Below are 230686 nucleotides of genomic sequence, written 5' to 3' on the forward strand. Positions count from 1 at the left end.
CCGGGTCCACTGCCACCAGGCGGCCGTCGGCCAGCGCGGCGCGTACCCAGGTAGTGGTGCCTTCCTCCTTGCTGCCCAGCTGCGCGAGCAGTTCGCGTGCCCGCGCCGGCGAGTGGATGCCCTCGGCAATCGCCACGCGGGATAGATCGATGAAGGCCGGGTCTTCCAGCAGCCGCAGCTTCTGCTGCAGCAACTCCAGCAGCTGCGGCCGCAATGGCTGGCCGGGCTGATACGCCAGGCTCACCGCCTCGGCACTGCGCTGCCACAGCCCACGCAGGATCTCGCCGAACAGCGTGTCCTTGCTGGGGAAATGGTTGTAAACCGTGCGCTTGGAGACGCCAGCGGTGGCCGCGATGCGGTCCATGCTGGTCGCCTCGAAGCCCTGCTGGCGGAACTCGGCGATCGCCGCTTCCAGGATCGCGTGACGCTTGCGGTCGGTCAGCCGCTGCGGCGCGGCGGGAATGGACGAGTGAATGGACATCCGCTGATTTTACACCGGGCAGTTTACTTTAACGCCACGGAAACTACACTGTGCAGTGTAATCACTTCCCCCGCCGACGGACTCCGCCCGTGACCACCCGTTCTTCCGCTTATGCCGCTTCGCCGCAGTTCCGCAATGGCCGGTTTCGCAACGCCCAGCCCACGCTGACCACCTCGCTGCGCCTGAGCGAGCAGCTGCGGTTGCTGTGGACGTTCTTCTTCGACAAGCCGCGCGACACCGTACCGTCCACGCCGCCGCCGGTGTTGCCGCTGACTCGCGCGCAGCTGCTCGCCGCGCCCGACCGCAGCCTGTACCGGCTTGGTCACTCCACCGTGTTGCTGAAGCTGGCCGGCGGTTTCTGGCTGACCGACCCGGTGTTCGCCAAGCGCGCCTCGCCGTTTTCCTTCGCCGGCCCCAAACGCTTCCATGCCCCGCCGATTGCGCTGGCCGACCTGCCGCCGTTGGCCGGGGTGATCCTGTCGCACAACCACTACGACCACCTGGACCGCGCCACCATCCGCGCACTGGCCGACCGCGTTGGCGTGTTCGTCGCGCCGCTGGGCGTGGGCGATTTACTGGTGCGCTGGGGCGTGGACCCGGCCAAGGTGCGGCAGTTGGACTGGTGGGACTCGCTCAACGTGGACGGTGTGCAGCTCACCGCCACGCCATCGCAGCACTTCTCCGGGCGCGGGCTGTTCGATAGCGGCCGTTCGCTATGGTGCTCGTGGGTGATCCAGCACGAGGAGCTGCGGGTGTTCTTCAGTGGCGACGGTGGCTACGCGCCGCACTTCAAGACCATCGGTGAGCAGCTCGGCCCGTTCGATGTGGCGCTGATCGAAAACGGCGCCTACGACCCGCAATGGCCGCACGTGCACATGTATCCGGAGCAGAGCCTGCAGGCGTTTCTGGATCTTGGCGCACGCACCTTGTTGCCGATCCACAACGGCACCTTCGATCTGGCCATGCATGCGTGGCAGGAGCCGCTGGACCGCATCGTGGCACTGGCCGACAGCGCTGGCGTTGCGGTGGTCACGCCCTGCATGGGCGAGCGGGTGGATCTGCAGGCGCCGGCTAATCGCGTGCGTTGGTGGCGGCAGGATGCGGCATCACAGGCGTCGGATGGGTTGGTGGCGACACGGTAACTGGCCTGAGGCATGCCGATGCGTGCCATCACGTTTTGATGGCGCACCTCGCACGCGGATGCGGGCGTCACCCGCCGCCGCGTGACGCCTTCACCAACCCTGCCATGGGAAGCAGCGCACCCGACCTTGGCGCCCACACCTCCGGGGGATTCGGGTGCAGCGACGTCGGTTCCGCTATCCGGCAAAGATGTCCCCTGTAGAGTGGTTCAATCCCTGAGCAATGCGATCCGCAGTTTGATCTTTCATCGGCAACGGTTTCGTCGCGTGCTTGAACTCGGTGCTCTTTATCGAGCCATGGCGACCACGCCGCCCCTCGACAATGCGCCCAGCTCAGGGCTGCGAGGCGATCGCATTCCTCGGCACCGGCCATTGATCGATGCCGCCACTGCATCAAGCGCCAGGAGAAATCTGATGACACCTGCTGCATCCGCCAATCCGCTCAGTCGCACTGTGTCAGCGTCAAGTGCGAACATCCATGAGATCGAAAAAGAAACGTCCCCGGATACCCCGCCCAGCCGCTCGGATGCCCAGCCCGATGGCGCATTGACCATGCTATCCCGCGCCCCGAGCAAGCGCGGCAAGGAGACCGCAGACGCCACTGCGCACGCATCTCATACGGCTAGCCACCTGCACACGGTTGGTCTGCAGATTTCGCAGCCTGTAATGCCGTCGCATCCTGGCAAAGCGTCGCTGGTGCGACTCAAAGAGAAACTGGCTGCCGACAACCACCGTGCCGTCGAGCCGCGACTGGCCGCCGAATTGATCAACAAGGTCAGGCCGATGAAACTGCCGGACACCACCGGCGTGCAGAAACGCGCAGCGACACACACAGATTTGTTGAGCCGCATCCACGAAACGGATGCGATGGCTTGGTACAAGGCGCAGGGATTGAGCGAAGTCGAGGTTTCCGACTTGCGACGCACCGCGCTGTTGTCCGGCATGCCCAATCCCACCGGTAGTTTTCTAAACAATGCGATGCAGTTCATCGTTTCGCCGTGGATCAACTACGCAACCCGTCAGCCATGGGCAGGCGCAGGGTTCGGCTTTGCAACAGCGGCCATCGCCGCACCGATGAATGCGGTCCAGCAGTCGGCGGTGGTCAGTCTATGCGAATCCATCCGCGAGCATGGCGGTCACGTCATCGTGCCGGACAAGAATCAGATCAACGATAAGCATTGGCTACCGGACCTCGCGAAGGCACTGGAACGCCACATCGAAGAATTCAGTGGGTGCTGCGACAGGTTCCGAGAACTCAAGCACGCCGCAGACCAGCGACCAACGGCGGCGTCAGCTGAACAGCTTACCGAGGCCGCTGACCACTTGCTGCAAGCCGAAGCGCGCCTGCATCAGGCCCAGCACGACTTTGTCATGACCCAGGGCGCACACGACCGGCAATGGATGGGCAATCGCTGGCAGGCCGTCCCGCGCATCCTGCGTTCGCCATTGGCGGGCACGCTGGGCCTGCTCAGCAAAACCGGCGCAATGCGGGCGCTGTCGCCGACCGCGCAGACCGTCGGTGCCCTGTTGATGACAGCTGCGCAGCATGTGGCCGCCGGCTTCGACGAACAGGCAAAACAGGACTACAACAACAAGCTCAATCTGCTGTACGCCGATGTATTGACCGAGACAGGTAAATTGAAACTTGCACGTGGCGAGCCGGTTGCGGCAGAGGAGATCGATCAGACCAAACTGCGCAAACTGATCCAGTCGCCCACGCAGGCTCTGGTGAAACGCGTCATCAACGGACTGGTGTCGATGGAAAAAGCGCTCAACACGGAACTAGCCACGTCGCCCTCGCCGCAGGGGACGGCGGACGCCGACAACCTGGATCTGGAATCGGGCCACGGCACCGGCCCGGCGAAGGCGCTGAATTTGCTGCGCCAGGATCTGAAAGCCTTGCGCGAAGGCAAGTTGGACGAACTCCATCCAGACGGTGTCGCTGCAGCGGTGCTGCTCGGCGCCGAGAAGTCGGTGGTGTCGGAGCAACTGATCAACGATATCGCCAAGAAGTACACCTCGCGCGAGTTCTCCGCACAGACCGCCCAACGCATTGGCCAGATGTTCCATCTCGGCGTGCTGGGCAGCGCGGCATCCTCGGTGATCGGCAAGGCCAGCTCTGCGGCGCAGGGTGGAACGCGCAACGTGCCGACCGCACAGACCCTGGCGATCTCTGCCCTGTCCGGAACCATGGCTACGGTCGGCGCGCTGAATCAGCACACCGCCATCACCGTCAAGAACAATCGCCGCGAGGGCGACACCGACATCGGATTGAAGCAGCAAGTCTTACGTGGCGTGATGGGGGGGGCCAACGAAGCGCTGTCCCAGCGTCGGGCGACCACGGCGAGCCGAGCGATCAACGCGCTACTGCAAGGCAACGATGTGGAACAGCTGTTGGGTCAGGCCAAGGCGCTCACCCAACCGCCCGGTGCCACGTCCTCCGCAGCGCAGGGCGCGCCGTCGCTGACCCTGCCGCAGGCGGTGGAGCGGCTGCGTCCGGGAGCAGCGTCCACATCGCAGTCGCACGAAGTGATCGTGCAGATCGGGGACGATCAGGCGCCGCAACCGGCATGATGCGGCACCGACCGCGGCGCATCAAAAGCGACGCAACAAAAACGGGATGGCCGCAAGGCCATCCCGTTTCGATCATCGCCTGCATCCGCGTGCGTCGTGCACGCGGGTGTCTCACTCCGTCAAACCACGATTCTCCAACAGCGCCTTGACGCTGGGATCCTTGCCACGGAAATCCCGGTACAGCGTCGCCAGATCCACCGTATTGCCACGCGAGAGGATCTTGGCGCGGAAGGTGTCGCCGTTCTTGCGGGTCAGGCCGCCGTTTTCCTTGAACCACTCGAATGCATCGTCATCGAGCACTTCCGACCAGAAATAAGCGTAGTAGCCGGCCGAATAACCGCCGCCCCAGATGTGGTCGAAATAGGTGCTGCGGTAGCGCGGCGGGACTTCGGCCAGATCGACCTTGAAGCGCTTCAAGGCATCGGCCTCGAACTTGCTCACGTCCTGCAGCGGTGCATCGGCCGGCTGGGTGTGCCAGGCCAGGTCGAGCAATGCCGCCGACAGGTACTCGGTGGTGGCGTAGCCGCTGTTGAAGGTCTTGGCCTTCTTGATCTTCTCCACCAGGGCATCGGGCATCGCTGCACCGGTCTGGTAGTGCTTGGCGTAGTTGGCGAAGACCTTCGGGTCCGAGGCCCAGTGCTCATTGAACTGCGAGGGGAACTCGACAAAGTCACGCGAGGTGCTGGTGCCGGCAATCGAGGGGTACTTCACCTTGGAGAACATGCCATGCAGTGCGTGGCCAAACTCATGGAACAAGGTGGTGACGTCATCAAAGCTCAGCAACGCCGGCTGGCCCGCGGCGGGCTTGGTGAAGTTGCACACGTTGTAGACCACCGGCTTGGTGCCGGTCAGCCCGTCCTGCTCCACGAACACGTCCATCCAAGCGCCACCGGACTTGCTGTCGCGCTTGAAGTAGTCGGTGTAGAACAGCGCCATCGAGGTGCCGTCCGCATCGAACACTTCGTACACCTTCATATCCGCGTGATAGGTCGGGATGTCGGTGCGCTGCTTGAAGGTGATGCCATACAGCTGCGTGGCTGCGTAGAAAACGCCGTTCTGCAGCACGTTGTCCAGTTCGAAATACGGCTTGATCTGCGATTCGTCCAGGTCGTACTTGGCCTTGCGCACCTGCTCGGCGTAGAAGTCCCAATCCGCCGCAGCCAACTTGAAACCGCCCTGCTGCGCATCGATGACCTTCTGCATCTCGCCCACCTCGCGACGCGCCTTGGCGGTCGCCGCCGGCACGGTGTCGGTCAACAGCTTGAGCGCGGCCTCCGGCGTCTTGGCCATCTGGTCGCCCAGGCTGTAGGCGGCGTAGCTGTCGAAGCCGAGCAGCTTGGCTTTTTGCGCGCGCAGCTGCGCCAGCCGCTGGATGGTCTGGCGGGTGTCGTTGGCGTCGCCCTGTTCGGCACGGGTTTGCGAGGCCTTCATCACCTGCGCGCGCAGGTCATGGTCCTTCAGCGAAGCCAGCACCGGCTGCTGGGTGGTGTTCTGCAGGGTCAGCAGATACTTGCCATCGAGCTTGCGCGCCTTGGCGGCATCGGCGGCGGCGGCGATGTCGCCCTCGCTCAAGCCATCGAGCTTGGCCTTGTCGTCCACCACCACGGCGGCGGCAGCCGAGGCGGCCACCAGCTTGGTATGGAACTGCGTGGAGAGCGTGGTCTCCTCCACGTTGAGCTTGCGCAAGGTGGTCTTGTCGGCGTCGGACAGCTGCGCGCCAGCGCGCACCAGTTCTTCGTAATGGCGTTCGACCAGGCGCTTCTGTTCCGGCTCCAGGCTCAGCGTGTCGCGCTGGTCGTAGATCGCCTTGACGCGTGCGAACAGCTTGGGATCCAGATTGACCTCGTCCTGGTGCGCGGCCAACTTGGGCGCCACCTCTTCCTGGATTTTCTGGCGGGCGTCGCTGGTATCGGCCTGCACCAGTCCAAAGAAAATGCGCGAGACGCGAGTGAGCGTTTCGCCGCCGCGCTCCATCGCCTCGATGGTGTTGTCGAAGTTGGCCGGCTCGGGGTTGTCGGCAATCTTGCGCACGTCCGCCAGGTGCTGGCGCATGCCTTCCTCGAACGCAGGCAGGTAATCGCTGTCCTGGATCTTGTCGAACGGTGGCGCCTGGAACGGCAGCGTGCTGGCGGTCAGCAGCGGGTTCGGCGCGGCATCCGGGGTCTGGGTGGTAGCGGTCTTCTCGGGCACGGTGGTGGACTCCTTACCGGACGAATCTTTTCCAGAACAAGCAGCCAGCGCCAGGGTGATGGCAGCGGCCAGAACGACGGTACGCGACATGGCGTGTAATTCCTGAGTGGGTAACAGCAGCCGGCCACGCTAGCGGGTTTCGTCGCGTGTGGCATGTGCCGTTGGATTGGATGGATGAACGCCGTGGGGCTGCGAGATCGCGTGCAGTCCAGGCGCCATCGCCTGGGCCGCCGCTGCGTCGTCATGCGCGCCGGATGCGGTGATGGGCTGGCATACGCCAGCCTTCGCAACGTGCTACTGGGCAAGCGCGGCAGCGTTACAGCGCCTCGTCCTTGAAGATCGCCACATGCGCAGTGCCATCGGCACCGATCCAGCCGCGGTACATGCCCTCGGTATTGAACGGAAATGCGGCATTGCCCTGCGCATCCAGCGCAATTGCGCCACCGTCGCCGCCGGCCTTGGGAATCTGCTGATCGATGACTGCCTCGGCCGCCTGTTGCAGCGATTGCCCGGCATATTTCATGCGCGCGCAGATGTCGTAGGCGGCCACCGCACGGATATAGAACTCGCCCCAGCCGGTGCCGGACACCGCGCACTGGGTGTTGGCATAGGTACCGGCGCCAATGATGGGCGCATCGCCCACGCGGCCGTAGCGCTTGTTGGTCATGCCGCCGGTGGAGGTGCCGGCGGCCAAGTGTCCTTCGCGATCCAGCGCCAGCGCACCGACAGTGCCGAAGTGCTTGGCGGTTTCCAGGTCGAGTGCGGCCTGCGCCTGGCGGTCGCCGGCCTCGGCCTTGCGCGCTTTCTGCAGCTGTTGCCAGCGTTTTTCGGTACGGAAATAGCTGGGATCGACCAACGCGATCCCCTGCTCGCGCGCGAACTGCTCGGCGCCGTCACCGACCAGCATCACATGCTTGGAGCGGTCCATGACACTGCGCGCCAACAGGATGGGGTTCTTGACCGTGTGCACGCCGGCGATCGCGCCGGCCTTGCCGCTGGCGCCGTCCATGATCGCGGCATCGAGTTCGTTCTTGCCATCGTGGGTGAACACCGCACCGCGCCCGGCGTTGAACTGCGGCGCATCCTCCAGCACGGTGATGGTGGCGGCCACCGCATCCACCGCGCTACCGCCGCGCGTCAACACCGCATGGCCAGCACGCAGCGCGCGTTGCATCGCCTCGCGTGCCTGCGCTTGTTCCTCTGGCGACAGGCTGGATTTCTCCACACCGGGCCGGTGGCCAACAGCAGCAACGACAGGCACAACACGCGGGCAGATGACATTGGCGTTCCTCGCAAGGCGTGGCCGGCGCTCGCCACCACGCAAACAGGGGATGGTGGGCTCAGAGCGTATCGCGGTGCTTGCCGCGCCATGGGCGGTACCAGGTGCGCACGGCGGCGATATCGGCAGCCATGTCGGTGCCGGTCCAGAACGGCTCGCCGATGCCCACGGTCTTGCTGGGGTAATCGAAATACACCGGCAGGATCGGCACCTTGGCATCGGAGGCGATCTTCCAGAACCCCGCCTTCCAGTTTTCGACGCGCTTGCGCGTGCCTTCCGGGGTGATCACGTACCACATCTGCTCGGAGTTGCGGATCAACCGCACCGCCTGGCCAATGGTGCCTTGCGGCGAGCTGCGGTCCAGCGGGATGGCGCCGAGCTTGCGCAGCAGCGGCCCCAGCGGCCACCAGAACAGCTGCGCCTTGCCCAGCACGCGCACATCGAAGCCGAGCGCGAACTTGGCCGCAAAGCCGAGAAAACCGTCCCAGTTGGAGGAGTGCGGCGCGACGATCATCACCAGCTTGGGCTCGTCGGGCAGCCGGCCGACCAGCCGCCAGCCGGTCAACCGCAGCGCGGTGCGGCCGAGCCAACGGCCGAAGCGGCCATGCGCACGCGGCATGCGTGGCGGTGAGGGTTGCAACAGGATGTTGGCCTGCGTTACCGGCGGCAACGACGGGTCAGTGTCACTCACGCTTACTCCCAGTGGGACGCAGAGCGTCCACGTTTAATCTGGCTACGCTCACGCTTGGCATCCAGCCGCCGTAGCTTGGCACCATGGCTCGGTTTGGTGGCCACGCGGCGCTTGGGCACCGACAGGCATGCATTGATGATCTCGGCCAGCCGCTCGCGCGCATCTTCGCGGTTACGGTCCTGGGTGCGGAACCGCTGCGCATCGATCACCAGCACGCCGTCGGCGGTCATGCGGCGATCGCGCCGCGACAGCAGGCGCGCGCGCAACGGTTCCGGCAGCGACGGCGAGCCGGCCACATCGAAGCGCAACTCCACCGCCGTCGACACCTTGTTGACGTTCTGCCCACCGGCGCCGCTCGCGCGCACGAAGCGCTCGACGATCTCGCCGGGCGGGATCGCCAGGTTGGGGGTGATCTGGATGGGTTCACTGGCCATGCGCCGGATTGTATCGGGACGGGCGTGGACGCGCGCGCGAACGCCGGCGTCATCCCGTATGCTGCGGCCGGTCCCCCGACTGCAGGATGCTCCGATGACACCCACCGCTTTCATTTCGGCCCGCCATGCCCGCCGCCTGCTGGTGCTGCTGGCGCTGGCACTTGCCGCGCCGGTGGCCTGGGCCCAGGCGCCCAGCGATGCCGACGTCAACCGGCTGCTGGCCGCTTCGCGCGCGCAGACCATGCTCGACACCATGCTGCCGCAGATCGAAGCGATGCAGCAGCAGCAGTTCGCCCAGCTCACCGCGCAGCGCCAGCTCGATGCCGACCAGCAGGCGCAGCTGCAGCGCATCCAGGAGCGCACCCGCCAGACCGTGCGCAAGGCGCTGTCGTGGTCGGAGCTGCGCCCGATGTACGTGGACCTGTACAAGCGCTCGTTCTCGCGCGAGGACGTGATTGCCATGGCCGAGTTCTACGAGAGTTCGGCTGGCCAAAGCCTGCTGGACAAGACCCCTGCACTGACCCAGAACCTGATGGGCGCCATCCAGCAGAAGATGCTGCCGCTGTTTACCGACCTGCAGAAGGATCTGGAACAGATCGTCAACACTCCGGCGGCGCCTGCGGCGAAGCCGTGAGGGGCTGGGAGTCGGGAGTTGGGATTGGGGATTCGTAACCGCGTGATCCCTGCGGCGAATGCGGATGAGGATGCGAATGAGGATGCCAGGTCGATCGCGTTGACGATTCCGGCGGTGCCCCAGCTTTCCTCCAGTGGGAGAAGCCTGCTCCAGCCCCTCTTCGCCGGGAGAGGGAGTTGGGGTGAAGGCGGTAAGCGGCGAAGCAGCACGTGCATCCAAACTCCACCTGGTTCGCTCGCACCCTCATTCGCCCCTACGGGGCACCTTCTCCCGAGGGGAGAAGGAACAGTCAAGCCACTCTCCACCGGGAGAGGGAGTTGGGGATGAAGGCGGTAAGCGGCGAAGCAGCACGTGCATCCAAACTCCACCTGGCTTCGCTCGCACCCTCATCCGCCCCTACGGGGCACCTTCTCCCGAGGGGAGAAGCAACAGTCAAGCCCCTCTCCCGTCGGGAGAGGGGTTGGGGTGAGGCTACGGCTGCCTAGAAACTTTGCCGTTCGACTTTGAGGCACGGACAGATCAATGACCATGCCGCATCACTGCACGTGTGTCGTGCCGCCTTGCACCCCCGCCACGTTCCACCCGAACAACGCACACGCTTTCGCAAACTCCACATCCAGCGGCGCCACCACGCTGATGCGCCTGCCATCGGCCGGATGCGGGAAGCCCAGGCGTTCGGCGTGCAGCAACATGCGGTGGATGCCGAGCATGCGGAAGCTGCGGTTGTGGCGGCCATCGCCATGGCTGGTGTCGCCGATCATGTGATGCGACAGGTGCTTGAGATGCCGGCGGATCTGGCGAAACCGCCCGGTCTGCGGTTGGCAGCGCAGCAAGGCATAGCGCGAGGTGGCAAAACCGGTGGACGGGATCTCCAGCTCGCCGGTGGCCAGGCGCTGGAAATGGGTCACCGCCGGCTTCTTGATCGGTTTGCCCGGGCCGCCGTCCAGGTCGTGGTCGACGATGAGCTGTTCCTCGGCGGGCCAGCCGCGGCAGATGGCCAGATAATCCTTCTCTACTTCGCCGGCCATCAGGGCCTTGCCCAGCGCGCTGGCGGTGTCGCGATCGAAGGCCAGCAACAGGCAGCCGCTGGTGGCGCGATCGAGCCGGTGCACCAGAAAGATCGGGCGGCCCAGCTGCACGCGCAGGCGGTCCGCAAGAAAATCGTCCTCCCCGCGCGCCAGCTTGCTGTCGTGGACCATCAGGCCCGCGGGTTTGTCGACAACGGCCAGGACGGCGTCCTGGTAGAGAATCTGCAATGGATCAGGGGATGTGCTCACCGGCGGATTATCCGCGTCGCCGACAGCGCATGCCACTGCGTTGCCGCACCACGAATCGAGGGCCGCGCTGGGGCTCCGCTGCAGGCACTGCCGAAATGCAGCCGAATGCAGCGGGCCACCTATCGCAATGTGTCAGCGGCGTAGCCAGGCGATCAGCAAGGCGACCGAGCCGGCACCGCCGCTGATCCAGCTCCACACCGGCACCGTGCCCAGATACCAGCCGTCCGGATGCAGGCCATACAACACGGCCGCCACTACTAGCAGCCCGCTGCCAGTGATGGCGGTGACCACGCGGGTCTGCAGCTTGCGCAGGCTCAGGTCCAGCGCACGCAATTCGCTCGAGCGGATGTCCAGCTGGTGCCGGCCTTCCACCTGCTGCTTCAACCAGCTATGCACCAGGCGCGGCATGTCCGGCGCGTGGGTCATGATCTCCGGCAGACGCTTGCGCAACTCGCCCAGCACGCGGCGCGGGCTGTAACGCTCGCGCAGGATGCGTTCGAGCACCGGCCGCGCCACGGCCCAGATGTCGAGTTTGGGATCGAGCTGGCGGCCCACGCCCTCGATGTTGAGCAGCGTCTTCTGCAGCAGGATCAGCTGCGGTTGCAGCGTCAATTCATAGCGCTGCGCCACGCGGAACAACTTGATCAATACCTCGGCCAGCGAGATCTCCGACAACGGCCGGGTGAAGTACGGCTCGCACACCGAGCGCGCGGCCGCTTCCAGCTCGTCGATACGCACGTTGGACGGCATCCAGCCCGCCTCCACGTGCAGCTCGGCCATGCGGCGGTAATCCTTGTGGAAGATCGCCATGAAGTTCTCTGCCAGGTAGTACTGATCTTCCTGCGAGAGCTGGCCCATGATGCCGAAATCCAGCGCAATGAAACGCGGATTGAGGCGCCGCTCCGGGTCCGAATCGACCCAGATGTTGCCGGCGTGCGCATCGGCGTGGAAGAAGTTGTCGCGGAACACCTGCGTGTAGAACACGCGCACGCCCTTGGCGGCCAGCGCCTTGCGGTCGATGCCGGCGGCGTCGAGCTTGGCCACGTCATCGGACGGGATGCCGTACACGCGCTCCAGCGTGAGCGCACGCTCGGCAGTGTGCGACCAGATCACCTCCGGCACGTACAGATCGTCCGAGCCTTCCCAGAACCGCCGCAACACGCTGGCGTTGGCGCCTTCGCGCTGCAGATCCAGTTCGGCCGACAACGTGCCTTCGATCTCGGCCACCACTTCGCGCGGGCGGATCTTGTCGGCGCGTGGATGGGTACGCTCGACCAGCGTGGCCAGCGAATGCAGCAGCGCGATGTCGGCGTCGATCTGCCGCTCGATGTCCGGGCGCAGCACCTTGACCACCACTTCGCGGCGCACACCATTGGCATCGGGCGGCAAGGTGGCCGCGTGCACCTGCGCGATCGAGGCCGAGGCCAGCGGCGTGGTATCGAAGGCGGCAAACGCCACGCTCACCGGCAGCCCCAGCGCGCGCTCCACGATCAGGCGCGCGGCCTCGCCGTCGAATGGCTTGACCCGGTCCTGCAGCAAGGTGAGTTCTTCGGCCACGTCCGGCGGAATCAGGTCGCGGCGGGTCGACAAAATCTGCCCGAACTTGACGAAGATCGGGCCCAGTTCCTGCAGCGCCAGCCGCAAGCGCGCGCAGCGCGATTGCGCGGCGATTTCGGCACTGGCGCGCGGCACGAACGGCTTGGCCAGGCGCAACCAGCGCTCGGCCGGGGTGCCTTCCAGCAATGCGTCCAGCCGATAGCGCAGGATCACCCGGCCGATGCGGCTTGCCCGCAGGATCGCCTTCATGGCGTGCCTCCAGCCGCAGACAGGCGATTGATGCGCGCAGCCAGGCGTTCGACAGCGTCGCGCAGCTCATCCACGTCGTCGTGGAAGGCCTCCAGTTCGGCGCGCGGCACCACGTCGCGCGATTCTTCGGTGACGAATTCGGCTGCGCTCTGCGCCAGGTCGGTGGCGCTGCGGCGGGCCTGCTGCAAGGCGCTGCGCACGGCGCTGGCGATCTGCACGCCCAGGATCTCGCCGAACACCGCCACGAACGGCAGCTGCCAGTCCGGATCGAAACGCCCGGCCAGTTGTTGCAGCTGGCGCGCCAGCTCGGCATCGCCGGAGACCTTGAGCCGGCCGGCCGGCGCCCCGCTGCGGCGGGCATTGGCCAGAAACGGCAGCTGCCCGAGCAAGCCGGCCAGGCTGCTGCGCACCGCCAGATCCGGCTCCTGGGTAGCATCCACCGGGCCCACCAGCAGCCGCCGCTCGTGCACGCGGATCTGCAGCGCCAGCGCGGGCGCCTCCAGGGTCAGTGCAATGCGCTGGCCTTCCAGCGGCAGCAGGGCATCGCGGGTATCCGGGTCCAGCGCCAGCGCGCGGTTGAGCGCGGCCTGCAGGGCCTGGCCGGCGAGCGGCTTGAGTGAGTTGAAGAGTGATCCGGGCATGGGCGCATTCTACCGTCCCTGCATGTCGCAATCGCTTGACGGGCGCGGGCCGGGCCATTGCATCGGCAGGCCGATGCATGTGCCACGGCTCGGGCAGGCACCCGGCGCTTCCGTTCGGCACCGCGCCGGCGGCATCCTGTGCCGCTTCCGTGGAGCAATGACAGGAGCAGGTATGCGCAGGATTCGGGTCGGGCTCATCTTTGGCGGCAAGTCGGCCGAGCACGAGGTCTCGCTGCAATCGGCGCGCAATATCCTGCAGGCGCTGGACCCGCAGCGGTTCGAGCCGGTGCTGATCGGCATCGACAAACAGGGCCAGTGGCACCTCAGCGCACCGGAGAGTTTTCTGCTCGATGCCGACGACCCCAGCCGCATTGCGCTGCGCCACAACGGCCGCGGGCTGGCTGTGCTGCCCGGTGCGGCCAGTGCGCAGCTGCGCGCGGTGGATGCCGAACAGGCGCTGGCGCAGATCGATGTGGTGTTCCCGATCGTGCACGGCACGCTGGGCGAAGACGGTTCGCTGCAGGGGCTGCTGCGCATGGCCAACCTGCCGTTCGTGGGTTCCGGCGTGCTGGGGTCGGCCGTGGCGATGGACAAGGACATGGCCAAGCGGGTGCTGCGCGATGCCGGCCTGGAGGTGGCGCCGTTCGCATGCTTCACGCGCCACACCGCTGCGCAGGCCGACGTGCAGACGCTGATTGCCCAATTCGGGCTGCCGCTGTTCGTCAAGCCGGCCAACCAGGGCTCGTCGGTCGGCGTCAGCCAGGTCCGCAGCGCTGAGGAGTTCAGCGCGGCATTGGAGCTCGCGCTGCGCTACGACCACAAGGTGCTGGTGGAAGCGGCAATCGCCGGGCACGAGATCGAATGCGCGGTGCTGGGCAATGCCACGCCGCAGGCCAGCGTGTGCGGCGAGGTGGTGGTGCACGACGCGTTCTATTCGTACCAGACCAAGTGCATCCGCGACGATGGCGCAGCGACGGTGATTCCCGCCAACATCGACGCCCACACCCAGCACCGCATCCAGCAGTGCGCACTACAGGCCTATCAGGCGCTGGACTGCGCCGGCATGGCGCGCGTGGATGTGTTCCTGTGCGCGGATGGGCGCATCGTCATCAACGAGGTCAACACCCTGCCCGGCTTCACCCGCATCAGCATGTATCCCAAGTTGTGGGAGGCAAGCGGGCTGGACTATCGCAGCCTGGTTACGCGCTTGATCGAGCTGGCACTGGAGCGGCATGCCGACGATGGGCGCCTGCACAGCAGCGTGGTCACGCACGCATGACCGCGGCACGGGTGCGTGCAGTGCATCCGCACGATCACGCAGCACTGTTGGCACTCAACAACGCCGATGCCAGCGCCTTGTCGTGGCTCACACCTGATGCGCTCGCCAGCCTGTTGCAGCAGGCCTGGCACGCACGGGTGGCGGATCCGGCCGATGCCTTACTCATCGCGCTGGATCAGGACGCCATCTACGCCAATGCGAACTTCGCCTGGATGGCCGCACGCTTTGCGCGCTTTGTCTATGTAGACCGTATCGTGGTTGCCGCGCACGCACGTCGACGCGGCTTGGCAACACAGCTGTATGACGAACTCATCCGTGACGCGCGCACCGCAGGCCATAAGCGCCTGGTCTGCGAAGTCAATCTGTTGCCTGCCAATCCACCCTCGTTGGCACTTCACCGGCAGTTGGGTTTTCAGCCGATCGGCGAGGCCGTATTGGAAAGCGGAAAACGCGTGCAATACCTGGAAAAAGCGCTGTAATTAGCGAATTCTGCGCGCCGCAAAAGCGCACGGCCCGCCTCCTTGCGGAAGCGGGCCGTGTGATCGTCAACCGGCAGCGCCGCTGCCGTGACGTGCCGCGGACTAGACCTTGCCGCGACGGAACATCGAGATCACGGCCAGGATCAGGAACACCACGAACAGGATCCAGGCGATGTTGGTCGCCGCACCGGCGATACCGCTGAAGCCCAGCACTGCGGCAATGATGGCGATGACGAAAAAGATGATGGCGTAATGCAGCATGGCAATGTGTCCAGAAGTTGTCGTGCCGAATCGGCGCAGGCGTATCTTGTGGATGTGCCAGTCTTTATCGAGTGATGGAGATGTCGCGGGAAGATGAGGATCGCAGCCGTTGCAGGCCCTCTTCGATGCTGATCTGCGGCACATAGCCGAAGTCACGCCGCGCCGGTTCCATGCTGTACCAGTGCGGCGTGCACAGCTGCTCGACCAGAAACCGCGTCAGCGGCACTTCGCCTGGCAGACGCAACAGTGGCCACAATGTTTCGCACACCGCACCGATGCGGTACGCCGTTTTGAACGACAGCGAGCGCGTCACCGCCGGTGCATCCACCGCCGCCAGCAAACGGTTGAGCAGCTCGCGCATCGGCAACGGTTCGCCGTTGGAGATGAAGTACGCCTTGCCTGCGCACGCAGCGCCCGGCGCCAGATGCGCGAACGCATCGAAGTGCGCCTGCGCCGCATTGTCGATGTAGGTGCTGTCCACCAGATTGCTGCCATCGCCAACCATCCGCAGCCGCCCGGCGCGCGCACGTGCCGCCAGACGCGGCAGCAAGTGGTTGTCGCCCGGCCCCCAGATCAAGCGCGGGCGCAACGCAACGGTGGCCAGCTGTGCATCGTTGGCTGCCAGCACCGCGCGTTCGGCAATTGCCTTGGTCGCCGCATACGGCGCGCGCAGGTCTTCGCCATACGGCACGTCGTCCGCGCCCAAGCCTTCCACCGGATTGGTGGCGCGATGGGTCACGCTGGGCGTGGAGGTGTAGATCAAGCGCGGTACGCCATTGGCACGGCACGCATCAAGCACGTTCTGCGTGCCCACCACGTTGGCCTGGTGATAGCTGTCGTAGCTGCCCCACGCCCCGGCCTTGGCCGCGTTGTGGAACACCGCATCGATGCCGGCAAGTGCGTGCCGCACCGCCTGCGGGTCAGCCAGATCGCCACGGATCTGGCCCACACCCAAGGTGTGCAGCACCGGATAGTCACCACGCTGAAAGCTCACCACCTCGTGTCCACGCGCCACCAATCCACGGCACAGCGCCTGCCCGAGAAAGCCGCCACCACCCGTTACCAGAATCTTCATCACATCACACCGATTGCAGAAGGGAACACACGACAGCGGCAGACACTTGCGCTGGCGATACGCCTGCGCCTGACAGCATCGCCCTGCTGCCTGCACTTACACACGTTGTTGCGCCGCCCAGATCGCAAGCTTTTCGCGGCCGATCTTGGCGTTGTGGCGGATATCCACCGGGAAGCCGGAATGGCGCAGAAAACGCGCTATTCCTGCGGTGTGCGGGTGCGCAGCGCCCAGCGCGCGCAATGCGGTTTCCACTTCGGCAAAGACCGATGCCGCAACGCCGGGCTGCAACTCCACGCACAGCACCGGTTGCTGCTGACCGGGCGCGCCGACACCCACCAACGCGGTCCGCCGCACCTGCGGATGCACGTTGAAGATCGGCTCCACCTGTTCGGTGTAGAGCGGGCCGGTGGCGGTTTCCACGCGGTGGGTCTTGCGGCCGCAGAACCACAAGCGCCCCTCGGCATCGAAATAGCCGACATCGCCCATGCGGTGCACGACGCGCTCGCTGCCGTCGCTGCAGCGCTCGCGGATCTTGGCGCTGCGCGTGGCCGCATCGCGGTTGAAGTAGGTGTCGGTGGTGGTGGGGCCCGCCACGGTGATCTCGCCCACCTCGCCCGCTGCCAGCACACGCACACCGCTCCACTCGGGAATCGCCGCGTCGTCGATGGCAATGATGCGCACCTCGTTGGGTGCAACCACCTGGCCGACACAGGTGCCGGCGCCGGCCTCGGTGGCCGTGCGCGTGGCATCCAGGGTGCGGCCTTCGATCGCTGCCACCGGCAGGCATTCGGTGGCGCCATACGGCGTCCAGAACTGCGCATCGGCCGGCAGCAACGCGCGGATCTTGGCCACAACATCCGGCGGCACCGGTGCGCCGGCCGAGGTGGCCAGGCGCACGTTCGGCAATGGCTGGCCGTAATCAGCCAACACGCGCATCAATGCCGGCGAGCCGAACAGCTGCGTCACACCAAAGCGCGTCATCGCATCGTGCAGCTTGCGCGGATCGGCGGTGGCCGGACGGGTTGGGTCCATGTCCGGGATCACCGAGGTCAGGCCCAACGCGGGATCGAACAACGCGAACGGCGGAAAGGTCGGCAGGTCCACGCCGCCCGGCTGCATGTCGAACGCGTTGCGCAGCAGCTCGATCTGCCCGACAAAATGCCGGTGCCGATACACCACGCCCTTGGGCACGCCAGTCGAGCCACTGGTGAACAGGATCGCCGCCACGTCGTCGGCCGCGGTATCGGCCAGCTGGCTGCCGGCACCGGCGCCATCGCGTTCCACGCGTGCCAGCGTCACCCCACCCCAGCCATAGCGGCCGCCCACGGTGACGATCTGCGTGGCCGACCGTGCCCAGCGCAACAAGCGCCGTGCCAGCTGCGCGAGCGGAATGCCGATGAAGGCCTGCGGCTGCGCTTCGTCCAGGCATTGCTTGAGTGCGCGCTTGTCGATGCCCGGATCCACCAGCACCGGCACCGCACCGGCCTTGAACAAGGCGAACATCAGCAGGAAGAACTCCGGCGACGGCCGCACCATCACCACTGCACGTACGCCACGACCGATGCCGTGCAAGGCCAGACCGGCAGCAATCGCATCGCTGCGCGCATCCAGCTCGGCATAGCTCAGGGTGACATCGTAGGCGGCCATTCCATTGGCACCGCGTCCGCCCGGGCAGCGGATAGCGATCTGATCGGGGCGCTCGCGCGCCAGTCGCGGCAGCGAGGCGGCGATATTGCAGAGAGTTGTCATGCATCCATTATCACCCATGCGCGCCTATGGCACCGGTCGCTTGCGCTTGCAACATTCGGTCGCATGCATTGGCTGGCTCGCAATGCTGCAGAGAGGCCGCTCGCAGCGTGCCTGCATGCACAGCTGAAAGTGCGATGCATCAAAACGCTGGAACATCGACTGGAACAGTGCGCGTAATCGCCAGCAAACCTTGCACGCTACCGGGCGTTTTCTGGCAAGTCCGGTGATCCGCCGGCCACCAGCAACCGCCACCCGCATGAACCGCTAACCCGCCTGCACGCGTGCCCCTTGTATCGCGCCGTGATTCGGTCAGAATGCCGCGCTCTCCACGCTATTTCGCCGCGCAAGGCCCGGCATCCATGGCACACCCCTGCCTTACCTGCGGCGCCTGCTGCGCCTATTTCCGCGTCAGTTTCCACTGGAGCGAAGCCGATCCCGCGCTGGGCGGCAGGGTGCCGATTGCGTTGACGGATGCACTGCGCACGCACGAACGGGTGATGCGTGGCACCTCGCAAGCGCAGCCACGCTGCATTGCGCTGGACGCAGACATCGGCCGCTACAGCCGTTGCAGCATCCACGACCGCCGCCCGTCATCGTGTGCCGCGGTGCCGGCATCGCTGGAGTTCGGCGAGCGCAGCACGCAATGCGACAAGTCGCGGCTGGCACATGGCCTGCACGCGCTCACTGAAGCCGACTGGGTTGGCGTGGACGACGCGCAACGCAATCCGCTGCCCACGCTGTAACGCCTCGCCACAACATCATGCGGCGCAGCCGCAGCGCGATCCAACCCGGACCTGCGCGATGCACGCATTGCCCGGTGCATCCACTTCGCACACGGCGCGCGCAGCTCTTCGGCGCGCGCGCGCACGGATGCGAAACTTGTCCTACAGCGGGTTTCGTTCCAGAAACGCGCGGATTGCCGGCACCAGCACCTCGTGCTTGTCTTCGAGCACGTAGTGGTTGGCATCCTCGAACGCCATCACCTCGGCCTGCGGCAGTGCGCGGCGGAAACCGGCCAGAAAGTGCTTGTCGAAACAGATATCACGCAAACCCCAGGCGATGAAGGCCGGGCGGTCGGCAAACGACGGCAACGCTTGCGCCGAGCGCTCCAGCAGCGACCAGCCCTGATCGGCCGGCGACAGCGGGATGTCCTGCATGAAGCGGATCGTGGAAATGCGATTCTTCCAGCTGTCGTACGGGGCGACATAGGCACGGCGCACAGCGGCCGGCATGCGCCGCGACACGCCCAGCCACGAGGCGCCGGAGGAGAACGCATTGAAGGTGCGGATGAACCACTCGCCCAACCGCCAATGCCGGCCCATCGCGATCTGCCATGGCATCGGCTTTTCCGGCGGTAGCGGGAACGCGGCGGTGTTGGTGATCACCAGGCGCTTGACCTGCGCGTGGTGCGAAAGCGCCCAGCCAAAACCGATCATGCCGCCCCAATCGTGCACCGCCAGCGTGATCGGCCCGGTGATGCCCAGGTGCTGCAGCAGGCGGTCCAGATCGTCCACGCGCGATTGCAACGTGTAGTCGTAGCGCGGCTGCGCGTCGGGCGCGTCGTCGGGCTTGTCGGACAGGCCCATGCCGATGTGGTCGGGCACGATGCAGCGGTAGCGATCAGACAGACCGCTCACCAGATGCCGCCACAGATAGCTCCACGACGGATTGCCGTGCAGCATGACCACCACCTCGCCATCGCGCGGACCTTCGTCCAGATACGACATCGACACGCCCGGGCGGACCTGCAGACGGTGTGGCGTGAACGAATAGCCCGGCAGGCGCGAAACGGATGCAGTCATCGGGTCACCAGCAAAAAGAAAAACGCCTGCGTCGCGATGGCGCAGGCGTCGGTCGTACGATCAATAGCGATGGGCGTGCGCCCGATCGATCACCAAACCACTTCGGCCATTGAGCAGTTCAGGCCCGAGCCGATGCCGAGCAGCGCGATGCGATCGCCCTTCTTCAACCGGCCCAGTTCCTTGAGCTTGCTCAACACGATCGGCACCGAGGCCGGGCCGATGTTGCCGTGCTCACCGAAGATGGTCATGACCTTGGCCGGGTCGATGCCGAAGGACTTCACGAACGCTGCAGTGTGCGGGCGGCTGACCTGGTGGATGACGAACTGGTCCAGTTCCTCCACGGCCCAGCCCAGCACCTGCTTGGCGGCCACGAAGGTTTTCTGCGCCAGCTTGATGCCTTCGATCAGCAGCAGGCGGGTGTCGGTGACCATGCGGTCCAGGTTGCCCCGGCACAGCTTGTTCCACTCGGTGGCCGAGCGCGTCACGCCGCCCTTGTAGCGCGGCGCGTCGGGAACCAGGTCCGAACGTGCCATCACCATCGCGGCCGCACCGCAGCCCAGCGTCAACGCAGCGAGTTCGTTGCGGAACTCTTCTTCGGTGACGTCCGGCGAGGTCATGCGCTCGAGGGTTTTTTCGTAGACAAGGTTGGCGGTTTCGCCATCCACGACCAGGGCGTAGTCGATCTCGCCGCGTTCGAGCATGCGCGCAGCGATGTCCATGCCATTGATGAAGGCAAGACAGGCGTTGGCCACGTCGAAGGTCATGCAGTGGTCGCTGACACCCAGGTTGCCGGACACGATGGAGGCCGTGGACGGCTCCAGGTAATCACGGCTCACCGAGGTGTTGACCAGCAAGCCGATCTTCTCGATGCCGATGTTGGCATCGATCAGGGCCTTGCGGGCAGCCTGGGTGGCGGCGTCCGATGCCTGGACATCCTGGTCCCACAAGCGCCGTGCATGGATACCGGCAACATCGCCCAATACGTCGGTCTTGATCCCAAGACGGTCGTAGGTCGGTTGCAGGCGCTCGTTGATTTCCTTGGAAGTCAGCGTGTGCGGCGCATCAATATGCGCCAGTCCCGCGATGGAGACATTCTGGAAGAGCATCGAAGTAGCGCCATGGCGTCAGGCGAGGGGGCGCCATTCTATCTGCTGGCCGCTTTTACCGCATCTTTACATTTGCCCCGCACTCGCCCCAGCCCAACGGTTCAGCGCGGCGGGCATCGGAACGCGTTGAAACGCTGGCTGCCATCGAGCGGCTGGCCTTGTGCCTGCACGGTGTTGGCGTTGGCGCCGGGCGCCTCGTTACGCGCAAGGGTTTCCAGTTCTTCCTGCACCCGCAACGGGTTGCGATTGTAGAAACCGACCTTGCTCTTGACCGTCACCACCACTTCGCCCTGCTGCTGACAGCCAGCTGGCACAGGGCCTGCGGGCAGGACCTGCACGCCTTTGCCGCTCTGTTCGATGGGAACCCAGGTGCAGGCCGCGGTGGTGGCGGCAACCAGAACAGACAGCAGGATCACGCGCATAAGACAGACACCTGAGGGCAAAGCCGGATTGTGCCGTAGCTGCCTGAATTGGCAATAAGGCGCGCTACCGAGAGACAACCGGCAGCCCCCGGTGTGCGCTGCGCTCCCGCCCAGGCCTTGGCCCGGCGCGTCCGCCCGGCCGATGCGGTGTCCGCGTGTCCGGATGCGGACAGCCCCATGCAGCACCGCCGCCTTCAAAAACAACAACTTAAAAATGGCACGGCGATTGCTTTGGTTATCGCAGCCGTCCCGACGCCCCGTGCGCTGCCAGTAAATATGACTACACGCTGAACAGAATAAAAATAACACCGAAAGTTCTTGCAGCTACCGAAACGGTGTACTACCTTACTACCACACCACTGATCACCTACACCAAGAGACCTCGCCATGACCACCAAGACCCTGCGCATCGCCCTCGCCGCCGCCCTGATTGCCGGCGCCTCCTTTGCCAACGCGCATGCCGCTTCCCTCACCACGCTGGACACCGTGCAGGTGCGCCCGGCCGCCGACCAGATCGCCCAGCAGACGCTGGAGCGCAGCAGCGGCATCCGCACCTTGACCGCCGTGCAGGTGCGCCCTTCGACCGAGCAACTGGCTGCCCTGGCCGCCGAACAGGCCGGCCCGCGCATCGTGACTCTGGCCGCCGTGCAGGTGCGTCCGACCGCCGAACAGCGCGCCGACCTGCTGGAGCATACCGCTGCCGCCACCGCGCAGGCTGCCACCGGCCACGCCGCTGCTGCGCTGGGTGCGCTGGTCGGCCAGGTCATCGTCAACCTGCCGGTGCCGCAGCTGCAGCCCACCCCGGTCGAGCTGGAAGCACTGGTCAGCGCCACCCTGGGCCAGTAACTGCCGGCCGGTCATTACCGGCCAGCCCATGCGCGGCGCAGCTACACTGCGCGCATGTCAGCCCCCGTCCTCGATGTCATCCTGTTCCAACCCGAAATTCCGCCCAACACGGGCAATGTGATCCGCTTGTGCGCCAATACCGGCGCGCGCCTGCACCTGATCGAGCCCCTGGGCTTTGACCTCAGCGACAAGCAGCTCAAGCGCGCCGGCCTGGACTATCACGAATACGCGCGTCTGCAGGTGCATCCGGACCTGCCCACTGCGCTGGCCACGCTCGCACCCAAGCGCGTGTTTGCGCTGAGTACCCGCAGCACCGTGCGCTATGACACACCGCAGTTTGCCGATGGCGATGCCTTTCTGTTTGGCCCCGAAACACGCGGCCTGCCGGCCGAGGTGCTGGAGTCCATCCCGCCGCAGCACCGGCTCCGCCTGCCGATGCGCCCGGACAATCGCAGCCTCAATCTGTCCAACACCGTGGCGGTGATGGTGTTCGAGGCGTGGCGACAATGGAACTTCACAGGCGGGCAGTAGCCAGGCGCGTCACCTCGCCGCGCCGGCGGCCAATGCCTGTTTGAGCACCGTGTGGCAGCTCGCCCAGAGCGCAACCGCGAGCAGCGCGATGGCGCCCAGCACCAGAAACGCGGTGCGGTAGCCGAAGGCGGCACTGAGCCAGCCGCCCAATGCAGGGCTCAAAGCAGCACCGATCCCTTGCACGGTCATCACCGCGCCCTGGCCCACGTTGACCCGGCCGGTGCCATGCAGCAGCCGCGCGACCAATGCGGGGACCACCACGCTCTGCAAGCCGGCGCCCAGGCCATCGAGCATCTGCACTGGAAACACGCCCCAGCCTTCGATCAGCGAAGCGGCCACCAGCGCGCGCAGCGGCAACGCCAGAAAGGCCACCAGCAGCACCCACCAATGGCCATGCACGCGGATCCAGCGCATCGCCAACAAGGCCACCAGCATCATCGTGGCCTGTGCCACCACGATGGTGGTGGCGGTCAACGCGCTGGGGTCGCCCGCATGGGCGGCGACGATCGCCATGCCGTACAGCGGCAGCATGGCCGCGTTGCCCAGATGGAACAGCCCCAGGGTGATCGCCAACAGCGCCAGCGGGCGGCAGGTCAGCAGCACCCGCCAGCCACTCACCGCCTCACCGGTTTGCGCTCCCTGCAAACCACGCGCAGCGCGGTGGTCGATGGACGCTGCCGGAATCAGCAACACCGCGGCGACCGCCAGCACGCCGAAGGCCGCCGTCAGCACAAACACCGCGCCGAAGCCGTAACGCCAGCCCAGCCAGCCGGCGAGTGCAGCGGCCAGCAGGTTGCCGCCGTGGTTGGCGACCTGGTTGCGCGCCAACTGATGATCGAAGCCCTGTGCCCGGACCAGGCCGAGCGTGATGCCGGTCAGCGCCGGGCCGATGCCGGCGGCTGCCAGGGCCGAGGCAATCTGCGCCACCACCACCCCGGGAAAACTCGGCCGCAGCCAGATCAGCGCGGTGGCCAGCAGGATCGCCAGCGCGCCAGTCACCACTACCGCGCGTTTTCGGCGGGTGGCATCGACCAATGCACCGGCCGGGGTGGTCGCCAGCATGCCGGCGATTCCGCCGGCGCTCATGACAGTGCCGATCGCCCCCACCGACCAGCCTCTGGATTGCAGGAACACGCTCAAGAATGGCCCCAACCCGTCCTGCACATCGGCCACGCTGAAGTGCAGCACCTCCAGCGCGCGGGTGCCACGCCGGCCGCGGCTCATGCGCACGTCACATGCAGCACGCGCGCGACCGCTGCGCGCAGCCCGGCGGCGGTGCGCACACCCCAGGGACCGGAACGCCTTGCACGCAGCCGCCGCATCGCCGTCTCCTCAGTGCTTGGGCTTGGGCTTGGGCTTCTTTTTTCCGCCCGGGCCATGTGGTGGATGCGGTGGGTGTGCGATCTCGGTCAGCGTCGCCGGCTTGGCGCCCAGCGCGTGCGCGTGCATCAGCACGCCGTGCGGGGTGGTGGTGAGCTCGCCTTCGGCACTGAGCGGCTTGCCGAGGACCAGTTGCTTGGCAAACGCGCCCGCGGCATGCGGCGGAAACCGCACGGTGACCGCGTCGTCCAGCAACACGCCGTGCACCTGCCCGTGCGGGCCATGCAGCAGGCGGGTGATGGTGCCGCTGTGCTGGGCGTGTTGCGGTTTGGCGGGTTTGGCTGCCGGCGGTTTCGGCTTGGGCTTGGCATGTGGGCCGTGCGGGCCCTCGTCGAGGATGCGGGCGCCGCCGTCGGGGTCGATCGCCAGCGCGACCAGCATGTCCACACCGCGTGGCTTGAGCCCGCGGATGGTCAAGGCGCTGCCCGGCGCAAGCGCCTTCAGCAAGGCGGCGGACAGATGCGGCGGCGTGTGTACTTCGGTGCCGTCGGTCAGCAGCAGGCCGTCGATATCGGCCTTGGGGTTGAGCAGAAAGCGCGCCAGGGTGCCGCGGGTTTCGGGCAGGAAATCGGGATCGACCCAATGCATGGTGGTACTCCAATCAGGATGGCCGGCGAAGACCGGCAACGCGCGCCCCGTGCCACGCGCAAGGCGTGGCTGGTGACGGGGCGCAAGGGGGTGACGTGGGACGTGGGACGTGGGACGCGGCAGCGCCGCGTGGCCCGGCGCGGGACTTAGCGCGGAGCGGGCGGCGGCACCGGGGCGGGCGGTGCGGCGGGTGCTGGCGGCACGGGCGGTGCCGGTGGCACTGGACCATCCGGACGCGGCGGGGCAAACAGGGCCCGTTGCGAGGCACGGTCGCGGCCCAGCTGGGTGGCCTCGATGGACCGCCCGGCTGCGGTGGCCACACCGAACCCGCTCACGCTCAACGGCGCACCGGGCTGCAACAGGTCGCCGAACTGCACTGCCAAGTGCGGCGGCATCCGCACCACGGTGCCATCGCTGAGCAGGGCGCCGGTCGCTTCACCGCCCGGCCCGTACACCAGCCGCTCGATCCGCCCCTGCGCCTGCAAGGGCGTCAACGCCGCCGGCGCGGGCGGTGCCGGAGGCGGCAGTGCGGCCGATGGCGGTTGGTCCACCACCTCCTGCCCGCTGCGGGTGGAGCGGATGGCACTGGCACGCAGCACCGGCAGGCGGCCCAGGCGATAGCCCTGCACGCTGACGGTATCGCCACGCCGCACCGCCGCCTGCAGGGCGGTGGATAGGTGCGGTGCGAACGCGACCTGGGTGCCATCGCGCAGCCACAGGCCGTCCACCGCGCCATTGGGATTGAGCATGAAGCGTTCGACAGTACCGGTGACACGCACGGCGGTGGCGGCCACCGGTGCAGGCGGTGCGGGTGGGGCCGGCGGCGGTGGCGGGGCATCGGCGGGTGGGCGCGGCGCAACCGGTGCGGCCGGCGCAGCAGGGACCTGCGCGGCAGCGGTGGCCACGCTGCAGGCCAGCGCAAAGGCGAGTGCGGTCTGACGAATCATGGGCAGTGTCTCCATCGCGGCAGGGGCGCCGCGTGCCATCAGGACAACGCAGCTATCGTGCCAACTGGCAACGCTTTGATTTCATTGGCGGTGGCCGGAGATGCAAGCCATCGCGGCGTCTGCATTCCAGACAACCGCTGTCCGCTTTGCAGACAGCTTGCCGTGCGCAGCGCCTGGCTACTGCAATCCATAGTCGTCGAGCTTGCGGTACAGCAGCTGGCGGTGGATGCCGAGCTGGCGTGCGGCCTCGGCGCGGTTGCCCTGCGCCTGCGTCAGCGCGGCCTGGATCATGCGTTTTTCCAGCTGCGCCACCGCTTCGGGCAGCGACTGTGTGCCGGTTGGCGCATCGGCTGGCTGCGGCTGCAGCAGGTCGCTTGGCAACGGTTCGCCCAATGCCTCGTCCAGATCGCCCGCCGCGATGGTGTGCCCGCGCACCAGCAACGCGCAGCGCTGCATGACATTGCGCAGCTCACGCACATTGCCCGGCCACGGATGGTCCAGCACCCGGCGCTGCGCATCGGGCGATAGCGCGCGCGCGGCGCCACCGGCGCTCTGCAGAAAGTGCGTGGCCAGCAGCAGGATGTCGTCGCCGCGTTCGCGTAGTGGTGGCAACTCGATCGGCACCACGTTCAAGCGGTAGCGCAGGTCGCTGCGGAACTGCCCGGTGCTCGCCCACGCCGCCAGGTCGCGGTGGGTGGCCGCCAGCACGCGGACATCCACCTTCTGCGCGCCATTGCCGCCCAGCGGCGTGACTTCCCCTTCCTGTAGAAACCGCAGCAGCTTGCCCTGCATCGGCAACGGCATGTCGCCGATCTCATCGAGAAACAAGCTGCCGCCATCGGCCTGGCGAATCAGGCCGATGCGGTCGCTGGTGGCGCCGGAGAATGCGCCTTTGCGGTGCCCGAACAACTCGCTCTCCATCAACTCCAGCGGAATGGCCGCACAGTTGACCGCCACGAAGGCGCGCTGCGCGCGCGCACTGGCGCGATGCAAGGCGCGCGCGGCCAGCTCCTTGCCGGTGCCGGTTTCGCCGGTGATCAGCACCGGCAGCTCGGCGCCTGCCGCCAGGCCGATGCGTTTGTGCACGGTGCGCATCGCCGGGCTGTGGCCGATCAGTGCGTCGGCCTCTTCGGCCGGTGCCAGCGATGCGGCACCCGGTTCCGGTGCGTCGGCGGCGCTGTGCAGGGCGCGCTGCACCACCTCCACGATCTCTGCACGCCCCACCGGTTTGACCAGATGGTCGAACGCACCCAAGGTCATCGCTTCGATGGTGTTGCTGCTGGAGGCGTAGGCGGTGAGCATTACCAGCGGCACCTGGCGCGCCGTGGCATGGTCCTGGCGCGCACGCAGCACCGCAATGCCATCCATGCCCGGCATGCGGAAATCCACGAACGCCATGTCCACGCCACCTTCGCGCAGCTGCGCGACGCCGGCCGCGCCGTTGTCGAGCGCAACCACGCTGTGGCCGAGCGAGCGCAGCGTGGCCTGCAGCGTGGCCAGAAACGCGGCATCGTCGTCGATGATCAGGATGCGCGCCATGGCAGCTCCAGGATGAAATGGGTGATGCCATCGGCATGCGTGTAACGCACCTGGCCGGCGTGCGCGCGTGCGATCTCGCTTACCAGTGCCAGCCCCAGGCCGTTGCCGTCGCTGCGGCCACTGACGAAGGGCTCGAACAACTGCGCAGCCACCGGTTCGGCGATCGGTGCGCCCTGGTTGGCAACGCATAGCTGCAACATGCCGTCGCGCACTGCCGCGTCCACGCGTACTACAGTGACTGGCTGCGCGTGCTGCCAGGCATTGCGTACCAGGTTGTGCACCGCCCGGCCCAGCTGCTGCGGGTCCAGCGCCCATTGCAGCGATGGGTCAGGCACCGACAGCTGCGGCGGCGGTGTTCCGGCGGGCAACTCCGCCGGATCCAGCAGTGCCGCCAGCCAGTCGCGCACCACCACGGTGTCCAGGTGCAGGCGGATCGGCTGCACCATCCCGAGCAGGCTTTCGACCACGCCATCCAGGCGCTGGATCTGCGCGAGCATCAAGGCCGCGTGCGCGGCGTCGTCCGGCGTGGCGTTGCCACTGGCAATCGCATTCTCGACCGCCAGGCGCATGGTGGCGATCGGGTTGCGGATCTCATGCGCCACGGTGGCGGTCATGCGGCCCAGCGCGGCCAGGCGTTCGTGCCGGGAGAGTTCATCGCCGAGCCGGCGCGTCTGCGCCAGCGCCTGCGCGTTGCGCTGCGCGTAGTCGTTCACCGCTGCGCCGAGCCGGTCCAATTCCGGCGCACCGGTCACCGGAATCTGCGGGAGTTCGGTCTCGGCCGCCAAGGCCTGCTGGATGCGATCCAGCCGCCGGCCCCAGCGCCGCACCACCACGCCCAGCGCAATCGCCGACACCGCCACCAGCGCAAAGATCAGCAGCATGCCGATCACCAACGGCCGCCAGGCGTCGGAGGTGCTGGCCGGCACCCGCGTCATCGTCCATGCCGCGGTGCCTGCCACCAGCGGGCAGGCGCTGATCAACAGCACCTCACGGCTGCCATCGCGGCGGTACTGCACCGGCGTGTTACCGCGCGCACTCTGGCGCGCGGTGGCGACGATGGTGTTCCATTCGGCAGCCGGGATGTCGGTCTTGTGGTCGCTGCCATCGTAGGTGGGATACGCGTAGGCGATGAATCCCTTCTCTAGATTCCACACCCCGCCCTCCACGCCCGGCGCATCGGCTAGCACCAATTGCACCACCACCGCGGCCAACCCCGCGCCGTTATCGCCCGCGCGGGCAGCCTCGCTGGCACCGGTGTAGCGCTGCACGATGCGCCCGCACTGCGCCTGCAGTTGCTGGCGTGCCTGGTCCAGGCGCACGCCTTCGGTCTGCTGATACAGCCCATAGAGCATGCTGGCCACGCCGATGCACGCGGCCACGATCACGATCCAGATCAGCAACAGTTGCCGCAACAACGAACGGGGCATGGGCGCGATCCGAAAGGAGACGTGCAGTGTGCGCGCAGCGCGGTGTCAGCGCAGGTTGGTCTTGGCCAGCGCCAGCACCTCATCGCCCCGCCCGCTCATCACCGCCTTGAGCAGATACAAGCCCATGCCCTTGGCCTGTTCCAGCTTGATCGCCGGTGGCACCACCAGCTCCTGCGTGGCAATGCGCACGTCGACCAAGGCCGGGCCCGAATGCGCAAACGCCTGGCGCAGTGCCCGCTCCAGCTGCGAGGAGGTCTCCACGCGCAGCCCCAGGATGCCCATCGCATTGCTCATCGCAGCAAAATCCGGATTGCGCAGCTCGGTGCCGGTATCCAGATACCCGGCCGCCTTCATTTCCATCGCCACAAATCCCAGCGACGCGTTGTTGAACACCACCACCTTCACCGGCAGGTTCAATTGCGCCAGCGAGATGAAGTCGCCCATCAACATCGCAAACCCGCCATCGCCGGAGAGCGAAATCACCTGCCGCCCCGGGCAGGCCGCCTGCACACCCAGCGCCTGCGGCATCGCGTTGGCCATCGAGCCGTGGTTGAAGGAACCCAGCAGGCGGCGCTGTCCGTTCATGCGCAGATAGCGCGCGGCCCATACGGTCGGCGTGCCCACGTCGCAGGTGAACACCGCATCTTCGTCGGCAATCTGGCTGATCAGGCGGGTGACGAATTGCGGATGCAAGGGCTCGCCTTCGTCCGCCGGTACCGCCAGTTCGTCCAGCCCCTCGCGCGCCTTGCGGTAGTGCGCAAGCGACTTGTCCAGAAAGCCGCGCTCCTCGCGCCGCTCCAGCTGCGGCAACAGCGCAGCGATGGTTTCGCCCACATCGGCGGCAATGCCCAGCTGCAAGGGCGTGCGACGCCCGAGTGCAGCCGGGTCACGGTCCACCTGCACAATCGTGGCGTCCTTCGGATAGAACTGGCGATACGGGAAATCCGTACCCAGCATGATCAAGGTGTCGCAATTAAGCATGGCGTGATAGCCGGAGCTGAAGCCGATCAAGCCGGTCATGCCCACATCGAACGGGTTATTCCACTCCACATGCTCCTTGCCGCGCAGCGCATGCACGATCGGCGCGCCCAGCGTGTCGGCCAGCGCCACCACCGCATCGTGCGCCCCGGCACAGCCGCTGCCGCAGAGCAACGTCACCGCCTTGCTCTGCTGCAGGATCTCCGCCAGTTGCTGCACGTCCTCGGCCGCCGGCAGCAGCCGCGGTGCACGTAGCACGGGCCACGCGGCAGAGAGGTGTTTGTCGACCTCCATCAGCGCGATGTCGCCAGGAATCACCACCACCGCCACGCCTTGCTGCAGGATCGCAGTGCGCATCGCACGGTGCAGCACCTCCGGCAACTGCGCCGGGTTGGTCACCAGCTCGACGAAGTGACTGCACTCGCGGAACAGCTCCTGCGGATGCGTCTCCTGGAAATAGCTCAAGCCGATCTCGGACGACGGGATATGCGCGGCAATCGCAAGCACCGGCTGCCGGCTGCGGTGGCAATCGAACAGCCCATTGATCAAATGCAGATTGCCCGGCCCGCAACTGCCGGCGCACACCGCCAGCTTGCCGGTCACCGCGGCTTCGGCGCCGGCCGCGAATGCCGCCACCTCTTCGTGGCGCACATGCATCCATTCGATGCTCTGCATCTCGCGCAACGCATCAGTCAGTCCGTTGAGGCTATCGCCGGTCACCCCCCAGATTCGCTCCACCCCGGCACTTTCCAGCGTTTCGGCCATGAACCGCGCCACCGTCTTCTTCTTCGCCACGATGCTGCTCCGCTTCTTCTGGGGACGCCTATGCTCCCAGTGCGCGCGTATCGGCGATGTGCTCGCTTGCAACAGCGCAGGATTTGCGGTGTTTTTGTGCGAAACCTACACGCCAGCGTCACATCGTTAGCATGCACGTAACGCTGCGTCACGCTTTGCACGTGCGCTACTCGCATACGCTGACAGCCACAAGAAAGCGCAGCTGAACTTGGCGCGATGATTCATCAACCGGTCAGTTCAAAATTCATGTCGCGTTCCATCGAATAACGGAGAATTTACATCTCGGCAGCGAACGGCATTCGCCTCAGCGCCGGCCCAAACCATAAGTACAGGTATCTCGATCATGAAGACTTCTCTGCTGGCCCTCGGCCTTCTCGCTGCCCTGCCGTTTGCGGCCTCCGCTGCCGAAAACCTCTCCTACAACTTCGTCGAAGGCGACTACGTGCGCACCCCGACCGAAGGTCGCGATGCAGATGGTTGGGGCGTCAAGGCGTCCTACGCCGTTGCTCCGAACTTCCACGTGTTCGGCGATTACAGCAAGCAGAACGCTGACGACGACGACAACGTGTTCGAAAGCTCGAACTCCGACTTCCAGCAGTGGGGCGTCGGTGTGGGCTACAACCACGAGATCGCCACGAGCACCGATTTCGTTGCCCGCGTTGCCTACCGCAAGTTGGACCTGGACACCCCGAACATCAGCTTCGACGGCTACAGCGTTGAAGCCGGTCTGCGTAACGCCTTCGGCGAACACTTCGAAGTCTATGCCCTGGCTGGCTACGAAGACTTCTCCAAGAAGCGCGGCATCGACATCGGCGACAACTTCTACGGCCGCCTTGGCGCACAGGTGAAGTTGAACCAGAACTGGGGCATCAACGGCGACATCCGTATGGATGGCGACGGCAACAAGGAATGGTCGGTCGGCCCGCGCTTCAGCTGGTAAGCCGCACGTTTGACTGCAGCGCGACTCTCTCCCGCGCTGCATCGGAAGCCCGGTCCCCCGACCGGGCTTCTTTCTTTTGTGCGATCGGAGTTGCATGCGCATGCATGCGCCTGTGCAAGCCCGCGCGTTTCGCAAACTCGGCGCTCCAACGCCGAAGCCGACACGTGTGCACACGACAGCTTCTGCCGCGTCACCCTGGCGCACTGGCCGAAAGCACCGTGTTGCTGATACGTCTCCCTAGCCTTGGCGCGCAACGCTCAGCACTGAAGTCCTGCGATAGACACGCGTCGCCAATCCGGCGTACGGCCCTAAGAGCATGTAGAACCCGAGACTGCTAAGCACACGATTGCACAGTTAGCACTGGAAGCAACCTGGCCTCGTTTGCACTACAGCGGCAGCATGGAACGCGCCGCACCAACAAAAAGCCCGGCAATGCCGGACTTTTTGTTGTCTTGGATCACGTGCGCAACGCACGCAGGGCTCAGGTAAACAAGGTCTGCGGATACTCGGGCTTGCGCTCGCGTGCCAGCAATTCCTTCAATCCTGCTTCCGGGGTGATCTCGCCATGCAGGACTGCACGCACCGCGTTGGAGATCGGCAGCTCGATGCCATGCTGCTCTGCCTGACGCATGACCTCGTCGGCGGTCTGCACCGATTCAACCACCTGGCCGATCTCACGGATGGCATCGCTCAAGCTCTGCCCGCGTCCCAGCGCCAGACCCAGCCGCCGATTGCGTGACAGATCGCCAGTACAGGTGAGCACCAGATCGCCCAGGCCAGCCAGGCCCATCAATGTTTCCGGCCGTGCGCCGATGACCGCGGCCAGGCGCAGCATTTCGTTCAAGCCGCGCGTGATCAGGCCGGCACGGGCGTTGAGGCCCAGCTGCATGCCATCGGCCACGCCGGTGGCAACCGCCAGCACATTCTTCATGGCGCCACCCAGTTCGGCGCCCACCATGTCATCGCCGGTGTAGGCGCGGAAGGTGGGCCCGTGCATGGCGTCGGCCACCACTTGTGCAAACGCGGCGTCATCGCCGTGCACGGTGATCGCGGTCGGCAGGCCCAGGGTGACTTCCTTGGCGAACGAGGGCCCGGTCACCACGGCCAGCGGCACGCTGGGGCCAAGGATGTCGCGCGCCACTTCATGCAGGAAGCGCCCGGATCCCGGCTCGAAGCCCTTGGTGGCCCAGGCGATGCCCGCGCCAGCTGGGCGCAGCGGCGCGAGCAGCTTGATCGTTTCGGTAAACGCGTGCGACGGCACCACCACCAGGATCCAGCTGGCGCCGGCGATGGTCTGCTGCAGGTCGGTGGTCGCGCGCAGGCTGTCCGGCAGGGCAATGCCTGGCAGATAGCGAGGGTTCTCGTGGGTGCGGTCGATGGCATCCACCATCGCCGCATCGCGGCCCCAGAGCACGGTCGGGTGACCGTGCCGGGCAACCAGCGCCGCCAGGGCCGTGCCCCAGGAACCGGCGCCGAGAACGGCGATTTTCTGTGTCGGATCGCTCATCCGGTGCGCAACAACGCTTACGCGTTGCCGGCCGGCTCGGAATCGGCCAGCGAGGTTTCGCCCTGCGAACGCTGGCGCAGGGTTTCGGCGTACAGCGCTTCGAAGTTGATCGGCTGCAGGTAGAACGGCGGGAAGCCGCCGGCCTGGATCAGATCGCTGACCAGGGTGCGCACGTACGGGAACAGGATGTTCGGGCACTGGGTGCCGAGCAGCACGTCGATCGCCTGCGGCTCCAGGCCGACCAGACCGAACACGCCAGCCTGCTGCACTTCGGCCACGTAGGCGGTCTTGCCACCGGCGGTGCAGGTCAGGGTCACAGCCAGCACGACTTCGAACGCGTTGTCGTTGAGGCGCTGCACCTTCTGGTTGAGGTTCAACTGCAGCTCGGGCTGGTTGGCGTCATTGAAGACGGCCGGGGCGTTCGGCGATTCGAAAGAAACGTCCTTGACGTAAATCTTTTCGATGGTGAAAGCGGGGCCAGCAGCGGCGTCGGCCGGCGCAGCGGCGCCGTTGAGGATTTCGTCGGACATTCCTAACTCCAGAAAACGGTTCGATGGATGCAACGTTGAGTGATGCAGACGTGAAAGCGCAGTATCTCACGCAAGCAATGGGGGCTTGCGCGGCGCCTCACAAGGCAGATTCAGGCGCGGCCCTTGACCAGCGGCAGCTCGGCCATCTGCCAGGCGGCAATGCCGCCCTCCAGCCAGTAGACCTGCTCGAAGCCGGCCTTCTTCAGCGTCTTGGCAGCGCCGGCAGAGGCGTTGCCGCTGCGACAGACCACCACCACCGGCGAGGACTTGGCATTGGCGAGCAACTTGCCGGCCGGGTCGAACTTGGCCAGCGCCACGTTGCGGCTGCCGGCGATGTGGCCTTTTTCGAAATCGGCAGTGGGCGACAGATCAATCACCAGCGCATTTTCGCTGTTGATCAGGCGGGTCAGCTCGGCCGGCTTGAGCGCGCGATAGCCGCGGAACAGGCGCGCGATCTCGGTGACGATGATGGCGATGGTCAGGCCCACCAGGGCCAGCGACAGCATGGGGTTGCGGCCCACAAAGGCCTGCAGCTCTTCGAAATTCACTGAGATCACGGTCGATGAAGCGGGCGGGAATTGTCGCACAGCTGGCGTACGCGACGGCCACTGCCACGCTGGGTGGACAGGCGGAAGGCTATTGGCCCTGCCACAGGTCCGGCAGGCCGGTGGTCAGCCACCAGCGTTTGCGCTCGGCATCCCAGTGCCACACCTCGATGCTGCGGACCAGCCGCTCGGCCTGGGTATTGCGGTTGATCACCCGCAGCTCGACCTCCCGGCGCAAATCGCCGGTGTCGGTCTCGCCAACGCGCAGTTCGCGGTAGCCGGAAATCTGCACCTGCTCGTAGCGCGAGCGTTCCAGCTCGCTGAGCGGATGGGCCTGCGCATAGGTCGGCTCGATGAAGCCCTGCGCGGCATCGAAATCGCTCCAGCGCACCGCCGCCGTGTAGGCGGCCTGGGTGGTTTCCAGCGCGCGCGCCTGCGCCCGGCTGCCGGCGGTGGCCAGGCCGCTGACCAGGGCCAACCCCAGCAGCACCACCATTCCCATCACTGCACGCATGCGCCTTCCCCCAAGGACCAGGCCCGCATCCTACCGTTTTGGAAAGGCCACGAACCGCCCGCTCAGCGTCGCCGCCGCCGCACCCGACTCCAACGCCACCTGCGCGCGCATGTCGATGCGTGCCTTGCCGCGCTGGCGGAAGGTGGCCAGAAACACCTCCCAGTTGCCGGCCGCCGATGGCGCGGCGTCTGCCACCAGCTCTTCGTACACCGGTGCGACATAGCGCAGCTGGCTGTCGGCCACGTACACATCGGCATCATGCCCGGCCAACTGCAGCTGCAAGGTCAACCATCCCCACCCGGCCAGTGTCATCAGCGAGGCCAGACTGCCGCCGAAGGCGTTGGCCTTGTCGTTGACGTTGGCCTGCAGCGGCGCGCGCAGTCGCAAGGCCCCGTCATGCAGCCCGTCCACGGCAATGCCCATCGACAGCACCGGTGGCATGGCGACGAACTGCTGCTGCAACGAGTGCAGGGCGGATGCGAGCGTGCACGGAAGGGTCATCGGCAAAGGCTGCAAGACGGCGAAGGGTTGGCATCATGCCGCAATGTCCTGCGAGCGTCTTGTGCACCTAAATGACATGCGGTACCGCATAGTAAAACTGCTCCCATGCAGTACCGCACTCAGGGTACGAAGGTGACCTTCCGATAGCCTTGCGCTACACGGAGCAATGCGGTCGCCTTGGCCTTCCATTGCGCGCTGCGCTGCTTCTGTGCCTGTGTCAGCGGTGCATCGATGGTGCTGGTAAACACGATCTGTTCGGGCGCCGTGTGGAAGAACTTGTCCTGGATGCAGGCCGCCGGCGAAAGCTGGTAAGTCGACAATTGCTGCGCCACCGGTGACTCGTTCCAGCCAAACATAAAGATGTCGGCCATGGTGTGCTAGCGCGCTTCTGCAGCCAGCAGCAGCCGTGCCGCATCGCGGCTGATGACCAGCGCGCCGGCGCAGACCGGCCAGCAATGCTGATACGTCGACGGACGCACCCGCCGCAACTGGCGGCCCGCCACGGCGGTGACCTTGCCTTCGAGCTTGATGCGATTGTAGGAGGGTTCCAGCCGCACGATGCTGCTGCCGCCAGGCAACCAATCGGTCGTGCGCAATAGCGCCGGCAACGCGTCGGACAGATGCATATCGTCTTCGAACACCGCGGTGTAGGCGTCGTCGGAGTCGGCCGCAATGCGCCACGCTGCCTGATGGCTCAGGAAACAGCCGATATTGGACGCGGTCCACATGCGCGGGCCGGTGCTGAAGGCGTCGCCGGAACCTTCCAGCGGCCGCTGGCGCGCGAAGTCGGCAATTTGCTCGGGTGTGAGGGTGCGTCCATCGACCGCCGCAATGCGTTCGAAGGGCACACCCAACGCCTGGAAGCCGGCCGACATGGCGCGCAATCGGTCGTCGCACCGCTGCATGTTGATGAGGTAGGACTTGATCACGGCACCGTTCCGAGTTTTTGGTGCCCCAAAGCGTGTCGTGATTCACAGTATTTGCAAGTAGTTACGAAATGAGACTAATGTCTTACTTGGGAGTGCGTGGCGAACTCGCACTACATCGGGGGAAGACCCGCTGGTTCGATACGCAAAGGACGACATCGACAGCAGCCGACCCGACCCGGTCGACGTGCTGCTCTCGCATAATCCCGAGATGACCCACACGCGCACAAATGGCACGTCCTGGACCCTGCTGTCGCTGCGTCCCAGCGGCGAGCACGCGCCGCTGCGGCGTGCGGTGGCCCGGCATGGCGGCCAGTTGCTGGCGGTGTCGCCATGGCGTTTGCAGATCAACGACACGCTGCAGGCACGCGATGCGCTGCGGCAGGCACTGGGCGCGCCGATTGTCGTGTTCACCAGCCCGGCCGCCGTGCACGCGGCGCACCGGCTGCTGCCCTTGCAGCGGCCTGAACCGGCCAGGTGGGCAAGCGTGGGCGAAGGCACCGCGAGGGCGCTGCAGGCCTGCGGGATCGGCGCGGTGGTGCGCCCGGCGCGCATGGACAGCGAAGGCCTGCTGGCACTGCCGGTGTTCGACGCCCCGCTGCACACCGTAGGCCTGGTCACTGCGCCCGGCGGCCGCCGCATGCTGGCGCCGGCGCTGGAGCAGCGCGGTGCGCGGATCCTGCGCGCAGATGTGTATCAGCGTGTTGCGCTCCGGCTGCGCGCATCGACGCTGCATGCGTTGGAGGCCGCGTTGCCACGCAGCGTGATGGCCTTGAGCAGCAATGAAGCGCTGATGTTGATCGTGCAGCAGCTGCCGCCGTCATTGGCCACTGCATTGAAGACCCGCCCGGTGGTCGCCTCCAGCGACCGCATGCTGGAGGCTGCGCGCGCTGCGGGCTTCGTGCAGGTCCATCGCTCCGAAGGCCCACTGCCTGCGCAGTTGGCGGCAGCCGCCGCTGCGATCATGACGCCGCCGCCACCTTGCTGAACTGCGGACTCAAGCACAGCTTGCAGGTGTCTGTGGCCACACGCCATGCTGTGGCGGATGACTGCGGCGCCTGCGCCTGTCGTGACCGCCCGAGGATGCCCGAATGACCGACATGCCCGCTCCTGCGCGACGTTTCCCCCTGGCCTGGCTGCTGCTCGTCGTGGCGATCGTGGCCGTGGGCGTAGCGCTGTTTCTCGGGTGGCGCGCATGGCAGAGCTACCAGGACACCCAGATCCAGGCCGCCCAGGCGCAGCAGCAACGCTGGGACGGGACCCAGCAACTGCTCGACACCCTGCGCCGCGACCAGCGCCTGGCCAACGAACGCCTGCAGGATGCCGCCGCCACCAACCGCGTGCTGCGCGATGAAATGCTTGGGCTGAGCCAGCGCAGCGCATTGCTCGAAGACACCGTGCAGAAGCTGGCCGATCCCAACCGGCACGGCGCCCAGGCGCTGCGGCTGGACGAGGTGGAATTACTGCTGCGGCTTGGCCAGCAGCGGCTGAGCATCGCCGGCGATGCCGATGGCGCACGACGCGCCTACGCCCTGGCCAATGGCGCGCTCAACGGCATCGACGACCCGGGCTATCTCAATCTGCGTCAGGCGCTGGTGCAGGAGCGCGACGCCCTTGATCGCCTGGGTCCCGGCCCGCAGGCGCAGGTTGGTGAAGGGCTGGATCGCCTGGCAACGGACCTGCAGCGCCTGCCCGAGCAGAGCGCGCAGGACAGCGAGGCCGCACTGCCCTGGTGGCAGAAGGCCCTCTCGCCCCTGGTGGAAATCCGCCCGAGCCGTGGCGATGCGTTGATCACCGGTGGCGAGCGCACGGCCGCGCGCGATGCGCTGCAGATCGAAGTCAGCCTGGCACGTGCAGCGGCCGAGCGTGGTGATGCGCAGGGGTTCGCGCAGGCCTTACGGCGCGTGGACACCTGGACCACGCGGCTGTGGCCAGACTCGCCACAACGCCGCCAGGCACGCACGCGCTTGCGCGAACTGCAACAAGCGCCACTGCGTCCGCGCCTGCCGGAACTGGGCACCACCCTGCTGCAACTGCAGGCCATGCGTGAAGGGAGATCCACACAATGAAAGTGCTGCGTACCGTCTTGATCCTGCTGGTTGCCGTGGCGCTGGGTGTGCTGGGCGCGCAATGGCTGTCGCACCAGAACAGCTACGACCTGGGCAATGTGGTGGTCAGCGTGGGCGGCAACGATTACCGCGCTGCCATGCCGCAGGCGGTGCTGATTCTGGTCATCGCGCTGCTGGTGCTGTGGCTGTTGTGGACGCTGATCAGCCTGCCGTTCCGGGTCTGGGGCAAATACCGCCGCAAGAAGGGCCGTGCACGCCTGATCGAAGGCCTGCGCGCTGCCGATCACGGCCAGTGGCAGCGTGCCGAGCGCCTGCTGGTCAACGCCAGCGAGGACGAAGAAGTCAGCGGCATCGCCTTGGCCAGCGCCGTGCGCGTGGCCGATGCACGCGGTGACGTGGCCTCGGCCACGGCGCTGGCGCAGCAGCTGGCCGAGCGCGACCCCACCGCACACGCACTGCTGCAGGGCGAGCGGCATCTGGCGCAGCAGCGCCCGGTGGATGCGATCAATGCGCTCGACAGCGCCGCCGCCCAGCCGCTGCCGGCCCGCGGCCTGCTGTTACGCACGCATGCACTGGCGCAGATCGGACGCGCCGACGAGGCCTATGGCCAACTCGGCGCCCTGCGTCAGCAGGCGGTGTTGGCGCCGGAGGCCTACAGTGCACTGGAGGCCACATTGGCCGAGCAGACCTTACTGCAGGCCGGCGATGCCAACGCCCTGGCCGAACGCTGGGAAGCCTTGCCGAAAGCACTGCGCACCTACCCGGCCGTCGTGGGCGCCTATGCCCAACGCGCAGCCGTGCTGCACTGGGACGATGCCGCGGTGCACAGCCTGGAACAGGCGCTGGATACGCAGTGGGACGAATCGCTGGTGCGCCTGTACGGCGTGTTGCCGCTGGAAAAATACGATTCGCGGCGTGCCAGTGCGCAGCGCTGGCTGACCCAGCATCCGGACAGCCCCGGGCTGCTGCTCACCCTGGCCCGCCTGTCGCGTCATCAGCAACAGTGGTCGCAGGCCGAAGAATTCCTGCACCGCGCACTGGCCAATGGCGCCGGCGCCGATGCCTGGGAAGAACTGGGCCACGGGTTTGCAGCGGCCGGTGACCTGCTCTCCGCGCAGCACTGCTACGCCAACGCACTGCGCGCCGCGCGCGGCGAACCGGTGCTGGAGATCATGCCGCAGCAATCCATCCGCGGCCCGATCGTGGTGGCCCATGAAACGCCCCCATCCGACCCGATCACGCCGGACGATCGCCTCGTGTAATCAATGCGATTGTTCGGCCTTGCATCGGCGCACGCCACGGCTGCGCCACGTTGCATCAACGCTGGCGCTTTGCCTGCGGCGGTGATGGCAGATCGCTCAGGAATGCATCGCCGGCACCCAGATACCGTGCCTGCACGTGGTCGACCTGCGTCGGCGACAACACGCGCGACCCCAGGCGGCCGATCAACAGCATCACCGCCATCACGCCGGCACCGATCAGCCACCGGAACTTGCTATCGATCGAGAGCCCGCACACCAGCAACGCCAACACCGATGCCATCGCCACCGCGACATAGCGCACGCGGCGGCGCTCGTGTTGCGCGCACAGGGTAAGCACGTGCGCGCTGCGCTTGCGTAGCGCGATGGCCAGGATCACGTACGGCAGCACGCCCAGCAGCAGCGCCGCGTAGATCACCGGGTGGTGCCAATGAAAGATGTAGCGACGTGGCGGCATGTCGGCCGGCGCATTGCACTTGACGCACCGTGGCGGCAGATTGGCGCCCGCCGCACACACCAACACGTCGCCCTCGCGCCACACATCGCCGTTCGCCGGCGGCAGGTACAGGCTGGGTGGCTCGCGGAACTCGTCAGTCGACATCCATGCGTCCTTGCAGGTTTGGGATTGGAGATTGGGAATTGGGGATTCGTAAAATCAGGAGTCCGCGTCTGCTTTTGCGAATCCCCGATCCCGAATGCCCACTCCCACGCTGCACAGCAGCGTCAGCGTTCCACGATCGCCACCACGCCCATGCCGCCGGCGGTGCAGATCGAAATCAGGGCACGTCCGCCGCCGCGTTCTTCCAGCTGCTTGGCTGCGGTGGCCACCACGCGTGCGCCGGTCGCGGCGAACGGGTGGCCGGTGGCCAGCGAGGAGCCCAGCGGGTTGATCTTGTCCGGGTCGATGCGGCCCAGCGGCGCGTCCAGCCCCAGGCGATTGCGGCAGTAATCCTCGCTTTCCCAGGCGCGCAGCGTGCACAGCACCTGCGCGGCGAAGGCTTCGTGGATCTCGTAGATGTCGAAGTCCTGCAAGGTCAGCCCGTGCCGCGCCAGCATCTGCGGCACCGCAACCGTGGGTGCCATCAACAGGCCCTCGCCATGCACGAAATCCACCGCCGAGACCTGTGCATCGCGCAGGTAGGCCATCGGCGTGTGGCCGTGGGCCAGCGCCCAGGCTTCGCTGGACAACAGCACCGCGGCGGCGCCATCGGTGAGCGGGGTGGAATTGGCGGCAGTGAGCGTGCCGCGGCCAGAGGTCTTGTCGAACGCCGGCCGCAACGTGGCCAGCTTTTCCAGCGAGGTGTCCGCGCGCAGGATGTTGTCGCGCGACACGCCACGGAACGGGGCAATCAGCGCATCGAAAAACCCGCGCTCATACGCAGCCGCCAACTTGTGGTGCGAGGCCACCGCCCATTCGTCCTGCGAATCGCGCGAGATGTTCCATTCCTTGGCCATGTCCTCGCAGTGCTCGCCCATGCTCTTGCCGGTGCGCGGCTCGGCCACGCCGGGGAACTCGGGCTTGAGCTCGCCCAGCTTGAAACCACGCAGCAGCGCCTTGAGCTTGTCGCCGGTGGCCTTGGCGCGGTTGGCGGCCAGCAGGCGCGCCCGCAGCTTCTTGCCGTAGACGATCGGCACCTCGGAGGTGGTGTCCGAGCCGCCGCCGATGCCCGAGTCGATCTGCCCCAGCGCGATCTTGTTGGCGATGGTGATCACCGAATCCAGGCTGGTGCCACAGGCGCGCTGCAGGGTGATGCCCGGCGTGAGCGGCGACAGGCCCGACGACAGCGCGGCTTCACGGGCCAGGTTCCAGTCGGAGGAATGCTTGATCACCGCCCCCATCGCCACCTCGCCCAGTTGCTGGCCATGCAGCCCGAAGCGTTCGACCAGCGCGCCCAGCGTGCGCACCGACATGCCCAGGTTGCCCACGTCCGCGTATGCGGTGTTCTGGCGACAGAACGGGATACGAACGCCGCCCAGGATGGCGACGGGACGGGCTGCGGGCATCGGCTGACCTTGCATGAGGGACTCGGGGACATGGCCTGCACAGGGCCGGCAGGCATAATGGCCGCAGTGTAGCTTCGACCCTGTGATGGGCCAACCGCGAATCATGAGTACGACCGAACACGGCATGACCGCCATGGGTGTCCTGGCGCTGGAACTGACGGGCGGGACCGCCCCCACGCGTGGGGCGCTGGCGCCTGCGCAGGCCGGCATGCTGGCCGAGCGCATCGGCCGCGACCTGGCCCAGTGGATCCCCGAAGTGCGCGCGCTGGAGCTCAGCGTGGCGATGGCACATTTCGATCCCGCCGAAGTGCTGCGGCCGGGCTGGCCGCTGCACCGCCGCCTGGAAGAACTGCATGCACGCGCCCCGGGCCGCGATGAAGGCCCACGCGTGCTGGCATTCGGTGCCGATGCGCAGGGCGAGATTCCGCTGCCGTTCCAGGCCGATGCGCAGCTCACCGGCGGCGGCCTGCGGGTGCTGCCGTTCCTGTTCTCCGGTGATCCGCAGACGCTGGCCACCGTGGCCGATGCCATGGAAGAAGTGCTGCTGGCGCAGGGCATGGCCCAGGCCGATACCGCGTTGTTGGCACAGGAAAGCTTCGGTGCGCGTATCGAGCACGCGCGTTATCTCACCGGGCACGACCTGGCGGCGATGATGTCGATGCAGTACGACAACCAGGGCCTGGCGCCGCTGTGGCCGCTGATCGAAGCCGCGCTGCTCGCCCCGCAAAGTGAAGAGTGGCTGGATCAGTCGCCCGAGCCGGTGCTGCGCTATATCGGCGGCGAAGTGCGCATTGCCCTGTTCGATCCCGCCGGCTGGTGCGACCACTACGCGCACGAACGCGAAAATTGCGAACGCCTGCGCGGCGTTTACGAGCAGTACCTTGCCCGTCAGCGGCAGATGGCTGCCGTGCTGGAAGCCCATGGCTTGCCGGTGCTGTACGTGCATGTGGAGCCCGGCCAGGATCCGCGGCAGGCGCTGGCCGCATGACCTCGGCGCCGGCCTCCACCGCACCCGCCCTGCGCGGGATGCTGGAGACCGGCGTGTACGTGGCCGATCTCGACCGCGCCTGTGCGTTCTACGCGCAGGTGCTGGGCTTGCAGCCGATGCACCGCGATGCACGCATGGCTTCCTATGCGATTGCGCCTGCGCAGGTGTTGCTGCTGTTTCTGCAAGGCAGCACGACCACCACCGTCCGTTTGCCCGGCGGCACCATTCCGCCGCACGACGGCCACGGGCACACCCATTACGCGTTGGCGATCGCCACCGAGTCGCTGGCGGCCTGGGAAGCGCATTTGCACGCGTGCGATGTCGCCATCGAAGGCCGCACGCAGTGGCCGGGCGGTGGCCAGAGCGTGTATTTCCGTGATCCCGACGACCATCTGGTCGAATTGGCGACGCCGGGGCTTTGGCCTAATTATTAAAGCGTTTTTAATTGGTGCGGTGCGCCTATCGCGGCGTGCTGTGGGCTGTGTGCTGTGGGCTGCGCATGGGATCAAGAACGCGCGTCATCAGACCGATTCAACTGGCTTGATGAGCAGGCGGCAGTCACGTTACGCGCCAGCCGCTTGAATGCATCTCGGTCTTCGGCGCGCGAGTCAAAATTGCACGCGTAGGAGCGCGCTTGCGCGCGACGGGGCGTTATCGGTGAGGCTGCGTCTTCGGTAAAGCTTCATCGCGCGCGAGCGCGCTCCTACGGTGCTACGTGGTCTGTGGGCATCGCTGTGTGGTCACGCCGTGGTATCCACCGCGGCGTGACCATTGACCATTACTTGGTCGGTGCGGGCGCGTTGTCGGTGGTGATCACGCCACACGCCAGACGGCCGCCGGCGTTGCCGGTGGGCTGGGTCTTGTAGTCGTCCGGGTCGGCGTGGACGATCACGGCGTGGCCGGCGATGTCGGACTGGTCGGCCTTACCCAGGTTGACGTTGCTCGCCACCGGGCCGTCGATGCTGGCATTGCCCTGCGCATCGGCCTTGATGTTGGGCATGTCGCCGCCGTGGTGCGGGTCGGCGCCGACCATGCCGTGGTCGGTCTGGGCTGGGTTGAAATGGCCGCCGGCACTGCTGCCGTCCGGCGCACTGCAATCGCCCTTCTCGTGAATGTGGAAGCCGTGCTCGCTGTTGGGCTTGAGCCCGCTCAGCTGGCCGGTGACACGCAGGGCGCCGTCCACGGTCTTGAAGGTAACTGTGCCCTTGACCTCATTGCCCTTGGTCGGCTTGAGCTCGGCGGTGGCCGTGGTGGTGGCCGCCGCTTCGGTGACCATCGAGGCGGCATGCTCGCCGCCGTGAGCGGCTTCGGCCGGGGTGCCGGCCTGCGGGGCGGGCGCTGGTTCGGCCGGGGCGGGCTCGTCGCGTTTGCAGGCCGTCAGGACCAGCGCGGTGGCCAGGAACAGGGTGGTGGGAAGAATACGCATGAATCACTCCTCAAAAGACGCCGCGGGGGCGGCATGGGTGCCCACGGCTCAGGGCTGCAAAGGCGGTGTCTGCCACTTGGTGGCACGGATGACGCCACAGGCCAGCCGCGCACCGGCGTTGCCGCTGGGCTGGCTGCGGTAGTCGTCGGCATCGGCATGCACGATCAGCGCCTTGCCGAGTACGTCGCTGGGCGCGGCGTCGCCCAGGGTGATATCGCTCAGGATCATGTCCAGATGCGCCACGCCTTCCGCGTCGGCGCGCAGGTTGTCCATGTCGCCCAGATGGTGGCTACCGTTGCCGGCACGGCCGTGCGCTGCGCCGGTGGGATTGAAATGCCCACCGGCGCTGCTGGCATCGGCCGCGCTGCAATCGCCACGCTCATGCACATGGAAGCCGGCGACCGCACCGGGCCGCAGACCACCGACGGTGCCGGTGAGGCGAATGCCGCGCAGCGCAGGCACCAACACCACCCGGCCACTCACCAGGCTACCCGAGGCCGATGCCAGCGGCGCTTCGGCCTGCTGCACCGCGCGCACGGGAACCACCCGCGCAGGCACCGGCGGCGTCGGGGGCGCAGGTGGCGTGCTGCTGCAGGCAGCCAGTGCCAAAGCAGTAAGGGCAACGACGGTGGACGACCGGTAACGCATCGAGCTGTTCTCCTGATCAGGCTGAAACCTATGCGGCCGCATGTTCACGTGTCATGAAATGCGCCGTGCGGCAGGCCGGCAGTGTACGGGTGACGGACGCGGTTGGAGTCACCGATGACGGGGGCGCCGGTGTTGACTGACGAACGCGCGACGGGCAGCTCGTGATGCAGCGTGCGCGCGCCATCGGTTCTGCAGGAAGAAGGGATCGGTGCAACCGAAGCGCCATAACCACGCAATCGACACACCCGGCGGCAGTGCCACATCGCGTGCCTGCGCCAGCGCATCGAAGCGCTGCAAGGCCTTGGCATGGAAGGCCGCCTCGCCAGCGTCGGCGTCGGCGTCGGCGTCGGCGGGCAATGGGCCAGCGGATAGGCCTCAAGCGCATCGCGCACCTCGCCGATCAGGTGCTGACGTGCGCGCGTCATGCGAGAAACCGGTGCAGCACGGCGCTACGGGCAAGCGGCGTGCGCGGGTTGTACGCAGGCTGCGATTTCCAGCGTTTTGAGCAGTGCAGCTGCAGCGTGATCGACTGACAACCCACTCATCTGCAGATGCGCAATTCCAGGGCGCACCGACTGCCTTTCGCCGCCATGTCCAGCGCCCGTACGATCAGTGGGTTGGGCTTCTCAAGGCGCAATCAATGCGAGCCTCTGACTCGCGTTAGCCAGATACGACTATAGGCGCAGCGCGTCTAGCGACTGCTGGGGCGCGCCGCAAACAGCTGCAACGCGCGCAAGTGACATGATGCTTACGTGGTTGCCGCTGCCGATGTCGCGCGCGCGTACGATCAGCGGGCGGGACTTCCCACCGCGGATTCAACGCGAATGCCGCACGCGCACTAGCCCGATACGACTGCATGCCTCGCGCGTCTAGCGCCTGCTGGCGCACGCCGCAAGTCGCTGCAGCACGCGGGGCTGACATACTTTCCCCTCTGCGCAGATTGATGCAGCACCTGGCCTGCTTGGCCGTGGCGTTGTTGTGTGCGCGCCGTTGGTGTGCCGGACACTCAATGGCACACAGCAGGCTTGCGTGAGCGACGAGAACCTCCTGCTCCAACCGCGCAATCCGCACGCCCTGCTGGCGGATGGACGTGTGGAGACACGTACGCCAGGACACGAGGACTTGCGGGCATCACAGCGACAGCACGACGCCGCACACCCACGCAGCGCGCGACGTACCTCAGCGCCGCTTGCGCCCCGGCCCCAGCTTGCGGGTCACGGTGTTGCGGCCCAGGCCCAGGCGGGCGGCGGCTTCGGCGCGGCGGCCCTGGGTGAGTTGCAGTGCGGCTTCGAGAAGGGTTTTGTCCAGGCGTTCGCGCGCTTCGGCGTGCAGGCCCTGCGCACCTTCGCTCAGGCGCTGCGCCGCCCAGCTGGAGAGCATCTCGTCCCATTGCCCATCGCTGCGTCCGGCGCGCACGCGGCGTCCACCGCGCGCGAGTGCGGCATCGACATCCACCACATCGATGGTGTCTGCGGTGGCCAGCGCGGCCAGGCGCCAGCACACGTTTTCCAGTTCGCGCACGTTGCCGGGCCAGTCGTACTGACGTAGCGCCTCCAACGCGGCAGACGACAAGCGCTTGGGCAGCATGTCGAGCTTGCGCCCGGCCATGGCCAGGAAGTTTTCCGCCAGCTGCGCGATGTCGCCGCGGCGTTCGCGCAGCGGCGGCAGCTGCAGCCGCACCACATCCAGGCGATGCAGCAGATCGGCGCGGAAGCGGCCCTGTTCGACCAGGGCTTCCAGGTCCTGGTGGGTGGCGGCGATCACGCGCACATCCACGCGGATCAGCTCGCGCCCGCCGACACGGAAGAATTCGTTCTCGGCCAGCACGCGCAGCAATCGGGTCTGCAGCGGCAGCGGCATGTCGCCGATTTCATCCAGAAACAGCGTGCCGCCGTCGGCCTGTTCGAAGCGGCCGATATGCCGCTTGGTGGCGCCGGTGAAGGCGCCGGTTTCGTGGCCGAACAACTCGCTTTCCAGCAGCTCGGCCGGAATGGCGGCAGTGTTGAGCGCAACGAACGGTTTGCGTGAACGCGGCGATTCGTTGTGCAGCGCGCGCGCCACCAGCTCCTTGCCGGTGCCGGTCTCGCCATTGATCAGCACCGACAACGGCGCCTGCGCCAGCCGGCCGATCGCACGGAACAAGGCCTGCATTGCCGGGGTGTCGCCGATCAGCGCGGCCGAGCCTTCGGCCACGGGCGTCCCAAGCGTGTCTTCAACCGCCGCATCGGCATCGGGCAGTGCACGCGCAGCCAGCGCCACCGCATCGTCCAGGTCGAACGGCTTGGACAGGAATTCGTGCGCGCCGCCACGAAAGGCACCGGCGGTGCTGGCGACATCGGTGTAGGCCGACATCACGATGACCGGCAGCTGCGGGTGCTTGGACTTGAGCTTGTCGAGCAGGGTCAGGCCGTCTTCGCCCGGCATGCGCACGTCGGTGAACAGCAGGTCCGGCGTGGGCCGCATTGCCAGCGCCTGCAGCGCGGCTGCGGCGCTGTCGAAACCGTCCACCGCGTAGCCGGCATCGCGCAAGGCGGTGGACAACACGAAGCGGACCGAACGGTCGTCGTCGACCACCCAGATGCGGTGGGATACGGCGGCGGCCTCAGCCATGCAGATGCTCCTTGTCGTGATCGCCGGCCAGCTCGGGCAGCAGCAGGGTGAAAACGGTATGGCCCGGCCGCGAGCGGTAGGTCAGCGTGCCGTGGTGTTCGCGCGAGACCTGCTGCGCCAGCGCCAGGCCCAGCCCGCTGCCTTCTGCACGCCCGCTGACCAGCGGCAGGAACAGGTGCTCGGCCAGTTCTTCGGGCACGCCGCCGCCGTCGTCGATGATTTCCAGCCGCAGCGACATGGCGTGCACGCGGTCGCGGATGCGCTGGCCATGCTCGACGCGGGTGCGCAGGGTCACCCGGGTGGCGCCAGCCTGGAAGGCGTTGCGCACCAGGTTCCACACTGCCTGGGTGAGCCGGTCCACGTCGCCGAGGATGTCGGGGATGCTGGGGTCGTAATCACGCTGCACCTGCACCGACCAGCCGCCTTCGGCCTCGGCCAGCCGCAACACGCGTTCGAGCACCACATGGATGTTGAGACGCTCGTGCGGGCGTAAGGGTGAGGGTGAAAGCAGGCGTTCGAGCAGGGTGTTGAGGCGTTCGATTTCGGTGCCGATCAACTCGATCAGCTCGCGTTCGTCCTCGTCGCGCCCGGCAGCGCGGCGCGCCAGCAACTGGGCGGCGCCCTTGAGCCCGGCCAGCGGGTTGCGCAGCTCGTGAGCCAAGCCCTTCAGCGCCGCGCTCAATGCGTTGGGCAACGCGTGGGTGGGGTCCAGCGCGGGGAATTCGTCGACCGGATGGGTTTCCAGCAGCCAGCCGCCGTCGTCCAGCCGCGACAGCCAGCCTTCGGCAAAGCGCGGCGCGTCATTGGGCAGGCCCAGGGCCAGCCGGTGCAGCCGCAGGATGTCGCGCTCGTCGTTGAGCAGAAAGCGCGCCAGCGCGTCGCCCTGCACTTCCAACGCGGCCAGCGGCTGGTCCACCAACCGGCGCGCACTCACGCCGAGCCAGCGCGCGAACGCGGGATTGACCCCCAGCACGCGCCCGTCGCGGTCGGCCCAGGCCACCGGCGTACCAAGGCTGTCAAGGGAAGGCGTGGATGACGACATCAGCATTGCACCAATTTAGTGCAAGCACCGCCCGACCGGCGTAGCAGAGCCGCCGATGGGGCAATACCCGGAGATGAGGGAACTGGGGCGAGGACGTGCAGCGGGCCAGCGCGCAACCACTCGGGACTGAGGGGCGTGGGGCGGGTCATGCAGGCACCTCGGCAACGTGGCCCGGCGCTTGGTGCCGGGCCGGGGGACAGCAGACCCGGCGCGGGCATTCCCGGCCGGGTCGTCGTGCAGCCCGCGGCATGCTGGCCGCGGGCGGTCATGCTCAGGACTCGTAGGCAGCTTCGCCGTGCGAGGTGATGTCCAACCCCTCACGCTCGGCTTCTTCGGTGACGCGCAGGCCGAACACCAGCTTGGCGACCACAAAGCCCACCACCGACACCACGCCGATCCAGCCCACCGTGATGCCCACGCCCAGCGCCTGGATGCCGACCTGATGCAGCATGTCGTAGTCGCCGCCCTTCTGGCCGCCCAGCGAGGCCGCCGAGAACACGCCGGTGAGGATCGCGCCGATGATGCCGCCCAGGCCATGCACGCCGAACACGTCCAGGCTGTCGTCGGCACCAAGCAGGCGCTTGAGGCCAGTGACGCCCCACACGCACAGCACGCCGGCCGCCAGGCCAATGATGATCGCGCCGAACGGGCCCACCGTGCCGCAGGCCGGCGTGATGCCGACCAGGCCGGCGACCATGCCCGAGGCCACGCCCAGGGCGGAGGACTTGCCCTTGATGATCTTCTCGGTGAGCGACCAGCCCAGGACCGCGGCTGCGGTGGCCAGCAAGGTGTTGAGGAAGGCCAGCGCCGCACCGGCATTGGCTTCCAGGTTGGAACCGGCGTTGAAGCCGAACCAGCCCACCCACAGCAGCGACGCACCGACGAAGGTCAGGGTCACGTTGTGCGGCTTGATCGCCTCACGCCCGAGCCCGGCCCGCTTGCCCACGAAGTAGGCGCCCACCAGACCGGCGATACCGGCATTGATGTGCACCACCGTGCCACCGGCAAAATCCAGCGCACCCAGCCCGAACAGATAGCCACCGGTGGCCCAGACCATGTGCGCCAGCGGCAGGTAGCCGAAGGTGAACCAGATCACCGAGAACAACAGCACCGCCGCAAACTTGGCGCGTTCGGCAAAGGCACCGACGATCAGCGCACCGGTGATGCCGGCGAAGGTGGCCTGGAACGCCACGAACACGTATTCCGGCAGGCTGACGCCCTTGGTGAAGGTGGCCGACAACGTTTCGATGGTCACGCTCTTGAGCAAGGCCTTGTCCAGATTGCCGATCCACGCACCTTCGCCGGAGAACGCCAGGCTGTAGCCGTAGAACACCCACAGCACCACCAGCAGCGAGAACACCACCGCCACCTGGATCAGCACCGACAACACGTTCTTGGCGCGCACCATGCCGCCATAGAACAGCGCCAGGCCCGGCACCACCATCAGCAGCACCAGCAACGTGGAGGTCAGCATCCAGGCGACGTCGCCCTTCTCCACCACCGGCGCCGCCTCGGCCGCCGCAACCGGCGCGGCGGCCGGCTGTGCGGTGGGGAGCGGTTCGGTGGTGACCGGCTCGGTCGGCAATGGGGTGACCTGCGCGCCGGACTGAGCCTGCGCGTTGCCCAAGCCGCCAACCACCAGCGCACTGAACAGCATCAGCATGCAGACGCTGTAGAACCGGGCTTTCCACCCGGCAACAAGACCTGTCTTCATAGGGACTCCGGGGTGGGTGGGGTCAGAGCGCATCGGCGCCGATCTCGCCGGTGCGGATACGCACGACTTGCTCGATCGCGGTCACGAAGATCTTGCCGTCGCCGATCTTGCCGGTGCCGGCGGCGTTCTGGATGGCCTCGACCACCGCATCCAGCCGGTCGTCGGTCACCACCGTCTCGATCTTGATCTTGGGCAGGAAATCCACGACGTACTCGGCGCCGCGGTACAACTCGGTATGGCCTTTCTGCCGGCCGAAGCCCTTGACCTCGGTAACGGTGATACCCGACACGCCAGCTGCGGACAGGGCCTCGCGGACCTCGTCGAGCTTGAACGGCCGGATGATGGCGGTGATCAATTTCATGCGCATACCCCGAATGGTGGAAAGAACCGGCCGGCATTGCGCCGACCGGCGGTGTCATTCACCTGGATGCCAACCCCGGCATCCCCGATTCCTGATGAATCGTCACACGGTGGCGCAGACCCCAGCGGATGCGATGCATCCGCCTCGTGTGAGAGGTCAGGCCCGCGCACCGCGTGCTGTGTACTCTCTCGTCCCCTAGCGGCCCACGGCACCTGCCATGGACCCTCGAACATGTGCGGCGATGGCGGAGGTGGGAGGGGGGGCCTCCGCCATCACCGCGGTGGAACTCAGTTGCCGTAGTACAGCTGGTACTCCAGCGGATGCGTTGCGGCGCGGAACTTGGTGACTTCCTGCATCTTCAATGCGATGTAGCCGTCGATGAAGTCGTCGCTCATCACGCCGCCGGCCTTGAGGAACTCACGGTCCTGGTCCAGCGCTTCCAGGGCCTGGTCCAGGCTGGAGCAGACCTGCGGGATCAGCTTCTCTTCTTCCGGCGGCAGGTCGTACAGGTCCTTGTCGCTCGGTGCGCCCGGGTCGATCTGGTTCTTGATGCCGTCCAGGCCGGCCATCATCAGTGCGGTGAAGGTCAGGTAGCCGGACTGCAACGGATCGGGGAAGCGCATTTCGATGCGGCGCGCCTTGGGGTTGGTCACCCACGGAATGCGGCACGAGGCCGAGCGGTTACGCGCCGAATAGGCCAGCATCACCGGCGCTTCGTAGCCGGGGACCAGACGCTTGTAGCTGTTGGTGCCGGAGTTGGCGAAGGCGTTGATGGCGCGGGCGTGCTTGAAGATGCCGCCGATGTACCACAGCGCCATCTGCGACAGGCCGCCGTAGCCGTCGCCGGAGAACAGGTTCACGCCGCCCTTGGTCAGCGACTGGTGCACGTGCATACCCGAGCCGTTGTCGCCGACGATCGGCTTCGGCATGAAGGTGGCGGTCTTGCCGTTGCGGTAGGCCACGTTCTTGATGATGTACTTCATCGTCAGCAGTTCGTCGGCTTTTTGCACCAGCGAGCTGAACTTGGTGCCGATCTCGCACTGGCCGGCGGTCGCCACCTCGTGGTGGTGCACCTCGGTCTCGATGCCGACCTGCTCCAGGGTCTTGATCATTTCCGCGCGCAGGTCGTGCAGGGTGTCGGTCGGCGGCACCGGGAAGTAGCCACCCTTCACGCCGGGACGGTAGCCGCTGTTGCCGCCGTCGTACTTGGCGCCGGTGTTCCAGGCCGCCTCTTCCGAACCCACCTGGAAGAAGGTGTGGCCCATGTCATTGGCGAAGCGCACCGAATCGAAGATGAAGAATTCCGGCTCCGGGCCAAAGAACGCCTGGTCGGCGGTGCCGGAGGACTTCAGATAGGCCTCGGCACGCTTTGCAATGCCGCGCGGATCGCGCTCGTAGCTCTGCATGGTGGCCGGGTCAAGGATGTCGCAGGTCAGCACGATGGTCGGATCGGCGAAGAACGGATCCAGGTAAGCGGTGCCCGCGTCCGGGAGCAGGACCATGTCCGACTCGTTGATGCCCTTCCAACCCGCGATGGAGCTGCCGTCGAACATCTTGCCTTCTTCGAACAACGCCGGCTCGATGATGCTGGCCGGAAAGGTGATGTGCTGCTGCACGCCACGCATATCGACGAAGCGCAGGTCGACAAACTCGACCTTGTTGTCCTTGATCAGCTTTTCAACATTTTCCACGGACATCGGAAGAAACCTCGGCAGGAGTTAAGTGGCTCGTGGGCGGTACTACAGCAGGGACCATGCCAAGCTGCGCCGCTTCACAAGTTGTTGATTTTGCTGACCTCAGTCGAGATCGCTCAACCAAGCTCAACACCATCTTGGTGCTAAGTGACTCCATCGTGCACCGAAATGGTGCATGCCGCAATGCACTATCCTTTCGCCTCCCCCGCACTCCTCTCCCGCCCGATGTCCGATCTCATTTCCGCCCTGTTGCTGGGCATTCTCGAAGGCCTCACCGAATTTCTGCCGATCTCCAGCACCGGCCACCTGCTGATCGCCGAACAATGGCTCGGACGCCGCTCGGATTTCTTCAATATCGTCATTCAAGCCGGCGCGATCCTGGCGATCTGCCTGGCGCTGCGGCAAAAGCTGTGGACCCTGGCCACCGGCCTGGGCGAGCGCGCCAATCGCGACTACGTGCTCAAGATCGGCGTGGCCTTCCTGGTCACTGCGGTGGTCGGCCTGATCGTGCGCAAGGCCGGCTGGCAATTGCCGGAAACCATCCAGCCGGTGGCCTGGGCGCTGCTGATCGGCGGCGTTTGGATGCTGGTGGCCGAACACTTTGCCGGCAAGCTGCCCGAGCGCGACGTGGTCACCTGGAAGGTGGCGATCGCGGTTGGCCTTGCCCAGGTGGTGGCCGGCGTGTTTCCAGGCACCTCGCGCTCGGCCTCGGCGATCTTCCTGGCCATGCTGCTGGGCCTGAGCAAGCGCTCGGCGGCGGCGGATTTCGTGTTCATGGTCGGCATTCCCACCATGTTTGCGGCCAGCGGTTACGCGCTGCTGGAGATGTACAAGGAAGGCGGCTTTGGCAGCGAGAACTGGACCGACGTGTCGGTGGCGTTCATCGCGGCCACGCTCACCGGTTTTGTGGTTGTGAAGTGGCTGCTGGGCTACATCAAGAAGCACCGCTTCACGGTGTTTGCGGTGTACCGCATCCTGCTCGGCGCCGCGCTGCTGCTGTGGTTGCCGGCCGCCTGAGCCGGCCAATGCCGGGGCAGTGACGGCCGTCATTGCCCCGGCAGCCCGCTGGCGGTATCACTGAGCGGGTCCGCCGCCCGGGAGCCATCGATGCGTGCCGTGTTGCTAGCGCCAGCCCTGCTGGCCATCGGTGCAACCGCCTGCGGGCGCGACGTGCCACCTGCCGCACCGGCGGGTGGGTCAGCGTCAGCGACTCCTGCCGCAACCGCGATGCCCGAACGCTCTTGCCAGGACGCACCGCTGCGCGCCGACCTGCAGACCCACCACTGGCAGCTGCAACATGCCTACGATGCGCACGGCACTGCCCTGCGCAGCCTGTTTGTCGCTGGCATGCCACCGCTGCAGCTGGACTTCACCGCACAACGCCTGCAGGTCAGCCAGACCTGCAATGCGCTCGGCGCGGCGTACACCGTGGAAGCCGCGCACCTGCAGATCGGCCGGGTGGTGTCGAGCAAACGGCTGTGCGCGCAATCGCGGCGGATGGCACAGGAACGCGCCGCAAGCGACTTGCTCTCGGGACGCTTTGCCGTGGCGCTGGACAGCGCAGCCCCCCTGCCGACCCTGCGCCTGACCCGCACCGACGGCACACGCCTGGAGTTCGCCGGCCAGCCCACCGCCGACGCCCGCTTCGGTGGGCCCGGGCAAACCGTGTGGCTGGAGGTAGCCGGCGACACCGCGCCCTGCATCACAGAGCCCACCCGCCAGTGCCTGCAGGTGCGCGAGCACTTACAGGCAACGCAGGCCGTGCTGCAGGACAGCGCCGATGGCTGGCAACCGCTCGATCAGCCAATCGAGGGCTTCACCCACGAACCCGGCATTCGCACCTTGCTGCGCGTGACGCGCTATCCGGCCAGCGGCGAACGCGATGCGCCGGTGTATGTGCTGGAGCAGCTGCTGGAAGCGCGCGGCTAAGCCGTGTGGCTAAGACGTAGGAGCGCGCTTGCGCGCGAGGGGCGTTCACGTGGTTGCTGCCTAAGCGCACGATGTGGTCGGTGAGCTGCGCGGCAGATTCGCATGTAGGCGTTCCCATGGATGCGCTGCCGCGATCACACGCCGTGGCTGAGGGCTCCGCCAAGCGAATTGCTACTTCATCCAAGGCCACCCGCCGCCGACGTAACGGCCATTTGCAGCGGCATCGGCTACTGCACGCCGATGCTGCTGGAGCCAACCAACACGATGGCTGTTGCTGCGCGATTGCAGCGCGGCACCATTGCTGGGAATGCCCTCGCGCGCAAGCGCGCTCCTACGTAAGTTGAGGGACCGTCCAAGCGACTTGCGTCTCGGCACGGGAGCGACGCTTGCCGACGCTTCCGGCCGCCGAGCAGAGTTACGGCGCGTGATTGGGAATGCTGTTTCCGTGGCTTAGCGCAGCGCAGGATTCAGCGTGTAGGTGCCGTGCAACGCCGCCTCGGCCAGCACGTGGCCCTGCATCGCTGCCAGCACATCGGCGGCGGTGAACAGCGCCGGCAGTTCGAGCTGCGCGACGTCCAGCGCGAATACGCGGAAGAAATAGCGGTGCATGCGCAGATCGTTGAACGGCGGATACGGGCCGTCGTAGCCCAGGTAGTTGCCGGCCATGTCGGGATTGCCGGCAAACCACTGGGTGTAGGAGTTCAGGCCCTGGCGCGCGCCGGCCGGGCCCGCCGGCTGCTGCTTGCCCTTGGCCACGAAGCCATCGCTGCAGCTGCCGGCCGCAATCTCACGCACGCTTGCGGGGATATCGGCCATGGCCCAATGCACGAAATCGGTGCGTGGCTGATCCACCGGGATCTGCACATCGTCGCGGCCCACCGTTTCCGGCACGGTGGGCACATCCGGGTCCAGGCACAGCAGCGCGAAGCCGCCCGTGCCTTCGGGCACCTCGCTCCAGGCCAGATGCGGGTTGCGGTTGGGCGCAAAGCCCTCCGGCGTGCCGGCGGCAAACTCGGTGAGGATCGGCTTGCCGTTGTCGATGCTGTGGCTGGTCAGACGCATGCAGGGTCTCCGTGGAATCGGGGTCACCAGGGTGCCTGCCTCGGCGCGGCAGCGAAAGCCATCGCGATGGAACCTTCTGTGGCGCAGCCGGGTGGGTGTGACGGGCCAGGGCCTGTTTGGCTCAGTCCGCGTGTGATCCGGTCACAGCACTTCGGGAACGAGCGAGACGATCTTCATGAATTTCCCGGAACGCGGTTCGCGCGTAGGAGCGGCCTTGGCCGCGATGGGCTTTATCGGTAATGCTGCATCGCGGCCAAGGCCGCTCCTACAAAGCGTTAGTGCTTGCGGGACCGGTCGTGTGTGGCTGTCAGGTCAGGCCGGAAGCAGCTGCGAAGCGCTCTCCATGAGCATTGTGCGAAGCGGGCTCCCGACGCGTCTCGCTTCCAGCGCGCATCAATGGCGACACGTCCAACGATGCCAGGCCGTTTGATGTGGACACATGTCCAATCGCCACGGCCAGAGATCGCAAGCGACGCAACTTGTAGGAGCGGCCTTGGCCGCGAGGGGCTTTATCGGTAACGCCTCATCGCGGCCAAGGCCGCTCCTACGAAAGCGGGGTGCGTGCTTGGCGTGCCGTGTCATGCACCACTCTCCCAAGCACCGGCCGCATCCATCGCGGAGCGGCGGGCGCGCGGCAAGCGGCAAGCGGCAAGCAGCAAGCAGCAAGCAGCAAGCAGCAAGCGGAGCCAGTCTAGGCCCGGACCGCCGCCGCGCTCAGTCTTGCGGATACCCGAAGCGCACCGCGATCAGGGTGAGCAGGTCGAACTGCGCGCCCAGCACGCCGCGATAATCGCGCCAGCGGCCGGCGGCCAGGCGGGCCGGGCCGCGCGGTTCGATCAGCGGGAAGGTCAGGCCGAACGCCTGCTCCAGCGCGGTCGAAATGCCCTGCGGGTCGCTTTCGATGCCGTCCAGGCGAATGATGCGATGCGGGTACAGGTCGCGTTCGTGCAGCACCGCCACCTGTTCCAGCATGGTCAGCAGCCAGTCGGTAGCCTGCTGTGGCGACTGCAGCGCCAGCGGCGCGGGGGCGCCGGCCGAGAGCCAGTCCAGCAACATGTCGCGCGGGTCGCGCAGCGCGATTGCCAGGCGGCCTTCGGGCAGGTGCGGGCGCAGCGCGGTCAGCAAGGTGTTGTCCCACCACAACAGCCAGTCGATGACGTTGCCGTCGTCGATGCCACGGCGCGGCAGCTGCGCCTTCCAGCCTTCCACCAGCGCCAGCGGCGCCAACTCGCCGTTGCCCAGCTGCTCGACGGTGCGGTAGCTCTGCAGCGCATCGGACGGCGGCGTGTTGCCGTAGCGGTCGCCACGCACCAGCGGAGTGGCGGCGTCCATGACCGCGATCAGGCGTTCGACATGCGAGCCGGGCGGGCCCCAGACAAACAGCGGGCGCGCGCTCACCGTGTCCGGGATGCTGCCCACCGGTGGCCACTGCATCGACGGCTTGGCAGCCTGCGGCGGCAACGGCAGGCGGTGCTGGGCCTGTTCGCGGTGGAACTGCATCCAGGTGGCCAGCGCGGCGTCGGGCTGGCCGGCGCGATCCTGCACGTTGCCCAGCCACGGCCGCAGCACGGTCTGCTGCGGGGCGGGCAACGATTCGATCAAGGATTCGACACAGGCGATCGCCGCCGGCGGGTCGCGCTGCAGCAGGGCTTCGACAATGCGTTGCTCGCCGCTGATACGACCCGGCTCCACCGCCACGATCTGTCGCGCCACCATTTCTGCCTCGTCGGCATGGCCTTGCATGTCGTGCACGCGCATCAGTGCCTCCAGCGCTGGCAGGTGCTCGGGCATGCCCAGCAGCCAGCGCTCGATCACCGCCTGCGCCTGCGGCCCACCCACCGGCTCCACCGCCAGGCGGGCCAGCCACAGGTCGTGCGCATTGCTGGAGGTGGCCAGCGCCGCATCCAGGGTGTCGCGGGCATCGTCCACCGCACCCAGCCGCTCCCAGGCGCTCAGCAGCGCGTGCAGGGTGCGGCGATCGGCCGGCCAATGGGCCAGCGCCAGGCGCAGGTGCGCCACCGCCTGGTCCGGACGGCCGGCCTGCAACTCCATCTCGCCGGCCAGCCGGCGCATCGCGGGGATGTCGCCGCCGGGCTGGGCCAGCACGCCCTGCATTGCACTCAGCGCATCGTCTAGACGGCCCTGGCGCTGTGCCAGCTGGGCGATGAAGGCACGCAATGCGGTGCCCGGCGGATTCAATTCGACCACCCGCTCGAACGCGCGCTCGGCAAAGGCAAAGTGTTCTTTTTGCAGATAGGCAAAACCCAGCGCGAACATCACCCGTGCATCGTCGGGCAGCTGCTCGGCCGCACGGGTCAGCAGCGACAGCGCGCGATCGCTCTGGCCGCGGCGCATCTCCACCACGCCATCGACCGCCAGCAACTGCGGATGCTCCGGTGCCAGGCGTGCGGCGGTGCGGCTGAGCCGCTCGGCCTCGTCCAGGTCGCCACGTGCCACGGCCAGATGCGCCTGCATCACGTAGGCATTGAACTGGTTGGGGTCCAGCGTGGTGCTGCGCGAGAGCGCGGCATCGGCACCAGGCACATCGCGCACGGCCAGCAACAGCCCGGCGCGCAACAGGTGCAGGTCGGCGTCTTCCGGGGTGAGTTCCAGCGCGGCCTCGATGCTGGCCAGCGCCAGCACCGGCTGCCCCTGCTGCTGCAACGACAGCCCCAGCCAGCGGTGCGCGGCCGACAGGTCCGGTGCACTGGTCACCCACTCGCGGGCCAGCGCCACGGCGTCATCGGCTGCATTGCGGCGCAGGGCTTGGAGAATGGCGTCTTGCATGGCGGCGGGGTGTCCAGGACAAACCGCTATTGTAACGATGCGCGCTGCGCTGCCGACCTAGGCGATGCCGCTCAAGCGTTCGGCCACCCAGCGCTCGGCAAAGCCGTCGCCGCGGGCATTTTCCAGGAAGCCGCAATGCCCGCCCCAGCGCGCGATTTCCAGGTGCGCGTGGGCCGGCAATTGCCAACCGGCGAAATCGGCAAACGGAATCACCGGGTCGTCTTCGGCCATCAGGATGTCGGCCGGCACCTGCAGCCCGGCCAGGCGGTCGCCGGCAATGGAATAACTGTCGAAATACGCTTCCAGCGAGCCATGCCCGGTGTGTTGCACCGCCAGCCACGCCATCAGGCCGCGCATGTCCAGCGCCAGGGTGGCGTCATCGTAGCCGTGTTGTTCGGGGAACAGCTTGCGCTTGCGCAGCAGCGATTCACGCCATTTGCGGCGGAAATACCAATCATAGAACTGCGGGCCGTCTTCCAGCGCCTGCATGGTCGCGGCCGGATCCAGCAGCGGGCACACCGCGGCCACCCGCGTCAGCGGCAGGCCCGCTGCCGGCGCGCGCAGGCCCAGCCGCAGCGCGAAATTGCCGCCCAGCGAATAGCCGGCCGCCAGCAGCTGCTGCGATGGAAAGCGCCGCCACAGATCGGCGGCCGCGTTGACCACTTCGTCCACCCGATCCGAATGGAACAGGTCCACGTTGAGGTGGTGGGTGCCGCCGTGATCGCGGAAGTTCAGCCGGAATACCTGGTAGCCGAGCCCGAGCAGGCGCGCGGCGGTGAGCCGCATGTAGTTGGATTCGGCGCTGCCTTCCCAGCCATGCAGCAGCAAGACGGTGCCACGCACCGGCGCATCGCCCGGCGGCACGCTCATCCAGCCCTGCAAGCGCACGCCGTCGCCGCCATCGAGGATGTGCTCGGTGGTGCGCGCGCCGGCGGCGGCCAGCAACTGGCGGCTGCGGATGCGGCGCAATGCACTGCTGCCCAGCACCGATTGCACGTGCGGGTTACGCAGCCAGCGCGGCGGCTGGTAGTCGGAGGCGTTCATGCGCGCGTTGGCGCAGCTGGCGCGACGGCTGGCAGCGGCAGGCGCATGGCCGCCTCAGGACTCCATCGCGGCAAGGATGCGCTGGCGCGAGGTGTCGGCCAGGCGGCGCCGCCCGTCGATATCCAGCGCGCCGATCGGCTCGAGAAAATGCACTTCCGCCAGCCGTGAGCGCTCACCGAGCAGCCGCACGATATTGGCGAAAAAACTCTCGCGCTCGCCGAACGCCACAACGGCCTGTGCACTGCCGCGCTCGCCGTAGCGCAACGCCACCGGCTGCACCGGCACACCGGCTTCGACCGCCGCCTGGAAGATGCGTGCATGGAACGGGCCCACCTCGGTACCGCCGCGGGTACGACCTTCCGGGAACACACCTACCGGCTTGCCGCTGCGCAGGCGCAGCAGCATTTCCTGCAGCACCCCGCCCAACGACTCGGTGTTGCCGCGCTGGTGGAAGATGGTCTGCCCCTTGGTGGCCAGCCAGCCCACCAGCGGCCAGCCGGCGATTTCGCGCTTGGCCACAAAGCCCATCACCCGCTGGCTGTGCAGCATCGAGATGTCGACCCAGCTGACGTGATTGGCCACGAACAAGGTGGCGCCGGGCAACGGGGTGCCGAAACGGCGCAGGCGAAACCCGAAGATGCGCATCAGCGTGCCCTGCCACCAGCGGATCATGCGCTCGTCCAGGGTATCGTCGCGGCCGGTGCGGATGCGCGCCAGCGGCGGCGCCACGACACACAGCATGGTGATCGGCAGGCAGACCGTCAGGTGCACGAGCAGCAATGGCACCCGATACAGATAACGGAACCAACGCAGCGCGCCGCCGGCATCGCGCGTGGCGGGCAGGGATGACTCGCTCATTCGAGGAACAGGACCGGAACGGGGAAGGAAGGCGCCACTATTGTGACAGCAGCACGGCCGCCGCGCAGTGCCGGGAGCGGGCGGCGCTGTTCCACCCATGCGCACGCCGGGCGCGCTCAGCCATTGGTGCGCGCCACCACCGCCAGGGTCAGGCGCGAGACACACACCCGTTTGCCGGCGGGGTTGTCGATGGTGATGTCCCAGACATGGGTGCTGCGGCCCACATGCACCGGGCGCGCGGTGCCGATCACCACGTCCTGATAGGCCGCACGCAGGTGGTTGGCATTGATTTCCAGGCCCACGCACATCTGGGTGGTCATATCCACGCACAGGTTGCCGGCACTGCTGCCCAGGGTTTCGGCCAGCACCACCGAGGCGCCGCCGTGCAGCAGGCCATACGGCTGCTTGGTGCGCGTATCCACCGGCATGGTGGCGCGCAACCAGTCGTCGCCGGCTTCGGTGAACACGATGCCCAACTGCGCGATCAAGGTGTCGCGGCTGGAGGCGTTGAGGGCAGCGAGGTCGACGGGTTCACGAAAGCGCATGGGCATGGGATCGAGTTGGGGAATCGGGAATCGGGAATCGGGAATCGGGAATCGGGAATCGGGAATCGGGAATCGGGAATCGGGAATCGGGAATCGGGAATCGTAAGAGCATCCGGGAGCCCGCGCGATCATTCAACTGCCTGGTCGTTTAGGCCACACGGTGCGATGCGATTGTCTGCACGCCCATGTGCGCTGCGTTTTTTCAGCGCGTGCGGCGGCGCTGCTGCGTGATGCACGTGCGGGGCGCCTGCACGCGCAGCTCTACGCACTGCAGCGGATACTGCCGATCAGAGGATCGGCACCAGCCCGGCGCCGAAGGCGGTCAGCATCCGCACCAGCAGCCACTTCGGGCCGACGTTGACCTCGGGGAAATCGCCCACCGCCACGTAGCACTGGCGGAACTGCGGGTCCTGGCGCTTGAGCGGGAACGGGCAGCCCGGGCCCGGCTGGAATTCGTAGTTGGTGGCGTAGCGCCACGGCCAGAAATCCAGCACCGGCAATGCTTCGGACACCTTGCCCACGCTGTAGTTCAAGCCGCTGAGCACCGGCGGCTTTTCGCGCGGCGCTACCGTCCAGGCGTTGTCGGGGGCGATGTCGCGCTCGATGCTGGCGGCCAGCGCCTGTGCAAAGCGCGGATCGTCGATCACCACCGCCGCTTCGGTGTTGTAGTTCTCGCTGCGCGGATCGAAGTTGTGCGTGCCGATCACGCCGATGCGGCGGTCCACCACCAGCGATTTGGCGTGCAGCCCCATGCGCGCACCGGCGCGCGTCACCGGCAACGGCTTGTTGACCGCGCGAGTGCCCAGGAACGAGGGCCGGGTTTCGGTGCGCAGCACGCGGCGGTCGACATCGCTGCCGCCGGGCGTACGCCCGCCACCACCACCACCACCGCTGCTGCCACGCACCGCATTGCCGGCCGCACTGCCGCCGATCAGACGATTGCTGCGGTCGTTCTCGGCGGCCTCGCCCGCGGCGGCCGTCAGCGGGTCGGGCAGCAGGTTGGCGTAATCCACCGGCGCATCCAGCGGGAACGGCTTGAACTCATACACGTTGAAGCCCAGTTCGCGCATGTTGCGGCGTTTGAATTTGTACGACAGCGCATACACGATGGGGTTGTCGGTAGCCGCCAGGCTGTTGGTGGACACCACGATGCGCGGCGGCTGCGCGCGCTTGCGCAGGGTGCGGAAGATTTCCTGCGCGGGATCGGACAACACCAGATACGGCGTCTGCAGCAGCACTTCCTGCTGCGCTCCGGCAATCAGGCTGTCCAGCTCCGGCGCGGTGGACACCGCCTTGGCGCCGTGTTCCTTGCGGTGTTTCTGTGGCAAGTCGGCCACGTACAGCACACGCTGCACCGGCATTGCCGGGGCCACGAAGGCAGCCTGCACGAACTGCGGGTCATTGGCTTCGCGGTCCACCCGCGCCACCCGCTCGGGCCGGCGGAACTTGGCCGGCGGCATGGTCTGTGGGCCGTCGTCCAGCAACAACCGCCCGACATCGTTGAGCCGCTCGGCCGGGACACTGCGGCGCGCATTCCAGAACGCATCGAAATTGGTCGCCATCGCGCGCACTTCCGGCCCGGCCAGAATCACATCGCGGTCGCGAAAGTTGTACTCGCTGTCCCAGTCGAAGTAGTCGTCCTGGTAATTGCGTCCACCAACCACGCCGAGCACATCGTCCACCACCAGCAGCTTGTTGTGCATGCGCTGATTGAAGCGGCGGAAACAGCACACCACGCTGCCGGCGTAGTCGAAGTAGTTGAGCTTCACCTTGCCGAAGGTGGGGTTGTAGATGCGCAGCTGCAGGTTTTCGTGGCTGCTGGCCAGCGCGCCCAGGATCTGCAGATCGGCGATCGCCGAGAGCTGATCGATCAGGATCCGCACCTTGACCCCGCGTTGCGCGGCGGCGGTCAGCGCGTCCAGCACCATGCGGGCGCTGTCGTCCTTGTCGAAGATGTAGGTCTGCAGGTCGATGCTGCGGGTGGCGCTGCGGATCAGGTTCAGCCGCGCAACCAGCGATTCCTCGCCGTGGTCCACGATGGTGGCGTAGTGGCGTGGCGCTGCAGCGGTGGAGGCGGTGATGGCGTCGCCGCCCAGCGCGCGCAGCGGCGAGGGCTGGGCGCAGCGATCGGCCTGGGTGCAGGTGACCACGGTGCTGCGCGCGGCCACGGCAATGCCGGCGGCGCGGTGACGTTCGGTTTGCGACAGGCCGGCGCATCCGGTGCCGAGCAACAAGGTTGCCAGCACAAGAATCCTCAACAAGGACGTCACGGGCGCCGGACCTCCTGCAGCCGCCCACGGAGAATGAACGTCACCCTGTCACCCAGGGCCATCTGCCACGCATTCATTCCGTAACGTCCACGCAGGACCGTACCTCGACTGATCACATCGCAATCATAGCCCGGCCGCGCGCATTCAGCCGGCACCACATGCAGGGTCTCCACATGGGTGATTCCACGGATGGTCAGGTTGCCGGTGATCTCGCCGCCCCGCTTCACCACCTCGGCGGAGTACGGAAACGACTCGAATTCCACCACCGGATACTGCGCCACGTTGAAGAAATCCTCGCCGCGCATCCACGCGGTGTAGCGGTCCTTGCCCGGGATTTCCACCTGCGCGGCATCCAGACGGAAGCGCACCTGCTGGCGCCCGTCCGCCGATTCGGTCAGCTCACCCCGGAACCGCGGGAACAGCCCCTCGATCTTCATCCCGAAGCGGGTTCTGATCTCGAACCCGAAGCGCGACTGCACCGGGTCGATGGCATGCACTTTCTGCTGGGCCACGCAGGGCAACGCGACCCACAGCGCGAGCCAGGCTACCCAGCGCAGCGACAGTGGCACGGATCAAGGCCACCAGAAGGCGGTCAGCCGGGCGATGCCGGGTTCGATGGCCGCATCCAGCGGCAAGGCCAGCAGGGCGATCGAAGCGGTCGGCATGCCGCGGTAGTCGCCGGTCTGGCCGCTGTGCATCAGCGCGGCCAGGCGTTCCAGGCCCGGGTTGTGGCCCACCAGCAGTAGCCGTTCGGCCTCGCGGTGCTCGTCCAGCACGCTGGCCAAGGTGCCCGGGGTGGCCTCGTAGATGCGCTCGTCCAGGCGTTGTTCGATATAGCCGGTGAGCTCGAGCACCGCCTCCAGGGTTTCGCGGGAACGCCTGGCCGGCGAGCAGAGCACGCGGTCGGGTACTAGGTGTTGTTCGCGCAGCCAGCGGCCGGCGGCTTCGGCCTCGGCAATGCCGTGCGGCGACAAGGGGCGGTCGAAATCTGCCTGGCCGGTGTCGGCTGGTTCGGCGTGGGCGTGTCGGAGCAAGATCAGTTCGCGCATAAGAGCTTTCCGGTCCTAGGCTTTCTTGAGCCACTTCAACAGCGGCTCCCAGTCCTGTTGATGGTCGCGCACCTGCGCAGAGCGGTAGTCGAACAAGCTGCGCCCCAGCCCGGCCATCACCACGTAGGCCTGGGTGTCGCGCAGCTGGGTCACCAGCGGATATGGCCAGCTGCCGATCATCTCGGCGGCCTGTTGCGAGGTCTGGGTCCACGGCCGGGCGCGGTTGAGCACCAGGCCCACGGGCAGCTTGCGCTGGTGCACGCGCGGCACCTTGGCCAGGGTGTTGAGGAAGCCGACCACCGCTTCGATATCCAGCGCCGAGGACAGCACCGGCACCACGATGGCGTCGACATGGTCCAGGAAGCCGCTCAGGTCATCGGCCATCGCGCCGGCCGGCGCATCGATGATCAGCTGGTCGGTGCCGTCGGGTACGGCGGCCTGCCAGTTGCGGCGCCGGGTGGCGTCGATCGGCAGGACCGCGCTTTCCAGACTGGCGCGGCGTTCCGCCCAACGGGTGGACGAGCCCTGTGGATCGGCATCTGCCAGCACGGTGCGCTGGCCTTGCAATGCCGCGTGTGCGGCGAGGTTGGTGGCGATCGTGGTCTTGCCAACGCCGCCTTTGGAGCCGGCCACCAGGACTGTCTTCATGCACGCCTCGCTTCCGGGAGCAAGCCGGCAGCGTACACCGCGGCCGGGTGAGGAAGTAGTCGAAACACGTTAAACGCACCACGGCGTTGCCTATCGCAGTGCAGCATCGTGTGTGTGTGCGGGAACGCAGGCGTCGGCACCAGCCATCACGCGTCGCGCTTTGCCAGCGCTGCGGTGATACCTCCAAAACGCAACGCCCGAGCCAGCAAGATCAGCGGACACGGGCACAATGGTGAGGGTGTGGCCGATCGGCAGCGCGCACCAACCAGGCGCCCTGTCGATTGGTCTGCAGTTGAAGACCTGCTCAACCGCAAGACAACCGCGCTGCCTGCTGCTCCGACGCGCGTGCTGCGCGCGGCCTTACTGCACCGAAGCGCTCGGCTGCCAGCCGGCCGGCGGTTGCGTGGCAATGCCCTGGCGCTGCAGCAGCGCACGCAAGGCCGGCACTTCACCGTGCGCCAGCACCGCATCCCCATCGGACACCAGGCCTCTACCAGCGCCGGCAAGGCCCTGCTGTTGCTGCTGCAGCCATGCCAACTCACGTACCCGGGCCTGCCACCGCGTGGCATCGGCGCCACTGCTGAGGCTGGCCATGCGCTTGGCACCGATCAGTGCGGTGGCCAGCGTGGACTCGTCCTTGGCCACATTGCCCAGCACCGCCATGCATTCGTCGCGCAGCGCTGGAGTCACCGTGGCCGGATCGCAACGGCGTACCACCGGGCTCAATGCCGGCAATGCGTGCGCGGACCACGCCGCCATTGCAAACAGCATCGCGGTGTCTGCGCCGGTGGAGGGCAGGCCACGTGCATCGAGCTGCGCGCGCAGGCTGACCGAGGTCAGCACCGGCCATTGCACATCGGCATAAGCAGCGTGCAAGGCCTGGCCCAGGGCCAACGCGCCACTGTCGAAATGGTCTGCCTGCACCGCGGCCTGCCAGGCGCGCTCGGCGGCGGCGGCATCGCCACGCCGTTGCGCCGCTGCGTAGGCGCGCAGATGCACATCGGCGTTGCCGGCATCGGCCTGCTCCAGGAAGGCGAGCGCGGCGAGCGGGTCGCAGCGCAAGCCAGCGGGGCAGCCCAGCGCTTCCATCCGCGCCACCAGCAGGTCGCGCGGCCGCGCGTCCAGCGCGCGTTGCAGCCAGGCGCGCTGGAGCGGCGCGTAGCCGGCGCGCGCAGCGTCGGACTCGGCATCGGTTTCGGTGTCGATCCACAACAGGCCGGCCAGATAAAGCGGCCCGGGCTTGCCGCTGTCAGCCATGCTGCGCAGACGTGCCTGCAGCGTCTCGCCGACCTGCTGTCCCCACTGCTGCACCAGCGGATCGTTGGTGGGATCAGCCGTGGGAGTAGCGGCGGGCGCGGCGGAGGCCATGCACGCGCTGCCCAGCCAGAGCAGCACCGTGCTGCCAATCAATCGTGAAGTCCGCATCCGTGTGCCTTGTCCTGTGAGGGCGCGCATGCGCCGCCGGCCAGCATTTCATGCACGGGCACGCGCATCAAGCCGCCAGCCGCGCCAGCAGCCATGCCCAGGCCGGCAGGGTGAGCAGCGACAACAGGATGCTGTAGCCCACCATCGCCGCCGCCAGACGTGGCGCCAGGCGGTGCGAAATCGCCAGCGCCGCGGCGGTGATCATGGTCGGCATGGCCGATTCGAGCACATTGGTCTGCAGCATCTGGCCCTGCAGGCCGAGCGCCCACGACAGCGGCAATGCCAGCACCGGCATGACCGCCAGCTTGAACAGCAAGCCCAGCGCCAGTGGCTTGAGTTCCTGCGCCGGCAAGCGCAATTGCAGCGAAAACCCGACGGCCAGCATCACCAGCGGCAACATCGCATCGGCCAGGCTCTTCAGTCCCGAACCGATCCAGGCCGGCGGCTGTTCGGGCATCAGCGTCAACGCAAAGACCAGCGCCCACAGCGGCGGAAACCGCAGTACCCGCGCCAGGATCATCCGCGCGGTGGGTGGGGTGTCGCCGCTGTAGCGCGCCAACACGTACAAGCCAAAGGTGGACAGCAGCACGAAGGTGCCGAACTGGTCGTAGACCACCGCATACGGCAAGGCGTGGTCGCCGATCAGCGCGCGCACCATCGGAAAGCCGATGAAACTGGAGTTGGTGAACACTACGCACATCAGCAGCGCGGCGTATTCGTCGCGGCGCACGCCAAGCAGACGGCTGCAGCCCCACAGCATCGGCACGATCAGGGCGGTGAGCAGCCAGGGCGTGGCGATGACGCCGCCCAGCGAGGCATCCAGGTGCAGCCGCGGAACATAGGTCAGCACGGAGGCCGGCAGGCAGATGTACAACACGATGCGGTTGAGCACATCGGCGCTGTTGTCCGGCAGCACGTGCAGCCGCGCAAACACCAACCCGAGCCCCAGCATCGCCAGGATCAACGCAAATGCATCCACCGCCATGGCGTGGTCATGTCTTCGAAACGGGTGTGCAGGATCGCATAGCGTGCGTGCCCGGCTTGCGACCGACCGAAGCGCGGAACGACGCACTTCACCTGGTCTGCGCGTTGCTCAGCACAGATCGTCGATGACACCGCCTGGATGACAACGCTGGCGTGCGCAAGCCACCTGCCCGGCGAGTGATGGCGCAACGAACGCCACCACGGCCTGCACGAATGCAGACGACGCACAGCGCGATTTCAGCGCCGGACTGCAGCGCCGCGTTGTATCGCCAATGCGGCGTTAGTCGCGCGCTGCAGATTCACTGCCGCGCGCGTTTGGCTTACGGGAACGCGGGCGGGTTGGCCTGCCAGGCGGCGAAGACCTCGGCCAGGCTGGCGCGGTCGGCCTCGCGCCACTCCGGCAGCAGGCTGGCGTAGTTGGCGGTGCTGCCCCAACGGTCCGGCCAGGTGCGCACGGCGGCGGCGTACCACTCGACCGCTTCCTGCTTGCGTCCAGCGCGCCACAGCCCCAGTGCCAGCGTGGTGGGCAACCATGCCGGCGTGGCCGGGCGGCCGTTGGCCAGGTTGGCCCAGTGCTGCAGGGCCTTGTCGGCCTGGTCGGCGCGCAACAGGTCCCAGCCGTAGTTCCAGCTGATGGCGCGGTATTGCTGGCTGCCGTTGGACACCAGTGCCAGCGCGCCCTGGTAGAGCTCGTCGCCTAACTGTGTGCGGCCACCGGCATAGGCCAGCGCGGCAAGCTGTGCACGTGGCTCGGCGGCGCGTGCGTCACGCTGCACCATGCTGGCCAGCCGATCCACGACCGCATCGCCCTGCCCCTGCACGGCCACCACCGGTTTGGTCGTGGCACGGTCCTCGTCGAAATAGAACTCCTTGGGCTTGGGCAGGCTCTGCGCCTGCGCCATCGACCACACGCCCCCGAGCAGGGCCAACGCGGCGACCCATGCGTATTGCTTCTTCACTGGCTTTATCCCCTGACAGCAAACGACCCCTTCCCGTCCCCATCCTAACCGCAGCGCGGCGGCTGTGCATCCGCAGGCGGACGGGCGCGTGAAAGGCGACTGTTACAATTTGCACGCCGTTTTGGAATCCCCAGGTTCCAGCCACCCTTTCCGGGCACGCCATGACCAGTACCGCTGCACTTTCATCCCCCGCCTCTGCCAACACGCCGGAGATCGGCCGTGTGGATGCGGACTACACGCTGGAGCACAAATACACGCGTGCCGACGGCCGCATCTATTTGTCCGGTGTGCAGGCGCTGGTGCGGCTGCCGCTGATGCAACACCTGCGCGATGTGGCCGCCGGGCTGGATACCGCCGGGTTCGTCAGCGGCTACCGCGGCAGCCCGCTGGGCGGGCTGGACCTGGAACTGTGGCGGGCGCGTGCACATCTGGAGGCGGCCAAGGTCACCTTCACCCCGGGCCTCAACGAGGACCTGGCCGCCACCATGGTGTGGGGCACGCAGCAGACCAACCTGTTCCCGGGCGCCACCGTCCAGGGCGTGTATGGCATGTGGTACGGCAAGGGCCCGGGCGTGGACCGCAGCGGCGACGTGTTCAAGCACGCCAATGCCGCCGGCACCTCACCGTTTGGTGGCGTGCTGGCCCTGGCCGCCGACGACCATGCCTGCCGCAGCTCCACCTTGCCGCATGGGTCCGAAGACGAATTCGTCAGCGCGATGATGCCCATCCTCAACCCGGCCGGCGTGCAGGACATTCTGGACATGGGCCTGCTCGGTTGGGCGATGAGCCGCTATACCGGGCGCTGGGTGGGCTTCAAGACCATCGCCGAAACAGTGGAATCCTCTGCCTCGGTGGATGTGGACCCGTTCGCCCGCCAGATCGTGCTGCCGGACGACTTCGCACTGCCGCCGGGCGGGCTGAGCATCCGCTGGCCGGATCCGCCGGTGGATCAGGAGATGCGCCTGCACCGCTATGCGGTGGCCGCCGCGCAGGCATTCGCGCGCGCCAACGGCATCGACAAGCTGGTGCTGGATTCGCCGCAGGCGCGGCTGGGAATCGTCACCACCGGCAAGAGCTATCTGGACGTGTTGCAGGCACTGGAATATCTGGGCCTGGATGCGCAGGCCTGCGCGCAGATCGGCATCCGCGTCTACAAGGTGGGCATGACCTGGCCGCTGGAGCCGGTGGGGATCACCGCATTCGCGCGCGGGCTGGACGACATCGTGGTGGTGGAAGAAAAGAAAGCCTTCATCGAGCGCCAGATGAAGGAGCTGTTCTACAACTGGCCGGCCAGCGCCGGGGCGCGGCCGAGCATCGTGGGCAAGTACGACGAACACGGCGCGTGGATCCTGCCCTCCACCGGTGAGCTCACGCCGGCCACCATCGCCGCGGTGATCGGCAAGCGCATCCAGCGCTTCCCGCTGCCGTCGGCGGCCATTGCTGCATCGATCGAACAGCGCCTGCGCTGGATGGAGGCCAAGGAAGCGGAGATGGCGCTGCCGCGCGCGCTGTTCCCGCGCGTGCCGCACTACTGCTCCGGCTGCCCGCACAACACCTCCACGGTGGTGCCGGAGGGCTCGCGCGCGCTCGGCGGAATCGGTTGCCACTACATGGTGACCTGGATGAACCGCTCGACCGACACCTTCACCCACATGGGCGGCGAAGGCGTCACCTGGTCGGGGCAGGCGCCGTTCACCGCCACGCCGCACGTGTTCCAGAACCTGGGCGATGGCACCTATTTCCACAGTGGCTCGCTGGCGATTCGTCAGTCGGTGGCCACCGGCGTCAACATCACCTACAAGATCCTCTACAACGACGCGGTGGCAATGACCGGCGGGCAGCCGGTGGACGGCACGCTCACCGTGCCGGACATCGCGCATCAGCTGCGTGCCGAAGGCATCCACGAGATCGTGGTGGTCAGCGACGACATCGGCAAATGGACGCGCCGGCGCGAGCGTTTCCCCAGCGAGGTGGCGTTTCACGATCGCAGCGAACTGGATGCGGTGCAGCAGCGGCTGCGCACCATCAAGGGCGTGTCGATCCTGATCTTCGACCAGACCTGCGCCACCGAAAAACGCCGCCGTCGCAAGCGCGGCAAACTGATTGACCCGCCCAAGCGGGTGATGATCAATTCGCTGGTGTGCGAAGGCTGCGGCGATTGCGGCGAGAAGAGTTTCTGCGTGTCGGTGCTGCCGAAGGACACCGAATTCGGGCGCAAGCGCGAGATCGATCAGTCCAACTGCAACAAGGATTATTCCTGCGTGTCGGGCTTCTGCCCGAGCTTTGTCACCGTGCACGGCGGCGCGCCGCGCAAGGGCAAGAAGCGCGATGCCAGTGCGTTGCTCGACGCCCTGCCCGAACCGCCACAACGCACGACGCTGGAGCAGCCCTGGAACATCCTGATCACCGGCGTCGGCGGCACCGGCGTGGTGACCATCGGCGCGTTGCTGGGCATGGCCGGCCATCTCGAAGGCAAGGGCGCCACGGTGCTGGACCAGACCGGCCTGGCGCAAAAGGGTGGCGCGGTCACCACGCATATCCGCATCGCGCGCCAACCGGCCGACATCCACGCCGTGCGCATCGCCGCCGGCGAAGCAGACCTTGTTCTGGGCTGCGACATGGTGGTGGTCAACGATTACTGGGCCTTGTCCAAGGTGCGCGACGGCCGCACCCAGGTGGTGCTCAACACCTACGAAGCGATGCCGGGCAGTTTCACCACGCAGCCGGATCTGCAGTTCCCGGCAGCCGAGATCATTGCGGGGGTACGCACCGCCCTTGGCGGGCAGGAGCCCTTGCTGCTGGACGCCACCCAATTGGCCACCGCGCTGCTGGGCGATGCCATCGCCAGCAATCTGTTCGTGCTCGGCTATGCCTGGCAGCACGGCCTGGTGCCGTTGTCGCACGCGGCATTGATGCGGGCGATCGAGCTCAATGGCGCGGCGGTGGCGATGAATCAGCAGGCCTTCGCCTGGGGGCGTTTGGCGGCGGTCGATCTGCCGGCCGTACAACGCGCCGCAGGCCTGGCACCTGCGCTGGACACCGCTGCCCCCGCGCATGCCGCCACGCCGCCATCGCGCGGGCCGGGCAGCTGGGAAGACCACGACATGAGTGGCCAGAATGCGCCGCGCGCGCTGGCGCAGACCGATGCCGACACCCTGCACGCTGACGGCGATGCGCCGGTGCATCCATTGGATGACGAGCAGCTGGCGCAGTCCCTGGACGAGGCGATTGCGCGGCGCGTGCACTTCCTCACCGAGTACCAGGATGCCGCCTACGCCCAGCAGTACCGTGCGCTGGTGGAGCGCGTGCGCACGCACGAAGCGCAACGCGCACCGGGCAGCACCGCGCTAAGCGCTGCGGTGGCGCGCTACGCCTTCAAGCTGATGGCCTACAAGGACGAGTACGAAGTGGCGCGGCTGTATACGCGCGGCGATTTCCAGCGCCGTGTGCAGCAGCAGTTCGAAGGCGACTACCAGCTGCGCTTCCATCTGGCGCCGCCGTTGTTCGCCAAGAAGGATGCAAACGGGCAGCCCATCAAACGCGAATATGGGCCGTGGATGTTCAGTGCCTTCAAATTGCTGGCACGGTTGAAGTTTCTGCGCGGCGGCAAAGTGGACGTGTTCGGCTACACCGCAGAACGTCGCGGCGAGCGTCAGTTGATTGCCGATTATTTGGCAACGGTGGACACGCTGCTGCAGCGCCTGGACAACGACAACGTAGGCCTGGCCGCGCAGATCGCCAGCATCCCCGAACACATTCGCGGCTACGGGCACGTCAAGGACGCGCACCTGCGCGAGGCCAAGGCGCGCGAAGCCGCCCTGTTGGCGCAATGGCGCAACCCCAAGGCGCTGCATGTGGTGCAGGCGGCGTAAGCCACTAACGCGTTACGGATGAGGGATGCGTGGCGCCGATCGCGCGCCACAGGCAGTGGCGGTTTGGCTGCGCGTTCAGCGGGTTTGCGTGACCGATGCGAGGTCTTAGGTCTGACATCGCGTTGGATCACGTGCTGGCTTGCAGACCTGGCGCTTTCCACCTGCAGACGGTCGAAAGCGCAGGCAGTTATCGCGGGAAGCGTGGCCCGCGCATCAAGCGGATCGGGCCGCGTACCGTGCCCAGATCCACAGGCTGGCCACGCTGTGTGATGCGCACCGCACCCTCGCCCACTAATGTGGCCGCGGTGGCGCGCACCTGCGGCATCAGCGCGCGCCAGACAGCGGCATCCTCGCTGATGGCGCGTGCCACGTCCGACGGGCAGATCGAGTGCTGCGGCTCACGCCGTGCGAGCAGGTCGACGATCAGCGCCGCCATCTGCGCGTCGTCAGGTGCCTGCACCGCGTGCGGCCGCGGCGTCAGAGCGGGCGTAGCAGCCGCAGGCCGAACCAATCCTTGGCATCATTCCAGCCATGCGTCACCTTGAGGCCTGCCGCGGCGGCCAGTTCGGCGAAGCGGGCGTCGGTGTACTTGTAGCTGTATTCGACCTGCATCGCCTCGCCTTCGGTGAAGGTGAATTCCTGCCCGCCCACGTGCACACGTTGCGCGCGCTGGCTGACCAGGAAGGTTTCGATGCGGCCGCGTTCGCGCGCATACACCGCGCGATGGCGGAAGCCCTCCAGGTCGAAATCGCTACCGATCTCGCGGTTGAGCCGTGCCAGCAGATTCACCGTGAATTCGGCGGTGACCCCGGCGGCATCGTTGTACGCCGCCTCGATCAGCGCGGCATCCTTGTCCAGATCGATACCGATCAAGGCGCAGCCATCGGCACCCATGGTCTGGCGCATCGCATCCAGCAATTCAATCGCAGCGGTGTCGGTGAAATTGCCCAGCGTCGAGCCGGGGAAGAACACCACGTGCCGGCGTGCCGGGCGTTGCGCGGCCGGCAGCTGCAACGGCCGGGTGAAGTCGGTGCACACCGGCAACATCTGGATCTGCGGAAATTGCTCGGCCAGGCGCGCAGTGCTTTCCAGCAGCGCGGTCCGCGAGATTTCCAGTGGCGTATAGGCCACCACATCGCGCAGGCCTTGCAGCAGCAACTCGGTCTTGCGGCCACTGCCACTGCCGTACTCCACCACATGCACGCCCGCGCCGATCGCCTGCGCGATCGAGGTCATGCTGGCCTCGAGCAGGCTCAATTCGGTGGTGGTGAGGTAGTACTCGGGTTGGCGGGTGATCGCTTCGAACAACTGCGAGCCGCACGCATCGTAGAAATATTTCGACGGCAGCGTCTTGGGCGTCTGCGATAGGCCGGCCAAAGCATCGGCGGTGATGTCGTCCGGCTGCGGGCGCAGATCGGTCAGCGCGGCATGCGCGCGTTGGGTGGCGTGGGCGGCGGCGTTCACGGCAGATCCTTGGCTAGGCGCACGCCGGCAAATTGCCAACGCGCATCGGAGGGGAAAAAGTTGCGGTAGCTGGCGCGCACATGGCTGGCAGGCGTGGCACAACTGCCGCCGCGCAAGACCCATTGCGCGTTCATGAATTTGCCGTTGTATTCGCCCAGCGACCCGGGCCAGGGCGCGAAGCCCGGATACGGCAGATACGCGCTGCCGGTCCATTCCCACACATCGCCGAACAGCTGCTGCAGACCGGTGTCCACCGCGTCGGCGGCGCGCGGATGCAGGGCATCGCTGTCGACGAAATTGCCGTGCACGGCAATGCCGGTGGCGGCCTGTTCCCATTCGGCCTCGGTGGGCAGGCGTGCACCGGCCCAGCGCGCGAACGCGTCGGCTTCGAACAGGCTCAGATGGCACACCGGCGCATGCGCATCGCGCACGCGCCAGCCTTCGAGGGTGAACTCGCGCCCGTCCGCATCCCAGTACAGCGGACGCTGCCAGCCCTGCGCCTGCACCATTGCCCAGCCATCGCTGAGCCAGGCGCCGGCGCTGCGGTAGCCACCGTCATCGATGAACTGCTGGTATTCGGCATTACTGACCACGCGGTGCGCCAGTGCATGCGCACCGACCAGCGCGCGGTGGCGCGGCGATTCGTTGTCGTAGGCGAAGGCCGCGGCCTGTGGCCACGACGCTGCGCCAATCTCCACGATCTGCTCGTCGCGCGCATGCCAGCGCAAGGCGCTAGACGCCGCCGCCGACACCGGCTGGGCATCGCGGTAAGCCGGCTGCAGCGGATTGCTCCACAGCGCGTGTTTGATGTCGGTCAACAGCAGTTCCTGGTGCTGCTGCTCGTGCTGGATGCCCAGCTGCACGATGGTGCAGGTGGCCTCGTCCAGCAGGCCATCGCGCAGGCGGCGCTGCATCTGCGCATCGACGGCCGCACGGTAGTCACGCACCTGTTGCAGCGATGGCCGCGACAACACACCCCGGCGCGCGCGCGCATGCATCGGGCCTACGCTTTGGTAGTAGCTGTTGAACAGGAAATCCCACGCCGGGTCGAACACCACGTACTGCGGGTCGGTCTGCAACACGAAGCGTTCGAAGAACCAGGTGGTGTGTGCCAGGTGCCATTTGCTGGGGCTGGCATCGGGCATGCTCTGCACCATCGCGTCTTCCGCGCTCAAGGGTGCGGCAAGACGATCGCTGAGCGCACGGGTCTGCGCGTAGCGTTCCAACAGCGTCAGCTGCTGTTGCTGGTGATCGACCAGCAGGGGTGATTGTGCAGACATCGCCATATGCTTGGGGAGCGACCGTGAACGCGCCGTGTGGGCGGCATGTCGCTGCGCGTTAAGCTGTGCGCATGAGCGCCGCACCGTTGTCCCGTTCGCTACCCACACCCCTGGATTGGTCGCAGCGGGAGCAGGCATTCGTGCTGCCCCCGGCCGTGACGTATCTGGATGCCGCCGCACGCGGGCCCATGCTGCGGGCCGTGCAAACGGTGGCGCACCAGGCCATCGATGCGCTAGCCACGCCATGGCAGTTGTCGTTCGCTGCATGGGTGGAGCAGATCGAGCAACTGCGTGCGTTGGCCGCGGGCCTGTTCGATGGCGATACCGATGCGGTGGCGCTGGTGCCCTCGGCCGCACACGGGCTGGCCACGGCCGCGCGCAACCTGCAGCTGCAACGCGGCGAGGCCGTGTTGGTGCTGGAAGGACAGTTCCCCTCCAACCTGCTGATCTGGCAGCGCCGCTGCGCCGAGGTGGGCGCGCAGATCGTCGCGGTGCCGATGGCAGCGGGGGAGCCCTTGACCGAGGCGGTGCTGCGGGCGATCACCGAGACGGCGGCGCTGCGCGTGGTGAGCCTGCCGCACGCCTATTGGCTGGATGGCCGGCAACTGGACCTGGACCGCATCAGTGACGCCGTGCACGCGCGCGGTGCGGCGCTGGTGCTGGATCTGAGCCAGAGCCTGGGCGTGTTGCCAACCGATCTGCCGCGCTGGCGGCCTGATTTTGTGGTCAGCGTGGGCCATAAATGGCTGCTGGGCCCGATGGGCCTGGCGTGGCTCTGGGTGGCGCCGCGCTGGCGCACACGTGGTGTGCCGATCGAAGAACACTGGAGTGGCCGCGATGCCGGCAGCAGTTGGGAATTCCCCATCGCCGCAGCGCCCGACTACCGGGCTGGTGCGCGCCGCTACGACGCCGGTGGCGTGGCTGACCCGCTGCGTCTGGCCATGGCGACCGCCGCCTTGCAGCAGATCACCGCCTGGCAACCGGCACGCATTGCGCACGCGTTGGGCGCGCTCACCGCGCAGTGGGACGCCGCGCTGCAAGCGCAGGGGCTCGCCAGCTGGTGCACGCCAGGCCATGCGCCGCATCTGACCGCGCTGCAACCGCCGGCTGCGCAGCTGGAGTCGGTGGCCACCACGCTGCGTGCGCTGGGCGCGGTGTGCACGCAGCGACACGGACGGTTGCGCATTGCCCCGCACCTGAGCGTGACCGGGCAGGCGCTTGCAGAGCTGGTGGCTGCGCTGCCGCGTGGGTGAATGGTGGGTTGCCGACGTGCAGCGCGGTGGCCCAGGCGCCTGTAGGAGCGCGCTTGCGCGCGATGAGGCGTTATCGGTAACGCCTCATCGCGCGCAAGCGCGCTCCTACGTGGTTCATGCGGTAGTTCGGATTTGCTGAGTAGCGCACGCGGTGAGCGTTTTTTGCGGGTGCTTCTGTCTGTCATCAACCGCTGAGCTTTGATCGTGCCGGCATCCTGCCTTTGTAGGAGCGCGCCTGACCGCGATCAGGCTTGCCCTGCAAACCGCTCCTGGGCGACTCATGCCCGGATGCGCGTAGGAGAACGCTGTCGCGCGAGGGCATTGCCGGCACAGCCGCGTCGCGCGCAAGCGCGCTCCTACGGGTCATGAAGTGGCTGGGGTTCTGCATGGCGCGAAGCGTGCATGGATTGCGTCGCTTTTGCGGCCTTCAACATTTGGACGTGCTGACACCCGCTCTTGTAGGAGCGCGCTTGCGCGCGATGCGGCGTTACCGATCAAGCTCCGTCGCGCGCAAGCGCCCCTACCTTGCAGCTGCTCAACCGCGCTGACTCAGGCGTAGCCCGCGTGGGGTGGCCCAGCGCTCCAGGCCTTCGAACAGCGCCTGCACCAGCAAGGCCAGCACGGCGGCGGGAATGGCGCCTTCCAGGATCAGGCCGATATCGTCCAGGCGGATGCCGGTGAGGATCGGCTGGCCGTAGCCGCCTGCGCCGATCAATGCGCCCAGGGTGGCGGTGCCCACATTGATCACCGCCGCGGTCTGGATGCCGGCCACGATCGTGCGGCGCGCGAGCGGCAGTTCGATGCGCCACAAGCGCGTCCATGCCGGCAGCCCGATGGCTTCGGCGGTCTGGCGCAACTCGCGCGGAATCGAAGTCAGCCCGGCATGCGTGTTACGCACGATCGGCAGCAAGCTGTAGAGAAACAACGCCGCAATCGCCGGTTTGGCGCCGATGCCGAACAACGGGATCATGAACACGAACACCGCCAGCGACGGCAAGGTCTGCAGCACGCCGGTCAGCGACAGCACCACCTGACCAAGCCGCGGCCGGCGCGCGGCCAGCACGCCGAGCGGCAATGCGATCACCAAGGCCAGCCCCAGCGAGATGCCCACCAGGGCCAGGTGCTCCCAGGTGTGCTGCAGCAAGCGCGCAACGCGGCCATCGGTGGCCGATGCCGGCGCCACGCCAAGCCATTGCGCGGCCACGGCGGCTTCGCTCTTGCGCTCCAGCTTCACCTGCGCGTTGAGCCGCTGCATGGTGGCTTCGTCGATGCGCCCCTGCAGCCCTTGCAGCGTGGCCACCATCTTCGGCGCACGCTGGGCCAGATCCTTGCGATACAGGAACACTGCCTGGTACTCGGAGAAGTAATGGCGGTCGTCCTGCAACACCTGCAGCTGGTAGTACGGAATTTCCGCATCGGTGCTGTACAGATCGGTGACCTCGATGGCCCCGCTCTGCAGCGCGCGGTACGCCAGGTCGTGATCCAACCCGGTGGCGCGCTGCGGCAATGCATAGGCGCCGCGCACGCCGGGCCAGCCATCGGCACGCTGCATGAATTCATTGCTCAGGCCGATCTTCAGGTCCGGATGCCGAGCCAGATCGGACAGGCTGCGGATGCCCAATGCCTGCGCACGCTCCCGGCGCATGCCGAACGCATAGGTATTTTCGAAGCCCAGCGAGTCGGTCATTGCCAGGCCGCGTGCATCCAGTGCGGCGCGCAGTTCGGCGTGGCTGGCCTTGGGCAGCTGCAGCAATTCCTGCGCCAGCGTGCCGGTGTAATCGGCGTACGCATCGATCTGCCCGGTCTCCAGCGCGCGCCAGAGAATGCGCGTGCCACCGAGCTGGGCGCGGTGCTGCACCTGCACGCCATCGCGCTGGCCGGCGGCGGTGGCGATCTCGCCCAGGATCACCGCTTCGGTGAAGTTCTTCGAGCCGATGGTGACCTGCGCGGCTTGCGCCACACCGCTGCAGATCAACAATGCAAAAGCCATCAACGGCGCGCGCATCATGCGGCATCACCGATGCTGCGCTGCGCGGTGAGAAAGCGCTGCACGAACGCATCGGCCGGCTGTTCCAGCAGCGTGCGCGCACTGCCCTGCTGCACCACTTGGCCGGCGCGCATCAGCACCAGCGTGTCGGCCAGATACGCGGCTTCGGCCACGTCGTGGGTGACCAGCACCACGGTCTTGCCGAGCTGCGCGAACAGCTCGCGCATCTGCGCCTGCAGGTCGTAGCGCACGATCGGATCCAGTGCACCCAGTGGTTCGTCCAGCAGCAGCGCCGGCGGGTCCAGCATCAGGGCGCGGATCAGGCCCACGCGCTGGCGCTGACCCCCGGACAGCTCGGCCGGGTAGCGCGCCAGCAGCGCGGGCGGCAGCTGGCACAGCGCGCACAAGGTCTCCAGGCGTTGCGCGATACGTTGCGGCGTCCAACCCAGCGTCTGCGCCAGCAGCACCACATTGCTGCGTGCATCCAGGTGCGGGAACAGGCCGCCCTCCTGGATCACGTAACCAATGCGCTGCCGCTGCGCCTGCAGCGCATCACGCCGCAATGGCGCGCCATCGAAGGTGACGCTGCCACTGTCCGGCCATTCCAGGCCCACCAACATGCGCAGCACGGTGGACTTGCCGGCGCCGCTGGGGCCGATCAACGCAGTGGTGACCCCGCTGGCGAACGACAGGCTGACCTGGTCGAGGGCAATGGCCTGGCCGTAGCGACGGCTGACCTGGTCGAGAGTGAACATGCGGCCGAGCTTGCCGGGCGCCGCGTCAGACGGGCGCGAAGGCGCACGTGCGTGCAGGTTTCACCGCGGCGGTGCCAGCAGTTCGCGCGCGCTCAGATAGCCATCGCCATTGGCATCCTGGCGTGCGAAACGCTCCACCAGCGTGGCGCGGTGTGCGGCGCGGGTGATCGGCTTGCCGCGCCGGCCCGGCAGCTCCTCGCCTTGCAGCACCCCGTCGTGATCCAGGTCGCGCTGATCGAAGGCGTAGCTCATCCAGGCCAGATATTCATCGCGGCTGACCCGACCATCGCCATCGGTGTCCATGCGTTGCAGATACTGCTGGCTGTCCTGCACCTGGGCCTGCGCGGCCACCGCCGCTGCGCACAGTGCCCCGCAGGCCAGCACACGAGGCAGCGCGTGCAGCAGCGCACGCACGCAAACGCCCGCGCGCGCAACGCTCGTGTTACGTGCCACTCAGCGCATAACCCTTGAGCCGTGCCGCATACGCCTGCAAGGCCGCGTTGCCGCTGGCTTCGGCTTCATGGCACCACTGCTGCAGCTGCTTGAGCCGCTCGGACGCATCGTGGCTGCGCGCTTCCAGCACGGCGGTGAGGCGCGCGCGGTATTCCACCAGCGTGCGCATGCGCGGACGTTGCGCCACCCAGTGTTGCAATTGTTCGCGCGCATCGGGCTTGAGCCAGCGGCCATCATCCACCAGGCCCTTGCGCAGGCGGCGCGGCAGCAACTGGCGCAGCTTGGCACCGGTGGCGGCGGCCTCTTCGCGCAGGGCCGGCTTGAGCACGTTGCGCTGGTAGTCGGTCATGGCCTGGAAGCGGTGCGACAACAACGCCTTGAGCGTATCGGCATCGGGCACGGCGATATTCGGGCGGATGTCCAGCGACGGCGCCACCCGCAGCACCTTGGCCAGGCTCAGCGCCTGCAGGCAGCGGATCGCGATCCAGCCGATGTCCAGCTCCCAGCGCCGCATCGAAAACCGCGCCGAACTCGGGAACGCATGGTGATTGTTGTGCAGTTCTTCGCCACCGATCCACAGCGCCCACGGGGTCAGGTTGGTGGAGGTGTCGGCGGACTCGAAATTGCGATAGCCCCACCAATGCCCCAGGCCATTGACCACGCCGGCGGCCCAGAACGGAATCCACGCCATCTGGATCGCCCACAGTGCGATACCGGGCAGCCCGAACAGCACGCTGTTCACCACCAACAGCGCGATCGGGCCGGCGTTGGCGTGCGGCGTGTACAGATGCCGCTCGATCCAGTCATTGGGCGCGCCCTTGCCGTACTGCTCGATGTCGGCCCGCTGCGCGCGTGCTTCGCGGTACAGCTCCACGCCGCGCCAGAACACCTGGCCGATGCCCTTGGTCTGCGGGCTGTGCGGGTCTTCCTCGGTTTCCACCTTGGCGTGATGCTTGCGATGGATCGCCACCCACTCGCGGGTGATCATCGAGGTGGTGAGCCAGGTCCAGAAACGGAAGAAATGCGCGATGACCGGGTGGAAATCCACACCGCGGTGCGCCTGGCTGCGATGCAGGTACAAGGTCACCGCGAAGATGGTGAGTTGGGTGAACACCAGCAGCACGGCCAGCATCCCCCACACGCCCAGGCCGGCGATGCCGGAGGTCAGAACGTCGATGATCGAATCGGACAACATCGGCATCTCCAGGCAGTGCGCCATCGTGTCGGTGGATACAGACATGATGGGGGCGATGGCGGCAAACTTCACCCTTCGGATGCGTAGGGTGCCTCCTACATTCCTAAAGCGGTTCACACGTCTCGTTTCCTTACCGTTACCCGATCCCACCTGCATGTCTGTTGCCGTCGACTCCTCCGCCACACCCGATGCCCCGCCACTGATCGAGCTCGACCAGGCCAGCGTGATCCGCGGCCAGGTGCGCGTGCTGCACGCCTTGCGCCTGCGCATCGCGCTGGGCCAGCACACCGCCATCCTGGGCCCGAACGGCTGCGGCAAATCCTCCTTCATCAAATTAATCACGCGCGAGTTGTATCCGCTGGCGCGTGGCGATGGCCAGCCCGCGGTGAAGGTGCTGGGGCAGACACGCTGGCAGGTGGACCGCCTGCGCGCGCATCTGGGCATCGTCAGCGGCGATCTCAGCGGCAATCTGGCGCAGATGCCCGAGCTGGATGTGGAAAGCGCCGTGCTCTCCGGGTTTTTCGCCAGCTACGTGGTGCCGCCGCACCGCGAGATCAGCGACGACATGCGCGCCCGTGCACGCGAAGCACTGGCGCTGGTGCGTGCATTGCCGTTGCTGGAGCGCCCGTACGCGGAGCTGTCGGCCGGCGAGACACGGCGCGTGCTGATCGCGCGTGCGCTGGTCAATCGGCCGCAGGCGCTGTTGCTGGACGAACCCTCCACCGGCCTGGATCTGGTGGCGCGGCAGCACCTGCTCGACAGCATGCGTCACCTCGCCCAGCAAGGCATCACGCTGGTGCTGGTGACCCATCACGTCGAGGAAATCGTGCCGGAGATCGACCGGGTGATCCTGCTGCGCGCCGGCAGTGTCCTGGCCGATGGCAGCCGCGCGGACATGCTCACCGACGAGCGTTTGTCTGCAGCGTTCGATGGCCCGGTGCGGGTGCAGCGCGAGGGCGAGCGCTACTGGGCGACAGTGGGCGCTGACTAAGCGCAGCGATCAAAACGACTGCGCAGCCGCCAGGCGGGCGTTACGTTTTGTTAGCCGCTCTAAGGTGTGCGGTGCAGTGCGATGCGCGGGCTGAGCTGGCGGCCGTGCCATGCGCGTTGGCGGCGGCAATGTGCACGCGGCGGGTCGTGCAGGTCTGCGCGAAAGCGGCGCCCCCCCCTGCCCAACCGGTGCGCCGCGCCATGACGTTGGGCAGGGGACAGCGGGCCGGCCGCTGCGCTTAGACTCGGCGCACCGCAGACAGGAGTCGTCCCGATGGCACAGTGGTATTTCCATATTCCCGGACAGGCCGACCGGATCGGCCCGCTTGATGACGCCAGCGCCCGCGCGTATGCGCAGCGCCAGCCCGACGCGCTGGCCTGGCGCGACGGCCTCGACGGCTGGACACCCGCCCGCCAGCTGGCCGAATTGCAGGGCGCCGGCAGCCTGCCGCCGCCGTTGAGCGGCACAGGCGCCGCACGCGCGGACGAGATCGATTACCGCATCGTCGGCAACGACATGCAGTTCGTCGAGGTCGAACTGGACCCGGGCGAGAGCGCGATCGCCGAAGCCGGTGCGCTGATGTACAAGGACGCCGCGGTGCAGATGGACACCGTGTTCGGCGATGGCTCGCACGATGGCCAGGGCGGCAGCAGCGGCGGGCTGATGGGCAAGTTGCTCTCGGCCGGCAAGCGCGTGGTGACCGGCGAAAGCATGTTCACCACCGTGTTCACGCACGCCGGCAGCGGCAAGGCCAAGGTGGCGTTCGCCGCGCCCTACCCCGGCACCGTGCTGGCGTTGCGGCTGTCCGAACACGGCGGCCGCCTGATCTGCCAGAAAGACAGCTTCCTGGCGGGTGCGCGCGGCGTATCGCTGGGTATCGCCTTCCAGCGCAAGATCCTCACCGGCCTGTTCGGCGGCGAGGGATTCATCATGCAGAAACTCGAAGGCGACGGCTGGGTGTTCGTGCATGCCGGCGGCACCGTGGTGGAACGCGACCTGGCGCCCGGTGAACGCATCGACGTGGACACCGGCTGTGTGGTGGCCTACCACGCCAGCGTGGACATGGACGTGCGCCGCATCGCCGGCCTGAAGAGCATGTTCTTCGGCGGCGAAGGCGTGTTCCTGGCCACCCTCACCGGCCCGGGCAAGGTGTGGATGCAATCGCTGCCGTTCTCGCGCATGGCCGGCCGCATGCTGCAGGCCGCCCCGCAGGCCGGTGGCCAACAACGCGGCGAAGGGTCGGTGCTGGGTGGACTGGGGCGCTTGCTGGATGGCGACAACCGGTTCTGATCGCAGCAGGCAGGGTGACCGCGGCTGGTGCGACGCGTTGCCATAAACGCACCAGCCGCGGTTGACTGAAGCGCTTTGCTGCGGCGCTGATGCGGCACCGTCTACGCACCATTGGCATGCGCGCTCCGGAACGCCTGCACCGCACGCGCAGGCAGACACGTGACGCCGGGGTTGGGGTGAAGGCACGCGGCGACACAGTGATTGCTCCCGAAGGCGCATCGCCACGCAGGTGGCAGCGCGCGCCGTGCTACATCCCTGACACAGCCCGGCTGCCGAGGGACCAATGGGACGCGCGGCGTTGGGGGGTGCGCGTGTATTCTCCCTCGCCTTTCCAACTACGTTTCCGTCGCCATGACTGCGCTCCGTCGCCCACACTCCCTTGCCTTGCTGTCGCTGATCGGCCTGCTTTCGGCCTGTGGGGGCGAACCGCGTCCCGCCACGCCCGCGCCGGTGGTGCAGGCGCCGTCTGCCACTGCGCCCAAGCCGGTGAAGATCGGCGTCGCGCTCGGCGGCGGCGCGGCCAAGGGCTTTGCGCATATCGGCGTGATCAAGATGCTGGAAGCCAACGGGTTTGCACCGGTGGTGGTGTCGGGCACCAGCGCCGGTAGCGTGGTGGGCGCGCTGTACGCCAGCGGCATGGACGCGTTCCAGATGCAGGAAAAGGCCGTGGCGCTGGACCAGACCAGCATCCGCGACGTGCGCTTGTTCTCCGGTGGCCTGGTGCAGGGCCAGAAGCTGCAGGACTACGTCAACGAACAGCTCGGCGGCAAGCCGATCGACAAACTGCGCAAGCCGTTCGCCGCGGTCGCCACGCGGCTGGAAGACGGTGAGCGCACGGTGTTCGTGCGCGGCAATGCCGGCCAGGCGGTGCGCGCGTCCAGCAGCATTCCCGGCGTGTTCGAGCCGGTGACCATTGGCCAGTACCACTACGTGGACGGCGGTGTGGTCAGCCCGGTGCCGGTGGATGCGGCGCGCCAGCTCGGCGCCGAGTTCGTGGTGGCGGTGGATATTTCCAGCAAGGCCAGCGGCAAGAATCCCGGCGATTTGCTGGGCACGGTCAACCAGTCGATCTCGATCATGGGCCAGCGCCTGGGCGAGGCCGAACTCAAGCGCGCCGACGTGGTGATCCGCCCCAAGGTCAACGACATCGGCTCGGCTGATTTCAACCAGCGCGGCGCCGCGATCCTGGAAGGCGAACGCGCGGCAATGGCGGTGATGCCGCAGATCCGCGCCAAGATCGCGCAGTTGCAGGCGCAGCGCAGCAGCGCCACCCGCAGTGCGGCCGAACAGGCCAAGGCGGCAAAGCAGGAGGCGTACAAGCGCTGCCTGGAAGAACGCTCGCGCTGGCAGAAGTTGCGCGGCAAGGATGAGGAATGCATGGCGCCCTGATGCGCGCGTTGGTGCGAATGTAGATGCGCGTGGGTCGTACGTCACAGGCCGATCAGCGGGAGGGCGTGCCGGGTGGATGTGCGCCGTTTGGCGAGAGGCGATCGACGTCTGTCGTGATAGGACGTGCGTGTGTGGAGATGCGCGTTGAAGAACCGCGCGTGTGGCGGGACGTGGTCGCAGCCAAGGCCGCTCCTACGACGGCACGGCGTTTCCGGGTGTGGTGATGGTGTGTCGGGACGGCTTCGCGGCCTAGGCCGCTCCTACGACAGCCGGCGCGTTCTTAGAGCGGCTAACAAAACGTAGCGAGCAGTCGTCAGGTGGGTGCGGACGGCGCGGAGGAACCGGAATGTACGTGGGTACATGCCGATTCCGAGCACCGGCCGCGCCCGCCTGGCGGCTGCGCAGTCGTTTTGATAGCTGCTCTTAGGGCAATGCGCGCCGTTGGCACACCTGCAATAGCCGCAAGGCCGCTCCTGTAGGAGCGGCCTTGGCCGCGATGCGTTACCGATGACCCCGCAACATCAACCGCAACACCTCAATACCGCCAACGCAGCGACACGCTCACAAACCGCGGCTCGCCGTAGTTCTGGTAATCCAGGTTGGCCCAGTAGGTCTTGTCGAAGGCGTTGCGCACGGCCAGCGTGGCGGTCCATTGCTCGCTGATGCGGTAGTTGGCGTTGAAATGCACCAGCGCATACGGGTTCTGCACCACGGTCACCGGGGTGGTGGCGCCACTGCCATCGCCGGTGGGGCGCGCGATGTTGAAGCCGCGGACCGCGCTCTGCCAGCTCACCCCGCCGCCGATGCTCAGCCGGTCCCATGCGCCGGGCAGGCGCGCCTGGGTGGACAGCTGCAAATAGTCCTCCGGCAGGTTGGCGTAGATCGCATCCGTAGGCGCGCGGGTGACCTTGACGTGGGTGTAGCCGGCATTGATGGTCCAGCCGGGCAGCACCTCGCCGTTGATATCCATTTCCCAGCCACGGCTCTTGGTGCCGTCGATGCCGATGTAGGCCGAATTGCCGTCCGGTAGCGAGGATTCCGGCTGGGTCATGTCGCGCACCGCGTAGTTGTCCTGCTTGGCTTCGAACACCGCAGCGGTGGCCATCGCGCGGCCATCCAGCAGCTGCGCCTTGATGCCGGCTTCCAGGTTGGAGCCTTCCACCGGCGCGAGCAGGTTGTTGTCCTTGTCGCGGAAATTCTGCGGGTTGAAGATTTCCGTGTAGCTGGCGTAGAGCGAGACATCCGGCACGATGTCGTACACCAGGCCGACGTACGGGGTGACTTCATCGCTCACCTCATAACGGCCGCTGGTGCCGGTGTAGGCGCCGCTGGTATTGAAGGCCTGGGTGCGGGTTTCCCACGAACTCAGGCGTGCGCCGGCGATCAACGACAGCGGATCGGCCAGGCGGAAGCGCGTGGAGGCATATACGCCGCGCTGGGTGGTGCGCCCCTCGCTCCGCCGGCCGTTGCGTGCGTAGGTCACTTCGGAGGCATTGCCGTCCCAGTTGCGGATGTTGGGAATGAAATAGCAGCGCTCCGGCGGACCAAAGGCATTGGGGCAGGTGGCCCAGTCGTCCGGATAGGTCTGCGCCAACCCGTACGAGGTGGATTGCAGATCCTGCCAGCTGCCGCCCACCACCACATCGTGCTGCCGCCCGAACAGCGAGAAACCGCCGGACAGATACACATCCACGCTGTCGCGGGTGTCTTCGGTTTCGCCCACGCCGGTGCGCAGGAACAGGCCGCTACCGTCGGCGGCCGGATACCCGGTGCCGTACACACGCAGGCTCTGCACGTTGCCCTTGGTGTGCGCGGCGTTGACGCGCAGCAACCAGTCCTCGCCGATGCGTTGTTCCAGGTTGGCGAATGCAGTGCTGGTTTCGCGCTGCCAGCGCGTCCACTCCGGTGCCAGATTGGTCGAGCGGGATAGATTGGCCAGCGCGCCATCGGCGGCAAAGAACGGCACCGTGCCCCAGGTCGAACCGACCGGGGTGTTGTCCTGGCGCTGATAGCCGACGGTGAGGGTGGTGCTCTCGGTCAGGTCGCCTTCCAGCACCGCCATGCCGGACATTTTGGTGTCGTGGTAGCGGTCGTAGTAGTAATCGCGGTCCTGCCAGGCCGCCACCACCCGGCTGCGCCAGCGCCCGTCTTCGCTCAGCGGTGCGTTGACGTCGGCCTGCATGCGGCGGAAATCCCAGGTGCCCGCGCTCACCGCGAACGAGGCATCAAACTCCTTGCCCGGCCGCTTGCGCAGCAGGTTGACCGTGGCCGAGGGAATGCCGGCGCCGGTGAGCAGGCCATTGGCGCCGCGGATCACCTCAATGCGGTCGTAGAAGACGGTGTCGTATTCCTGGTTGGTCGCACCGCTATAGGTGGGCAGGCCGTCGACCTGGAAGTCGGTGATCTGGAAGCCGCGCGCGAAATACAGCGGGCGCTGGGTGTCGTAGAAGGACACGTTGACGCCAGTGACGTTGCGCATCACATCGTCGATGCTGAAGAGCGATTCGTCTTCCAGCCGCTGCAGGCCGATCACGCTCACCGACTGCGGGGTTTCCTGCAGGGTCAGCGGCAGGCGCGTGGTGGTGGCCGGCTGCGCGCGGCTCACGGTGCCGTTGACGCTTACCGCGTCCAGCGTTTTGGCGTCGGCGTCGGCGTCGGCGTTGGCGTTGGCCAGGTCGGCGGCACGCGCGGCGGCGGGCGTCATCGTCAATGCGCACAGCAGCGCAGCGGACAGCGTGGCCAGAGGAAGGGTCTTGGCAGGCATCGGGGGTCTCATCGATCGGGCAGACGCGGCGCGTCAGTGACAGGAAGCGGCGGGCACGCGTCGGCATCCACCCGGACGACAAGCTGGCTGGCCCGATGGGCTGGCGGTTCGACGGGGGACACGGCTGGACGCTGCCAGTGTTATGCAAATGTAAATCGTTATCGTTTGTTGAGCAAGCGCACGGAACCGGGTGCGGCGCTGTGCCGCGCTCGCTGGCGCGAGTGCGCCCCTGGCAGCCCTGGCGGTCTAAGCCCCCACTTGCCTACGCCAGATGCGAGAGCGGCAAGCCCTCCGGCGCCTTCACCGTGCGCAGCACGAAGCTGGAATTCACATCCGACACGCCGGTGGCGTTGAGCAGGCGGTCCAGCAAAAACCGCGAGAAATGCTCCAGGTCGCGCACCTGCACCTGCAGCAGGTAATCCATGTCGCCGGTGAGCGCCCAGCAGGCCACCACCTCGTCCCAGCCGCGCACCCCAGCGGCGAAGTGCTCGATGTCCGGCTGGCCATGCTGTTCCAGCTGCACCCGCACGAAGGCCTGCAGGCCCAGGCCCAGCGCGCGCGCATCCAGGCGCGCGCCATAGCCGGCGATGATGCCGGCCGCTTCCAGCCGTTGGGTACGCCGCAGGCAGGCCGAGGCCGAGAGATTGACCTGCGCGGCGAGCTCGGCGTTGCTGCTGCGCCCCTGCGTCTGCAGCAGCGCGAGCAGGCGCAAATCGGTGCGGTCCAGGGCGATTGGTTGATCCATATGTTGCGCAGCAGCAAGCGATGACGCACGAATCTTGCGTCTAACGGCCGCCGGTGCGCAACATTCGCAATCCCGTTGCGTGGCCATTTGGCTAAGGTGAAGCCATCCGTTTTGGGAACCACACCGCATGAACACTGCGCCGCGCCGCGTCGAGAACCAGCTCACCGACAAGGGCTATGTGCCGGTCTACACCACCGCGGTGGTGGAGCAGCCGTGGGATGGTTACAGCGCCGACGACCACGCCACCTGGGGCACGCTGTACCGGCGGCAGCGCGCGCTGCTGGTCGGGCGGGCCTGCGATGAGTTCCTGCAGGCGCAGGACGCGATGGGCATGGACGACACCCAGATTCCGCGCTTCGACGCGCTCAACGCGGTGCTGCAGGCGACCACCGGCTGGACGCTGGTCGGCGTGGAAGGGCTGCTGCCGGAGCTGGATTTCTTCGACCACCTGGCCAACCGGCGCTTCCCGGTGACCTGGTGGATCCGCCGCCCGGACCAGATCGACTACATCGCCGAACCGGACCTGTTCCATGACCTGTTCGGGCACGTGCCGCTGCTGATGAATCCGCTGTTTGCCGACTTCATGCAGGCCTACGGGCGCGGTGGCGTCAAGGCGCACGGAATTGGCCCGGACGCGTTGCAAAATCTCACCCGGCTGTACTGGTACACGGTGGAATTCGGCCTGATTGCCACCCCGCAGGGGCTGCGCATCTACGGCGCGGGCATCGTCTCGTCCAAGGGCGAATCGCTGCATTCGCTGGAATCGGCGGCGCCGAACCGGGTGGGCTTCGGTCTGCAGCGGGTGATGCGCACGCGCTATCGCATCGACAGTTTCCAGAAGACCTACTTCGTCATCGACAGCTTTGCGCAGTTGATGGACGCCACCGCCCCGGACTTCACCCCGATCTATGCCGATCTTGCGCAACAGCCGCAGGTGCCGGCCGGCGAGGTGCTGGCAACCGACCACGTCCTGCAACGCGGCAGCGGCGAAGGTTGGAGCCGCGACGGCGACGTGTGAGGGGTTGGCTGGCGCCGGTGTGTTCGGCCTGGCGTGGTGGCGCTTGCGCTGATTCGCAGCCGGTGATGATGGCGCGCTAGCGCCTGCACTCTTGCGCAGGAAGCGCCTACCTGAGGCGAGCTAGACGCACTGCATGCGTCGCCGGTGCACCGCATTGCTGCAAGCGCTGCCAGCTGCGAGAAGTGCTTCGGTGTCGATAGGAGTCGGCACGTGCACCAATGTTGCTGCTTTCCCGTGTACCACGTGCCCACTCCATCGCCACTGCACGGTTCGACCGGTGGCGGATCGCCGGGCAGCCAAAGCGTCAGTCAGCGGGTCGAGACACCGCAAGCGCGCTCGACCTCGGCGCACCGACTCGACAGCACCGCCGGCCCGCACTAAGGTCAGGATTCCCCACACCGTTGCTGCCCATGGACCTGACGCACCTCCGCATCCGGCGCTTGGAGCTGGACGACACGCGCCTGCTGTTTACGCTGGACAACGGCATGCGCATCGACGAGCCGATCCAGGCGCAGCGGCTGCTGGCCAAGGCCACGCCAGCGCAGCGCGCGCAGTGGCAACTCACCGACGACAGCCATGGCGTGAACTGGCCCGCCGTGGCGCCGCCCAGCGCGCAGGGGCTGCTCAACATGCCGATGCTGTTGTGGCGCCGACGCACCGCACGCGCACAGGCGCGGCTGGTGGCGGTGCGCGGGCGCTTTGATGCACTGACGCCGGGCGAACGTGAGCTGGTGGCATTGGCCCGCCTGGACGCGGACATGAGCGACAGCGGCTACGCGCGCTACTTCGACCACTGGGATGCCCTGACCCGCAGCTGCGCGCTGCAGGCGCTCACCGCGATGGGTGCAAGCCAGGTGCGCCAGGCGATCGATGGCCTGGGCGCGGTGTTCGAGCGGCTCGAAGAAGATCCGGACCTGCTCAGCATCGAAGACATTCTCGATGCGATGAGCGAAACCGACCGTCAGCGCGTGGATGGCTGGGAAGAGGTGTATTACCGCCAGTCCAGCGCGCTGGCGCGATTGGGGTTGATCCACTACGGGGTGGACAAGGCCTGAGGCAGTTGCGGTGACGGTTGAACAGCGCCGCAGGCCACTTCGATGTGGCATTCCTGCGGCCGCACTGCACCGCCTGCGCTTGATGACCTCGGCTGCACGACATGCAACGCCACAACGTGCAACGCGGTAACGCGGTAACGCGGTAACGCGGTAACGCGGTAACGCGGTAACGCGGTAACAACGTTAAACGCGCTGCGTGCTCGGCGAACGGCGCATTCTTTTCAGCAACGCATCGCGTCATCGAGCCGTGCATCGCACTGCACCGAGCCTCGGCACCGCAGGTGGCTCAGGATTTGGCAGCCAGATACGTCAGCAGGATCACCAGATCCTCCTCGCCCACTTGCTGCAGCGCATGCGTGCTGCCGGGGCGGGTGAGCAGTGCATCGCCGGCGCCCACTTCGTACTGTTTGCCATCCAGCGCGTACAGGCCGCGGCCGCTGACGACGTAGTAGATCTCGTCCTTGTCGTGCAGATGCAGGCCGATGCCGGCGCCCTTGTGCAGCACGCGCTTGCGCAGCACGAACTTCAACTCCGGCGCGTCGGCAAAGAACGGATAGGCGGTGGTGGGGCCAGCACCGCCGTGTGGGCCGGGCTGGCTGCGCGGCAGATCGCGCTCATGCACCACCAGCGAGGGATGCACCTGCGCCGCGCGGCGCGCAGCGGTGTCCGGCGCCGCGCCGCAATCGGCATCGCGGCGTAGCTGGGGTTTCAGCGCCGGCTGCAGTTGCACCCAACCATGCACGACCAGGCACGCCATGGCGGTGGCGCCGGCCTGGCTGAAGTGGGTGCCATCGGCCTTGGCTTGTTCGGGCACGAACAGGAAATACGGTTTGGCCGCCTGTTCGCCGAGCGCGCGGATCCAGTCGCTGGAGCTGCCGTTGAGATCGATCAGGCCCACCTGCTCCTGCGCGGCCAGTTGCTGCATGGCCAGGGTGTAGCGGCCGTGGGTGTCGAGCAGCGCGCCGAAGTCGTAGAGCAATCGCGCGGCCGGGGTGATCAGGATCGGCGTGGCGCCTTTGTCGCGCGCGGTGGCAATAAAGCGGCGCAGGAACTGCTGGTAGTCGCCTTGCGGATCGGTGTAACGCGTGGCGTCTTCGCGCTTGGCGTCGTTGTGGCCGAACTGGATCAGCAGCACATCGCCGCGTTGCAATTGTTTTGCGATGGCATCAAGGCGCCCTTCGGCGATAAAACTACGTGTGCTGCGCCCACCCTTGGCGTGGTTGTGGACCTGCCACTGCGCCGGGTCGAACCAGCCTTGAAGCATCTGGCCCCAGCCGGCTTGCGGTGCGCGCTCGGTGCCGTATTCGGCGGCGGTGGAATCACCGGCGATGAAGATGTAGTGTGGATTGGCGCGGGCGATGTTTGCCAAGAGCAGCAGCAACGATGCGAAGAGAAGCAGACGCATGGTGGCTCCGGAAGAGTGTTTAGGACAGCGCGGTGTCCCTTCTCCCATCGGGAGAAGGTGCCCGAAGGGCGGATGAGGGGCGCCTCAGAGACTGCGAGTGCCTGTGATGACAAACGCGTCGCCACGCGCCTTATGAGTGACGCATCGACCACTTCGCCTCGTACCCCAACCCCCGCTCCGCGTCCCGGCCCGCGCTTGCGGCGCGGGCGCTCCAAGGCACGCGCGCCAATGGCGCGCAAGCCGTGCCTTCTCGCCCCGGCGGGAGAGGGGCTTTAGCGCTGCGGGGCTAGTTAAGCAGCTGCTGCAGCGGCTTCGCTCTTGCCGAGCAGGCCGGCGACGAAGCTGCGGATCTCCGCGTCCTGGGCGTTGTCGAAGAAGCACTGCTGGAAGCGCGCACCGCCGATCGCCTGCTTGATCAGCTCCGGGTCGATCGCGCGCAGGCCGTCCAAGTAGGACTTGGCGGTGGCCTGCTTGACCTGGGTCAGGATGCCGGCGTTGGCGGCCTGCGATTCGCGACGCTCGGCCGGATAGCCCAGGCCACGCTCGCCGCTGAAGGCCTTTTCGAAGATGTAGCGCACGTTGATTTCCGCGCCCCAGCCGTAGCCCTTGGCGAACGCCAGCGACAGCGCGTTGCCGTTGTTGACCTGCGCGAACAGGTAGGCGTCGGTCGGCTCGATGCAGTAGCCGCAGAACACGCCCGGGTGGGCGTTGAGCGACATCATCGCGCCCTGGCCGGTGCCGCAGCCGGCGACCACGAAGTCCACGGCCTTGGCGTTGAGCAGCAGGCTGGCGACGATGCCCAGGTGGATGTAGGTCAGGCGGTGGTCGTTGTCGCCGTCCATGCCGACGTTGAACACGTCATGGCCCTGCTCGCTGGCGACCTCGTTGAGCTGCTGCAGGATCACCGGGTTCTTGGCGGCCTGGCTAAACTCATTCATGAGTGCAATTTTCATGGGAATGCTCCGATTTCGTTGGGGAAGTTGGTTGGAATGTGGTTGATGCGTGCTTGCGTGGCGGACGTCATGCATGTCGGGGTTGTGCGCGTGCATACCGACCCTCATCCGCCCTGCGGGCACCTTCTCCCGGTGGGAGAAGGAAACGACGCATTTTTCTCAGCGCGCCAGCCAGCCGCCGTCGACCGGGATGATCGCGCCGTTGACGTAGTCCGAGGCGCTGCTGGCCAGGAACACCGCCGCGCCGCCGAGGTCGGCCGGCACACCCCAGCGCGCGGCCGGGATGCGGTCCAGGATGGACTTGTTGCGGTCCTGGTCGGCACGCAGCTGCGCGGTGTTGTCGGTGGCCATGTAGCCGGGGGCGATGGCGTTGGCGGTCACGCCCTTGCTGCCCCACTCGTTGGCCAGCAGGCGGGTGATGCCGGCGATGCCGGACTTGCTGGCGGTGTAGGACGGCACGCGGATGCCGCCCTGGAACGACAGCATCGAGGCGATGTTGATGATCTTGCCGCTGCCTTGTGTAATGAAGTGGCGGCCGGCAGCCTGCGACATGAAGAAGGCCGATTTCAGGTTGACGTTCATCACGTCGTCCCAATCCTGCTCGCTGAAATCCACCGCATCGGTGCGGCGGATCAGGCCAGCATTGTTGACCAGGATGTCCAGGCGGCCCAGGCCGGCGAGGGTTTCATCGAGGATGCGCTGCACCGGCTCGATGCTGATCAGGTTGGCTTCGATGGCGACGAAACGGCGGCCCATCGCCTTGACCTTTTCTTCGGTCTCGGTCGGTGCCTGGATGCCGGCGGCGGCGATGTCGGCGCCCGCCTCTGCCAGTGCCAGCGCGATGCCCTGGCCCAGGCCAGTGTTGGCACCGGTGACCAGTGCGACCTTGCCTTCGAGACTGAACGGATTGCTCATTACCTTATCGCTCCTGCTGGGTGATGCCACGTTGGATGAGTGCGTTGCGTCCGCGCGCTGCGCGGCCACGCATTGATGGAGCTATCGCATTAACTTGGCTGGTGAATCGCATTAACCGAGTTATTGCGCTGATTAAGTATTGCCTTGCAAGCGCCAGCGTCATTTGAGCTGGCAGATGTCCAGCACATGCATGTCGGTGTAATCCAGGTTCTCGCCGCCCATCGCCCAGATGAAGGCGTAATTGCTGGTGCCGGCGCCCATGTGGATCGACCACGGCGGCGACACCACCGCTTCGTTGTTCTGGATCACGATGTGGCGCTGCGCGTCCGGCTCGCCCATGAAGTGATAGACGCGGTCGTTGGCGCCAAGATCGAAGTAGAAATACACCTCGCTGCGGCGGTCGTGCAGATGCGGCGGCATGGTGTTCCAGACGCTGCCCGGCTTGAGCACGGTCAGGCCCAGCAGCAGCTGCGAGGACTGGCAGGTGGCCGGCACGATGTACTGGTAGATGGTGCGCTCGTTGCTGGTTTCCAGCGCGCCGCGCTCCAGTGCCACCGCGTCCTTGATCGACAGCTGCTTGGTCTCGAAGCGCGCATGCGCCGGGGTCGAGGCCAGATAGAACTGCGCCGGGTTGGCGGCATCGGCAGACGCAAAGCTCACCTCGGTGCTGCCCATCGCCACGTACAGGCCGTCCTTGGGCCCAAGCGTGTAGGCGGTGCCGTCCACGGTGACGGTGCCGGTGCCGGCGCCAACATTGATGACGCCCAGCTCGCGCCGTTCCAGGAACGGGTGGCCGGCCGCCGAGGCGGGCTCGGTCTGCTTGGGCAGTTCCAGCGTCTTGCCGACCGGGGCGGCGCCACCGAGCACGAAGCGCTCGTAGTGCGTGTATTTGAGGGTCACCGCATCGGCGACGAACAGGCCGTCGAGCAGGTAGAGCTCGCGCAGGGTGTCGTTGCTGGCGCCCTTGAGGGCGTCCGGATGGGTGGCGTAGTGGGTCTTGCAATAGAGGGACATGCGCATCTCCGGTGGCAAGCGAGGGGGAATGAAAGCCCGCACCACGCCATTCTACCGGCTCTGGTAAACCGGTGTCATTGCGCAGTGCACGAAAGCGGCGCGTGGGGCTGGCGGCTGCGCCTCCTACCTGAACTCATGGCTGAGCTTCCTCAGATGGCGGTCTGCCGCCCTACCCTCACCCCAACCCCTCTCCCGAAGGGAGAGGGGCTTTGATTCCTTCTCCCCTACGGGAGAAGGTGGCGCATAGCGCCGGATGAGGGTGCGAGGCGGCGCGCTATATCGGGTGCGCGGCTTGGTTTGGCCGGGGGAGGCTTATGCGCCTCCTACCTGAGCTCATGGCTGAGCTTTCGCAGATGGCGGTCTGCCGCCCTACCCTCAACCCAACCCCCGCTCCGCGCCCCGGCCCGCGCTTGCGCCGCAGGCGCTCCAAGGCACGCCTATGGCGCGTGAGCCGTGCCTTCTCGCCCCGGAGGGAGAAGGGCTCACTCCCTTCTCCCCTCGGGAGAAGGTGGCGCGTAGCGCCGGATGAGGGTGCGAGGCGGCGCGCTATATCGGGGGCACGGCTTGGTTTGGTCGGGGGAGGCTTATGCGCCCCCTACCTGAGCTCATGGCTGAGCTTTCGCAGATGGCGGTCTGCCGCCGTACCCTCACCCCAACCCCCGCGCCCCGGCCCGCGCTTGCGCCGCGGGCGCTCCAAGGCACGCGCGCCCATGGCGCGTAAGCCGTGCCTTCTCGCCCCGAAGGGAGAGGGGCCCACTCCCTTCTCCCCTCCGGGAGAAGGTGGCGCGTAGCGCCGGATGAGGGTGCGCCTCGGTGGATTGCCAACGCCTGCCATGACCAACGCGTCGCCACGCGCCATCACAAGTGAATCGCCAGCGCTTTGCTTTGCTTGGCGTCCCTCCCCAGGCTTTGACCTCCCTCAATCTTCCGGCGGTTGACAGGAGTCGCGCACGATCAGGTGCGGGCGCACGCTGGCGGTGGGTAGCTGCGGGGCGTTGTCGGGCTGGATCAGCATGGCGGCGGCGGTGCGGCCGGTGTCGCGGGTGTGGCGGCGCACCGAGGTCAGCGGCGGCCACAGGCGCGAGGCCAGCGAGCTGTCGTCGTAGCCGATCACCGACAGCTGGCGCGGGATGTTGATGCCGGCGCGCAGCGCGACCTTGTAGATACCGGCAGCCATTTCGTCGTTACCGGTGAAGATGGCGGTGGGGCGCTTCTTGCCCAGCAGCAGCTTTTCGGCCGCGGCCACGCCGGATTCGAAGGTATAGCCGGCTTCCACAATCCGCTCGGGCGGCAGTTCGATGCCGCGCCGGGTCAGCGCGTCGGCAAAGCCCGAGGTGCGCTCGACCGAGGAGCGGTAGGCGCTGGGGCCGGTGACCAGGGCGATGTCGCGGTGGCCGAGCGAGAGCAGGTAGTCGGCGGCCTCGGCGGCGCCGTCGCGGTCATGGGTGATCACCGTCTGCGAGGTGGTGTCCAGCGCGATCGAGGCGATGCGGGTGTAGCGGCAGCCGATCTCGGCCAGCATGTCGGCCAGCGCCTGGTCCTCGGAGGCACGCGGCACCAGGATCACCCCGTGCAGCTTCTGCGCCTGGGCAAACCGGCGCACACCTTCGATATAGCCCGGGCTGCGGCTGTCGCAGGGGTGCACCACCAGCTCGAAGCTGGAGCCACGCAAGGCGTCCAGCGCGCCGTACTGCATGTCCACGATGTACTGGGCAGTGGGGTTGTCGTAGACCATGCCGATCAGGAACGAGCGCCGGAACGCCAACCCGCGGGCGAGCGGGTCGGGCGCGTAGCCCACCTCGCGCATCAGCGCCTCGACCTTCTCGCGGGTGTCCTGCCGCACCAGCGGCGAGTTGTTGATGATCCGCGAGACGGTCTTCTTGGACACGCCCGACATCCGCGCGATGTCGTTGATCGTTGCTACCTTGCCCTTCGGCAGGCCGGGCATTCCCTCTTCGGGATTCTTGCGGGCGGGCATAGCGGTCAACCGTTCGAGTTGATTGGATTCTACCGGCCAGCGGGCCAGCAGGCCCTAGCGGAGCCTGCCGATGTCCCGTTTCGCACCCTGTGGCGGGCCGCGGCCAGTGGCGCCGCGGCATGCCTGGCGATGCAGAACGGTCAGTCCAGGGCGCGGTAGCGGAAGTTGCGGAACTCCACCTGGCCCTGCCCGGCGGCGTACAACGCCGGTTTCAGTGCCAGGAACTTGCCGGCCACGTTGTGGTGGTAGCCGGACACTTCCATCTGCACCGGGTACTTGGTCCAGGTGGTGCCGTCGGTGCTGGTGTGGATGGTGACGATGTGGCGGTTGTTGGTGACGCGCAGCCACAGCGCGCCGCCCTTGCTGCTGGGCGCCAGCTTGGCCGGGCGTTCTTCGCCGTAGCGGTGCATGACGAAGTTCTCGCCATTGCTGCCCACCCCGGCGTAGAGCTTGTCGCTGTAGAACAGCAGCGCGCCGCCCTGCCCGCCCGGTGCAACGGTCATCTGTACCTCGAACTGGTAGGCCTGGTCGGTGGCGATCACCGTCAGCGGCGAGGCATCGCGCGGCGCGCTGCCCTTGCCCTGCAGGCGCAGCACGCCATCGCCCACCTGCAGGCGCTTGGCCTCGTCGGCGGCCGGGTTGAAGAACGACCACTGCGGGCCCAGCGTTGCGGCGCGGAAGTCGTCCGACAATGCCAGGCCGTGCGGCAGGGCCTGGCCGCTGGGCTTCTTCAACGGGGTGCCCAGGTCGCCGCCCTTGGCCACGAACCAGCCATCGGGCGTCCACTCGATGGGGTCGAGCAAGGCCTGCCGGCCCAGCGTCCAGAAGCCGTGCTCGTAGCCGTGGTAGAGCATCCACCAGCGCTGGTCGGTGCCTTCCACCAGGGTGGCGTGGCCACGCGACCACCACGGCTCGTCGGCGCTCTTGGTGCGGGTGATCGGGTTGTTGGGTGCGTTCTGCCAGGGGCCATGGATCGAGCGCGAGCGCGCGGTGATCACCATGTGCCCGGTCGGCGGGCCGGCGGTGCCGCCCACCGCGGTGGTCATGTAGTACCAGCCGTTATGGCGGGTGATCTTGGGCCCTTCCTGGGCGTAGCCTTCCACGTCCCAGCTTTCCGGATATTTCCAGCCGTCGTAGACGTGCTTGGGCGTGCCGACCACCTTCAGCCCGTCGTCGGACAGCTGCACATAGTCGCCGCCACTCAGGAACAGGTAGCGCTTGCCATCTTCGCCCACTGCGTGACCGGGGTCGATGTACTTGCCCAGGCCGATGTCGATCGGCTTGCTCCACGGGCCCTTGATGTCATCGGCCCATACCACGAAGTTGCTGCGCTCGCCCTGGTCGCCACGCCGCGCCGGGAAGTAGATGTAGTAGCGCTTGCCGTGCTTGATCAGGTCCGGTGCCCAGATCGCGCCGACGTTCTGGGTGATGGCATGGCCCAGCGGCTGCCAGTTGACCAGATCGCGCGAATGCCAGATCGGCAGGCCCGGGTAGGCGTCGAACGAAGACAGCGTGAGGTAGTAGTCCTGCCCGTCCTTGAGCACCGACGGGTCGGGATGGTCGCCGGCCAAGACCGGGTTGAGGAAGGTGCCATTGCCTTGATCGGCGATGCGCTGGTGCTCGATGCCGCGCTTCCAGTCGGCGGCGGTGGCCAGGCTGGCGCACAGCAGCAGCCCGGTGGTCAGCCAACGCAGGGCCAGGGGGGTGGTTCGAAACCGCATGCTCTCTCCTTGTCCCCGGTGTGCGGGGCGATGCAGCGGCCGGCACCTGGAGCGCCGGCCGCTGGATGAAGGCGGGAGACTCCCGCCGGCACTGGCGCTTACGCGCGCAGTGCCCTGGGCAACCAGAGCGACAGCTCCGGGAAGAACGCCACGATCAGCAACACGCACAACGCCGCCAGCCAGAACGGCCAGATGGTGCGCATGCTTTGGGCCACGGTGATTTCGCCAATCGAGGTACCAATGAACAACACCGAGCCGATCGGCGGAGTGATCAAGCCGATACCGCCGGCCAACACCATCACCAAGCCGAAGTGGATCGGGTCGATGCCGTAGGCCTTGACCACCGGCAGGAAGATCGGCGTGCAGATCAGGATCTTCGGCGCCAGGTCCATGAACATGCCCAGCAGCAGCAGCATCACCACGATCATCAGCAGCACGGTGTTCTTGCTGTCGGCAATGGCCTGCAGGAACTTCACCGCCGCCGCCGGCACCTGCAGGTACGCAAGCAACCAGCCGAATACTGCAGCCGTGGCGATCACGAACAGGATCACGCCGGTGGTGCGCGCGGCATGCGTCACCGCCGCGAAGAACTCGGCCCAGCGCAGCTGGCGATACAGCAATGCGGTGACGATCAACGCATACACCACGGCGATGGCCGCACTCTCCACCGCGGTAAAGATGCCGGCGCGGATACCGATGAAGATCAGCGCCACCAGGCCCAGGCCCGGCAGTGCGCCGAACAGGCGCAAGGCCACCGCACGCCAGCCCGGGAACGGCTCGGTGCCGTAGCCGCGATGGCGCGCCACCGCATAGCCGGTGACCATCATGGCGGCGGTCATCAGCAACGCAGGCACGATGCCGGCCGCGAACAGATCGGCGATCGACAAACCACCGCCGGCCGCAGCCGAGAACAGGATCAGGTTGTGCGAAGGCGGCACCAGCAACGCCACCAGCGCGGCGGTCATGCTCACGTTCACCGCGTAATCGCGGTCGTAGCCGCGCTTGATCATCTGCGGAATCATCGTGCCGCCAACCGCCGACACGTCGGCAATCGCCGAGCCGGACACGCCGCCGAAGAACAGCGACGACAGCACGCTGACCTGGCCCAGGCCACCGCGCACACGCCCCACCAGCGATGACGCCAGCGCGATCAGGCGTTCGGAAATGCCACCACGCAGCATCAGCTCGCCGGCAAAGATAAACAGCGGAATCGCAATCAACGACGCCGAGCCGCTACCGGCGGAAATCTGCTGCACCAGCACCACCGTAGGCAGGTCCAGATACAGCAACGTGGCCAGTGCCGCCGCGCCCAGGGCGTAGGCCACCGGCACGCCGATCAGCAGCAGCACCACAAAGGTTCCCAACAACATGGCGATGCCCATCAGCGCACTCCTCCGGTGTGGATCGGGCGCAGCACACGCCACAACTTGTACAAGGCAAACACCACCATCAGCGCGCCGCCAATGGACAGCGGCAGGTAGTTGATGCTCTGCGGCATCTGCGCGCCGGCCATCTTGATGTCCAGCCCGTCCAGCAACAGGATTGCACTCCACCAGGCCAGCACCGCGCCGATGGCAATGATCATCACCGGGCGAATCACGTCGAACACGCGGCGCACCAGTGGCGGCATGTGTTCGCCGAGCAGATAGAAGCCGAAATGGCGGTTGGTATGCACGCCGGCGGCGGCGGCCAGGCTCAGCGCGGTGCTGAGCAACAGCAGCGTTACCGGCTCGGTCCAGCTGGGCGAGTCGTTGAGCACGTAGCGGGTGAACACCTGCCAGCCCTGCACGACCACCAAGCCAAGCAGCGCAATGGCTGCCACGCCGATGGCGAAGTTGGAAACGCGGTCCAGCGCGCGCTGCAATGGCGCGACCGGCACGTTGACGGATGCGGGTTCGGTCATCGGGTCACCTCTATGCAAAATCGCGGATGCGGCGGTACAGCGCTTCGATCTCCGGCTGCCGCCGGTACTCGGCCAGCAGCGGCGCGGCGGCGGCGCGGAACGCCGGCATGTCGACCTGATTGAGCTTGACGCCGTAATCGATCACCTGCTGCCGCGCGGTGGCCTCGGAGGCATCCCACAGCGTGCGCATCACCGGTACCGATGCACGCGCCAGTTCCACCACCAAGCCGCGATCGGCCGGGCTCAGCGATTCGAAGCTCTTGCGCGACATCACCAGGATGTCCGGCGCATACGAATGCTCGCTCTGCGACCAGTAGCGCGCCGCTTCGAAATGGCGGCTGGACTGGAAGCTGCGCATGTTGTTTTCCGCACCGTCGATCATGTGCGTTTCCATCGCCGAGAACGTCTCGCCCAGCGACATCGGCGTGGGGTTGGCACCCAGCATGCGCATCAGCTTGAGGAAGATGTCCGAAGAGGCCACCCGCAATTTCAGGCCCTTGAGATCTTCCGGGCGGTGCAGCGGATGCTTGGTGTTGTAGAAGCAGCGCGCGCCGGAATCGTAGATGGCCAGGCCGACCAGATCGCGCTGTTCGAAACTGCGCAACACGCTGTCGCCGACATGGCCGTCGATGGCGCGGCGCAGATGCGGCACCGAGTCGAACACGTACGGCAGGCACAGCGCCTGGGTCAGCGGAAAGGTGTTGTTCAACGCACCGGAGTAGACGCGGGTGATGTCGATGGCACCGAAGCGCGCCATGTCGATCGCCTCGGACTCGCGGCCCAGCTGGCCGGAGTGGTACTGGCGCAGCTTCAGCCGGCCATTGGTGCGTGCTTCGAGCTGCTTGCCGAACCAGCGCACCGCTTCCACGGTGGGGTAGTCGCCCACGTGCACGTCGGTGGCGGTGAGCAGCTGCCCGCCGGGAATCGGTGTGGTGGCACCGGCGCCCAGCCAGGGACTGGCGGCGGCGGCGGCGAGCCCGGCACCGAGGAAATGTCTGCGAGTGATCATTGGCGCCCTCCCAAGCGTCTGGTCACTGCATCCGCGTTATTTGGCGGACACAGCCGTACAGGAAATGTCGCCGAAGCCGGCAAAGCGAATCAGGGCGCGCTGTCCCACTTCGATATCATGGATACCGGTGGCATTGCCCGTGGCGATGAGATCACCGCGCTTGAGCGGGCGCCCGCGCTGAGCCGAACGGCTGAGCGCAAAAGCGTAGGCCGCACGCAACCCGCCGGGCAGCGTGGTGGCGCCTCCCGTGCCCACTACCTGGTCGTCGATCAGGGTCTGCGCGGTCAGCGAGGCTTCGTCGCGGCCCAGCCAGTCGGTGATTTCCGGCCCCAGGATCAGCCCGTTGTTATTGCCGAAATCCGAGACCACCACGCGCGGGCCCAGCTTGTTGATGGTGGCCAGCGGGCTGCTGGCGATCTCCACGCCAATGAACAGCGTGGCCGGCACCTGGGCGGCCTGCTCCGGGGTGAAGTGGGTCTGCTCGGCCGGGGCATCGGCGTCGAGCATCAGCACGTACTCCGCTTCCACCGCGCCAAAGCCGCCTTCGTAGATCGGGAATTCGGTTGTACCACCGGTGGCATTCCACAGCTTGTTGGCGAAGATCGGCCCCAGCAGGCGCTCGTCGCCGGAGTGGTCGCGGCGCTCGGCGGCGATATAGCCCACCTTCCAGCCGACCACCTGGTCGTCCCACTGGCTGATGGCGATGTCCTGCACCTGGTAGGCAGTCACCAGATCGTCGGGGATTTCCCCTGGAAAGTCGGGCAGCGACGCGCCTGCGCGGCGGGCCTCCACGAAGCGCTGGGCAATCTTGGACAGCGTGGACGTGGACGAAGGCGGGGTGGCGGCGTCGTTGCTCAAGGGTGTCTCCCTGATGGATGTTTTGTTGCACTGCCAATCGACAGCGGCACGGTGTGCTGTATATGGTAAACCGGTGTCATTGGCAATGTGCAGTGCGGCAAACATGTGCACTGCAGCGAAGCAAACCCTGGGAGGGGTCTATGCAATACACCGATCGCAGGCGCGCCCGGCGTGCCGTTTCCGTTGTCGTACAAGGCTGCCGGGGCATGCTTCTCAGCCTGGCCTTGCTCAGCGCTGGCGCCGCTGCCGCCGCCACCGACGAACGCCCCAGTGCGGACACCGCCGCCGAGCAGGCGAGCCGCATTCCGCTGTGGCCAGCCGGAATGGCACCGGGGGACACCGCGCTGCCGCAACCGCAGCGCATCGTGGAGCGCAGCAGCGATGCGGCCGTGCCGGACCGCTATATCCAGTCGATCAGCGCGCCGTACATGGTGGTGTACCGCCCTGCCCGGCCCAACGGCACCGCGCTGCTGGTCACGCCCGGCGGCGGCTACCAGCGCATCGTGCTGGACAACGAAGGCACCTCGCTGGTGCCGGGGTTTGTTGACCGGGCAGGCATCACCCTGTTCGTGCTGCGTTACCGCCTGCCCGGCGAGGGCCACCCCAACGGCGCCGACGTGCCGCTGGCCGACGCACAGCGCGCGCTCCGGCTGATCCGCGCCAATGCCGCGCGCTATGGCGTCGATGCGCAGCGTGTGGGCGTGATGGGCTTCTCCGCCGGCGGGCATGTGGCCGCCAGCCTGGGCACCCGCTATGCCGCGCAGGTGTATCCGGCGGTGGACCGCGCCGACACGCTGAGCGCGCGCCCGGATTTCCAGCTCTTGATCTACCCGGTGATCGACATGGACGCCGCCAACGCGCACATGGGCTCGCGCGAACGCCTGCTCGGCAATGCACCCAGCGACGCCAAGGTGCGCGCGTATTCGCCGCAATGGCACGTGGATGCACGCACGCCGCCCACCTTCCTGCTGCATGCCCAGGACGACACGGTTGTTTCGGTACGCAACAGCCTGCTCATGCACGATGCGCTGCTGCGCGCCGGCGTGCCGAGCGAGCTGCATGTGTTCCCGCAGGGCGGCCATGGCTTCGGCACCCGCGGCACCACCGGGCTGACCCTGGCCGCGTGGCCGCAGCTGGCCCAGGCCTGGATCCAGCACATCAGCGCACCTGCCACGCCGCAGGATGCGCCGCGGTGACGCGCGCCAACCGCGTTGATCCGCGCCGCCGCCTGCTGGTGTGTGGCGGCCTGCTGGCCGGCGCTGCCGCCGCAGTGCCCGGCCTGAGCGCCGCCGCACCGGCAGCGCCGCGCGACACCAGCACACCGGTGGCACGCGTGCGCAGCGGCCAGGTGCGCGGTGTGCGCAGCCAGGGCATCTGCGTGTTCAAGGGCATTCCCTATGGGGGCGACACCGGGCCACGGCGCTTTCAGGCGCCAGTGCTGGAAACGCCGTGGGACGGCATCCGCGATGCCAGTGCCTACGGCGCCGCCGCGCCGCAGCCCAAGGCCAGCGAACCCACCAGCGAAGACTGCCTGTTCCTCAACGTGTGGACGCCGGCGCTGCGCGATGGCGGCAAGCGGCCGATCCTGGTCTACATCCACGGCGGCGGCTATACCACCGGCTCCGGCAGCGACCCGCTGTACGACGGCACCTGCCTGTGCACGCGCGGCGATGTGGTGGTGATCACCGTCAATCACCGCCTCAATGTGTTCGGGTATCTGTACCTGGCGCAGCTCGGCGATGCGACGTTTGCCGATTCCGGCAATGCCGGCCAGCTCGACCTCATCCAGGCCTTGCAGTGGGTGCGCGCGCATGCGGAGGAATTCGGCGGCGATGCGGGCAATGTCACCGTGTTCGGCCAGTCCGGCGGCGGTGCCAAGATCGCCACGCTGATGGCGATGCCGGCCGCACGAGGGCTGTTCCACCGCGCCTGGACCATGAGCGGCCAGCAGGTCACCGCCGCCGGCCCGCGTGCGGCCACCCAGCGCGCGCAGCTGCTGCTGGATGCGCTGAAACTTGCACCCGACACGCTGGCGCGCATTCGCACGGTGCCAGCGGCACAGCTGCTGGCCGCCGCGCAGGTGCGCGACCCCTCGCGGGTGGAAAACAGCGCGCTGTATCTGGGCCCGGTGCTGGATGCGCGTGCGTTGCCGGTGCATCCGTTCTGGCCGACCGCACCGGTGCAGTCGGCGCGCATCCCGATGGTGATCGGCAATACCCGCGATGAAACGCGTGCGTTCCTGGGCAACGATGCAGGCAACTTCGCGCTGACCTGGGACACGTTGCCGGCCAAACTGGAAGCCCAGCAATACGTGGACCTGCTGCCGCAGGTGGTGGTTGCGCACTACCGCCGGCTGTATCCGCATTACACACCGTCGCAGGTGTTTTTCGCGGCCACCACGGCGGGCCGCTCCTGGCGCGGCGCGATCGAAGAAGCCGAGGCACGCGCACGCCAGGGCGCACCGACCTGGGCGTATCAACTCGACTGGGGCTCGCCACTGGACGGCGGCAAGTTCGGCGCCTTCCACACGCTGGATATTCCGCTGGTCTTCGACACCATTGCCCAGCCAGGATCGCGTACCGGCGATAGCCCTGCCGCGCAGCAGATGGCCGACCAGATGAGCACGGCCCTGCTCGCGTTCGCGCGTCACGGCGACCCCAATCATCGCAGCCTGCCGCGCTGGAAACAGTACTCGCTGGAGCGCCGCGAGACGCTGCTGTTCGATGTACCCAGCCAACTGGCGAACGACCCGCGCGGCGGCGAGCGGCAGCTGTATCAACAAGCCCCCTTCATTCAACGCGGCACGTTCTGACCGCCCTGCTCTACGGTGATTTATGCGTGTTTGTTCTTTTGCGGTGTTGACGCTATTGGCCATGTGCATGGCGTTGTCGGCGCAGGCGGCCGCTGGTGCAACGGCCGCTGCAGCAGCGCCAGCGGCGCCTGCGTCCACCGTGCCCGTGCCCGTGCCCGCGACATCCACCACACCGTTGGCCGCCAGCAAGATCGTGTTGGTGGGCGACTCCACCACCGCCGTGCAAGGCGGCTGGGGCCCGAGTTTCTGCGCCCAGCATGTCACCTCGTTTCTGAGCTGCCTCAACCTGGCACGCGGTGGCCGCAGTACGTCCAACTACCGTGCCGAAGGCTCGTGGGAGATCGCGCTGAAGGAGCTACGCAGCGGCGGCTATCGGCAGGTGGTGGTGCTGATCCAGTTCGGCCATAACGATCAACCCGGCAAGCCGGGGCGCTCGACCGATCTGGCCACCGAATTCCCGGCCAACCTGCGTCGCTACGTCAACGAAGCGCGTGCGGCCGGGGCGCTGCCGGTGCTGGTGACGCCGCTGACCCGGCGGCAATTCGAACGCGGCCAGTTGATCGACGACCTGGCGCCGTGGGCAGCGGCCACGCGTGCGGTGGCACGCGAGCTGCAGGTACCACTCATCGACCTGCACGCGCGCAGCCGGGCGCTGGTGCAAGGCATGGGCCCGGTGCTGGCAATGCGGCTGGCGCAGCGCCCGGCAGAGCCGGCGCAACTGGTTGCCGCGCAATCGGGCACCACCATCGGCAAGACACCGGCGCAGACGGCTGCGCCCTCTTCGGCGCCTGCTTCAGTGGCGAAGCCCACCACCACCGCTGCCACGGCGCAGGACAACGCCAGCGCAGAACCGATGGGCCAGGCCAAGCTGGCGTTCGACTACACGCATCTCGGCGCCGATGGTGCGGACCTGTTTGCGGCGATCGTGGCCGATGAGTTGGCGCAGCACGTGCCTACGTTGCGGCCGTTGTTGATTCCGTGATGTTCTTAGTTGGCGTTGCTGTCGTGCAACAGCTCACTGCGTAGGCGCGTGCTGCCATAGCTGCGTGCACGCCGCCTGAAGTTCGGTTGCTTCTTGCAGTGCTGCGACGACCTCGTCAGCACTGCAATGGAGACAGCGTGCTACATCTCACAGTGCGCCGCTAACCGTCTCCAAACCACCTCGCAGCAGCAGCGGGCAGTCAGATCACCCAGCCACCGGCACCGGTGCATCCGCTTCGATCACCTGCGCGCGCTTGAGGTCTTCCCAGAGCGCGGCAGGGATCGCCACCCGCATCGAGGCCGCATTGGCCTGCGCCTGTTCGGCCGTGCGTGCGCCGGGAATCACCGCAGACACCACCTCCGGCGCGGCAGCAAATTGCAGCGACACCGTGCGCAGATCCACGCCGTGTTTGTCGCAGATCGCCAGGGCCTTCTGGCGTTTGGCCGGCGCCCACTCCGGCACCGTGCCTTCGTACAGATAACGGTCGCGCCCGGCCAGATAGCCGGCCAGCAGCGGCGCGCCCACCACCACCGACGCGCCGTGCCTGGCGATCTTCGGGAAGGTGTCATGCAAGGCCTGCGCGTGGTCGAGCAGCGAGTACTGGCAGGCCAGCAAGAAGATATCCGGGTCGGCTTCTTCGATCGCACGCAAGGCCGGTTCCGGGCGATTGACGCCAAAGCCCCATGCCTTGATCAGGCCCTCCTTGCGCATCCTGGTCAGCTCCGGCATCGCGCCCTTGGCGGCCTCGGCAAAGCGCTGTTCCCAGGGCATGCCGAGGTCTTTTTCGTTCTCCGGCGAGAGGTCGTGGATGTACACGATGTCGATCTGCGACACCCCCAGCCGTTGCAGGCTGTCTTCGATCGAGCGGCGCACGCCGGCGGCGCTGTAGTCGTAGCGGTAATCGAACGGGGACGGTTGCTGCCACATGGTCTTCGGCGGTTTGTCGGTCGCGGTCAGCAAGCGCCCCACCTTGGTCGAGAGCACGTAGCTATCGGCGGCATGGTTATGCAGATGATGGCCGGTGCGGCGTTCGGACAGGCCCAGCCCGTACCACGGCGAGGTATCGAAATAGCGCACGCCCGAGGCCCACACCGCCGCCAGCGTCTGCTCGCTTTGCGCATCGGTGGCTGGCGCAAACCCATTGCCGATCGCAACGCCGCCAAAGCCCAGCCGCGTGGTCGGCCGATAACGTGCACCCTTGGCTGGAGCGCTAGTTTGCACGGCTGAGGCCGCCGTGCGGCCGCGCGTGGGCATCACGCTTCCGGGTGCGGACGACTGTGCCAGCAATGGCGATGCGGCCAGCGCCGTGGTGCCGGCCGCGGCAGCAGACAGGAATTGGCGACGTGTATTCATGCTGAGGTCCTCGCAACGAATCAGCGCACGAGGATGGGCGCGCCGGTGTGCAGGCCAGGTCATCGTTGCCGTGATTGCTGCGCGTGTGTGGCCACGCGCGTGGTGCACGTCACACACGCGGCAACTGCGTCAGCGCACGTCCAGCATGCATAGCTCCGCACGCGGTACGCCATCGCCCAGCCACAACGTGCCCACGCTGATCGGCAGGCTGAAGCGGCGCCGCCCGGCACTGCCGGGATTGACGTACAGCACGCCAGCGCGCGTGTGCACCAGCGGCTTGTGCGAATGCCCGCTGACAATGACATCGGCCTGCACATCAGGCGCCAGCGTTTTCAGATCGTGCAGCATGTGGATACGCACGCCGGCGATCACCAGATCGCGCGTGGGTGGCAGTGCGGCCGCCCAGGGCGCGATATCGATATTGCCGGCAATCGCATGCAGAGGCGCCAGCGCGGCCAGTGCCTGCAGAATCTCTGGCGCGCCCACATCGCCGGCATGCAGGATCGCACTGCATCCCTGCAGTGCGGCCACCGCTTCGGGCCGCAACAGACCGTGCGTGTCGGAAATCAAACCAATGCGTTGGGCAGCGGGCATCGTGTTAAGGCAAGCGTTGCAAACAATGCCGCACAGCATGCGCCCTGCGGCGTCCAGCGGGTGTCAGTGTGCAACGCGATGACTGTTGCCGTTGACTGCTGCGCCTCCATCCAATGGCACTACAGCCGTTGGCGAAGTCGCAAAGGCCGCACGCTGCACGACGCCACGGCCATCACCATGCCCACACACTGTTCGGGTCGCCCTGCGCGCCACGCCGCTTGCTGGCGCGCGCCAGTTGCCAGTAACTCCACGCCATGACCAGGGCGACCACGTCGACGGTCAACACCAGGGTGTCGTGCCAGGGCAGCACCGGTCCCGCTGCGGAAAAACAGCCGGCCAGCGGAATTGCCGCGGTCAACGCCGCGCAGGCAAGCAGCACTTCATAGGCGCCGCGTGCGGTGGGGCGCAGCGCCGCCCACAGCACGCAAGCGGCGAACACCGCGTAATAGACCACCCGCTCCTGACCCGGCGGCAGCACCCGTGCGGCACTGAACAACGCCGAGATCCCGGCCACGCTGCCCAGACAGACACCGACGGTGAGCCGTGCCATGGCATGGGTGCGACGGGGCTGCGCAAGCTGACGGCGCTTGCGGCGTGTCTCGATCCACAGCAGGTTGCCGCTGTAGAACAGGAAGGCGCCGCCCAGGCCGAGCAGGAAATACAGCCACTGCAGCGGCGCATGCCCGAAGTTGCCGAAGTGCAGCCCCTGCAGGCCACGCAGGGCGGCGGTACCGGCGCGCATCGTGCGTGGCGAGAGCACGCGCAGCACCTTGCCGGTGGCGCCTTCCAATGCCACACCGCCCAATGTATTGAGCTGGCGCTGATCGTGATGGCCATAGACCTCAACGCGCGCATTGGCATCGCCTGCGTCGTGGTAACTCACGCTTTCCAGCACGAAGCCGGGGCTGGCGGCGCGTGCCTTCTCCAGCAAGGTCGCCATCGGCAACACCGGCGCTGCGCGGTTGGCCGGTGCCACATGCGGGGTGAGTTCGAAGTCCGGCTCCAGGATCTGCAATAACTTGCCGTCGAAGACCAGGAACTGGAACGGCGCCAGCAGCAGCACACCCAGGCACAACACCGCACCGGACCAGGCGAAGATCACATGGAACGGCAGCGACAGCATGCCCACCACGTTATGCGCGTCCTGCCACAGCCGCTTGAGGTTGGCACCGATGCGCAGCGCGAACAGGTCCTTGAAGAACACCGGCGCATACAGCACCACGCCACTGACCAGGGCCAGCCCGTACAGCACGCTCACCACGCCAAACAGATACGTGCCGAAGGTGCGTGGCAAGCCGGCAGTGAAATGCAGGTCGTAGAGAAAATCGGCAAAGCCCACGCGCTGCGGCAGTTCCAGCAGCGCACCGCTGCTGCTGAGCTGATACTGGCGCATGCCGCCGCTGGCATCGGCCTGCGGGCCGTACCAATACACCCGTGCCAGCGGCCCATGCTCGCCGGGCAGCAGCACCAGGAATGACTCGGCCACCTGCGGGTGCGCGGCAATCACGGTATCCAGCAAGGTTTGCGCGGCGGCCACCGGGTCCGCCGGTGCAGCCTGCGTGGCAGGCGGTGTGGTCTGCCAGCTGCTCAATGCGTGCGTGAACACAGTGATGGCACCGGCATAGAACGCGATGAACAAGGCCATGCCCGCCAGCAGGCCCATCCAGCTGTGCACGGACAGAAACGCGCGCAAGGTTGCAGCCTTCATGCAGTCACCTCCACCCAGCCCAGCGCCTTGATCGCTGCCAGCGCGAGATAGCACAGCACGGTCACCCCGCCCAGCCACAGCCAGGCGCGCGCTACGCTGCGAAACACGAACGACAAGGCCATGGCGCCAATCCACACCGGGAACATCAGCAACAGCCAAGCCAGCGTATAACTACGCTGCGGGCCGGGCAGCACCACCGCGCACAGGCCAACCACGCCCACCGCCAGCGGCAACCCGAGCAGCACTGCGGCCACCCATCTACTCCACATGGCGCACCTGCCGGCGTTGCGTGCGTGCCTGTTGCCAGGCGTCCAGAAATGGCAGCGCCACCGCGGCCAGCATCGCTGCCGTCAGTGCCGAGAAGACGCCGGCCCAGGTGCCTGAGGCGGCGATGGCGCAGATAACCGCCAGCACCAGCAGCACGCTGGCGCCTGGACGCAGCACGCGGGCGCGCGGGCGGCCGCGCAGCCACAGGCGCTGATGCACGGTGGCGAGATAAAAACCGCACGCCGCAGCGCCCGCGCACAGCAGGTAAAGGCACGTCATCAGGCTATGCATGTGCGCGGCCTTGCAGTCCACCGCAGACGCGACTACGCACATGCGCCGCAGTGCCATGCGGTGCAGCCGAAGTCTCGACACCACGCTGGCGCACTTGCCTGCCAGCGCGCGGGATCGACAACGCCCGCAGCACTTCGCCGCAATATCTGCACAGACGCGCACGCGCTGGCCAATCGGCTCCCCGCGCCCACCCACACCGAGTTCGACCCACCCTTTGTAAAAAGCGCACGCACAGCTCTCCCGCGAAGACGATCGACAAGAGGCATGGCGGCGGCTGTGCCCGGCAGCCCTCCCCGGGCTGCCTGTTCAACGATGACCAGCGCGACTGCCTCCAACGGAGGCGTGGCCGGTGTCACCCACTAAGAGCGGCTAACAGAACGTAGCGAGCAGTCGTCAGGTGGGTGCGGACGGCGCGGAGGCGGAGTGTACGTGGGTACATGCCGATTCCGAGCAACGGCCGCGCCCGCCTGGCGGCTGCGCAGTCGTGTTGATAGCTGCTCTAAGGCGCGCAATCTAGCAGCTGCCACCGCGCCGGGCCAGGCCGGGCGCGGTGACGGTCGATCAGCCCTGCGGGGTCAGCACGATGACGCCCAGCGGCGGCAGCAGCAACGGCAGCGACTGCGCGTGGCCATGCATGGACTGCGGTTCGGCATTCACCGCACCGCCGTTGCCCAGGTTGGCACCGCCGTAGATGCCGGCGTCGCTGTTGAACACTTCGCGCCACAGCCCGCCCTGCGGCACCCCGAGGCGATACCCCTGCTGCACCACCGGGGTGTAGTTGATCACCACCAGCACCGGTGCATCGCCGCGTTTGCCCTTGCGCAGGAACGCCACCACGCTGTTGGCCGCGTCATCCCCTACCAGCCACGCGAAGCCCGATGGGTCGTCGTCGTGCGCGTGCAAGGCGGGGTATTGCGCGTACAGGTGGTTGAGGTCGCGCACCAGCGTCTGCACGCCGCGGTGGCGTGCGTCATCGAGCAGATGCCACGGCAAGCCAGCGTCGTGGTTCCACTCGGTGGGCTGGCCGAACTCGCAGCCCATGAAGAGCAACTTGCGCCCCGGGTGGGTGAACATGAAACCGAGATAGGCGCGCAGGTTGGCGAAACGCTGCCAATCGTCACCGGGCATGCGGCCCAGCAACGAACCCTTGCCGTGCACCACTTCGTCGTGCGAGATCGGCAGCACGAAGCGCTCCGAGTACGCATACACCATGCTGAAAGTCAGCTCGCCATGGTGGTAGCGGCGATAGATCGGGTCCAACCCGATGTAATGCAGCGTGTCGTGCATCCAGCCCATATTCCACTTGTAGTGGAAGCCCAGGCCGCCATGCGACACATCCGCGGTCACGCCCGGCCAGGCGGTGGATTCTTCGGCAATGGTCACCGCACCCGGCGCGTGCTCGCGCACCACCTCGTTGAGCCGGCGCAGGAAGGCGATGGTTTCGTAGTTTTCGCGGCCGCCATGGATGTTGGGCACCCACTCACCGGCATTGCGGCTGTAGTCGCGGTAGAGCATCGAGGCCACTGCATCCACGCGCAGGCCATCGACGTGATAGCGCTGCAGGAACTCCAGCGCGCTGGCGATCAGAAAGCCAGACACCTCGCGGCGGCCATGGTTGTAGATCAGCGTGTTCCAGTCGCGATGGAAGCCTTCGCGCGGGTCGGCGTGTTCGTACAGCGCGGTGCCGTCGAAGTGGGCCAGGCCGTGCGCGTCGGTGGGAAAGTGTGCCGGCACCCAGTCCACGATCACGCCGATGCCTTCGCGGTGGCAGCGGTCGACAAAGCGCGCAAAGCCATCCGGGCTGCCGAAGCGCGCGGTGGGCGCGAACAGGCCCAACGGCTGGTAGCCCCACGAGCCGCCGAACGGATGCTCGGTCACCGGCATCAGCTCCACATGGGTGAAGCCCATGTCGGCCACGTACGGAATCAGGCGATCAGCCAGACCGTCCCAATCCAGGTCCACACCTTCCTCGCGCAGCCAGGAGCCGGCATGGATCTCGTAGATGCTCATCGGTGCGTCGTGCGCCTGGCGGCGCGCACGGGTGGCCATCCAGCCGTCGTCGCTCCACTGGTGCGGCGTGGGGTCGGCCACGATCGAGGCAGTGCCCGGCGCCAGTTCGGCGCGGCGTGCCACCGGGTCGGCCTTGGCCGGCAACTCGTGCCCATGCGGGCCACGCAGCTGATATTTGTAGTGCGCGCCGGGGCCGACGTCGGGCACGAACAGCTCCCACACGCCGGCCTGGTGGCGCAGCCGCATCGGGTGCCGGCGCGCGTCCCAGCTATTGAAATCGCCCACCACCGCCACGCGCGAGGCGTTCGGCGCCCACACCGCAAAGCGCGTACCGCGCACGCCGTCCACTTCCACCACATTGGCGCCCAGCGCATCGGCCAGCTGCAGATGGTGGCCTTCGCTGATCAGGTGCAGGTCGAAGTCGCTGAGCAGCGGCCCGAACGCGTACGGGTCTGCCGTGTCCTGGGTGCCGCCCGGCCAGCCGATCCGCAGGCGGTAGCCTCCCTCGGCCGGCAATTCGCCGGCAAACAGGCCTGGTTCCGGGCCGGCTTCCAGCGGTACCTCGCGCCCATCCGCCAGCACGGCGGTAACGTGCTCGGCGCCGGGGTGATAGGTGCGCAGCAGGCGGCCGTTGGTGCTGGGATGTGCGCCCAGCACAGCGAATGCGTCGCCGTGCCGCGCTTCGGCCAGGGCGCGGGTCACGCCGGGGTCCCATCGATTCGTCACTGCAGTCATTACTCCACTCATCATGTGTCTCCCGCACCAGCGCGCGCGCGTTGCAGGATGCGTCGCAAGCCTTGGATGGGCACCATCAACCAGCCCGGCCGGTTCGCCGCTTCGTAGCGCACCTCGTAGCAGGCCTTCTCCACCAGGAACAGCAAGGTGGCCGCATTGAACGCCGCTGGCGCGATCCATGGATGCGCGCTGGCGTCGAGCACGGCATGGTAAGCGTCCAGGAACGCTTGCGTGGAGCGGCGGCGGAATTCCACCAGGAAGTCATCCAGGTGCGCATCCACGCCCACGCCGGCACGTGCGGCGGTGCCCTCTTCGCCACGCGCAGACACTTCACTGGCGTAATCGAGCGAGCGCAGGAAGCCGGCCACATCGCGCAACGGGCTGGCCTTGGCGCGGCGTTCGGCCAGCGGCTTGGCGGGCTCGCCTTCGAAGTCGATCAGCACCACGTCGTCGAACGCCACCAGGATCTGGCCCAGGTGGAAGTCGCCATGCACGCGGGTCAACAGCGACTCGGCCAGCACGCTCGGCGCTTTGGCCAGCAGCGCATCCAGCTGCGGGCGTTCGGCCAGCACCGATTCCAGCGCCTCGCGTTCGGCCGCATCGTCGGTAGCGCCCAGGCGGGCGTGCACCGTTTCCCACATCTCCTCCACCTGGCGTGCCACGCCGCCCACCACATCGTTGGCGGTGGGCAGGTCGATGCGTTGCGGTGCGAAGTCGGCATCCTCGGTGCTGCGCGAGAGCGCCTCGTGCAACTCGGCCAGGCGCTTGCCCACCACGGCGGCAAATGCGTCGTAGCCGGCCACCGCTTCGTTGCGGGCTTCATCGGTCTGCGCGGTGGCGTACTCGTCGAAACTGCGCGCCAGGTGATCGAGCGTCCAACGCCAGGCATCGCCCTGGTTGCGGATGAAGCCCTGCAACAGTGCGATGGTGGTGATGGTGCCCTGCGCATCCACCCGGCTCACGCTGCCCAGCAGCGGCGCCGCATTGGCGTAGCCCATCTCGGTGAGGCGGCGGCCGATCTCGATTTCCGGATTGGCACCGGTGGCCACGTGGCGCAGCAGCTTGAACACCGCCTTGTCGGCCACCACCAGCGAGCTGTTGCTCTGTTCGGCCGACAACCAACGGATTTCCGGGTCGTCCGGAATCTCCAGCGCGGCCAGCGCCGGGGTCGACTCGAAACGCACCTGGCCTTGTTGCGAGGCATCGTCACCATCGTGGAAATCCAGCGCCGCATCGTGACGCAGTGCATCGATCACGCCGCGCACCATCGGCTTGAGCGCAAACGCGTCGGTGAGATATCCCACCTCGCGGCCCTGCCGCACCCGCGCCAGCGCCAGCTGCTCGGCCAGCGTGCTCGGGTGCTCGCGCTCCCAGACAATGCCCACCGGCAGCATGTAGCACTCGTGGTGGCCGTCTTCCAGCTCCACGTCCAGCTCCAGCAGGCTCATCGGCTCATCGCCCGGCAATGGTGTGCGCCGCGAAATGCGCACGCTCTTGAGCGCCTGGTCCTTGGCCGAGAACCAGCGCCGTGCCGACAACCACGCCGGCAGGATCTCGCCTTCCAGCGTGGCCAGATGCGGCAGCAGTGCGGCGCTCTCTTCGGTGTCGCTGCGCAGCACCAGCGTGCGGTAATCCGGCAACGGCACCGGGCTGGGCACATGCCAGTCCGGCAGCGTGCCTTCGCTGACCAGCTGGAACGCATAGAAACCAAATGGCGGCACGGTCAGCAGATAGGTCAGCCGGCCGATCGGCGGGAAACTGCCACCGCCGATGATGTCCACCGGCACGCGGCCTTCGAATTCGGACAGGTCCAGCTCCACCGCCTGCAAGGTGTGCGAGAGGTTGGCCACGCACAGCACGGTTTCGTCCTGATAGCAGCGCAGGTAGGCCAGCATGCGGCGGTTGCCTGGGTACAAAAAGCGCAGCGTGCCGCGGCCGAACGCCTGGTAGCGCTTGCGCACGCTGAGCACGCGGCGGGTCCAGGTCAGCAGCGAATGCTGGTCGCGGATCTGCGCTTCCACGTTCACCGCCTGGAAGCCGTACAGCGGGTCCATCACCGGCGGCAGCACCAGCGCGGCGGGGTCGGCACGCGAGAAGCCACCGTTGCGGTCGATCGACCACTGCATCGGAGTGCGCACACCATCGCGGTCGCCCAGATGGATGTTGTCGCCCATGCCGATCTCATCGCCGTAATACAGCACCGGCGTGCCGGGCATGGTCAGCAGCAACGAGGTCATCAATTCGATGCGGCGGCGGTCGCGCTCCAGCAGCGGCGCCAGGCGGCGGCGGATGCCTAAGTTGATGCGCGCGCGGCGGTCCGAGGCGTAGGTCTGCCACAGGTAATCGCGCTCCGAGTCGGTGACCATTTCCAGCGTCAACTCGTCATGGTTGCGCAGGAAGATCGCCCACTGGCAGGTCTCCGGAATCTCCGGTGTCTGCCGCATGATGTCGGTGATGGGAAAGCGGTCTTCGCGCGCGATCGCCATGTACATGCGCGGCATCAGCGGGAAGTGGAACGCCATGTGGCATTCGTCGGCATTCTGGCCGAAGTATTGCTGGGTGTCTTCCGGCCACATGTTGGCCTCGGCCAGCAGCATGCGGTCCGGGTATTCGGCATCCAGCGTGGCGCGGATCTTGCGCAGGATGGCGTGGGTTTCCGGCAGGTTTTCGTTCGAGGTGCCGGAGCGTTCGATCAAATACGGCACCGCGTCCAGACGCAGGCCGTCCACGCCGCGGTCCAGCCAGAAGCGCATCACTTCCAGCACCGATTCCAGCACCGCCGGGTTGTCGAAGTTGAGATCGGGCTGGTGCGAATAGAACCGATGCCAGAAGTACTGGCCGGCCACCGGGTCCCAGGTCCAATTAGACTTTTCGGTATCGCAGAAAATGATGCGCGTGCCTTCGTATTCCTGGTCGGTATCCGACCAGACGTAGAAGTCGCGCTCCGGCGAACCAGCCGGCGCGTTGCGGGCGCGCTGGAACCAGGAGTGCTGATCGGAGGTGTGGTTGATCACCAGCTCGGTGACGATGCGGATGCCGCGTGCATGCGCCTGCGCCACCAGCTGCTCGAAGTCGGCGATGGTGCCGTAGTCTGGATGCACCGCCATGTATTCGGCGATGTCGTAGCCGTCGTCGCGGCGCGGGCTGGGGTAGAACGGCAGCAGCCAGATCGTGTCCACGCCCAGTTCGGCGATGTAGTCGAGCTTGGAAATCAGGCCGGGGAAATCGCCGATGCCATCGTCATTGGAGTCGAAGAACGACTTGACGTGCACCTGGTAGATGATCGCGTCCTTGTACCAAAGCTGGTCGGCAAGCACTGCCGATTGTTCTGCGTCAGCCTGAAGGGCTGGAACTGCATTCATGCGACCTCTCCTGCGCGGATGCGCCATAACGCGAACGGCCGCGTCGCCTCTAACCGGATGTGTTGCGTCTTGCCATGCCACGTGAAGCGATGGCCGTCCCACAGGTCTTCCACCGCCACGCTGGCGTGATCGGGCAGGCCCAACTCCCACAGCGGAATTTCAACCTCGGCATCCTGGCCTACCTGCGGGTCCAGGTTGATCGCCACCAGCACCATGCTGCGGCTGCGCGACAGGTAGCCGGCGTCCAGGAACTTGCCGAAGTACAGCACCTGATCGTTGTGCGCCTGGTAGAAGCGCGTGCCCAGATGCGACTGCAATTCCGGGTGCATGCGGCGCAGCTGGTTGAAGCGGGTGATCTCATCGACGATGTCGCCAGGCGCCCGTTCCGGCCAGGCACGCAGCTGGTATTTCTCCGAATCCAGATATTCTTCCTTGCCCGGCGCCAGCGGGGTGGCTTCGCACAATTCAAAGCCCTGGTACATGCCCCACAAGCCGGAGAGGGTGGTGGCAAGCGCGGCGCGGATCAGGTGCCCGTTGCGCCCGCTGGTCTGCAGGAACAACGGATTGATGTCCGGCGTATTGACGAAGAAATGCGGGCGGAAGCACTCGCGCGGCACGCCGTCGTTGAGCTCTTCGATGTACTCGCGCAGCTCATGCTTGTGGTTGCGCCAGGTGAAATAAGTGTACGACTGCGAGAAGCCGCACTTGGCCAGGCGGTACATCATCTTCGGCCGGGTAAAGGCTTCGGACAGGAACACCACATCCGGGCGGCGCCCGCGCACATCGGCAATCAACCATTCCCAGAACGGGAACGGCTTGGTGTGCGGGTTGTCCACGCGGAACAGGGTGACGCCTTCGTTGACCCAGAACAGCACCGCATCGCGCAGCGTGTTCCACAAATCCGGCACCGCACCGCTGGCGTAGAAGTCGACGTTGACGATGTCCTGGTATTTCTTCGGCGGGTTCTCCGCATACGGGATCGAACCATCCGCGCGCCAGGTGAACCAGTCCTTGTGCCCCTGCAGCCACGGGTGGTCGGGTGCGCACTGGATTGCAAAATCCAGCGCCACTTCCAGGCCATGCGCGCGTGCGGCCTGGATCAGACGGCGAAAGCCCTCCAGCCCGCCGAGTTCGGCGTGCACCTCGGTGTGCCCGCCATCGGCGGCACCAATGGCGTACGGGCTGCCGGGTTCGCCATCCTGCGCGGTGACCGCGTTGTTCCGGCCCTTGCGGTTCTTGGCGCCGATCGGGTGGATCGGCGGCATGTACAGCACGTCGAAGTTCATCGCGCGGATATGCGCCAGCCGCCCGATCACATCATCGAAGGTGCCGTGGCGCTGCCCGTCACCACTCTGCGAGCGCGGGAACAGTTCGTACCAGCTGGAGAAATGCGCCGCGCGGCGTTCGGATTCCACCCGGAAGGTCACCGGGTATTCGGAGCGGAACGGCTTGTCGTCGGCCAGCGCCATCGCTTGCGCGGTATCGGGCTCCAGCACGATCGCCAGTTGCTGCAACGGCTCACTCTGCGCGCCGATGCGGGTGAGGATGTCCTGCAACTGGGTGGCCAACGCGCCGTCGCTGCGTGCATGCGCATCCTGTACCACCGCCACCGCTTCCTGCACGTCCACCGGCAGCACGGTGCTGGCAGCACGCTTCTTTTCCAGATCCGCATGCAAGGTAGCGAATACGTCACGCCACCCTTCCACGCGGAATTCGTAGGTGCCGATGCGCTCGAGCGGGAACTCCGCGCGCCAGCGGTCGTTGCCCAACGCACGCATCAGCGCGCTGGCCCAGGTCTTGGCATCAGCCGGGCGCCACAGCACCGCCACCGCAATGCGGTCATGCCCGTCGCAGAAGGCATCGGCCTCTACGCAGATGCGGTCGCCCACGGTGCGCTTGACCGGGAAGCGGCCGTTGTCCACCGATGGCGTCACCGACTCGATGCACACCCGTGGCCACGCCGCCGCCGTCTGCGCACGCGGGCGCATGCGCGGGACTGCCAGCACATGGCGCGCCGGCACACTGCGGTACACACGCACTTCGCCAGGTTCCAGCGCCTCCAGCGTGGAGCCGGAGAGGGTGCGCCCGTCTTCGGCCACCAATGCCTCGGCGTCGCCGAGCAGGCGCAACAGATCCGGTGCGGGCACCGGCACCACATGATCGGGGTCGCCGTTGATCAACAAGAGCGAGAGCAGCCCGCCAAGCGGCTCCACCGCCACCGCCGTCAGGCCCGTGCCTTCGCGCAACAGTGGCCGCAGCCGCAGGCCCGCATTGTCTGGCTGCGGGCCATCGGTGGCACGCACGCGCAACGGCAACGACTCCAGCTGATGGTCTTCCAACACCCAGGCGCCACCGAGTGCGCTCGCCAGCTGCCAATGCTGCGCGCGGCGTGCGGCGCTGCTGCCGTCGGCAGCCTCGACAATCGCCACCACCCGCTTGGCCAGCGCACGCAGCGCGGCATCTTCATCGAAGAACCAGCTGCCACGGCCATCCCACCAGGCGAGCGAGGAGAACGCCGCATCGAAGCCGGCACCGGCAAGCTGCTGCAGCGCTTCGCTACCCAACCCGGGTGTCCACGCCGCGAAGATCACCTCCGGCGCCTGTGCATGCACGCGGGTGATCAGCTCACGCCAGCGCTGTGCGGGGATCTGCTGGGGCTGTAGCAAGCGGAAGCCGCCCACACCCTGGTTGACCCACTCCAGCAGGCGCGCGCTCCACCACTCCACCAGCGCCGCACCTTCCTGCGCATACGCAAAGCGTGCCTCGGCCACCTCGGGCGTGGCACGCGGCTGGCGCGGATCCGGTACTGCGGTGCTGCGGGCGCGGAACCACTGCGGGTTATCGCGCACCACCGCACTGGAGCCGCCCACCTCGTCCAGGCGCACATCCAGCAGCAGCTTGACGCCTGCCCGTTGCGCGGCTTGCACGCAGGTCTGCAGTTGCTGCGCCTGGGCATCGCCGGCATTGGGTTCCACCAGGCGCCCTTGGGCGTCACGCGCAAACGGCGGCGCTACCACCACATAGTCGCAACCGGCTTCACGCGCCGCCACGCAGCGCGCTTCCAGCCTGGATGGGTCGGCAACCGCCGCTTCATTCACTACACACATCCGCATGGCGCGCCCCTTCAGCAGGCAGCGGTGCGCGAACGCACCGCATTGCAGGGAACGACCTGGCCTGCGCAGCGCTTGGCGCCTGCAACGACCCGCCCTGGACGCACCAGGCCCACTCCCGCCGAAACCGGCCCCTGGCCGATCCTGCCTACCGTGACTGCACTCATGCGCAACTCCGCAACGATTCTTGACCCCTACACCTAAACACTCCGCCTGCGAATACCGTGTGTCGGTCGTATTGACGAAAAACAAACAAGCGCGACGGTGGCGGTGTGTGATGACACCACCAGGAATGTCGCGCATGCGTTGCCTGCCGAGCCCAACCTTCACCGCGCTGCGGTACGCTAGGCCCTCACCCTGCAAGGAGCGCAAGGATGCGGATGTCAATTGCGATGGCAGCGCTACTCATCGCCGCGGTTGCACAAGCACGGAAGCCAACGCTGGACGCGGAACGCGCGCGCGAGATCGCCACGCTCTGGCAGGACTTCAGCGTCAACGATGACATCGTCAAGGAAGACTACGTGGGTTTCCTGCAGGTGGCCGATCTGGATCAAGACGGTGTTGAGGAGATCGTCTACCTCAATTCCTCATATTGTTCCGGGTCCACAGCCGATTGCCCGAACGGCATCACCGTGCTGAGCAAGCTCATTCCCCGAAAGACGCACATGATCAGCGCCAGCGCTGACGAATGGGAAATCAGGGCGCGCAAGACCGGCTATACCCCGGATGCAAACGAGCAGATTCCCGGCGAAGTCATGAGTCTTGCTGTTGCAGGCAACCGCATCGAGGTGGTGTTTGCCGTGCAAAAGGAGTCTCCCATCTGCAAGCGGGAACCGCGCAATGCAGACGGATCACAGCGCTGCCGCGCGCCAGGGCGCTACACCTGGGTCTATGCCTGGAAGCGCGGTAACCTGACGCATGTCGCACAGGGCGAGCGTTACGAACGGAACCCGTCAACGGCCAACTTCCCAGAGCCCCTGATGGGCACCTGGGTCACCGCTGGCATGGCGTGCGGCGATCCTGATGTGGCCGACCCCAAGCACACCGTCCAGCTGGAATGGAACCGGATGACCGGCAAGGGCGAGCAGGTGTGGCCTACGGCGGTCACCTTGCTGTCGCAGACGCCCTGGGCCTGGCGCGTGATTACCGCATCGGCGAAACGGCTGCACCAGGAGGTCCCTGCCGTCTTCCTGCTGACCGAAACCGAGTCACGCCTGATCATTGCCGAGCAATCGCGGGTCAGGACGTTCGATCGCTGCCGGTAAGGCGCCGCGCGGAGGCCGGCTTGCTGGCTTCGTCGCGTGTTGCTTTCAAGTGCCGCTACTTCGGATCCAGGGTTTGAATGGCGCGATCGTCTGTGGGCGTGCCTCTCAACTAGCGGTGTGATGCTCGAATGCGTGTTGCGGAAGTCGCTGCCCACACCACGGGCAAAACTGCGCAAACACCGGCTGCCCGTCGATCGACCAGCACGGGTCGCTTCTGAACAACTCGAACGAAAAGCGCACTTCGGTCGCACTGTCTGTCACCGCATGGAACATGTGGATGCAGCAGTACTGAGCGCGGCGTTCGCGCTGCGCCACGCGCTCGGGCGATTGCGTATCCAGCCAGGCGCTGTGCCAGGCTTGGCAGGCTGCGCAGGACTCCAGGTGCACGAGCGCGTCGTAGCTCGCAGTGTCCGGCAAGAGGTCCGGCTCTGCGGCGATCATGCCTTCCAGCATCAGCTGCACTGCCGCGTCGTTCTCGGCCCGGTTGTGCAGCTCCTGGATGCGTTGCCGTGCAGCGGTGCAGGCGGGGTCGGTGGTCATGCGGGTCCATTCGGCAAGGTCATCGGCAGAGACGGCGCCGCCTCTGCAGCGGCCTGATGTTGCGGGCGCGCTGTGCGCCCAAGGCTACGGCCTGCCCGGCCGCAATGCCAACCACGGCTACTGCGCCCCGCTGAGTCTGCATTGCCTCGACAGCGCCGCAGAACACACGCCCTGGCGCCCTGGCCCGCAGCACGCTTTGCCCATGAGTGCGGCTCATAAACCCGTCCCGTTTTCGCATCTTTGTTGTCGCGCTCGCTGCAGGCACTGTCCGCCAGCGGTGACTGCATGCCTTCGGCAGCAGCCCCGCGCCTCCCCCGCTGCCGCCAGATCGCCTGTGTCCATTCCCCGTATTTTTCACCTCACCTCCCCGACCACTGCCCTGACCTGGGAAGAGCGGCGCATCGTGGCCCGGCTCCAGCGCATCCTGCCCGGGTGGACCTGCAAGCATTGGGACGACACGGCCAACTCGGCGCTGATGCATCGCGCGTTCCCGCACCTGGCTGCACGCTTTGATGCGATCCGCTTTGGCGTGATGAAAGCCGACATCGCCCGCTACGCCTACATGCATGTGGACGGTGGCTTCTACTTCGATACCGACTACAAGCTACTGGCCGCGCTTGCGCCTGCGCTGCTTGAACAGCCGTGCGTTCTACCGATCGAAGAAGGCGCGCTCGGGCAGCCGGACTTCAAACTTGGCAATGCCGTCTTCGGCTCAGAAGCCGGCCACCCATTCTGGGAATCGCTCATCGAACACATCTTCGTGGCGCACCTGCCGGAGCGCCTGACCGATCACCGGCAGATTCCGATGGTGTCCGGGCCCAGGGGGCTCACTAACTTCTACCTCTCACGCGAGGGCGGTTTTCAAGGCATCCACTGTCCTGCACGCGACGCCTTCCATCCGGACCGCACCTGGTTCGGGCTGGGACATCGCGGCGGCCAGATCGCCGTGGGCTCGTACCTGTGCTGGGCCTCGTGGCGCGGCAAATCCACGCGGCGCGCCATCACCAACTACCTGCGCCGCAAGTTGAGCGCGTTGCCGATCTGAGCTGCACTAGGTAGCGGTGACTGCATGCGATAACCCGGCTGTACTCCTGCGACGCACGCGCGAATGGCGCCCATCGTGGCCGAAGAAGACACCGGTTCACGCCATGCGCGCTGATGCACAGCGCACGCCACGTTAGGCCACACTAGTGCCTTGCCCATGGAGTGATCGAGATGCACAAAGCCTGCTTGCTGTTCCTGCTGTCGGTGTCAGCCATGGCGCACGCCGCGCCACACGATAACGAAGCGGCCGACTGCCGCAACGGGTCATTCACCAATAGCCCGTCAGCGTTTACGCTGGCGCGCGTCGCAGTCCCTCGCCTGTACCTGCTCAACGACAGCGACGGCTGCCCCAGCAAGGGCGAGGCAGCCTGCCGGCAGCGCAGCTACGTGATCAAGGGCGACGTGGTGGTGCTGGCCCAGCACCGTGGCGGCTACGCCTGCGCGTTCTATCCCAACAAGGTGGGCGTCAGTGCCGGCTGGGTCGCCGAGCGCAGCCTGCAGCCCATCGCCAGCACCGCCACGCCACCCGCAAGTGCGTGGAACGCCCACTGGTATGACGGCGACAACACGCTACAGCTGACCGCCAATGGCGACGGCAGCATCACCGTCAATGGCGACGCCTACTGGCCCAGCGCCAATCCCAGCCCGGAGCAGTCCCCGGCGGCCCACACTTCGGCGCGGTCACCGCACGCAGCTTTGCGGAGGGCAACCGTCTGGAAGTGCGCGAGGATGACTGCACGGTACGTCTGCAGCTGCTTGGCGACCTATTGATCGTTGCAGACAACCTGCAATGCGGCGGCGCGAGTGTGAGTTTTAATGGGGTGTATCGGCGGGATAAGTGAAGCTTCACCGACACGCTGATCTGCTGCTGGATGCGCCGGTCTTCGTGGCACTGGATGACCGCAACGTGAGCGCACCGTATCGCGCCGCTGTAGTGCGTTGCTCAGAGCTCGCGCTAACAACCCGGCCACACAGCGATGCCCGGTAGCAAGGGCGCCCATTTATACTGGTCGATTGCTGTTCGAAGGACTTGATGTGACGCTCACCGCCACGCGCCTGATGCGCGCACCGCTATTTTGTTCCGTGGCGTTGCTTGCCGCTTGCAGCACGACCAAGCCACCGCTATCGGTGGCAGACACCAACGGCAGTAAACATTACTGCATTGGGCGGCTAGCCGTTACCGCTGAAACGCCGCTACAGTTTCTGGAAAGTTCTGCACAGTTCTATTGGGGCGACATCGAGAGCTACCGCGAAGACGCGGCCAGCTACGCGCAGCGCCTGCTGGCCGCGCAAGCATCGGCCAGTGACGGCCGGGTGCGCCAACTGGTCAAACCGGTAGAAACGCTGGCGCAGGATGATGGCAGGATCATCGTCGCCCGCGAGGAAGACGCGTTGCCACTCGATCCGAATGTGGTGCAGGTCACCGGCTTCGCCCACCGCGATGGCACCACCTTTCGCTTTCAAAAGAGAGCCATCAGTCGCCTGCAGGACATTACCGAACGGCGCACCCAGCAGATCCTGGCCTCGGTCACCAGCAGCGCATCACCGTTCCCGCCTGCAACAGAAGCGCGGCAAGGATTTTGCATCATGCACGGCGCTGTCAATCTAGCCCCCGGACACGACTGGCACGAAGCCTCCCGGGTCGAGGGAGAGTTCACGCTGCAGGCCCAGCGCTACCGTTTTAGCCTGCGGTCGCGCTACCTGCGCTCACTGTCGTTGAACGACCAGGAAGTGACCAACCAGCGCGACCTGCTGCTGGCACTGGCGGGTGCCGTGCCGAACTCCCGCCTGGTGCCGATTAGTGAACTAACAGCCATCGCCAGCGCCCCACCGCAAAGCGGTGCAAGCATGCTCGAGATGACCACCGCCGACGGCAAGCAACAGGTCTACGAGTGGCACATGCCGGCCGTCAATACAGCGCCCGGCACGCCGGCAACGTTCCTGTATATCTGGTCCGCACCGGGGCAAGTGTCAGCGCAGAACGCCGCAACGTTCGCTCGTTGGATAGCGGCCCATCCGCAGCAGGCGACGCCGCTGTTGCAAATACAGCAAATGGCCACCGGCGGCACAGATCAACCGCCGACGCCAGCAGAAGAAGAAAGCCGGCTGGTCTACCGGATGCAGCTGCACTACCCAGGCGACCGATCAGCCGGCGGGCGCCATTACGTGACCTACAAAGACGGCCAGAAAGTCGACCACGGGCGTAGTGATGCCCATGGGTTCACCAAGGCGCAGAATGCTGATTACGACCAGATCTGGACAAACAAGGTACTTAGTAAATGAATTGGGAAACAGCGGCAGATGGAATCAAACGTTGAACCCTAGCCTAGAGCGTGTTATGAACTTTGAAATAGAGCGGCTGCATTTCCAAGCATCAGGATCGTGAAGACGACAAAGTGCAAACCGGCCAACGTTTCCGGCAATCGCTCATAGTCGCGCGCCAGTCGTCTGAAGCGATTGACCCAGCCGAAGCTGCGCTCGACAACCCAGCGGCGCGGCAGCAAGACAAACCTTTCTTCGCTTCTTGCAGCTTGATGACGTGCAACTCAATGCCCTCTTCCTTAGCCGCTTGCGCCGGTTCTTGGCCGGTATAGCCCTGATCCACAAAAGCGATCTTGACCGTTTCACCGGTCACGTGTTGTACCTCCTGGGCCAACGAACGGACCTGTGCGCGTTCCTGCTCGTTGGCCGGCGTGACCTGGACGGCAAGCAGATGTCCCAGCGTATCGACGGCCATATGCACCTTGCTGCCTTTCTTGCGCTTATAGCCATCGTATCCAGCACGCGGCCCGCTTTCACAGGTGGACTGCAGCGTCCGGCCATCAAAAATCACCGCGCTCGGCTGGCCTTTCTTCCCCTGTGCCACACGCAAGAGTGAGCGCAGATCGCTGACCATGGCCTCAAAGCAGCCAGCCTGCAGCCAGCGCTGCGTTTGCTGATACACCGCTTCCCAAGGCGGGAAATCGTTGGGAAGCAATCGCCACGGTGCGCCGGCGCGTGCGATCCAGCGCAGTGCGTTAAACATCGCGCGTAGCGCGTATTTGCGCTGCGGTGCTTGCGCATCCATCAGTGTGAGATATGGCGCAGCGAAGGCCCATTCTTCGTCGGAGATATCGGTTGGATATGGCTTACGAGGCTTCATCCGTATACGTTATCGTGACAAGGGCAAAGTTCATAACACGCTCTAGGCAAGCGCCCACGTACCACCTCTATGTCTTCGAGCGTAGCTAGAGCCGCTGGCGCCTGACTTCTAAAAAATCAGGCTCAAGAAAATCGTGAAGATCTTTGGGGCCAGGCGAGATAATTGAAATTGAACCATTGCATATACCCGTCAGCCTAAGAGCGGCTAACAAAACGTAGCGAGCAGTCGTCAGGTGGGTGCGGACGGCGCGGAGGAACCGGAATGTACGTGGGTACATGCCGATTCCGAGCACCGGCCGCGCCCGCCTGACGGCTGCGCAGTAGTTTTGATAGCTGCTCTAAATCAGACTTGGTTGACTGATCTTCGATCGTGCAAAAACCGTCGATAACGCGCAGGACGCCGACAACGTTGCATCAGCCGCCAGGGCAAAGACCCGACGCTTCCCGATGGCGCCGAGGCGAGCATTCGTCAAACAATTGCTGAAGCACCGTATTTGTCTAACCTGCTGGGCGATGCAATTGAGAATGGCCGGATCGGCGCTATTGCTGTCTTCTACGGACAGAACAGTGCGGGTCACTTTCAGGATGGGAAGGCCGCGTTGGAACAGAATCGACAAGCAATGAATTGACGCTGGCCTTTAAAGCGAACTTGGTACGATTTTTCGGCACAAGCATGTCCCAATCCCGCTGACATCTCTATTGCCTGCCCGGGCGATCTCATACCGTCCGATGTGGCTGCATTGCTATTTGATCATGCTGTTGCTCTTGCTGCTGTTGTGTTTGCAGCTGCGAGCGCTGGGTCTCGCTCAGCGTTTGTAGCTGGGCCAATGACTGTTCTACTGGTTGTGTAATGGCATCCATGGTCTTCTCGCCTTGTCGTACCGAGTCAGTCTGCCGACTCAATACGACATGATCTATTCGTGATAACCCATTCTCTTTCGCAAGATAGGCGCTACTTGCAGCGAGGCGAGCACTATTTTCGTCATAGTCGCGACCAAGTCCTTTCTCAAGATCGCGAACTGCGGCTTCCGCCTGGGACACGAGCGGATCGATTTCGTTCGCTCCACCTGCCAGCATTTGACGCCTTTCGAGTGACTCATTTAGACCAGATAGGCGACGATCGTCCGGATGCCGCTGCTCCGAGATGAAACGCTGCTCGAAGGTTTGCTTTGGCATTGGATGGTGCGACTCGCCATTCAATTTGCTATCTGGGATGGGTGCCTTAATGCTCTTGATGTCTTCGACGTTAGAGAGTGGCTTCAACTGACCTTCAAAATCCTTATCCGTCATGATAAATACGTTCCGCCGATGCAAGCCGGCCTGATTCAATGCACTCCAAGTAAAATCAATGCAGCTATTTTCCTTCCAGGCATACTCCATGTTAAAGCCGTGACCTGCCGCATCTCTGCCGAAGGCTTTTAGCGTCTCATATTGGTCCTTGCTGATCTCCAGCGTCCGGGAGTAATAGGGATCCTTGTAGTCGGCGACATCGGTTGTTGACACGCCACCAGGCCCGCTTGACTCGCCATGCGTTAACGGAGCGAACCCATAGCTATTGTTATTTTTTCCGTCTGAGACAGAGTAGTAAACGTGTCCCGCTGCAGATGTACCGCCACCCGCCAATGGCGTGCCTGGCGCGGCCACATAGATAGTGACGGTGTAGTGCGTTTCTGGTGATTTCATTCCTGTGCTCCTCTCACTTCTTGCGTGCGCGATACGCAATCAAGAGCTTCGCCTTAGCGTCGATTAGCAACTTACGCTCATTGCCCAGCGTCAGGCCGAGGACATAGTGGCCAGGAGGCAACGCATCTGCACTTGCAAAAGATAGCTCTCTGTAAGCAACGTCTTGGACGATCAAGCCTGCTTTCAGCAAGGATTCTCGGTCAGCATCTGCAGCTTCCAGGCCGGGAACGACGCCATCTGGAGAGACAGTGAGCCACTCAACCTCAGAACGACTCACCCACTGGCTGCGCCTAAGTGCGACCTTTACCGACCGGCCTTGCTGTATGCGATGGAGCTGAACTTTAGCCGAAATATTTGCTTCTTTAAGTGCATCAGCAGTCTCGGCCACTGAGGTTGAATCATGGCCATCAAGGCGAACACCGAAGAATACAGAATGAAGTGACTCACCATCTGCCGGCACATCAAATTCAATTCGGATTTCGCCACCTTGGACGGCTTCCAAAGAGCGCGTCAACGGTACAGCCGTTCGGCTATCACTGTCCCGACCCAGCTGTGGCGTACTGGTTTGGTGTGGCTGCCGATGACACCCCACTGCTATATACGCTGCTACTAATAACAGCAATACGCGAACTACCTGGAGTGGCCTTGACATGCTTTGCGCCTGAAGAAATCGCTTCAATCACAGCATAAGCTATTTGTATGAGGGTGTTATCAGCCTCTCGTAGAACTGATCCAACACCAAGTTGAGGCCTCTTGGCACATCAACTTTGAGTTTGGTTAGTCTGCTGGCGCCACGCTGACAACGAGCTCGCCGTTGCGTAGGCGGATGTGGAGTTTGCTGCCGATGGTGAAGCCGAGTTGTTCGAGCCAGCGGCCGCGTAGGCGCAGGGTGGGGATGCGTTGGTTGGTAGTGGGGTAGTAACCGTAGCCGACGGTGCATTGGTGGGGTGGGCGTGGGCGGCGTGGAGGGCGCTGTTGCTTGGCGAGGTCGGCGGCGTTGGCAGCGGCGACTTGCTCGGGGGTGAGCATGGGGGTGAGCGGTGGCTCGACGATGCGCCAGGCTGGGGCGCGCGGGGGTTGGTGCGGTGCGCGCTTGCGGGTGGCGGTAGAGCGGGATGGCGGTTGACGCATGGCAAAGCCCTCCTTGACGAACAGGCCCCGCCGCCGGGTGGCGACGGGATGTCGGGAGGTTAGAAACCGCTAAGAGTCGGCGGGCGTATTTCCCCGAGGGGTATTGTATTAGCCGCCCTCCCGACGCAGGCATCGCGTCGGTTGCACCCGCAAGACGCTGCAGGCACAAAAAACCCACCGGTTTGACGGAGGTGGGCACCGCTCTTAGAGGAGTTTCTACGCTCCTTGTCGAAAAGACTGCTACGCGCTGCGTGACATGTCAACTGGCTGATGCTGGCAATCTGGAAAGCGTTGATGGAAGATCCTAGCGTCAACGTTTGAAGCAGCAGGGTCAGAGTTGGATTGAACCTAGAGAGATTGCTACTCCAAGCGCATCCCCACCCTCCCGCAAATAGCTTCACGCTCCCTCGCTATCCATCACCATCACGCCACTCAGGTTCGGGCGCGGTAGTGCATGACACAGACGGCACGGGTGACAATTGACCAGCAGCGCGATGCCGCGTGAGTCGCAGGATCCCAATGATAAAAATTAGCTTCCGAAACTTGCTTCCCTTGTTGCTGCTTTCACTAGCGCTGCCAAGTGCATGTGCTCGCACGCCCCATGAAGCAAAGCGGCATGCAGGCACGCCATCTGCTGCGACAGTGACGCCGCCCCCTCAAGAGAAGAGCAGAGGTATCGACAACGGTGCCGACATCGTCTCTGCGAATACTACTTTGCAAGAATTGCAGCGCCGGCTGCTGCGCTTCATTGATGGACTGACAGTGCCAGCGGATCTGGGCTACCCCCAGATGGAGTCAGCACTTGGCATCAAGCTTGGACCACCGTCTGATCCGGCATACCCGTGGCGTGAAGTAAAGGAAGTTCCTATGGCCGATGGCTATGAGCTCTACGCGACGCATCGCCCAACGAAAGATGGATTCTCGCGGATAGAGGTTGCAGTCACTCTACCTGACCATAGCGACCCCACGCGCGTGCCTACGTCGACCTGCATCTGGCAAGCAGAAGCACTCTCCAAAGCGCTCGAAGGGATGGGATACACGCGCGGCGGCCAGCGGCCGTTTCAGGGTGGATGGCTACGCCAGCATTGGCGCGCGATCAACGGCGGAAGTCAGATTTTTTCGGTCTCATTGCTTCTTTATCGAACCAATGAACAAGGCAGTCCACAAGAGTGCGCTTATAGCGTCAAGATCGATGGAGGCAGACCATGAAATGGGGCCCTCGAAGAGTAGAGCCTATGAATACCAAGCAGAAGAGAACAGGAAGGAGATTTTTTTCCCTATTGTTGCTGCTCCTTGCGGCTGGACTTCAGGGCGCGTGCGCAGATCCTAAAAAAAGCGATTTCACTACGTCATCTGCATCAGTACCAGTCATTGCTCAGGATGCGATTGCAAGTGATCGCTCGGAGCCAAAAAAGGCTAGCATTAGCTCTCAAGAGCTGGAAGCCAGGTTGCTGAGTTTTGTCGATGGATTCAAGTCACCGGCCGACATGAATTACATGCGGCTGGAGGCGGCGCTGGGCACAAAGTTCGGAGACACCTCGAACTCTCTGCATCCTTTTTACATCATGAAAAATGTTTCCCTGAGTGACGGGTACACCTTTTACGCAACCCACGTACCCGCAGAGGAAATTTTCTCGAGTATGGAAGTCGCCGTCGGTCTACCCGAACGTATCGACCCAACGCGTATACCCACTTCACGTTGTGTTTGGGATGCAGAAACGCTGTCACATAAACTGGAGGAACTGGGTTACAAGCGTGGTGGGCAAAGGCCTTTCCAGGGAGGATGGCTGCGCCAGCATTGGCGCCCACTCAACAATGAAACGCAAGGCTTCTCCGTCGCATTGCTGATCTACCGAACTAGGCAGGACAGTGGTTCGCGCGAATGCGCTTACGGCATGCAGATCGATGGGGGCAAGGCATGATACCTGTTGATCCAAGAATCGAACCTCTGCTGGGACGCATGGCAAACGATCCGCGCCTTCCAAAAGAGGCCGAGTCCAGTATTCGTCAAGCGCTATCAGAATCTCCCTACCTATCGAATTTGCTTGGTAATGCGATAGAGGAGGGGCATATCGGATCGATCGCTGTCTCGCATGGCCAGAACAACGGCGGTCATTTCCAAGATGGCAAAAACGGAAGCGCAGGCACGCTCAACATCAGCGCAGCAGCGTTCAGCGACTTCACGGGCGCGCAGCGGATTGACTACATCACCGAAGTACTCGGGCATGAAACAATGCATGGTGTGCTGGCAGAGCACCGGGCTCAAGCACTGGCCGAGTTCGCAAAGACAATGAGCAGCAGGCTGCAGGAGGCGCACGAGAATCGCGAAGGTCAGGTCGACCTTACCGGCCCAACACGCGTCTATCTGGATAGCACTCGGCAGGATGAGGCGCTCTCAGAGATTTCAGGCATGCGTGCGCTCCACGACCGCATCAAGCATCAGAACCCCGGGATGCCTGATGAAATGGTCGAGCTTCGGCTACTCCAGCGCTCGACCACGCGTTGTGTGGATAGAGGGGTTGCTCCACCGCAGTTTGCCAATGGATTGACATATGAAGAGCTAACGACGCGCCCGTTCTCACGTAATGATGCGCTGACAAAGTCGGTGGAACAGTGCTTCTACGACGGTCGCGGCACGCTGGGCCCTCATGGCGACTCAGATTACCGGAATTACTATGGCGTCAACCCGATCAGTCACATCGCGCAGAACTACGCGCATCTGGCGCATGACCGCCAGCCTCCGGAAGTGCGCATCGATCTCAAATCCTTGGGCCTGGACCCAAGACAGCTGGAGCGCAACGGGCTGGACCTCGGGTCTGCGAAGACCTTCAACATCGTTGACCTTGGCAAGGATAGCTATGGCATGGTCCAGCTCAAGGACACTGGCGCACGCGGTGTTAGCTCTCCCAATTTCGCGACACCGAGTGAGCTAGGACGCACATTGACGCCTGCAGAGGCGGGGCATCCGGACCATGCCATGCATCAGCAGATCCGAAGCAAAGTGGAACAGCTGGACGCCGCCAACGGCCGCACGTTTGACGTTACCAGTGAACGGATGACAGCGAGTCTGCTGACGCTAGCCAAAGACAATGGGCTAACTCGGGTGGACCACGTGCTGCTCAGCGAAAAGACCAAAAACTCGCCCGCTGCGCAGACCCTGTTTGTAGTGCAAGGCGATCCAAAGGATCCGGCTATGCTGCGCGCCCATATGCCAACGGCCGACGCCGCGCAGCGGCCCGTTCAAGAGAGCTTTACGCAACTGGAATCTGTCAACCAGCGCTTAGCGCACGAGCGCACACAAGAGATGGCGATGGAACAGCAGCGCTCACAGGAGCAACAACAGCGCGGCCCTGTTCCGTCGCTTTGAGGCGATGACGTGCCCGCACTTGTAATCATCAAAGGTTAGCAGCCTTGATCAACAAGGAACGGCGCTGATGCCTAAGTGAATCTGACCCTGAGGTTTCCCCACATTTCCTCCTTTCAGATCAATCACTTGCGACATGATCGCCTGGAAGAAAGTGCGCGCATGGCGCAATCTTCAAGGTGACTAAGCCAGAGAAGGTTGACGACCATGCGCGCCAGCGAAGTATTGCAGAAGTGCCTGCCGAACTCACTGTCCGGGATGCATGCGTTGCGCGAACGCGCGTTACTGCATGCGGTCGAGGCGTTGTTGCACGGACGCAGGCTGACACTGATGGACATCGCACGTTCGTGGCCGAGCGCACTGCGGGTGCGCGCGCCGCTCAAGGCAGTTGATCGCCTGTTGAGTAATCGCAATTTGCAGGTCGAGCGATCAGTGATCGACCACGAGATGGCACACTGGCTGCTGCGCGGCGCGCAGCCGGTAATCGTCATCGACTGGAGCGATCTGAAGCCAGACAAATCGTGGTGTCTGCTGCGCGCAGCGGTGCCGGTGGGCGGCCGCACGCTTACCTTGCTGGACATGGTAGTGCCAGGAAAGCAGCAGGGATCGCCTGGTGCAGAAAGACGCTTCCTGCACCAACTGAGGGCACTGGTTCCGGACGATGTTCGCCCGATCCTGGTCACTGACGCCGGCTTCCGGACACCGTGGTTCCGCGCTGTATCGGCCATGGGCTGGTGTTGGGTGGGGCGATTGCGCGGGCGCACGCAAGTCAAGCCGCAGGACGTGCGGGATGGAGCAGATCAGTGGATCGACAGCCGGAAACTGCATGTGTTGGCGTCCAATCGTGCATGCGAGTTACCGCCGATGCAGGCCAATCGCAGCGATCCACTCGATTGCAGGTTGGTGGTTTACGCCAAGGCACGGCAAGGGCGCAAACGGTGCAATCGCCGCTCACCCGCCAAAGCCTCACGTGCGTCATCGAGTCTGAAGGCCGCAGCGCGTGAGCGCGAGCCTTGGCTGATCGTTGCATCCCCGCAGCTGCAGGCACCCAGCGCAAAGCAGTTGGTTAATGTGTACGCACGACGGATGCAGATCGAACTGGCATTTCGCGATCTGAAATCACATCGCTACGGCCAGGCGCTGGAAGACAGTTTGACCCGACGCGGCGAGCGACTGCAGATCCTGCTGCTGATCAATACGTTGGCTGCATTCGCCAGCTGGTTGGCAGGGCTGGGATGCGAAGCGACCGGTATCGCCCAGTGGCTGTCTCCACGCAACAGCACACGCAAGCTCTACTCCACGCTACGCATCGGCCGAGAAGCCTTGGTCCGACACTGGCCGATGGAGCCCGTCTCACGGTGGATAGGGCGCTTGCGCGCACTGCCTGCGGCAGTGCGCGAACAGATGATGCTTACGGTGTAAAACGTGGGGATACCTTAGGGTCGGCAGGGTTCTTGAAAGTTCTGTGTAGACAGCGAGTTAGCTCACTTTTAGCTGTTTTTCACACGAATTCCTGCCCACCCTCATCAACGTCGAAAGCGATCACTCCCCGCGATGGCGCTGCAATGCAAGATTGGCTTGCTTCTCGTAATTGAGCGCCGCACTCGTCATCTGGTCCATTGTCTTGCCACCACTGAGGCGACTGTCCGAATACTTCACACTTGGATCTCTTGCGGAGGGGCGTATGTCGTAGAAATGAACCTGGGGTTTTACGTTTTCATCGATATAGTCGACCAATGCATCGCCGATCGCAGGCATGTCGTTTTCGGCGAGCATTTGCTCCACCTCCGCACGGCTTACAGGCTGAATGCTGCTCAAAAGATCAGTTGCGTCTGGATCAGGGGGAGCGTTGACGCTTCTCAAATCTCCTCCCGGGCCGAGCGTATAGCCAAGCGGCCCCCCTTCGGCAAGGGTTACGGCGGTTGGGAGGCGAACCCAGGGATCCACCACCACGGTGTTGCGCTCCCCCCATTGCGGATCCCTTGGATCGCCGATTACAACGTAAGAGTGATCTACGTTCCGATCGTTCACCCGCATAACGGGGGCATTGATTGTTCTCGTCGAAAGCGCGGCGTAGGCAAGACTTGCATGCTCTTTGCAAGAGCCACCTTGTGCTTCCGCAGCTGCTCGCGCGTATTCCAATACAGTACTGCTCCGGTTCACTCGGGTTCTCGCCACGGACGCCCTGGCCCAAGACTCACCTTTGGAAAGAACGACATTCGCCTCCTGGTTTCCAGGCCCATGAGGAAGCATATGCCGTACCTCCCTCAAGACCTCCGAAGCGATTTTCAAGTTCTTTAGAGTGGTGCTGCGCACGGTGACCTTGCGACAGCTAAAGCTGCTCACCCCAAGTTCCTCGGGTTCGCACTCCTTATGAATCTTTACGACCGATTGCGCCCCAAGACCGCTCAGAGGGTTCACGCTGGAACGGCGGTTGTAAAAATCAGCAGGTTCGGGTTGTTCGGGAGAGCGCGCAGGCCTAGGCGATAACGCCGAAAAAACCTCATTTCGGTAGCTCGTACTTCCAGGACTCCCATAAGTTGCAGAGGCTGGCGGGCTCGACGTACTGGACCTCGCTGAGGTGTCGAGTATTCGACTGAAATCAGATAACCAGCTGCTCACTATCAACTCTCGTTGTATTGATGAGTAAGTAGTGTGACGCAAAGACCGACGGGACATCGACACTCATCGAAGAGATGACCCCTTGAGCGAAGTGGTTGGTGTTTATTTCTCTTGACAGCGGTAAAGACGACGTCCCCCACTTTTTTTTGCGACGCACTGGGGCGTGTGGGTGATCGATATCAACGATATGATACGCTCAGGGTTCCGTAGACACTCAAGATCCTCGTTACGCGTAGCGCCGTTCAAACTCTACAGGGGACAGGTCGCCAGTGGAACCGTGGCGGCGGTTGGGGTTGTAGAACATCTCGATGTAGTCGAATACCTCGGCGCGAGCGGCGTCCTTGGTGGGATAGGTCCGCCGCCTGATCCGCTCGCGCTTGAGCAGGCCGAAGAAGCTCTCCACGGGTGCGTTGTCGTGGCAGTTGCCACGCCGACTGATGCTGCACACCAAGCCATGGGCCGCCAGGAAACTGCGCCAGTCATCGCTGGTGTAGACAGACCCTTGGTCCGAATGAACCAAGCAACCAGCGTTGGGTTTGCGCCGCCACACCGCAGACAACACCGCCTGCACGACCAACTCGGTGTCGGCCCGATCGCGCATCGCCCAGCCGACGACCTGCCTGGAAAACAGATCGATCACAACAGCCAAATACATCCAGCCTTCATGCGTGCGGATGAAGGTGAAATCGCTCGCCCAGGCCGTGTCCGGCTCCGTCACGTCGAACTGTCGGTCACGCAGGTTGGCCGCCGCCTTGCACTGCATTCCTCCATGGAAGCGCGGTTTGCGACCATAGCCCACCTGGGCACGCAGTCCCTCGGTGCGCATCAGCCGATGCACCCGATGGCGACTACAACGCTCACCTAGATCGCGCAGATCCTTAGAACGGCTAACAAAATCGTTTGACTATTGTTTCGCTGTCCGCAAAATTGTGGGCATGACACGTCGCAAAGAGATCCCCATTGCGCTGTGGAAGCGCATCGAGCCGCTGATTCCCCAAGTGAAGCGTTCGCCCAAAGGTGGACGGCCGCGTATCAGTGATCAGCAAGCCCTCAACGGCATCGTCTATGTCTTGCGCACCGGCGTACCATGGGAAGACCTGCCTATGGAACTGGGCTACGGAAGCGGCATGACCTGCTGGCGCCGGTTGCGTGATTGGCAAGCCGCCGGTGTGTGGCATCGTCTGCATCAGGTGTTGCTGACCGAGCTGCGTCGCGCCCAGACGCTGGATCTGAGCCGAGCCAGTCTGGATGCCGCCAGCGTGGCCTCCCCCCGGGGGGCGCCTACACCGGGCCAAACCCGACCGACCGCGGCAAACTCGGCAGCAAACGGCATCTGATCGTGGACCGCAACGGCGTGCCCTTGGCAGTGTGCGTCACCGGCGCCCATCGGCACGACTCGGTCGTGTTCGAGGAGTTGATCGACGCCTTGCCGCCAATTGGCGGCAAACCAGGGCGCCCGCGACGTTGGCCAGACAAGTTGCACGCCGACAAGGCGTACGACATTGATCGCTGTCGCGCCTTCCTCAAGCAGCGCGGCATCATTGCGCGGATCGCACGCAAGGGAATCGAGCGCAACGACCGGTTGGGCCGTCATCGCTGGGTCGTCGAGCGCACCCATGCCTGGTTCGCAGGCATGGGCAAACTGCGCATCCGCTTTGAACGCCGCATCGATCTCCACCTGGCGTTGCTCTCGCTTGCATGCTCCATCATCTGCTTACGGCTTCTTCCTGGGTTTTGTTAGCGGCTATTAGTAGAACATAATTAGCGCGCTCTAATTCTTGAATTAAGCCGCGCTGCGGCAGCAGCTTGAATTAATTGTTAGGACCAGGCTAAGCAACATGGTCAATTATTGCCGAGAAAAGCTTGTAAAAGATGAAGAACACAAACGCAATGGCGAGCAAGTAGTGAGAAAAGATTAATGCACTTATGAAACGTGTCTTGATCCATAGGCCGACGAAGATGACCCGCTCTTTGTTATTGGCAGGCGTGTCTGCCAGGCGCGTGTATAGGTAATCGATTGGTTTGTGATTTTCATACTTGTCCAGAATATCGTAGTAATCCTCAGCCAACTGAAAATACTCGTCATCCGGAACGCTATCCCCTTTACCAGCAAGCTTGCGTGCGAACCTGCCAAGTTCAATTCCATTGCGATGCATCGCTTGAGCACGAGAGACAAAATTTTCCTGACCTAAGAGTAGCGAGTAAACAAGAATTAGGACCGCCAAGGTAGCTTGGGTTGCATTTAGATAGATCGCTTTAATCTCAGCTGCGATACCAAATGCCTGTGCCAGTGGAACAAAAACCAATGCCGCAGAAATTAATGATACGGTCCACTGTGAAAGCTTGTGATGACGCTCCAACCGCTCGCTTGCACGATATCTCGACTTCGTCGTAATCTTTGTACGCCTAAGAAGTTCACGGAGCCGATTGTCTAGCTCGCCCATAATATTTTCCAATGCCCCCAGCACCTGAATTAAGCCGAGTCGCGAAGCTGATTCGGATTGAATTAAGCCTGTTTGCGAGGCAATTTCGGGTGAATGAATTGTTAGTCCGCGTCATGTGGTGGTTACGCCCCAGCCCCAGTCACCACCGACAATGACGAATATTTCCGATTTGAATCTACGAGCTGAGAAAACTGCTTTAATCCTTGCCCGCACAGCATCTCGGACTTCCGAAGCACTTGTGCCCGCGTACTCTCCCATGACAGATGTAGTGGGAATTACCACATCACCGCCTTTGCTGCCCTTGTGTACTTTTTCAAGGCCAAGATCAGAAAGATCTGAGTAGGCGTGATCGTAGTCCTTCTTGCTGGCGCCTTTTAGGTCGAAAGTGCAGAAAACTAAGTAACTCATACCTCACCCCTCGCAGTTGATTGCTCTAGCGGCCTAATGCCTGAGTAAGCCGATTCGCAAAGCAGCGCCGGCATGAATTAATTAATAGGCATCATCTTCACTATCAAACCAATGCGCTAGCTCATCAACTGTGCGAGATATTTCGATCTGGTCGTCAGTCGTGAACGTGCGGGCTTTAACTGCCCAAGCTCCGTCGCCGTCGGGATCACTGATGCCAGTCGTATCCATGAAGCGCTTAAGTGTGGCAATCCACTTTTGCGCGCTTGGGTCGAGTTTGCTCGTGTCTAGCTGATGAAGTCCTAGCGAAATATTATGAAAAGCCTCCGCAATGGACTCAGATTCACCGCGTGAGTGGGGAAGCATAAGCGCGTGGCGGGCGGCGGAAAACTTTTCCTCTTGATATGAGTACCGCATAAATCTCCTATTGGACCTAACCACTGTTGGACTATCTAAGTGCGGTGTAACACGACCCTCGCCGACTCCTTGACCGTGGTAAATCACACGAGCTCTTGAAGCTCACCGCTTTTCAGCTATGTCCCTCTGACGCCAGGTGTTATTCCGAATCCCAGTGCAGCCACGGTCAGCGCCAAGATACTCCATGCCTTGCTCAACATTGTTTCTTCCCCCTGAAGAAATGTGTGGCTTTGCGGCTGCATTAATACTGCGTGCCTTGATCCTCGCCGAGTTTTTGGGTTGCGTCAATGCGCTTACGCGACTGGTCGCTGGCTTTATCGGCTTTTTCTTCATCCGTCCTGCGTACACCTTCTCCCGCGCGCGGGAGAAGGGCTTGGTGTCTCGGGTTATTGACTGTTTTCTGCGATTGCCGGCTTCGCCTGCGCGGGTAAAGGGAGATTATTGTTGAGTCCGGTAATCTCTGCGACGTTGCCTTCGGTCACCAAACGCAAGTTCGCGGTTTTTAGATTTGCCGCGTTGGTCAGCGGCAGGCGCACCTGCGTGGTGATTGGCTGCAGATCGCGTGGTGTCGCGAGTGCCGGGAACGCGGCTCTCGCCAGCTCCTTGCCACGCGCATCCTCCAACACCACAAACCCGGCCGGTGCATCCGCATGGCCGAGGCTATGCACAGTCACCTCAATGCCGTCTGCAGTCATGCGCACATCGCCATGCCCGATGCCCAGGTCCGGGCGCAGTTCGACTGGGCTGCTTTCTGCAATACGTTCGAGCTGCAGGACGGTGGTGCGGCCTGCGGGGAAGTCGATGTCGACGGCGGCGCTTTTTTCGAAGGCCACTTCGCGTGTTTTGCCTGCGCCGTCGAGTTTGCCGTCACCGTCGCGGTCCACGTCCTGGGTGATGCGCCATTGGCCTGGGGCGACGTTCCAGCCGGTCATGCTGGCGCGCTGAGGTTTACTGGAGGTGTTGTAGGCGATGACGGTGAAGCGGTCTTGTTGGGGTGCGGGGATGGCGATGGCTACTTGCGTGGCGGCCTCTGGGTCATTGAAGCGCCAGCTCACGGTGTGGCCGGGGTAAGTCTGATTGCGCTTGAGGGCCACGCCCCCTAGGCGGGCGCGTTGCAGGTTGACCGTGGGGGATTCCACGCGGTCGCTCCACCAGTGGCCTTCGGTGTTCATGTAGAAGTTCTGAAGTTTCTCGCGTGCCTCGCTGCGGTAAATGGTGGCGAGATACTCGAGGTTGCCGGTTTGCTCCCAGGCCACATGGTGCGGGAAGTCCGGGGCGCTGCCGTCGTCCTTGTTGGCGGCGTCGATGAGCTTGCCGCTCCAGTCGCTGCGCTTGCCCATGACATCGAGGAAGTTTTCGTTGAGCAGCGAGAGTCCGTTGGGGCCGCTGTTGGCGACGCGGTAGTTGATGGGCTTGAGATAACGCTCTTCGCCGGTGAAGCGGTAGGCGGCCCAGAAGGTGTGCAAGGTGTCGGCGCCGCCGCTGCCTTCGAACAGATCGCCGCCGCGGGTTTTGCCGGTTTGCCAGTTGATTTCGTTGGGTAGCGCCCAGTTGCCCTTGGCGTTGGTGTAGGCGTGGGCGAGATAGCCGTCTGCTAAGCCTGTGACGATGCGGCGGCTATTGGGGTCGGCGTTATAGGCGCCCAGGATGATGGCCGGGTGCACCACCGGGAACGAATACGGTTTTTGCCATTGCCAGTTGGGTTCGCGGTAGACCTTGCGGCCGCCGAACCAGTTGCTGGCGAACAGCAGGTGCCCTTGCGGGTTGACCTGGATGATGTTGTCGAAGGCCTTGACGGTTTCCATCAGGCGTTCGACGGTGCGCGGGTCGCCCCAGTTGAGATACAGCAGGGCGCTGTTGAGGTTGATGCCTTCTTCGTAGGCATGCAGCTCGTCGGTTTCGATGGTGGACAGGCCGTTGGTGAACATGCCGTTGCGGTAGTTGGCATCGGACAACGCGAGCATGGAGGCGTTGAGCATGTCCGGGTCCACGCCCATCAGGGCGACGCCGGGCCATTGCTGCACCAGGTCCGAGTCGTCGGAGATGCCGCCGCCGAAATCGCCATAGGCCACCTGGCGCTGCTCGATCCACCAGCGGATGTAGCGGCGCGTGGCGCTGAGGTCTTGCAGCTGCCAGAACGCCCAGGCCGGCACGTCCTTGGGCACGGCCGACATGTCCACGGGCAGCGTGCCTTGGTTGGCGTAGCTGATGTCGTTCCAGTACTGGCGGCCGAGGGCGTGGTCCGGGTCGACGCGCAGCAGGTCGGTGATGTCGGCATCCAGGCGCTTGTAGAGCAGCTGGCGCTTGGAGGTGGTGTGTTCTTCCACCAGAAAGCCCCAGTTGTCTTTCACCTGGTTGAAGCGGTCGGCGACGTGCTCCTTGATGGCCTCGTTGCGTGGCTTGAACACCAGCTGCAGTTGGGTGCCATCGAGCGCGTTGGCATCGAAGCCGGGTGCGGCAGCGGCGATGCTGAGCATCAGGCTGTCGTTGCTCAGGATGCGGTCGCGCAGGTCCAGCCACAGCGTGCGGGCCTGGCCGGGGGCGACGGCGACCGAGACATCGATCATGTCGCGTGCGGGCCAGATGGGGTCCTTGATGCGGATGTTGAGCGGGATGCTGCCGTTATGGGTGGCCGGCAGGTTGAGCGCGGGCAGCGTGATGGCGATGCCATCGAGGCCGTCGTGCATGTTTTCCCAGCCGTAGGACCAGCTGCGCATCAGCGGCTGGTCTGGCGGCGGGTCGCCCAGGCTGGACGGCACCAGGATGTGCACGATGGGGTGCTGCGCGCTGCTGGCGGCGGTCTTGTCGCTGGGGCGCTTGCGGGCTGGGGCCTTGGTGGGCAGCGCAACCACGGTCTGGCGCTCGCTCAGCGGGTAGCGGCCGGCGATGACATCGCGCAGCGTGGCGAGGTTGTCGTAGTCGGGCTGGATGTCGCTGCGCACGGTGTAGCTGAGCTGCGCGCTGCCTTTGGGCACCTCGCCCGGTTGCACGTTGTAGGCCCAGATTTCCTGGATGGGGGTTTCCTGCGCGGTGTTGGCAAAGCGCAGCGTGCCGCCGCGGCGCTCGGCGAACGTATCGACGCTGCGCACCACGCCTTGCTTGCGGTCGAACAGCGGCTGCGCTTGCGCGTTGGTTGCACCGGTGGCGGTGGGCGCGGTGTAGCTGGCCTGGCCATAGGCGGCGCCGCGCAGCTCGATGCGGTTGACCCGCTCGTCCGGCAGGGTGAGGTCCAGCGCCTTGCCGCCTTCGACGTAGGTATTCCAGTCCGGCAGCTGGAAATAGTCGTTGCGGCCGGGCAGGCGCGAACGGTTGTAGACGCCGGGCCAGGTGGTTTCGGCGATGCCGTCGGTGGCCTTCCACATCCATTGCTTGAGGTCGCGCGCGTCGGTGAATTCCACCTTGCGGATGCGGGTGACCGGCGCGGTGAGTGCGGGCGGTGCGTGGCCGTTGTCCCAGCCGAAGCGGTGCAGGAAGGCGGCGTTTTGCCCATCGCTGGTGGGTGCTTCAGCGCTGGTGGGCTCCTGCAGGCGCGCCAGGGCGGCGGCGCCGGCGCCATCGAGCATGCGGTCGTAGATGCGGATCTCGTCAAAGTCGCTGCCGCGCAGGAAGTTGTAGCGGCTCTGCACCTGGTGCGGCGACATCACGCGGCCGGCCAGGCCGAACTGGTCGAGCGCGGCGTCGAAGTCGAGCGCGCCACCGCTGGCGCACGGTTGGCCGCAGTCCGCGCGTGCGGCTTCCTTGCCATCCACGTACAGGCGCACGCCGCGGGTTTCATCCCAGGCGAATGCGATGTGGGTCCAGTCGCTGGCGGCGGGATTTTTATCCAGCTTGAAGGAGACGCGGGTGCGCGCCAGGTTGGCGTCGGTGACGAAGGCATCGAAGCCGTGGCCGTTCCAGTCGATGCGCAGCCAGGCCATGTCCCAGCTGGTGTGATCGGCGTAGCCGACGCGGAAGATCACGAATGGCGCTTCGCCAACGGCATAGCGCGCGCGCCAGAAAAAGCTCAGCGTGCCGCGCTGGGTGTAGAGGTTGCCGGGCGCATTCCACGACAGCACGCCGTCGTCGGCCCATTCGATGGCGTTGCCGCGTTTGCCGGTGGGCACCAGCGCGATCTTGTCGCGGAAGTTGGGCACGCCATCGCCGCGTGCGACATCGGCCTCCAGGCTGCGGTCGGCCGAGACACGGAACAACAGTTCCGGCGCGGTAGGGGTGGCCGCGCTCAGCGGCAGCGCGATCATGCACAGCATTCCCAACAAAACCTTCGACACGCTCACCTCGTACTGTTCACCACGTACTGTTCAACACGTAAAACGGCCACCGCCTGGTTGGCGGTGGCGGCGACGCACTTACTCAGCCCACCTTACAGGCCATTGGCGGCGCGCCACTTGGGCACGTCCTCCTTCAACAACTTGTCCGGCCAGGTGCCATGCCAGGCGTAACCGACGCGGCGCTCGTTGGGCACTTTCATGTAGTCGGTCAATGCAACGCCTTCGCGGTTGGCATACAGCGGACGTTGATTCTGCAGGTCGTAGAAGCGCGCCCATAATGACGCACCCGGTTGCGCGACGAGGATCACATCCTTGCCGGTTTCCTGGGTGGGGTCGTCGATCTTCTTGGTGGCCAGATCGCGCATGCGATGGGTATCGAACCAGGTGGCGGCCGCTTGCACCGCGGTCTTGATCTTGGCCGACGGGCTGGGCTGGCGCATCAGGAACCGCACGATGCTGACCGACTCACTGGACGACAGCGAAGCGAGCTCATACGCACGCGCCTTGGCCGGCTTGAGCGTGACTTCGTCGTACTGCGCGCCCCAGATGGTGAGCGTGCCGCCGATCTTGACCTGGGTGGCGAGCACGCATTCCAGGCCCTTGGTCACCGCCTGCTGCGCGCGTGCGCCGTGGCTGCCACGTAGCTGCGCGCCGGTGTCGCCCTTGCCCTCGCCGATGTCCTGCAACAGGTTGAGCACGCGCACCATGGCGTCGTCGTTGTAGGTGATCTGGTGGTGGTAGGACGACAGGTCCGGGTAGAACTGTGGCCAGCCGCCGTTGGCGTATTGCGCCTTGAGCAGGTACTCCACGCCACGACGTGCGGCGGCAATGTACTTGGCGTTCTTTTCGTTATTGAAGGCGGTGGACAGGTACGTGATTTCGTACGTGGTCGCCTTGTTGTCGATGGTGGCGTCGTCCTTGCGCCCAGGTTGCTTGAGCTCGGCGATTTCGGCGGCGGTGAAGGTGCGGGTGTAGTCCACCGCCACGCCCTTGTACTGCTTGGACCAGCCACCGGAGGCGGTCTGCAGCAGCAGCATGTTGTCGGCGATGTGGTCGGCCATGGCCGCCAACGGTGCGAGCAACAGGGCGCCGGCGAAGGCGAGCGTGGACAGGTGCAGCGTGCGCGAACGGTTCATCAGAACGGCCTCCAGGAGCCCAGCACGGTGGAGCGGTCCAGCGCAGCGGCCTGAGCGGCGGTGAGCTGGCGTGACCATTTCACGCGGCGCAACGGGCTGGCCCCGGCGCCGGTGTTCTGGTATTCGCTGTAGCGGGCGGTGGCCTCGTTGGCCGCGTTGCCCCAGTTGTTCCAGCCCTCGGGCACGATGTGTGCGCCGAGCTGGCTGCTGATGAAGCTGACGCTGGCATACGGCCGCCATGGGCGCCCCAGGTGTACGCGCGAGACACCGCTGGCGGCGGTGATGCGTGCATTGCGAAACACAAAGCCGCGTGCGCTCTCCTGCGGCGTGGAAGCAGCGGTGAGATAGCCATCGCCCAGCGAATGCAGCTGCACGTTTTCGAACAGGGCAGTGCCGGCGCCGAAGACGAAATCCACGGTGCCTTCGACATAGCAGTCGAGGAAATACGAGAGCTTGGCGCCGCGCAGGTACAGCGTGTCCTGGTAGCCGAGGAAGCGCACATTGCGGAACGCCGCGCGGTCGCCATCCACACGCACCGCCACCGCCTGCCCCACCGGGCCTGCGTGGTTGCCGAAGCTCAGTTGCTCGGCGGTGAAGTCATTGCCGGCGATGATGACGCTGGACGAGCCGGAGGTGCCGTACGCAGCGCCGGTGGCCGGATTGATGCGTGAGGCGTAGTTGTCGTAGGTGATGACGGTTTGGGTGGCGCCGGCGCCGACCATCTTCAATGCCGGTGCGTTGGCCGGCACCACCAGCAACTCTTGATACACGCCCGCGCCGATGCTGATCTGCGCGCGCTTGCCGCCCTGCACGGCGGCGTCCACCGCGGCCTGCACCGTGCGGTAGCCGGCGTTGCCCTGCTTGGCCACGGTATAGACCGGGTCGGCGGCGAAGGCCGCGGTGCTGCCCAGTGCGCTCATCGCCAACACGGCGCTGGCGGCGATGCTGCGTAACACGCGTCTGCGATGTTCTTGCATGGCGGTTCTCCTGTCAGAACTTGTAGCGCGCGCCGACGTAGTACTGGCGCCCGGTGACGGTGTATTTGTCGGGCAGTTCCAGTGCGGAATCGACGTAGCGGCGGTCGGGGGTATCGAGCAGGTTGATGGCCTCGAACGTCAGCGACAGGTGGTCGCTGATCTTGTAGGACATGTTGAAATCGACGTTTTCCACACTGTATTTGCCGGTGACATCGGCGGTGGCCAGGCGCTGGCCATCGAGGTTGTAGACGTCTTCCTGCGCGAGGATGTTGTTGATGTAGCCATCGCGGTAACTGGTGGACACGCGCGCACTGAAGCGGCCGTCGTCGTAGTAGACGGTGGCGTTGTAGGACTGCGGCGAGAGGTTGAGCAGGTCGCGCTCGGTGGTGGTGGTGGTGATGCTGGTATTGCTGTTGCCGGCGGTGCTGAACAGGTAATTGATCTTGGAATCGACCTGCGTGTAGTTGAGCTGGATGCCGAAGTTGCGCCAGAAGCCGGGCAGGAAATCGAACGCCTGTTGGTAGGTCAGCTCGAAGCCCTTGAGCGGGCCACCGGGCGTGTTGAAGTAGCTCTGTACATTGAAGATGGTGTCCGGCGTAAAGCCTGCGGGCAGCAGATCCAGCGAGTAGCCCATCGCTTCCCAGGTGGTGAGCACACGGGTGCGCTGCACGTAGCTGTCGATGTCCTTGTAGAACACCGCCGCCGACAACAACGAGCCTTCGCGGAAGTACCATTCGGCGCTGAGGTCGTAGTTGGTGGAGCGGAACGGGTCGAGCTTGGGGTTGCCCAGGTTGATCGAGAAAAAGCGCCCGTCCTCGAAGAACTGGGTGGGGCCGCCGCTGACGCTGGGCGACAGGTATGCCAGCGTGGGCCGCGCCATGGTCTTTGCCGCGCCGAAGCGCAGCACCACCTCATCGCTGACATCCCAGGAGAGATTCAATGAGGGCAGGATGTCGCGGTAATTGTGGTTGACGGTGGTGGGCACCAGCAGGCGCTCGCCGGCCGCGGCAGTGGCGCTGGCCACGCCGAAGAACGATTCGCAGGCTGTCGAAATCGCACCGCTGGCGGTGGCCGTGCACGGTGCATAGCCGCTGGCGGCGATCTGCGTCTGCACATAGCGCACGCCCAGGTTGCCGCGTAGCGCGCGGCCCCACAGGTCGGTGTTGAAGTCCAGCTGCAGGTAGGTGCCCAGGCTCTTTTCGTTGACGGCGAAATTGTTGTTGGACGAGCCGAAGTGGCCGACATCGGCCAGGCGGTAGTCGCCACCGGGCACACCGGTGTCGCAGTTGCAATTGATGTTGAGCAGGTCGGCGACTTTCTGGAAATCCGGAATCACCCAGGTGGTGGGGAAGCTGCCGTTCAAGCTGCGGCCAAAGCCATCCAGCGTGGTGCTCAGGTCACCCACGCCTACGCCGGCCGGCAAGCCCTGCGCCAGGCGCCCGTAGGAGACATGCCGCGACTCCGACGTCTCCATGTCGTAGTCCTTGTAGGCCAACCCGGTGCGGAAGGTGAAGGTGGGGCTGATGTTGAATTCCAGGTCCACCTTGGCGGTGTCGAAGGTGTTGCTCACCGACTGCGGGTTGAGCCGCACCTCGCTGATGTTGGTGCCGCGCGCAGTGCCATTGCTGTTCACCGGCACCGCGCCATAGCCCAGCCATTGCCAGTTGTTGGCATCGGCGGCATTGAATGGGAAGGTCATGCTCGGGTAGTCGCCACCACCGCGCCGGTCCAGCACGAAACCATCCAGGTTGGTGTTGTCGAAACTCACCAGCGAGAAAACCGGCCGCTCGTAATCGGAGGTGGAATGGCCGACCAGCGCGGTCATGCGTACCTGGTCGTTGAAGCGGTGCTGCAGGTCCAGGCTGAATTGCTTGAACTCGGTGGATTCTTCGATGCTGCTGGATTCGGTGCGGTAGTCGACGTTGTCGAATACGCCGTAAACCAAGCGGTTTTGCTCGTCCACTTGCGCTTCGCGCACTGCAATCTGTGTCTTGCCGCCGAAGTTGGCGGTGCGGTGCAGGTTGGCGCCGACCGAGTCTTCGCGCTGGTCCTTGTCCAGCTTGGAATACAGCATGTCGAAGTTCAGCAGGGTGTCGTCGCTGACCTTGAATTGCAGCGCGCCGGTGACGCCCAGGCGCTTGATCTCGTGGTCGGTGCGGATATAGCGTGGGTAGCGCGGAATCCACGCATCGGTGGCCGTTTCGTAGGCCTGGATGTTTTCCGGTGTGTTGGCCGGGCGCGCGATGCCGGTGCCGCAGGTAGTGGCGCTGATGCCGTAGCTGCCCCAGCCGTTGTTGCGGTCCTGGTTGGCCTGCGAGCCAACCCCGGCAGGGGCTTCGTTGGCCAGCGGGTTGCGCGGGGTCTGCGGGTTGTAGCCCACCGGCGAGCAAAAGCCGTAGGTGCCGTTGTTGGTGGCGGTGCTCTGGTTGGAGTTGCGGTAGTTGCCGTGCTCCCAGCGCACCGGGTTGTAGCCTTCTTCGCGCAGATGCCGCTCGCTGTAGGACACCGACATCAGCGCGCCGAAGCGGCCATCGGCCCAGATGTTGCTGATCAGTCCGGAAATGCGCGGATCTTGTTCGCGCGAGAGATCGTTGTAGCCGTACTGGGTGGAGGCCGCCGCTTCGAAGCCGTCGAAGTCGAACGGGCGCGAGCCGCGCAGATCCACCGTGGCGCCCAGCGAGCCTTCGTCGGTCTGCGCCGACTGGGTCTTGCTGATGGTGACGCGGCTGAAGAGTTCCGAGGCGAAGGTATTGAAATCGAATCCGCGGCTGCGGTTGACGCCATCGCTGCCGCTGCCGGCGGTGGCCAGCGCTTCCAGGCCGTTGATGCGCACGCGGGTGAAATCCGAGCCCAGGCCGCGCACCGAAATCTGCTTGCCCTCACCGCCTTCGCGGTCGATGGACACACCGGCGATGCGCTGCATCGATTCGGCCAGATTCAGATCGGGAAACTTGCCGATGTCTTCGGCGTAGATCGCATCCACCTGCTCCACGCTGTAGCGCTTGGCGTCCAGCGATTGCTGCAGGCTTTCACGATAAGTGGCCTTGACCTGCACGCGGTCCAGGTCCACCGCATCGGCCGGAGTGGCCGGTGGGCCCACGGTTTGCGCGGCAGCGCCGACACCGTGCAGGGCCAGAACGATGGCCACCGACAAACGCGCGGCGGACAGGCGGGCGCCCGCCTCTTGGGCAGGACGACACGAACGGGCTTGCATGATGCGGCTCTCTCCAGGGCACTGGGGTGCAATGACGCGCTCAGCCCCCCTAGGCCACCGGCGTCGAACGAAACATCACGCCCACCGCGTTGCATGCGTGCGTCTTGGCAGCGCATGCACGGCGATCAAGCGTTTGGAATGGGGCCCGCTGCGCGTGTGCGCAGCGGGCGGGTGATACTCAGAACTTGTAGCGCAGGCCCAGCAGGTACTGGCGGCCGGTTTCACCGTATTGCAGCGGCAGCTGGCCGGTGCGCGGCGACGACACCCACTCGTCGGAGGCTTCGTTGGTGAGGTTGATGCCTTCCAGGCTCAGTTCCAGCTGCTTGCTGATCTTGTAGCGCAGCGACGCATCGAGGATGGTGGTGCCGGTCATGCCATGCACGCCGTCCACGTTGAAGCCGGCTTCCGCACCCGGTGCCTGGGTGAGGTAGTCGTCGCGGTTGGTGGCGGAGATGCGGCCTGCGAAGGTGTCGCCTTCGTAGAACAGCGTGGCATTCCACGACGAGCGCGACAGGCCGAGCAGGTCGTTCTTCATGACCGGCGCGCCACTGCTGGCCAGGTACTGGATCTGCGAGTCCACCCAGGTGTAGTTGAGCTGCACGCCCAGGTTGGCCCACTTGCCCGGCAGGAACGTAAACGGCTGCACGTAGTTGGCTTCCACGCCCTTCAATTCGCCGCCCGGGGTATTGAGCGGGATGCTGAAGGCGAAGTCGTCATTGACGCTGGCGCCGGTGCCTTCCAGCAAGGACGCCGGCAGGCCGCTGCTCGAATACGGACGCACTTCGCGCGCGGTCTGGATGAAGCTTTCGATGTCCTTGTAGAACAGGCCCACACCGACCATCGCGCCTTCGTTGAAGTACCACTCCAGGCCGAGGTCGACGTTGGTGGCTTCGATCGGGTCCAGATCCGGGTTGCCGCCGGCCACGGTGCGCGCACCGCCGGCCACGGCCACGGTCACGCCGGGCGTGAGGCTGCCCAGGCCGGGACGCGACATCACCTTGGCCGCGCCAAGACGCAGCAGCAGGTCCGGTGCCAGCTCGGCGACCAGGTTGAACGAGGGCAGCGTGTTGTTGTACTTGCGGCCCACGGTGGTCAGCGCCGGTGCGTTGTTGATCAGCGCATAGCCGGTGGATTCCTGCTCGGTGCGCACGTAACGCACGCCGAAGTTACCGGAGAACGGAATCGAGCCCAGGTCGGTGGAGAACTCGCCCATCAACCACACGCCGCGGTCTTTTTCTTCGACGCTACGGCTGTTGTTGACGCGCGGGGCAACAGCGAAGGTGCCGCTGTTGCTGTAGATGCCGAACTGGTCGGCCACGGCGTCCAGGTTGGGCACGACCCACGCAGCGGGGCTGCCGTTGATGCCCTTGAGCCCGGCCTGTTCGGTGAGATCGGCCGGCACGATGCGCGTGCCATTGGCGAAGGTCGGCACCGACAACTCGTTGGCGCGGCGCAACTCCACCGTGCTGAAGGTGTAGTTCTTGGCCAGCACGCCGCCCTTGAGGCGGAAGCCGGGGCTGATGTTCCAGTTGAAGTCGATCTGGCCGGTGTCGAAGTCGTTGTCCACGGTCTGCGGACGCAGGCGGATTTCCGCCAGTTCCCAGCCGGTGGGATCGGTCGGGTTGATGCCGTAGTTCAGCACCGGCGCGCGGTTGTTGCCGCGGTAGTCGTAGCTGTACCCGTCGACGTCGTACTTGTCCATGATGATGGTGGTCTGCACCGGGTTCTCGTGCGCGGAGCGCGAGGTGCCGATGCGCGCGTTCATGCTGAAGTCGTCGCTGAAGCGGTGCTCCACGTCGAAACTGATCTGCTTGAACTCGGTGTTCCACTCGTCGTGGCGGTTTTCGGTACGGATATCGACGTTGTCGAATTCGCCATACACCAGCGCGTTGTTACGGATCTCGCCGTTACGCACAACGGTGGCCGGCTTGCCGACCAGCACCGGGCGCGCATTGCCGCCGCGGCTGAAGGAGATCGCTTCGATGTAGTGCTCATCGCGCTTGGCATCGATCTTGGAATACAGCATGTCCAGCGACAGCGTGGTGCGGTCGGAGGGCTTCCACTGCAGCGAGCCGGTGACGCCCAGGCGCTGCTGGTCGTGGATCTGCTGGGTGTAGCGCGGGAAGCGCGGGTGATACACATCCGCCGAACGTGCCGCGGCAAACGGCGAGGTGGCGCTGAAGCCGCCGTTGCTCGGCCCATTGGCCCAACGGCCGGTGTTGGAGCCTTCTTCCAGCACTTCGCGCTCGGTGTAGGCCACCGACAGCAACGCGCCGAAGGTGTTGTCGGCCCAGGTGTTGGAGATCAGCGCGGCCACGCGCGGATTGGCCTTTTCGGCCATCGCGTTGTAGCCGGCCTGGCCGCTGGCGGCGAAGGTGAAGCCGCTGTAGTCGAACGGGCGCGCAGTGCGCAGGTCGACGGTGGCGCCCAGCGAGCCTTCTTCCACATCGGCCGAGGCCGTCTTGCGGGCGATCAGCTGCGAGAACAGGTCCGAGGCGAACACGTTGAAGTCGAAGCCACGGCCGCGGTTGGTGCCGCCGCTCTGGTCGCCGGCGCCCACGGTGGTGAGCGCTTCCATGCCGTTGATGCGCACGCGGGTGAACTCCGGGCCCAGGCCGCGGACCGAGATGGCGCGGCCTTCGCCGGCTTCACGGGTGATCACCACGCCGGGGATGCGCTGCAGCGACTCGGCCAGGTTGAGGTCGGGGAACTTGCCAATGTCCTCCGCGACAATGGCATCGATCACGCCGGCTTCGCCGCGCTTGATGTCCAGGGCCTTCTCCACGCTGGCGCGGTAACCGGTCACCGTGACGGTGTCCAGGTCCACGGCGGGTTCGGCAGGGGTTTGTGCGGCATCTTGTGCGGCCACGTGGCCGGTCAGTGCCAGGCCGATCGACAGCGCCAGCAAGGTAACCGGTGTCTTCCGGTTGGTGGTCCGAAATTGCATGTCCTCCCCTCCCAAGGGTCCATGAACAATGTGAAATGTCTGGTTGTGAGCGGCAATGACACCGCTGGTCAAAACGACGTTACCAGCTGAATCGCCCCGCAACATCTTGCAGCGCAGCAGAAAACGTCACCAAATTGGCCCCAAAGGGATGCAAGCCGTCACTGAGCGTCGCATCATGGTCATCGCCGGACGTGTCGGGCGACAGCTAGAATGACACCGATGGTCATCCTAACGCGCGCGGAATCCCCCACCCCGTGACGCATCACACAGCCGAGGTAATTGCCGTATGAGTCGTGCCCGCATCCTGTGCTTTGGTGAGTTGTTGCTGCGCCTGGGGGCGCCTGGTCACGAGCTGCTGTTGCAGCAACCGCGACTGGAGGTGCACTGCGGTGGCGCCGAGGCGAACGTGGGCGTGTCGCTGGCGCACTTCGGCCATGACGTGGCGATGGTGAGCACGGTGGCCGACAACCCGCTGGGCGCGGCAGTGCTAGGCGAGCTGCGCCGGCACGACGTGGACACGCGGCATGTGCGGCGTGTGGACGGCCGTATGGGTCTGTACTTTTTGACCACCGGTGCGATCCATCGCCCCAGCGAAGTGGTCTACGACCGCGCCGATTCGGCGTTTGCACTGGCGCCGGCCGATGCCTACGACTGGCCGCGCCTGCTTGAGGGCGTGCAGTGGCTGCACCTGTCCGGGGTCAGCCCGGCGCTGGGCGCCGATGTGGCGCAGGCCACGCTGGCGGCCGCGCGCGCCGCACGTGCGGCCGGGGTCAAGGTCTCGTTCGACGGTAACTACCGGCCCAAGTTATGGCAGCGCTGGCAAGGCGATGCGCGCGGCATCCTGCACGACCTGTTCGCGTGTGCGGACGTGGTGTTTGCGGACTACCGCGACATCGGCGTGGTGCTGGGCGGCGAGTTTCCGCAAGACACGCTGGAAGCCCGTGTGGAAGCGGCTGCGCAGCAGGCGTTTGCGGCCTTCCCGCAGCTGCAGCTGATGGCCTGCACCCAGCGCACCACGCACAACGTGGACCACCACAGCCTGGGCGCAATGCTGGTGCCGCGCAGTGGCGCGGTGGCGTTTGCGCCGGCCGAAGAACTCACCCCGATCATCGACCGCATCGGCGGTGGCGATGCGTTTGCGGCCGGCGTGCTGCACGGCCTGATCGCAGGCTGGTCGCTGGAGGACACGGTGCGCTTCGGCCTGGCTGCCGGTTGTTTGAAGCACTCGATTCCCGGCGATTTCAATCCACTCTCGGTGGCCGATGTGCAGGCCTGTGTGGGCGATGCGCGGTTTGATGTGAGGCGCTGACGCGCCGGGAATCGGGATTGGGGAATCGTAAAAGCTGGGAGCGCTGGCTTTCGGCGCTCTGTCCAGGTTTGTTGCCAACGGAGCGCGGTGCGCAGAACTGACGCGTTGTTGCGGCCGCAGGACGGTGGGCAGGTGCTTGCCACGTGTTGTTCGCTGCGCTCACGTGCTCAGGCCGGCACACGGACGCGGCGTTTCTGGATGATCCAGTTGAGGGTTGCGCTCAGCAGCACAGCGCACAGCGACGCCGGGACGCTGAAGAACAGCGTGATCATCAGTGCGAACTGCAGGTCTGGCGCCGAGCCGTCCTGCATGACCACGGCGCAGACGACGGCGGTGGTGATCACCACATTGACGATTGCTTTCAGCGCGCCGTGCAGCTTGACGAAGCGCAGCAGCACGGCACAGGTAACGCTGACCAGGACGGCCAACACCAGGATAGCGATCAGTTTGTCCATGACGTCGTGCGCTCCATGCAGTGTGGATGTGGTTCACCAATCAAGCCACGTCCCTGCCGATCCAGTGATCGCCATGAAAGCCTGCGATTCATAGCGGCGTCTCGACCTTTAGCGCCGGGACTTGGCATTGGGATGGAGTCGGGAGTCGGAAACAGTCAAAGCACTGCGCACTGCACAACCAGCGTGCCAAGCCGCCACGGCTTTTCCGATTCCCCACTCCCGATTCCCGATTCTCACCCCAACTCGATGCAGTCGAACCTCACGTCCGGATCCACATCGGCGTCGTAGTCCACATCGCTGCGCTCGAAGCCGAACAGCTTGAGGAACTCGTGCTTGTAGCCGGCGTAATCGGTGAGGGCGAACAGGTTCTCGGTGGTGACCTGCGGCCACAGCGCCTTGCAGGCGTCCTGCACGTCGTCGCGCAGTTCCCAGTCGTCCAGGCGCAAGCGATTTTCGTCGTCCACTTCGGCGGGCTGGCCGTCTTCGCGGTACAGGCGCCCGCGGAACAGGCGATCCAGCTGGTCGATGGTGCCTTCGTGCAGGCCCTTTTCCTTCATGATCTTGTAGACCATGGAGATGTACAGCGGCATCACCGGAATCGCCGCGCTGGCCTGGGTGACCACCGACTTGAGCACCGCCACGTTGGCAGTGCCGCCGTGCTTGCCCAGGCGCGCATTCAAACGCTGCGCGGTGTGGTCCAGATCCACCTTGGCCTTGCCCAGCGCGCCGTGCCAGTAGATCGGCCAGGTGATCTCGGTGCCGATATAGCTGAAGGCCACGCTGCGCGCGCCATCGGCGAGCACGCCGGCGCCTTCCAGCGCGTCGATCCACAGTTCCCAATCCTGCCCACCCATCACGGTGATGGTGTCTTCGATCTCCTGCTCTGTCGCCGGCTCGATCGAGGCCTGGATGATGGCGTCCTTGTTGGTGTCGATGGCGGTGGCGGTGTAGGTCTGGCCAATCGGCTTGAGCGCCGAGCGCTTCACTTCGCCGCTGCCCGGCAGCTTGCGCACCGGCGAGGCCAGCGAATACACCACCAGGTCCACCTGGCCGCCCATCTCGCTTTTGATCAGCTCGATCACCTGCGCACGCGCGGCATCGGAAAACGCATCGCCATTGATCGACTTGCTATACAGACCCGCGGCCTTGGCATGTTTGTCGAAGGCGGCCGAGTTGTACCAGCCGGCGGTACCGGCCTTGGTGGCGCTGCCGGGTTTTTCGAAGAACACGCCCAGCGTGTCGGCGCCGAATCCGAAGGCAGCGGTGATGCGCGAAGCCAGGCCATAGCCGCTGGACGCGCCGATCACCAGCACCTTCTTCGGGCCGTCGCTACGCACGCCGCGCGCGCGCGTGGCGGCGATCTGCTCGAGCACATTGCGCTCGCAGCCAAGCGGATGCGTGGTGGTGCAGATGAAGCCGCGCACTTTGGGATGGATGATCAACGTGTACTCCTCGTCAGCAAGATGCTGGCGGCATCTTAGTGCCTGGGCATGGCATTGGGGAGGCCCTGATGCTGCCGGACAAAAGGAGTGCCGCAGTCGTGGCAGACGAGCGTTGGAGTCGTCCACAACAGCGCTCCCCACAGGGCGGCAGGGACCCCCTGCAGCGCCATGCACGGCGCCGCGTTAGCCGCCATCCACCGGCGTCAGGACCCAGACCCGGCACATGCCATTGCTGGCTCAGCCAGCAGGCCGAAGCGCATTGTCGGCTGCGGCGTCTTGAGGTGCCATCCACGCTTGCAGGGGCTCGGTGGATGAGCGGCAGACCATTAGCGCGACACGTGCGCAACAAGTGCTTCGATCAATGCGCGGGGATCACTCCTATTCTGATAGGCGCAATACACCGCTGCATGACTCACCGATTTGTTAGCGGCAATATCTCTGAGTAGATTTCCCACCTGCGTCTTCTGCCAATCATTCATTCGTACCGGATTTATCGTCGTCTCGAATCCGTACAACAAATTCATCGCTGTTTCCATCACATCGCTACTGACCTGCGCATCGGATCCAGGCAGGGTACTCGCCGCTGGCCTATAGGGTTCTGACGCTTCAACAGCCTGATACTGCGTCCCAGTGGAAGCTTCGAGTTCACGCGTGCATTTCGCTAACATCTCAGCTAACTCATCTCTGGATGATGTGCTGATATCACCTGCAAGTCGTTTTTGCGCATGCCGCACGCCTCTGTCGGCTCTCTGATACGTGCGTCTGAGTTCGGGATTATGCTCACATTGGGCTCGTACATTGATCAGATTTGGGAGTATCTCATTGTGAATATCCCGATTGACCGCTTGCTCTACCGCAGATAGCGGCCGTGGAGGCAACGTGGGGCGACTGGCACGCGACGCGGGGCGGCTAGGCAATCCCGCAAGGCGCGGATTGACCTCTGAGCCCTGCCCTGACCTGCCAGCATCTCTATCTCTGCGCTGGTCGTTTTCGGCCGGGCGAGAACTTGAAGAAGAACTGCTGGATCCAAACACTCGTCCAATTCGACGCATTTTTTTCTCTTCATTCAAATCATGGGGTGCCATCAAAATACGATTTCGAATCCATGTCCCGGCGAGCAGCGAAAGAGTGATGCCTCGACCGAAATGCTTGTCGGCCTGGCGAAGAAACGTTCAGCATCGTGACGTTGCAGATGCTGCAACGATCAGCGCAATGAGACTTGGGTATCAGGCGCATGGCGGACTCCGCAGCAGACCGGGGCGCGGCGCCGAACATTTCCTGTGGCCGCTGAACGATCATCGCGGCACCTGTTCGCCGCCCGTCTTACACTCAAGGGCCACCGCCGCCGTCCGTTTTCGATGATCATTTCCGCCGCTTCCGACTACCGTGCCGCTGCGCAGGAGCGCCTGCCGCCGTTCCTGTTCCACTACATCGATGGCGGCGTCTACGCCAAGCACGCCCTGCGGCGCAATGTCTCGGATCTGGCCGATATTGCGCTGCGCCAGCGGGTGTTGCGCAACATGTCCGACCTGAGCCTGAGTACCGAGCTGTTCGGCGAAACCCTGGCGATGCCGGTGGCGTTGGCGCCGGTCGGGCTCACCGGCATGTACGCGCGGCGCGGCGAAGTGCAGGCCGCGCGCGGGATTCCGTTTACGTTGTCCACAGTGTCGGTGTGCCCGATCGAAGAAGTGGCGCCGGCTATCAGCCGGCCAATGTGGTTCCAGCTCTACGTGCTCAAGGAACGCGGTTTCATGCGCAACGCGCTGGAGCGCGCGCGCGGCGGCGATCTGCTCAAGCACATTGCGCTCGCAGCCAAGCGGATGCGTGGTGGTGCAGATGAAGCCGCGCACTTTGGGATGGATGATCAACGTGTACTCCTCGTCAGCAAGATGCTGGCGGCATCTTAATAGGTGGGCTGCGCGCGAAACAGCCTGATGCGCAACACACGCTGCTGTATGGATGTGCGTGAAGACGCCGGTATCGCCACACGGTGTGGCGTGCAACACATGCATCTTCAGCGCACAGCCGCGAACGAACAGCGATCACCATCGATTTCCTGCCGGGCCGCCTGTGCTATTTTTTGCGCCTGCCGTGCCGTGCCTGGCTGCGCCTGTTGGCGATCGTCGAGGTCCCTTCCAGCTGTGCGACCGGTATCCGAGCGATGTCTCTTCGAAGCGAGCGCGTCACGCAGCTGAGCTCTGTCCCACGGTTTCGGCTTGGGCCGTTGCTGGTGGAGCCGGAACGGCTTGCGCTGATCGACGACGGCCAGACCATCACGCTGGAACCGCGCATGATGGAAGTGCTGATCGCGCTGGCCGAGCGCGCTGGCGAGGTCATCAGCGCCGAGCAGTTGCTGATCGAGGTGTGGCACGGCAGCTTTTACGGCGACAACCCGGTACACAAGACCATCGCCCAGCTGCGCCGCAAACTCGGCGACGACAGCCGCCAACCGCGCTACATCGAAACCATCCGCAAGCGCGGTTACCGGCTGCTGCCGAAGGTGATCTTTCCCGAGGATTACCGCGGTGCGGTGATCGGCACGCAGGTGTGGGGACACGGCAATCCATATGTGGGGCTGCAGGCGTTCGACCCCGCGCACGCCGCGGTGTTTTTCGGCCGTAGCCATGCGATTGCGCAGGTGCTGGGCGCGCTGCGCGCGCAATTGCACAGCCAACGCGGGCTGGTGCTGGTGAGCGGTGCCAGCGGCTGCGGCAAGACCTCGTTGTTGCGGGCGGGCGTGGTGCCATTGCTGTCGCAGCCCGGCGGCCTGGATGGTCTGGAAGCGGTGGCGGTGGCGTATTGCAACCTGGCGCAATGCCGCGGCGGCGATGTCCTCGACACACTGGCACGCGCACTCGGCGACTGGGCGCCGGGCGAGCGCGCGGTGTTTTCGCCAGCGCAGACGGCACTGCTGCCCGACTGGCTGCAGCGCCCTGCACCACTGCATGCAGCCATTAGCGAGGCGATGCGCCAGAGCGCCCCGGCGCGCGACAACCTGCAGACCCAGCGCCATCTGCTGTTGGTGATCGACCATGCCGAAGCGATGGTGGCCACCCCCGGTATCACCGATGCCGACCGCGCCGCCTTGGCGGCCGCATTGCAATCGCTGTGCAGCAGCGCGCAGGTGGCGGTGTTGATGCTCACCCGCAGCGATTTCTATCCGCGCCTGATCGATGCCTTGCCGCAGATCGTGGAGCTCAAACGTGGCGACGGGCATGTGGATCTGCTGCCGCCACGCGATGGCGAGATCGGCCAGATCATCCGCGTGCCTGCGGCGATGGCCGGGCTGCGCTTCGAAGAAGACCGCAACAGCGCCAGCCGCCTGGACGATGTGCTGCGCGATGCCACCGCACGCCAACCCGATGCACTGCCGCTGCTGCAGCATCTGCTGCAGGCGCTGCACGAGCGACGCAGCGACGATGGCCTGCTCACCTTTGCCGCGTATCGCGCACTGGGTGGGTTGGAAGGCGCACTGGCGCACCATGCCGAACAGACCTTCCGCGCCCTGCCCGCACCTGCGCAGGCTCACCTGGGCGACGTACTGACCCAGGTGAGCGTGATCCACCCCGACAGCGCAGCAGTCACCGCGCGGCGGGCGGTGTGGTCGGCATTGCCCGATGCCAGCGGCGCGCGCGCACTGGTGGATGCGCTCGTGCAGGCGCGCCTGTTCGTCAGCGAACTGGTTGCCGGCGAGCCGGGCTTTGCGGTGGCGCACGAAGCCTTGCTGCGGCAATGGCCGCGCGCCAGCGAATGGATCCATGAAAACCGCCGCCTGCTGCAGGCACGCAAGCGCCTGCAACTGGCCGCGCAGCGCTGGGCCAGCGAGGGCCGCCGTGACGATCACCTGCTCAACAGCGGCCGCCCCCTGAGCGAGGCACGCGAAGCAGCGCGGCGCATGCCGCAGGACCTGGACGCGCTGGACTTGGCGTTTCTGCACGCCTGCGAGCGCGCGCACCGGCAACGGCGCGGGCTGTATGCCGCGGCCGCCGCCTTGCTGGTGGTGCTGGCCAGCGCGTCGCTGCTGCTGGGCTGGCAGGCGCGCCAGGCGCAGCAAGTGGCCGAACAACGCCGCGACGAAGCGCAACAACTGGTGGGCTACATGCTGGGCGATCTGGCCGAGCAATTGCGCACCGTGGGCAATCTCAAACTGCTAGACAGCGTGGGCACGCGCGCACTGCGGTATCTGGAAGAACTGCCCAATGCCAGCATGCAGGCCGGCGATCTGATCAACCACGCCCGCGCCCTGCGCACCACCGGCGAAGTGCTGATGAATCAGGGCAAGCTGGACCAGGCGCATGCGGCCTTCACCCGCGCCGCAGCCACCGCCGCGCAGGCACGTACGCTTGCCCCGGATGTCTTGGAGGCGCATGCGGAAACCGGCCAGGCGGCGTATTGGCTGGGCGCCATGGCCTACCGCAACAAGCAGTTCCCGTTGGCGCGCAGGCACTGGGCGCAGTATCTGGCCGCGAGCGAATGGCTGGTGCGCGCCAAGCCGGACGATCCGCGCTGGCAGCTGGAGTTGTCGTACGCACTCAACAACCTGGCGATGCTCGCCACCACGCAAGGCAATGCCCCAACGGCGATTGGATTCTTTGCGCGCGACATCGCGCTCAAGCGCGTGCTGGTAGCGCGCACGCCGGACAACGCATCGCTGCGTTACGAATTGATCGACAGCCTCTCGGGGCTGAGCCTGGCGCAGGAAAACCAGGGCCTGCTGGCGCCGGCCGAGCAGGGCTATCGCGAGCAACTCGCCATGCTGCGGGTGCTGGTGGACAAGGACCCCGACGCGCATGCGTGGCGGCGGCGCCTGGCTGGCTCGTTGATTCGCACGTCCAACCTGGCGCTGGCGCGTGGCCAGCTGGTGCAGGCGCAGCAAGATGCGCGCGAAAGTCTGCGTCTGCTGCAGCCGCTGGCGGCGCTGCAGCCGGACAATGTGGCGTGGCGGCGCGATCTGGCGCATGCCTATGCGCAGGCCGGCTGGGTAGCCGCGCTGGATGGGCAGGCAGGGGACGCCGCGCAGCAGCTGGCACGCGCGCAGCAGACCATGGCCGAGCTGCTGCAACAGGCGCAGCCACTACCGGAGTGGCAGTGGCTGGATGCCATCATCGCGCTGCGTCTGCAGGCCGCACGCGCACCACCGCTGGCGCAGGACTTCGCCCCGATCGTGGCCCGGCTGGAAACCCTGCACCGCGCAAAACCCGATGAAGTAGTCGGTATTTCAGCGCTGGCCCAGGCGCTGGTCTGGCACGGCGAACAACGCGCCGCCGCCGGCGATGACGCCGGCGCGCGCACGGCGTGGCAACGCGCCCTGGCGGTGCTCGGCAAGGACGCGGGCAACAGCCGCGACAAGAATTTGCTTGACCCCTGGATCCGCGCACACGTGCATCTGGGGCAACGCACCGCCGTTACGCAACAGCTCGGATGGCTGTATCAAGCGGGCTACCGCCACCCGGGATTCGTCTCCCTCTATGCCCCGCTTTTCAAAGGACAGGACAAGTCATGACGGAATTGAAGGCAAAAGAAAAAGGCAAAGCGAAACCGACCGTGATCATCACATTGACCGTGGCTCGCGTGGAGTTTGGCGGCAATACCGGAAAGGGCGAGTACTTCTACAGTTTCTCACCGGATCTGCTGCTAGTCGGCAAGGGACAACAGGACGTGACCCTGGTGTACCGCTTCGACGATGAGGTGCCTTATCAGTTCCGCATTCGTAGCCTGCTTAGCTCCGATGCGCATGATCAGATCAAGAAGCCTCACATTGCCGAAGATGGCCGCAGTGTTTCGGTCATGAACAAAAACAACAAGGCAACGCTGATCTTTTTCACCGTGATCATCGAAGATGAAAAACGCAAATTGCTGTTCAGCTGCGACCCGCAGGTAGGAAACGACCCGCAAATCTCCCCGCAGTAAGGCATGGCCGCACCTGTCTGGCGGCCGGCCGCTGGACAGGTGTTTGCGTTGCCGCCGATGGCGCATCACAGGTGGATGAGATGTACCGACTGAGCGCGTGATGCTGCAACGGCGCGTTGTCGGGGTGTTCGCTGGACCATGCCCGCAGGACGGGCGCATCGCTCGGACAGATCCCACGCTGCCCGATATTCAGGGCGCTGCCAGCACTTTCAGATCGCCCCTGCGCGCACCCATGCGTGCGGCTGCAACCGTACGCCCGGCTCGGACTCGTTGCTGAAAGCCACGTTGATCTGGCCGCGGATGGTCAGGCCGCCCGGTATCCCGCCGTGGCCGTTCCAAGGCGGACAGCGACGGTTACGCGCGCAGGCCATTGAGCCCACGGCGATCGCCAGGCTGGCGCAAGGCCGGGACGCCGCCGCCTGCGGTGCCACCGCGCAGGGGGTGATCAGCACCTTGAGGTCGCGCTCGCTTGGAGGCAGGGTGTGCAGCGCGGCCCTTGCCCAGGCGCCGGGGAGTTCGGGCTGGGTGGGTGCCGCCCAGGCGCTGGTGGAGAGCAGGACGATCAACACGATGAGGTATCGGACCAGGCGCATGACGGACTCCGCAGCGGACCGGAGCGCGACGCGTCCCCGAGCGGCTCCCGTGGCCGCTGGACGACCTTCGTGGCTGGCAAGGCGCGTGACCTGACGGCAACCTTACGGTTGCTGCCGGAACCTGCCGAAGCGTAGAAATCCTTTCTAAAACAGCCACATGTGCAGATCACGCATTACTCGCAACGGGCTTGTGACGCGGCCCACCGCAGCCGGTTGGAGACAGCCAAGCCGCCGGATTCTGTCCATGAACTCCGGGTCTAGCGCGACCGGCCAGACCGAGCTCAACCCATAACCCGACGTCAACACCGCAAGGCCAACGCAAAGCCCCACCCACCCACCGGGCCAGGGAATGGCTCTTCCGATTCCCGATTCCCGATTCCCGATTCCCCATTCCCCATTCCCCGCCCTCAAATCACCCGCAACGTAATCGCCTTCAGCACCGCACGGGTGCGGTCGCGGGTGCCGAGCTTGTCCAGGATGGTGGAGACGTAGTTCTTCACCGTGCCTTCGGCCAGGAACAGGGTGCGGGCAATTTCCTTGTTGGAGTAGCCGCCGGCGAGCAGGCGCAGGATCGCCACCTCGCGCTCGTTGAAGGTCTCGCGCGGGGCCTGCTGGTCGCGGAACTGGTAGCGGGCGCGTACCGGGTCGGTGCTGACCGGCTGCAGCAGGGTCTCGCCGGCGGCCACGCGGGCGATGGCTTCGTGCAGGTCGTCCGGGGCAGCGTCCTTGAGCAGGAACCCCTGCGCGCCGGCCTCGCAGGCACGCAGCAGCAGGTCGCTGTCGTCGAAGGTGGTGAGCAGCAGCACCGGGGTGCGGTCGCCGCGCGCGCGCAATTGTTCCAGCGCGGCAATGCCGTCCAGGCCGGGCATGCGGATGTCGCTGAGCACCACGTCCACGCGGTGCGTGGCCAGCGCATCGAGCAGGGCCTGGCCGTCGTCGGCCTCGCAGACCACGGTGATGCCCTGCTGCTGCAACAGCGCGCGCAAGGCCGCACGCACCAGCACCTGGTCATCGGCCAGGGCGATCCGGAGCGCGCTCATGCCGGCAGCCTGGCGGTGAGGTGCAGGCCGCCGTGGGCGGCGCGGCGCAGGTCGAGCTGACCGCGCAGCGCGGCCAGGCGTTCGCGCATGCCGGCAATGCCGTTGCCTTCGTGGATCTGCTCGGCGCAGCGGCCATCGTCCTGGATGTCCACACACAATGCGCCGGCGTCGCAGCGCACCGCCACGGTCACCGTGTCGGCATCGCCGTGGCGGGCGGCGTTGGTCAGTGCTTCCTGCACCAGCCGCACCAGTGCTTCGGCCACCTGCGGGTCGCTCACGCGTACCTGCGCATCGATCTGCAGCCGCAATGCCGGCCGCGGGAACGGCGCGGCCAGCGCGTGCAGTGCGGTGTGCAGATCCAGCCCGGCATCGTCGCGCAAGGACTGCACCACGCTGCGGATATCGCCCAGCAGCTCGCCGGATATCTGCTCCAGCATGCGCAGGTCCTCGCGCGGGGCCAGCGCCGGTTCGGCCCGCAGCAGGCGCAGGTGGATGCGCATGGCGGTGAGTTTGTGGCCGGCCACATCGTGCAGCTCGCGGGCCAGGCGCAGCCGCTCGGCGTCGCGGGCGCTGTCGGCCAGCAGCGCGCGGGTGGCCAGCAGATCGGCATTGACATAGACCAGCGCATCGCGGGCGCGCTCGGCGCTGCGTGCGTAGTTGGCGGTGAGCGCGGCAAACGCCTGGAAGCTGGTGTAGATGGCCACCATCAGGAAGGGACGCGGCACACCCGACTGCACGAACACCGCGTACATGGCCGCGTTCAACACCAGCATCAGCGCCAGCACCTGCGGCGGCTGCCAGCGCATGGCCGCCTGCGCGGCCACCAGCACCAGCAACACCGGCGAGGTGCCGGTGCGTGGTTCCAGCCAGATCAGTGCCACCGCCAGCAGGGCCTGCAGCAGCAGGGCCGCATGCTGTGGCAGCGGCCGTGGCGGCAGCAACGCGCGAAACAGGAACAGGGCGGTGAAGCCGACCACCGTGGCCCAGCGCCACAGCCCGTGCGGCGCAAGATCCTGGCCGAACGACAGGGCGACCGCGGCGATGGTGAACACGCCGGCCAGGTTCAGGGGTTTGAGCAGATCACGCAGGAGAGTTGTCATGCGGCGATGCTGACCGCCGCACCCGCCAACAGCAATGACGGCGATGCAGAAAGTGACTTCCGGCAGGTGGGATCGATGACCTGCGGCCACTGTGGCCGGTGCCGCGCCTGGGCAGACTGGGGTCACTGGCCGAGTGACGGTTCTGCCAGGTGATGCAGGCGTCTGGAAACACGCTGCAGGGCACCGGCAGCACCGGCCTTGCACCGGCCTTGCAGATGCGGCCCTTCCCCACCGTGCACACCGTCGCCCTGGCGCATCGCCCCTCACCACCGCCCTCATTCCCGGAGTCACCCATGTCTGCATCTCATCTGCTCACCGCGCTCAGCCTGCTTTGGGTGGGCTACGAACTCTGGCTGCGCCGGCAACGTCGCGCCGCCGATGGCGGGGTGCACGACCAAGGCACGCTGGGCCAGTTGTGGCGGGTGTTGTCGCTGTCGATCGCGGTGGCGGTGGGGCTGGCCTTCGCCGGCATCAGCCACTGGCCGCCGGCCTGGCAGGAGCCGCTGCGCTGGGGTGCCTGCGCACTGATCGCCGGCGGCCTGGGGCTGCGGGTGTGGGCGATCCAGGTGCTGGCGCGCTGGTTCACGGTGGATGTCACCATCCAGGCCGACCACCAGCTGGTGCGGAGCGGCCCATACCGCTGGTTGCGCCATCCCTCCTACACCGGCGCGTTGCTGTGCTTCTACGGAATGGCGCTGGGCATGGGCAATGCGCTGTCGCTGCTGGTGATCGTGCTGCCGGTGACCTGGGTCTTCCTGCGCCGCATCCGCGTGGAAGAAGCCGCGCTGCGCCACGCCTTCCCCACCCGCTACGCCGACTACGCCACCCAGAGCTGGCGCCTGCTGCCACTGGTGTGGTGAACACGCACGCGGTCACAGCGGCAGATCCGCGCGTGGCGGCGCTTCGTCAGGCTGGACAGAGATTCGGTGTGCATGGCGCCTGCGGTGCTGCCGCTACGCTGTGGCGCCACCGCAGGCGCCGCGTGATAGCGAAGAGGCCGTGTTTTAGCCGCGGCGGCGCATACGGGCACATCCGGGCCGGCCGCCTGCATCGCTGTACACCCACGTGTGCGCGTTGGCCGCGACGGTTCGCACCACGGGCGATCGTCTTACACTCTGAGGCTGCCCCCGCCGCCGCCGCCTTCGATGATCATTTCTGCCGCTTCCGATTACCGCGCCGCCGCCGAAGCCCGTTTGCCGCCGTTCCTGTTCCATTACATCGATGGCGGCGCGTATGCCGAACACACCTTGCGGCGCAATGTCTCGGACCTGGCGGATATCGCGTTGCGTCAGCGCGTGCTGCGCAACATGTCCGATCTCAGCCTGAGCACCGAGCTGTTCGGCGAAACGCTGGCGATGCCGGTGGCGCTGGCACCGGTGGGGCTCACCGGCATGTATGCACGCCGTGGCGAAGTGCAGGCCGCGCGTGCAGCCGCTGCGCGTGGCATTCCGTTCACGCTGTCCACGGTGTCGGTGTGCCCGATCGAGGAAGTGGCACCGGCGATCGACCGCCCGATGTGGTTCCAGCTGTATGTGCTCAAGGACCGCGGCTTCATGCGCAACGCGCTGGAGCGCGCCCAGGCCGCCGGGGTGACCACGCTGGTGTTCACGGTGGACATGCCCACGCCAGGCGCGCGCTACCGCGATGCGCATTCGGGCATGAGTGGGCCCAATGCGTCGCTGCGGCGCATGCTGCAGGCGATGACGCACCCGCGCTGGGCGTGGGACGTGGGCCTGCTCGGCAAGCCGCACGACCTGGGCAACATCTCCACCTACCGCGGCAGCCCCACCGGGTTGCAGGATTACATCGGCTGGCTGGCGGCCAACTTCGACCCTTCCATCTCGTGGAAGGATCTGGAATGGATCCGCGAGTTCTGGACCGGGCCGATGGTGATCAAGGGCATCCTCGACCCGGAGGACGCACGCGACGCGGTGCGCTTCGGCGCCGACGGCATCGTGGTGTCCAACCATGGCGGGCGCCAGCTCGATGGCGTGCTGTCCAGCGCGCGCGCATTGCCGGCGATTGCCGATGCAGTGAAGGGCGAGCTGAAGATCCTGGCCGACTCGGGCATCCGCAGTGGTTTAGATGTGGTGCGCATGCTGGCGCTGGGTGCCGATGCGGTGCTGCTCGGCCGCGCGTTCGTCTACGCACTTGCCGCTGGCGGCCAAGCCGGCGTGGAAAACCTGCTGACCCTGATCGAGCGCGAGATGCGCGTGGCGATGATCCTCACCGGCACACATTCGGTGGCCGAGATCAGCGGCGACGCATTGAGCCGGGTAACGCGCGAGGCGGCGGTTGTGCCTTGAGGCCGGGAATCGGGAATCGGGAATCGGGAATCGTTAGAGCATCGCGCGCGTACGGTTTTCGATGTCCTGGGCTTGCTGCTGTTGGTTGAGCTAGCAACAGACATGGTTGCCTCACAGCGACCAACTTTGCGCCTTTCGTAGGAGCGCGCTTGCGCGCGATGGAGCGTTACCGGGAAGGCCTCATCGCGCGCAAGCGCGCTCCTACGTGGCTTGATGCCCGAATGAATCCCATATTGCATCGAGGTCTAAGGCGCACAGGCCGAGCCGACGCATCTTGGTGCGTGGTCTGGTGTTCCAGCATTCCCGCAGCCGTCGGCCGTCGTAGGAGCGCGCTTGCGCGCGATCAGGCGTTACCGGGACAGCTTCATCGCGCGCGAGCGCGCTCCTACGTGAGAGGTGCTGCCCTCAGCTATTCCGATCATAAGCAGCGCACGCCACCGACACATTGCCTTGGCTCATGCCGCCTGTTCTGCACCCAGCACCTAGCCAGGCAACACCTGCTTCAACGCCAGCACTTCCGCCCAGGGATCATTGCGCTGGCGCTTGGCACGTTGCACGGCCTTGTCCAGCGGGAACGCATCCGGGCCGCTGAGTTTGCCCAGTTCTTCCCAGCGTAGCGGCACCGCCACGGTGGCGTGCTCGCGCGCGCGTAGCGACCACGAACACACGCTGGTATTGCCGCGCCCGTTGCGCAGCCAGTCGACAAAGATCACGCCGTGACGCTTGGCCTTGCTCATGGTGGCCACATAGCGCTCCGGGGCCTGAGTGGCCAAGGCCTGTGCGAAGGCTTCGCAGAAATCACGCGCCTGGTCCCAGCTGGCCTGCGGCACGATCGGCACCACCACATGCAGCCCCTTGCCGCCCGACAGGCGCACGGCGCTTTCGAGCCCGGCCGCACGCAACTTGCTGCGGATCTCGCGTGCGGCGGCCACCACCTGCGTCCAGGCCACGCCGTCACCCGGATCCAGGTCGAACACCAGCCGGTCGGGGTGCTCGGGGTCATCCACCCGCGCGCCCCAGGGATGCAGCTCCAGGGTGTTCATCTGTACCAGTTCCAACAGCCCGGACACATCCTCGATGTACAGATAATCTTCGGTGCCGCTCTTCTGCTTGAGCGGGATGGCCTTGATGTGCGCGCCAAGATGGCGGCCTTCGTGCTTCTGAAAAAAACACGCACCTGCAGCGCCATCGGGGCAGCGCAACAACGACAACGGCCGGCGCGCGATCTCCGGCAACACCAGCGGTGCCACCGCGCGGTAATACGCGGCCACATCGCCCTTGCTGATGCCGGCGGCAGGGAACACCACGCGCTCGGGATGGGTAATGGCAACGCCGTCTGGCGCGGTGGAGGCCGATGCCTTCGTTTTCCGTGTGGATGGCGCTGCCGTTGCTGTCGAGGTTTTCTTTGCCGACGACGTACCTGGCGTGCGTGCCGCTCTGGACGATGCGTCCTTGGCCGGCGCGGCCGGCTTGCTGGACGCCGCAGACTCGCCGGAAACGGTGCGCTTGCCCGACTTCGCCGCAGACGATGCGCTGGCGGCAGACACCGCACCTCGTTTGGCCACACGCGGCGATGCATTGCCCGTGGCCGCTGCGGAAGACTTGCCCGGCTTTCCTGGCTTGGCAGCGGAACTGGCTGCAGATGCCACACGTTGTTTGGCGACACGCGACGGTGTGCTGACCTCGGCCGCAGTGGAAGACTTGCTCGCCTTACCCGGCTTTGCAGCCGAACCGCCAGCCGATGCCGCCGCAGTGCGCGTCGCTACAGCACGTGACGCCTTGCCCGCAGCAGCAGCCGTCCGCGTGCGTGCTCCCCGCGGCTTGCCCGGCGTGGCGCGGTCGCCGCCCAGATCACTCATTGGTTTGTCCTCGCGTAAACGCTTGAAGGCCGCCTGCCGCAGCAGGCCCTGCTTGGCCCAGCCATGGAACGCCACCTCGGCAATCAACACCGGGCGTACCCAGTGCACATCGCGCGGCCGGCCGGGGAGGTGCGCGGGTAATTCCAGCGTGGGCTGCGGGCTGTGCAATGCCTGCAATTGCGCGGTGATCTCGCCGAGCAGCGCACTATCGAAACCGGTCCCAACCCGGCCCACGTAGCGCAGCTGCGTGCCCACCAGCTGTGCCAGCAACAGGGCGCCAAACCCGCTGCGTGCGCCCTTGGGGTCGGTGTAACCCACCACCACGAACTCGTCGCTGTCTTCGTGCTTGGTCTTGACCCAATCGGCGCTGCGCCCGCCACGGTACGGCGCGTCCGCGCGTTTACTGACGATGCCTTCCCAGCCTTTGTCGGCACTGGCGGCGAACACCTCCGGTCCGCGGCCGATCACATGCGCGCTATAGGCCAGCGTGCCCGGCGTTTCGCCGAGCAACGCACGCAACAACTGCTTGCGCTCCAGCAGCGGGGTGGCGCGCAGATCCACGCCGGCAACGCCGAGCAGATCGAACACCAAGTAGCGCAACGGTTGACGCACATTGCCGTCGATGGCGCGTTGCAGCGCGGAGAAATCGCTGCGGCCTTGCGCATCGAGTACCACCAGTTCGCCATCCAGGCGCGCATCGCGCACCGGCAACGCCTGCACGGCCGTGGCAACTTCCGCAAAGCTGTCCGTCCAGGCCTGATCATTGCGCGAGCGCAGCTGCGCCTGGCCATCGACCAGGTCGGCCAACAGCCGGTAGCCGTCCCACTTGATCTCGTGCAGCCACTGCGCACCATCCGGCGCCTCAGCGCGCAGCAACGTCAGCTGCGCGCGCAAGCCGGTTGGGCAGGCCGCATCGCGCGCGCCCGGCAAGCCCAGTGCGCGCGCGTGCCAGTGGGCCTCTATGGCTGCGGAAGCACGCGGGCGGCTGGCGGATGCGGATTTTTCTGTCACCAACGCCTCGGCCGGCGTGCGTCGACGACGGCTGGCTTTGGCACGGCGCGCCGGCACGGCGGCGGCCGATGGAGTTTCAATCGCCTGCGCTGTGGCATCGGCATTGGCCACCAACGCATCGGCATCCAGATCGGCGGCATGCGCGTCGTCGCGCTTGATCAACAACCACTGCGGCTGGCGTCCACGCAAGCGGGGGCGTACCAGTGCAAACCCACCGCGCAGCGTGTCGCCCTGCAGGTCAAAGTCCAGCTTGCCAGCATCCAGCGCCGCCAACGCGTCGCCATCGCAGTGCCAGGTGCCGTGGTCGAATACCTGCACGTGCCCCGCCCCGTACTGCCCTTGCGGGATGTCGCCTTCGAAGCCCGCGTATGCGAGGGGGTGATCCTCCACCTGCACCGCCAGGCGTTTTTCGCCAGCACGCAGCGACGGGCCCTTGGGCACCGCCCAACTCTTGAGCACACCATCGGCTTCCAGGCGAAAGTCGTAGTGGCGCGAACTGGCGTGATGCAGTTGCACCACGAAGATCGGCTGCCGATGCGCTGTCGCCGCGGCGTCCTCGGCCGGCTCTGGGGTCTGGCCGAAGCGCCGCTTGCGGGTGTAGTCGCGCAACGACATCGGCGCTTACCCGGCCTTGCGCCGCGGCGCCGCCTTCTTGGTGGCTTTCGTGGCGGTTTTCTTGGTCGCTTTCTTTGCCGCCTTCTTGGTGGCGGTTTTCTTGGCCGGCGCCGTGTCAGCCGCGGCCGTGGTTTTCTTTGCCGGGGTACGCGTGTTGGCTTGCAGGCTCTTTTGCAACAACGACATGAAGTCCACCACGTTGGTGGTGGCGTCTTCGTGCGGGACCGGTTCGTCGTCCACCTGCGTGGTGCCGCCCTTGGCCTGGATGCGCTTGCGCAGGATCTGCTCGAGCTTGCCACGGAACTCGTCGTGGTAATCCTCCGGCTGCCACTTGCCGGACATCGACTCGATCAGCTGCTTGGCCATCTCCTGCTCCTTGGCGGTGATGCGGTACTCGCTCACCGCCCCGGACGGCAGCTTGAAATCTTCCGGGTCCACCACTTCCTGCTGATAGCGCAGCAGCAGCAGGATCAACGCATCGCCCTGCGGCATCACGGCGGCCAGGTATTCGCGGGTGCGGATCACCACCTTGGCAATGCCCACCTTGCCGGTATCGCGCAAGGTCTCGCGCAGCAGCACATAGCCTTTTTCGGCCTTCTTGCCGGGTACCAGGATGTAGGGCTTCTCGAAGTAGCGCGGGTCGATGTCGGCGGCATCGACAAAGGTCTCCACTTCCACCGTCTCGTGACTTTCCGGCGCTGCGGAGCGGATGTCCTGCTCCTCGACGATCACATAGCTGCCCTTGTCGTACTCGAAGGCCTTGACGATTTCCTTCCACGGCACTTCATCGCCGGTGTCGGCGTTGACGCGCTCGAAGCGGATGGGCTTCTTGTCGCGCGAATCGAGCATGCGGAAATGCAGGTCCACCTTGCGCTCGCCCGACATCAGCGAGACCGGCACGTTGAGCAGGCCAAACGACAGCGTTCCGGTCCAGATCGGTCGTGCCATCAGTGCGCCACTCCGTGCACGGCCGCATCGGGAATATGGTCCAGCGCCAGCCAAGCGTCCTCGACCACATCGCGGGCATGCGGCCAGTCCAAGCGCGAATCGCCACGCATGCTTTCCCACTGTGCGGCCAGTGCCTGCTCGCAGTGCAGATCGGCACCGCGTGGCCAGTCGGCGGCGTGGGTGACGCGGGCGAATGCATACGCAGGAGAGAGATCGCGCCAGGTGGGCCCGCCGCGCCGGCGACGGCGCTGGAAATCGGCCACGCTGTAACAGTGGAAATCCTGCGCAACACCTACCGCATCACTGAGCGGCGTACGGCGGTTGCGCTCGGTTGGTGCCGGCGCAGCGTGCGCGCTGAACAGGCGACGATCGGGGCGACGGTCCAGGGGGCGCATGGCGGACTCCACGTGCTGGCGTTTGGGGGAGCACAGCAGTAACGCGGGCGCCGTGAGCCATGCGTGAGAAATTCGCTTGCAAACTGCGATTTGCGTTGCCTTCACCACCGACGCGGTGAACTGCGTACCCGACCCTGCTGGAGACCTACGATGTCCCGTGACCCACTACGCGATCAGCCGACGCATCCCGGCGAACAGCATGGCAAGCGTGACGCCGAACATTACGAAGACCGTGGCGCCGGCGACGCCCCCGAGACCGTCATTCCCGCCGACGACGATACGCCCGCCAAGACGCCGGGCACTGCGCCGTAAGCGGCGCGTGTTGGACTGCATGCGGCATGTTGCAGGCGCCGGCTGCCTGCGGTGGGAAGGCTTCATCGCGCGCAAGCGTGCTCCTACCAGGGCGTGTAGTTGCGCAAGGGTGTTGTGGGCGCGAGCGCTAGGTGTTTGAGGCTTTTAGCGCATTCAGAACTGGATGCGCTGTGCCTTGGGGGTTTCTCGGAAAACTGTGGCGAGTGATCCGGGCGCGCGGTTGATCTTGGCCCTGCGCGCTGTTTGGTATTCAGCCAACAAGCGAGGTCGTTACACGTCTGCCAACCCCCGCGCAGGGTTACACCCGCTTGGCCAGCTGCAGCTGCGCGAATTCGTCGTCGCTAAACAGGCGCGAGCGCACCAAAAAACGCACGCCCTCGCCGTTTTCCAGCGAAAACATCCCGCCGCGCCCGGGCACCACATCGATGATCAGCTGCGTGTGCTTCCAGTATTCGAACTGCGGCGCGCTGATATAAAACGGCGCACCACCGATCTCGCCAAGCAGCACATCACGGTCGCCCACAATGAAGTCGCCCACCGGGAAGCACATCGGCGACGACCCATCGCAGCAGCCGCCAGATTGATGGAACAGCACGTCACCGTGACGCGCACGCAAGGTGTCGATCAGCTGTAGTGCGGGCAGGGTCGCCATGACCTGCAGTGGTAGAGCGACCTCGGTTGTGTTGTGCACTATTTCTCTCCGCTGCTCACTCAGCAGCTCCGTACACTGGCAAGCAGTCTGCTCGAACGTGCTGACACGTCGCCGTGAAAGCATTCGTCTGCGTCATTGTCCGGCAAGCGCACCGAGGCATGCGGCAGGATGGACCTACCGCATGCCGCTCGCCTTGCATCAGAAGAACCCCAGCGCCTTCGGCGAATAGCTCACCAGCAGGTTCTTGGTCTGCTGGTAATGGTCCAGCATCATCTTGTGGTTTTCGCGGCCGATGCCCGACTGCTTGTAGCCACCGAAGGCGGCATGCGCGGGATAGGCGTGGTAGCAGTTGGTCCACACGCGGCCGGCCTGGATCGCGCGGCCCATGCGGTACAGGCGGGAGGCATCGCGGCTCCATACGCCGGCGCCCAATCCGTACAAGGTGTCGTTGGCGATCGCCAACGCGTCGGCCTCGTCCGTGAAGGTGGTCACTGACACCACCGGGCCGAAGATTTCTTCCTGGAACACGCGCATCTTGTTGTGGCCCTTGAACACCGTGGGCTTGACATAGAAACCGTCCGATAGCTCCCCGTCGAGCATGTTGCGCTCGCCACCGATCAGGATTTCGGCGCCCTCCTGCCTGCCGATGTCGATGTAGGACAGAATCTTTTCCAGCTGCTCGCTGGAAGCCTGCGCGCCGACCATGGTGTTGGGATCGAGCGGGTTGCCCTGCTTGATCGCCGCCACGCGCTTGAGCGCCTTCTCCATGAATGTGTCGTAGATCGATTCCTGGATCAGCGCGCGCGAGGGACAGGTGCACACCTCGCCCTGGTTGAACGCAAACAGCACGAAACCTTCCACTGCCTTGTCGAGAAAGTCATCGTCTTCGGCCATGACATCGGCAAAGAAGATGTTGGGCGATTTGCCACCCAGCTCCAGCGTTACCGGGATCAGGTTCTGGCTGGCGTACTGCATGATCAGCCGGCCGGTGGTGGTTTCGCCGGTGAAGGCGATCTTGGCGATGCGCGGATTGCTGGCCAGCGGCTTGCCCGCCTCCAGTCCGAAGCCGTTCACTACGTTGAGCACGCCCGGCGGCAGCAGATCGCCGATGACTTCCATCAGCACCAGGATCGAGGCCGGGGTCTGCTCGGCCGGCTTCATCACCAAGCAGTTGCCGGCGGCCAGGGCGGGCGCGAGTTTCCAGCAGGCCATTAGCAGCGGGAAATTCCACGGGATGATCTGCCCCACCACGCCGAGTGGCTCGTGGAAATGATAGGCAATGGTGTCGCTGTCGATCTCGGAGATGCCGCCTTCCTGCGCGCGGATGGCACCGGCGAAATAGCGGAAGTGGTCCACGCATAGCGGCACGTCCGCATTGAGCGTTTCGCGTACCGGTTTGCCGTTGTCCCAGGTCTCGGCGTAGGCCAGCAATTCCAGGTTCTGCTCGATACGGTCGGCGATCTTGAGCAGCACGTTGGAGCGATCGGTGGTGGAGGTCTTGCCCCACGCCTCCTTGGCCGCGTGCGCGGCGTCCAATGCGGCTTCGATATCTGGCGCGGTAGAGCGCGCGATCGAAGTGAACACCTTGCCAGTGATCGGCGTGGTGTTGTCGAAATACTGACCACCCTGCGGCGCCACCCACGCCCCGCCGATGAAGTTGTCGTAGCGTGGTTTGAAGATGGATTGCGGGTCGGTGTTGAGGGACTTGGCGGAAGGAAGTGCATTCATCGGAGTCTCCTGCAGGGGGCGAATCCGCACGTGTATACCCAAGCGCCATTTGCACGCAATGGTGCGCGCGACGCTGTTGCATTGCGTCATTGCTGCGCAGTTGCCGTAGTGCGCATCGCGCTGCAATTGCGCTGCAGCGCGTCATTGCCGAACGCCCCCGTGCAATCTTCAGCCGGCGTGAAATCCACGCCGGTGCGTGCGAGGGCGTGTCTGGCTCAGGCGCGACTCAACCCTGCAATGCGGCGCCAGGCAGTGCGGCCATCGCGGCCGTGCAGTCCGGCACGCGCTCCAGTTCCGAGGCCTGCAGCTGCCAGCCGGCCTGCGCTGACGTGGCGTCCCAGCGATAGGTCCAGTGCAGGCGTGTGTCGCCGGCACAGCTGTCGATACTCACTGCATCGCCCGTCTGTCCCCGTTCCGGGAATGCAACATCGGTCCTGGTCAGCAGTGCCCGGCGTGCAGGGTCGGACGCGTGCATGACGTAGCTGGTGCGCACCTGGCCCAACGCGGCGGCCGTCGCCGGTGGCCGCATCTTTGCAGGCTGCTCAAGCAACCAGCGATGCACCTGCGACACGGCCGGGCTGTCTGCGGGAAACGTGCGGATCACCCGCAGTTGCGCCTGTTCATTGGCAGGTGCAGCCGCAACCGCTTGCGCGCCGATGACGCACACGGCTGCAGAGAAAACCATAATCATCGAATGCATCACATGCTCCGTGCGGTGTGCCTGGCCGCAGCTTAGCATCACGATTCCGGCAGGCAATATGGCGTTATCGCTCCACAGATCCAGATGGCATTGCCGGTGGTGTGGAGCTCAGCCATGTCGCGAGCTGCCTACGTGGCTCGACCAGCAACATGCCGCCATCGTGCTCAGCCATCGCATACGGCATGCCCACGCCCGGGACCATGATCACCCTCTTGCGGGACGGTGTGACGTTCGTGTCGAAGACGTTCTCTCACCGCAACGCACGCTTTGTGCGCCGAACAGTTGCGCGGTAACCGCGTTTGCCGCGCCGCGCGCGGAACGCGTGCGGTGGACTGTAGTGCATGCACCCTGCCTGCCGACAGCCGTGACTATGCCGAACCTGCCGCACGCCAGGCGCGCACCGCTGCGGTCACGCGCGCGCCATGCACCGAGGAGATGTCACGCGCGGCAAAATCCCGCGGGCACTGCTGTACCTGCGCTGCAAGCTGCAGGCAAGCGGCGTAACCATGCGCTACTACGGTGTCACGCTCACCGGCATCCAACGCCAGCAAGATCGAGAAGCCCGTTGCAGACATGTTGCAGTTCACGTCCAGCCAATACCCATCATGTGCATCACGCAGCAGAAACCAGTCGGCCGGTGCGTGGTCTACGACGATCATGCGGGCCTCTCGTGTATGCAGGCGATAGCAGTCAGTGGGTAGGAGCGCGCTTGCGCGCGATGCGGTGTTGTCTGATGCATCTGCATGCGTGCCAAGCCGCGCCAATCAAGTGCCAGGTGACGCTCTAAGGCGGCGCTCTACACACTTGAGACATTCAGCACATGAAGCAGAAGCGCGCGCGTGGCCAGGCGTCATGGGAATGCCCCATCGCGCGCGAGCGCGCTCCTACGAGGCAGTGCGCAGTCGGGCGCGTGCTTCATGGCGAGCGCCCGTCAGCTGCCAAAATCCCATTGCAGGCCTACGGTGTAAGTGCGGTCCGGCCCGGGTTCGTAATAGCGGCCGTTGCCGTCGTTGACGATCACCGAGCCCACATACGCGCGGTCCAGCGCGTTGTCGATGCGGGCGAAGGTGCGCAGCGCGCCGTGGGCGGTGGTCCAGCGCCGTGAGGCTTCCAGGTTCACTAGTGCGTAGCCGGCCGCGCGCTCGGTGGCCAGGTCGTTGACCACGGTGGCATCGGAGACCACCGATTCGGCGGCGAACTGCCACTGCAACGGCTGCCATTGCCAGCGTGCGAACAGCTGCTGCCGCGGCACGCCTGGCAGCCGCGCGCCGCTGGCCACCGGTGCGGTGGGCGTGGCGCAGCCGCTACTGGCGCAGGTGAGGTAGCCGTCGCGCACGGTGGCGTCGACGAAGGTGTAGGCCAGTTGCACCTGCTGGGTCTGGCCGATTGGCTGCTGCCAGCTCAGCTCCGCGCCCTGGCGCCGGGTGGCGCCGATGTTGCGGAAGGTGCTGCGGCCGTTGGTGTTGCTGGCCACCGCCAGTTCGTCGTCGGTGTCGGCGCGGAACAGCGCCAGTTCCAGCGCCGCACCGCTTTGCGAGCGCCACTTGGTGCCCACTTCGACATTGCGGCTTTTCGCCGCGCCCAGGTCCAGCGCCAGGCCGGCGCCGCCGTCGCTGCGGTAGCCCAGTTCGTTGAAGGTGGGCGTTTCGAACCCGCGTCCCACCGAGGCATACACCCGCAGGTCGTCGCTGGCGCGGAACACGATGCCGGCCACCGGCGTGGTCGCCGAATAATCACGCTGGCCGCTGTCGTCCGGGTTGCGCCCGACGATGTAGTTGTCGTCAGAGCGGAAGCGCACCGCGCTGTGGCGCACGCCCAGCAGCGCCGACCAGCGGTCGCTCCACTGCCACCACGCCTGCGCGAACTGGTCCACGTTCTCGACCTGATCGCGCTGGTTGCGGCGCAGCGCGCCCTTCACCCCGAGCGTGGTGCCGACGAAGTTTTCATAGCCGGTGCGTTGCTGGCGCTGGCGGTCGACGTTGGCCCCCACGGTGAGCTGCAGCGGCCGCCCCAGCGCCTGACCTTGCCAGGCCCAGCGCACGTCGGCGCCTTCATAATTGCTGTCCAGGTCGATCACCCCGCCCGAGTGCAGCGGATTGCGCTGCACCGCCACCGGAATCGCCAGGAACTGCTCCACGCTGCGCTTGCCGCCGTAGGCCATCAGGCGCAGCGTCTGGGTATCGAATTGTTGGGTGAAAATCGCTCCGGCCTGCGACTGCCGCACCGACTTGCGGGTGTTGAACTGCGTGGCCACGGCGGTGGCCTGGCGCGGGTCGGCGGTGACCTGTGCGCGGGTCAGGCCCAACGGGTCCTGCGCGTCCGGGGCATCCAGATAGTTGAGCACCAGGTCCAGCCGGCTGCCGGGCGCCAGGTCGAAGCCGAGCTTGGCGTTGACCGACTCACGCTTGGCGCGGCTGTGGTCGCGAAAACCATCGGTTTCGAAGTGGTTCGCGGCCAGGTTGTAGTGCACCGCACCCTGCTGGCCGAGTAACTGCGCCCCGGTATTGACGGTGGCATTGCTGCCGTAGGTGGCACGCAGCCGCCATGGGTCGCCGGGCTTGCCGTCCGCGCTCCACAGCTGCAGCACGCCGCCCGAGGAGTTGCCGTAAAGCGCCGAGAACGGCCCGCGCAGCACTTCCACCCGCTGCGCGCCCAGTACGTTGAAGTGCGAGAGCTGGCCCTGGCCGTCGGGCATGCTGGCCGGGATGCCGTCCACCAGCAGGCGCACGCCGCGCACGCCGAAGGTGGAGCGCGCACCGAAGCCGCGGATCGACAGCTGGGTGTCCTGCGCGTAGTTCTGGCGGTCACGCGCCACCAGCCCGGGAATGCCGTCCAGCAGTTCGGACACCTGCGCGCCGCGGCGGTTGTCGTCGTCGGCCGCCACCACCGTGAACGAGGCCGGCAGGTCGAAGTCGTCCACGCCGTGCACGCGCGCGGCATCCACCTGCACGGCGGGCAACGCGGCAATCGGCGGGGCCGCGTCGGCGGCCAGGGCGAGCGACGACGCGCTCGCTACGAACAGGCCGCACGCGGCGGCCAACAGGGTCAGTCTGGGCATGGCGGTAGTGTCCCTCATCCGTACTGTGGCCGCATCGTTTCGTACGGAACGAAGCATGCTACCCCGCGCCATGCCCTGTTAGGATGAAGCGGTTTGGCCGTGCCGCGGCCCGACGCCCGGCAGTATCCCCACCTTCCGTCCTCCAGCGAGTCATGCCGTGTCCTTCTTTGCAAATGTAGAACAGGTTCCAGGCGACCCCATCCTGGGCCTGACCGAGGCCTACAACGCCGACAGCCGCCCCAACAAGGTCAATCTGGGTGTTGGCATCTATTACGACGAAAACGGGCGCATCCCGCTGTTGCGCGCCGTGCAGAAGATCGAGCAGCAGCTCGCGCTGGATGCCAAACCGCGCGGCTACCTGCCCATCGACGGCCTGGCCGCCTACGACAAGGCCACCCAGGAGCTGCTGTTCGGCGCCGAGTCGGCGCTGGTGGCCTCCGGCCGCGTGGCGACCTCGCAGACCGTCGGCGGCAGCGGTGCGCTGCGCGTGGGCGCGGACCTGCTCAAGAAGCTGCTGCCCACCTCCACCATCGCCATCAGCAACCCCAGCTGGGAAAACCACCGCGCAGTGTTCGGCGCGGCCGGCTTCGAGGTCGTGGATTACACCTATTTCGACGCCGCCAGCCACGGGCTGAACTTCGACGGCATGCTGGCCGACCTGGCCAAGCTGGAGCCGGGCACGGTGGTGCTGCTGCATGCCTGCTGCCACAACCCCACCGGTGCCGACCTCAGCCGCGAGCAGTGGAAGCAGCTGGCCGGCCTGTTGAAAGAACGCAACCTGTTCCCGTTCGTGGACATCGCTTACCAGGGCTTCGACAAGGGCATTGAAGCCGACGCCTACGCGGTGCGCCTGCTGGCGGCCGAAGGCATCGACACCTACGTGGTGGCGAGCTCGTACTCCAAGTCGTTCTCGCTGTATGGCGAGCGCGTGGGCGCGCTGTCGGTGGTCTCGGCCACGGCCGCCGAAGCCAAGGCGGTGCAGTCGCAGGTCAAGCGCATCATCCGCACGATCTACTCCAGCCCGTCCACGCACGGCGCCGCCCTGGTGGCCGGCGTGCTGACCAGCCCGGAGCTGCGCGATGTGTGGGAGCAGGAACTCACCGAAATGCGCGAGCGCATCCACGCGTTGCGTGCCGGCTTGGTCGCCAAGCTGGCCGCGCTGGGCGCACCGGAGTTCGAGTTCATCCAGCGCCAGGCCGGCATGTTTTCGTACTCGGGCCTGACCAAGTCGCAGGTGGACCGCCTGCGCGACGAGTTCGCGATCTATGCGGTCGGCACCGGCCGCATCTGCGTGGCCGCGCTGAGCCAGCGCAATCTGGACTACGTGGCCCAGGCCGTGGCCACGGTCAGCCGCGGCTGATCCTGCGTCGCAGCTTGCGCGATGAAGAGCCGGGAGCGCTGATGCCTCCCGGCTTTTTTGTGGGCGACGCGCGCTGCGATAGGCGCGCAAAGATGCAAAGCGCGCAGCCGGTGATCGAAATCTAACGGCGCAATGGCGACAATGGCGGCCCACTTCCTGCACAGGCTGCCCGCTCCATGTCGCGTACCTCGCTGACCCGCTTCCTGATCGAAGAGCAACACGCCGGCCGTATCGACCCGGAATTGCGCCAGCTGATCACCATCGTCTCGCGCGCCTGCAAGCGCATCTCCATCGCCGTCAGCAAGGGCGCCCTGGGCGGCGTGCTGGGCGATGCCGGCACCGGCAATGTGCAGGGCGAGGCGCAGAAGAAGCTCGACGTGCTGAGCAACGACATCCTGCTCGAAGCCAATGCCTGGGGCGGCCACCTCGCCGCCTGCGCATCGGAAGAGATGGACCACAGCCAGCCAGTGCCGGACCAATACCCCAGCGGCGATTTCCTGCTGCTGTTCGACCCGCTCGATGGCAGCTCCAACATCGACGTCAACGTCTCGGTCGGCACCATCTTCTCGGTGCTGCGCGCGCCCAAGGGCACCGAAAAGCCCGGCGACGAACACTTCCTGCAGCCGGGCACGCAACAGGTGGCGGCCGGCTACTGCATCTACGGCCCCAGCACGATGCTGGTGCTCACGCTGGGCCACGGCACCCACGCGTTCACCCTGGAGCGTGAGGAAGGCAGCTTCCTGCTGACCCAGGCCGACATGCGCGTGCCCGAAGACACTGCCGAATTCGCCATCAACATGTCCAACCAGCGCCACTGGGAGCCGGCCATGCAGGCCTATGTGGGCGACCTGCTCGCCGGCAAGGACGGCGCGCGCGGCAAGGATTTCAACATGCGCTGGATCGCCAGCATGGTGGCCGACGTGCACCGCATCCTGACCCGCGGCGGCATCTTCATCTACCCCTGGGACAAGAAGGACGCGTCCAAGCCCGGCAAGCTGCGCCTGATGTACGAAGCCAACCCGATGAGCATGCTGGTGGAGCAGGCCGGCGGCGCCGCGACCACGGGGCGCGAGCGCATCCTGGAGATTCAACCGACGCAACTGCATCAGCGTGTGCCGGTATTTTTGGGCTCAAAGAACGAAGTGGCCGAGGCGACGCGGTATCACGTGGAGTTCGACAAGGCGCAGGGCTGAGGCGTCCTGCTGCACCTGTGCTTCGGGCTTGATCACACCACCCGCGTCTAGGCGGGTGGTGCGGGTTGACTCTTCGCATTCGGCATTTGGTGCTGCTGTACCGTATGACCTTGACGGCGAATTGCATCGCATCGTCGCAGTGCCTGGACGCGCGGATGCCATCGCCATGGACATGGCGTTCCATCAGGAAGACATATGGGAATTCTCGATCTTTTCCGCAAGAAGCCGCGCATGCCCGCCTCCATCGAAGAGGGCATGGCATCGCAGGCCAACGATTTCATCAGCGCCTTCCGCGGCGCCGGGTCTCCCGTGGACGCAGCGCAGCTGGATTTCAGCCGGGACTCCATCGCACTGGTTGATCGAATCCTGCAGGATTTCCATTCGCAAGGAGCACCGCTTCCTGAGGACCTGCATTTCCTTGCATCTGCCTATGTGTTTGAAAGCGCCAGAAAGCGCTACGGCGGGCGCTACCTGCGTGGCGACCAGAACAATCCGTTTGTGCTGGTCATCGGCGAACCCGACTTTCAGATCGGCGTCTGTGCAATGGACAAGGTCCGCGGCAGGGTGACCAATGGGCCAGAAGACAACCTGCAGTTCTTCTTCGACGGGATTGAAGCGCCTTATCGAGAAAAAAAGAACGTCACCTTGGTGTAAGGCAAATCTGCAGGCAGAAGATTGCACGCCCATCAACGGCGACGTTCTGCCTTCGCTATGTGAAGGGCCACTGCCGAGCAAGCCATAGGGACGATACCCCACCAGGACATGCCGGGGTGGGCACGTCTGCAGACTGTTGCTTGGCGGAAGCTCAAGGCTGATATTCACCGGAAGGCATCCCGCTGGCATTCCCGCGCATCCCAAAACATGGACCTCCAGCGCAGCTTCTGTCTAGGCCACGGCTTGAACTCGAATGCTGCAAGCTAACCCAGCCCGAATCACCATAGATCTTGTTGAATTCTGACCTCGATCCAGTCATCAGCCAGCCCGCATGCACAAAAACTCATGACTGCAGTCTCCACCTTTTTTTCTGCACTCAACGGGCTGAAAAATATTCTGATATTCATCGCAGCAGCGCTTTTTTATGTGTGGCAGCGTCGGTATTTAGTGGATTGATCATTACCCTCGCCCTGACTCTCTTCACACGACAGGCTGGCGATGCATCTGTATTTTTAATTTATTATCTGATTTTTTATTTTATTATCGGCGCTCCTACCTTTATTACCTTAGGCCTCCCGGCCTTACACTTTTTGCCTCATCTGAAACATGCCAGCCCACGCGGCGCGGGTCTCATCGGGACAGCGGTGGCGGGGGCCATCAGTATCGCCCTGCTCTTGATGAGTTCATTCTCAAAGGCCTTCACTACTTGGCAAGAAGCAACAACCTTCATCGCGTGCCTAGCGCTATGGGGTGGCATAGCAAGTTGTGTCTATCAACGCACCAGGCAGTAGGCTTCTATTGCCTAGCTACGATGCGCCAGCAGGCGCCGGCGTTCCTAGCGATGCGGAGGAAGGCACAGCAGCGAGTGAACTTCAATTCCGACAGCAATGAAGCGACTGCTTTTTGTCCTTGGCGACTTGTCGTTGACGCATGCAAAGACATCGACAAGCATGGCGCAGCCTGCAGTCCCGCAGGGCAACCGAGCTCCACCGATGCGCATGCGCACTGCTCGTTTTCTGATGGTTCTGGTCGGCGTGCTGCTGCCGTATGCGGCGCGGTTGCCGGGTGGCATGACGTGGCTTAGGCAGTACACCGAGACGTCGTTGGGTGGGTGGCTGTTCTTTGGGGCGTTCAATGCGATCGCATGGGGTGCGCTGCTTGCGATCAGCTTCGCGTACCGCCGGCCGGTGGCGCTGCTGCTGCCTTGCATCTTTGGCTTCGGCCCGCTGGCGTGGGCGCACAACACGCTGGACCTGCGCGCGGATGCACAGTCGGCGGTCGCGCTGGTGTTCATTCCGATCTACGCATTGCTGCCGATCGCCATTGGCGGCGTGCTGGGCTATTTGCTGGACCTTAGGCTACGCGCGCAGGTCCCGTGAGGCAGTAGGCGTTGCGGCATTGGTCAGCCGCGCCTGCAGTGCGGGATGGTGTTGACCTGTGCGCTGTTGCGCAGCTGCTCGAACAGCCTGACTCCGTGCAACACTGCATCAGTAGTGCCGGCCTTGCGCTGCGGAGTACGCGCTGGCCTTCGACCACGGATCTCGTGGCGGTTGAAGCATGCTTACGCCAATGCGATCGACATGTCGGCATTGGTAGTGCCGATCAGCCCGCCGGAGACACGCATGAACTCGCTTTGCAGCGGCATGCCGATGGTCACTTGACCCGCACGACCCGCTCCGGCGAGTCTCAGGGGCTGGCACGGCGGGGAGTCGTGCCGCTCGCCTTCAACGGAGAACCGCTGTGGACCGTCGTACCTTCCTCACCTTGTCCGGCATTGGCGCTGCCGGGTTGCTGCTGCCGAACACGCGCCTGATCGCGGCCGAGCAGTTGCTCAGCCCAGTGGATGCAGCGCGCAATCGGCGCCTGGCCGACACCGCACTCACCACCGCCAAGAGCGGGGGCGCCAGCTATTGCGATGTGCGCGTGGGCCGGTATCTGCGCCAGTTCGTGATCACCCGCGAAGCGCAGGTGGAGAACGTGGTCAATGCCGAATCCAGCGGCGTGGGCGTGCGCGTGCTGGCCGATGGCGCGTGGGGTTTTGCAGCAACCAATACGCTCACCAGCGATGGCGTGGCCACCGCCACGCGGCAGGCGGTGGCGATCGCCAAGGCCAACGCCCGCCTGGGCGGCACGCCGGTGCAGCTGGCGCCAGTAACGCCGGCCGGGCAGGTCAGCTGGAAGACGCCGATCAAGAAGAACGCGATGGAAGTGCCACTGCAAGACAAGGTGGCGCTGTTGATGGACGTCAACGCCGCTGCGCTGAATGCCGGCGCCACGTTCGTCGCCTCACGCATGTTCGCCATCAACGAACAGAAATACTTCGCCAGCAGCGATGGCTCCTATATCGACCAGGACGTGCACCGGCTGTGGTTGCCATTCACGGTGACCGCGGTGGACAAGGCCAGCGGCAAGTTCCGCACCCGCGATGGATTGTCCTCGCCGATGGGCATGGGCTACGAATACCTGGATGGCGCTGCAGGCGAGAAGCATCGCCTACCTGGCGGGCTCATCGGCTACGGGCGCAGCTACGATGCACGCGAAGATGCGATCGCTGCAGCCAAGCAGGCGCGCGAAAAGCTCACCGCACCGTCGGTGAAGGCGGGCAAGTACGATCTGGTGATCGACCCGAGCAATTTGTTCCTCACCATTCACGAATCGGTGGGCCACCCGCTCGAGCTCGATCGCGTGTTGGGCTACGAGGCCAATTACGCCGGAACCAGCTTCGCCACGCTGGACAAGCGCGACGCCGGTTACCGCTGGGGCAGCGATGCGGTGACCTTCGTCGCCGACAAGACCCAGCCCGGCAGCCTGGGCGCGGTGGGATACGACGATGAAGGCGTCAAGACCAAACAGTGGGACCTGGTGAAGGATGGCATCCTGGTCGACTACCAATGCACGCGCGATCAGGCGCACCTGCTCGGCAAGACCGCCTCCGACGGCTGCAGCTACGCCGATTCATGGTCGAACGTGCAGTTCCAGCGCATGCCCAATGTGTCACTGGCCCCGGGCAAGACGCCACTGGCGGTGGCGGACATGATCAAGAACGTCGAGCGCGGGCTGTACATCCATGGCCGCGGTTCGTACTCGATCGACCAGCAGCGCTACAACGCGCAATTCGGCGGGCAGTTGTTCTACGAGATCGAGAACGGCCAGGTCACGCGGTTGGTCGAAGACGGCGCGTATCAGATCCGCACGCCGGAATTCTGGAACGCCTGCAGCGCGGTCTGCGACGAACGTGACTTCCGTTTGGGAGGCTCGTTCTTTGATGGCAAGGGCCAACCCAGCCAGGTCTCGGCGGTCTCGCATGGGTCATCCACGGCGCGCTTCGATGGCATCAACGTAATCAATACCGCGCGTTCGTTGGGCTGAGAGCTGCCAACAAACGGTTTGTAGGTCACTTTGTTAGAGCTGTCCTGGTTGCAAGTAGACACACCCACAATCTCAGCAGGTCGTTGCGTCGTTTAGGTGCGATCAAAAGCTTGGTTAGTCGAGTGCGCGGTGCCCTCGCCGCTCGCGGGACACGCCGCAAGTACGTCCATGTAAGCTCGGTGGCGGCATCCATGCCGCCACACGGTCCCGCAATCGGCGAGGACACCGCACCAGAAAGTGAGTCGGTTGCTTTGTTGAAAGCCTGCGTGTTACTCGGTTTGCCTTGCGTCACTGATCGGACGCGCCGTTATCCGAACAACGCACGTCGTGCACTGCTTGCACCACGCAAACCGACACTCTCCACTGGTCCTTGCCCGCCCACCGTCGCGGGACCTTACGCGGCATGGATGCCGCGTAAGAGCCTACAGTGACGTACTTGCGGCGTGTCCTGCGAGGGTGGGCGGGCAAGGGCCCTGCAGCCACGCGGCAGACGATCTCTTCATCTTTAGCCTCTTTGAGCTATATGCAGCAGGCACTGCGCACGAGGGCGTGCGCGTCGCGCATTGCACGACCGCCAATAAGAGAATGCACGCCTTTCAGCGATCCCATCGCGTGCCGACACGATGACGCATCAAGCGCACGCAACCAGCCCCGCTCGCCACAGTTGCATGCAGTCAGCGTGTGCCGCTCGACTCACGCGAGCACAGCGATTGCCGCTACACCCCTGCCGAAAGTCATTTGACGCGGGATTCACCGTCCAGCAAGAATCGGGGTCGACACGCGTGGGCAGCGATCCGCGCGTCAAATGGATACCCGCGCACCGCGCGGGACTAGTGGGGAGTTGCCCGTGCAGCGACGTGATTTCCTGGCCCTGACCGGGCTGACCATGGGTGGGCTGATCGTGCCCGCCTACTTCGGCAAGGCCATTGCCGCCGAGCAGTTGTTGACACCCTTCGATGTGGGCCGCAAGAAGCGCCTGGCCGATGCCGGCCTCACCGCGGCGCGTCAGGGTGGTGCGAGCTATTGCGATGTGCGCATCGGCCGGTATCTGCGCCAGTTCGTGATCACCCGCGAAGACAAGGTGCAGAACGTGGTCAACACCGAGTCCATCGGTGCCGGCATCCGCGTGATCGTGGCGGGCGCGTGGGGCTTTGCGGCCACCAACGATCTCACCGAGCAAGGCGTGGCCAAGGCCGCGCAACAGGCAACTGCAATTGCCAAGGCCAATGCCAAGGTGCAGGGCACACCGGTCCAGCTCGCTCCCACACCCGGCGTGGGCGAAGTGAGCTGGAAAACGCCGATCAAGAAGAACGCGATGGAAGTGCCGATCAAGGACAAGGTGGACTTGCTGCTCAACGTCAATGCCGCGGCCACTGCCGCCGGTGCCAACTTCGTCAATTCGATGCTGTTCGTGGTCAACGAACAGAAGTATTTCGCCAGCACCGATGGCTCCTACATCGACCAGGACGTGCACCGCATCTGGGCACCGATGAGCGTGACCGCCATCGACAAGGCCAGCGGCAAGTTCCGCACCCGCGATGGGCTGTCCGCACCGATGGGGCTGGGCTACGAGTATCTGGATGGTGCGGCCTCGGGCAAGTTCGTTTCGCCCAACGGCGTGGTGAATTACGGTTTGTCTTACGACATGAAGGAAGACGCCATCGCCGCGGCCAAGCAGGCGCAGGAAAAACTCAAGGCGCCGTCGGTGAAGCCGGGCAAATACGACCTGGTGCTGGATCCCTCGCACACCTGGCTCACCATCCACGAGTCGGTGGGCCACCCGCTGGAGCTGGACCGTGTGCTCGGCTACGAGGCCAACTTCGCCGGCACCAGTTTCGCCACGCTCGACAAGCTCAAGGCCGGCTTCCAGTACGGCAGCGACAAGGTGCATATCCTGGCCGACAAGACCCAGCCCGGCAGCCTGGGCGCGGTGGGTTACGACGATGAAGGCGTCAAGACCAAGCAGTGGGATCTGATCCGCGACGGCAAGCTGGTGGACTACCAGGCCATCCGCGACCAGGCGCATATTCTCGGCAAGACCGCCTCCGATGGTTGCTGCTATGCCGACTCGTGGTCGAGCGTGCAGTTCCAGCGCATGGCCAATGTCTCGCTGGCGGCCGGCAAGACGCCACTGAGCGTCAGCGATTTGATCAAGAACGTGGAAAACGGCATCTACATCATCGGCGACGGCTCGTTCTCCATCGACCAGCAGCGCTACAACGCGCAGTTCGGCGGCCAGCTGTTCTACGAAATCAAGAACGGCGCCATCACCCGCATGCTCGAGGACGTGGCCTACCAGATCCGCACCCCGGAATTCTGGAATGCCTGCAGCGCCGTGGCCGACCAGCGCGACTACCGCCTGGGCGGTTCGTTCTTCGACGGCAAGGGCCAGCCGAGCCAATCGTCGGCGGTCTCGCATGGTTCGTCCACCGCCCGTTTCGACGGCATCAACGTCATCAACACCGCCCGCTCGCTCGGCTGACAGGAGAAAACTAAATGAGCATCCTTACCGAAGCGCAGGCCAAGGCCATCCTGGACAAGGTCATCAAACTGTCCAAGGCCGATGAGTGCACCGCACAGCTCACCGGCTCGATCGACGGCAACATCCGTTTTGCGCTCAATAACGTGTCCACCAGCGGCATCGTCGACAACACCGACCTGCAGGTGCAGGTGGCGTTCGGCAAGCGCGTGGGCGTGGCCACCATCAACGAGTTCGACGATGCCTCGCTGGAACGCGTGGTACGCCGCGCCGAAGACCTGGCGCGGCTGGCACCGGAGAATCCGGAATTCATGCCGGCCGTCGACAAGCAGACCTACACCGCCAGCCCCACCTTCAGCGAATCCACCGCAGCCATCGACCCGGCGTTCCGTGCGCAGGTGGCGGCCGATTCGATCGCGCCGTGCAAAGGCAAGGGCCTGATCGCCGCCGGCTTTCTGGAAGATGGCCAGAGCTTCACCGCGTTCGCCAACAGCAAGGGCAACTTCGGTTACCAGCGCGGCGCCCGCTTCGACTACACCTGCACCGTGCGCACCGAAGATGGCCGCGGCTCGGGCTGGGTGGGGCGCAACCTGAAAGACGCCGCCGATTTCAAGGCCGAGCAGGACGTGCGCATTGCGATGCGCAAGGCCAGCGATTCGGCCGAGGCCAAGGCGCTGGAACCGGGCAAATACACGGTGATTCTCGAGCCCGCCGCGGCCGCTGGCCTGATCTCGTTCATGATGCGCTACTTCGATGCGCGTATGGCCGATGAAGGCCGCAGCTTCCTGTCCAAGAAGGGTGGCGGCAACAAGCTCGGCGAGCAGGTCTACGACCCGCGCGTGAACATCACCGCCGATCCGTGGGATCCGCGTGCAGCGGTCATGCCGTGGGATGAGGAAGGCCTGCCGCGCGAGAAGATGCCGATCGTGGAAAACGGCAAGATCGCCAACCTGCAGTATTCGCGCTTCTGGGCGCAGAAAAACGGCAAGCGTGCGATCGGCGAGCCGGGCAACCTGTTGATGGCCGGTGGCGAGAAGAACATTGCCGAGCTGGTGCGCGGCACCGAGAAGGGCATCCTGGTCACGCGCACCTGGTACATCCGCATGGTCGACCCGCAGACGGTGCTGCTCACCGGCTTGACCCGCGATGGCACGTTCTACATCGAGAACGGGCAGATCAAATACCCGGTGAAGAATTTCCGTTTCAACGAATCGCCGATCATCATGCTCAACAACATCGACGAGCTGGGCAAGCCGGTGCGCGTGGCCGGTGACGAGTCCAGCTACGTGATGATGATTCCGCCGATGCGGCTGCGTGATTTCACGTTTACCTCGTTGTCGGATGCGGTGTGAGTCGGAGCCGGGAATCGGAAGTGGGGCTTCGGGAATCGAAGAGCAGAAGCCGCTCTTTGCAGACGGATACCTTGCAGGCGCGCGCGCCTGCGGCTCCCCTTCACGGTCTCCCGGCTCCCATCTCGCGGCGCCACGTCCTCAGCCTGCTGCTCGGTAGCGTCGCCACCTTGGCGCTGCCGTTGCGCGCGCGCGCGGCGGGCAACTACGATTTCTGGTTTACACGTTTGCGCTACGACTCCGGTGACTGGGATGTGGATGCGCGCATGCCGTCCAACCTGATCACCTCGCTGATCGATTACACGCAGCTGCGTGTGGACCCGCAGGAACATGTGATCGCCTTGTCCGATCCGCGCATGTTGCAGGCGCCGTTCTGTTACCTGGCCGGGCACAAGCTGGTGGAGTTCAATCCGGCCGAGCGGCGCAATTTCGAACGCTACGTGCGCAATGGCGGGTTCGTGTTTGTGGACGACTGCAATCACGACATCGATGGCCTGTTCGCCACCTCGTTCGAAGCGCAGATGGCTTCGATCTTCGGCAAGAGTGCGCTGCAGAAACTGCCAAAGAACCACCGGCTGTACAACGCGTTCTTCAAATTTCCGGACGGCCCGCCGGCCACGAGCTTCGAGCTCAATGGCTGGGGCGACGACCTGGTGCACGACTACCTCAAGGGCATCGCCATCGACGGCCGGCTCGGGGTGCTCTACAGCAACAAGGACTATGGCTGCGAATGGGATTACGACTGGCGCAACAAGCGCTTCCTAGCTGAAGACAACACCAAGTTTGCGGTGAACATCGTCATGTATGCATTGACCAATTGATAGAACCAGGTGGGCGCGCGTTTGGGGTGTATCGGTAAGGCATCGCGCACAAGTGCGCTCCTACCAAGTCAGAGAGGACATTGCAGAACCGAGTTGGAGATGCATAGCGTGATAAAGGCGATGACCAGCCACCATCCCCGTAGGAGCGCTTGGGCGCGATGCGGCGTTACCGGTCACCCATCGCGCCCAAGCACGCTCCTGCATCGTCACATCCACATGCGTCGCACCCTTGCCCTTGCAACGACATGCACCACACGCACCACGCTACGCACACCGCCCACGACGAGACTTCCCGCATGAGCTCCCCCAATGACGACCTCCTCACCGCACAGCTCTCCAAACTCGGCGCGCTGCGTGCAGCGTTGGCGCAGGCGGTGGTGGGCCAGCAGGCGGTGGTCGAACAACTGCTGATCGGCCTGCTGGCCGGCGGCCACTGCCTGCTCGAAGGCGCGCCCGGGTTGGGCAAGACGCTGCTGGTGCGCTCGCTAGGCCAGGCGCTAGAGCTGCAGTTCCGGCGCGTGCAGTTCACTCCGGACCTGATGCCCAGCGACATCCTGGGCACCGAGCTGCTGGAAGAAGATCACGGCACCGGGCACCGGCATTTCCGCTTCCAGCAAGGTCCCATCTTCACCAACCTGCTGCTGGCCGACGAACTCAATCGCACCCCGCCCAAGACCCAGGCCGCGCTGCTGGAAGCGATGAGCGAGCGCACCGTCAGCTACGCCGGCACCACCTATGCATTGCCGGCGCCATTCTTCGTGCTGGCCACGCAGAATCCGATCGAACAGGCCGGCACCTATCCACTGCCGGAAGCGCAGCTGGACCGTTTTCTGCTGCATGTGCGCGTGGATTACCCCAGCGAGCAGGAAGAGCGCGACATCCTCACCCAGACCACCGGCACTGCCAGCGCACAGGTGCCCAAGGTGATGGATGCGGCCAGCGTGCAGGCGCTGCAGCAGCATGTCCGCGAGGTGCACGTGGGCGCGGATCTGCTGACCTGGATCAACCGCCTGGTGCGCGCAAGCCGGCCTGGTCCGCAGGCCAGCGAGGAGGTGCGCCAGTGGATCAAGTGGGGCGCCGGCCCGCGTGCTGGGCAGTCGCTGGTGCTCGCGTCCAAGGCGCGTGCGTTGCTGCACGGCCGCCTGGCGGCCACGCGCGAGGACGTTACCGCACTGGCCGCGCCGGTGATGCGCCACCGCCTGCTGCTGTCGTTCGCCGCCGAGGCCGAACAGCGCAGCGCCGACGATGTCATCGCTGCGCTGCTGCGCGCCGTGCCGTACCCCGCGTAAGGCATCCACACGGGTGAGTATCGACGTGCCGGCCCTGATTCCCGCCGCGCTGCGCAGCCGCCTGCGTGGCCTGCAGTTGCACGCCCGCAACGCGCAGGGCCAGCAGGGCATCGGCCAGCACGCCAGCCGCAGCCGTGGGGCCGGGCTGGAATTTGCCCAGTACCGTGCCTACGAACCCGGCGATGCGCTGCGCCAGATCGACTGGAAACTCTACGCACGCTCGGACCGGTTCTTTGTGCGCGAAGCCGAGCGCGAGAGCCCGCTCACGCTCTGGCTGTTGCTCGACGCCACCGCCTCCGCCGGCCAGGCCGATCAGGCGCGCCCGGGCAGTACGCGCCTGCAGGCGATGGCCACACTGGCCGCGTGCGCAGCCGAGGTGGCGCTGCGCCAGGGCGACCAGGTCGGCCTGTTTGCGGTGCATGGCGGTGGGCTGGTGGCGGTGCCGGCCGGCGGCGGGCCGCGTCAACGCGACCGGCTGTGGCTGGCCTTGCACGGGCTGCGGGCGGGCGGCGCCTGGCCGGGCATGGACGCGCTGCGCCCGCTGTGGGAACGCATCGCTGCGCATGCGCTGGTGCTGTCGATCGGCGATGGCTTCGACGATGCCTTGCTGGAGGCACTGGAAAAACTCGCCGCCGCACGCCGCGACGTGCTGCAGCTGCAGGTGCTGACCTGCGACGAACGCGACTTCCCCTTCGACGGCGGGCACCGCTTCCGCGACCCCGAAACCGGCGAGGAACTGCTGGGCGATGGCGCGGCCATGCGCGCGGACTACCTGCTGCGCTTCGATCAGGCGCAGCGCGCGCGGCAGGCGCGCTGGCACGCCGCCGGCATTGCACACGCCGTGCATTACCTGGATGCGCCGCCGGACATGGCCCTGCGGCAGCTGTTCGCGCGCGAGGCGCGGCGATGAGGCACGGCTGCGTTCTCGCCAGTGCAATGCGGCGGCGTGGTGCGGCATGCGTCAACGCTGCCGGTGCGCATGACATGCATGACGTCCGCACGCCATCGGCGCGCATGCAGGTATCGCCGCATCCATCCGCACCCACGGCAGCGGCGCGATGATGCTGTTGCTCTTTCCCGCCGGCCTGGCCGCCCTCGCCGCCCTGGTGCTGCCGTTGCTGATCCATCTGGCGCGGCGCAGCGAGCACCGCACCACCGACTTCGCTGCGCTGCGTTGGTTGCGTGCCGTGCCGCGCCCGCGTCACCACGTGCGTTTCGACGAATGGCCGCTGCTGCTGGTGCGCCTGGTGTTGCTGGCGGCGCTGGCCGTGTTGCTGGCCGAGCCGGCGCTGCGTGACCACGACGATGCACGCCCGCGCATTGCGGTGAGCCCGGGCGTGGATCTGGCCACCGTGCGTGCGCGCGCAGCCGATACGCAGTGGGTGTGGCTGGCGCCCGGCTTCCCGCCGATCGATGCGCAGACGCCCGCGCCTGCGGTGCCGGCCGGCAGCACGGCCACGGCCACCAGCCTGCTGCGCGAGCTCGACGCCAGCCTGCCCGCCGCCAGCACGCTTGGCGTGATCGTGCCGGCGCAGTGGGGCCGGCTGGATGCGCAGCGCCTGCAGTTGGGTCGCCATGTGGAGTGGCAGGTGGCACCCGGACGCTCGCCCGTGCCCGCGGACGCGCCCCCCGCACCACTGCGCCTGCAGGTGATTGCCGATGATGCCGCCGCACCTGCACTGCGCTATCTGCGCGCGGTGCATGCCGCCTGGGCCACCCCCGGAGCGTTGCCGGTCAGCACGCCGGAGACGGCGGTGCCTAGCCGCTGGGCACCGGGCACGCTGGTGGTGTGGTTGCCGCAGCGCGCGCCGCCGGCGTCGGTCATTGCCTGGGCTGCGGCCGGCGGCCAGCTGCTGCTCGCTGCCGACACCCCGTTGCCGCCTTCGCTCAGCGCGCCGCTGCAGCCGCTGTTGCGTGATGCCCAGGGCGCCCGCGTGCTGGACGCCGCCGCGCTCGGGCGCGGCCAGGTGCTGCGCTGGGCCGCACCGCTGCAACCGCAGCCGCTGCCGGCGCTGCTGGACGCCGACTTCCCCACCCGCCTGCAGGAGGCCCTGCAACCGCGTCCCACCCCGCAGCGCGCGGTGGCGCAGGCCGTGCGCCCCCTGCGTGGCCCCGCCATCCGCCTGAGCATCGACCCACAGCCGCTGGCGCCGTGGCTGATCGGCCTGGTGCTGCTGCTGTTGAGTATCGAACGCTGGCTGGCCACCGGCCCGCGCCGCGGGAGCGCGGCATGAGCACGCCCGCGCTGCAACGCGCCTGGCAGGCGGCACGGCGGCGGCGCGCGGCAGCGGTGCTGCTGTTCTGGTTGCCATTGGCGCTGCTGCCGGCGCTGCTGAGCTGGCGGCTGGGTGCGGGCACAGCTGCTTGGCTGCTGCTGGCGAGCCTGGCCGCGCTGGTCGTGGCGGCCTGGCAAGCCGCGCGGCGGCTGGACCAGGCCTGGCTGATCCGGCGCCTGAACCAGGCGCCGGACCTGGACGACAGCAGCGACCTGCTCTTCGCCACGCCCGTCGCCCTGGGCCCCTTGCAGACCTTGCAACGCCAGCGCCTGGAGCAGCGCCTGCACGCCCGCCCGCGCGAACTGCGCCCGGCCTGGCCCTGGCATTGGTGGCCGTGGACCCTGCTCGGCGTGCTGGCCGGCGTTGCGGTGCTGGTGTGGCCACAGCCCAGCGCGCCCGCCGCGCCCACCACCGACCCAGTCGCCACCGCGCGCGCCGCAGCCGGCAAACCCGCCCTGCGCCAGGCCCGGCTGCGCAGCACGCCGCCGGCCTACACCGGGTTGCCGCCGGCCGAGCTGCCGGAGCTGGATGGCCGCGTCCCGGCCGGCACCCGGCTGCAGTGGCAGCTGCAGGTGCAACCGGCGCCGCGCACCGTGGCGCTGCGTCTCAACGATGGCCGCGTGCTCCCGCTGACCCGGCAGCCAGACGGCGACCACTGGCACGGCCAGCTGCTGGCCGAGCGCCCCACGCTGTACCGCATCCTCATCGACGGCCAGCCGGCCGACCGCCATCTGCACCGGCTCGACGTGGTACCCGACCGCCCACCGCAGGTGCGCGTGCTGGCGCCTGAACAGAGCCTGGTGCTGTGGACGCCGGCCAACGGTGCCTGGACGCTGCGCTTCGAGGCCAGCGACGACTACGCCGTGGCCGCCGGCGCCGAACTGCGCCTGACCCTGGCCCAGGGCGGCGGCGAGAACATCACCTTCCGCACCGAGCGCCGCCCGCTCACCGGCAGTGGCCCGGCCACCCGGCGCAGCTTCGTGGCCACGCTGCAGCCGCAGGCACTGGGCATGGCGGCCGGCGATGACCTGATCGCCCAGCTGGTGGTGCGCGACACCCGCCAACCCGCCCCGCAGGAAGGCCGCAGCGCCAGCGTGATCCTGCGCTGGCCGCCGCCCCAGCAGACCCAGGCCGCCGGGCTGGAGGCCAGCGTCAAGCAGACCTTGCCCGCGTATTTCCGCAGCCAGCGCCAGATCATCATCGATGCCGAGGCGCTGCTGAAGGACAAACCGCGCCTGGATGCGGCCACCTACCTCAAGCGCTCGGACGCCATCGGCGTGGACCAACGCCTGCTGCGGCTGCGCTATGGCCAGTTCCTGGGCGAAGAGAGCGAAGGCGCGCCCAAGGGGCCACCCACTGCCGACGAGCCGCCCACCAGCGACGCGCCAGCCGACGACCTGCCCACGGCCGACATGCCCACCGCCGATGCACCGGCACCGCCCGCCGAGCACGTACATGCCGAGCACACAGCCAAGGCCACCGCTGAGGCTCACGACGCTCACGACCATCCACCCGGCGCAGCCGCGCTGGACCCACACGATCATGACCACGACGACGCGCAGCCGGCGCGCGGCGGGTTTGGTCAGGAACAGGACGTGCTGACCGAGTTCGGCCACACCCACGACCACGCCGAAGCAGCCACCTTGCTCGACCCACAGACCCGCGCCCTGCTGCGCGCCGCGCTGGACCAGATGTGGCAATCCGAAGGCGAGCTGCGCCAGGGCCACCCCGAGCGCGCATTGCCGTACGCCAACAAGGCATTGGGTTTCATCAAGCAGGTGCAGCAGGCCGAGCGCATCTACCTGGCGCGGGTGGGGCCGGAGTTGCCGCCGATCGACCCGAGCCGGCGCATGACCGGCAAGCGCGATGGCCTGGGCGACCGCCCCGCCGCGCTCGACACCCGCCCGCCAACGGACCCCACCGCGTTGGCACTGTGGAGCGCCTTGGACGAAGACGGCGCGGTGCCCGACGCGCTGCTCGACCGTTACGCGCGCTGGCTGCAGACCGCACAGGACCAGCTGCCCGACCCGCTCAGCCTGGCCGCCGCGGTGGAGACCCTGCGCAGTGAACCGGCCTGTCGCACGTGCCGGGCGCAGCTGCGCGCCCTGGTGTGGCGCACCGTCACCGCCCCGCCAGCCCCGGTGCACCGCCGCCCGGCCGCGGACGCGCGCGGCCAGCGGTACCTGGATGCCCTGCGCGAAGCGCCACAGCCATGACCGCTGCCGTGCCGCCGATGCTTGCCGCATCCCGTTCCCGCAGGTCCTGGTTCTGCCGAGCACACGGCAGCCTTCCGCCGCGCGCGTTGCACCGCTCGCCACGTCCGCCAGCGCCGGTGCTTCGTGATGCGGCTCAGAGGGGGCAGTCGTGACCGTCGCCCTGCCCTGGATCGTCGGCGCGGCCTTGCTGCTGATGGTGGTGTTGGGCTGGCTACGGTTGCTGCGCGCGCACGCACGCCACCCGCTGCCGCGCGGCAGGCTATGGCTGTTGCTTGCGGCCCAACCCGTACTGGCTGCCCTGCTCTACCCGGCGCTGTTGCCGCCGCCGCGTCTGCAGGATGGCGGCCCGCTGCACGTGGCCACGGCCGGCACCCAACCGGCGCAGGTGGGCCAGGCCACGCAGTGGGTGGCGTTGCCGGAAGCCCCGCGCTTGCCGGATGTCGCCCGCATGCCGGACCTGGCCACCGCGCTGCGCCGCGCGCCCGGCACCACCACCGTGATCGTGCATGGCGACGGCCTTCCCGCGCGCGACCGCGACGCCCTGCGCGTGCCGGTGCGGGTGCAGCCGAGCCCGGCACCGGCCGGTCTGGTCGCCGCCTGGGCACCGCCGTCGGTAGCGCCCGGCGAAGCGCTGACCATTGCCGCGCAGGTGCAGGGCCTGCCGGGCGCACAGGTCGAACTGCTCGACCCGGCCGGTCAACGCGTCGACCGCGCCTCGCCGGATGCGCGCGGCCAGGTGCACCTACGCGGCCTGGCGCGCGCGCCCGGGCAGGTGCTGTTCGGCCTGCGCCTGCGCGATGCGGCCGGCGCCGAGCGCGGGCATCTGGCGGTGCCGGTGCAGGTGGTCCCGGTGCCGCCGGTCCGGCTGCTGTTGCTGGCCGGCGCCCCGCAGCCGGAGGTCAAATACCTGCGCCGCTGGGCCAGCGATGCCGGCCTGACAGTACGTAGCCAGGTGACCGTGAGCGCCGGCCTGCAGCTGGGCGATAGGGCCAGCCTGGACGCCGCCAGCCTGGACCAGCTGGATGTGCTGGTGCTCGACACCCGCCGCCTGCTGGCCTTGAGCGCAGCACAACGCCAACTGCTCGGCGCCGCCATCGCACGCGGCCTGGGCGTGCTGGTGCGGGTGGTCGGCCCGGTGGATGCGGCCACCCGCAGCGCGCTCGCCGCGCTCGGCCTGCCGGTGAGCGGCGGCGACACCAGCACCGCGGTGACCGTGGCAGCGGCGCCGGCCGACGCCGGCATCGACCCCGACACCGGCAGCACAACCACCGACACCGCCGTGCCGCCCCTGCAACGCCGCACGCTGCAGCCACAGGTGCAAGACGCCATCGTCGCCGCACGCGCCAACGATGGCACCGCGCTGGGCTGGTGGCGCAGCGCCGGCCGCGGGCGCATCGGCGTGAGTGTGGTCGACGACAGCTATGCGCTGGTATTGGCAGGCCGCAGCGACCTGCATGCACAGCTGTGGGCACAACTGCTCGGCGCGGTGGCGCGCCCAGGCGCCGCACTTCCCGCACCAGTGCAGGACGGCTGGGTGCAGCAACGCATGACCCTGTGCGATGTCGGCGCAGACGCTCACGTGATTGCGCCCGATGGCAGCCGCCACCCGCTGCTGCCCGAACGCAGCGGCAGCGCGCCGCCCTGCGCCGGCTACTGGCCGGCCGCCACCGGCTGGCATCGCCTGCAGACCGGCACCACCCAACGCTGGCTGTTTGTCCGCGCGCCCACCGATGCGCCCGCGCTGTATCGCCAACAGCTGCGCGAGGCCACCGCCGCACTGGCGGCCAGCGGCTCCAGCGCTGCCACACCAACAGCGCACCCCGGCGCACGCTGGCCGTGGCTGCTCGTCTGGCTCACCGTGGCTGCGGGGGTGTGGTGGTTGGAACGGCGGCGCACCTGACAGGACAGTGGCGCGTTTCCAACGGCGCGAATCAGTTCTTTCCAATGAAAAAGCGCGGCGTCATCGCCACCGGGGGATCAAGCGCGCTGCCACACCCGGCAGCGGTTGTTCGCCGGCATGTCCACATCGTCCACCAGCTGCAAGCCCACCTGCGCGGCCAGTGCATCCACATCCGCGGCATCACGGATACCCGATGCCGCATCGCGCGCTCTCAACATCGCATCGAAGTCGCGATTGCTATCGCTGGTGAATTCACCGTTGCGGTTGAACGGCCCATAGATCACCAGCACCGCCTGCGGCGCCATCACCGCAGGCAAGCCGGCAAACAACGCCTGCACCTGCGGCCAGCCCATGATGTGCAAGGTGTTGGCGCTGTAGATGGCGTCATACCCGGCCGGCGTGCCTGCCTGCACCGGCGGCAATGGTGGCGCCGGTGCCAGACCCGGCGTGGGCGTCAACACCGCCTGCAGTGCAACCGGCGGCGGCGTATTCGGCAGCGCGGCTTCATCCAGCCACTGCCGCATCCCCGGCAGATGGTCCGGGTGGTCGCTGGCCTGCCAGCGCAGCCACGGCATCGCTGCAGCGAAGTGCACCGCATGCTGCCCGGTGCCCGCACCGATCTCCAGCACGTGCTGGCGGTCAGCGAAGTACCGCTGCAGCACGCCCAGAATGGGATCGCGGTTGCGTGCAGAGGCGGGGGCAAAGGGTTTGGTCATGGATACTTCCAAAGAGGGCGAATCGCCGAGTGCGCGTGGTGATGATGGAGCAAGCGCGAAGCAGCGGCATTGCTCTGCCACTGCGACGGGCACTATGCCTGCGCGCGTGCGTCAGCGCGGGGCGCTCGGTCCGATGTGTCTTACGAACGTGGTGCAAGCCGCTGCGACGCATGCGGTATGCACATGCCACCGTGTGATCACCGCGACGCAGGCAACGCGTCATACGCGCGGCGTACCGCCTCGGCGCCGAAGCGGCGTTCCAGCCGGCGCACGATGAAGTGCCCGCGTGCCATCGCCTGAAAGTGGCGCATGAACAAGGTGTTGAGCGTGGCGCCGCTCACCGCGCCTACCAGCGGTACGGCCTGCACGGCGAGTTTTTCGCCGACGTTGACCGAGAACTTGGCGGCGATGCGCGAGACCAGCGACACCAATGCCGGCGCGCCCTTGCTGGCGAAGCCGTGCGCGGCCACGTAGTGCGCGGCGGCGCTGAGCTGCTGCGCCATCGCAGTGCGCACCGCGAAGTAGCCCGATTCGGCGCCGTCGTCGCTGACGCTGCGGCCACCGTGCGCCAGCACTTCCAGGCAGGCCAGCGCGGTCTCCGGGTCGTGCAGCGATTCGCCTTCCGAGCGCGCAATGTCGGCGATGGAGCGCAGCATCACCGTGGTGGTCACCGGCAATTCCACCATCAGCCCGGGCAGGCCGAAGAATCCGCCAGCGCCGCCGGCCACAGCCACCGCCAGGGTGTGCCGCGCGGTGGCGGCCGGCGCGTGCGCCACGGTCTTGCCGCGCAGGCTCAGCAGCGCGGATTTCATCGCCACCTGCAGCGCGCGCCGGGTGACGCCGTCGATGCTGCGCGTCACCACCTTGGGCAGCCGCTTGGCCACCAGGCTTTCGATGGGCGCGCCGAGTGTATTGGCGATCTGTGCGGCCACACCGGGGTTTTCCAGCAGCGCATGCGCTGTGGCCAGATCGTGCTGCGCTGCGGCATCCATCACCGGGATCGGGAGCGTCGTCATGGCGGTCGTCATCGTCTTGGGGCCTGTGGCGATGGTACTCAGCCGCATGTGAGCGGCGCACAAGCGGGCTCAACCTTCGCGGCGAAAACTGCATGTTGCGCGCAAGATGCGCGATCATCGGCCTCCGCGCAGGCAACACCGTGACCGATGAACCGCGAGATCCGCCATAGCTTCGTCATTGCCGCCGCCCCGGAGGTGGTCTCTGCCGCGTTGTCCGAGCCCGCCCAGCTGGCGCGCTGGTGGACACGCGAGGTGCGGCAAGTGGGCGAGCGCGTGTGTCTGGATTGGAGCGGCCACGGCTGGCAGGTAGAACTGCGCATCGATGGCGGTGCCGACCACCGGCAGGTGTGCTGGCGCTGCGAGCGCTCCAACATGCTCGACACCACCGCGTGGGAGGGCTCGGTGATGCGCTTTGATCTGCTGTCCACCAGCGATGGCACGCGGCTGGACTTCGTGCAGTCCGGTTACCGCGACTCACCGTGCTTCGAGGTGTGTGCGCAGGGCTGGCAGTTCTTCCTGGGCAGCAGCCTCAAACGCTACGTGGAAACCGGGCAGGGCATGCCCTATCCGGACATGCCCGACACCCGCGACCCGGCCTTGCGCTGAGCGCGCCGCCCGGCCTTACGCCGGGCGCGGCTGACCGATCGACGGCGTGCCGCTCAACGGCAACTGCGCATCCACCGTGACCGGGCTGTCGCCCTGCAGCAGCGCACGCGCTTCGGCATCGCTGGCCACCGCCGGCGGCGAGCCGCGCAGCGGCAGCCCGGCGGTTTCGCGCACGAACAGCATCGTCACCAGGCCGATCGCCGCCGCGCCCATCAGGTAATACGCCGGCACCAACGGGTCGCCGGTGCGCTCCACCAGCCACGCGGTGACCAACGGCGTGGTGCCACCAAACAACGACACTGACACGTTGAAGGCGATCGACAGCGCGCTATAGCGCACCGGTGTGTAGAACAGCGCCGGCAGTGTCGAAGGCATCGAGCTGGTGAAACACACCAGCGCCAGGCCAAGCAGCATCAACCCGGTGAAGATCAGCACGTCCGAGCCACTGCCGATCAGCAACAGGCACGGGATGGCCAGTGCGAATAACGCCGCGCACGCGCCGATGATCATCGGGCGCCGGCCCAGCTTGTCGCTGAACATGCCACCGACCACGTTGAGCGGCATCATCACCAGCATCACCAGGATGATCAGCAGCAAGCCCTTGCTCTCGGCGTAGCCCATGGTGACGCTGAGATAGCTGGGCATGTAGGTCAGCAGCATGTAGTCGGTGACGTTGAACACCAGCACCAGGCCCACGCACTTGAGCAGCTGCGGCCAATGCAGGCGCAGCAGGGTCATCAGGCCCTGGCCTGCGGTTTCACGTTCGCGCTGTTCGGATTGTTCGGTATACGCGCGAAACGCCGGGGTTTCTTCCAGCTTCATGCGCATGTACAGGCCGAGCAACCCCAGCGGCCCGGCCACCAAAAACGGCACCCGCCAACCCCAGTCCAGCATCTGCGCCTGGCTCAGCGCCATGTGCAACGCGGTCACGGTGGCCGCGCCGGCGATATAGCCGCCCAACGTGCCAAATTCCAGCCAACTGCCCATCAAGCCGCGATTGCGGTCGGTGGCGTATTCGGCAATGAAGGTCGCCGCGCCGCCGTATTCGCCGCCGGTGGAAAACCCTTGCAGCAACCGCGCCAGCAACAACAGCGCCGGCGCCCACAGGCCGATCTGCGCGTAGGAGGGAATCAGGCCGATGCTGAAGGTGCCCAGCGCCATCAGGATCATGGTGGCCGCCAGCACCTTCTGCCGGCCATAGCGATCACCGAGCGGGCCGAACACCATGCCGCCGATCGGGCGCACCAAAAACGCCACGGTGAAGGTCGCAAAGGTGGCGATCAACTGCGCGGTGGGATTGCTGGACGGAAAGAACACCTGGCCCAGCGTCACTGCCAGATAGCCGTACACACCGAAGTCGAACCATTCCATTGCATTGCCCAGCGCGGCCGCGCCCACGGCCTTGCGCAGCATGCCGCGGTCCACCACGGTGACCTCGTCGAGTTGCAATTGGCGGCGGCGTTTGAACCAACCGAAATGCGAGCGGATCGCGCGCGTGTCGTGCATATGCGAAGTCTCCTGGTGCGGCCATCGCTGCCCGCTCGCCCTGACACTACGCAAGGCACGGCACATCACGTGCTGCACGGCTAAGGCACATGCAGTGGACGACGCCGGAGGCATTCCCGGACGGCCGCGTAAACTCAGCGACGCTGCGGGACAGACGACCAAGGGGTGGGCAGTGCCCAAGGGCTTGATCAGCCCGACATGTTACACCAGCGTGCACAGCATTGCAGGCGCGAGCGTGGGACGCTGCGGGAAATGGCCTGATTTCAGGGGTTTTCCTGAATCTGTCTTCAGCAAGTGCGTGGTTTTGCAGGCATGAGTCATCCGCACCCGCTTGTCGTAGGGGCGTGCTTGCGCGCGATGAGGCTCTGTCGGTAGAGCTTCATCGCGCGCAAGCGCGCTCCTACGGAGCTATCGATCTCTACATGGCGCGCACTTGCGTTATTGATGCTGCAAACACCCTCGCTCTGAAGGCGTAACGAGTGCTGCACAGCCTGCCTTTCGTAGGAGCGCCCTTGCGCGCGATGGAGCTTTACCGGTAGAGCTTCATCGCGCGCAAGCGCGCTCCTACCGAGCTATCGATCTCTGCATGGTGCGCGCTTGCGTTATTGATGCTGCAAATACCCTCGCTCTGGAGGCGCAACGACTTCTGCACAACCTGCTTTTAGTAGGAGCGCGCTCGCGCGCGATGAAGCCTTCCCGGTAACGTCTCATCGCGCGCAAGCGCGCTCCTACATGGTTTGCCTGATGTGCCAGGGTGCTGCAGCGGTGCTTCATACCAGCAGAACAGCTGACCGCCCGAAAGGCACCAGCGGATTCACCCCACCGATTCCAACGCCGATAACACGGCCTGTAAATCCTCACGCGTCTGCGGCCTGACGGCGCGGGCGACTTCTTCGCCATCGCGCAGCAGGATGATGGTGGGCCACAGCTTCACGCGAAACGAGCGGCCCAGCGGCCGCCCTTTTCCGTCTTCGATCTTGCGGTACTCGATGTCCGCGTAACCGCCCAGCAGCTTCTGCAATAGCGGTTGCGCGGCCATGCAGTGGCCGCACCAGTCGGTGCCGAACTCCAGCACCTGCAGCCCCGGATGCGCATCGACCGCGCTACGGTCCGGCGCCTGCGCCACGTACTCCCGCACGAACGCCATCGCTGCGTGCGCTCCTTACGACAGCGCGCGCTGGATATCTTCCAGCGGCAAGTTGGTGAAGTCCTTCGCCAAATCGCCCACCAGGCGCTGCTGAGTTTCCTTGTGCAGCAGCGGGCGCAGCCGGCCGAGTGTGGTCGGGTCGGCCACCAGCACCAAGTGGTTGTACTCGTGCTTGAGCGCCCCGTCGTTCAAGGCCTGCGACAGCTGCTTGGCGAAGGTCATTTCGTCGAGTTCCGCCTCTGCGGTGCGGGGCGGAATCTTGCCGGCCGGGCCTTCGTCATCGACGTTCTGCACATCGGTGCGGGCATGCTGGCGCAGCACCACCTTGGCTTCGTCGCCGGTATTGGTGAACCACCGCGCTTCGCCGCCATCGGCCACCACCACCAACGCACCCTGGGGAATTTGCAGACTCATCCGTCGTTTCTCCTGTTTCAGTGTCAGCGCTGCAATTGCAGCGCCGTCGACCTCAACCTAAGCAAGCCGATGTAAGCACCGCGGGTAGCCGGTGTGTGTGCCGCGTTAGCGTGCCGCCGGTAGTGGCGGCGGCAGGCCTAGATGCTTGCTGAAAAAGCGCGCCATCACCCGCAAGGCCTGCTGGCTCTCGGGCAGCGTGTCGGTGAGATGGAAGGCATGGCCCAAGCCGTCCCAAACATGCAGGTCCGACTCGCGCCCCAGATCCACCAGCCGCGCGTGCGTATAGGACGCATTGCTCAGTTCTGCTGCGCGTGTGGCGGTGATCAGCAAGGTGGGCGGGAACTGGCGCAGCACCGCATCGGAGAACACCGGCGATACCAGCGGGTCGCGGAAATCCACATCCGGCCCGTAGTACAGGTCCTCCATGATCGGCAGGGTGCCTGCCGCATCGGGCAGCAGGGCATCGTTCACCGCCGCCACCACGCGCTGCGAATCGCCGCGGTAACGCGCGTCGCCCGCAGCGCAGAACAGGCCTGCCGCCGCCGGCATCGGCAACTGTTCCTTGGCAAACCACGCCAGCGCCTCGCCGGTGAGCACGCCACCGGCCGAACAGCCGAACAGGCCCACCTGCGCCGGGGTGTGGGTCTTGAGAGCGGCGCGATACACCGCGGCCACGTCCTCGCTGGCCGCGGGGAACTGGTGCTCCGGGCCCATGCGGTAATCCACCGCCACCACGGTGATGCCGGTCATCGCCGCCACCGGAATGGCTTCCATCAACCCGAAGGAGGCCGCACTGCCCATCAGAAAGCCGCCGCCATGCAATTCGATCAGCAGCCGCTTGGCCTGCTCGGGCGTGCGCGTGCGCGGCTGCACACGCAGCACCGGTACACCGTTCCACTGCTCGGGCGTGATCTCCACCGCGTAGCGCGTGCGCATCTGCGCGATGACGCCTGCGGCCCAACGTTCGGTATCGGCGCGAATGGTGGGCAACTGGCGCAGCAGCGTGGCGTTGTCGGCCTTGGCCAGCGGGTCGCCGCGGTCCACGTCGCCACTGACCTGCGCACGTGCCGCAGGGCTCAGGTACTCAGACACGGGCAGATCGAACGCGGGCACATGCCGAATGCCCTGCGTTGCCGCCGGCTTCGATGCGGCTACAGCTGCAGGCGCAGGCGCACTCGCGCTCGCCGCACTTAGCAACGCCAGGCACCCCAGCAGCATGCGTCGTGTCCATCGATGGTGTGTCATGCAATGCCCTCCCAGGCGTCGATCAACGCACGAGCATAGCCTGCGCACTGCGGCATGCCATGTGTACGGCTGCCATGGGAGACGGCGCTGCAGTGATCGCGTCGCGCAGCGCACAAGCAGGCACATCCATGCTTGAAAAAATTACTTGCATTGCAGCGGTGCCGCTTACGCAGACGCCTTGCTCAGTCGTGCTTCTGCCCGGGGATGGAGGTGGGTGTATGCAGTGCTTCCTGCACATACAGGCGCTTGACCAGCACGAAGGCCACCACCGTCAACGGTGCAGCGAGCAAGACACCTGCGGGCCCCAGCAAGGTGCCGATGCCGAATATCGAAACAGCAGCAACACCGGCGGCAGATCCACAGTACGTTGCTGGATCAACGGCAGCAGGATGTTGCCTTCGATCTGCTGCACGACGACGAACAACGCCGCCGTGGCCAGCGCCATCTGCGGGCTCACCGTAAAGCCGAGCAGAATGGCCGGAATGGCCGCCAGGATCGGCCCGACGATCGGCACGAAATCCAGCAGGCCGGCGATGATGCCCAGAGCCAGTGCGCCGGGAATGCCCAGGGCCCACAGGCCCAGCCCGGTGAGTGCGCCCACCACCACCATCGCCAGCAATTGCCCGCGCAGCCATAGCCGCAACGCGGTGCCGCTGGCACGCACGGCATCGTCCATGGTGGCGCGCGCCTGCACGGGAAACAGCAACAACAGCCCGCGCCGATACAACTGCGGTTGCGCGGCCAGATAGACCGCACCAGCAAGCACCAGGAACAGGTTCGCCACACCACCGGTGATGCTGAGCGCGAAGGCGCCGGCACGCGGCGCCAGATTGGACACGCGCGCCGGTGCCTGGCGGGTGAGTTCTTCCAGCGCTGGCCCCAACGGCCCGGCCGCAACCCAATCATGGAAGCGCGCCCAGGCCTGCGGCAAGGTGCGCTGCAGGGCGCCGAGCTCTGTCGCCAATTGCGAGCCGAACAACCACAGCAACGCCGTGAATCCCACCGCCACCACGACCACCACCAGCCCCAACGCCATGCCATCCGACAGCGGCGTATAGCGGGTGACCCAACTGGCCAGCGCGCGCAGCAGCACCGCCACCACCACCGCACCGAACACCATCAGCAGCAGGCCCGACAGCGCCCACAGCAACCACGCGCAGGCCACCAGGGCCAGCACGATGACCACACGGACGACGAAGGCACGCAGATCGGAGGACGGCATGGACAACAGCTCGCAACGCGGAAACAGCACTCAGCCTAGCGAGGCGTGCGAGAAGATTTTGTGCCCGCGCTGGCGGGGCTGCATCCGTTGCGCGTGCGGTGTGCGACTTGCGACACGCGCATTCGCTGACGCGTCCTCCAGACCACACACCCAAGCACGCGTTGCGCCCCGTTACTTCGTGCGCGTCAGACAGCACCACCGCTTGGCGGCAGCGTACCGAATGCCAGATGTGTCTCACTGCGTTCCTGATCAGGCCACACGTCTGCATCGAGCGCGCCGGTCGAGCCACGTGAGCTAACGACGCCGGTCGCGCCGCCGCACCGTCTCTTCAAGCAGGGGCCACCGCTTGGCGGCAACCTGCCGCAATGCCGGGGTGTATCCCCGCGCCCGCTTCGGTGTACACACCTCTGGATCCAACGTGGCAAGCGTGTCGCGCCGTTGCACCGCTACCCCGTGCAGCACTCACACTATGTGGATGTTCCGCTCAAGCAGCCGCCTCATGCGCCAGCTGCTGCACCGCCAGCGTTGCCGAGCGGGTCAGCGGCGTGGGCAACGCATCCAGTGCGAACCAGCCCAGGTCGTGCAGTGCGTCCGGTTCGCGCAGCACGGCGGTTTCACTGCCGTCGATCGCGGCCAGGTACACCGGTGCCACCCAGTGCTGCGGCGGCGACAGCGCCCGCTCGAACTGGCTCACCACGCACAGCACGCGCTGCAGGTGAATGTGCAGACCGGTTTCTTCCAGGGTTTCGCGCACTACTGCATCTTCCACTGTCTCCATCCAGTCCACCTTGCCGCCGGGCAATCCCCAGTGGCCTTGTTCGGGCGCGCGTCCACGCAGCACCAGCAACAGGCGGCCGTCGCTGCGGCGGATGAAGGCGCCGCAACCAACGCGGGCGTGGGAATCAGACGGTGCGGTCATCGGTGCGCCCGGTACGCCACGGTGCGTGGCCGGCGCATTGTCCGGCAGCGCTGCGGGCGCGGGCAAACTGCGGAAATGCAGTGGCCACCCTGCGTCACCGCGGCGACATACTCAGGGCGTCGCATGCATTCGTTGCCAACGCCTTGCGAACGCAACCAACGACATCGCCTTAGCGCGGCAGCCGTCACGCTAGATCATCACGCCTCGCAGCAGGCGCATTGGCTGGAACTCCATGTCTCGCATTCTGTTGATCGGTGGTCACGGCAAGGTGGCGCGTCTGCTCACCCCGCTGCTGCTGGCCGGGGGCCACCACGTCACCGCGCTATTCCGTAATCCTGACCACGCAAGCGATGTGATCGCCGATGGCGCCACACCCGCGCTATTCGATATCGAACACGCCGACACCGCGGCCATCGCCGCGCACATCACCGGCCACGATGCAGTTGTTTGGTCGGCCGGCGCCGGCGGTGGCGATGCCGCGCGCACCTATGCGGTAGACCGCGATGCCGCGATCCGCTCGATGCACGCGGCCGAGCAGGCGCGTGTGCGGCGCTACGTGATGGTGTCCTACCTTGGCGCGGGGCTGGAACACGGGGTGAGCCCGGAGGATGGCTTCTTTGCTTATGCGCAGGCCAAGGCAGCTGCCGATGCGCACCTGCGCGGCACCTCGCTGGACTGGACCGTGCTTGGGCCGGGCCGGCTCACCCTGGACCCACCCAGCGGCTGCATCGCCCGCGACCCGGGCAGCGACACCACCGAGGGCGTGTCGCGCGCCAATGTCGCGCAGGTGATCGCCGCCACCCTGGCCACGCCGGCCACCATCGGCAAGACCGTGGGATTCGTGGATGGGCCCCCCCCCCATCACGCAGGTGCTCGCGCAGCTGGCATGAACGCCAGCCCGTCCGCAGCGCGCTGCCATGGCAAAGGCCGCTGGCAGCTAACGATTTCCTAAAGTCGCACCCCGCATAGTCGCCGGCGCAGCCCCCACTGTGGAGATCGCTATGTCTGCGTTTGTTGCGCCCCGCCGCGCCGGCATCCTGCCGCCGTATCTGCTGGACCACGTCGCGCAGGCCGCACCGGAGCGCGCGCGCCACTGCGCGCAGCTCACCCGCCACATCACCGCGCAGCTGCGCCAGCGCCGTGCGCAGGGGTTGCTGGCGCGCGACAGCGCCGACGATGCGCCCACCGCGCCCACCGACACCACGGTGCGGCGGCATCTCTACGACGCCCAGCAAGGCACGGCCCTGCCCGGCGTGCTGGTGCGCGAGGAAGGCGCGCCACCCACCGACGATGTGGCCGTGACCGAGGCTTACGATTACCTCGGCGCCACCCATGCCTTCTTCCAGCAGGTGTATGCGCGCAACTCGATCGACGATGCCGGCATGCCGCTGCTCGGTACGGTGCACTACGAGCGCAACTACGACAACGCGTTCTGGACAGGCGAGCAGATGGTGTTCGGTGATGGCGACGGCGAGATCTTCACCCGCTTCACCATCGCCATCGACGTGGTGGCCCACGAGCTCACCCACGGTGTTACCGAGCGCACCGCCAACCTGATCTACCAGGGCCAGTCCGGTGCCTTGAACGAATCGGTCTCCGACGTGTTCGGCGTGCTCGTCAAGCAATACGCGCTGCGCCAGGACGCCGCGCAAGCCGATTGGCTGGTGGGTGCCGGCATGTTCCTGCCCGGCGTGCAGGGCGTGGCGCTACGCTCGATGCAGGCGCCAGGCACCGCCTACGACGACCCGGCATTGGGCAAGGACCCGCAACCGGCGCATATGGACGCCTACGTGGACACGCAAGAAGACGACGGTGGCGTGCACTACAACTCCGGCATTCCCAACCGCGCCTTCCAGCGCGCCGCGGTTGCCATCGGCGGTTACGCCTGGGAAAAGGCCGGGCGCATCTGGTACCGCGCCCTCACCGGCGGCGCGCTGTCGGCCAGTGCAGACTTCGCCACCTTCGCCGCACTCACCGTGCGCGTGGCCAGCACCGATTACGGCGCGGGCAGTGCCGAGGCCAGTGCGGTGGAACAGGCCTGGCGCGACGTGGGCGTGCTCGCATGACCGTGCAACTGCCGCCCTTGCAACCGGGTGTCGTGTTGCGGTTGGCACGCGAAGGTGGCGTGGCCGCATTCCCGGCCATGCGCCGCGAGCGCCAGCTGGTGCTGGAAGAGCTGGACGAGGTGCAACGCCAACACCTGGGCGCGCTGCTGGATCAGTGCCTGGCGCATGCACTCCCCGCCCCGCAAGCAGGCGGCGGCGACCGCCGCTATTTCAGCATCATCTGGGACGGCGCCAGCGAACCGCTGCGCATCCCCGAAGAACACGCCCCCGCGGAAATCGTGCGGCTGTGGAAGCAGGGCACGTTGTAGATAGCTTGCGCGCGAGCGCGGCACGCGGAGACGCAGAGAGGCCAGTCAACGTCGCGCGCGATCGACGCCTCGTAGGAGCGCGCCTGCGCGCGATGAGGCTTCCCCGGTAACGCCCCATCGCGCGCAAGCGCGCTCCTACAAAGGCAGCCTGGTCGCGGGTGCCGCAGGGGCGGCCCAAAATCATTACGCCAGGGCTGCACGCTCCACCACATTCGACATTGGGACAGAACCCGCGGCTCAGGACAGATGTTGTAGCGGCGATGACACGCAAGCGATCGCAGCTCGTGACGCGCCAAGCAAATGCAACGTAGGAGCGCGCTCGCGCGCGATGAGGCTTCACCGGTAACCCCCATCGCGCGCAAGCGCGCTCCTACAAAGGCAGCTTGGTCGCGGTTGCCAAAGCATCAACGTAGACAAGACTGGTGCGCTTATTCGGCGTACAGCCGCCACAGAGCGTGCGACTACAGCTCGGAAACCTTGGAGCGGCCAGCACGTAAACGATCAGAATACGTAACCGCGCAAACAGCCGCGTAGGAGCGCGCTCGCGCGCGAAGAAGCTCTACCGGAACGCCCATCGCGCGCGAGCGCGCTCCTACGGATACGGCGGCGGCGTCGACCAGCACATCCAGCAAACGCCACACACGGCGCGAAAGACCTCCATGCCTGCACGGGGTCTGTCGAAGAAAGTGGTCCAACTGCGGATGCCTGCACCCTTTAAGCTGCCCAGATGCTCTAGGGCTGCACAGCTGGTGACGCATAGTCGCGGTGTCCCCGTTAGCACCGCGTGCAGCGCAGCGGTCAACCTGAAGACAGCCCCCTCATCGCTGCACCGCCGCATCGATCGTGCAGCAATCGCTGCGGCGCCAGGTTCACTCAGCGCGCTGCGCTTCCACCAACAACGCCAGCAAGGTCAACGACTCCTGCCAGCCCAGGGAGCAGGCGTGCAGCGGGATCTGTTCGGGAATCCCCTCCTGCACCACGTGCAGGTCGGTGCCGCACGGCAACGGCAGCAGGCGCACCGTGGTCAGCAGCGTGCCGGGCAGTGACGGGTCGTCGAAGACATCGTCGTAGCGCAGCAGCGCGTTGGGCACCAGCTCACGGTAGGTGCCACCGAAGGCGTGCCGCTGGCCGCTGCCAAACTGGGTGAACGCCATGCGGAAGGTACCGCCCACGCGGGCATCCAGATGCTCCACCGTGTTGGTAAACCCATGCGGCGGCAACCACTTGCTCAACGCAGCGGCATCCAGGAAGGCGCGGTAGACCCGCTCGGGGCTGGCACGCAGAACACGGTGCAGGGTGACGGTGGACATGGCGCTCGCAGCTGGCAGAGGACGACCCTCTACCCGACGACGCACCAGGCCGCCGAAAATCGACACGACCGCGCCAGGCCGCGCCCGCGCGCGTGCCACGTTGCCGACACGGCCCGCTTCGCGGATAGTCGCGCCACTGATCAAACGATTTCCCAAGATGCTTGTGATTGTGCTGTTGGCTGTTGTGGGGGTGCTTGCCATCGTGCTCGGCGTGGTCGCCGCCTCGCGTCGTGGGGACCCGCCCGCCGTCTCCACCACCGACCCCGCACCGTTGCCCGAGTCCGCGCCACCGACTGCGGGCGCCACCGCGGCACCCGATGGCGCTGCCACGGCCATGCCCGCAAGCACACCCGAGCCGCGCGCGGTGATGGCCGAGCCGCCGCCGATGCGCCCGTTGCTGCGGCGCATGTATGCCGCGGTAATGGACACCCCGTCGCTGGCCGATGCCGACGCCGCCATCGACCCCGCCCAGGCCGCCGTGCTGGCCACTGCGGTCAGCGCGCTCGACCACGTGGACATGCGCCCGCAGCTGCTACCGCGGCGCCCGCACCTGTTGCCGCAGCTGATGCGCGCGGTCAACGACCCGGATGCGTCCGGCCGCGGCATCGCCGCGATCATCGCGCAGGACCCGGCGCTGGCCGCCAACCTGCTGCGCATCGCCAACAGTGCCCTGTACCGCCCGCAAGGCGGCCCGCTGGAAAGCCTGGAGCGCGCAGTGGTGCACATCGGCACCGAAGGCGTGCGCCAGATCGTGGCCGCCGCGGTGATGCAACCGGTGCTCAGCCTGGAAGGTGGCCTGTACGCCCGCCTGCCGGCGGCGGTCTGGGACTACGCGCTGCGCACCGCCACCGCCGCGGCCGCCTATGTGCGCGAACGCGGTGGCGACACCTTGTCGGCGCAACTGGCCGGCCTGCTGCAAGGCCTGGGCGCGGTGGTGATCCTGCGCGTGCTGCGCGACGCCTACGCCGAGCAGCCGTCGGTGCCCTACAGCCTGGAGGTGGCCGCCACCCTGGTCGACCGCCACACCGCCGCGGTGGCCAAGACCATCGCCACCGCCTGGGAGCTGCCGGCAGTGCTGGGCACCGCGCTGGACGAACAGCGCCCCGAGCACGACAGCACCTTGCTGGCCACCTCGCTGGGCCGCGCACTGCGCTACGGGCGCCTGGCCGCCGCGCTGGCCATGCTCGCTCGCCACGGCGCCGAAACCGAAGCCCACGCCCTGAGCGTGCTTGCCACGCTGGAACCGGACGACGCGGCCAACGCCGCGTTGTGGCAACGGCTGGTGGCGGCCAGCGTGGAGTGAATCGGCAGCGGCCTGCAGTTGGCTCGCGCATCAAGTGCATCGATCGCATCGAGCGCATCGACTTCATCGGCAGGCACTTCGCTCGCAGGGCCCACACCGATGCACTGACCGGACTGATCGCTCGGCCAGGCTGGCCTCACGCCACACCCGATCGCAGCGGCTGCCATGGCCGCGCAGCGACGCGAACCACTCGGCTGCCTGATCGGCCGGACGCTCTGGCGCCGCCCTGCGACGCGCAGGAGCGATGTCGAATCGGTCACAACGCGTTGCACTGGCGCTGGCCAGGACAATTTCCCCTTCGCTGGCAGTGCCGTGGCTTCGCATCCCGGTGCCTGAGGCGACCTGCCGGCTCCACAAGCTGAGCACAGGTCTGATCCGCTCGCTGCATCACGACCTTGGGATGACATGCCGGCTGCAACGCACGTCTGCAATGGCGGTGCGCAGTGGAGTGCGTGTGATCGCCACACCCCCCGCAGCGCCTCCCTCTGCCATAGGTGCACCATGTCCCAGCGCAACGCCGGTACCGTGCGACACCCGCTCGTCCTGCTGTTTGGTCTGTTGCTGGCAGTCCCATTGTGCGTTGGCGCGCAGCAGCCAGTGCAGGCGGCCAGTGCCAACACCACGTATATCGATCGCATCGCCTATTCGGCCAGGGCCGATGCCGGGCTGGATGCCAGCATCGCCAACGAGCGCTCCGCGTTGATGCATTACCTGTGGCGCGGCAAGCAGGGCAGCGTGGCCTACAGCGTGCGTACCGGCCACCTGATTGCGCGCGATGCTGCCGGGCAACCGCAGGCCACGTTGTCGTATGTGGCCTACACCGCGCCGGCACGCAACGGCAAACCGCGGCCGCTGACGTTTTTCTACAACGGTGGTCCTGGCGCGTCGGCCTCGCTGTTGCATCTGGCCTCGTTCGCACCCAAGCGCATGGCCACCGCAGCGCCCGACTTCGGTAGCTGGCCCAACTACCCGATGGTGGACAATGCCGAGAGCCTGATCGCCAGTACCGACATGGTGTTTATCGACCCGCCGGGTACCGGCCTGTCGCAGGCGATCTTGCCCAACACCAACGCCACCTTCTGGGGCAGCGATGCCGATGTGCAGGTGATGCGCAACTTCATCCAGCGCTACCTGCAGTTCAATCGCCGCACCAACGCACCGCTGTATCTGTTCGGCGAATCCTATGGCACCACCCGCTCGGCCATGCTGGCGCTGGCGCTGGAATCGGCCGGGGTACGTCTGCGCGGCATCGTGCTGCAGTCGTCGATCCTGAACTACTACGCCGACACGATTGCGAGCGGTGGGCTGTATTACCCGGATTACGCAAAAGGCATGAAATACAGCGGCGACACCATCGGCGGCTATTTTCCCAGTTATGCCGCGGTTGCCGCGTACCACAAGCAGACCGAGGTCAGCGCAAGCGATGAGTTCTATGCGCTGCAGATGCGCGCGTTCGTCAGCGTGGTGCACTCGGAGTTTCAGCGCTACGGGCCGACCTGGGTGCTCAGTCAGTACGGGTTTCCAACCATCCTGGGCAAGCCGGTGCAGCCCGGTGCAGCGGTGCTGGCGCGGTGGCGGCCACTGTCCGGATTGACCACGCAGGCCTTGCAAGGCTACTTCTCGTTGGCCTCGTTCAATCAAGGCCTGCTGCCCGGCACGACCATCGGCCGCTACGACGGGCGCGTGCGCCTGCCCAACAGCGACACGCGGCTCAAGGACGATGGCGACCCGTCCGACATCCTGATCGACCGCCCCCTGGCCAATGCGCTGGCCCAGCAATTCCGCAACTATCTGGGGTATAGCGCGCCCAACGCGACCTACACCTCGCTCAACATGGACATCATCAACCTCTGGGACTTCCGCCACGCGGGCCGGCTCCTGCCCGATACCCTGCCAGACCTGCTGGGGGCGCTGCGCCTGAATCCGGCGCTCAAGGTGTTTGCGGTCAGCGGTTATCACGATCTTGCAACGCCGTTCTACAGCACCGAAAAGCAACTCGCGCGGTTGCGCACCATCCGTAATCTCGATGCCGATGTGCAGGTGGCCACTTACGCGGGCGGCCACATGATCTATCTCGACGACACCTCGCGCCCGAAGCTGCAAGCCGACCTGACCGCTTACTACGCCAACGCGCCGATCGCCGATGCGGTGCCGCTGGCCTTGCTGGATTCGCCATGGCCGGACAATCGCAACGTCGATGCCGCTACTGCGACGGCAACGCCATGATCGCTCCGCTCATCCATCGTGAGGAACTTCTGATGCGCCTGCTCCGCTGCGTCCGTTACTCCACTGCCATGCTCGCCGTGTTGGCAACCACCGTCGGGGCGCAAGCGTTGCCGCCGCAACGCGTCGCGTCCATCACAACCACCACCGCCCGCCACGGAGGGATCGACGGCCCCTTCATGCCTACTGGACACGCCGGCGTGGAAACGGTACGCACGGACAGCACCGGCGACACCCTGGAAGATCAGGCGCAACAGCGCATCTCCAGCACGCTCGGCGTCGACGGTGCATTGGCGCATGGCGATGCGCTCACCAAGCAGCAGGCACAAGCGCGCGGGCTCGGGTTTGTCGCCACGCACTTCGAGCAGATCGATCGCAGCGGCAGTGGGCGCGTCACGCTGCAGGATGTCGAGGCGTACTTGCGCGATCGACGCCGCGACAAATGATGCAGACCGCTGCAACCGGCAACCAACGCCGCCTGCCATGGACGCACGCTGCAACGGTCGCGACGCAGGATGTCGCAGCGCAGGTGAGTGCGTATGTCGGCGCACTCACGCCTGCGCGGCGATCAGCTCCTTCACCCGCGCGGTCAGCACGCTCACGCTGAACGGCTTGGTCAGCACCGCCATACCCGCTTCCAGGTGGCGGTCGTCCAGCAAGGCGGTTTCGGCGAAGCCGGTGATGAAAAGTACCTTGAGCCCCGGGCGGTGGGCGCGGCCGGCGTCGGCCATCTGACGGCCGTTCATGCCGCCGGGCAGGCCCACGTCGCTGATCAGCAGATCGATGCGCGCGTCCGACTGCAGCAGGCATAGGCCGGCCATGCTGTCGCCGGCTTCGACGACGGTATAGCCCAACTCCTGCAACACCTCGCCGAGCAGCAGGCGGATAGACGGTTCGTCGTCGACGATCAGCACCGTCTCGTCGGCATCGGTGGGCGTGAGTTGCAGCGGGTCGGCATGGGCATCGGGCTGTACTGCATCGCCCAGGTGGCGCGGTAGATACAGGCATACGCTGGAACCCTTGCCCACTTCCGACTGGATCCGCACCTGCCCGCCGGATTGCTTGGCAAAGCCATAGATCATCGACAGCCCCAGCCCGGTGCCTTCGCCCAGCGGCTTGGTGGTGAAGAACGGGTCGAACGCGCGCGCCACCACGTCCGGCGGCATGCCGGTGCCGGTATCGCCGACGCATAGCCACAGGTACGGGCCCTGACGCATGCCCAGTTGCCGTGCCAGGTCGTGGTCGATCCAGTGGTTGCCGGTCTCGATGTGCAGCCGCCCGCCATCGGGCATGGCATCGCGCGCATTGATGCACAGGTTGAGCAAGGCGTTTTCCAGCTGCGAGGCATCCACCAGCGCGGGCCATAGCGCGGCGTTGGGGGTGTAGTCCACCTGGATACCCGGGCCCACCGTCCGCTGCACCAGCTCCAGGATATCGGCGATCAACTGGCTGACGTTGGTCGGCTTGGGCAACAAGGTCTGCCGCCGCGCAAACGCCAGCAAGCGGTGGGTCAAGGCCGCTGCGCGGGTGGTGGCGCTCTGCGCAATCCCCAAATAGCGCGGCAACTCCGGGAAGCGCTGCTGCTTCAGGCGCAGCGTCATCACTTCCAGCGCACCGGAAATGCCGGCCAGCAGATTGTTGAAGTCGTGCGCCAGCCCGCCGGTGAGCTGGCCCGACGTCCCCCCAATTTTGAGTAGCGCCTCAGTTTGGAGTCCAATTCCCTACCCCGAGGAGATTGGACGTGAAGAAGCGTTTTTCCGAAGAACAGATCATCGGCTTCCTGCGCGAAGCCGAAAGCGGCGTCGCCATCAAGGACCTGTGCCGGCGGCATGGCTTCAGCGAGGCCTCGTACTACCTGTGGCGCAGCAAGTTCGGCGGGATGAGCGTGCCCGATGCCAAGCGGCTCAAGGAGCTTGAGTCCGAGAACGCGCGGCTGAAGAAGTTGCTGGCCGAGCAGCTGTTCGAGAACGACCTGATCAAGGATGCACTGCGAAAAAAGTGGTAAGCGCACCGGCGCGTCGGACGCTGGTGCGCGAATGGATCGGGCGTGGTGCCAGCGAGCGTCGTGCGTTGGCAGTGATCGGCATGAGCGCCAGTGCACTGCGGTATTGCCCGCGCGAAGATCGCAATGGCGAACTGCGCGAACGCATCTGTGCGTTGGCACATCGCCATCGCCGCTATGGCGTGGGGATGATCTATCTCAAATTGCGGCAAGAAGGACGCATCGTGAACTACAAGCGTGTGGAACGGTTGTACCGCGAGCAGCAGCTGCAAGTGCGCCGCCGCAAGCGCAAGAAGGTCCCAATAGGCGAGCGTCAACCGCTGCTGCGGCCAGCGCAGGCCAACCAGGTGTGGTCGATGGACTTCGTGTTCGACCGCACCGCCGAAGGGCGGGTGATCAAGTGTCTGGTGATCGTGGACGATGCAACCCACGAAGCGGTCGCCATCGAGGTGGAGCGCGCGATCTCGGGCCACGGCGTTGCGCGCGTGCTGGACCGACTGGCGCACAGTCGCGGTTTGCCGAAGGTGATCCGCACTGACAATGGCAAGGAGTTTTGCGGTAAGGCGATGGTCGCCTGGGCGCATGCCCGTGATGTGCAACTACGGCTCATCCAGCCAGGCAAACCGAACCAGAACGCCTATGTCGAATCCTTCAACGGCCGACTGCGCGACGAATGCCTCAACGAGCACTGGTTCCCGACGTTACTGCACGCGCGCACCGAAATCGAACGCTGGCGACGCGAATACAACGAGGACCGACCCAAGAAAGCAATCGGCGGCATGACGCCGGCTGCTTATGCTCAACATCTGGCAAACACCGATATCATCAACCCCGGACTCTAAACCAGGCCGCTACTCAGGGCGGGGGGACGTCGCTGGCAACTGATCGAAGGCGCACGAACGCAAGTTCAGTGCGCCCCAACGTTACGATCAATGCGTGCTCTCGCTCTTCAACGCAGACATGAAGTCGTTGAGCCGGTAGGGTCCAGTCAAATGCTCTCTGACGTTGGGGAACTGCGATGCCACATAACGCATCAGATAGTCCAGCTTGTCACTGGACTCACTGTGCAGGCGAAGGTTGAGCCGTTGCAGCTCGGTACTGTGCGGGAAGTCGCGTGCAGCGTCAGCCACCACTTTCTTATAGCCAGGATCCGTTTCGGCAAGCCCCCTGACATAGCTCAACGCATAGTTCTCAATGTGGAGCGTCTTCCAGCCGTACAGATCCAGGGCCTTCAACTTGGCCTTGTGGTCATTCGCGCTGTACAGGTAAGCGAGCACATCCAGTGTCCAGCGATCGCCAGGGCTCTGCTGATGTCGCGCTTCCAGCTGGGCGCCGTAATGCTCCAGGAGTTGCGCAGCTGTCGCTAATTTGCGTTGGCTAAGTTGACTGATTAATCTGTATGTTGCAGCCGGATCTTGCGGAAGTGCGTAGCCATTGCCCCAATAGCCCGCCGAAGACACGTAGTCTTTGAAAGCCGCGTCCTCAAGCTTGACTGCCTCGACACATAGTCCTGCAGCGAGTTGCATTGACTTGTTGTTTTTAGCCAAGCCGTTTATCAACGCAAGGTCGTGCATCAGAAAATCGGGCTGTTCCTTCGTATTCCACCAGTCGATTTCCCAGTTCTTGTCCAGCTTGACGAGCTTACAGACCGCACCGGCGTCACCGGCATGAATGGATTGAATCAGCTGCTCTCGGTCAGCATCCGGGTCGGTCTTGGAGAAGATCTCGTACATCGCTTTTTCGATGGCTGTGTGCTTTTCCCGGAAGTCCACCTTTTCCCACGCCTTGATCGCACCGGTCGCATCGCCAAGCACGAGGCGGCAATACGTGACATATGCCCACAGCGCAACCGGACGACGGCGCCCCTCTAACAATGCGCCGGCTTTCTCATAGAGAGGAAGTGCTGCGGCACATTGTCCGTCACGATGCTCATGCATCGCACGCTCGAATAAAATGAGCGGATTGTCCGGCGCCCCTTTCTCTGCAATCTTCATATACGCATCGCTTGCAGGGATGTCCGACCTATAAAGCAGGTTCGACAGGACGAAGTAATCCACTACGTTTTTTTCGTTGTCCGGCACTAGCGTCTTCAAGCGCGCATTGACCTGACTCTTTTTGCCCTGTTCTATCAGTTGATCTGCTTCAGGCGATTCGGCCAGACTCTCGTACTTTTCAGCCACCTTGCCAACGCGAGAGGCGAAGTCATCTGGCGCTGCGCTCTGCGCGGCACCAGCCGATGCCAGCGCTAGTACAAGCGCTAGTTGCATTATTTTTCTCACGGATCGTTCTCCACTGTAGATATCCTGGTGTTCCGGCCATATGCGGAGCGCAGCTAATGACAAAAGCCTGCACAGGTCAGATCTGGCCCGCATAACGCATGGCGTACTTACCCATTCCCCAAAGCAAGTAAACCATCGCGCTGCAGCTTGGGCAACGCTGGTGACGCGCCAAGGCCACCACCGGTGTCAGCGGGGTGGCAGCAATGCCTGCGCGTTACTGGAGCCAGTGCCATTCGGGGTCGCATTGAAACATCACCTGTTCGAACGCAACTCCCAGCATGGATAGGCATCCAGCCCTTCATGAGCGAAACCTTGCACCGCTATGCATCCAGACGCATCGTTGCTACGTAGGCCTAGGAACGTATTTCTCTTGGGTGAGGTTGCCATGCGGCAGGGTTCGATGCTGTTCTTACTGACACTCGCAGTCTGTGGGAGTGCAAGCGGCAGCGAGCCGCGTCCCGCATTGCCCCGCGCAGACAGCGTTGACGTGCCGCGCTTCATGGGCGACTGGTACGTCATCGCGCACATTCCCACCCGGCCGGAACGCAAGGCCTTTGACGCAGTGGAGCGGTACGCGCTGCAACCGGATGGCCGCATCCAGACCACCTTCACCTTCCGCAAGGGCAGCTTCCAGGCGCCGCTCAAGTCCATGCACCCGGTCGGCCAGGTCGCGCCGGACGGCAACGGCGCGCTCTGGAGCATGCAGTTTCTGTGGCCGTTCAAGGCCGAGTACGTGATTGCCTGGCGCGATGCGAACTACACCCAGACCATCGTGGCGCGCAGCAAGCGCGATTACGTCTGGTACATGGCCCGCACGCCGCAGGTCTCCGACGCCGACTACCAGCAGGCCGTTGGGCGCATCGCGGCCATGGGCTACGACGTGAGCCAGCTACGACGCGTCCCGCAGTCAGTGCGCTGACACCCAGCCGCGCGATGGAGGGTCTGCACGCTGTGCAGTCCTCCGAACCGGCCGAATGCGTCAGGCGTCTTTCGTGTCCACAGAAAATTCCCATCCATCGTTCAAGCCGCCCAAAGGCTTGGCCTCGGTGGCCAGCTCTTCCTCGAACGCCGAAATCGCCTTGTACGACGGCACCATGGTTGGATACACCGTGACATCCATGGGAAATGCCGTGTTTTCTGCGTAGTGGCAGCAGCGCACCTTCTGCTCGAAGCGCAGCAGCGTCACGGAAAATTCCAACGCCGACTCTTTCGTCGGGAAGACCACGGAAAACGCAATCTCCCGCGGCTTGGAAAGATCCACCCCTTGCTGGGCGATGTGCCAGAGGGTGTCGCCGTTATCGTCGTTGGGATACAGGTCAGGGTTTCGCTGCATGGTTGCTTCAGTCTGTGAGGCCGGTTGCCGAACGCGCATCGTAGCGCCTGGCTGGTGTGCGGTCTGAGCCAGTGCCGCAAAGCGCCGGGCGTTGGATCGTGCAACCAGCCGCTTTCCGTTTTACCAACCGCTTGCCGCGGTAGTGAGTGCAACGCAGGTGGCCGCGCCAGGCGCGACCACCTTGATGACGTTACGGAATCCAGACCAGATTCATCAACTGCGGGTCGGCGGTGACCTTGACCAGCTTGCCGCTGGGCCCGAACTGCACCTGATATTCCGAGAAGCTATCGCGCCAGTAGCGCCACAGCGAGGCTTCCAGATTCGGGTTCTCGCTGCTGATCGGGTAGCCGACCGCCATCAGGACTTGTTCGCGGGTCATGCCGCCGGTGAGTTTGCCATCGTTGATCGCCTGGCGGATCTTGGGCGGGAAGGTGGCCAGCTTGAGCTTGGGGTCGGCGGTGACCACGTAGCGTGCGGCGAAGGCGGTGTTGTCCAGGTCGCGGCTGTAGTCGTTACCGATGGACTGCTTCTCGCCGGCGATCTTGAGGTTGACGCGGTTGCGGCCAAAGCCGGTGACGCTGACCGGGGTGCCCACGGCAAGCACGCGCTTGCCGTCTTCGGCGTAGTTGCTGTCGCTGATCCAGCTGCCGTCGGTGCGCAGGTTGCAGCACAGAAAACCGTCGTACTTGGCGACGTCGGCCGCGGTGGCCAGGGTGGAGGCGGTGAGCAGGCTCAGGGCCAGCAGGGAAGAACGCAAAAGCATCGTAAAGACTCCTTTCTCGACGGCAATGGCCGCGCGGCAATGAGGGGATCAGGCGCGCCGCCGTTTCCCCAACGGCGCGCAGGCATTGTCGCAGCCTCGGGCAGCTTGGCAAGCGCGGCGGGTGACGCAGCCGGCATCGGTTTGTGTATGCTCGGAGCCGTGGAAACCCTCTCACCCGCCGAGATTGCCGAGCAGATCGCCGAGTTGCGACGCGCACACCGCGCGTTGGACGAGGAGATCCAGCGCGTGCCTGCGAACGTGGAGGACGAGTTGCAGATGAAGCGTCTGAAGAAGCGCAAGCTGCATCTCAAGGACTGCATTACGCGGCTAGAGATGGAGTTGGTGCCTGACGAGCCGGCGTGAGGTTTATGCATGCGGTTGCTTGGGCTTGCTTTGCGGTGGTGGGCTCACTTGCCCCCGCTGCGCGCCCGGCCCCGCTTACGGCGCGGGCGCTCCAGGACAGGTGGAAAAAGCAGTTGTGTCGCCAGCCACCATCACCTGTTGTTGAAACGTCTGGGGGCGGAAGGTCGAGTCCGTTTGTACGCAGTTCATCCGGAACCATTCTTTCGCTGCGCTCATATGTCCGTGGGGGCTAATAAAACAGCGTGGCGGGCCTGCGCGATCTTCGCCAAGGCCTTCGTAACCTTCTCAAAAGATAGGTCGCGATGCACCAACTTTCTGTGGTTCCTGCCTTGGATCTGAAGCCGGTCACGCGTTATTGAAGAATCGCTGGAACTCGCTTTCGTAAGCGGTTGCGTGTTGAATCTCGTACTGATATGCAAGCGAATCCTCAAACGAACTGTACATCGGTTCCAGAGCTCCGCTCTGAGGATGCTCCTGAAGAAACCAGCGGTCAGGGTGATCGCCCTCTCCATGGGCGCGTAATGCGCCACGCGCTTCCTCAAAGATCTGGGCGCTCGACAGGCTGGTGTTGTATTCGATGCGCTCGAGCTCTCGCGCATAGCTGCTAGCATTGAATGCGCCGTATTGGGCAAGGCCGTAAACGGCCTCTGCTTCGGAACTACGGGCCAGATTATTCATTTCGAACACCAGCGCGCTGACCAGGGACGGTCCGTCTCCACTCCCGGCATTTGACAACGTTTGCGGCGAAAGGAGAATGGCGCGATTGGTTAAATCCGTTGACGCGACGTTGACGTTCCCCTCGCGAATGTCAACCCCTCCTTCGTCCCGAACTTTTTCTGCCACAGCCCTGAATGTAGGCGAACTGCGGTAGAGATCACCAAGCACGTGAATGGCTCTCGTCAAACGACTATCCCTCGGGTCACTCACACGGAGACTGGTCCGGATGGAGGACCAATGAGAAGGCGACGTACGCGCTGCCGTCGAGCGCAGCGATAACCCACCAAGTACCGAAGACCGCGTGCTTTGGGTCGGACTCGCTGACGCACCTTGTGGCATCGGGCTAGTTGAAGCAGCGGAGGACGAATCGCCGCCGTAAACACTCGTCGAATTTTTGGATACACACAGTCCCATGATCAACTCCGTCTAGTACGTATTCGAACGTTAAAACACACCAATGGGCGATTGCGGCGCGCCAGCGAAATAGAGAACTTCAAAGCGATTCTCGTAGATCTGCCTGATGGTGAACATTGGCAAGCTTCCTAGAGTAGCCCGCTCTCTTGCCCTAGCTCGCGCGTAACAGCACCTTGCCACTGCGTCCCGGTTCGGCACTTGCGGCGGCGGCTTTGGCGGCATCTTCCAGATCGAACACGGCTTCAACGGGCAGAGCCAGGCTGCCATCGACGGCGGCCTTGAGCAGTTCGCCGATCATGCGGCGCTTGTCCTCGGGCTTGGTGGCGGCCGTAACCTTGCTGCCCCAGAAGCCGCGCACGCTGGCCTGCTTGAAGATCACATCGCCGCTGGAAATCTGCAGCGGCTCGCCGGTCATCGAGCCGAACGAGATCAACTCGCCGCCTTCGGCCAGCAGCGCCATCAACTCGCCGGCCGCGCTGCCGGCGACCGAATCGATGGCGCGCACGATCGGTGCGTCGCCGGCCAGCGCGCGCGCCTTGTCCTGCCAGCCTGCTTGCGCGGTAGAGATTGCGTTGCCGATGCCCAGCGCTTTCAGCTCGTCCACGCCGGCGTCGCGACGCACCAGGTTGATCACGTTGATGCCACGTGCGGCGGCGAGCATGGCCACGGTCTTGCCGACCGCGCCGTTGGCGGTGTTCTGCACGATCCAGTCGCCTTTTTTGACGTGCAAGGATTCGATCAGCATGAGGGCGCTCAGCGGCATGGCGATCAACTGGCAGCCGCGGTCATCGTCGAGTGCGTCGGGCAGCGGGACGACGCCGGAGGCGTCGGCAAGGAAGTATTCGGCCCAGCTTTCGTGCACGCCGGCTGCGACGACGCGCTGGCCCACCTGCAGGCCTTCGACACCTTCGCCGAGGGCGTCGATCACGCCCGCCGCTTCGCTGCCGCCGATGGCCGGCAACTCGGGCTTGTAGCCGTAATTGCCACGCACGGTCCACAGGTCGTGGTTGTGGATCGGCGCGCGCCGCATCGCAACGCGCACCTGGCCCTTGCCTGGCTGAGGCGTGGGGCGCTCGCCCAGTTCGAGCACCTTGGCCGGATCGCCGAATTGGGTATGGATGGCTGCGCGCATGGAGGTCTCCTGCCGGGCACGCTCTTGCTGCGACGCGCCCGATCGTTGTGAACGGTGGCGCGATGCTATCGGCAGGGCTGCAAGGAAGGGATGAAGCGAACGGAACTGCTGTGTGAAGTTCTGGCATGCGCGCGTAGTGAGGATGCTTTGCTGCAGCGCCGGAGGATTTGCGTGCAGGCCGATCCTCATCCGCCCTTCGGCCACCTTCTCCCGGGGGAGAAGGGAAGCACCTTGCGCGTCTGCGCCTACCTACACGTGCCCTGCCATTGGCCCACCCTCACGTACTGCAGGAGACGATGGCGTTTGTACCGCCGTCTTACTCAGCCGGCGGTGACACCACATCCGGCTTTGCCGCTTCCGGGCTGACGCGTTCGATGGTGTGACGCAGCTCGCGGCCGAGGATGAACTTGGCGTCCTTGGCCCACGCATCCAGGCGCTCGTCGAACATCAGCTTGCTGTTCTCGTCCGGCCACACCAGGCGCAGTTCGCGTAGTTTCTGGATGAAGCTGCGGAACAGGGTCTTGTCGAAGAACTCCGGCGCGGCCGGTGCGTACAGCAGGCTCAGGCGCTGCGCGGCCTGCTGGCACAGGCTTTCCAGCTCGCCGGCACCGAGCACGCCGGGGCCGTTCTTCACCAGCACCGAAATGGCGATGTAATAGCGCTCGAACGCCTGCTGCAGCGAATGGCCGATCGCACGCAGGCGGAACACTTCGTCGGTCTGCCCGGTGTTGCGCGCCAGGATGCCGCCATCGTCATCGGTGACATTGAGCAGCAAGCCCTCGCGCACGAACATGTCGATGGTCTGCTCGATGCGTTCGGCAAAGCGGTCCTCGCTCCACGGCAGGAACAACTCGGCCTGCAGGAACGGGTACACCGTGCGGCCCAGCCGCAACAATCCGGCGCGGCTCATGCGGCGGTTGTTCTGGAAGCAGCACGCCACCCACGAGGAGGCGGTAAACAGGTGCAGCACGTTGTTGCGGAAGTAGCTCAGCAACACCGCGGTATCGCCACTGACGCTCAGCACATCGCCCAGCGGGTGCGAGACGCGGGTGAGCACGTTGATCTCTTCGGCGTGGGTGATGATGCGCGCCGGCGTATGCGGGGTGACCGTGACGCGGTCCGAATACGGCATTTCGGCCAGCAGCTTCTTGCACAGCTCGATCTGCGCGATCAAATCGGCTTCGCCCATCGCATGCTTGGGCGTGGACAGCAGGGCCAGCGCCAGCAGGTTGATCGGATTGACGTCGGCGGCGCAGTTGATGCGGGTCTGGATCTGCGTGGCCAACGTGTCCACCGCCGGTGCAAGCCAGGTCGGCTTTTCATCGTCGGGCAGTGGTTCGCCATTCCATTCCGGCGCGTGCTTGGCCAGCACGTCATTGAGCGCGATCGGCTCGCCGAAGTTCACCACCACCTGGCCGTAGTTCTGCTTGAGCACCTTGGGGATGGACCACAGCAGGCCCCAGATCGATTCCTTTTCCTTCGGCCGGCCGGTGAGCTCGTCCAGATAGCTGTTGCCTTCCATCAGCTTTTCATAGCCGATGTACACCGGCTGGAACAGCACCGGTTTGCGCGGCTGGCGCAGATACGCGCGTAGCGTCATTGCGATCATGCCGCCCTTGGGCTGCAACAAGCGGCCGGTGCGCGAGCGCCCGCCTTCGACGAAGTACTCGATCGAATAACCGCCAGCCACCAGCTGCGCCACGTATTCGCTGAGCACCGCCGAATACAGCGCATTGCCACGGATGCTGCGGCGGATGAAGAACGCACCGCCCTTGCGCAGCAGCGTGCCCACCACCGGCAGGTTGAGATTGATGCCCGCCACGATATGCGGCGGCACGATGCCGCGCTCATACAACAGATAGCTCAGCAGCAGGTAATCCATGTGGCTGCGGTGGCTGGGCACGTACACCACTTCATGCCCTGGCGCGGCCTGTTTGAGCTTGTCCAGGTGATGCACCAGCACGCCGGCGTAGATGCGGTTCCACACGTGGGTGAGCAGGAAGCTGGCCGAACGCACCACCGGGCTGGAATAGTCCGCAGCGATTTCCCAGGCATAGGCGTGCGCCTTGCGCCAGGCATCGACCGGCTTGGAGTTGTCGCGCTTGGCCTGGGTGGCGATGGCTTCGCGCACCGAATCGGCGGCCAGCACCTGGTCCACCAGCAGACGGCGGGTGGACAGGTCCGGGCCGATCACCGCCTCGCGGATGCGCCGGAAATGCGTGCGCAACACGCGCTGCAACTTGCGCAGCGTGCGCTCGGGCGGCAGCCCTTCGGCCATGGTCTGGCGCAGCGAGATGGGCGGCGCGAAACGCACGATGGTGGTGCGGCCATTGAGCAGCACCGAGAGCAGGCGGCGGAAGCGGCCGACCAGCGCCCAGTTTTCCGAGAACAGCACCGCAAACCAGCCGCTCTGCTTGTCCGGCGCACGGCCGACGAAGATCGACACCGGCACCAGATGCACGTCCAGGTCGGCGCGCACGCGGTGCGCCTGCAGCAACTTGGCCAGCGAATCGGAATGCGTCTTGCCGCCGCGTTGTTCGGGAATCAGCGAATTGCTGCTGCTGCGCCGCGACAATGCCAGGTAGGCGCGCTTGCGCTCCAGCGGGTCGCCCGGCAGCGGCACCAGCGGCGACGGCAAGCCGGCTTCGCGGCAGGCCTTGTCCAAGATCAGGGCATTAGAGAGGCCGTAATCCTCGAGCACATACACCACCGGCTTGCCGTCGTCGTAGCGCCCGGGTTGTTCGGGTTCGATGGTCAGGCTCAGCCACGGGTCGGCCAGCCGGCCGAGCAGGCGCGCCCACCACGGGCGTTTGGCCACGCGTGCCGGGGCGAGCACTGGCGCGGCGGGCGCCGGTGCGTCCAGCGCCACGGGCGCGGCAGGCGGCAGCGCAGCAGCCGTCGCGCCGGTCTCGGCGCCGGCAGGGCTGGGCGGGGCGGATTGGCCGTCCGGGAACGGCAAGGGATTCTGTTCTGGCATCGCCGTCATTATCGCCCACCCGGGCCTTTGCCGGTGCTGGCAGGCGGGGCGGGCGTGGCCGCCGGCGTGTCGGGCGCCGCCGCAGCAGCGGGTGGGGACGCCGCCGGCACTGCGCGCAACACGGCCTGCACGTCGTCCTGGGTCTGCTGCTGGTACCAGTGGCCCTCACGCTTGATCAGGCTGACGCTGAGATCGATGTCGCGCGCGGCCAGCGGGTAGCGCAGGCGTACCTGGGCGCTGTCGCCCTGCTGCTTGACCAGGCCGGTGCGCAGCGCATCCAGGCTGCTGTCCAGCGACAGGTCGTAACGCTCCAGCACCTTCTTGCAGGCCGCCCAGAACGGCCCGAGCCGGCGCAGGCTCTCTTCCATGCCCAGTTGCTGCAGGTCGGCATCGGACTGGATTCCGGTGGCACGCGCGGCGGCCACCAGCTCGGCGATGCTGGCCTTGGCGCGCGGGCGGTCGGCCAGCGGCGCGGTGGCGGCCCAGGCGCTCAGCGCATCGACCAGCTGCACGTAGTGGGCGCGCTGCTCGGGCTGGTAGTCGGTGCGGCTGCGCAGGTACTGCACGCCGAACTGGCCCAGCGACTGCGCGGCCTGGCGGATGCCCTGCGCCTGCCCGGCCAGTTGCTGGTCGAAGGCCTGCTGCAGGCGGCGTTCGGCATCCGGGGCAGACAGGTTGCCCAGCAAGCTGCCTACCTCATTGGGCAGCGGCAGCTCGGTCAACGGCCAACGGCTGGCGCCACTGCGCCAGGCCGCTTCCAGTGCGGTGTATTGCGTGGGCGTGACCCGGATGCGCGCATAGGCGACCAGGTCGTTGCGGCGCAACGGCGTGGTCATGGCCTGCATCGCCGCCGCCGGTTCGGCATTGGCGCCTGGCAGCGCGGTGGCGTGGTCGCTGCGCTTGCAGCCGCCCATGCACAGCAGCGCAAGCAGCAACCACCCGGCGGACTGGAACCGACCTGGGCGGACGGTGGATAGCGACATGCGCACGATGTTCCCCTGATCGATCGGCGCATCTTGCTGTCTGAATGCAGCCGCGGCAAGGCACCGGCCTTCCGTGCAGGCGCGTACGGTGCGCGGCGTGGTGACGCGCGGCGCGCTGCACGATGGCGCCGGATGTCAGGCGCTGACCGGTATTGTCTTCTCGGACAAAGTTGTCCATGCCCGCGCCCGGAGTCCTTGCCGGAGTAAGGATTCGCCCGATGCTGCAATGCATCATGTAAGCGCTTGCAGTTCCTGTTAGCGTGCGCGCCATCTCGCTCTGAGGTCGCCATCGGATGGGGCCGATGTCAGTCATGCGCAAGTTCGCCACGAACGCTCTGCCCGTATGGACCGTCCGCCAGCCCCTGGCGCGCGTCGTCTGGCGCATGCTTTGGGGAAACACGCCATGAGCCGGCCACGTTCGGACAGCGGCAGCGTCACCATCAAGGATGTCGCGCGCGAGGCACAGGTATCGGTGGCCACGGTGTCGCGCACCATGAACGGGCATCAGCATGTGGCCGAGTCGGTGCGCGAGCGCGTGCTGCAGGTGGCGCGCGCGCTGCACTACATCCCGCATCACGCCGCGCGCAGCCTGAGCAGCCGCCGCACCCACACCATCGGTGTGGTGTTGCCGGACCTGCACGGCGAATTCTTTTCCGAATTGATCCGCGGCATCGACCAGGTGGCGCGCGACCAGGGCTATCACCTGCTGGTCTCCAGCTCGCACGGCGACCCGCAGGCGCAGCGCAAGGCGCTGGAACGCCTGCCCGGCCGCGTCGACGGCGTGGTGGTGATGTCGCCGTCGCTGGGCGATTCGGGCGTGCACGAAGACGCGCTACCCGGCGGACTGCCGGCGGTGCTGCTCAATTGCGCCGGCACCGCCAGCCAGCGCCCGGTGCTCAACGTGGACAACTACGGCGGTGCGCGGGTGATGACCCGCCACCTGCGCGACAGCGGCCACCGCCGCATCGCCTTCATCGCCGGGCCGGACGACAACTTCGACGCGCACGAACGCCTGCGCGGCTACCGCGACGAACTGGCGCTGGATGCGCAGGCGCAGCCGTGGGTGCTGCCGGGCAACTTCGACGAAGAATCCGGCTACCGCGCCGGGCAGACGCTGGCGCAGCACGATCGCCCGGACGCGGTCTTCGCCGCCAACGACATGATGGCGCTGGGCTGCCTGTTCGCGCTGGGCCACGCCGGGTTGAAGGTGCCGCACGACATCGCACTGGCCGGTTTCGACGACGTGCCGATGGCCCGCTACGTGCTGCCGGCGCTGACCACCATGCGTGTGGACATCGCCGGCCTGGGCGCACGCGCGCTACGGCTGTTGCTGGGCCAGCAGCTGGTGGACGCCCCGGCGCCACCGGCCGATGCCGCACCGCCGGCGTTGTCGGAGATGGTCCCGGAGCTGATCGTGCGCGCATCCAGCGCGCCGCGGAGCGCATCCGGTGGCTGAGGCGCGTGCGCCGCGTCGCATCTTCACGCGATCTTTGCAGTTTCTTATGGTTTTTTAACTTACGCCGTTTGCTTGATTTGGTTGCCGCTGTTCTTGAAACAACGCATTACACGCGCCACGCCAGCGACTGCCGGTAGGCGCCTGACCCCTGGGAGGGGGACGCCATGAAGACCTACCGTACTGTCTCGACCTTGCCGGCGCGCAGCCTGCTGGGCTGCGCGCTCGCCGTATCGCTGCTGGCCACCACCCCGGCCATGGCGCAGTCCAGCAATGCCACGTTGCGTGGGCAGGTGTCGGCAGGCCAGGCCGGAACCACGGTCACCGCCACCAACGTCGCCAGCGGCGCAGTGCGGCGCGCGACCACCGGTGCCGACGGCAGCTACGCGCTGGTGGGTCTGCCGCCGGGCACCTACAAGGTCGACGCCGGCCCCGGCACCGAACAGACCGTCACCTTGTCGGTGGCCTCGTCGGTGAGCCTGGATCTGGGCGGCAGTGGCGCCAGTGCCGCGGCGCCCGCCGGCGTTGCCACTACCCTGGACGCGGTACAGGTCACCGCCACCACGCTGCAGGAGGTCAAGACCTCCGAGGTGGGCACCAACATCTCGCTGAAGCAGATCAACACCGTGCCGCAGCTGACGCGCAACTTCCTGGAGTTTGCCGACACCGTGCCGGGCATGCAGTTCGAGACCGATGCCAACGGCAACAGCCGTATCCGCGGCGGCGCGCAGGCCAGCTCGGCCGTCAACGTCTACATCGACGGCGTGGGCCAGAAGAGCTATCTGTTCGGCGGCGTGTCCGGTCAGCAGCAGAGCGCCGGCAACCCGTTCCCGCAGCTGGCCATTGGCGAATACAAGGTCATTACCTCCAACTACAAGGCCGAGTTCGACCAGGTGGGGTCGGCGGCGATCGTGGCGTCGACCAAGTCCGGTGGCAACGAATTCCACGGCGAGATCTTCGGGCGCACCACCAACACCGATTTCCGCGCGCGCCAGGCCGACGAACGTGCCGGTGCGCCCAATGCCGATGGCAACAAGCGCCAGACCCACCAGGACGAGTACGGCATGGCCTTCAGCGGGCCGATCGTCAAGGACAAGGCGCACTTCTTCCTCAGTTACGAGGGCAAGGGCTTCGAGGTCTCGGCCAATCCGGTGTCGGTGCCCGACAACTTCAGCAGCCTGCGCGACGACTTGCCGGCCGGCGTGCAGAGCCGCCTGGGCTCGGTCACCCGTCCGTTCAACGAGGACCTGTACTTCGGCAAGATCGACTGGGACATCGGCGCCAACGATCGCCTGGAACTCACCGCCAAGTACCGCGACGAAGAAAGCCGCGACAGCGTGGGCGATCGCAACACCGCCATCGCCGCCAAGATCAACCTCAACACCGAAGAACGCTACGACCTGCGCTGGCAGCATTTCGGCGAGAACTACGTCAACGAAGCACGCGTGTCGTACGAAGACGTGCTGTTCAACCCGACGGCCTACACCATCGGCAGCCAGAGCGTGTACACCCGCGCCATTGCCGAAGACGACGTGCTGATCAACGACGACGCCACCAGCGGCCTGGCGATCCAGCGCAAGGGACAAAAAGGCCCGAGCTTCCAGAACGACCTCACCCTCAACAACATCGAGTGGCACGGCAACCACGTGATCAAGATGGGCGTGAAGTACAAGGAAGTGGAGCTGACCCAGAGCGAAAACTCCGCGGCCAACCCGTCGTTCTACTACGCCGTCAACGATGGCGCAGGCACCGCGCCCATTCCCTACCAGGTGCGCTTCAATCTGCCGTTTGCCGGCGCCGCGCCGTCGGTGACCACCACCAGCAAGCAGCTGGGCCTGTACCTGCAGGACGATTGGGACGTCAACGACAAGTTGCAGTTGAATATCGGCGTGCGCTGGGATGGCGAAAAGATTCCGTCCTACCTGGACAACGTGACCCCGCCGGAAGTGATCGCCGCATTGAACGGCCCCGGCACCGACCCGGCGGTCAGCGCCACCTATGCCGAACAGCTGGCCAAGGGTGGAGTGAACATCAACGACTACATCAGCAACGGCCGTAACCGCAAACAGGACAACAACAACTTCGCGCCGCGCCTGGGCTTCTCCTACGACTTCCGTGGTGACGAATCGCTGGTGCTGTTCGGTGGTGCCGGGCGCAGCTACGACCGCAACCTGTTCGACATCATGGGCCTGGAACAGGTCAAGTCGGCGCTGTCGCAGTACACCATTCGCTTTGTCGAGTCCTCCGGCTGCACACCGGCGGCCGGTACCTGCACCAACTTCAATCCGGCCTTTCTCAGCAACCCGGACAGCCTGGGCGGGCTGGTCGATGCGCGCGTGCGCAACGGCGAGATCGACCTGCTCAACAACGATCTGAAAACGCCGTATTCGGACCAGTATTCGATCGGCCTGCGCACCCGCGTGGGCGACTGGAGCAACTCGGCCACCGTGTCCTACATCCACAGCAAGGACGGTTTGATCCTCACGTTGGGTAATCGCTATCCCAATGGCGATTTCTTCCAGGCCGGTGCACAGCCGTGGACCCAGCCGCCGCCGGGATTCGGCAACCTGATCATCGGAAACAACGGCGTGGAGACCAAGACCGCGCAGTTGCTGCTGTCCACCGACAAGGCCTACACCAAGGAAAGCGGCTGGGGCCTGACGGCGGCCTATACGTTCTCGCGCGCACGCGGCAACCGCGGCAATGACGATCAATACGGCTTCGATGCCGCCACCATCGCCAACTACCCGTTCCTGGATCTGAATTCGGTGCCGCGCCACCGCCTGGTGGTCACCGGCATCTACGACTTGTTCTGGGGCATCAGTGCCTCGGCCAAGTTGACCCTGGCCACGGTGCCGCCGCGCAACGAGGCGGTGTCGTACGATCTCTACGGCGGCCCGCCCTCGGACAACATCCGCATCGTGTCGGTGGACGCACCCGGCGGCAAGTTCCTGGCCGGCGGCGACATCTTCGGCACCCGCCAGCTGGACCTGTCGCTGTCCAAGGACATGCACATCACCGATACGGTGACGGTGCAGGTGCGCGGCGATCTGATCAATGCGCTGAACTTCCGCAACTACGATCAGTACAGCATCGATTGGGGAAACAACGGTGTGTACAACCCGCGCGCGAGCATCAACCAGTACGGCGCGATGACCACCCCGCCCCGCACCTTGTTCATGAGCGCCCGCATCATCTGGTAACTGTTTGAGCAGCCGTTCGACCACGCTGTCGAACGGCTGCTGCTATCGCTACCGGAGTTCCGCTTTTTATTTCCGTGCATGGTCAGCGCTTCGTTCCGGACTGGTAACGGTTACTGGTCCATCGCCGACGGTGCGCCGACGCGCTCGCTGTGCAGCACGCCTTGATTCCGGCGCTGCGTGCGCAGCCCGTTTTGAAGTGTTTTTGCAGTCTTTTGTTTGCAATGCCTGTTGTTTGTTGCTGTTGCCCGCTGTTCCCGTGTCACTCACATCAAAGCACCAACCTCGACGCGCCAGTCACTCCACTGGTTCGCGCTTTACCCCTGGGAGGGGGAAAGTCATGAAGAAGCACCGTACCGTCTCCACCCTGCCCGCGCGCAGCCTGTTGTGCTGCGCCCTGGCCGCCTCGTTGTTTGCCACCACCCCGGCCATGGCCCAGTCCAGCAACGCCACGTTGCGCGGCCAGGTCGCCTCCGCGCAGAGCGGCAGCGAAGTCGTCGTCACCAATGTCGCCACCGGCTCGGTGCGACGCGCGCCGGTCAATGCGAACGGCAACTACACCATCGTCGGTTTGCAACCGGGCACCTACAAGGTGGAATCCAACGGCATCAGCCGCACGGTGACCTTGTCGGTGGCCTCCAGTGCCACTGTCGATCTGGGTAACGAGACGGCGGCTGCGCCGGCCGGCGATGCGACCACACTGGACACGGTGACGGTCAGCGCGCCAATGATTCGTGACGTCAAGACCTCCGAAGTGGGTAATACGGTTTCGCTGCGGCAGATTCAGCAGTTGCCGCAGGCTACGCGCAACTTCCTGGAGTTCGCCGACACTGTGCCGGGCATGGTGTTCACCATCGACCAGGACGGCAACACCAAGTTGCGCGGCGGTGCTTCCAACGCCAGTTCCAGCAATTTGTATATCGACGGTGTGAGCCAGAAGAGCTACGTCTCCGGTGGCGGTATTGCCGGCCAGGACGAGACTCAGGGCAATCCATTCCCGCAGCTCGCCATCGGCGAGTACAAGGTGATCACGTCGAACTACAAGGCCGAGTACGGCCAGATCAGTGGTGCGGCGATCACCGCAGCCACCAAGTCCGGCACCAATGAGTTCCATGGCGAGGCGTTCTATCGCTTTACCAATCAGGATCTACGTGAGAGGCGCCCGGACGAAGAAGACGCCAAGGTCGATTCACAGACCAAGGAATACGGCTTTGCCATCGGCGGCCCGTTGATCCAGGACCGGATGCATTTCTTCTTTGCCTACGAAGGCAAGGACAACGTGGCGCCCAAGAGCGTGCAGCCGAGTGCCGAGGCCTCGCCGTTCATTGGCCTGCTGCCGTCCAATCTTCGCGATCAGTACGGCGCGTCCAACATGCCGTTCACCGAAGACCTGTACTTCGGCAAGATCGACTTCGAGCCGACCGATAACGATCGCATCGAACTGGCAACGCAGTACCGTGACGAAACCCAGGTCAGTAATGTCGGCGGCCAGAACGCGCCGGACCGCGCGGTGGACAAGATCAACAAGGACAAGCGCACCAGCCTGCGCTGGCAGCACAGTGCCGACAGCTGGTTCAACGAAGCCATCCTCACCACCGAGGATTCGCGCAATGTGCCGACGCCGCGCGGTGTCGGCAACGGCTCGATCTACACCTACATTGATCGCACGCAGGCCGATCCGCGTCAGTGGGTATTCCTCAATACCGGTGCTGCCAGTGGCGAAGACTTCAAGCTGCGTAGCCAGAAGGGCTGGTCGTTCCAGAACGACCTAACCTTCAATGCGCTGGAGTGGCATGGCGAGCACACCATCAAGACCGGCGTGACCTATCGCGACATCAAGCTGACCTCGCGCGAGTCCAGTTCGCTCAACCCGCAGTTCAGCTATGAAGTCGGCCAGAACGGTGTTGCGCCGGTTCCCTTCCAGGTGCGCTATATCCGTGCATTCGACAATCCCGGTCAGGTGCCGGTGGTCGAGTCGCCGTCCAAGCAGTACGGCATCTACCTGCAGGACGACTGGGCGGTGAACGACAAGCTGATGCTCAACATCGGCGTGCGTTACGACTATGAAGACACCCCGGCTTACACCGACTTCGTGACCTCGCAGCCGTTCATCAACGCGCTGTATTCGGACGACCCCGACAACCCGGGTCAGCCGTGGGCCAACCGCCTGCTGCCCAGCGGCATCAACGCGGCCGATTACATCAGCACCGGCAACAACCGCAAGAACTTCAAGGACGCCTGGGCACCGCGCTTCGGCTTCTCGTATGACTTCTTCGGCGATGAGAGCGCGGTGCTGCATGGCGGCGCCGGTCGCTCTTACGATCGCAACCTGTTCGAGCAGCTCGCACTGGAATCGGTCAAGGCTGCGCTGTCGCCGGTGGTGGTGTACTTCAGCGATGCTGCCAGCGGACAGGGCTGCTTCCGCGACGACCGTGCGTGCACGGCATGGAATCCGGCGTATTTCACCGGTATTGATCAGCTCAATACGATCGATGGCACCAGTGACAGCTCCGAGCTTTTCATGTTCAAGAACAAGCTCAAGACTCCGTACAGCGATCAGTACAGCATCGGTATCAGCAACCAGGTCGGCGACTGGTTGACCGACGTAACCTTCCAGCGCGTGCTGGCCTATGACGGTCTGGTGATGAGCCTGGTCAACCGCTACCCGAATGGTGCGTACTTCGACGCCACCGGCAGCGTGCCCTGGGGCGAGCCGGTGCCGGGCTACCGCAATACGATCCTGGGCTACAACGGCCTGGAGCAGCGCAGCAGCCAGGTGTTGCTGTCGGCCGAAAAGCCCTACACCAAGGAATCGGGTTGGGGCTTGAACCTGTCCTACACCCATACCAGCGCGCGCCAGAACCGCACGATCGACGAGCCATTTGCTTTCGACAAGGCGACCATTCGCGACTACCCGTTCGTGAAGTCGGATGCCGTGTCGGCGCATCGTTTCGTTGCGTCCGGCTCGATCGATGGCCCGTGGGGCGTCACCTTCGGTGCCAAGCTGGTGCTGGCCACGCCAGAACCGATCAACACGATCGCCTGCTATGGCTTTACCGATCCGGATGGCGGCACCTGCCAGGCCGTGGGCGTGACCCCGCCGGGCAATGGCAAGTTCCTGCTGGGTGGCAAGATCTGGGGATATCGCACCGTCGATCTGCAGGCGAACAAGGAGTTCACCGTCGTGGGCGACTTCAAGCTCAACGCACGTATCAACGTGCTGAATGCCTTCAACTTCAAAAACTTCACCCAATACCAGTACAACAGTTTCGGTAGCGACGGACGCTTGCAGCCTGATATCACCGTGGTCGATAACGGCGAGATCAGCTATGTGCCGCGCAGTGTCGTCCTGGAAGTGGGTGCAAAGTTCTGATGCAGTGCACATCCATGTGCACGCTGTCGGCGTGTGCATGATCCGAACGGGGCCGCTTGGCCCCGTTCGCCTATCCGCGGTTTCCTCTTTCGTGCAGGATCGAACGCATCATGATCCCCGCTCCACTCCGCAACATCGTCATCGTCGGCGGCGGAACCGCCGGCTGGATGGCGGCCGCCGCGTTCGCCCGCGTGCTTGGCCCCAGCTTCAAGGTGCAGCTGATCGAATCCGAGCAGCTCGGCACCATTGGCGTCGGCGAAGCCACCGTGCCGCACATCAAGGCCTTCAACAATCTGCTCGGCATCGATGAAGCCGAGTTCGTGCGCCAGACCCAGGGCAGCTTCAAACTCGGCATCGAGTTCGTCGACTGGCAACGGCCGGGCACCTCGTATATCCATGGCTTCGGCACCCAGATCGGCCATCCGCTCGGGCTGCTGCCGTTTCATCAGTACTGGATCAAGCAACAGCGGCGCGGCAAGGCGCAGCCGTTGGGCGCCTACACGCTCAACACCGTTGCCGCCACGCGCGGCAAGTTCATGACCTCCGCCGGCGATGTGCCAGCCAATTCGCCGCTGGCCAACATCGCCTACGCGTATCACTTCGATGCCAGCCAGTACGCGCGCTTTCTGCGCGGCTACGCCGAGCAGCGCGGGGTCACGCGTCTCGAGGGCTTGATCGAACAGGTGCAGCTGGATGCGCACACCGGCCACGTGCAATCGGTGCAACTGGCCTCCGGGCAGGTGGTCAGTGGCGACTTGTTTATCGACTGCTCCGGCTTCCGCGGCCTGTTGATCGAAGGGGCGCTGCACACCGGCTATCACGACTTCACCCATTGGCTGCCGTGTGACCGCGCATTGGCCGTGCCCTGCGAAAAAGTCGGCCCGCCCACGCCCTACACCCGCTCCACCGCGCGCGCCGCCGGCTGGCAATGGCGCATTCCGCTGCAGCACCGCACCGGCAATGGCTACGTGTATTCGAGCGCACACATCAGCGACGACGAAGCCGCCGCCACGCTGCTGGCCAATCTGGATGGCACACCGCTGGCCGACCCGCGCCCGCTGCGTTTCACCACCGGGCGAC

At 65.7% G+C, this 230686-nt stretch carries 184 protein-coding genes, 3 other RNA genes and 9 pseudogenes (2 of these 196 only partly in view); 70 read left to right on the top strand and 126 right to left on the bottom strand.

Going from position 1 to position 230686, the window contains the following annotated elements; genetic code table 11:
- Nucleotides 1–481 carry the 5' portion of a TetR/AcrR family transcriptional regulator gene (locus tag ACCQ01_RS21155; RefSeq protein WP_012437039.1) on the bottom strand. Its footprint begins 152 nt before the window's first position, so only the first 481 of its 633 coding nucleotides appear in the window; it begins with the start codon at nt 479–481; its stop codon lies beyond the left edge, outside the window.
- An 89-nt stretch (nt 482–570) separates the two neighbouring features.
- Here ACCQ01_RS21155 and ACCQ01_RS21160 point away from each other — a divergent pair, with 89 nt between their 5' ends.
- Both ACCQ01_RS21160 and xopN read left to right on the top strand, forming a co-directional pair.
- Entirely contained in the window at nt 571–1623 is a 1053-nt protein-coding gene (locus tag ACCQ01_RS21160; protein WP_228432773.1) for an MBL fold metallo-hydrolase, read from the top strand.
- A 411-nt stretch (nt 1624–2034) separates the two neighbouring features.
- The gene (gene xopN, locus ACCQ01_RS21165; RefSeq protein ID WP_168958606.1) at nt 2035–4194 is read left to right on the top strand and encodes a type III secretion system effector XopN; all 2160 of its coding nucleotides are present in this window, start codon (nt 2035–2037) and stop codon (nt 4192–4194) included.
- A 111-nt stretch (nt 4195–4305) separates the two neighbouring features.
- On the opposite strand, the gene dcp is transcribed toward xopN, so the two are convergent.
- The 4 genes from dcp to arfB form a co-directional block, all read right to left on the bottom strand.
- A complete protein-coding gene (gene dcp, locus ACCQ01_RS21170) occupies nt 4306–6474 on the bottom strand; it encodes a peptidyl-dipeptidase Dcp (protein WP_228432774.1) in 2169 nt (722 codons plus the stop codon).
- A gap of 226 nt (nt 6475–6700) precedes the next feature.
- Nucleotides 6701–7660, bottom strand: a complete 960-nt coding sequence (locus tag ACCQ01_RS21175) for an isoaspartyl peptidase/L-asparaginase family protein (protein WP_228432826.1) — start codon at nt 7658–7660, stop codon at nt 6701–6703.
- Nucleotides 7661–7724: 64 nt separating this feature from the next.
- Nucleotides 7725–8354 (bottom strand): lysophosphatidylcholine acyltransferase, encoded by a 630-nt coding sequence (locus tag ACCQ01_RS21180; protein WP_011035483.1) that lies wholly within the window; start codon nt 8352–8354, stop codon nt 7725–7727.
- 2 nt (nt 8355–8356) lie between these two features.
- Nucleotides 8357–8788: an alternative ribosome rescue aminoacyl-tRNA hydrolase ArfB gene (gene arfB, locus ACCQ01_RS21185; RefSeq protein WP_011035482.1), complete on the bottom strand. Its 432-nt coding sequence runs from the start codon at nt 8786–8788 to the stop codon at nt 8357–8359.
- 58 nt (nt 8789–8846) lie between these two features.
- Between arfB and ACCQ01_RS21190 the strand changes: the two genes are divergently transcribed.
- Nucleotides 8847–9422, top strand: coding sequence for a DUF2059 domain-containing protein (locus ACCQ01_RS21190; protein ID WP_228432775.1), 576 nt, complete (start codon nt 8847–8849; stop codon nt 9420–9422).
- Nucleotides 9423–9958: 536 nt separating this feature from the next.
- Here ACCQ01_RS21190 and ACCQ01_RS21195 read toward each other — a convergent pair.
- The 3 genes from ACCQ01_RS21195 to ACCQ01_RS21205 form a co-directional block, all read right to left on the bottom strand.
- Nucleotides 9959–10735: a pseudouridine synthase gene (locus ACCQ01_RS21195; RefSeq protein WP_323370323.1), complete on the bottom strand. Its 777-nt coding sequence runs from the start codon at nt 10733–10735 to the stop codon at nt 9959–9961.
- Between the two features lie 96 nt (nt 10736–10831).
- Entirely contained in the window at nt 10832–12505 is a 1674-nt protein-coding gene (gene ubiB, locus ACCQ01_RS21200; RefSeq protein ID WP_228432776.1) for a ubiquinone biosynthesis regulatory protein kinase UbiB, read from the bottom strand.
- Nucleotides 12502–13146 (bottom strand): ubiquinone biosynthesis accessory factor UbiJ, encoded by a 645-nt coding sequence (locus ACCQ01_RS21205; protein WP_012437030.1) that lies wholly within the window; start codon nt 13144–13146, stop codon nt 12502–12504. Before ACCQ01_RS21205 ends, ubiB begins: the two co-directional genes overlap by 4 nt.
- Before the next feature lie 172 nt (nt 13147–13318).
- On the opposite strand from ACCQ01_RS21205, the gene ddlA reads away from it, so the two are divergent.
- Both ddlA and ACCQ01_RS21215 read left to right on the top strand, forming a co-directional pair.
- Entirely contained in the window at nt 13319–14425 is a 1107-nt protein-coding gene (gene ddlA / locus ACCQ01_RS21210) for a D-alanine--D-alanine ligase (protein ID WP_228432777.1), read from the top strand.
- Nucleotides 14422–14904 carry a GNAT family N-acetyltransferase gene (locus ACCQ01_RS21215; protein WP_228432778.1) on the top strand — a complete coding sequence of 161 codons (483 nt, stop codon included), beginning with the start codon at nt 14422–14424 and terminating at the stop codon, nt 14902–14904. Before ddlA ends, ACCQ01_RS21215 begins: the two co-directional genes overlap by 4 nt.
- A gap of 102 nt (nt 14905–15006) precedes the next feature.
- Here the strand turns inward: ACCQ01_RS21215 and ACCQ01_RS21220 are convergent, their stop codons facing one another.
- The 3 genes from ACCQ01_RS21220 to oleC all read right to left on the bottom strand — a co-directional run bounded on the left by ACCQ01_RS21220 (nt 15007) and on the right by oleC (nt 17989).
- A complete protein-coding gene (locus ACCQ01_RS21220) occupies nt 15007–15165 on the bottom strand; it encodes a DUF1328 domain-containing protein (RefSeq protein ID WP_003468167.1) in 159 nt (52 codons plus the stop codon).
- Nucleotides 15166–15229: 64 nt separating this feature from the next.
- Nucleotides 15230–16240 (bottom strand): 2-alkyl-3-oxoalkanoate reductase, encoded by a 1011-nt coding sequence (oleD, locus tag ACCQ01_RS21225; protein ID WP_042596725.1) that lies wholly within the window; start codon nt 16238–16240, stop codon nt 15230–15232.
- Nucleotides 16241–16336: 96 nt separating this feature from the next.
- Nucleotides 16337–17989: an olefin beta-lactone synthetase gene (gene oleC / locus ACCQ01_RS21230; protein WP_228432779.1), complete on the bottom strand. Its 1653-nt coding sequence runs from the start codon at nt 17987–17989 to the stop codon at nt 16337–16339.
- A gap of 359 nt (nt 17990–18348) precedes the next feature.
- Between oleC and ACCQ01_RS21235 the strand changes: the two genes are divergently transcribed.
- Nucleotides 18349–18732 (top strand): YkgJ family cysteine cluster protein, encoded by a 384-nt coding sequence (locus tag ACCQ01_RS21235; RefSeq protein ID WP_011035473.1) that lies wholly within the window; start codon nt 18349–18351, stop codon nt 18730–18732.
- A gap of 141 nt (nt 18733–18873) precedes the next feature.
- Here ACCQ01_RS21235 and ACCQ01_RS21240 read toward each other — a convergent pair whose 3' ends face one another.
- The 3 genes from ACCQ01_RS21240 to ACCQ01_RS21250 form a co-directional block, all read right to left on the bottom strand.
- A complete protein-coding gene (locus ACCQ01_RS21240) occupies nt 18874–19791 on the bottom strand; it encodes an alpha/beta fold hydrolase (RefSeq protein ID WP_228432780.1) in 918 nt (305 codons plus the stop codon).
- 89 nt (nt 19792–19880) lie between these two features.
- Entirely contained in the window at nt 19881–20897 is a 1017-nt protein-coding gene (locus tag ACCQ01_RS21245; protein ID WP_115572141.1) for a 3-oxoacyl-ACP synthase III, read from the bottom strand.
- Between the two features lie 101 nt (nt 20898–20998).
- On the bottom strand, nt 20999–21319 hold the full coding sequence (locus tag ACCQ01_RS21250) for a DUF4156 domain-containing protein (protein WP_014509441.1): 321 nt from the start codon (nt 21317–21319) through the stop codon (nt 20999–21001).
- A 387-nt stretch (nt 21320–21706) separates the two neighbouring features.
- On the opposite strand from ACCQ01_RS21250, the gene ACCQ01_RS21255 reads away from it, so the two are divergent.
- Entirely contained in the window at nt 21707–22165 is a 459-nt protein-coding gene (locus ACCQ01_RS21255) for an XAC0231 family protein (protein WP_228432781.1), read from the top strand.
- Nucleotides 22166–22219: 54 nt separating this feature from the next.
- Nucleotides 22220–22696: a tRNA (cytidine(34)-2'-O)-methyltransferase gene (locus ACCQ01_RS21260; RefSeq protein WP_011035465.1), complete on the top strand. Its 477-nt coding sequence runs from the start codon at nt 22220–22222 to the stop codon at nt 22694–22696.
- A gap of 9 nt (nt 22697–22705) precedes the next feature.
- On the opposite strand, the gene ACCQ01_RS21265 is transcribed toward ACCQ01_RS21260, so the two are convergent.
- The 6 genes from ACCQ01_RS21265 to poxB all read right to left on the bottom strand — a co-directional run bounded on the left by ACCQ01_RS21265 (nt 22706) and on the right by poxB (nt 30332).
- Nucleotides 22706–23926, bottom strand: coding sequence for an MFS transporter (locus ACCQ01_RS21265; RefSeq protein WP_228432782.1), 1221 nt, complete (start codon nt 23924–23926; stop codon nt 22706–22708).
- Nucleotides 23927–24028: 102 nt separating this feature from the next.
- A complete protein-coding gene (locus ACCQ01_RS21270; RefSeq protein WP_228432783.1) occupies nt 24029–24664 on the bottom strand; it encodes a hypothetical protein in 636 nt (211 codons plus the stop codon).
- 146 nt (nt 24665–24810) lie between these two features.
- Complete coding sequence (locus ACCQ01_RS21275; protein ID WP_228432784.1) at nt 24811–25611, bottom strand: hypothetical protein; 801 nt, start codon at nt 25609–25611, stop codon at nt 24811–24813.
- A 177-nt stretch (nt 25612–25788) separates the two neighbouring features.
- Complete coding sequence (locus ACCQ01_RS21280; RefSeq protein WP_228432785.1) at nt 25789–27150, bottom strand: sigma-54-dependent transcriptional regulator; 1362 nt, start codon at nt 27148–27150, stop codon at nt 25789–25791.
- On the bottom strand, nt 27135–28577 hold the full coding sequence (locus ACCQ01_RS21285; protein ID WP_228432786.1) for a sensor histidine kinase: 1443 nt from the start codon (nt 28575–28577) through the stop codon (nt 27135–27137). The genes ACCQ01_RS21280 and ACCQ01_RS21285 overlap by 16 nt, the downstream gene beginning before the upstream one ends.
- Before the next feature lie 45 nt (nt 28578–28622).
- Nucleotides 28623–30332 carry a ubiquinone-dependent pyruvate dehydrogenase gene (gene poxB / locus ACCQ01_RS21290; protein ID WP_172666287.1) on the bottom strand — a complete coding sequence of 570 codons (1710 nt, stop codon included), beginning with the start codon at nt 30330–30332 and terminating at the stop codon, nt 28623–28625.
- Nucleotides 30333–30693: 361 nt separating this feature from the next.
- On the opposite strand from poxB, the gene ACCQ01_RS21295 reads away from it, so the two are divergent.
- Nucleotides 30694–31290, top strand: coding sequence for an OmpO family porin (locus ACCQ01_RS21295; RefSeq protein ID WP_103701217.1), 597 nt, complete (start codon nt 30694–30696; stop codon nt 31288–31290).
- Between the two features lie 481 nt (nt 31291–31771).
- On the opposite strand, the gene ACCQ01_RS21300 is transcribed toward ACCQ01_RS21295, so the two are convergent.
- From ACCQ01_RS21300 to ACCQ01_RS21325, 6 genes and pseudogenes are all read right to left on the bottom strand, one after another.
- On the bottom strand, nt 31772–32797 hold the full coding sequence (locus tag ACCQ01_RS21300) for an NAD(P)H-dependent glycerol-3-phosphate dehydrogenase (protein ID WP_011035460.1): 1026 nt from the start codon (nt 32795–32797) through the stop codon (nt 31772–31774).
- 17 nt (nt 32798–32814) lie between these two features.
- On the bottom strand, nt 32815–33327 hold the full coding sequence (gene secB / locus ACCQ01_RS21305) for a protein-export chaperone SecB (RefSeq protein ID WP_011035459.1): 513 nt from the start codon (nt 33325–33327) through the stop codon (nt 32815–32817).
- 110 nt (nt 33328–33437) lie between these two features.
- Complete coding sequence (locus ACCQ01_RS21310; protein WP_012437015.1) at nt 33438–33875, bottom strand: rhodanese-like domain-containing protein; 438 nt, start codon at nt 33873–33875, stop codon at nt 33438–33440.
- 88 nt (nt 33876–33963) lie between these two features.
- A complete protein-coding gene (locus tag ACCQ01_RS21315) occupies nt 33964–34386 on the bottom strand; it encodes a hypothetical protein (protein WP_011035457.1) in 423 nt (140 codons plus the stop codon).
- A gap of 30 nt (nt 34387–34416) precedes the next feature.
- Nucleotides 34417–34887, bottom strand: coding sequence for a YiiD C-terminal domain-containing protein (locus ACCQ01_RS21320; protein WP_012437013.1), 471 nt, complete (start codon nt 34885–34887; stop codon nt 34417–34419).
- Between the two features lie 119 nt (nt 34888–35006).
- Nucleotides 35007–35816: pseudogene (locus tag ACCQ01_RS21325) on the bottom strand (glycosyltransferase family 25 protein).
- Nucleotides 35817–36024: 208 nt separating this feature from the next.
- Between ACCQ01_RS21325 and ACCQ01_RS21330 the strand changes: the two are divergent.
- The 3 genes from ACCQ01_RS21330 (at nt 36025) to ACCQ01_RS21340 (ending at nt 39144) form a co-directional block, all read left to right on the top strand.
- Nucleotides 36025–36801: a uroporphyrinogen-III synthase gene (locus ACCQ01_RS21330; RefSeq protein WP_372358836.1), complete on the top strand. Its 777-nt coding sequence runs from the start codon at nt 36025–36027 to the stop codon at nt 36799–36801.
- 103 nt (nt 36802–36904) lie between these two features.
- Entirely contained in the window at nt 36905–37882 is a 978-nt protein-coding gene (locus ACCQ01_RS21335) for a uroporphyrinogen-III C-methyltransferase (RefSeq protein ID WP_228432788.1), read from the top strand.
- Nucleotides 37879–39144 (top strand): heme biosynthesis protein HemY, encoded by a 1266-nt coding sequence (locus ACCQ01_RS21340; protein WP_115005485.1) that lies wholly within the window; start codon nt 37879–37881, stop codon nt 39142–39144. Before ACCQ01_RS21335 ends, ACCQ01_RS21340 begins: the two co-directional genes overlap by 4 nt.
- Nucleotides 39145–39199: 55 nt before the next feature.
- On the opposite strand, the gene ACCQ01_RS21345 is transcribed toward ACCQ01_RS21340, so the two are convergent.
- Nucleotides 39200–39742 carry a hypothetical protein gene (locus ACCQ01_RS21345; protein WP_228432789.1) on the bottom strand — a complete coding sequence of 181 codons (543 nt, stop codon included), beginning with the start codon at nt 39740–39742 and terminating at the stop codon, nt 39200–39202.
- A 122-nt stretch (nt 39743–39864) separates the two neighbouring features.
- A complete protein-coding gene (locus ACCQ01_RS21350) occupies nt 39865–41160 on the bottom strand; it encodes an acetyl-CoA C-acetyltransferase (protein WP_012437008.1) in 1296 nt (431 codons plus the stop codon).
- Nucleotides 41161–41248: 88 nt separating this feature from the next.
- Between ACCQ01_RS21350 and ACCQ01_RS21355 the strand changes: the two genes are divergently transcribed.
- Nucleotides 41249–42133: a hypothetical protein gene (locus ACCQ01_RS21355; protein ID WP_228432790.1), complete on the top strand. Its 885-nt coding sequence runs from the start codon at nt 41249–41251 to the stop codon at nt 42131–42133.
- Nucleotides 42130–42567 (top strand): VOC family protein, encoded by a 438-nt coding sequence (locus ACCQ01_RS21360; protein WP_181921594.1) that lies wholly within the window; start codon nt 42130–42132, stop codon nt 42565–42567. Before ACCQ01_RS21355 ends, ACCQ01_RS21360 begins: the two co-directional genes overlap by 4 nt.
- Before the next feature lie 344 nt (nt 42568–42911).
- On the opposite strand, the gene ACCQ01_RS21365 is transcribed toward ACCQ01_RS21360, so the two are convergent.
- The 8 genes and pseudogenes from ACCQ01_RS21365 to glnA form a co-directional block, all read right to left on the bottom strand.
- Nucleotides 42912–43559 (bottom strand): superoxide dismutase family protein, encoded by a 648-nt coding sequence (locus tag ACCQ01_RS21365; protein ID WP_019237109.1) that lies wholly within the window; start codon nt 43557–43559, stop codon nt 42912–42914.
- Nucleotides 43560–43607: 48 nt separating this feature from the next.
- Nucleotides 43608–44207 carry a superoxide dismutase family protein gene (locus ACCQ01_RS21370; protein WP_228432791.1) on the bottom strand — a complete coding sequence of 200 codons (600 nt, stop codon included), beginning with the start codon at nt 44205–44207 and terminating at the stop codon, nt 43608–43610.
- Nucleotides 44208–44420: 213 nt separating this feature from the next.
- Nucleotides 44421–44611: pseudogene (locus ACCQ01_RS21375) on the bottom strand (hypothetical protein); the annotation flags it as partial.
- A gap of 775 nt (nt 44612–45386) precedes the next feature.
- Nucleotides 45387–46817: a nitrogen regulation protein NR(I) gene (ntrC, locus tag ACCQ01_RS21380; protein WP_011035445.1), complete on the bottom strand. Its 1431-nt coding sequence runs from the start codon at nt 46815–46817 to the stop codon at nt 45387–45389.
- The gene (locus tag ACCQ01_RS21385) at nt 46810–47865 is read right to left on the bottom strand and encodes a two-component system sensor histidine kinase NtrB (RefSeq protein WP_014509462.1); all 1056 of its coding nucleotides are present in this window, start codon (nt 47863–47865) and stop codon (nt 46810–46812) included. The genes ntrC and ACCQ01_RS21385 overlap by 8 nt, the downstream gene beginning before the upstream one ends.
- 265 nt (nt 47866–48130) lie before the next feature.
- Nucleotides 48131–49573, bottom strand: a complete 1443-nt coding sequence (locus ACCQ01_RS21390; protein WP_228432793.1) for an ammonium transporter — start codon at nt 49571–49573, stop codon at nt 48131–48133.
- Nucleotides 49574–49595: 22 nt separating this feature from the next.
- A complete protein-coding gene (locus ACCQ01_RS21395; RefSeq protein WP_002808480.1) occupies nt 49596–49934 on the bottom strand; it encodes a P-II family nitrogen regulator in 339 nt (112 codons plus the stop codon).
- Nucleotides 49935–50221: 287 nt separating this feature from the next.
- Entirely contained in the window at nt 50222–51631 is a 1410-nt protein-coding gene (gene glnA, locus ACCQ01_RS21400; RefSeq protein ID WP_012437000.1) for a type I glutamate--ammonia ligase, read from the bottom strand.
- A 222-nt stretch (nt 51632–51853) separates the two neighbouring features.
- On the opposite strand from glnA, the gene ACCQ01_RS21405 reads away from it, so the two are divergent.
- Nucleotides 51854–52645, top strand: coding sequence for an undecaprenyl-diphosphate phosphatase (locus tag ACCQ01_RS21405; RefSeq protein ID WP_011035441.1), 792 nt, complete (start codon nt 51854–51856; stop codon nt 52643–52645).
- Nucleotides 52646–52735: 90 nt separating this feature from the next.
- Nucleotides 52736–53557 (top strand): META domain-containing protein, encoded by an 822-nt coding sequence (locus ACCQ01_RS21410; protein ID WP_228432794.1) that lies wholly within the window; start codon nt 52736–52738, stop codon nt 53555–53557.
- A gap of 450 nt (nt 53558–54007) precedes the next feature.
- Here ACCQ01_RS21410 and ACCQ01_RS21415 read toward each other — a convergent pair whose 3' ends face one another.
- The 12 genes from ACCQ01_RS21415 to ACCQ01_RS21470 form a co-directional block, all read right to left on the bottom strand.
- Complete coding sequence (locus ACCQ01_RS21415; RefSeq protein WP_228432795.1) at nt 54008–54619, bottom strand: YbhB/YbcL family Raf kinase inhibitor-like protein; 612 nt, start codon at nt 54617–54619, stop codon at nt 54008–54010.
- Between the two features lie 714 nt (nt 54620–55333).
- Entirely contained in the window at nt 55334–57406 is a 2073-nt protein-coding gene (locus tag ACCQ01_RS21420) for a tetratricopeptide repeat protein (RefSeq protein WP_011035438.1), read from the bottom strand.
- A 57-nt stretch (nt 57407–57463) separates the two neighbouring features.
- Entirely contained in the window at nt 57464–58450 is a 987-nt protein-coding gene (locus ACCQ01_RS21425) for a YheT family hydrolase (protein WP_019237115.1), read from the bottom strand.
- 54 nt (nt 58451–58504) lie between these two features.
- A complete protein-coding gene (locus ACCQ01_RS21430; protein WP_019237116.1) occupies nt 58505–59308 on the bottom strand; it encodes a lysophospholipid acyltransferase family protein in 804 nt (267 codons plus the stop codon).
- Nucleotides 59309–59424: 116 nt separating this feature from the next.
- The gene (locus ACCQ01_RS21435; protein ID WP_011035435.1) at nt 59425–59853 is read right to left on the bottom strand and encodes a hotdog fold thioesterase; all 429 of its coding nucleotides are present in this window, start codon (nt 59851–59853) and stop codon (nt 59425–59427) included.
- Between the two features lie 287 nt (nt 59854–60140).
- Nucleotides 60141–62123, bottom strand: coding sequence for a phospholipase D-like domain-containing protein (locus ACCQ01_RS21440; RefSeq protein WP_228432796.1), 1983 nt, complete (start codon nt 62121–62123; stop codon nt 60141–60143).
- Nucleotides 62120–62692 (bottom strand): YceI family protein, encoded by a 573-nt coding sequence (locus ACCQ01_RS21445; protein WP_012436993.1) that lies wholly within the window; start codon nt 62690–62692, stop codon nt 62120–62122. Before ACCQ01_RS21445 ends, ACCQ01_RS21440 begins: the two co-directional genes overlap by 4 nt.
- A gap of 3 nt (nt 62693–62695) precedes the next feature.
- Entirely contained in the window at nt 62696–63172 is a 477-nt protein-coding gene (locus ACCQ01_RS21450) for a SixA phosphatase family protein (RefSeq protein ID WP_011035432.1), read from the bottom strand.
- Nucleotides 63173–63187: 15 nt separating this feature from the next.
- A complete protein-coding gene (locus ACCQ01_RS21455; protein WP_011035431.1) occupies nt 63188–63820 on the bottom strand; it encodes a nucleotide-binding protein in 633 nt (210 codons plus the stop codon).
- 360 nt (nt 63821–64180) lie between these two features.
- On the bottom strand, nt 64181–65245 hold the full coding sequence (locus ACCQ01_RS21460) for a hypothetical protein (protein ID WP_228432797.1): 1065 nt from the start codon (nt 65243–65245) through the stop codon (nt 64181–64183).
- 67 nt (nt 65246–65312) lie between these two features.
- Nucleotides 65313–66230 carry an AEC family transporter gene (locus ACCQ01_RS21465; protein WP_115541318.1) on the bottom strand — a complete coding sequence of 306 codons (918 nt, stop codon included), beginning with the start codon at nt 66228–66230 and terminating at the stop codon, nt 65313–65315.
- A gap of 319 nt (nt 66231–66549) precedes the next feature.
- A complete protein-coding gene (locus ACCQ01_RS21470; RefSeq protein WP_103701207.1) occupies nt 66550–67188 on the bottom strand; it encodes a hypothetical protein in 639 nt (212 codons plus the stop codon).
- A 161-nt stretch (nt 67189–67349) separates the two neighbouring features.
- Here ACCQ01_RS21470 and ACCQ01_RS21475 point away from each other — a divergent pair, with 161 nt between their 5' ends.
- Nucleotides 67350–71060, top strand: coding sequence for an indolepyruvate ferredoxin oxidoreductase family protein (locus tag ACCQ01_RS21475; RefSeq protein ID WP_228432798.1), 3711 nt, complete (start codon nt 67350–67352; stop codon nt 71058–71060).
- A gap of 187 nt (nt 71061–71247) precedes the next feature.
- On the opposite strand, the gene ACCQ01_RS21480 is transcribed toward ACCQ01_RS21475, so the two are convergent.
- Genes ACCQ01_RS21480 through egtB form a run of 3 tightly spaced genes read right to left on the bottom strand, consistent with a single transcriptional unit; the run spans nt 71248 to nt 73810 of the window.
- Nucleotides 71248–71520 (bottom strand): DUF3253 domain-containing protein, encoded by a 273-nt coding sequence (locus tag ACCQ01_RS21480; protein WP_115541319.1) that lies wholly within the window; start codon nt 71518–71520, stop codon nt 71248–71250.
- 17 nt (nt 71521–71537) lie between these two features.
- On the bottom strand, nt 71538–72524 hold the full coding sequence (gene egtD / locus ACCQ01_RS21485) for an L-histidine N(alpha)-methyltransferase (protein ID WP_228432799.1): 987 nt from the start codon (nt 72522–72524) through the stop codon (nt 71538–71540).
- The gene (gene egtB / locus ACCQ01_RS21490; protein WP_228432800.1) at nt 72521–73810 is read right to left on the bottom strand and encodes an ergothioneine biosynthesis protein EgtB; all 1290 of its coding nucleotides are present in this window, start codon (nt 73808–73810) and stop codon (nt 72521–72523) included. The genes egtD and egtB overlap by 4 nt, the downstream gene beginning before the upstream one ends.
- A gap of 65 nt (nt 73811–73875) precedes the next feature.
- Here egtB and ACCQ01_RS21495 point away from each other — a divergent pair, with 65 nt between their 5' ends.
- Nucleotides 73876–75057: an aminotransferase class V-fold PLP-dependent enzyme gene (locus tag ACCQ01_RS21495; RefSeq protein WP_228432801.1), complete on the top strand. Its 1182-nt coding sequence runs from the start codon at nt 73876–73878 to the stop codon at nt 75055–75057.
- A gap of 535 nt (nt 75058–75592) precedes the next feature.
- Here ACCQ01_RS21495 and ACCQ01_RS21500 read toward each other — a convergent pair.
- Genes ACCQ01_RS21500 through ACCQ01_RS21515 form a run of 4 tightly spaced genes read right to left on the bottom strand, consistent with a single transcriptional unit; the run spans nt 75593 to nt 79447 of the window.
- Nucleotides 75593–77065, bottom strand: coding sequence for an ABC transporter permease/substrate-binding protein (locus ACCQ01_RS21500; RefSeq protein ID WP_228432802.1), 1473 nt, complete (start codon nt 77063–77065; stop codon nt 75593–75595).
- Complete coding sequence (locus ACCQ01_RS21505) at nt 77062–77799, bottom strand: ATP-binding cassette domain-containing protein (RefSeq protein WP_011035421.1); 738 nt, start codon at nt 77797–77799, stop codon at nt 77062–77064. Before ACCQ01_RS21505 ends, ACCQ01_RS21500 begins: the two co-directional genes overlap by 4 nt.
- Nucleotides 77800–77859: 60 nt before the next feature.
- Complete coding sequence (locus tag ACCQ01_RS21510; protein WP_115541323.1) at nt 77860–78213, bottom strand: EF-hand domain-containing protein; 354 nt, start codon at nt 78211–78213, stop codon at nt 77860–77862.
- A 28-nt stretch (nt 78214–78241) separates the two neighbouring features.
- On the bottom strand, nt 78242–79447 hold the full coding sequence (locus ACCQ01_RS21515) for a DesA family fatty acid desaturase (RefSeq protein WP_115577617.1): 1206 nt from the start codon (nt 79445–79447) through the stop codon (nt 78242–78244).
- Between the two features lie 154 nt (nt 79448–79601).
- Between ACCQ01_RS21515 and ACCQ01_RS21520 the strand changes: the two genes are divergently transcribed.
- The 3 genes from ACCQ01_RS21520 (at nt 79602) to ACCQ01_RS21530 (ending at nt 83117) form a co-directional block, all read left to right on the top strand.
- Nucleotides 79602–80438, top strand: a complete 837-nt coding sequence (locus ACCQ01_RS21520; protein WP_228432803.1) for an ABC transporter ATP-binding protein — start codon at nt 79602–79604, stop codon at nt 80436–80438.
- 273 nt (nt 80439–80711) lie between these two features.
- Nucleotides 80712–81728, top strand: a complete 1017-nt coding sequence (locus ACCQ01_RS21525) for a TIGR00266 family protein (protein ID WP_228432804.1) — start codon at nt 80712–80714, stop codon at nt 81726–81728.
- Between the two features lie 351 nt (nt 81729–82079).
- Entirely contained in the window at nt 82080–83117 is a 1038-nt protein-coding gene (locus tag ACCQ01_RS21530; RefSeq protein WP_228432805.1) for a patatin-like phospholipase family protein, read from the top strand.
- A gap of 287 nt (nt 83118–83404) precedes the next feature.
- On the opposite strand, the gene ACCQ01_RS21535 is transcribed toward ACCQ01_RS21530, so the two are convergent.
- The 3 genes from ACCQ01_RS21535 to ACCQ01_RS21545 all read right to left on the bottom strand — a co-directional run bounded on the left by ACCQ01_RS21535 (nt 83405) and on the right by ACCQ01_RS21545 (nt 86626).
- Nucleotides 83405–83479: non-coding RNA, sX9 sRNA (locus ACCQ01_RS21535), on the bottom strand.
- 173 nt (nt 83480–83652) lie between these two features.
- Entirely contained in the window at nt 83653–85881 is a 2229-nt protein-coding gene (locus tag ACCQ01_RS21540; RefSeq protein WP_228432806.1) for a TonB-dependent siderophore receptor, read from the bottom strand.
- 262 nt (nt 85882–86143) lie between these two features.
- A complete protein-coding gene (locus ACCQ01_RS21545; RefSeq protein ID WP_011035414.1) occupies nt 86144–86626 on the bottom strand; it encodes an Lrp/AsnC family transcriptional regulator in 483 nt (160 codons plus the stop codon).
- Nucleotides 86627–86753: 127 nt separating this feature from the next.
- Between ACCQ01_RS21545 and phhA the strand changes: the two genes are divergently transcribed.
- Both phhA and ACCQ01_RS21555 read left to right on the top strand, forming a co-directional pair.
- The gene (phhA, locus tag ACCQ01_RS21550; RefSeq protein ID WP_228432807.1) at nt 86754–87644 is read left to right on the top strand and encodes a phenylalanine 4-monooxygenase; all 891 of its coding nucleotides are present in this window, start codon (nt 86754–86756) and stop codon (nt 87642–87644) included.
- A 410-nt stretch (nt 87645–88054) separates the two neighbouring features.
- Nucleotides 88055–88699: a DMP19 family protein gene (locus ACCQ01_RS21555; RefSeq protein ID WP_019237100.1), complete on the top strand. Its 645-nt coding sequence runs from the start codon at nt 88055–88057 to the stop codon at nt 88697–88699.
- Between the two features lie 286 nt (nt 88700–88985).
- On the opposite strand, the gene ACCQ01_RS21560 is transcribed toward ACCQ01_RS21555, so the two are convergent.
- The 10 genes from ACCQ01_RS21560 to ACCQ01_RS21605 form a co-directional block, all read right to left on the bottom strand.
- On the bottom strand, nt 88986–90104 hold the full coding sequence (locus tag ACCQ01_RS21560; protein ID WP_228432808.1) for a GDSL-type esterase/lipase family protein: 1119 nt from the start codon (nt 90102–90104) through the stop codon (nt 88986–88988).
- A 290-nt stretch (nt 90105–90394) separates the two neighbouring features.
- Nucleotides 90395–91057 carry an RpiB/LacA/LacB family sugar-phosphate isomerase gene (locus ACCQ01_RS21565; protein ID WP_228432809.1) on the bottom strand — a complete coding sequence of 221 codons (663 nt, stop codon included), beginning with the start codon at nt 91055–91057 and terminating at the stop codon, nt 90395–90397.
- 159 nt (nt 91058–91216) lie between these two features.
- A complete protein-coding gene (kduD, locus tag ACCQ01_RS21570) occupies nt 91217–91972 on the bottom strand; it encodes a 2-dehydro-3-deoxy-D-gluconate 5-dehydrogenase KduD (protein WP_011035409.1) in 756 nt (251 codons plus the stop codon).
- A gap of 159 nt (nt 91973–92131) precedes the next feature.
- Nucleotides 92132–92986: a 5-dehydro-4-deoxy-D-glucuronate isomerase gene (gene kduI / locus ACCQ01_RS21575; RefSeq protein ID WP_228432810.1), complete on the bottom strand. Its 855-nt coding sequence runs from the start codon at nt 92984–92986 to the stop codon at nt 92132–92134.
- A 919-nt stretch (nt 92987–93905) separates the two neighbouring features.
- The gene (locus tag ACCQ01_RS21580; protein WP_228432811.1) at nt 93906–94964 is read right to left on the bottom strand and encodes a LacI family DNA-binding transcriptional regulator; all 1059 of its coding nucleotides are present in this window, start codon (nt 94962–94964) and stop codon (nt 93906–93908) included.
- A gap of 140 nt (nt 94965–95104) precedes the next feature.
- The gene (locus ACCQ01_RS21585; RefSeq protein WP_019237104.1) at nt 95105–96685 is read right to left on the bottom strand and encodes a family 43 glycosylhydrolase; all 1581 of its coding nucleotides are present in this window, start codon (nt 96683–96685) and stop codon (nt 95105–95107) included.
- Between the two features lie 98 nt (nt 96686–96783).
- A complete protein-coding gene (locus ACCQ01_RS21590; RefSeq protein WP_005989684.1) occupies nt 96784–98067 on the bottom strand; it encodes a TRAP transporter large permease in 1284 nt (427 codons plus the stop codon).
- On the bottom strand, nt 98067–98588 hold the full coding sequence (locus ACCQ01_RS21595; RefSeq protein ID WP_042596637.1) for a TRAP transporter small permease: 522 nt from the start codon (nt 98586–98588) through the stop codon (nt 98067–98069). The genes ACCQ01_RS21590 and ACCQ01_RS21595 overlap by 1 nt, the downstream gene beginning before the upstream one ends.
- A 10-nt stretch (nt 98589–98598) precedes the next feature.
- Nucleotides 98599–99597, bottom strand: coding sequence for a TRAP transporter substrate-binding protein (locus ACCQ01_RS21600; RefSeq protein ID WP_228432812.1), 999 nt, complete (start codon nt 99595–99597; stop codon nt 98599–98601).
- A 36-nt stretch (nt 99598–99633) separates the two neighbouring features.
- Nucleotides 99634–100455, bottom strand: a complete 822-nt coding sequence (locus ACCQ01_RS21605) for a 2-keto-4-pentenoate hydratase (RefSeq protein WP_011035403.1) — start codon at nt 100453–100455, stop codon at nt 99634–99636.
- Between the two features lie 206 nt (nt 100456–100661).
- Here ACCQ01_RS21605 and ACCQ01_RS21610 point away from each other — a divergent pair, with 206 nt between their 5' ends.
- From ACCQ01_RS21610 to ACCQ01_RS21620, 3 genes are all read left to right on the top strand, one after another.
- Nucleotides 100662–101651, top strand: a complete 990-nt coding sequence (locus ACCQ01_RS21610; RefSeq protein WP_228432813.1) for an alpha/beta hydrolase — start codon at nt 100662–100664, stop codon at nt 101649–101651.
- Nucleotides 101648–103267: a carboxylesterase/lipase family protein gene (locus ACCQ01_RS21615; protein ID WP_228432814.1), complete on the top strand. Its 1620-nt coding sequence runs from the start codon at nt 101648–101650 to the stop codon at nt 103265–103267. The genes ACCQ01_RS21610 and ACCQ01_RS21615 overlap by 4 nt, the downstream gene beginning before the upstream one ends.
- A 61-nt stretch (nt 103268–103328) precedes the next feature.
- Nucleotides 103329–104249, top strand: a complete 921-nt coding sequence (locus tag ACCQ01_RS21620) for a rhamnogalacturonan acetylesterase (RefSeq protein ID WP_372358909.1) — start codon at nt 103329–103331, stop codon at nt 104247–104249.
- A 204-nt stretch (nt 104250–104453) separates the two neighbouring features.
- On the opposite strand, the gene ACCQ01_RS21625 is transcribed toward ACCQ01_RS21620, so the two are convergent.
- The 9 genes from ACCQ01_RS21625 to ACCQ01_RS21665 form a co-directional block, all read right to left on the bottom strand.
- Nucleotides 104454–105602, bottom strand: a complete 1149-nt coding sequence (locus ACCQ01_RS21625; RefSeq protein WP_228432816.1) for an aldo/keto reductase — start codon at nt 105600–105602, stop codon at nt 104454–104456.
- 129 nt (nt 105603–105731) lie between these two features.
- On the bottom strand, nt 105732–106196 hold the full coding sequence (locus tag ACCQ01_RS21630; protein ID WP_228432817.1) for a metallophosphoesterase family protein: 465 nt from the start codon (nt 106194–106196) through the stop codon (nt 105732–105734).
- Nucleotides 106197–106368: 172 nt separating this feature from the next.
- Complete coding sequence (locus ACCQ01_RS21635; RefSeq protein ID WP_228432818.1) at nt 106369–107904, bottom strand: PepSY-associated TM helix domain-containing protein; 1536 nt, start codon at nt 107902–107904, stop codon at nt 106369–106371.
- Nucleotides 107901–108173 carry a hypothetical protein gene (locus ACCQ01_RS21640; protein WP_228432819.1) on the bottom strand — a complete coding sequence of 91 codons (273 nt, stop codon included), beginning with the start codon at nt 108171–108173 and terminating at the stop codon, nt 107901–107903. The genes ACCQ01_RS21635 and ACCQ01_RS21640 overlap by 4 nt, the downstream gene beginning before the upstream one ends.
- A complete protein-coding gene (locus ACCQ01_RS21645) occupies nt 108163–108504 on the bottom strand; it encodes a hypothetical protein (protein WP_228432828.1) in 342 nt (113 codons plus the stop codon). The genes ACCQ01_RS21640 and ACCQ01_RS21645 overlap by 11 nt, the downstream gene beginning before the upstream one ends.
- Before the next feature lie 325 nt (nt 108505–108829).
- Nucleotides 108830–108901, bottom strand: a non-coding RNA gene (locus ACCQ01_RS21650) — sX9 sRNA.
- A gap of 122 nt (nt 108902–109023) precedes the next feature.
- Complete coding sequence (glgB, locus tag ACCQ01_RS21655; protein WP_181921230.1) at nt 109024–111222, bottom strand: 1,4-alpha-glucan branching protein GlgB; 2199 nt, start codon at nt 111220–111222, stop codon at nt 109024–109026.
- Nucleotides 111219–114569 carry a maltose alpha-D-glucosyltransferase gene (gene treS / locus ACCQ01_RS21660; RefSeq protein ID WP_228432820.1) on the bottom strand — a complete coding sequence of 1117 codons (3351 nt, stop codon included), beginning with the start codon at nt 114567–114569 and terminating at the stop codon, nt 111219–111221. The genes glgB and treS overlap by 4 nt, the downstream gene beginning before the upstream one ends.
- On the bottom strand, nt 114566–117682 hold the full coding sequence (locus ACCQ01_RS21665) for a maltotransferase domain-containing protein (protein WP_228432821.1): 3117 nt from the start codon (nt 117680–117682) through the stop codon (nt 114566–114568). Before ACCQ01_RS21665 ends, treS begins: the two co-directional genes overlap by 4 nt.
- 371 nt (nt 117683–118053) lie before the next feature.
- Here ACCQ01_RS21665 and ACCQ01_RS21670 point away from each other — a divergent pair, with 371 nt between their 5' ends.
- Nucleotides 118054–118944: a hypothetical protein gene (locus tag ACCQ01_RS21670; protein ID WP_228432822.1), complete on the top strand. Its 891-nt coding sequence runs from the start codon at nt 118054–118056 to the stop codon at nt 118942–118944.
- Between the two features lie 105 nt (nt 118945–119049).
- On the opposite strand, the gene ACCQ01_RS21675 is transcribed toward ACCQ01_RS21670, so the two are convergent.
- Nucleotides 119050–119484: a hypothetical protein gene (locus ACCQ01_RS21675; RefSeq protein ID WP_228432823.1), complete on the bottom strand. Its 435-nt coding sequence runs from the start codon at nt 119482–119484 to the stop codon at nt 119050–119052.
- A 334-nt stretch (nt 119485–119818) separates the two neighbouring features.
- Here ACCQ01_RS21675 and ACCQ01_RS21680 point away from each other — a divergent pair, with 334 nt between their 5' ends.
- The 3 genes and pseudogenes from ACCQ01_RS21680 to ACCQ01_RS21690 all read left to right on the top strand — a co-directional run bounded on the left by ACCQ01_RS21680 (nt 119819) and on the right by ACCQ01_RS21690 (nt 122811).
- A complete protein-coding gene (locus ACCQ01_RS21680; RefSeq protein ID WP_228432824.1) occupies nt 119819–120529 on the top strand; it encodes a glycosyltransferase family 32 protein in 711 nt (236 codons plus the stop codon).
- A gap of 170 nt (nt 120530–120699) precedes the next feature.
- Nucleotides 120700–121370: pseudogene (locus ACCQ01_RS21685) on the top strand (hypothetical protein).
- A 193-nt stretch (nt 121371–121563) separates the two neighbouring features.
- A complete protein-coding gene (locus ACCQ01_RS21690; protein WP_228432825.1) occupies nt 121564–122811 on the top strand; it encodes a hypothetical protein in 1248 nt (415 codons plus the stop codon).
- 53 nt (nt 122812–122864) lie between these two features.
- Here the strand turns inward: ACCQ01_RS21690 and ACCQ01_RS21695 are convergent.
- From ACCQ01_RS21695 to ACCQ01_RS21720, 6 genes and pseudogenes are all read right to left on the bottom strand, one after another.
- Nucleotides 122865–123670, bottom strand: a pseudogene (locus ACCQ01_RS21695) (IS5 family transposase).
- A 202-nt stretch (nt 123671–123872) separates the two neighbouring features.
- A non-coding RNA gene (locus ACCQ01_RS21700) (sX9 sRNA) lies at nt 123873–123947 on the bottom strand.
- A 60-nt stretch (nt 123948–124007) separates the two neighbouring features.
- Nucleotides 124008–124286 carry a hypothetical protein gene (locus ACCQ01_RS21705; protein WP_267132198.1) on the bottom strand — a complete coding sequence of 93 codons (279 nt, stop codon included), beginning with the start codon at nt 124284–124286 and terminating at the stop codon, nt 124008–124010.
- Between the two features lie 100 nt (nt 124287–124386).
- The gene (locus tag ACCQ01_RS21710; protein WP_228434314.1) at nt 124387–125352 is read right to left on the bottom strand and encodes an XVIPCD domain-containing protein; all 966 of its coding nucleotides are present in this window, start codon (nt 125350–125352) and stop codon (nt 124387–124389) included.
- Nucleotides 125353–125365: 13 nt separating this feature from the next.
- Nucleotides 125366–125866 carry a hypothetical protein gene (locus ACCQ01_RS21715; RefSeq protein ID WP_228434316.1) on the bottom strand — a complete coding sequence of 167 codons (501 nt, stop codon included), beginning with the start codon at nt 125864–125866 and terminating at the stop codon, nt 125366–125368.
- 263 nt (nt 125867–126129) lie between these two features.
- Nucleotides 126130–126483, bottom strand: a complete 354-nt coding sequence (locus ACCQ01_RS21720) for a SymE family type I addiction module toxin (protein WP_228434317.1) — start codon at nt 126481–126483, stop codon at nt 126130–126132.
- Nucleotides 126484–127002: 519 nt separating this feature from the next.
- Here ACCQ01_RS21720 and ACCQ01_RS21725 point away from each other — a divergent pair.
- The 4 genes from ACCQ01_RS21725 to ACCQ01_RS21740 all read left to right on the top strand — a co-directional run bounded on the left by ACCQ01_RS21725 (nt 127003) and on the right by ACCQ01_RS21740 (nt 131269).
- On the top strand, nt 127003–127692 hold the full coding sequence (locus ACCQ01_RS21725; protein ID WP_228434319.1) for a hypothetical protein: 690 nt from the start codon (nt 127003–127005) through the stop codon (nt 127690–127692).
- Between the two features lie 26 nt (nt 127693–127718).
- Nucleotides 127719–128405: a hypothetical protein gene (locus tag ACCQ01_RS21730; protein ID WP_228434322.1), complete on the top strand. Its 687-nt coding sequence runs from the start codon at nt 127719–127721 to the stop codon at nt 128403–128405.
- The gene (locus tag ACCQ01_RS21735) at nt 128402–129850 is read left to right on the top strand and encodes an XVIPCD domain-containing protein (protein WP_228434324.1); all 1449 of its coding nucleotides are present in this window, start codon (nt 128402–128404) and stop codon (nt 129848–129850) included. Before ACCQ01_RS21730 ends, ACCQ01_RS21735 begins: the two co-directional genes overlap by 4 nt.
- Before the next feature lie 204 nt (nt 129851–130054).
- The gene (locus tag ACCQ01_RS21740) at nt 130055–131269 is read left to right on the top strand and encodes an IS4-like element IS1481A family transposase (protein ID WP_372358837.1); all 1215 of its coding nucleotides are present in this window, start codon (nt 130055–130057) and stop codon (nt 131267–131269) included.
- A 120-nt stretch (nt 131270–131389) separates the two neighbouring features.
- On the opposite strand, the gene ACCQ01_RS21745 is transcribed toward ACCQ01_RS21740, so the two are convergent.
- Both ACCQ01_RS21745 and ACCQ01_RS21750 read right to left on the bottom strand, forming a co-directional pair.
- Nucleotides 131390–131884, bottom strand: a complete 495-nt coding sequence (locus ACCQ01_RS21745) for a hypothetical protein (protein ID WP_228434362.1) — start codon at nt 131882–131884, stop codon at nt 131390–131392.
- 811 nt (nt 131885–132695) lie between these two features.
- Nucleotides 132696–133349, bottom strand: a pseudogene (locus tag ACCQ01_RS21750) (IS3 family transposase); the annotation flags it as partial.
- 55 nt (nt 133350–133404) lie between these two features.
- Between ACCQ01_RS21750 and ACCQ01_RS21755 the strand changes: the two are divergent.
- Nucleotides 133405–134210, top strand: a protein-coding gene (locus tag ACCQ01_RS21755; protein WP_372358838.1) for an IS5 family transposase whose coding sequence is annotated in 2 segments (ribosomal slippage) — nt 133405–133735 and nt 133735–134210 — 807 coding nt in all. Because the reading frame shifts where the segments join, the coding sequence is not laid out codon by codon here.
- Nucleotides 134211–134298: 88 nt separating this feature from the next.
- On the opposite strand, the gene ACCQ01_RS21760 is transcribed toward ACCQ01_RS21755, so the two are convergent.
- The 8 genes from ACCQ01_RS21760 to ACCQ01_RS21795 all read right to left on the bottom strand — a co-directional run bounded on the left by ACCQ01_RS21760 (nt 134299) and on the right by ACCQ01_RS21795 (nt 148277).
- Nucleotides 134299–134925, bottom strand: a complete 627-nt coding sequence (locus ACCQ01_RS21760; protein WP_228433719.1) for an SLATT domain-containing protein — start codon at nt 134923–134925, stop codon at nt 134299–134301.
- A gap of 99 nt (nt 134926–135024) precedes the next feature.
- Complete coding sequence (locus tag ACCQ01_RS21765) at nt 135025–135321, bottom strand: hypothetical protein (RefSeq protein ID WP_228433717.1); 297 nt, start codon at nt 135319–135321, stop codon at nt 135025–135027.
- Between the two features lie 81 nt (nt 135322–135402).
- A complete protein-coding gene (locus ACCQ01_RS21770) occupies nt 135403–135735 on the bottom strand; it encodes a hypothetical protein (protein ID WP_228433715.1) in 333 nt (110 codons plus the stop codon).
- 386 nt (nt 135736–136121) lie between these two features.
- Nucleotides 136122–139982 (bottom strand): LamG-like jellyroll fold domain-containing protein, encoded by a 3861-nt coding sequence (locus tag ACCQ01_RS21775; protein ID WP_228433723.1) that lies wholly within the window; start codon nt 139980–139982, stop codon nt 136122–136124.
- Between the two features lie 113 nt (nt 139983–140095).
- Nucleotides 140096–141139, bottom strand: coding sequence for a pectate lyase (pelA, locus tag ACCQ01_RS21780; protein ID WP_228433714.1), 1044 nt, complete (start codon nt 141137–141139; stop codon nt 140096–140098).
- On the bottom strand, nt 141139–142116 hold the full coding sequence (locus ACCQ01_RS21785; protein ID WP_228433713.1) for a pectinesterase family protein: 978 nt from the start codon (nt 142114–142116) through the stop codon (nt 141139–141141). The genes pelA and ACCQ01_RS21785 overlap by 1 nt, the downstream gene beginning before the upstream one ends.
- Before the next feature lie 13 nt (nt 142117–142129).
- Nucleotides 142130–145330, bottom strand: a complete 3201-nt coding sequence (locus ACCQ01_RS21790; RefSeq protein ID WP_228433712.1) for a TonB-dependent receptor — start codon at nt 145328–145330, stop codon at nt 142130–142132.
- A gap of 178 nt (nt 145331–145508) precedes the next feature.
- On the bottom strand, nt 145509–148277 hold the full coding sequence (locus ACCQ01_RS21795; RefSeq protein ID WP_228433710.1) for a TonB-dependent receptor: 2769 nt from the start codon (nt 148275–148277) through the stop codon (nt 145509–145511).
- A gap of 286 nt (nt 148278–148563) precedes the next feature.
- Between ACCQ01_RS21795 and ACCQ01_RS21800 the strand changes: the two genes are divergently transcribed.
- Nucleotides 148564–149586 carry a sugar kinase gene (locus ACCQ01_RS21800; RefSeq protein ID WP_228433708.1) on the top strand — a complete coding sequence of 341 codons (1023 nt, stop codon included), beginning with the start codon at nt 148564–148566 and terminating at the stop codon, nt 149584–149586.
- Nucleotides 149587–149753: 167 nt separating this feature from the next.
- Here the strand turns inward: ACCQ01_RS21800 and ACCQ01_RS21805 are convergent, their stop codons facing one another.
- The 3 genes from ACCQ01_RS21805 to ACCQ01_RS21815 all read right to left on the bottom strand — a co-directional run bounded on the left by ACCQ01_RS21805 (nt 149754) and on the right by ACCQ01_RS21815 (nt 152568).
- Complete coding sequence (locus ACCQ01_RS21805) at nt 149754–150041, bottom strand: hypothetical protein (RefSeq protein ID WP_228433706.1); 288 nt, start codon at nt 150039–150041, stop codon at nt 149754–149756.
- A 233-nt stretch (nt 150042–150274) separates the two neighbouring features.
- Entirely contained in the window at nt 150275–151483 is a 1209-nt protein-coding gene (gene fabV, locus ACCQ01_RS21810) for an enoyl-ACP reductase FabV (RefSeq protein ID WP_228433704.1), read from the bottom strand.
- A 326-nt stretch (nt 151484–151809) separates the two neighbouring features.
- Nucleotides 151810–152568 carry a hypothetical protein gene (locus ACCQ01_RS21815; protein ID WP_228433703.1) on the bottom strand — a complete coding sequence of 253 codons (759 nt, stop codon included), beginning with the start codon at nt 152566–152568 and terminating at the stop codon, nt 151810–151812.
- Between the two features lie 273 nt (nt 152569–152841).
- Between ACCQ01_RS21815 and ACCQ01_RS21820 the strand changes: the two are divergent.
- Nucleotides 152842–153262 (top strand): annotated as a pseudogene (locus ACCQ01_RS21820) (alpha-hydroxy-acid oxidizing protein); the annotation flags it as partial.
- On the opposite strand, the pseudogene ACCQ01_RS21825 reads toward ACCQ01_RS21820, so the two are convergent.
- Nucleotides 153253–153351: pseudogene (locus tag ACCQ01_RS21825) on the bottom strand (hypothetical protein); the annotation flags it as partial. The pseudogenes ACCQ01_RS21820 and ACCQ01_RS21825 overlap by 10 nt on opposite strands.
- A gap of 293 nt (nt 153352–153644) precedes the next feature.
- Between ACCQ01_RS21825 and ACCQ01_RS21830 the strand changes: the two are divergent.
- Both ACCQ01_RS21830 and ACCQ01_RS21835 read left to right on the top strand, forming a co-directional pair.
- Nucleotides 153645–156986, top strand: coding sequence for an nSTAND1 domain-containing NTPase (locus ACCQ01_RS21830; protein ID WP_228433701.1), 3342 nt, complete (start codon nt 153645–153647; stop codon nt 156984–156986).
- A complete protein-coding gene (locus ACCQ01_RS21835; protein ID WP_042595542.1) occupies nt 156983–157393 on the top strand; it encodes a hypothetical protein in 411 nt (136 codons plus the stop codon). Before ACCQ01_RS21830 ends, ACCQ01_RS21835 begins: the two co-directional genes overlap by 4 nt.
- 209 nt (nt 157394–157602) lie before the next feature.
- Here ACCQ01_RS21835 and ACCQ01_RS21840 read toward each other — a convergent pair whose 3' ends face one another.
- The 3 genes from ACCQ01_RS21840 to ACCQ01_RS21850 all read right to left on the bottom strand — a co-directional run bounded on the left by ACCQ01_RS21840 (nt 157603) and on the right by ACCQ01_RS21850 (nt 160126).
- Complete coding sequence (locus tag ACCQ01_RS21840; protein ID WP_228433700.1) at nt 157603–157986, bottom strand: hypothetical protein; 384 nt, start codon at nt 157984–157986, stop codon at nt 157603–157605.
- 407 nt (nt 157987–158393) lie between these two features.
- Nucleotides 158394–159026, bottom strand: a complete 633-nt coding sequence (locus ACCQ01_RS21845) for a response regulator transcription factor (protein WP_115006573.1) — start codon at nt 159024–159026, stop codon at nt 158394–158396.
- Nucleotides 159023–160126, bottom strand: coding sequence for a sensor histidine kinase (locus ACCQ01_RS21850; RefSeq protein ID WP_228433698.1), 1104 nt, complete (start codon nt 160124–160126; stop codon nt 159023–159025). The genes ACCQ01_RS21845 and ACCQ01_RS21850 overlap by 4 nt, the downstream gene beginning before the upstream one ends.
- A gap of 293 nt (nt 160127–160419) precedes the next feature.
- On the opposite strand from ACCQ01_RS21850, the gene ACCQ01_RS21855 reads away from it, so the two are divergent.
- Both ACCQ01_RS21855 and lldD read left to right on the top strand, forming a co-directional pair.
- Nucleotides 160420–160986 (top strand): methyltransferase family protein, encoded by a 567-nt coding sequence (locus ACCQ01_RS21855; protein ID WP_228433697.1) that lies wholly within the window; start codon nt 160420–160422, stop codon nt 160984–160986.
- Nucleotides 160987–161271: 285 nt separating this feature from the next.
- Nucleotides 161272–162432 (top strand): FMN-dependent L-lactate dehydrogenase LldD, encoded by a 1161-nt coding sequence (gene lldD / locus ACCQ01_RS21860; protein WP_225043139.1) that lies wholly within the window; start codon nt 161272–161274, stop codon nt 162430–162432.
- Between the two features lie 482 nt (nt 162433–162914).
- On the opposite strand, the gene ligD is transcribed toward lldD, so the two are convergent.
- From ligD to ACCQ01_RS21875, 3 genes are read right to left on the bottom strand one after another with little or no spacing between them, the layout of a single operon-like run.
- Nucleotides 162915–165917, bottom strand: a complete 3003-nt coding sequence (gene ligD / locus ACCQ01_RS21865) for a non-homologous end-joining DNA ligase (RefSeq protein ID WP_228433695.1) — start codon at nt 165915–165917, stop codon at nt 162915–162917.
- A 6-nt stretch (nt 165918–165923) separates the two neighbouring features.
- On the bottom strand, nt 165924–166865 hold the full coding sequence (gene ku, locus ACCQ01_RS21870) for a non-homologous end joining protein Ku (protein WP_115006564.1): 942 nt from the start codon (nt 166863–166865) through the stop codon (nt 165924–165926).
- Complete coding sequence (locus ACCQ01_RS21875) at nt 166865–167260, bottom strand: hypothetical protein (RefSeq protein WP_161962869.1); 396 nt, start codon at nt 167258–167260, stop codon at nt 166865–166867. Before ACCQ01_RS21875 ends, ku begins: the two co-directional genes overlap by 1 nt.
- Nucleotides 167261–167410: 150 nt before the next feature.
- On the opposite strand from ACCQ01_RS21875, the gene ACCQ01_RS21880 reads away from it, so the two are divergent.
- Nucleotides 167411–167572, top strand: coding sequence for a hypothetical protein (locus ACCQ01_RS21880; protein ID WP_014506038.1), 162 nt, complete (start codon nt 167411–167413; stop codon nt 167570–167572).
- Between the two features lie 298 nt (nt 167573–167870).
- Here the strand turns inward: ACCQ01_RS21880 and ACCQ01_RS21885 are convergent, their stop codons facing one another.
- The 5 genes from ACCQ01_RS21885 to ACCQ01_RS21905 all read right to left on the bottom strand — a co-directional run bounded on the left by ACCQ01_RS21885 (nt 167871) and on the right by ACCQ01_RS21905 (nt 173710).
- The gene (locus ACCQ01_RS21885; protein ID WP_043877681.1) at nt 167871–168224 is read right to left on the bottom strand and encodes a DUF779 domain-containing protein; all 354 of its coding nucleotides are present in this window, start codon (nt 168222–168224) and stop codon (nt 167871–167873) included.
- A gap of 198 nt (nt 168225–168422) precedes the next feature.
- Nucleotides 168423–169952: an aldehyde dehydrogenase gene (adh, locus tag ACCQ01_RS21890; protein ID WP_228433693.1), complete on the bottom strand. Its 1530-nt coding sequence runs from the start codon at nt 169950–169952 to the stop codon at nt 168423–168425.
- A gap of 226 nt (nt 169953–170178) precedes the next feature.
- Nucleotides 170179–170652 (bottom strand): hypothetical protein, encoded by a 474-nt coding sequence (locus tag ACCQ01_RS21895; RefSeq protein WP_228433692.1) that lies wholly within the window; start codon nt 170650–170652, stop codon nt 170179–170181.
- Nucleotides 170653–171020: 368 nt separating this feature from the next.
- Nucleotides 171021–171311 (bottom strand): hypothetical protein, encoded by a 291-nt coding sequence (locus ACCQ01_RS21900; protein WP_228433690.1) that lies wholly within the window; start codon nt 171309–171311, stop codon nt 171021–171023.
- Nucleotides 171312–171583: 272 nt separating this feature from the next.
- A complete protein-coding gene (locus tag ACCQ01_RS21905; RefSeq protein WP_228433688.1) occupies nt 171584–173710 on the bottom strand; it encodes a TonB-dependent receptor family protein in 2127 nt (708 codons plus the stop codon).
- 157 nt (nt 173711–173867) lie between these two features.
- Here ACCQ01_RS21905 and ACCQ01_RS21910 point away from each other — a divergent pair, with 157 nt between their 5' ends.
- The 14 genes from ACCQ01_RS21910 (at nt 173868) to ACCQ01_RS21975 (ending at nt 192616) form a co-directional block, all read left to right on the top strand.
- Complete coding sequence (locus tag ACCQ01_RS21910; protein WP_011035355.1) at nt 173868–175070, top strand: amino acid aminotransferase; 1203 nt, start codon at nt 173868–173870, stop codon at nt 175068–175070.
- 176 nt (nt 175071–175246) lie between these two features.
- On the top strand, nt 175247–176263 hold the full coding sequence (locus tag ACCQ01_RS21915) for a class 1 fructose-bisphosphatase (RefSeq protein WP_228433686.1): 1017 nt from the start codon (nt 175247–175249) through the stop codon (nt 176261–176263).
- Nucleotides 176264–176458: 195 nt separating this feature from the next.
- Entirely contained in the window at nt 176459–176917 is a 459-nt protein-coding gene (locus tag ACCQ01_RS21920) for a hypothetical protein (RefSeq protein ID WP_228433684.1), read from the top strand.
- Between the two features lie 293 nt (nt 176918–177210).
- Entirely contained in the window at nt 177211–177708 is a 498-nt protein-coding gene (locus ACCQ01_RS21925; protein ID WP_228433682.1) for a hypothetical protein, read from the top strand.
- Nucleotides 177709–177909: 201 nt separating this feature from the next.
- Nucleotides 177910–178296, top strand: coding sequence for a hypothetical protein (locus tag ACCQ01_RS21930; RefSeq protein WP_228420154.1), 387 nt, complete (start codon nt 177910–177912; stop codon nt 178294–178296).
- A 361-nt stretch (nt 178297–178657) separates the two neighbouring features.
- A complete protein-coding gene (locus ACCQ01_RS21935; protein WP_228433680.1) occupies nt 178658–180286 on the top strand; it encodes a TldD/PmbA family protein in 1629 nt (542 codons plus the stop codon).
- Between the two features lie 847 nt (nt 180287–181133).
- Nucleotides 181134–182768 carry a TldD/PmbA family protein gene (locus ACCQ01_RS21940; RefSeq protein WP_228433679.1) on the top strand — a complete coding sequence of 545 codons (1635 nt, stop codon included), beginning with the start codon at nt 181134–181136 and terminating at the stop codon, nt 182766–182768.
- A 14-nt stretch (nt 182769–182782) separates the two neighbouring features.
- The gene (locus ACCQ01_RS21945) at nt 182783–184117 is read left to right on the top strand and encodes a TldD/PmbA family protein (RefSeq protein ID WP_014506027.1); all 1335 of its coding nucleotides are present in this window, start codon (nt 182783–182785) and stop codon (nt 184115–184117) included.
- On the top strand, nt 184114–184935 hold the full coding sequence (locus ACCQ01_RS21950; protein WP_228427099.1) for a DUF4159 domain-containing protein: 822 nt from the start codon (nt 184114–184116) through the stop codon (nt 184933–184935). The genes ACCQ01_RS21945 and ACCQ01_RS21950 overlap by 4 nt, the downstream gene beginning before the upstream one ends.
- A 296-nt stretch (nt 184936–185231) precedes the next feature.
- On the top strand, nt 185232–186224 hold the full coding sequence (locus ACCQ01_RS21955) for an AAA family ATPase (protein ID WP_042595516.1): 993 nt from the start codon (nt 185232–185234) through the stop codon (nt 186222–186224).
- 13 nt (nt 186225–186237) lie between these two features.
- Complete coding sequence (locus ACCQ01_RS21960; RefSeq protein ID WP_228433677.1) at nt 186238–187134, top strand: DUF58 domain-containing protein; 897 nt, start codon at nt 186238–186240, stop codon at nt 187132–187134.
- A gap of 148 nt (nt 187135–187282) precedes the next feature.
- Nucleotides 187283–188458: a BatA domain-containing protein gene (locus ACCQ01_RS21965; protein ID WP_228433675.1), complete on the top strand. Its 1176-nt coding sequence runs from the start codon at nt 187283–187285 to the stop codon at nt 188456–188458.
- Nucleotides 188455–190716: a DUF4175 domain-containing protein gene (locus ACCQ01_RS21970; RefSeq protein WP_228433673.1), complete on the top strand. Its 2262-nt coding sequence runs from the start codon at nt 188455–188457 to the stop codon at nt 190714–190716. Before ACCQ01_RS21965 ends, ACCQ01_RS21970 begins: the two co-directional genes overlap by 4 nt.
- 148 nt (nt 190717–190864) lie before the next feature.
- Nucleotides 190865–192616: a carboxypeptidase regulatory-like domain-containing protein gene (locus ACCQ01_RS21975; RefSeq protein WP_228433671.1), complete on the top strand. Its 1752-nt coding sequence runs from the start codon at nt 190865–190867 to the stop codon at nt 192614–192616.
- Between the two features lie 77 nt (nt 192617–192693).
- Here ACCQ01_RS21975 and ACCQ01_RS21980 read toward each other — a convergent pair whose 3' ends face one another.
- Entirely contained in the window at nt 192694–193332 is a 639-nt protein-coding gene (locus ACCQ01_RS21980) for a DUF938 domain-containing protein (RefSeq protein ID WP_228433669.1), read from the bottom strand.
- Nucleotides 193333–193529: 197 nt separating this feature from the next.
- Entirely contained in the window at nt 193530–194324 is a 795-nt protein-coding gene (locus ACCQ01_RS21985) for an EcsC family protein (RefSeq protein ID WP_014506019.1), read from the bottom strand.
- A gap of 171 nt (nt 194325–194495) precedes the next feature.
- On the opposite strand from ACCQ01_RS21985, the gene ACCQ01_RS21990 reads away from it, so the two are divergent.
- Complete coding sequence (locus ACCQ01_RS21990) at nt 194496–194954, top strand: SRPBCC family protein (RefSeq protein ID WP_228433667.1); 459 nt, start codon at nt 194496–194498, stop codon at nt 194952–194954.
- Between the two features lie 15 nt (nt 194955–194969).
- On the opposite strand, the gene proP is transcribed toward ACCQ01_RS21990, so the two are convergent.
- The 6 genes and pseudogenes from proP to ACCQ01_RS22020 all read right to left on the bottom strand — a co-directional run bounded on the left by proP (nt 194970) and on the right by ACCQ01_RS22020 (nt 201407).
- Nucleotides 194970–196460: a glycine betaine/L-proline transporter ProP gene (proP, locus tag ACCQ01_RS21995; RefSeq protein ID WP_103699787.1), complete on the bottom strand. Its 1491-nt coding sequence runs from the start codon at nt 196458–196460 to the stop codon at nt 194970–194972.
- Nucleotides 196461–197274: 814 nt separating this feature from the next.
- The gene (locus ACCQ01_RS22000; RefSeq protein ID WP_228433665.1) at nt 197275–197607 is read right to left on the bottom strand and encodes a thioredoxin family protein; all 333 of its coding nucleotides are present in this window, start codon (nt 197605–197607) and stop codon (nt 197275–197277) included.
- Nucleotides 197608–197622: 15 nt separating this feature from the next.
- Nucleotides 197623–198021 carry a host attachment family protein gene (locus ACCQ01_RS22005; RefSeq protein WP_228433663.1) on the bottom strand — a complete coding sequence of 133 codons (399 nt, stop codon included), beginning with the start codon at nt 198019–198021 and terminating at the stop codon, nt 197623–197625.
- Nucleotides 198022–198126: 105 nt separating this feature from the next.
- Nucleotides 198127–199239: an alpha/beta hydrolase gene (locus tag ACCQ01_RS22010; protein ID WP_228433721.1), complete on the bottom strand. Its 1113-nt coding sequence runs from the start codon at nt 199237–199239 to the stop codon at nt 198127–198129.
- A gap of 209 nt (nt 199240–199448) precedes the next feature.
- Nucleotides 199449–200488, bottom strand: a pseudogene (locus tag ACCQ01_RS22015) (AI-2E family transporter).
- A 484-nt stretch (nt 200489–200972) separates the two neighbouring features.
- Nucleotides 200973–201407 (bottom strand): NUDIX hydrolase, encoded by a 435-nt coding sequence (locus tag ACCQ01_RS22020; protein ID WP_076052966.1) that lies wholly within the window; start codon nt 201405–201407, stop codon nt 200973–200975.
- Nucleotides 201408–201639: 232 nt separating this feature from the next.
- Between ACCQ01_RS22020 and ACCQ01_RS22025 the strand changes: the two are divergent.
- From ACCQ01_RS22025 to ACCQ01_RS22035, 3 genes and pseudogenes are all read left to right on the top strand, one after another.
- Nucleotides 201640–202297: pseudogene (locus tag ACCQ01_RS22025) on the top strand (SDR family oxidoreductase).
- A 111-nt stretch (nt 202298–202408) separates the two neighbouring features.
- The gene (locus ACCQ01_RS22030; protein WP_228433660.1) at nt 202409–203473 is read left to right on the top strand and encodes a M4 family metallopeptidase; all 1065 of its coding nucleotides are present in this window, start codon (nt 202409–202411) and stop codon (nt 203471–203473) included.
- Nucleotides 203470–203781, top strand: coding sequence for a protealysin inhibitor emfourin (locus ACCQ01_RS22035; protein ID WP_014506009.1), 312 nt, complete (start codon nt 203470–203472; stop codon nt 203779–203781). The genes ACCQ01_RS22030 and ACCQ01_RS22035 overlap by 4 nt, the downstream gene beginning before the upstream one ends.
- 869 nt (nt 203782–204650) lie before the next feature.
- On the opposite strand, the gene ACCQ01_RS22040 is transcribed toward ACCQ01_RS22035, so the two are convergent.
- A complete protein-coding gene (locus tag ACCQ01_RS22040; protein ID WP_228433658.1) occupies nt 204651–205091 on the bottom strand; it encodes an SRPBCC family protein in 441 nt (146 codons plus the stop codon).
- A 157-nt stretch (nt 205092–205248) separates the two neighbouring features.
- Between ACCQ01_RS22040 and ACCQ01_RS22045 the strand changes: the two genes are divergently transcribed.
- The 3 genes from ACCQ01_RS22045 to ACCQ01_RS22055 all read left to right on the top strand — a co-directional run bounded on the left by ACCQ01_RS22045 (nt 205249) and on the right by ACCQ01_RS22055 (nt 209063).
- Complete coding sequence (locus tag ACCQ01_RS22045; RefSeq protein ID WP_228433656.1) at nt 205249–206394, top strand: HDOD domain-containing protein; 1146 nt, start codon at nt 205249–205251, stop codon at nt 206392–206394.
- A 501-nt stretch (nt 206395–206895) separates the two neighbouring features.
- On the top strand, nt 206896–208620 hold the full coding sequence (locus tag ACCQ01_RS22050) for a S10 family serine carboxypeptidase-like protein (RefSeq protein WP_228433654.1): 1725 nt from the start codon (nt 206896–206898) through the stop codon (nt 208618–208620).
- The gene (locus ACCQ01_RS22055; protein ID WP_228433652.1) at nt 208569–209063 is read left to right on the top strand and encodes a hypothetical protein; all 495 of its coding nucleotides are present in this window, start codon (nt 208569–208571) and stop codon (nt 209061–209063) included. The genes ACCQ01_RS22050 and ACCQ01_RS22055 overlap by 52 nt, the downstream gene beginning before the upstream one ends.
- A gap of 105 nt (nt 209064–209168) precedes the next feature.
- Here ACCQ01_RS22055 and ACCQ01_RS22060 read toward each other — a convergent pair whose 3' ends face one another.
- Entirely contained in the window at nt 209169–210335 is a 1167-nt protein-coding gene (locus ACCQ01_RS22060) for an ATP-binding protein (protein WP_372358910.1), read from the bottom strand.
- Nucleotides 210336–210358: 23 nt separating this feature from the next.
- Between ACCQ01_RS22060 and ACCQ01_RS22065 the strand changes: the two genes are divergently transcribed.
- Nucleotides 210359–211461 (top strand): IS3 family transposase gene (locus ACCQ01_RS22065; protein ID WP_228433650.1). Its coding sequence is split into 2 segments (ribosomal slippage): nt 210359–210617 and nt 210617–211461, totalling 1104 coding nucleotides; the frame shifts between segments, so codons are not numbered across the junction.
- 87 nt (nt 211462–211548) lie between these two features.
- Here ACCQ01_RS22065 and ACCQ01_RS22070 read toward each other — a convergent pair.
- Nucleotides 211549–212886: a hypothetical protein gene (locus ACCQ01_RS22070; protein WP_228433648.1), complete on the bottom strand. Its 1338-nt coding sequence runs from the start codon at nt 212884–212886 to the stop codon at nt 211549–211551.
- Nucleotides 212887–213283: 397 nt separating this feature from the next.
- Between ACCQ01_RS22070 and ACCQ01_RS22075 the strand changes: the two genes are divergently transcribed.
- On the top strand, nt 213284–213817 hold the full coding sequence (locus tag ACCQ01_RS22075) for a lipocalin family protein (protein WP_228433646.1): 534 nt from the start codon (nt 213284–213286) through the stop codon (nt 213815–213817).
- Nucleotides 213818–213877: 60 nt separating this feature from the next.
- On the opposite strand, the gene ACCQ01_RS22080 is transcribed toward ACCQ01_RS22075, so the two are convergent.
- Both ACCQ01_RS22080 and ACCQ01_RS22085 read right to left on the bottom strand, forming a co-directional pair.
- On the bottom strand, nt 213878–214231 hold the full coding sequence (locus ACCQ01_RS22080) for a ribonuclease E inhibitor RraB (RefSeq protein ID WP_011039193.1): 354 nt from the start codon (nt 214229–214231) through the stop codon (nt 213878–213880).
- A gap of 190 nt (nt 214232–214421) precedes the next feature.
- Nucleotides 214422–214994, bottom strand: a complete 573-nt coding sequence (locus ACCQ01_RS22085) for a hypothetical protein (RefSeq protein ID WP_228433644.1) — start codon at nt 214992–214994, stop codon at nt 214422–214424.
- Between the two features lie 159 nt (nt 214995–215153).
- Between ACCQ01_RS22085 and ACCQ01_RS22090 the strand changes: the two genes are divergently transcribed.
- The gene (locus ACCQ01_RS22090; RefSeq protein ID WP_167393935.1) at nt 215154–215357 is read left to right on the top strand and encodes a YdcH family protein; all 204 of its coding nucleotides are present in this window, start codon (nt 215154–215156) and stop codon (nt 215355–215357) included.
- A 345-nt stretch (nt 215358–215702) separates the two neighbouring features.
- Here ACCQ01_RS22090 and ACCQ01_RS22095 read toward each other — a convergent pair whose 3' ends face one another.
- From ACCQ01_RS22095 to ACCQ01_RS22110, 4 genes are all read right to left on the bottom strand, one after another.
- A complete protein-coding gene (locus ACCQ01_RS22095) occupies nt 215703–216260 on the bottom strand; it encodes a hypothetical protein (RefSeq protein ID WP_180334346.1) in 558 nt (185 codons plus the stop codon).
- Nucleotides 216261–216639: 379 nt separating this feature from the next.
- The gene (locus tag ACCQ01_RS22100; protein WP_228433642.1) at nt 216640–217620 is read right to left on the bottom strand and encodes a zinc-binding dehydrogenase; all 981 of its coding nucleotides are present in this window, start codon (nt 217618–217620) and stop codon (nt 216640–216642) included.
- A 316-nt stretch (nt 217621–217936) separates the two neighbouring features.
- Nucleotides 217937–220606, bottom strand: a complete 2670-nt coding sequence (plsB, locus tag ACCQ01_RS22105; RefSeq protein WP_011039197.1) for a glycerol-3-phosphate 1-O-acyltransferase PlsB — start codon at nt 220604–220606, stop codon at nt 217937–217939.
- On the bottom strand, nt 220606–221580 hold the full coding sequence (locus tag ACCQ01_RS22110) for a hypothetical protein (RefSeq protein ID WP_040942118.1): 975 nt from the start codon (nt 221578–221580) through the stop codon (nt 220606–220608). Before ACCQ01_RS22110 ends, plsB begins: the two co-directional genes overlap by 1 nt.
- Nucleotides 221581–221983: 403 nt before the next feature.
- Here ACCQ01_RS22110 and ACCQ01_RS22115 point away from each other — a divergent pair, with 403 nt between their 5' ends.
- From ACCQ01_RS22115 to ACCQ01_RS22130, 4 genes are all read left to right on the top strand, one after another.
- A complete protein-coding gene (locus ACCQ01_RS22115) occupies nt 221984–223036 on the top strand; it encodes a LacI family DNA-binding transcriptional regulator (protein ID WP_012439663.1) in 1053 nt (350 codons plus the stop codon).
- 164 nt (nt 223037–223200) lie between these two features.
- Nucleotides 223201–226236 carry a TonB-dependent receptor gene (locus tag ACCQ01_RS22120; RefSeq protein WP_228433641.1) on the top strand — a complete coding sequence of 1012 codons (3036 nt, stop codon included), beginning with the start codon at nt 223201–223203 and terminating at the stop codon, nt 226234–226236.
- A 337-nt stretch (nt 226237–226573) separates the two neighbouring features.
- A complete protein-coding gene (locus ACCQ01_RS22125; protein ID WP_228433639.1) occupies nt 226574–229606 on the top strand; it encodes a TonB-dependent receptor in 3033 nt (1010 codons plus the stop codon).
- 110 nt (nt 229607–229716) lie between these two features.
- A protein-coding gene (locus ACCQ01_RS22130) for a tryptophan halogenase family protein (RefSeq protein WP_228433637.1) crosses the window boundary here: on the top strand, nt 229717–230686 show its 5' portion. The gene runs 551 nt beyond the window's last position; the window shows 970 of its 1521 coding nt (coding positions 1–970); it begins with the start codon at nt 229717–229719; the stop codon falls past the right edge of the window.

The sequence above is a fragment of the Xanthomonas sp. NCPPB 4037 genome, assembly GCF_041475695.2.
GTDB lineage: Bacteria > Pseudomonadota > Gammaproteobacteria > Xanthomonadales > Xanthomonadaceae > Xanthomonas > Xanthomonas campestris.

Bases quoted from the DNA above. Each gene is read 5' to 3' on its own strand.
- ACCQ01_RS21905 (WP_228433688.1), bottom strand. From the start codon at position 173,710: ATGCCCAGACTGACCCTGTTGGCCGCCGCGTGCGGCCTGTTCGTAGCG.
- ACCQ01_RS21475 (WP_228432798.1), top strand. From the start codon at position 67,350: ATGACCAGTACCGCTGCACTTTCATCCCCCGCCTCTGCCAACACGCCG.
- ACCQ01_RS22080 (WP_011039193.1), bottom strand. From the start codon at position 214,231: ATGCAGCGAAACCCTGACCTGTATCCCAACGACGATAACGGCGACACC.
- ACCQ01_RS21505 (WP_011035421.1), bottom strand. From the start codon at position 77,799: ATGTTCACTCTCGACCAGGTCAGCCGTCGCTACGGCCAGGCCATTGCC.
- ACCQ01_RS21745 (WP_228434362.1), bottom strand. From the start codon at position 131,884: ATGCGGGTGAACGATCGGAACGTAGATCACTCTTACGTTGTAATCGGC.
- ACCQ01_RS21840 (WP_228433700.1), bottom strand. From the start codon at position 157,986: ATGCGCCTGGTCCGATACCTCATCGTGTTGATCGTCCTGCTCTCCACC.
- ACCQ01_RS21710 (WP_228434314.1), bottom strand. From the start codon at position 125,352: ATGAAATCACCAGAAACGCACTACACCGTCACTATCTATGTGGCCGCG.
- ACCQ01_RS21365 (WP_019237109.1), bottom strand. From the start codon at position 43,559: ATGCGTATTCTTCCCACCACCCTGTTCCTGGCCACCGCGCTGGTCCTG.
- ACCQ01_RS21785 (WP_228433713.1), bottom strand. From the start codon at position 142,116: ATGCAAGAACATCGCAGACGCGTGTTACGCAGCATCGCCGCCAGCGCC.
- ACCQ01_RS21255 (WP_228432781.1), top strand. From the start codon at position 21,707: ATGACCACCAAGACCCTGCGCATCGCCCTCGCCGCCGCCCTGATTGCC.
- ACCQ01_RS21465 (WP_115541318.1), bottom strand. From the start codon at position 66,230: ATGGCGGTGGATGCATTTGCGTTGATCCTGGCGATGCTGGGGCTCGGG.
- ACCQ01_RS21835 (WP_042595542.1), top strand. From the start codon at position 156,983: ATGACGGAATTGAAGGCAAAAGAAAAAGGCAAAGCGAAACCGACCGTG.
- ACCQ01_RS21985 (WP_014506019.1), bottom strand. From the start codon at position 194,324: ATGGATGCCGCAGCGCAGCACGATCTGGCCACAGCGCATGCGCTGCTG.
- ACCQ01_RS21545 (WP_011035414.1), bottom strand. From the start codon at position 86,626: ATGGATCAACCAATCGCCCTGGACCGCACCGATTTGCGCCTGCTCGCG.
- ACCQ01_RS21340 (WP_115005485.1), top strand. From the start codon at position 37,879: ATGAAAGTGCTGCGTACCGTCTTGATCCTGCTGGTTGCCGTGGCGCTG.
- ACCQ01_RS21385 (WP_014509462.1), bottom strand. From the start codon at position 47,865: ATGCTGATGTCGTCATCCACGCCTTCCCTTGACAGCCTTGGTACGCCG.
- ACCQ01_RS21240 (WP_228432780.1), bottom strand. From the start codon at position 19,791: ATGACTGCATCCGTTTCGCGCCTGCCGGGCTATTCGTTCACGCCACAC.
- ACCQ01_RS21815 (WP_228433703.1), bottom strand. From the start codon at position 152,568: ATGGCACCCCATGATTTGAATGAAGAGAAAAAAATGCGTCGAATTGGA.
- ACCQ01_RS21330 (WP_372358836.1), top strand. From the start codon at position 36,025: ATGACCCACACGCGCACAAATGGCACGTCCTGGACCCTGCTGTCGCTG.
- ACCQ01_RS21740 (WP_372358837.1), top strand. From the start codon at position 130,055: ATGCGCGCCAGCGAAGTATTGCAGAAGTGCCTGCCGAACTCACTGTCC.
- ACCQ01_RS21585 (WP_019237104.1), bottom strand. From the start codon at position 96,685: ATGCGGTTTCGAACCACCCCCCTGGCCCTGCGTTGGCTGACCACCGGG.
- egtB (WP_228432800.1), bottom strand. From the start codon at position 73,810: ATGGCGATGTCTGCACAATCACCCCTGCTGGTCGATCACCAGCAACAG.
- ACCQ01_RS21880 (WP_014506038.1), top strand. From the start codon at position 167,411: ATGTCCCGTGACCCACTACGCGATCAGCCGACGCATCCCGGCGAACAG.
- ACCQ01_RS22010 (WP_228433721.1), bottom strand. From the start codon at position 199,239: ATGCTGCTGGGGTGCCTGGCGTTGCTAAGTGCGGCGAGCGCGAGTGCG.
- ACCQ01_RS21410 (WP_228432794.1), top strand. From the start codon at position 52,736: ATGCGTGCCGTGTTGCTAGCGCCAGCCCTGCTGGCCATCGGTGCAACC.
- treS (WP_228432820.1), bottom strand. From the start codon at position 114,569: ATGAATGCAGTTCCAGCCCTTCAGGCTGACGCAGAACAATCGGCAGTG.
- ACCQ01_RS21460 (WP_228432797.1), bottom strand. From the start codon at position 65,245: ATGCGGACTTCACGATTGATTGGCAGCACGGTGCTGCTCTGGCTGGGC.
- ACCQ01_RS21635 (WP_228432818.1), bottom strand. From the start codon at position 107,904: ATGAAGGCTGCAACCTTGCGCGCGTTTCTGTCCGTGCACAGCTGGATG.
- ACCQ01_RS21430 (WP_019237116.1), bottom strand. From the start codon at position 59,308: ATGAGCGAGTCATCCCTGCCCGCCACGCGCGATGCCGGCGGCGCGCTG.
- ACCQ01_RS21235 (WP_011035473.1), top strand. From the start codon at position 18,349: ATGGCACACCCCTGCCTTACCTGCGGCGCCTGCTGCGCCTATTTCCGC.
- plsB (WP_011039197.1), bottom strand. From the start codon at position 220,606: ATGACGGCGATGCCAGAACAGAATCCCTTGCCGTTCCCGGACGGCCAA.
- ACCQ01_RS21285 (WP_228432786.1), bottom strand. From the start codon at position 28,577: ATGCCCCGTTCGTTGTTGCGGCAACTGTTGCTGATCTGGATCGTGATC.
- ACCQ01_RS21670 (WP_228432822.1), top strand. From the start codon at position 118,054: ATGCGGATGTCAATTGCGATGGCAGCGCTACTCATCGCCGCGGTTGCA.
- glgB (WP_181921230.1), bottom strand. From the start codon at position 111,222: ATGATGAGTGGAGTAATGACTGCAGTGACGAATCGATGGGACCCCGGC.
- ACCQ01_RS21270 (WP_228432783.1), bottom strand. From the start codon at position 24,664: ATGCATTGGGTCGATCCCGATTTCCTGCCCGAAACCCGCGGCACCCTG.
- ACCQ01_RS22115 (WP_012439663.1), top strand. From the start codon at position 221,984: ATGAGCCGGCCACGTTCGGACAGCGGCAGCGTCACCATCAAGGATGTC.
- ligD (WP_228433695.1), bottom strand. From the start codon at position 165,917: ATGTCGTTGCGCGACTACACCCGCAAGCGGCGCTTCGGCCAGACCCCA.
- ACCQ01_RS21415 (WP_228432795.1), bottom strand. From the start codon at position 54,619: ATGCGTCTGACCAGCCACAGCATCGACAACGGCAAGCCGATCCTCACC.
- ACCQ01_RS22020 (WP_076052966.1), bottom strand. From the start codon at position 201,407: ATGACCGCACCGTCTGATTCCCACGCCCGCGTTGGTTGCGGCGCCTTC.
- ACCQ01_RS21855 (WP_228433697.1), top strand. From the start codon at position 160,420: ATGTCTGCATCTCATCTGCTCACCGCGCTCAGCCTGCTTTGGGTGGGC.
- ACCQ01_RS21645 (WP_228432828.1), bottom strand. From the start codon at position 108,504: ATGTGCGTAGTCGCGTCTGCGGTGGACTGCAAGGCCGCGCACATGCAT.
- ACCQ01_RS21610 (WP_228432813.1), top strand. From the start codon at position 100,662: ATGCTTCTCAGCCTGGCCTTGCTCAGCGCTGGCGCCGCTGCCGCCGCC.
- ACCQ01_RS21370 (WP_228432791.1), bottom strand. From the start codon at position 44,207: ATGCGTTACCGGTCGTCCACCGTCGTTGCCCTTACTGCTTTGGCACTG.
- arfB (WP_011035482.1), bottom strand. From the start codon at position 8,788: ATGGCCAGTGAACCCATCCAGATCACCCCCAACCTGGCGATCCCGCCC.
- ACCQ01_RS21800 (WP_228433708.1), top strand. From the start codon at position 148,564: ATGAGTCGTGCCCGCATCCTGTGCTTTGGTGAGTTGTTGCTGCGCCTG.
- ACCQ01_RS21515 (WP_115577617.1), bottom strand. From the start codon at position 79,447: ATGTTGTCCGATTCGATCATCGACGTTCTGACCTCCGGCATCGCCGGC.
- ACCQ01_RS21920 (WP_228433684.1), top strand. From the start codon at position 176,459: ATGGGAATTCTCGATCTTTTCCGCAAGAAGCCGCGCATGCCCGCCTCC.
- ACCQ01_RS21205 (WP_012437030.1), bottom strand. From the start codon at position 13,146: ATGCCCGGATCACTCTTCAACTCACTCAAGCCGCTCGCCGGCCAGGCC.
- ACCQ01_RS21540 (WP_228432806.1), bottom strand. From the start codon at position 85,881: ATGCCTGCCAAGACCCTTCCTCTGGCCACGCTGTCCGCTGCGCTGCTG.
- ACCQ01_RS21775 (WP_228433723.1), bottom strand. From the start codon at position 139,982: ATGCTGTGCATGATCGCGCTGCCGCTGAGCGCGGCCACCCCTACCGCG.
- ACCQ01_RS22035 (WP_014506009.1), top strand. From the start codon at position 203,470: ATGACCGTGCAACTGCCGCCCTTGCAACCGGGTGTCGTGTTGCGGTTG.
- ACCQ01_RS21630 (WP_228432817.1), bottom strand. From the start codon at position 106,196: ATGCCCGCTGCCCAACGCATTGGTTTGATTTCCGACACGCACGGTCTG.
- kduD (WP_011035409.1), bottom strand. From the start codon at position 91,972: ATGAGCAATCCGTTCAGTCTCGAAGGCAAGGTCGCACTGGTCACCGGT.
- ACCQ01_RS21790 (WP_228433712.1), bottom strand. From the start codon at position 145,330: ATGCAAGCCCGTTCGTGTCGTCCTGCCCAAGAGGCGGGCGCCCGCCTG.
- ACCQ01_RS21625 (WP_228432816.1), bottom strand. From the start codon at position 105,602: ATGAATACACGTCGCCAATTCCTGTCTGCTGCCGCGGCCGGCACCACG.
- ACCQ01_RS21315 (WP_011035457.1), bottom strand. From the start codon at position 34,386: ATGCGTGCAGTGATGGGAATGGTGGTGCTGCTGGGGTTGGCCCTGGTC.
- ACCQ01_RS21560 (WP_228432808.1), bottom strand. From the start codon at position 90,104: ATGCGTCTGCTTCTCTTCGCATCGTTGCTGCTGCTCTTGGCAAACATC.
- ACCQ01_RS21360 (WP_181921594.1), top strand. From the start codon at position 42,130: ATGACCTCGGCGCCGGCCTCCACCGCACCCGCCCTGCGCGGGATGCTG.
- ACCQ01_RS21580 (WP_228432811.1), bottom strand. From the start codon at position 94,964: ATGCCCGCCCGCAAGAATCCCGAAGAGGGAATGCCCGGCCTGCCGAAG.
- ntrC (WP_011035445.1), bottom strand. From the start codon at position 46,817: ATGGCTGAGGCCGCCGCCGTATCCCACCGCATCTGGGTGGTCGACGAC.
- pelA (WP_228433714.1), bottom strand. From the start codon at position 141,139: ATGAACCGTTCGCGCACGCTGCACCTGTCCACGCTCGCCTTCGCCGGC.
- ACCQ01_RS21405 (WP_011035441.1), top strand. From the start codon at position 51,854: ATGTCCGATCTCATTTCCGCCCTGTTGCTGGGCATTCTCGAAGGCCTC.
- ACCQ01_RS21245 (WP_115572141.1), bottom strand. From the start codon at position 20,897: ATGCTCTTCCAGAATGTCTCCATCGCGGGACTGGCGCATATTGATGCG.
- ACCQ01_RS21565 (WP_228432809.1), bottom strand. From the start codon at position 91,057: ATGAAAATTGCACTCATGAATGAGTTTAGCCAGGCCGCCAAGAACCCG.
- ACCQ01_RS21455 (WP_011035431.1), bottom strand. From the start codon at position 63,820: ATGAAGACAGTCCTGGTGGCCGGCTCCAAAGGCGGCGTTGGCAAGACC.
- ACCQ01_RS21765 (WP_228433717.1), bottom strand. From the start codon at position 135,321: ATGAGTTACTTAGTTTTCTGCACTTTCGACCTAAAAGGCGCCAGCAAG.
- ACCQ01_RS21730 (WP_228434322.1), top strand. From the start codon at position 127,719: ATGAATACCAAGCAGAAGAGAACAGGAAGGAGATTTTTTTCCCTATTG.
- ACCQ01_RS21945 (WP_014506027.1), top strand. From the start codon at position 182,783: ATGAGCATCCTTACCGAAGCGCAGGCCAAGGCCATCCTGGACAAGGTC.
- ACCQ01_RS21215 (WP_228432778.1), top strand. From the start codon at position 14,422: ATGACCGCGGCACGGGTGCGTGCAGTGCATCCGCACGATCACGCAGCA.
- ACCQ01_RS22120 (WP_228433641.1), top strand. From the start codon at position 223,201: ATGAAGACCTACCGTACTGTCTCGACCTTGCCGGCGCGCAGCCTGCTG.
- ACCQ01_RS22000 (WP_228433665.1), bottom strand. From the start codon at position 197,607: ATGGCGTTCGTGCGGGAGTACGTGGCGCAGGCGCCGGACCGTAGCGCG.
- ACCQ01_RS21850 (WP_228433698.1), bottom strand. From the start codon at position 160,126: ATGACAACTCTCCTGCGTGATCTGCTCAAACCCCTGAACCTGGCCGGC.
- ACCQ01_RS22075 (WP_228433646.1), top strand. From the start codon at position 213,284: ATGCGGCAGGGTTCGATGCTGTTCTTACTGACACTCGCAGTCTGTGGG.
- ACCQ01_RS21495 (WP_228432801.1), top strand. From the start codon at position 73,876: ATGAGCGCCGCACCGTTGTCCCGTTCGCTACCCACACCCCTGGATTGG.
- oleD (WP_042596725.1), bottom strand. From the start codon at position 16,240: ATGAAGATTCTGGTAACGGGTGGTGGCGGCTTTCTCGGGCAGGCGCTG.
- ACCQ01_RS21640 (WP_228432819.1), bottom strand. From the start codon at position 108,173: ATGTGGAGTAGATGGGTGGCCGCAGTGCTGCTCGGGTTGCCGCTGGCG.
- ACCQ01_RS21300 (WP_011035460.1), bottom strand. From the start codon at position 32,797: ATGAGCGATCCGACACAGAAAATCGCCGTTCTCGGCGCCGGTTCCTGG.
- ACCQ01_RS22045 (WP_228433656.1), top strand. From the start codon at position 205,249: ATGCTTGTGATTGTGCTGTTGGCTGTTGTGGGGGTGCTTGCCATCGTG.
- adh (WP_228433693.1), bottom strand. From the start codon at position 169,952: ATGAATGCACTTCCTTCCGCCAAGTCCCTCAACACCGACCCGCAATCC.
- ddlA (WP_228432777.1), top strand. From the start codon at position 13,319: ATGCGCAGGATTCGGGTCGGGCTCATCTTTGGCGGCAAGTCGGCCGAG.
- ACCQ01_RS21665 (WP_228432821.1), bottom strand. From the start codon at position 117,682: ATGCGGATGTGTGTAGTGAATGAAGCGGCGGTTGCCGACCCATCCAGG.
- oleC (WP_228432779.1), bottom strand. From the start codon at position 17,989: ATGACAACTCTCTGCAATATCGCCGCCTCGCTGCCGCGACTGGCGCGC.
- lldD (WP_225043139.1), top strand. From the start codon at position 161,272: ATGATCATTTCTGCCGCTTCCGATTACCGCGCCGCCGCCGAAGCCCGT.
- ACCQ01_RS22100 (WP_228433642.1), bottom strand. From the start codon at position 217,620: ATGCGCGCAGCCATCCATACCCAATTCGGCGATCCGGCCAAGGTGCTC.
- ACCQ01_RS21770 (WP_228433715.1), bottom strand. From the start codon at position 135,735: ATGCGGTACTCATATCAAGAGGAAAAGTTTTCCGCCGCCCGCCACGCG.
- ACCQ01_RS21280 (WP_228432785.1), bottom strand. From the start codon at position 27,150: ATGGCGCGCATCCTGATCATCGACGACGATGCCGCGTTTCTGGCCACG.
- ACCQ01_RS22055 (WP_228433652.1), top strand. From the start codon at position 208,569: ATGGCCGGACAATCGCAACGTCGATGCCGCTACTGCGACGGCAACGCC.
- secB (WP_011035459.1), bottom strand. From the start codon at position 33,327: ATGTCCGACGAAATCCTCAACGGCGCCGCTGCGCCGGCCGACGCCGCT.
- ACCQ01_RS22040 (WP_228433658.1), bottom strand. From the start codon at position 205,091: ATGTCCACCGTCACCCTGCACCGTGTTCTGCGTGCCAGCCCCGAGCGG.
- ACCQ01_RS21275 (WP_228432784.1), bottom strand. From the start codon at position 25,611: ATGATTCGTCAGACCGCACTCGCCTTTGCGCTGGCCTGCAGCGTGGCC.
- ACCQ01_RS21895 (WP_228433692.1), bottom strand. From the start codon at position 170,652: ATGCATTCGATGATTATGGTTTTCTCTGCAGCCGTGTGCGTCATCGGC.
- ACCQ01_RS21915 (WP_228433686.1), top strand. From the start codon at position 175,247: ATGTCGCGTACCTCGCTGACCCGCTTCCTGATCGAAGAGCAACACGCC.
- ACCQ01_RS21390 (WP_228432793.1), bottom strand. From the start codon at position 49,573: ATGAAGACAGGTCTTGTTGCCGGGTGGAAAGCCCGGTTCTACAGCGTC.
- ACCQ01_RS21875 (WP_161962869.1), bottom strand. From the start codon at position 167,260: ATGCGCCCCCTGGACCGTCGCCCCGATCGTCGCCTGTTCAGCGCGCAC.
- ACCQ01_RS21450 (WP_011035432.1), bottom strand. From the start codon at position 63,172: ATGCGCGAACTGATCTTGCTCCGACACGCCCACGCCGAACCAGCCGAC.
- ACCQ01_RS21595 (WP_042596637.1), bottom strand. From the start codon at position 98,588: ATGACCGAACCCGCATCCGTCAACGTGCCGGTCGCGCCATTGCAGCGC.
- ACCQ01_RS21930 (WP_228420154.1), top strand. From the start codon at position 177,910: ATGCGCATGCGCACTGCTCGTTTTCTGATGGTTCTGGTCGGCGTGCTG.
- ACCQ01_RS21725 (WP_228434319.1), top strand. From the start codon at position 127,003: ATGATAAAAATTAGCTTCCGAAACTTGCTTCCCTTGTTGCTGCTTTCA.
- ACCQ01_RS21620 (WP_372358909.1), top strand. From the start codon at position 103,329: ATGTGCATGGCGTTGTCGGCGCAGGCGGCCGCTGGTGCAACGGCCGCT.
- ACCQ01_RS21260 (WP_011035465.1), top strand. From the start codon at position 22,220: ATGTCAGCCCCCGTCCTCGATGTCATCCTGTTCCAACCCGAAATTCCG.
- ACCQ01_RS22070 (WP_228433648.1), bottom strand. From the start codon at position 212,886: ATGCAACTAGCGCTTGTACTAGCGCTGGCATCGGCTGGTGCCGCGCAG.
- kduI (WP_228432810.1), bottom strand. From the start codon at position 92,986: ATGTCCCTCTATTGCAAGACCCACTACGCCACCCATCCGGACGCCCTC.
- ACCQ01_RS21845 (WP_115006573.1), bottom strand. From the start codon at position 159,026: ATGAGCGCGCTCCGGATCGCCCTGGCCGATGACCAGGTGCTGGTGCGT.
- ACCQ01_RS21525 (WP_228432804.1), top strand. From the start codon at position 80,712: ATGGCACAGTGGTATTTCCATATTCCCGGACAGGCCGACCGGATCGGC.
- ACCQ01_RS22005 (WP_228433663.1), bottom strand. From the start codon at position 198,021: ATGAGTCTGCAAATTCCCCAGGGTGCGTTGGTGGTGGTGGCCGATGGC.
- xopN (WP_168958606.1), top strand. From the start codon at position 2,035: ATGACACCTGCTGCATCCGCCAATCCGCTCAGTCGCACTGTGTCAGCG.
- ACCQ01_RS21830 (WP_228433701.1), top strand. From the start codon at position 153,645: ATGTCTCTTCGAAGCGAGCGCGTCACGCAGCTGAGCTCTGTCCCACGG.
- ACCQ01_RS21435 (WP_011035435.1), bottom strand. From the start codon at position 59,853: ATGCGCTTTCGTGAACCCGTCGACCTCGCTGCCCTCAACGCCTCCAGC.
- ACCQ01_RS21220 (WP_003468167.1), bottom strand. From the start codon at position 15,165: ATGCTGCATTACGCCATCATCTTTTTCGTCATCGCCATCATTGCCGCA.
- ACCQ01_RS21600 (WP_228432812.1), bottom strand. From the start codon at position 99,597: ATGATCACTCGCAGACATTTCCTCGGTGCCGGGCTCGCCGCCGCCGCC.
- ACCQ01_RS21795 (WP_228433710.1), bottom strand. From the start codon at position 148,277: ATGCAATTTCGGACCACCAACCGGAAGACACCGGTTACCTTGCTGGCG.
- ACCQ01_RS22125 (WP_228433639.1), top strand. From the start codon at position 226,574: ATGAAGAAGCACCGTACCGTCTCCACCCTGCCCGCGCGCAGCCTGTTG.
- ACCQ01_RS21190 (WP_228432775.1), top strand. From the start codon at position 8,847: ATGCTGCGGCCGGTCCCCCGACTGCAGGATGCTCCGATGACACCCACC.
- ACCQ01_RS21395 (WP_002808480.1), bottom strand. From the start codon at position 49,934: ATGAAATTGATCACCGCCATCATCCGGCCGTTCAAGCTCGACGAGGTC.
- ACCQ01_RS22050 (WP_228433654.1), top strand. From the start codon at position 206,896: ATGTCCCAGCGCAACGCCGGTACCGTGCGACACCCGCTCGTCCTGCTG.
- ACCQ01_RS22110 (WP_040942118.1), bottom strand. From the start codon at position 221,580: ATGTCGCTATCCACCGTCCGCCCAGGTCGGTTCCAGTCCGCCGGGTGG.
- glnA (WP_012437000.1), bottom strand. From the start codon at position 51,631: ATGTCCGTGGAAAATGTTGAAAAGCTGATCAAGGACAACAAGGTCGAG.
- ACCQ01_RS21250 (WP_014509441.1), bottom strand. From the start codon at position 21,319: ATGCGCGTGATCCTGCTGTCTGTTCTGGTTGCCGCCACCACCGCGGCC.
- proP (WP_103699787.1), bottom strand. From the start codon at position 196,460: ATGCACGACACGCGCGCGATCCGCTCGCATTTCGGTTGGTTCAAACGC.
- ACCQ01_RS21900 (WP_228433690.1), bottom strand. From the start codon at position 171,311: ATGATCGTCGTAGACCACGCACCGGCCGACTGGTTTCTGCTGCGTGAT.
- ACCQ01_RS22085 (WP_228433644.1), bottom strand. From the start codon at position 214,994: ATGCTTTTGCGTTCTTCCCTGCTGGCCCTGAGCCTGCTCACCGCCTCC.
- ACCQ01_RS21885 (WP_043877681.1), bottom strand. From the start codon at position 168,224: ATGGCGACCCTGCCCGCACTACAGCTGATCGACACCTTGCGTGCGCGT.
- ACCQ01_RS21555 (WP_019237100.1), top strand. From the start codon at position 88,055: ATGGACCTGACGCACCTCCGCATCCGGCGCTTGGAGCTGGACGACACG.
- ACCQ01_RS21345 (WP_228432789.1), bottom strand. From the start codon at position 39,742: ATGTCGACTGACGAGTTCCGCGAGCCACCCAGCCTGTACCTGCCGCCG.
- ACCQ01_RS21320 (WP_012437013.1), bottom strand. From the start codon at position 34,887: ATGACCCTTCCGTGCACGCTCGCATCCGCCCTGCACTCGTTGCAGCAG.
- ACCQ01_RS21720 (WP_228434317.1), bottom strand. From the start codon at position 126,483: ATGCGTCAACCGCCATCCCGCTCTACCGCCACCCGCAAGCGCGCACCG.
- ACCQ01_RS21520 (WP_228432803.1), top strand. From the start codon at position 79,602: ATGTCTGTTGCCGTCGACTCCTCCGCCACACCCGATGCCCCGCCACTG.
- ACCQ01_RS21425 (WP_019237115.1), bottom strand. From the start codon at position 58,450: ATGAACGCCTCCGACTACCAGCCGCCGCGCTGGCTGCGTAACCCGCAC.
- ACCQ01_RS21805 (WP_228433706.1), bottom strand. From the start codon at position 150,041: ATGGACAAACTGATCGCTATCCTGGTGTTGGCCGTCCTGGTCAGCGTT.
- ACCQ01_RS21735 (WP_228434324.1), top strand. From the start codon at position 128,402: ATGATACCTGTTGATCCAAGAATCGAACCTCTGCTGGGACGCATGGCA.
- ACCQ01_RS21675 (WP_228432823.1), bottom strand. From the start codon at position 119,484: ATGACCACCGACCCCGCCTGCACCGCTGCACGGCAACGCATCCAGGAG.
- ACCQ01_RS21980 (WP_228433669.1), bottom strand. From the start codon at position 193,332: ATGACCAAACCCTTTGCCCCCGCCTCTGCACGCAACCGCGATCCCATT.
- ACCQ01_RS21295 (WP_103701217.1), top strand. From the start codon at position 30,694: ATGAAGACTTCTCTGCTGGCCCTCGGCCTTCTCGCTGCCCTGCCGTTT.
- ACCQ01_RS21590 (WP_005989684.1), bottom strand. From the start codon at position 98,067: ATGGGCATCGCCATGTTGTTGGGAACCTTTGTGGTGCTGCTGCTGATC.
- ACCQ01_RS21965 (WP_228433675.1), top strand. From the start codon at position 187,283: ATGATGCTGTTGCTCTTTCCCGCCGGCCTGGCCGCCCTCGCCGCCCTG.
- phhA (WP_228432807.1), top strand. From the start codon at position 86,754: ATGAACACTGCGCCGCGCCGCGTCGAGAACCAGCTCACCGACAAGGGC.
- ACCQ01_RS21500 (WP_228432802.1), bottom strand. From the start codon at position 77,065: ATGATGCGCGCGCCGTTGATGGCTTTTGCATTGTTGATCTGCAGCGGT.
- ACCQ01_RS21350 (WP_012437008.1), bottom strand. From the start codon at position 41,160: ATGCAAGGTCAGCCGATGCCCGCAGCCCGTCCCGTCGCCATCCTGGGC.
- ACCQ01_RS21530 (WP_228432805.1), top strand. From the start codon at position 82,080: ATGACTGCGCTCCGTCGCCCACACTCCCTTGCCTTGCTGTCGCTGATC.
- ACCQ01_RS22030 (WP_228433660.1), top strand. From the start codon at position 202,409: ATGTCTGCGTTTGTTGCGCCCCGCCGCGCCGGCATCCTGCCGCCGTAT.
- ACCQ01_RS21970 (WP_228433673.1), top strand. From the start codon at position 188,455: ATGAGCACGCCCGCGCTGCAACGCGCCTGGCAGGCGGCACGGCGGCGG.
- ACCQ01_RS21420 (WP_011035438.1), bottom strand. From the start codon at position 57,406: ATGCAAGACGCCATTCTCCAAGCCCTGCGCCGCAATGCAGCCGATGAC.
- ACCQ01_RS21335 (WP_228432788.1), top strand. From the start codon at position 36,905: ATGACCGACATGCCCGCTCCTGCGCGACGTTTCCCCCTGGCCTGGCTG.
- ubiB (WP_228432776.1), bottom strand. From the start codon at position 12,505: ATGAAGGCGATCCTGCGGGCAAGCCGCATCGGCCGGGTGATCCTGCGC.
- ACCQ01_RS21355 (WP_228432790.1), top strand. From the start codon at position 41,249: ATGAGTACGACCGAACACGGCATGACCGCCATGGGTGTCCTGGCGCTG.
- ku (WP_115006564.1), bottom strand. From the start codon at position 166,865: ATGGCACGACCGATCTGGACCGGAACGCTGTCGTTTGGCCTGCTCAAC.
- ACCQ01_RS21990 (WP_228433667.1), top strand. From the start codon at position 194,496: ATGAACCGCGAGATCCGCCATAGCTTCGTCATTGCCGCCGCCCCGGAG.
- dcp (WP_228432774.1), bottom strand. From the start codon at position 6,474: ATGTCGCGTACCGTCGTTCTGGCCGCTGCCATCACCCTGGCGCTGGCT.
- ACCQ01_RS21955 (WP_042595516.1), top strand. From the start codon at position 185,232: ATGAGCTCCCCCAATGACGACCTCCTCACCGCACAGCTCTCCAAACTC.